208 protein-coding genes and 2 tRNA genes (1 of these 210 cut by a window edge) are annotated in these 230,686 nt (G+C 32.8%); 137 read left to right on the top strand and 73 right to left on the bottom strand.

Annotated elements, in window-relative coordinates:
* From ACIQ2L_RS06050 to ACIQ2L_RS05855, 40 genes are all read left to right on the top strand, one after another.
* Positions 1 to 1,095 carry the 3' portion of a DegT/DnrJ/EryC1/StrS family aminotransferase gene (locus ACIQ2L_RS06050; RefSeq protein WP_396157237.1) on the top strand. 9 nt of this gene lie to the left of the window's left edge, so the window shows 1,095 of its 1,104 coding nt (coding positions 10–1,104); the start codon falls outside the window, past its left edge; the stop codon is at positions 1,093 to 1,095.
* A 145-nt stretch (positions 1,096 to 1,240) separates the two neighbouring features.
* Positions 1,241 to 3,040, top strand: coding sequence for an ABC transporter ATP-binding protein (locus ACIQ2L_RS06045; RefSeq protein WP_396157236.1), 1,800 nt, complete (start codon positions 1,241 to 1,243; stop codon positions 3,038 to 3,040).
* Between the two features lie 2 nt (positions 3,041 to 3,042).
* Positions 3,043 to 4,056, top strand: coding sequence for a UDP-N-acetylglucosamine 4,6-dehydratase (inverting) (pseB, locus tag ACIQ2L_RS06040; protein ID WP_396157234.1), 1,014 nt, complete (start codon positions 3,043 to 3,045; stop codon positions 4,054 to 4,056).
* 45 nt (positions 4,057 to 4,101) lie between these two features.
* Positions 4,102 to 5,553 (top strand): MBOAT family O-acyltransferase, encoded by a 1,452-nt coding sequence (locus ACIQ2L_RS06035; protein ID WP_396157233.1) that lies wholly within the window; start codon positions 4,102 to 4,104, stop codon positions 5,551 to 5,553.
* Between the two features lie 6 nt (positions 5,554 to 5,559).
* Positions 5,560 to 6,597, top strand: coding sequence for a hypothetical protein (locus ACIQ2L_RS06030; protein WP_396157232.1), 1,038 nt, complete (start codon positions 5,560 to 5,562; stop codon positions 6,595 to 6,597).
* Positions 6,594 to 7,826: a UDP-4-amino-4,6-dideoxy-N-acetyl-beta-L-altrosamine transaminase gene (pseC, locus tag ACIQ2L_RS06025; RefSeq protein WP_396157230.1), complete on the top strand. Its 1,233-nt coding sequence runs from the start codon at positions 6,594 to 6,596 to the stop codon at positions 7,824 to 7,826. Before ACIQ2L_RS06030 ends, pseC begins: the two co-directional genes overlap by 4 nt.
* Positions 7,813 to 8,658: an aldo/keto reductase gene (locus ACIQ2L_RS06020; protein ID WP_396157229.1), complete on the top strand. Its 846-nt coding sequence runs from the start codon at positions 7,813 to 7,815 to the stop codon at positions 8,656 to 8,658. The genes pseC and ACIQ2L_RS06020 overlap by 14 nt, the downstream gene beginning before the upstream one ends.
* Positions 8,655 to 9,545, top strand: coding sequence for a Gfo/Idh/MocA family oxidoreductase (locus ACIQ2L_RS06015; RefSeq protein WP_396157228.1), 891 nt, complete (start codon positions 8,655 to 8,657; stop codon positions 9,543 to 9,545). The genes ACIQ2L_RS06020 and ACIQ2L_RS06015 overlap by 4 nt, the downstream gene beginning before the upstream one ends.
* Positions 9,546 to 10,466, top strand: a complete 921-nt coding sequence (locus ACIQ2L_RS06010; RefSeq protein ID WP_396157227.1) for a Gfo/Idh/MocA family protein — start codon at positions 9,546 to 9,548, stop codon at positions 10,464 to 10,466.
* Positions 10,459 to 11,139, top strand: coding sequence for a cytidylyltransferase domain-containing protein (locus ACIQ2L_RS06005; protein WP_396157226.1), 681 nt, complete (start codon positions 10,459 to 10,461; stop codon positions 11,137 to 11,139). The genes ACIQ2L_RS06010 and ACIQ2L_RS06005 overlap by 8 nt, the downstream gene beginning before the upstream one ends.
* Positions 11,136 to 12,161: a GNAT family N-acetyltransferase gene (locus ACIQ2L_RS06000; RefSeq protein WP_396157225.1), complete on the top strand. Its 1,026-nt coding sequence runs from the start codon at positions 11,136 to 11,138 to the stop codon at positions 12,159 to 12,161. The genes ACIQ2L_RS06005 and ACIQ2L_RS06000 overlap by 4 nt, the downstream gene beginning before the upstream one ends.
* Entirely contained in the window at positions 12,158 to 13,198 is a 1,041-nt protein-coding gene (pseI, locus tag ACIQ2L_RS05995) for a pseudaminic acid synthase (RefSeq protein ID WP_396157224.1), read from the top strand. The genes ACIQ2L_RS06000 and pseI overlap by 4 nt, the downstream gene beginning before the upstream one ends.
* 14 nt (positions 13,199 to 13,212) lie before the next feature.
* Positions 13,213 to 14,601 carry a hypothetical protein gene (locus tag ACIQ2L_RS05990; RefSeq protein ID WP_396157223.1) on the top strand — a complete coding sequence of 463 codons (1,389 nt, stop codon included), beginning with the start codon at positions 13,213 to 13,215 and terminating at the stop codon, positions 14,599 to 14,601.
* A gap of 45 nt (positions 14,602 to 14,646) precedes the next feature.
* Positions 14,647 to 15,258, top strand: coding sequence for an imidazole glycerol phosphate synthase subunit HisH (gene hisH, locus ACIQ2L_RS05985; protein ID WP_396157222.1), 612 nt, complete (start codon positions 14,647 to 14,649; stop codon positions 15,256 to 15,258).
* Between the two features lie 3 nt (positions 15,259 to 15,261).
* Complete coding sequence (locus ACIQ2L_RS05980) at positions 15,262 to 16,020, top strand: AglZ/HisF2 family acetamidino modification protein (RefSeq protein WP_396157221.1); 759 nt, start codon at positions 15,262 to 15,264, stop codon at positions 16,018 to 16,020.
* A gap of 7 nt (positions 16,021 to 16,027) precedes the next feature.
* Entirely contained in the window at positions 16,028 to 17,191 is a 1,164-nt protein-coding gene (locus tag ACIQ2L_RS05975; RefSeq protein ID WP_396157219.1) for an N-acetyl sugar amidotransferase, read from the top strand.
* A gap of 203 nt (positions 17,192 to 17,394) precedes the next feature.
* Complete coding sequence (locus ACIQ2L_RS05970) at positions 17,395 to 18,339, top strand: Gfo/Idh/MocA family oxidoreductase (RefSeq protein WP_396157217.1); 945 nt, start codon at positions 17,395 to 17,397, stop codon at positions 18,337 to 18,339.
* Between the two features lie 2 nt (positions 18,340 to 18,341).
* Positions 18,342 to 18,917, top strand: a complete 576-nt coding sequence (locus ACIQ2L_RS05965; RefSeq protein ID WP_396157216.1) for an acyltransferase — start codon at positions 18,342 to 18,344, stop codon at positions 18,915 to 18,917.
* Positions 18,918 to 18,945: 28 nt separating this feature from the next.
* On the top strand, positions 18,946 to 20,025 hold the full coding sequence (gene wecB / locus ACIQ2L_RS05960) for a non-hydrolyzing UDP-N-acetylglucosamine 2-epimerase (RefSeq protein WP_396157215.1): 1,080 nt from the start codon (positions 18,946 to 18,948) through the stop codon (positions 20,023 to 20,025).
* Positions 20,026 to 20,028: 3 nt separating this feature from the next.
* The gene (locus tag ACIQ2L_RS05955; protein ID WP_396157214.1) at positions 20,029 to 21,141 is read left to right on the top strand and encodes a hypothetical protein; all 1,113 of its coding nucleotides are present in this window, start codon (positions 20,029 to 20,031) and stop codon (positions 21,139 to 21,141) included.
* Complete coding sequence (locus tag ACIQ2L_RS05950) at positions 21,141 to 22,337, top strand: hypothetical protein (RefSeq protein ID WP_396157212.1); 1,197 nt, start codon at positions 21,141 to 21,143, stop codon at positions 22,335 to 22,337. The genes ACIQ2L_RS05955 and ACIQ2L_RS05950 overlap by 1 nt, the downstream gene beginning before the upstream one ends.
* Positions 22,338 to 22,527: 190 nt before the next feature.
* Positions 22,528 to 23,664, top strand: a complete 1,137-nt coding sequence (locus ACIQ2L_RS05945; protein ID WP_396157211.1) for a polysaccharide (de)acetylase — start codon at positions 22,528 to 22,530, stop codon at positions 23,662 to 23,664.
* Between the two features lie 109 nt (positions 23,665 to 23,773).
* Positions 23,774 to 24,952 carry a pyridoxal phosphate-dependent aminotransferase gene (locus tag ACIQ2L_RS05940; RefSeq protein ID WP_396157209.1) on the top strand — a complete coding sequence of 393 codons (1,179 nt, stop codon included), beginning with the start codon at positions 23,774 to 23,776 and terminating at the stop codon, positions 24,950 to 24,952.
* The gene (locus tag ACIQ2L_RS05935; RefSeq protein WP_396157207.1) at positions 24,942 to 25,622 is read left to right on the top strand and encodes an HAD family hydrolase; all 681 of its coding nucleotides are present in this window, start codon (positions 24,942 to 24,944) and stop codon (positions 25,620 to 25,622) included. Before ACIQ2L_RS05940 ends, ACIQ2L_RS05935 begins: the two co-directional genes overlap by 11 nt.
* A gap of 16 nt (positions 25,623 to 25,638) precedes the next feature.
* A complete protein-coding gene (locus ACIQ2L_RS05930; RefSeq protein ID WP_396157206.1) occupies positions 25,639 to 26,565 on the top strand; it encodes an ATP-grasp fold amidoligase family protein in 927 nt (308 codons plus the stop codon).
* A gap of 249 nt (positions 26,566 to 26,814) precedes the next feature.
* Positions 26,815 to 27,897 carry a glycosyltransferase gene (locus tag ACIQ2L_RS05925; RefSeq protein WP_396157205.1) on the top strand — a complete coding sequence of 361 codons (1,083 nt, stop codon included), beginning with the start codon at positions 26,815 to 26,817 and terminating at the stop codon, positions 27,895 to 27,897.
* 20 nt (positions 27,898 to 27,917) lie between these two features.
* Positions 27,918 to 29,135, top strand: coding sequence for a glycosyltransferase (locus ACIQ2L_RS05920; protein ID WP_396157204.1), 1,218 nt, complete (start codon positions 27,918 to 27,920; stop codon positions 29,133 to 29,135).
* Positions 29,132 to 30,082, top strand: a complete 951-nt coding sequence (locus tag ACIQ2L_RS05915; RefSeq protein WP_396157202.1) for a GDP-L-fucose synthase family protein — start codon at positions 29,132 to 29,134, stop codon at positions 30,080 to 30,082. The genes ACIQ2L_RS05920 and ACIQ2L_RS05915 overlap by 4 nt, the downstream gene beginning before the upstream one ends.
* Positions 30,083 to 30,105: 23 nt before the next feature.
* Entirely contained in the window at positions 30,106 to 31,260 is a 1,155-nt protein-coding gene (gmd, locus tag ACIQ2L_RS05910; RefSeq protein ID WP_396157201.1) for a GDP-mannose 4,6-dehydratase, read from the top strand.
* 41 nt (positions 31,261 to 31,301) lie between these two features.
* Positions 31,302 to 32,465: a glycosyltransferase family 4 protein gene (locus ACIQ2L_RS05905; RefSeq protein ID WP_396157200.1), complete on the top strand. Its 1,164-nt coding sequence runs from the start codon at positions 31,302 to 31,304 to the stop codon at positions 32,463 to 32,465.
* A complete protein-coding gene (locus ACIQ2L_RS05900) occupies positions 32,465 to 33,604 on the top strand; it encodes a hypothetical protein (protein ID WP_396157199.1) in 1,140 nt (379 codons plus the stop codon). The genes ACIQ2L_RS05905 and ACIQ2L_RS05900 overlap by 1 nt, the downstream gene beginning before the upstream one ends.
* A 4-nt stretch (positions 33,605 to 33,608) precedes the next feature.
* A complete protein-coding gene (locus ACIQ2L_RS05895; protein ID WP_396157198.1) occupies positions 33,609 to 34,688 on the top strand; it encodes a CapA family protein in 1,080 nt (359 codons plus the stop codon).
* Positions 34,689 to 34,700: 12 nt separating this feature from the next.
* The gene (locus ACIQ2L_RS05890) at positions 34,701 to 35,978 is read left to right on the top strand and encodes a CoF synthetase (protein ID WP_396157196.1); all 1,278 of its coding nucleotides are present in this window, start codon (positions 34,701 to 34,703) and stop codon (positions 35,976 to 35,978) included.
* Between the two features lie 4 nt (positions 35,979 to 35,982).
* Positions 35,983 to 36,588 carry a sugar transferase gene (locus ACIQ2L_RS05885; protein ID WP_396157248.1) on the top strand — a complete coding sequence of 202 codons (606 nt, stop codon included), beginning with the start codon at positions 35,983 to 35,985 and terminating at the stop codon, positions 36,586 to 36,588.
* Positions 36,589 to 36,594: 6 nt separating this feature from the next.
* Positions 36,595 to 37,227, top strand: a complete 633-nt coding sequence (locus ACIQ2L_RS05880; protein ID WP_396157195.1) for a NeuD/PglB/VioB family sugar acetyltransferase — start codon at positions 36,595 to 36,597, stop codon at positions 37,225 to 37,227.
* Positions 37,224 to 37,787 (top strand): sugar transferase, encoded by a 564-nt coding sequence (locus ACIQ2L_RS05875; RefSeq protein ID WP_396157194.1) that lies wholly within the window; start codon positions 37,224 to 37,226, stop codon positions 37,785 to 37,787. Before ACIQ2L_RS05880 ends, ACIQ2L_RS05875 begins: the two co-directional genes overlap by 4 nt.
* 4 nt (positions 37,788 to 37,791) lie before the next feature.
* Positions 37,792 to 38,937, top strand: coding sequence for a DegT/DnrJ/EryC1/StrS family aminotransferase (locus tag ACIQ2L_RS05870; protein ID WP_396157193.1), 1,146 nt, complete (start codon positions 37,792 to 37,794; stop codon positions 38,935 to 38,937).
* Positions 38,938 to 38,952: 15 nt separating this feature from the next.
* The gene (locus tag ACIQ2L_RS05865; protein ID WP_396157192.1) at positions 38,953 to 40,902 is read left to right on the top strand and encodes a polysaccharide biosynthesis protein; all 1,950 of its coding nucleotides are present in this window, start codon (positions 38,953 to 38,955) and stop codon (positions 40,900 to 40,902) included.
* 134 nt (positions 40,903 to 41,036) lie between these two features.
* On the top strand, positions 41,037 to 41,801 hold the full coding sequence (locus tag ACIQ2L_RS05860) for a polysaccharide biosynthesis/export family protein (protein WP_396157191.1): 765 nt from the start codon (positions 41,037 to 41,039) through the stop codon (positions 41,799 to 41,801).
* A gap of 5 nt (positions 41,802 to 41,806) precedes the next feature.
* Positions 41,807 to 44,218: a polysaccharide biosynthesis tyrosine autokinase gene (locus tag ACIQ2L_RS05855; protein WP_396157190.1), complete on the top strand. Its 2,412-nt coding sequence runs from the start codon at positions 41,807 to 41,809 to the stop codon at positions 44,216 to 44,218.
* Positions 44,219 to 44,223: 5 nt separating this feature from the next.
* Here the strand turns inward: ACIQ2L_RS05855 and ACIQ2L_RS05850 are convergent, their stop codons facing one another.
* On the bottom strand, positions 44,224 to 45,084 hold the full coding sequence (locus tag ACIQ2L_RS05850; protein WP_396157189.1) for a tyrosine-protein phosphatase: 861 nt from the start codon (positions 45,082 to 45,084) through the stop codon (positions 44,224 to 44,226).
* 19 nt (positions 45,085 to 45,103) lie between these two features.
* Between ACIQ2L_RS05850 and ACIQ2L_RS05845 the strand changes: the two genes are divergently transcribed.
* From ACIQ2L_RS05845 to ACIQ2L_RS05715, 27 genes are all read left to right on the top strand, one after another.
* Entirely contained in the window at positions 45,104 to 46,903 is a 1,800-nt protein-coding gene (locus ACIQ2L_RS05845) for an ABC transporter ATP-binding protein (RefSeq protein WP_396157187.1), read from the top strand.
* Positions 46,904 to 46,918: 15 nt separating this feature from the next.
* A complete protein-coding gene (locus ACIQ2L_RS05840) occupies positions 46,919 to 47,833 on the top strand; it encodes a glycosyltransferase family 2 protein (protein WP_396157186.1) in 915 nt (304 codons plus the stop codon).
* Between the two features lie 30 nt (positions 47,834 to 47,863).
* Positions 47,864 to 48,871, top strand: coding sequence for an N-acetylneuraminate synthase family protein (locus ACIQ2L_RS05835; RefSeq protein WP_396157185.1), 1,008 nt, complete (start codon positions 47,864 to 47,866; stop codon positions 48,869 to 48,871).
* A complete protein-coding gene (gene neuC / locus ACIQ2L_RS05830) occupies positions 48,868 to 50,028 on the top strand; it encodes a UDP-N-acetylglucosamine 2-epimerase (RefSeq protein WP_396157184.1) in 1,161 nt (386 codons plus the stop codon). Before ACIQ2L_RS05835 ends, neuC begins: the two co-directional genes overlap by 4 nt.
* Positions 50,028 to 50,726, top strand: a complete 699-nt coding sequence (locus tag ACIQ2L_RS05825; RefSeq protein ID WP_396157183.1) for a cytidylyltransferase domain-containing protein — start codon at positions 50,028 to 50,030, stop codon at positions 50,724 to 50,726. The genes neuC and ACIQ2L_RS05825 overlap by 1 nt, the downstream gene beginning before the upstream one ends.
* Positions 50,707 to 51,645, top strand: a complete 939-nt coding sequence (locus ACIQ2L_RS05820) for an NAD(P)-dependent oxidoreductase (RefSeq protein ID WP_396157181.1) — start codon at positions 50,707 to 50,709, stop codon at positions 51,643 to 51,645. Before ACIQ2L_RS05825 ends, ACIQ2L_RS05820 begins: the two co-directional genes overlap by 20 nt.
* Positions 51,646 to 51,650: 5 nt before the next feature.
* A complete protein-coding gene (locus tag ACIQ2L_RS05815) occupies positions 51,651 to 52,607 on the top strand; it encodes a class I SAM-dependent methyltransferase (protein WP_396157180.1) in 957 nt (318 codons plus the stop codon).
* Positions 52,608 to 52,613: 6 nt separating this feature from the next.
* The gene (gene asnB, locus ACIQ2L_RS05810; RefSeq protein ID WP_396157179.1) at positions 52,614 to 54,308 is read left to right on the top strand and encodes an asparagine synthase (glutamine-hydrolyzing); all 1,695 of its coding nucleotides are present in this window, start codon (positions 52,614 to 52,616) and stop codon (positions 54,306 to 54,308) included.
* A gap of 1 nt (position 54,309) precedes the next feature.
* Positions 54,310 to 55,173 carry an FkbM family methyltransferase gene (locus tag ACIQ2L_RS05805; RefSeq protein WP_396157178.1) on the top strand — a complete coding sequence of 288 codons (864 nt, stop codon included), beginning with the start codon at positions 54,310 to 54,312 and terminating at the stop codon, positions 55,171 to 55,173.
* The gene (locus ACIQ2L_RS05800; RefSeq protein ID WP_396157176.1) at positions 55,174 to 56,262 is read left to right on the top strand and encodes an acyltransferase family protein; all 1,089 of its coding nucleotides are present in this window, start codon (positions 55,174 to 55,176) and stop codon (positions 56,260 to 56,262) included.
* A 73-nt stretch (positions 56,263 to 56,335) separates the two neighbouring features.
* Entirely contained in the window at positions 56,336 to 57,727 is a 1,392-nt protein-coding gene (locus ACIQ2L_RS05795) for a UDP-glycosyltransferase (RefSeq protein ID WP_396157175.1), read from the top strand.
* On the top strand, positions 57,727 to 58,293 hold the full coding sequence (locus ACIQ2L_RS05790; RefSeq protein WP_396157174.1) for a serine O-acetyltransferase: 567 nt from the start codon (positions 57,727 to 57,729) through the stop codon (positions 58,291 to 58,293). The genes ACIQ2L_RS05795 and ACIQ2L_RS05790 overlap by 1 nt, the downstream gene beginning before the upstream one ends.
* On the top strand, positions 58,293 to 59,444 hold the full coding sequence (locus ACIQ2L_RS05785; RefSeq protein WP_396157173.1) for a hypothetical protein: 1,152 nt from the start codon (positions 58,293 to 58,295) through the stop codon (positions 59,442 to 59,444). Before ACIQ2L_RS05790 ends, ACIQ2L_RS05785 begins: the two co-directional genes overlap by 1 nt.
* A gap of 2 nt (positions 59,445 to 59,446) precedes the next feature.
* Complete coding sequence (locus ACIQ2L_RS05780; RefSeq protein WP_396157172.1) at positions 59,447 to 60,541, top strand: glycosyltransferase family 2 protein; 1,095 nt, start codon at positions 59,447 to 59,449, stop codon at positions 60,539 to 60,541.
* A 14-nt stretch (positions 60,542 to 60,555) separates the two neighbouring features.
* Complete coding sequence (locus ACIQ2L_RS05775) at positions 60,556 to 61,080, top strand: class I SAM-dependent methyltransferase (RefSeq protein WP_396157171.1); 525 nt, start codon at positions 60,556 to 60,558, stop codon at positions 61,078 to 61,080.
* Positions 61,046 to 63,064: a hypothetical protein gene (locus tag ACIQ2L_RS05770; protein WP_396157170.1), complete on the top strand. Its 2,019-nt coding sequence runs from the start codon at positions 61,046 to 61,048 to the stop codon at positions 63,062 to 63,064. Before ACIQ2L_RS05775 ends, ACIQ2L_RS05770 begins: the two co-directional genes overlap by 35 nt.
* Positions 63,054 to 63,704 (top strand): class I SAM-dependent methyltransferase, encoded by a 651-nt coding sequence (locus tag ACIQ2L_RS05765; RefSeq protein ID WP_396157169.1) that lies wholly within the window; start codon positions 63,054 to 63,056, stop codon positions 63,702 to 63,704. Before ACIQ2L_RS05770 ends, ACIQ2L_RS05765 begins: the two co-directional genes overlap by 11 nt.
* The gene (locus tag ACIQ2L_RS05760) at positions 63,704 to 64,954 is read left to right on the top strand and encodes a polysaccharide biosynthesis C-terminal domain-containing protein (RefSeq protein ID WP_396157168.1); all 1,251 of its coding nucleotides are present in this window, start codon (positions 63,704 to 63,706) and stop codon (positions 64,952 to 64,954) included. The genes ACIQ2L_RS05765 and ACIQ2L_RS05760 overlap by 1 nt, the downstream gene beginning before the upstream one ends.
* A 66-nt stretch (positions 64,955 to 65,020) precedes the next feature.
* On the top strand, positions 65,021 to 66,004 hold the full coding sequence (locus ACIQ2L_RS05755; protein WP_396157167.1) for a class I SAM-dependent methyltransferase: 984 nt from the start codon (positions 65,021 to 65,023) through the stop codon (positions 66,002 to 66,004).
* Between the two features lie 3 nt (positions 66,005 to 66,007).
* Positions 66,008 to 67,153, top strand: coding sequence for a glycosyltransferase family 4 protein (locus ACIQ2L_RS05750; protein WP_396157166.1), 1,146 nt, complete (start codon positions 66,008 to 66,010; stop codon positions 67,151 to 67,153).
* On the top strand, positions 67,147 to 68,685 hold the full coding sequence (locus ACIQ2L_RS05745) for a glycosyltransferase family 2 protein (RefSeq protein ID WP_396157165.1): 1,539 nt from the start codon (positions 67,147 to 67,149) through the stop codon (positions 68,683 to 68,685). The genes ACIQ2L_RS05750 and ACIQ2L_RS05745 overlap by 7 nt, the downstream gene beginning before the upstream one ends.
* Positions 68,685 to 69,677: a glycosyltransferase family 2 protein gene (locus ACIQ2L_RS05740; RefSeq protein ID WP_396157164.1), complete on the top strand. Its 993-nt coding sequence runs from the start codon at positions 68,685 to 68,687 to the stop codon at positions 69,675 to 69,677. The genes ACIQ2L_RS05745 and ACIQ2L_RS05740 overlap by 1 nt, the downstream gene beginning before the upstream one ends.
* A gap of 193 nt (positions 69,678 to 69,870) precedes the next feature.
* A complete protein-coding gene (locus tag ACIQ2L_RS05735; RefSeq protein ID WP_396157163.1) occupies positions 69,871 to 70,989 on the top strand; it encodes a glycosyltransferase in 1,119 nt (372 codons plus the stop codon).
* The gene (locus tag ACIQ2L_RS05730; protein WP_396157161.1) at positions 70,986 to 72,059 is read left to right on the top strand and encodes a glycosyltransferase; all 1,074 of its coding nucleotides are present in this window, start codon (positions 70,986 to 70,988) and stop codon (positions 72,057 to 72,059) included. Before ACIQ2L_RS05735 ends, ACIQ2L_RS05730 begins: the two co-directional genes overlap by 4 nt.
* Before the next feature lie 2 nt (positions 72,060 to 72,061).
* Positions 72,062 to 73,402 carry an O-antigen ligase family protein gene (locus ACIQ2L_RS05725; protein WP_396157160.1) on the top strand — a complete coding sequence of 447 codons (1,341 nt, stop codon included), beginning with the start codon at positions 72,062 to 72,064 and terminating at the stop codon, positions 73,400 to 73,402.
* Positions 73,374 to 74,384, top strand: coding sequence for a glycosyltransferase family 4 protein (locus ACIQ2L_RS05720; protein WP_396157159.1), 1,011 nt, complete (start codon positions 73,374 to 73,376; stop codon positions 74,382 to 74,384). Before ACIQ2L_RS05725 ends, ACIQ2L_RS05720 begins: the two co-directional genes overlap by 29 nt.
* A 46-nt stretch (positions 74,385 to 74,430) precedes the next feature.
* Positions 74,431 to 75,825, top strand: coding sequence for an exopolysaccharide biosynthesis polyprenyl glycosylphosphotransferase (locus ACIQ2L_RS05715; protein ID WP_396157157.1), 1,395 nt, complete (start codon positions 74,431 to 74,433; stop codon positions 75,823 to 75,825).
* Here the strand turns inward: ACIQ2L_RS05715 and ACIQ2L_RS05710 are convergent.
* Both ACIQ2L_RS05710 and ACIQ2L_RS05705 read right to left on the bottom strand, forming a co-directional pair.
* Positions 75,805 to 76,923 carry a DUF4105 domain-containing protein gene (locus ACIQ2L_RS05710; protein WP_396157156.1) on the bottom strand — a complete coding sequence of 373 codons (1,119 nt, stop codon included), beginning with the start codon at positions 76,921 to 76,923 and terminating at the stop codon, positions 75,805 to 75,807. The genes ACIQ2L_RS05715 and ACIQ2L_RS05710 overlap by 21 nt on opposite strands.
* A gap of 5 nt (positions 76,924 to 76,928) precedes the next feature.
* Positions 76,929 to 77,915, bottom strand: coding sequence for a PorV/PorQ family protein (locus ACIQ2L_RS05705; protein ID WP_396157247.1), 987 nt, complete (start codon positions 77,913 to 77,915; stop codon positions 76,929 to 76,931).
* 195 nt (positions 77,916 to 78,110) lie between these two features.
* Between ACIQ2L_RS05705 and ACIQ2L_RS05700 the strand changes: the two genes are divergently transcribed.
* Both ACIQ2L_RS05700 and ACIQ2L_RS05695 read left to right on the top strand, forming a co-directional pair.
* Positions 78,111 to 78,866, top strand: a complete 756-nt coding sequence (locus tag ACIQ2L_RS05700) for a CDP-alcohol phosphatidyltransferase family protein (protein WP_396157155.1) — start codon at positions 78,111 to 78,113, stop codon at positions 78,864 to 78,866.
* Between the two features lie 50 nt (positions 78,867 to 78,916).
* On the top strand, positions 78,917 to 79,645 hold the full coding sequence (locus tag ACIQ2L_RS05695) for a hypothetical protein (RefSeq protein WP_396157154.1): 729 nt from the start codon (positions 78,917 to 78,919) through the stop codon (positions 79,643 to 79,645).
* A 52-nt stretch (positions 79,646 to 79,697) separates the two neighbouring features.
* Here the strand turns inward: ACIQ2L_RS05695 and lptB are convergent, their stop codons facing one another.
* The 4 genes from lptB to ACIQ2L_RS05675 form a co-directional block, all read right to left on the bottom strand.
* Positions 79,698 to 80,438, bottom strand: coding sequence for an LPS export ABC transporter ATP-binding protein (lptB, locus tag ACIQ2L_RS05690; RefSeq protein ID WP_396157152.1), 741 nt, complete (start codon positions 80,436 to 80,438; stop codon positions 79,698 to 79,700).
* A gap of 93 nt (positions 80,439 to 80,531) precedes the next feature.
* Positions 80,532 to 80,882, bottom strand: a complete 351-nt coding sequence (locus tag ACIQ2L_RS05685; RefSeq protein ID WP_396157151.1) for a carboxymuconolactone decarboxylase family protein — start codon at positions 80,880 to 80,882, stop codon at positions 80,532 to 80,534.
* A complete protein-coding gene (gene tatC, locus ACIQ2L_RS05680) occupies positions 80,866 to 81,690 on the bottom strand; it encodes a twin-arginine translocase subunit TatC (RefSeq protein ID WP_396157150.1) in 825 nt (274 codons plus the stop codon). Before tatC ends, ACIQ2L_RS05685 begins: the two co-directional genes overlap by 17 nt.
* Complete coding sequence (locus ACIQ2L_RS05675; protein ID WP_396157149.1) at positions 81,690 to 82,655, bottom strand: SIS domain-containing protein; 966 nt, start codon at positions 82,653 to 82,655, stop codon at positions 81,690 to 81,692. Before ACIQ2L_RS05675 ends, tatC begins: the two co-directional genes overlap by 1 nt.
* Before the next feature lie 86 nt (positions 82,656 to 82,741).
* Between ACIQ2L_RS05675 and recQ the strand changes: the two genes are divergently transcribed.
* The 3 genes from recQ to ACIQ2L_RS05660 are packed head-to-tail and all read left to right on the top strand — an operon-like array spanning position 82,742 to position 86,124.
* On the top strand, positions 82,742 to 84,937 hold the full coding sequence (recQ, locus tag ACIQ2L_RS05670; RefSeq protein WP_396157148.1) for a DNA helicase RecQ: 2,196 nt from the start codon (positions 82,742 to 82,744) through the stop codon (positions 84,935 to 84,937).
* Entirely contained in the window at positions 84,938 to 85,708 is a 771-nt protein-coding gene (locus tag ACIQ2L_RS05665) for a hypothetical protein (RefSeq protein ID WP_396157147.1), read from the top strand.
* Positions 85,709 to 85,710: 2 nt separating this feature from the next.
* Positions 85,711 to 86,124 carry a hypothetical protein gene (locus ACIQ2L_RS05660; RefSeq protein ID WP_396157146.1) on the top strand — a complete coding sequence of 138 codons (414 nt, stop codon included), beginning with the start codon at positions 85,711 to 85,713 and terminating at the stop codon, positions 86,122 to 86,124.
* On the opposite strand, the gene ACIQ2L_RS05655 is transcribed toward ACIQ2L_RS05660, so the two are convergent.
* Positions 86,121 to 86,357, bottom strand: a complete 237-nt coding sequence (locus ACIQ2L_RS05655) for a hypothetical protein (RefSeq protein ID WP_396157145.1) — start codon at positions 86,355 to 86,357, stop codon at positions 86,121 to 86,123. The genes ACIQ2L_RS05660 and ACIQ2L_RS05655 overlap by 4 nt on opposite strands.
* 78 nt (positions 86,358 to 86,435) lie before the next feature.
* On the opposite strand from ACIQ2L_RS05655, the gene ACIQ2L_RS05650 reads away from it, so the two are divergent.
* Entirely contained in the window at positions 86,436 to 87,995 is a 1,560-nt protein-coding gene (locus tag ACIQ2L_RS05650) for an NAD(P)/FAD-dependent oxidoreductase (protein ID WP_396157144.1), read from the top strand.
* 14 nt (positions 87,996 to 88,009) lie between these two features.
* Here the strand turns inward: ACIQ2L_RS05650 and ACIQ2L_RS05645 are convergent, their stop codons facing one another.
* Entirely contained in the window at positions 88,010 to 88,894 is an 885-nt protein-coding gene (locus ACIQ2L_RS05645; protein WP_396157143.1) for a hypothetical protein, read from the bottom strand.
* A gap of 224 nt (positions 88,895 to 89,118) precedes the next feature.
* Between ACIQ2L_RS05645 and ACIQ2L_RS05640 the strand changes: the two genes are divergently transcribed.
* A complete protein-coding gene (locus ACIQ2L_RS05640) occupies positions 89,119 to 90,699 on the top strand; it encodes an NADP-dependent glyceraldehyde-3-phosphate dehydrogenase (protein WP_396157142.1) in 1,581 nt (526 codons plus the stop codon).
* 81 nt (positions 90,700 to 90,780) lie between these two features.
* Here ACIQ2L_RS05640 and ACIQ2L_RS05635 read toward each other — a convergent pair whose 3' ends face one another.
* Entirely contained in the window at positions 90,781 to 91,845 is a 1,065-nt protein-coding gene (locus ACIQ2L_RS05635) for a bifunctional methionine sulfoxide reductase B/A protein (protein WP_396157246.1), read from the bottom strand.
* Between the two features lie 202 nt (positions 91,846 to 92,047).
* Here ACIQ2L_RS05635 and idi point away from each other — a divergent pair, with 202 nt between their 5' ends.
* The 19 genes from idi to ACIQ2L_RS05540 all read left to right on the top strand — a co-directional run bounded on the left by idi (position 92,048) and on the right by ACIQ2L_RS05540 (position 110,689).
* On the top strand, positions 92,048 to 92,575 hold the full coding sequence (idi, locus tag ACIQ2L_RS05630) for an isopentenyl-diphosphate Delta-isomerase (RefSeq protein ID WP_396157141.1): 528 nt from the start codon (positions 92,048 to 92,050) through the stop codon (positions 92,573 to 92,575).
* Between the two features lie 97 nt (positions 92,576 to 92,672).
* Positions 92,673 to 93,083: a 6-pyruvoyl trahydropterin synthase family protein gene (locus ACIQ2L_RS05625; RefSeq protein WP_396157140.1), complete on the top strand. Its 411-nt coding sequence runs from the start codon at positions 92,673 to 92,675 to the stop codon at positions 93,081 to 93,083.
* Complete coding sequence (locus ACIQ2L_RS05620; protein WP_396157139.1) at positions 93,083 to 93,532, top strand: peroxiredoxin; 450 nt, start codon at positions 93,083 to 93,085, stop codon at positions 93,530 to 93,532. Before ACIQ2L_RS05625 ends, ACIQ2L_RS05620 begins: the two co-directional genes overlap by 1 nt.
* A gap of 21 nt (positions 93,533 to 93,553) precedes the next feature.
* Positions 93,554 to 94,516, top strand: a complete 963-nt coding sequence (locus ACIQ2L_RS05615; RefSeq protein ID WP_396157138.1) for a type I phosphomannose isomerase catalytic subunit — start codon at positions 93,554 to 93,556, stop codon at positions 94,514 to 94,516.
* Positions 94,517 to 94,602: 86 nt separating this feature from the next.
* Positions 94,603 to 94,869 carry a hypothetical protein gene (locus ACIQ2L_RS05610; RefSeq protein ID WP_396157245.1) on the top strand — a complete coding sequence of 89 codons (267 nt, stop codon included), beginning with the start codon at positions 94,603 to 94,605 and terminating at the stop codon, positions 94,867 to 94,869.
* 67 nt (positions 94,870 to 94,936) lie between these two features.
* Positions 94,937 to 95,013: transfer RNA gene (locus ACIQ2L_RS05605), tRNA-Thr, on the top strand.
* A gap of 188 nt (positions 95,014 to 95,201) precedes the next feature.
* Positions 95,202 to 96,119 carry an EamA family transporter gene (locus tag ACIQ2L_RS05600; RefSeq protein ID WP_396157136.1) on the top strand — a complete coding sequence of 306 codons (918 nt, stop codon included), beginning with the start codon at positions 95,202 to 95,204 and terminating at the stop codon, positions 96,117 to 96,119.
* Between the two features lie 107 nt (positions 96,120 to 96,226).
* Entirely contained in the window at positions 96,227 to 96,943 is a 717-nt protein-coding gene (aqpZ, locus tag ACIQ2L_RS05595; protein ID WP_396157135.1) for an aquaporin Z, read from the top strand.
* Between the two features lie 69 nt (positions 96,944 to 97,012).
* Positions 97,013 to 97,615, top strand: a complete 603-nt coding sequence (locus ACIQ2L_RS05590; RefSeq protein ID WP_396157134.1) for an alpha-ketoglutarate-dependent dioxygenase AlkB family protein — start codon at positions 97,013 to 97,015, stop codon at positions 97,613 to 97,615.
* A gap of 34 nt (positions 97,616 to 97,649) precedes the next feature.
* Entirely contained in the window at positions 97,650 to 98,474 is an 825-nt protein-coding gene (locus ACIQ2L_RS05585) for a sterol desaturase family protein (protein WP_396157132.1), read from the top strand.
* Positions 98,475 to 98,583: 109 nt separating this feature from the next.
* Positions 98,584 to 98,856, top strand: a complete 273-nt coding sequence (locus tag ACIQ2L_RS05580) for a TIGR03643 family protein (protein ID WP_396157131.1) — start codon at positions 98,584 to 98,586, stop codon at positions 98,854 to 98,856.
* Between the two features lie 146 nt (positions 98,857 to 99,002).
* A complete protein-coding gene (locus ACIQ2L_RS05575; RefSeq protein WP_396157130.1) occupies positions 99,003 to 100,871 on the top strand; it encodes a peptidase M61 in 1,869 nt (622 codons plus the stop codon).
* Between the two features lie 85 nt (positions 100,872 to 100,956).
* Entirely contained in the window at positions 100,957 to 101,670 is a 714-nt protein-coding gene (locus ACIQ2L_RS05570) for a DUF4369 domain-containing protein (protein WP_396157129.1), read from the top strand.
* 29 nt (positions 101,671 to 101,699) lie between these two features.
* Positions 101,700 to 103,898: a B12-binding domain-containing radical SAM protein gene (locus tag ACIQ2L_RS05565; protein WP_396157128.1), complete on the top strand. Its 2,199-nt coding sequence runs from the start codon at positions 101,700 to 101,702 to the stop codon at positions 103,896 to 103,898.
* Positions 103,899 to 104,002: 104 nt separating this feature from the next.
* Positions 104,003 to 104,488 (top strand): biotin/lipoyl-containing protein, encoded by a 486-nt coding sequence (locus ACIQ2L_RS05560; RefSeq protein WP_396157127.1) that lies wholly within the window; start codon positions 104,003 to 104,005, stop codon positions 104,486 to 104,488.
* Between the two features lie 10 nt (positions 104,489 to 104,498).
* The gene (locus ACIQ2L_RS05555; protein ID WP_396157244.1) at positions 104,499 to 105,938 is read left to right on the top strand and encodes an acetyl/propionyl/methylcrotonyl-CoA carboxylase subunit alpha; all 1,440 of its coding nucleotides are present in this window, start codon (positions 104,499 to 104,501) and stop codon (positions 105,936 to 105,938) included.
* 77 nt (positions 105,939 to 106,015) lie between these two features.
* Complete coding sequence (locus ACIQ2L_RS05550; RefSeq protein ID WP_396157126.1) at positions 106,016 to 107,557, top strand: acyl-CoA carboxylase subunit beta; 1,542 nt, start codon at positions 106,016 to 106,018, stop codon at positions 107,555 to 107,557.
* A 164-nt stretch (positions 107,558 to 107,721) separates the two neighbouring features.
* On the top strand, positions 107,722 to 109,830 hold the full coding sequence (locus tag ACIQ2L_RS05545) for an ATP-binding protein (protein WP_396157125.1): 2,109 nt from the start codon (positions 107,722 to 107,724) through the stop codon (positions 109,828 to 109,830).
* A gap of 31 nt (positions 109,831 to 109,861) precedes the next feature.
* Positions 109,862 to 110,689: a hypothetical protein gene (locus ACIQ2L_RS05540; RefSeq protein ID WP_396157124.1), complete on the top strand. Its 828-nt coding sequence runs from the start codon at positions 109,862 to 109,864 to the stop codon at positions 110,687 to 110,689.
* On the opposite strand, the gene rimO is transcribed toward ACIQ2L_RS05540, so the two are convergent.
* The 3 genes from rimO to ACIQ2L_RS05525 all read right to left on the bottom strand — a co-directional run bounded on the left by rimO (position 110,686) and on the right by ACIQ2L_RS05525 (position 114,642).
* A complete protein-coding gene (gene rimO, locus ACIQ2L_RS05535; RefSeq protein WP_396157123.1) occupies positions 110,686 to 111,987 on the bottom strand; it encodes a 30S ribosomal protein S12 methylthiotransferase RimO in 1,302 nt (433 codons plus the stop codon). The genes ACIQ2L_RS05540 and rimO overlap by 4 nt on opposite strands.
* Before the next feature lie 121 nt (positions 111,988 to 112,108).
* Complete coding sequence (locus ACIQ2L_RS05530) at positions 112,109 to 113,623, bottom strand: OmpP1/FadL family transporter (protein ID WP_396157122.1); 1,515 nt, start codon at positions 113,621 to 113,623, stop codon at positions 112,109 to 112,111.
* 71 nt (positions 113,624 to 113,694) lie between these two features.
* A complete protein-coding gene (locus ACIQ2L_RS05525; RefSeq protein ID WP_396157120.1) occupies positions 113,695 to 114,642 on the bottom strand; it encodes a hypothetical protein in 948 nt (315 codons plus the stop codon).
* A gap of 99 nt (positions 114,643 to 114,741) precedes the next feature.
* Between ACIQ2L_RS05525 and proS the strand changes: the two genes are divergently transcribed.
* From proS to rpsT, 3 genes are all read left to right on the top strand, one after another.
* Positions 114,742 to 116,220, top strand: coding sequence for a proline--tRNA ligase (gene proS / locus ACIQ2L_RS05520; protein ID WP_396157119.1), 1,479 nt, complete (start codon positions 114,742 to 114,744; stop codon positions 116,218 to 116,220).
* A gap of 78 nt (positions 116,221 to 116,298) precedes the next feature.
* Positions 116,299 to 116,370: transfer RNA gene (locus tag ACIQ2L_RS05515), tRNA-Glu, on the top strand.
* A 25-nt stretch (positions 116,371 to 116,395) separates the two neighbouring features.
* Entirely contained in the window at positions 116,396 to 116,647 is a 252-nt protein-coding gene (gene rpsT / locus ACIQ2L_RS05510) for a 30S ribosomal protein S20 (RefSeq protein WP_396157118.1), read from the top strand.
* Between the two features lie 28 nt (positions 116,648 to 116,675).
* Here rpsT and ACIQ2L_RS05505 read toward each other — a convergent pair whose 3' ends face one another.
* Together ACIQ2L_RS05505 and ACIQ2L_RS05500 are read right to left on the bottom strand one after the other, a co-directional pair.
* The gene (locus tag ACIQ2L_RS05505) at positions 116,676 to 117,107 is read right to left on the bottom strand and encodes a response regulator (protein ID WP_396157117.1); all 432 of its coding nucleotides are present in this window, start codon (positions 117,105 to 117,107) and stop codon (positions 116,676 to 116,678) included.
* Between the two features lie 6 nt (positions 117,108 to 117,113).
* Positions 117,114 to 118,832 (bottom strand): PAS domain S-box protein, encoded by a 1,719-nt coding sequence (locus tag ACIQ2L_RS05500; RefSeq protein ID WP_396157116.1) that lies wholly within the window; start codon positions 118,830 to 118,832, stop codon positions 117,114 to 117,116.
* A gap of 152 nt (positions 118,833 to 118,984) precedes the next feature.
* On the opposite strand from ACIQ2L_RS05500, the gene typA reads away from it, so the two are divergent.
* Positions 118,985 to 120,781 (top strand): translational GTPase TypA, encoded by a 1,797-nt coding sequence (typA, locus tag ACIQ2L_RS05495; RefSeq protein ID WP_396157115.1) that lies wholly within the window; start codon positions 118,985 to 118,987, stop codon positions 120,779 to 120,781.
* Positions 120,782 to 120,967: 186 nt separating this feature from the next.
* Here the strand turns inward: typA and ACIQ2L_RS05490 are convergent, their stop codons facing one another.
* The 9 genes from ACIQ2L_RS05490 to ACIQ2L_RS05450 form a co-directional block, all read right to left on the bottom strand.
* Positions 120,968 to 121,888, bottom strand: coding sequence for an alpha/beta hydrolase (locus ACIQ2L_RS05490; RefSeq protein WP_396157114.1), 921 nt, complete (start codon positions 121,886 to 121,888; stop codon positions 120,968 to 120,970).
* A gap of 3 nt (positions 121,889 to 121,891) precedes the next feature.
* The gene (locus tag ACIQ2L_RS05485) at positions 121,892 to 123,913 is read right to left on the bottom strand and encodes a choice-of-anchor L domain-containing protein (RefSeq protein WP_396157113.1); all 2,022 of its coding nucleotides are present in this window, start codon (positions 123,911 to 123,913) and stop codon (positions 121,892 to 121,894) included.
* A 32-nt stretch (positions 123,914 to 123,945) separates the two neighbouring features.
* Positions 123,946 to 128,955, bottom strand: coding sequence for a T9SS type B sorting domain-containing protein (locus ACIQ2L_RS05480; protein ID WP_396157112.1), 5,010 nt, complete (start codon positions 128,953 to 128,955; stop codon positions 123,946 to 123,948).
* 217 nt (positions 128,956 to 129,172) lie between these two features.
* Complete coding sequence (locus tag ACIQ2L_RS05475) at positions 129,173 to 130,009, bottom strand: ABC transporter permease (RefSeq protein WP_396157110.1); 837 nt, start codon at positions 130,007 to 130,009, stop codon at positions 129,173 to 129,175.
* Between the two features lie 10 nt (positions 130,010 to 130,019).
* Positions 130,020 to 130,916, bottom strand: coding sequence for an ABC transporter ATP-binding protein (locus ACIQ2L_RS05470; protein ID WP_396157109.1), 897 nt, complete (start codon positions 130,914 to 130,916; stop codon positions 130,020 to 130,022).
* 89 nt (positions 130,917 to 131,005) lie between these two features.
* Entirely contained in the window at positions 131,006 to 132,844 is a 1,839-nt protein-coding gene (locus ACIQ2L_RS05465; RefSeq protein ID WP_396157108.1) for a hypothetical protein, read from the bottom strand.
* A 496-nt stretch (positions 132,845 to 133,340) separates the two neighbouring features.
* Positions 133,341 to 134,399, bottom strand: coding sequence for a nucleoid-associated protein (locus tag ACIQ2L_RS05460; protein WP_396157107.1), 1,059 nt, complete (start codon positions 134,397 to 134,399; stop codon positions 133,341 to 133,343).
* 86 nt (positions 134,400 to 134,485) lie between these two features.
* Positions 134,486 to 134,878, bottom strand: coding sequence for a four helix bundle protein (locus tag ACIQ2L_RS05455; RefSeq protein ID WP_396157106.1), 393 nt, complete (start codon positions 134,876 to 134,878; stop codon positions 134,486 to 134,488).
* 160 nt (positions 134,879 to 135,038) lie between these two features.
* A complete protein-coding gene (locus ACIQ2L_RS05450) occupies positions 135,039 to 135,575 on the bottom strand; it encodes a hypothetical protein (protein ID WP_396157105.1) in 537 nt (178 codons plus the stop codon).
* A gap of 453 nt (positions 135,576 to 136,028) precedes the next feature.
* Here ACIQ2L_RS05450 and ACIQ2L_RS05445 point away from each other — a divergent pair, with 453 nt between their 5' ends.
* From ACIQ2L_RS05445 to ACIQ2L_RS05410, 8 genes are all read left to right on the top strand, one after another.
* Entirely contained in the window at positions 136,029 to 138,170 is a 2,142-nt protein-coding gene (locus ACIQ2L_RS05445) for a carboxypeptidase-like regulatory domain-containing protein (RefSeq protein WP_396157104.1), read from the top strand.
* A 3-nt stretch (positions 138,171 to 138,173) separates the two neighbouring features.
* The gene (locus tag ACIQ2L_RS05440; protein WP_396157103.1) at positions 138,174 to 138,581 is read left to right on the top strand and encodes a DUF2141 domain-containing protein; all 408 of its coding nucleotides are present in this window, start codon (positions 138,174 to 138,176) and stop codon (positions 138,579 to 138,581) included.
* 293 nt (positions 138,582 to 138,874) lie between these two features.
* Positions 138,875 to 139,495: a hypothetical protein gene (locus ACIQ2L_RS05435; protein ID WP_396157102.1), complete on the top strand. Its 621-nt coding sequence runs from the start codon at positions 138,875 to 138,877 to the stop codon at positions 139,493 to 139,495.
* A 65-nt stretch (positions 139,496 to 139,560) separates the two neighbouring features.
* Positions 139,561 to 140,898 (top strand): 2TM domain-containing protein, encoded by a 1,338-nt coding sequence (locus ACIQ2L_RS05430; protein ID WP_396157101.1) that lies wholly within the window; start codon positions 139,561 to 139,563, stop codon positions 140,896 to 140,898.
* Complete coding sequence (locus tag ACIQ2L_RS05425; protein WP_396157100.1) at positions 140,889 to 141,221, top strand: 2TM domain-containing protein; 333 nt, start codon at positions 140,889 to 140,891, stop codon at positions 141,219 to 141,221. Before ACIQ2L_RS05430 ends, ACIQ2L_RS05425 begins: the two co-directional genes overlap by 10 nt.
* Positions 141,222 to 141,223: 2 nt before the next feature.
* A complete protein-coding gene (locus ACIQ2L_RS05420; RefSeq protein ID WP_396157099.1) occupies positions 141,224 to 141,529 on the top strand; it encodes a 2TM domain-containing protein in 306 nt (101 codons plus the stop codon).
* 2 nt (positions 141,530 to 141,531) lie between these two features.
* Positions 141,532 to 141,840, top strand: coding sequence for a 2TM domain-containing protein (locus tag ACIQ2L_RS05415; RefSeq protein WP_396157098.1), 309 nt, complete (start codon positions 141,532 to 141,534; stop codon positions 141,838 to 141,840).
* 262 nt (positions 141,841 to 142,102) lie between these two features.
* Positions 142,103 to 142,873 (top strand): LytR/AlgR family response regulator transcription factor, encoded by a 771-nt coding sequence (locus ACIQ2L_RS05410; protein WP_396157097.1) that lies wholly within the window; start codon positions 142,103 to 142,105, stop codon positions 142,871 to 142,873.
* 211 nt (positions 142,874 to 143,084) lie between these two features.
* Here the strand turns inward: ACIQ2L_RS05410 and ACIQ2L_RS05405 are convergent, their stop codons facing one another.
* From ACIQ2L_RS05405 to ACIQ2L_RS05375, 7 genes are read right to left on the bottom strand one after another with little or no spacing between them, the layout of a single operon-like run.
* Complete coding sequence (locus ACIQ2L_RS05405; protein ID WP_396157096.1) at positions 143,085 to 143,855, bottom strand: CDP-alcohol phosphatidyltransferase family protein; 771 nt, start codon at positions 143,853 to 143,855, stop codon at positions 143,085 to 143,087.
* Between the two features lie 54 nt (positions 143,856 to 143,909).
* The gene (locus ACIQ2L_RS05400; protein ID WP_396157094.1) at positions 143,910 to 144,929 is read right to left on the bottom strand and encodes a heme A synthase; all 1,020 of its coding nucleotides are present in this window, start codon (positions 144,927 to 144,929) and stop codon (positions 143,910 to 143,912) included.
* Between the two features lie 21 nt (positions 144,930 to 144,950).
* Positions 144,951 to 146,384, bottom strand: coding sequence for a CCA tRNA nucleotidyltransferase (locus tag ACIQ2L_RS05395; RefSeq protein ID WP_396157093.1), 1,434 nt, complete (start codon positions 146,382 to 146,384; stop codon positions 144,951 to 144,953).
* 26 nt (positions 146,385 to 146,410) lie between these two features.
* Positions 146,411 to 146,791 (bottom strand): GxxExxY protein, encoded by a 381-nt coding sequence (locus tag ACIQ2L_RS05390; protein WP_396157092.1) that lies wholly within the window; start codon positions 146,789 to 146,791, stop codon positions 146,411 to 146,413.
* A 38-nt stretch (positions 146,792 to 146,829) separates the two neighbouring features.
* The gene (locus tag ACIQ2L_RS05385) at positions 146,830 to 147,399 is read right to left on the bottom strand and encodes an L-threonylcarbamoyladenylate synthase (RefSeq protein ID WP_396157091.1); all 570 of its coding nucleotides are present in this window, start codon (positions 147,397 to 147,399) and stop codon (positions 146,830 to 146,832) included.
* A gap of 4 nt (positions 147,400 to 147,403) precedes the next feature.
* Positions 147,404 to 148,255 (bottom strand): glycosyltransferase, encoded by an 852-nt coding sequence (locus ACIQ2L_RS05380; protein WP_396157089.1) that lies wholly within the window; start codon positions 148,253 to 148,255, stop codon positions 147,404 to 147,406.
* Between the two features lie 3 nt (positions 148,256 to 148,258).
* Entirely contained in the window at positions 148,259 to 149,194 is a 936-nt protein-coding gene (locus ACIQ2L_RS05375; protein WP_396157088.1) for a polysaccharide pyruvyl transferase family protein, read from the bottom strand.
* A gap of 127 nt (positions 149,195 to 149,321) precedes the next feature.
* Between ACIQ2L_RS05375 and ACIQ2L_RS05370 the strand changes: the two genes are divergently transcribed.
* Genes ACIQ2L_RS05370 through ACIQ2L_RS05360 form a run of 3 tightly spaced genes read left to right on the top strand, consistent with a single transcriptional unit; the run spans position 149,322 to position 151,933 of the window.
* A complete protein-coding gene (locus ACIQ2L_RS05370) occupies positions 149,322 to 150,140 on the top strand; it encodes a glycosyltransferase family 2 protein (protein ID WP_396157087.1) in 819 nt (272 codons plus the stop codon).
* Positions 150,141 to 150,166: 26 nt separating this feature from the next.
* Positions 150,167 to 150,985, top strand: a complete 819-nt coding sequence (locus ACIQ2L_RS05365; protein ID WP_396157086.1) for a glycosyltransferase family 2 protein — start codon at positions 150,167 to 150,169, stop codon at positions 150,983 to 150,985.
* 3 nt (positions 150,986 to 150,988) lie between these two features.
* Positions 150,989 to 151,933 (top strand): NAD-dependent epimerase/dehydratase family protein, encoded by a 945-nt coding sequence (locus ACIQ2L_RS05360; protein ID WP_396157085.1) that lies wholly within the window; start codon positions 150,989 to 150,991, stop codon positions 151,931 to 151,933.
* On the opposite strand, the gene ACIQ2L_RS05355 is transcribed toward ACIQ2L_RS05360, so the two are convergent.
* Together ACIQ2L_RS05355 and ACIQ2L_RS05350 are read right to left on the bottom strand one after the other, a co-directional pair.
* The gene (locus tag ACIQ2L_RS05355; protein WP_396157084.1) at positions 151,923 to 152,972 is read right to left on the bottom strand and encodes a glycosyltransferase family 9 protein; all 1,050 of its coding nucleotides are present in this window, start codon (positions 152,970 to 152,972) and stop codon (positions 151,923 to 151,925) included. The two genes, ACIQ2L_RS05360 and ACIQ2L_RS05355, sit on opposite strands and share 11 nt — an antisense overlap.
* Positions 152,973 to 153,040: 68 nt before the next feature.
* Positions 153,041 to 153,856 (bottom strand): 2,3,4,5-tetrahydropyridine-2,6-dicarboxylate N-succinyltransferase, encoded by an 816-nt coding sequence (locus ACIQ2L_RS05350; protein ID WP_396157083.1) that lies wholly within the window; start codon positions 153,854 to 153,856, stop codon positions 153,041 to 153,043.
* A gap of 144 nt (positions 153,857 to 154,000) precedes the next feature.
* Between ACIQ2L_RS05350 and ACIQ2L_RS05345 the strand changes: the two genes are divergently transcribed.
* Positions 154,001 to 154,894 carry a copper resistance protein NlpE N-terminal domain-containing protein gene (locus tag ACIQ2L_RS05345; protein ID WP_396157082.1) on the top strand — a complete coding sequence of 298 codons (894 nt, stop codon included), beginning with the start codon at positions 154,001 to 154,003 and terminating at the stop codon, positions 154,892 to 154,894.
* Positions 154,895 to 154,899: 5 nt separating this feature from the next.
* The gene (ruvX, locus tag ACIQ2L_RS05340; RefSeq protein ID WP_396157081.1) at positions 154,900 to 155,310 is read left to right on the top strand and encodes a Holliday junction resolvase RuvX; all 411 of its coding nucleotides are present in this window, start codon (positions 154,900 to 154,902) and stop codon (positions 155,308 to 155,310) included.
* Positions 155,311 to 155,315: 5 nt separating this feature from the next.
* Here the strand turns inward: ruvX and ACIQ2L_RS05335 are convergent, their stop codons facing one another.
* Positions 155,316 to 155,723 (bottom strand): hypothetical protein, encoded by a 408-nt coding sequence (locus ACIQ2L_RS05335; protein WP_396157079.1) that lies wholly within the window; start codon positions 155,721 to 155,723, stop codon positions 155,316 to 155,318.
* 192 nt (positions 155,724 to 155,915) lie between these two features.
* Here ACIQ2L_RS05335 and def point away from each other — a divergent pair, with 192 nt between their 5' ends.
* From def to ACIQ2L_RS05315, 4 genes are all read left to right on the top strand, one after another.
* Positions 155,916 to 156,503, top strand: a complete 588-nt coding sequence (gene def, locus ACIQ2L_RS05330; RefSeq protein WP_396157078.1) for a peptide deformylase — start codon at positions 155,916 to 155,918, stop codon at positions 156,501 to 156,503.
* A 147-nt stretch (positions 156,504 to 156,650) separates the two neighbouring features.
* Positions 156,651 to 157,124, top strand: a complete 474-nt coding sequence (locus tag ACIQ2L_RS05325; protein ID WP_396157077.1) for a DUF5606 domain-containing protein — start codon at positions 156,651 to 156,653, stop codon at positions 157,122 to 157,124.
* 103 nt (positions 157,125 to 157,227) lie between these two features.
* On the top strand, positions 157,228 to 158,025 hold the full coding sequence (mazG, locus tag ACIQ2L_RS05320) for a nucleoside triphosphate pyrophosphohydrolase (RefSeq protein WP_396157076.1): 798 nt from the start codon (positions 157,228 to 157,230) through the stop codon (positions 158,023 to 158,025).
* 132 nt (positions 158,026 to 158,157) lie between these two features.
* A complete protein-coding gene (locus tag ACIQ2L_RS05315; protein WP_396157075.1) occupies positions 158,158 to 159,609 on the top strand; it encodes an APC family permease in 1,452 nt (483 codons plus the stop codon).
* On the opposite strand, the gene ACIQ2L_RS05310 is transcribed toward ACIQ2L_RS05315, so the two are convergent.
* Positions 159,606 to 160,286 carry a Crp/Fnr family transcriptional regulator gene (locus ACIQ2L_RS05310; RefSeq protein WP_396157074.1) on the bottom strand — a complete coding sequence of 227 codons (681 nt, stop codon included), beginning with the start codon at positions 160,284 to 160,286 and terminating at the stop codon, positions 159,606 to 159,608. The genes ACIQ2L_RS05315 and ACIQ2L_RS05310 overlap by 4 nt on opposite strands.
* A 109-nt stretch (positions 160,287 to 160,395) precedes the next feature.
* Here ACIQ2L_RS05310 and ACIQ2L_RS05305 point away from each other — a divergent pair, with 109 nt between their 5' ends.
* Positions 160,396 to 162,774, top strand: a complete 2,379-nt coding sequence (locus ACIQ2L_RS05305; protein WP_396157073.1) for a heavy metal translocating P-type ATPase — start codon at positions 160,396 to 160,398, stop codon at positions 162,772 to 162,774.
* Positions 162,775 to 163,241: 467 nt separating this feature from the next.
* On the opposite strand, the gene ACIQ2L_RS05300 is transcribed toward ACIQ2L_RS05305, so the two are convergent.
* Positions 163,242 to 164,750: a DNRLRE domain-containing protein gene (locus ACIQ2L_RS05300; protein WP_396157072.1), complete on the bottom strand. Its 1,509-nt coding sequence runs from the start codon at positions 164,748 to 164,750 to the stop codon at positions 163,242 to 163,244.
* A gap of 326 nt (positions 164,751 to 165,076) precedes the next feature.
* Positions 165,077 to 166,030, bottom strand: a complete 954-nt coding sequence (locus ACIQ2L_RS05295; RefSeq protein WP_396157071.1) for a Fic family protein — start codon at positions 166,028 to 166,030, stop codon at positions 165,077 to 165,079.
* 154 nt (positions 166,031 to 166,184) lie between these two features.
* On the opposite strand from ACIQ2L_RS05295, the gene ACIQ2L_RS05290 reads away from it, so the two are divergent.
* Positions 166,185 to 166,436 (top strand): hypothetical protein, encoded by a 252-nt coding sequence (locus ACIQ2L_RS05290; RefSeq protein WP_396157070.1) that lies wholly within the window; start codon positions 166,185 to 166,187, stop codon positions 166,434 to 166,436.
* Positions 166,437 to 166,846: 410 nt separating this feature from the next.
* Here the strand turns inward: ACIQ2L_RS05290 and ACIQ2L_RS05285 are convergent, their stop codons facing one another.
* Positions 166,847 to 167,422 (bottom strand): zeta toxin family protein, encoded by a 576-nt coding sequence (locus ACIQ2L_RS05285; RefSeq protein ID WP_396157069.1) that lies wholly within the window; start codon positions 167,420 to 167,422, stop codon positions 166,847 to 166,849.
* Positions 167,423 to 167,570: 148 nt separating this feature from the next.
* On the opposite strand from ACIQ2L_RS05285, the gene ACIQ2L_RS05280 reads away from it, so the two are divergent.
* Positions 167,571 to 167,759 carry a hypothetical protein gene (locus tag ACIQ2L_RS05280; RefSeq protein ID WP_396157068.1) on the top strand — a complete coding sequence of 63 codons (189 nt, stop codon included), beginning with the start codon at positions 167,571 to 167,573 and terminating at the stop codon, positions 167,757 to 167,759.
* Positions 167,760 to 168,091: 332 nt separating this feature from the next.
* Here ACIQ2L_RS05280 and ACIQ2L_RS05275 read toward each other — a convergent pair whose 3' ends face one another.
* The 3 genes from ACIQ2L_RS05275 to ACIQ2L_RS05265 form a co-directional block, all read right to left on the bottom strand.
* Positions 168,092 to 169,078, bottom strand: a complete 987-nt coding sequence (locus tag ACIQ2L_RS05275; RefSeq protein WP_396157067.1) for an alpha/beta hydrolase family esterase — start codon at positions 169,076 to 169,078, stop codon at positions 168,092 to 168,094.
* Between the two features lie 968 nt (positions 169,079 to 170,046).
* Positions 170,047 to 170,259, bottom strand: coding sequence for a hypothetical protein (locus ACIQ2L_RS05270; RefSeq protein ID WP_396157066.1), 213 nt, complete (start codon positions 170,257 to 170,259; stop codon positions 170,047 to 170,049).
* A 383-nt stretch (positions 170,260 to 170,642) separates the two neighbouring features.
* A complete protein-coding gene (locus ACIQ2L_RS05265; protein WP_396157065.1) occupies positions 170,643 to 171,359 on the bottom strand; it encodes a DUF3667 domain-containing protein in 717 nt (238 codons plus the stop codon).
* Between the two features lie 282 nt (positions 171,360 to 171,641).
* Between ACIQ2L_RS05265 and ccoS the strand changes: the two genes are divergently transcribed.
* The 8 genes from ccoS (at position 171,642) to ACIQ2L_RS05225 (ending at position 178,259) form a co-directional block, all read left to right on the top strand.
* Entirely contained in the window at positions 171,642 to 171,938 is a 297-nt protein-coding gene (gene ccoS / locus ACIQ2L_RS05260) for a cbb3-type cytochrome oxidase assembly protein CcoS (protein ID WP_396157064.1), read from the top strand.
* A gap of 29 nt (positions 171,939 to 171,967) precedes the next feature.
* A complete protein-coding gene (ccoN, locus tag ACIQ2L_RS05255; RefSeq protein WP_396157063.1) occupies positions 171,968 to 174,151 on the top strand; it encodes a cytochrome-c oxidase, cbb3-type subunit I in 2,184 nt (727 codons plus the stop codon).
* Positions 174,152 to 174,157: 6 nt separating this feature from the next.
* Complete coding sequence (locus ACIQ2L_RS05250; protein ID WP_396157062.1) at positions 174,158 to 174,325, top strand: CcoQ/FixQ family Cbb3-type cytochrome c oxidase assembly chaperone; 168 nt, start codon at positions 174,158 to 174,160, stop codon at positions 174,323 to 174,325.
* A gap of 16 nt (positions 174,326 to 174,341) precedes the next feature.
* Positions 174,342 to 175,268: a cbb3-type cytochrome c oxidase N-terminal domain-containing protein gene (locus ACIQ2L_RS05245; protein WP_396157061.1), complete on the top strand. Its 927-nt coding sequence runs from the start codon at positions 174,342 to 174,344 to the stop codon at positions 175,266 to 175,268.
* Positions 175,269 to 175,292: 24 nt separating this feature from the next.
* Positions 175,293 to 176,711: a cytochrome c oxidase accessory protein CcoG gene (gene ccoG / locus ACIQ2L_RS05240; RefSeq protein WP_396157060.1), complete on the top strand. Its 1,419-nt coding sequence runs from the start codon at positions 175,293 to 175,295 to the stop codon at positions 176,709 to 176,711.
* 16 nt (positions 176,712 to 176,727) lie between these two features.
* A complete protein-coding gene (locus ACIQ2L_RS05235) occupies positions 176,728 to 177,177 on the top strand; it encodes a FixH family protein (RefSeq protein WP_396157059.1) in 450 nt (149 codons plus the stop codon).
* A gap of 122 nt (positions 177,178 to 177,299) precedes the next feature.
* Positions 177,300 to 178,001, top strand: a complete 702-nt coding sequence (locus ACIQ2L_RS05230; protein ID WP_396157058.1) for a sulfite exporter TauE/SafE family protein — start codon at positions 177,300 to 177,302, stop codon at positions 177,999 to 178,001.
* 27 nt (positions 178,002 to 178,028) lie between these two features.
* Positions 178,029 to 178,259, top strand: coding sequence for a YdcH family protein (locus ACIQ2L_RS05225; RefSeq protein ID WP_396157057.1), 231 nt, complete (start codon positions 178,029 to 178,031; stop codon positions 178,257 to 178,259).
* A 62-nt stretch (positions 178,260 to 178,321) separates the two neighbouring features.
* On the opposite strand, the gene hemN is transcribed toward ACIQ2L_RS05225, so the two are convergent.
* From hemN to rluF, 7 genes are all read right to left on the bottom strand, one after another.
* A complete protein-coding gene (hemN, locus tag ACIQ2L_RS05220) occupies positions 178,322 to 179,680 on the bottom strand; it encodes an oxygen-independent coproporphyrinogen III oxidase (protein ID WP_396157056.1) in 1,359 nt (452 codons plus the stop codon).
* 118 nt (positions 179,681 to 179,798) lie between these two features.
* Positions 179,799 to 181,019, bottom strand: coding sequence for a peptidylprolyl isomerase (locus tag ACIQ2L_RS05215; RefSeq protein ID WP_396157243.1), 1,221 nt, complete (start codon positions 181,017 to 181,019; stop codon positions 179,799 to 179,801).
* Between the two features lie 33 nt (positions 181,020 to 181,052).
* Complete coding sequence (locus ACIQ2L_RS05210) at positions 181,053 to 182,189, bottom strand: peptidylprolyl isomerase (protein ID WP_396157055.1); 1,137 nt, start codon at positions 182,187 to 182,189, stop codon at positions 181,053 to 181,055.
* Positions 182,190 to 182,199: 10 nt separating this feature from the next.
* A complete protein-coding gene (gene gldI, locus ACIQ2L_RS05205; protein ID WP_396157054.1) occupies positions 182,200 to 182,778 on the bottom strand; it encodes a gliding motility-associated peptidyl-prolyl isomerase GldI in 579 nt (192 codons plus the stop codon).
* 3 nt (positions 182,779 to 182,781) lie between these two features.
* Complete coding sequence (locus ACIQ2L_RS05200) at positions 182,782 to 183,798, bottom strand: bifunctional oligoribonuclease/PAP phosphatase NrnA (protein ID WP_396157053.1); 1,017 nt, start codon at positions 183,796 to 183,798, stop codon at positions 182,782 to 182,784.
* Positions 183,799 to 183,858: 60 nt separating this feature from the next.
* Positions 183,859 to 184,230: a fluoride efflux transporter CrcB gene (gene crcB, locus ACIQ2L_RS05195; RefSeq protein ID WP_396157052.1), complete on the bottom strand. Its 372-nt coding sequence runs from the start codon at positions 184,228 to 184,230 to the stop codon at positions 183,859 to 183,861.
* A 7-nt stretch (positions 184,231 to 184,237) separates the two neighbouring features.
* Positions 184,238 to 185,080 carry a 23S rRNA pseudouridine(2604) synthase RluF gene (gene rluF, locus ACIQ2L_RS05190; protein WP_396157051.1) on the bottom strand — a complete coding sequence of 281 codons (843 nt, stop codon included), beginning with the start codon at positions 185,078 to 185,080 and terminating at the stop codon, positions 184,238 to 184,240.
* 115 nt (positions 185,081 to 185,195) lie between these two features.
* On the opposite strand from rluF, the gene ACIQ2L_RS05185 reads away from it, so the two are divergent.
* A complete protein-coding gene (locus ACIQ2L_RS05185; RefSeq protein WP_396157050.1) occupies positions 185,196 to 186,068 on the top strand; it encodes a cyanophycinase in 873 nt (290 codons plus the stop codon).
* A 68-nt stretch (positions 186,069 to 186,136) separates the two neighbouring features.
* A complete protein-coding gene (locus ACIQ2L_RS05180) occupies positions 186,137 to 186,979 on the top strand; it encodes an isoaspartyl peptidase/L-asparaginase (RefSeq protein ID WP_396157049.1) in 843 nt (280 codons plus the stop codon).
* Positions 186,980 to 187,156: 177 nt separating this feature from the next.
* On the opposite strand, the gene lpdA is transcribed toward ACIQ2L_RS05180, so the two are convergent.
* From lpdA to truA, 3 genes are all read right to left on the bottom strand, one after another.
* Positions 187,157 to 188,545 (bottom strand): dihydrolipoyl dehydrogenase, encoded by a 1,389-nt coding sequence (gene lpdA, locus ACIQ2L_RS05175; protein WP_396157048.1) that lies wholly within the window; start codon positions 188,543 to 188,545, stop codon positions 187,157 to 187,159.
* Positions 188,546 to 188,767: 222 nt separating this feature from the next.
* Positions 188,768 to 190,525 (bottom strand): ABC transporter ATP-binding protein, encoded by a 1,758-nt coding sequence (locus ACIQ2L_RS05170; protein WP_396157047.1) that lies wholly within the window; start codon positions 190,523 to 190,525, stop codon positions 188,768 to 188,770.
* The gene (gene truA / locus ACIQ2L_RS05165; RefSeq protein ID WP_396157046.1) at positions 190,526 to 191,263 is read right to left on the bottom strand and encodes a tRNA pseudouridine(38-40) synthase TruA; all 738 of its coding nucleotides are present in this window, start codon (positions 191,261 to 191,263) and stop codon (positions 190,526 to 190,528) included. It lies immediately after the preceding gene.
* 122 nt (positions 191,264 to 191,385) lie between these two features.
* Here truA and ACIQ2L_RS05160 point away from each other — a divergent pair, with 122 nt between their 5' ends.
* Positions 191,386 to 191,883 carry a metallophosphoesterase family protein gene (locus ACIQ2L_RS05160; protein WP_396157045.1) on the top strand — a complete coding sequence of 166 codons (498 nt, stop codon included), beginning with the start codon at positions 191,386 to 191,388 and terminating at the stop codon, positions 191,881 to 191,883.
* On the opposite strand, the gene ACIQ2L_RS05155 is transcribed toward ACIQ2L_RS05160, so the two are convergent.
* The 8 genes from ACIQ2L_RS05155 to ACIQ2L_RS05120 form a co-directional block, all read right to left on the bottom strand.
* Positions 191,880 to 192,293, bottom strand: coding sequence for a hypothetical protein (locus tag ACIQ2L_RS05155; protein WP_396157044.1), 414 nt, complete (start codon positions 192,291 to 192,293; stop codon positions 191,880 to 191,882). The genes ACIQ2L_RS05160 and ACIQ2L_RS05155 overlap by 4 nt on opposite strands.
* A 36-nt stretch (positions 192,294 to 192,329) precedes the next feature.
* Entirely contained in the window at positions 192,330 to 192,494 is a 165-nt protein-coding gene (locus tag ACIQ2L_RS05150; RefSeq protein ID WP_396157043.1) for a hypothetical protein, read from the bottom strand.
* A gap of 144 nt (positions 192,495 to 192,638) precedes the next feature.
* Complete coding sequence (locus tag ACIQ2L_RS05145; RefSeq protein ID WP_396157042.1) at positions 192,639 to 194,429, bottom strand: acyl-CoA dehydrogenase family protein; 1,791 nt, start codon at positions 194,427 to 194,429, stop codon at positions 192,639 to 192,641.
* Between the two features lie 132 nt (positions 194,430 to 194,561).
* Positions 194,562 to 195,743: an acetyl-CoA C-acyltransferase gene (locus ACIQ2L_RS05140; protein ID WP_396157041.1), complete on the bottom strand. Its 1,182-nt coding sequence runs from the start codon at positions 195,741 to 195,743 to the stop codon at positions 194,562 to 194,564.
* Positions 195,744 to 195,983: 240 nt separating this feature from the next.
* Positions 195,984 to 196,358, bottom strand: a complete 375-nt coding sequence (locus ACIQ2L_RS05135) for a four helix bundle protein (RefSeq protein ID WP_396157040.1) — start codon at positions 196,356 to 196,358, stop codon at positions 195,984 to 195,986.
* 175 nt (positions 196,359 to 196,533) lie between these two features.
* Complete coding sequence (locus ACIQ2L_RS05130) at positions 196,534 to 198,924, bottom strand: 3-hydroxyacyl-CoA dehydrogenase/enoyl-CoA hydratase family protein (RefSeq protein WP_396157039.1); 2,391 nt, start codon at positions 198,922 to 198,924, stop codon at positions 196,534 to 196,536.
* Between the two features lie 43 nt (positions 198,925 to 198,967).
* Positions 198,968 to 199,318 carry a four helix bundle protein gene (locus ACIQ2L_RS05125; RefSeq protein WP_396157038.1) on the bottom strand — a complete coding sequence of 117 codons (351 nt, stop codon included), beginning with the start codon at positions 199,316 to 199,318 and terminating at the stop codon, positions 198,968 to 198,970.
* 39 nt (positions 199,319 to 199,357) lie between these two features.
* A complete protein-coding gene (locus ACIQ2L_RS05120; protein WP_396157242.1) occupies positions 199,358 to 199,789 on the bottom strand; it encodes a MarR family winged helix-turn-helix transcriptional regulator in 432 nt (143 codons plus the stop codon).
* 452 nt (positions 199,790 to 200,241) lie between these two features.
* On the opposite strand from ACIQ2L_RS05120, the gene ACIQ2L_RS05115 reads away from it, so the two are divergent.
* Positions 200,242 to 200,415, top strand: coding sequence for a helix-turn-helix domain-containing protein (locus tag ACIQ2L_RS05115; protein ID WP_396157037.1), 174 nt, complete (start codon positions 200,242 to 200,244; stop codon positions 200,413 to 200,415).
* 89 nt (positions 200,416 to 200,504) lie between these two features.
* Here the strand turns inward: ACIQ2L_RS05115 and ACIQ2L_RS05110 are convergent, their stop codons facing one another.
* From ACIQ2L_RS05110 to ACIQ2L_RS05070, 9 genes are all read right to left on the bottom strand, one after another.
* A complete protein-coding gene (locus ACIQ2L_RS05110) occupies positions 200,505 to 201,902 on the bottom strand; it encodes a WG repeat-containing protein (RefSeq protein WP_396157036.1) in 1,398 nt (465 codons plus the stop codon).
* A gap of 538 nt (positions 201,903 to 202,440) precedes the next feature.
* Positions 202,441 to 203,904 (bottom strand): FAD-dependent oxidoreductase, encoded by a 1,464-nt coding sequence (locus ACIQ2L_RS05105; RefSeq protein WP_396157035.1) that lies wholly within the window; start codon positions 203,902 to 203,904, stop codon positions 202,441 to 202,443.
* Between the two features lie 139 nt (positions 203,905 to 204,043).
* On the bottom strand, positions 204,044 to 205,198 hold the full coding sequence (locus tag ACIQ2L_RS05100) for a hypothetical protein (protein WP_396157034.1): 1,155 nt from the start codon (positions 205,196 to 205,198) through the stop codon (positions 204,044 to 204,046).
* A 131-nt stretch (positions 205,199 to 205,329) separates the two neighbouring features.
* Positions 205,330 to 205,710 carry a lipocalin family protein gene (locus ACIQ2L_RS05095; protein WP_396157033.1) on the bottom strand — a complete coding sequence of 127 codons (381 nt, stop codon included), beginning with the start codon at positions 205,708 to 205,710 and terminating at the stop codon, positions 205,330 to 205,332.
* Between the two features lie 85 nt (positions 205,711 to 205,795).
* Complete coding sequence (locus ACIQ2L_RS05090) at positions 205,796 to 207,298, bottom strand: DUF1254 domain-containing protein (RefSeq protein ID WP_396157032.1); 1,503 nt, start codon at positions 207,296 to 207,298, stop codon at positions 205,796 to 205,798.
* A 232-nt stretch (positions 207,299 to 207,530) separates the two neighbouring features.
* Entirely contained in the window at positions 207,531 to 208,094 is a 564-nt protein-coding gene (locus ACIQ2L_RS05085; RefSeq protein WP_396157031.1) for a hypothetical protein, read from the bottom strand.
* Positions 208,095 to 208,678: 584 nt separating this feature from the next.
* Positions 208,679 to 210,073: a rhomboid family intramembrane serine protease gene (locus tag ACIQ2L_RS05080; RefSeq protein WP_396157030.1), complete on the bottom strand. Its 1,395-nt coding sequence runs from the start codon at positions 210,071 to 210,073 to the stop codon at positions 208,679 to 208,681.
* A gap of 164 nt (positions 210,074 to 210,237) precedes the next feature.
* Positions 210,238 to 212,283 (bottom strand): M3 family metallopeptidase, encoded by a 2,046-nt coding sequence (locus ACIQ2L_RS05075; protein ID WP_396157029.1) that lies wholly within the window; start codon positions 212,281 to 212,283, stop codon positions 210,238 to 210,240.
* 121 nt (positions 212,284 to 212,404) lie between these two features.
* The gene (locus tag ACIQ2L_RS05070; RefSeq protein ID WP_396157028.1) at positions 212,405 to 212,800 is read right to left on the bottom strand and encodes a hypothetical protein; all 396 of its coding nucleotides are present in this window, start codon (positions 212,798 to 212,800) and stop codon (positions 212,405 to 212,407) included.
* 616 nt (positions 212,801 to 213,416) lie between these two features.
* Between ACIQ2L_RS05070 and ACIQ2L_RS05065 the strand changes: the two genes are divergently transcribed.
* The gene (locus tag ACIQ2L_RS05065; protein ID WP_396157027.1) at positions 213,417 to 217,088 is read left to right on the top strand and encodes a beta strand repeat-containing protein; all 3,672 of its coding nucleotides are present in this window, start codon (positions 213,417 to 213,419) and stop codon (positions 217,086 to 217,088) included.
* 70 nt (positions 217,089 to 217,158) lie between these two features.
* On the opposite strand, the gene ACIQ2L_RS05060 is transcribed toward ACIQ2L_RS05065, so the two are convergent.
* Complete coding sequence (locus ACIQ2L_RS05060) at positions 217,159 to 218,211, bottom strand: proline iminopeptidase-family hydrolase (RefSeq protein ID WP_396157026.1); 1,053 nt, start codon at positions 218,209 to 218,211, stop codon at positions 217,159 to 217,161.
* A gap of 19 nt (positions 218,212 to 218,230) precedes the next feature.
* Positions 218,231 to 220,003, bottom strand: coding sequence for an AMP-dependent synthetase/ligase (locus ACIQ2L_RS05055; RefSeq protein ID WP_396157025.1), 1,773 nt, complete (start codon positions 220,001 to 220,003; stop codon positions 218,231 to 218,233).
* Positions 220,004 to 220,123: 120 nt separating this feature from the next.
* Here ACIQ2L_RS05055 and ACIQ2L_RS05050 point away from each other — a divergent pair, with 120 nt between their 5' ends.
* Positions 220,124 to 222,049 carry an LTA synthase family protein gene (locus ACIQ2L_RS05050; protein ID WP_396157024.1) on the top strand — a complete coding sequence of 642 codons (1,926 nt, stop codon included), beginning with the start codon at positions 220,124 to 220,126 and terminating at the stop codon, positions 222,047 to 222,049.
* A gap of 57 nt (positions 222,050 to 222,106) precedes the next feature.
* Here the strand turns inward: ACIQ2L_RS05050 and ACIQ2L_RS05045 are convergent, their stop codons facing one another.
* Both ACIQ2L_RS05045 and pyrE read right to left on the bottom strand, forming a co-directional pair.
* Complete coding sequence (locus ACIQ2L_RS05045; protein WP_396157023.1) at positions 222,107 to 222,499, bottom strand: SRPBCC family protein; 393 nt, start codon at positions 222,497 to 222,499, stop codon at positions 222,107 to 222,109.
* Positions 222,500 to 222,609: 110 nt separating this feature from the next.
* On the bottom strand, positions 222,610 to 223,251 hold the full coding sequence (gene pyrE, locus ACIQ2L_RS05040; RefSeq protein ID WP_396157022.1) for an orotate phosphoribosyltransferase: 642 nt from the start codon (positions 223,249 to 223,251) through the stop codon (positions 222,610 to 222,612).
* 7 nt (positions 223,252 to 223,258) lie between these two features.
* Here pyrE and ACIQ2L_RS05035 point away from each other — a divergent pair, with 7 nt between their 5' ends.
* Positions 223,259 to 223,876, top strand: a complete 618-nt coding sequence (locus ACIQ2L_RS05035; RefSeq protein WP_396157021.1) for an NUDIX hydrolase — start codon at positions 223,259 to 223,261, stop codon at positions 223,874 to 223,876.
* A 63-nt stretch (positions 223,877 to 223,939) separates the two neighbouring features.
* Here ACIQ2L_RS05035 and ACIQ2L_RS05030 read toward each other — a convergent pair whose 3' ends face one another.
* Positions 223,940 to 224,830 (bottom strand): winged helix-turn-helix domain-containing protein, encoded by an 891-nt coding sequence (locus ACIQ2L_RS05030; protein ID WP_396157020.1) that lies wholly within the window; start codon positions 224,828 to 224,830, stop codon positions 223,940 to 223,942.
* Between the two features lie 180 nt (positions 224,831 to 225,010).
* On the opposite strand from ACIQ2L_RS05030, the gene ACIQ2L_RS05025 reads away from it, so the two are divergent.
* From ACIQ2L_RS05025 to pstC, 5 genes are all read left to right on the top strand, one after another.
* A complete protein-coding gene (locus ACIQ2L_RS05025; RefSeq protein ID WP_396157019.1) occupies positions 225,011 to 225,550 on the top strand; it encodes a hypothetical protein in 540 nt (179 codons plus the stop codon).
* 111 nt (positions 225,551 to 225,661) lie between these two features.
* Entirely contained in the window at positions 225,662 to 227,005 is a 1,344-nt protein-coding gene (locus ACIQ2L_RS05020) for a DEAD/DEAH box helicase (RefSeq protein ID WP_396157018.1), read from the top strand.
* A 257-nt stretch (positions 227,006 to 227,262) separates the two neighbouring features.
* Entirely contained in the window at positions 227,263 to 228,783 is a 1,521-nt protein-coding gene (locus tag ACIQ2L_RS05015; RefSeq protein ID WP_396157017.1) for a pyruvate kinase, read from the top strand.
* A gap of 190 nt (positions 228,784 to 228,973) precedes the next feature.
* The gene (locus ACIQ2L_RS05010; protein ID WP_396157016.1) at positions 228,974 to 229,801 is read left to right on the top strand and encodes a PstS family phosphate ABC transporter substrate-binding protein; all 828 of its coding nucleotides are present in this window, start codon (positions 228,974 to 228,976) and stop codon (positions 229,799 to 229,801) included.
* A gap of 2 nt (positions 229,802 to 229,803) precedes the next feature.
* Positions 229,804 to 230,682: a phosphate ABC transporter permease subunit PstC gene (gene pstC, locus ACIQ2L_RS05005; protein ID WP_396157015.1), complete on the top strand. Its 879-nt coding sequence runs from the start codon at positions 229,804 to 229,806 to the stop codon at positions 230,680 to 230,682.
* Positions 230,683 to 230,686 lie beyond the last annotated feature (4 nt).

Genomic DNA, 230,686 nt, shown 5'->3' with positions numbered 1-230,686 from the left:
TTTTTAGATCTTCAAAAAATAAACGCCCAATATGCTACCGAATTTAAAAAAGTAGCAGCGGAAGTTATCGACTCAGGTCGATTTCTCATGGGTGAACGCGTTGCAAATTTTGAAAAAAGCCTAGCACAATATAACAAATCAAAACATGTCATTGCCGTAGCTAACGGATTGGACGCACTCCGATTAATTATAAAAGCCTACATAGATTTAGGTGTAATGTCGGAAGGCGACGAAGTTATCGTTCCTGCCAATACCTATATTGCTTCACTTTTGGCTATTACGGATAATAGATTGAAACCAATATTAGTAGAGCCCAATAATGAAAGCTTTAATTTGGATATCAACTTAATCGAAAAACAAATTACTCCAAAAACCAAAGCTATTATGGTCGTACATTTATATGGGCAGGTGTGCTGGAGTGAGTCATTGAGTAAGCTGGCCAAAAAGTATAATCTTAAAATCATCGAAGATAATGCACAGGCGATAGGTGCCGAGTGGAATGGTGTCAAGACAGGTAACTTAGGAGATGCTGCCGGATTTAGTTTTTATCCTGGAAAAATAATGGGTGCTTTAGGCGATGCTGGAGCGGTCACTACCAATGATGCTGTCTTAGCAGATTTGATAAGAGCACTAGGAAATTATGGAAGCAGAAAAAAATATGTGAATGAATTTCTGGGATTGAATAGTAGAATGGACGAGTTGCAAGCTGCTTTTTTGAGTGTGAAGTTACAATATGTAGATGTTGAAATTAAACACCGTCAAGCCATAGCCACTTACTATTTAGAGCATGTTAAAAACGATGCTATAATTTTGCCAAAAATAGTACAAACAAAATTGCACGTGTGGCACTTGTTTGTTATTCGAACCTCCAACCGTGAAGCATTACAAGATCATTTGCTTGCCAATGGCGTTCAAACCTTGATTCATTATCCAATTCCTCCTCATAGGCAAAAATGTTACGAAGTTTATAAAGAATTAGATTTACCATTAACAGAATTAATTCATAAACAGGTTTTAAGTTTGCCAATAAGTCCTGTAATGACCATAGAGGAAGTACAAACGGTATGTGACGTATTGAATAAATTTAGGATTTGATGATAAAAAGGATTTCTTTTTTTGTTATTTTTTATTATTTCCAATTTGGAAATTTGGTAGAGTAAGATTTTTTATTTTACTTTTAAATAATTACCCCCAACGAGTTAAATCGAAATAAATAGTTCCTTTTTTTAAATTATACGTATTGAAAAAATATTTGAAAAATTTTATTAAAAAAAACCTAGAGAGCTTTCTTTACTTTTATAGTTATTTGGGTTACCGAGTTTTTTTCTTTACTATTTTTAGTTTGTGTGTTGGCTTCTTAGACGGATTAGGATTGACTATGTTTTTACCCTTATTGCAAATGGTAGCCTCTTCAGATGCCAATCCGTCATCTAGTTTGGGTAGATTGTCATTTGTTGCGGATGCCATGCAGGCTGTTGGTTTAGGTTTTAATTTGGCGACTGTTTTGATCTTGATGTGTTCTTTTTTCGTTATGAAAGGGATACTCGTTTTTGCCCAGAACAGGTATGGCGTTATTGTTTTACAGTATTTTATAACTACCATCCGAAAGAATAATATACAGCGATTAAATGAAGTTAATTTTAAATATTTTATTAAATCTGATATAGGACAAATTCAAAATACACTCACCAATGAGACAGAACGTATAGCTATGGCTTATTCTTCTTATTTTCGTGCATTTCAAGAGTTTGTAATGGTTATTGTTTATTTGGGATTTGCTTTTTTTGTGGATGCTAAATTTGCTATTTTGGTAGGAATTGGGGGTGTTTTAACCAATTTATTCTTTAAAACAATTAATAATAAAACAAAAACGGCTTCTCATGCTTTGACTGCAAAGAACAATGAGTTGCAAGGGTTGCTCATCCAACATGTAGCCCATTATAAATACCTCAAGGCTACAGGTTGGCTAAAAGATTTCAGTGCCAAGTTAAATGTTAAAATTGATGAACTACAATCAGTAGGGCGACGGATAGGTACCTTATCTGCTTTATTAACTGGAGCAAGAGAGCCACTTATTATTATCGTTGTTTCCGCTGTGATACTTATTCAGGTAAATCTTTTGAATTCTCCACTTGGTCCTATTTTAATCAGTTTGCTATTTTTTTATAGAGCTTTGGCTTCAGTAGTAGCTACACAAACTGCATGGAATTATTTTTTAGAACGTTCAGGTGCTATGACCAATTTAAAATCTTTTGAAAAAGTGTTGGATATGAATAGACAAGAAGGGATAAATTCAAATCCTTTGACATTTTCACATTCCATAGCTTTAAAAGATGTTACTATACAAATAGATGCTATCACCATTTTGTCAAATATTAATTTGACTATCGAAAAAAATACAACCGTTGCCTTTGTAGGGGAAAGTGGTAGTGGGAAAACTACTCTTTTAAATGTGTTTTCAGGTTTGCTAGAGCTAACACAAGGACAAATTATGATGGACAATATATCCATTTCTTCACTTCAAAATAATTTCTACCAGAAAAAAATAGGATACATTACACAAGAGGCTGTCATATTTAATGATACATTATTTAACAATGTTACTTTATGGGCTCCAAAAAACGAAAAAACTTTAACGCAATTTTATAAAGCGATACAAGATGCTTCGTTAGATGATTTTGTAGATTCTCTTGCTGAAAAAGAATCTATTTTGCTTGGAAATAATGGGGTAAATTTGAGTGGAGGTCAACGTCAAAGAGTTTCTATTGCTCGAGAATTGTTTAAGCAACCAGAGTTATTACTCTTAGATGAAGCTACTTCTGCCCTAGATTCAGAAACAGAATTGGCTATAAAAAAGAGTATTGATTACTTAAAAGGAAAATTAACAATATTAACGGTGGCTCATCGCTTGTCCACCATTAAAGAATCGGATACTGTTGTTTTTCTTAAAGCTGGAAAGGTACAAAATGTAGGAACCTTTGAAGAACTTATAACTAAAGAACCAGAATTTAAACGAATGGTTCAATTACAAGAATTATAATTATGGATTTAACGAACAAAGCAATTTTAATTACAGGAGGCACAGGTTCTCTCGGAAAAGCATTAACTCAACATCTACTAACAACAAATCCCGGTATTAAACGTCTTGTTATCTTTTCGAGAGATGAACAAAAGCAGTTTGAAATGGCTCAAGAGTACCCTTCTCATCTCTTTCCTCAAATACGTTTTTTTATTGGAGATGTTAGAGATTTCGATCGACTCAAGAGAGCCTTGAAAGGAATTGATTATGTCATTCACGCCGCCGCAATGAAGCATGTGCCCATAGCAGAATACAATCCTATGGAGTGTATTAAGACCAATATTATGGGAGCAGAAAATGTTATTAATGCCTGTTTGGAAACAAGTGTTGAACGCGTAGTTGCTTTGTCAACCGATAAAGCAGCCGCTCCGATAAACTTATATGGTGCTACTAAACTAGCTTCTGATAAGTTATTTGTAGCAGCAAATAATATTAAAGGTTGGAATCCTATTATTTTTTCAGTAGTTCGTTATGGAAATGTAATGGGTTCTAATGGTTCGGTTATTCCATTTTTTCTTAAAAAAAGAAAAGAAGGTGTTTTACCTATTACAGAACCTGAAATGACTCGGTTTAATATCTCATTACAGGGCGGTGTCGATATGGTTTTGCATGCTTTAGAGCATGCTTGGGGTGGAGAAATCTTTGTTCCAAAAATCCCATCTTATCGCATTTTAGATGTAGCAGAAGCTATAGGTCCGGATTGTGAAAAACCGGTAATAGGGATTCGCCCGGGAGAGAAGATTCACGAGGAAATGATTACTGAGTCTGACTCCTTTTATACTTGGGATTTAGGTAAATATTATACAATAATTCCTTCGCTTTTGAAATGGAACTTAGATGATTTTGTTTCACATTTTAATGCGGTTAAAGTTCCTTACGGATTTAAATATAATTCTGGTGAAAATACCGATTGGGAAACAGTAGAAGGAATGAGGAAACAGATAAGGATACATGTTGACCCCGATTTTACCGTATAATCGACATTTAAAACAGAAAAGCAATAGTAACAAAACGATCAATAAATGTTATTTAACTCACTTGGGTACCTGTTTTTTTTACCAATAGTTTTCATTCTGTATTGGTTTGTAACAGGGAAAAATTTAAAAGCCCAAAATATACTGTTGCTTGTTGCTAGCTATTTTTTTTACGCCTGCTGGGACTGGCGTTTTCTTTTTCTCCTCTTGTTCTCATCCCTTCTAGATTATTTTACAGGACTGAAAATGCAGGATGCACAAAATGAAAAAAGAAAAAAAATTTGGTTCTGGTTAAGCATAATTATAAATATTGGCTTTTTAGCAATTTTTAAATACTATAATTTCTTTGCTGAATCATTTGCTGAACTGCTTTCGAATGTTGGTTTGAAAGTAAATGTGTGGGCGATCAAAGTTATTTTACCTGTTGGAATTTCGTTCTATACTTTCCATGGTCTGAGTTATGTAATTGATATTTATAAAAACAGGATAAAAGCTGAGAAAAATTTTGTTGACTATGCAGTGTTTGTAAGTTTCTTTCCTTTATTAGTGGCAGGGCCGATTGAAAGAGCCACTCACTTGTTACCACAAATTAAAAAGGAACGGCATTTTGATTATGTAAAAGCAGTAGATGGATTAAAGCAAATTTTATGGGGTCTGTTTAAAAAAGTTGTAATTGCAGATAACTGTGCAGAATATGCCAATTTGATATTTAATAATTCAGACTCTTATTCAGGTAGCACACTGGTATTAGGGGCATTGTTTTTTGCATTCCAGATATATGGTGATTTTTCAGGCTATTCAGATATAGCGCTTGGTACTGCAAGATTGTTTGGTATTGACCTACTCCGCAATTTTGCTTTCCCATATTTCTCTAGAGATATTGCCGAATTCTGGCGGCGCTGGCATATTTCACTCTCTACATGGTTCAGGGATTATTTATATTTTCCATTGGGAGGCAGCCGTGGAAATACCTGGATCAAAGTCCGCAATACTTTCATCATTTTCATTGTCAGTGGTTTTTGGCATGGTGCTAACTGGACTTTTATTGCATGGGGTGTTTTAAACGCTTTATATTTTTTACCTGTATTACTTTTAAACCGTAACAGGAATAACTTAGAAACAGTTGCAGCAGGGAAATTATTCCCCTCTATAAAAGAACTGGCAAGTATAGGTGCTACTTTTTCATTAACGGTATTTGCATGGATATTTTTCAGGGCAGAAAGTATGCAACATGCGTTTAGTTATATCGACAGCATGTTTTCCTGGTCCCTATTTAGCAACCCTGACTTCAATGGAAAAAAAATGGCGTTACTTACTTTAGCCCTCTGCCTCTTTTTTATTATAATAGAATGGCTGGGAAGAGAGGGTCAGTATGCATTATCGCATATGGGGCAACACTGGTCAAAGTCTGTACGTTTTGCTTTTTATAGTTTCCTTGTTTTTTTAATGGGCATGTACATGTCAACTAATGAAACACCCTTCATTTATTTCCAATTTTAATAAGCAATGAAGAAATTTATTGTAAATTGTTTTTTATTTTTCCTTTGTACAGTATTTTTTTATGTAATTCTTTTAATGCTATGGGGAAGTTTTTTGCCTGATGAGTTTAAGAAGAATATTAACTACAGAGTTGGTACCTCAGGATACACCTATACAAGGCTACATGAAGTGGAGAAATATAATAATATAAATATTTTGTTTGTTGGCTCATCTCATGCTTACCGTGGTTTTGATACAAGGATATTTAAAGAACGTGGGCTTACTTGTTTTAATTTAGGAACTAGTTCACAATCTCCTATTCAAACGGAATTATTGCTCGATAGGTATTTGGATAAATTAAATCCTTCAACAATTGTATTTGAAGTCTATCCTTATACATTTTCATGTGATGGTGTGGAGTCTTCTGTAGATGTGATTTCTAACAGCTGTGTTGACGGTAATTCTATAAAGATGGCGGCAAATATCAACAGTTTGAAAACATACAATACTTTGTTATATGCTTTTGTGCACAGGTTATTTGTAAATGAAAAACCGGTAAAGGAAAATCTATTTTTTATAGAATCAAAAGGGAATTTAAAATATTATACCACTTACATACCTGGTGGTTTTATGGAAAGTAAAAAAGAATGGATTGGGAATGATACTTTGGGCAAAAGCAATGCTATGAAAATGAACTCTTTAAATGAAAAAGGCATAATGACAGACCTAAAAATAATACAAACAAAAGATGGCAGGTGGGAGCCACGCCAAAGCCAAATAAAAGCGTTTGAAAGGATACTGAAAAAGCTTAAAGAAAAAAATATCCATGTAATATTAGTACAGGCACCAATAAACAGTAAATATTATTCACTGATAAAATGCAACAAAGAAATTGATAGTTATTTCTCTTCAAAAGAAGATTATTATAATTTTAATGTTCTTATGTTTTTTGACAATGAGCTAAATTTTACAGACTATGATCATCTGAACCAAAAGGGTGTAAAGAAAATGAATGAGGCTTTTATAGACAAAGCATTTAAAAAAGAATTAATACCATTACAATGAATAAAATTACTGTAACAGAAAAAAATACAGAAGCAAAAAAAATATTTAACCCCATTCCTTATGGTCGTCAAAATATTACAGAAGAGGACATTCAGGCGGTAATTGAAACGCTGCAGTCAGATTATCTAACACAAGGTCCAAAAATCTATGAATTTGAAGTAGCTTTTGCAACCTACGTTGGGGCAAAATATGCAGTAGCAGTGGCTAACGGAACCGCAGCATTACATCTTAATGCACTTGCACTTGGAGTAAAACCAGGAGATAAAGTCATAACAACACCAATTACATTTGCTGCTAGTGCCAATTGTATCCGCTATTGTGGTGGAGAAGTGGTTTTTGCTGATATTGATCCTAATACTTATTTGTTAGATATTAAAGCTGTTCGTCAATTACTAGAGGCTTCTCCAATTGGTACCTACCAAGGGATTGTTCCAGTAGATTTTGCAGGAAGAGCAGTTGATTTAGAGGCCTTTCGAAAATTAGCCAATGAGTATGGTTTGTGGATTATTCAAGATTCATGTCATTCACCTGGAGGTTATTTTATAGATAGCTCAGGAGTAAAACAGCATTGTGGTAATGGTAATTTTGCTGATTTAGCTATATTTTCTTTTCATCCTGTTAAACACATTGCCTGTGGAGAAGGTGGTATGATTACAACCAATGATAAAGAGTTATACGATAAATTAATGATGTTGCGTACCCATGGAATTACCAAGAATGAGTCTAAGTATACCAACTCTATAAGCTTTGCAGGTGGTATTGATACTTATCCATTATGGTATATGGAAATGCAAGACCTTGGTTATAATTACAGAATTACCGATTTTCAAGCTGCCTTAGGATTAAGTCAATTGCAAAGAGCAGACGAAGGTATCAGCAAAAGAAAAGAGATTGCCAAAAGTTATGAAGAAGCTTTCAATGGTAAGAAATTTATTAAAAGTCAATCCGGAGTAATTGATGGTCATGCCTATCACTTATATATCCTTGAAGTTGAAGATAGATTGGGTCTTTATAATTATTTAAGAACTCAAAATATTTTTGCACAGATACATTATATTCCCTGTCACTTGATGCCATATTATAGACAATTTGGCTGGGCAGCAGGTGATATGCCAAATGCAGAAACCTATTACAAGCATTGTATAAGTTTACCCATGTATCCAACTTTAACTGATGAACAACAAGATTTTGTAATCAAATCAGTTCTCAATTATTATGGAGCTTTATAAAAAAATAGGCATTGGTACTGTTCAATTTGGTTTGAATTATGGTATTTCAAATACATTGGGTCAAACTAATTCTGAAGAGGTGGCCAATATTTTATCCTATTGTAAAACTAATGGAATAACAATTTTAGATACCGCTTATGGCTATGGCGACAGCGAAAAAGTTCTTGGTCAAAATGTCCTTAAGGAGTTTAAAATTATTTCAAAATTTTTATCACCAAAGGATACTATCAGTATTGCTGAACAATTCAAGATTTCCACAGAGAGATTAAAAACAAAGAAACTTTACGGTTATTTAGCTCATCGACCAATGGATGTATATGAAAATCCGAGTCAATGGGAGGAAATCAAAAATATGAAATCCAATGGATTCGTTGAAAAAATAGGTTTTTCATTCAATACTCCTAAGGAAATTGATTTGGTACTAGAAGCAGCAATGATTCCCGATTTGGTTCAGGTGCCTTTTAACTTTTTTGATAACAGATTTGAAGAGAAATTAATTTTTTTAAAAGAAAATTATAATTGTGAAATACATACGCGCTCTGTTTTTTTGCAAGGACTTTTTTTTACTAATCCTGATAAATTGCCCGATTTTTTTAATCCGATAAAAGCACTTCTTAAAGATTTTAAAGAAACTCATGCTAATCTAACAGGTTCTTTATTGAAATATGCTCTTTCAAAACCATTTATCGATTGTGTGATTATTGGTGTAAATAATATAAAACAATTAAAGGAGAACATGAATAGTTTGGAAGAATCTGTAATTCCAAAAAGAAATATAGAACAGATAATACCCAATGAAATACTAATTCCTTCTCATTGGCCTCAATCATGACAAAGTTAAAATTAGGTGTTATAGGAATGAGTGAAGGCAATGGTCATCCATATTCATGGAGTGCTATTTTTAATGGATATGAGAAGAACATTATGCAAGAATGTCCTTTTCCTTCAATCCCTGATTATCTTACCAAAGAAAGTTATCCACAAAATTTTTTAAGTCATTTAGCTGAAGTTACCCATATTTGGACTCAAAGTCACGAAATATCAAATCACATTGCAAAGGCCTCAAAAATTAAAAATGTAGTCGCTCATTATTCAGAAATGATTGGAGCAGTAGATGCAGTTTTGTTAGCCAGAGATGATGCCGAAAATCATTATGAAATTTCATTGCCTTTTTTGAAAGCAGGTATACCTATATTTATTGATAAACCTTTTGCTTTGAGTTTAAAAGAAGCAAACCAAATGATTAATGCTCAACAATTCAATAATCAAATATTTACATGCTCGTCTTTGCGTTATGCTAAAGAATTATTTTTATCAAAAACTGATAAAGAAACTATAGGCAGTATCTATCATGTTGATGCTACGATCATGAAATATTGGGAAACCTATGCAATTCATCTTTTAGAACCGATAGTTGTTAATTTACCCAATCGTGGAATTTTGAAAAGCGTAAATAAAATTGAAGATCCCAAAATGCATCATGTTGCAATATTATGGGAACAGGTTTCAGCTGCAATTAAAGTTACAGGAAACCAAATTGTTCCTTTAGAATTTACCTATTATGGTTCTAAAGGAACTGTGAAAAAAGTATTTTCAGATTCTTTTGCCTGCTTTAAGGCTTCGTTATTTGAATTCATAAAACAAATTAAAAACCAACAGAACAGTATATTACGAAAGGATACGCTTGAATTGGTAGATATAATAGAAAAAGGAAGATAAATGAAACTGTTATTAGTAGGTTTGGGTTCCATCGGGCAAAAGCATTTATCTATTTTAAATGCAATGGAAGGCGTTGAGCTTGCTGCTTTAAGAACCTCAAAAGGGCTTTTAGCCAATACTACACCCATAACTACTTTTTATACTTTAGAAGAAGCTTTAGCCTTTCATCCAGATGGAGTTATCATTTCAAATCCAACAGCTTTGCATGTGGAAACGGCTTTGCCTTTTTTAAAAGCGGGTTGTAAAGTTTTGATTGAAAAACCCATTGACGACCAAGTAGAGAAAGCTGAAAAACTCGAACCTTATCAGCATTTGATTCGCGTTGCCTATTGTATGCGATTTCATCCGATTATGCAATTCTTGCACGTAAAGTTTCAAGAAGAACTTCCTTTTAAAGTGGGTTTTAAACGTTCGTTTTATTTGCCTAAATGGCATCCTTATGCTGATTATACAAAAGAATATACAGCGCAAAAAAAATTAGGAGGCGGTGTCATTCGTACTTTAAGTCACGAGTTAGATTTGGCCATTCATTGGTTTGGAGCACCTACTGATGTTATCGGCGTTACCGACAAAGTTTCATTTCTTTCCATTGATACCGATGATTATGCTTTTTTTAGCTTAAAAACGCAACAACATACTCGGGTTAATTTTGAACTAGATTTTTTTTCACCAATTAATATTAACTTAGGTGAGGCTTTTACACAAAAAGGAATGTACAGTTGGACTTTGAATGAAGTTCGGTTTATGCCTTACGACAGTTCGGATTATGAAACTATTGTGCAATTTGATAATTCTGTCCAAGTTATGTATGAACAACAAATGATAGATTTTTGTTCCTTTGTAAAAGGAGAACATGGCTTGAACTGTACTTTTGATGAATCTGTTTTAATTTTAAAAACAATACAACATATAGATGCCTAAAATTGTAGCAATAATTCCTGCGAGAGGAGGTTCAAAAAGAGTGCCTGGAAAAAACATAATGGATTTTTGTGGTAAACCAATGATTGCTTGGACTATTGAAGCCGCCAAAGAATCCCAACTTTTTGATGCTATTGTTGTGTCAACAGATGATCCTGAAATTGCTTCAGTTGCGGTTGCTCATGGCGCTATTGTTCCCGCATTAAGAGAAGAAGCAGCTGATGATTTTTCACCAGTTAGTGAAGCAACCATTCATACTTTAGACCAATTAGCTACTCAAGGATTAAATTTTGATGTAGTAGTACAATTGTTTGCGGTTTGTCCTTTGCGAAATGCTATAGACATACAAAATGCGTATCAATTTTTTGTTGCACAAAAAACTAAATTTTTAATCTCTTGCTTTAAATATGTATGGATGAATCCTTGGTGGGCTGTTCAATTAGATGAGCAACACAAACCCAAAAGAATTTTTGAAGATACTTTTAAACGCTCACAGGATTTGCCTGAATTGTATTGTCCTACCGGAGCAGTTTGGATTGCAGATATTCCGAGTTTGAAATCGTCTCATACATTTTATGGCGAAGATCATGTATTTTGGGAAATGGAATGGAAAAGAGCTTTGGATATTGATTCATATGAAGATGTTGCATTAGGAAAAGCATTATTTAATTTATGAGTTTTGTAGAACACTATAAGGTCTTAACCCAGCAAAAATTTCAAAGTGATAATTTTTCATTAGTTCCTATCAGGTTTGAAGATAGATTAAAAATCATGCATTGGCGAAATGAGCAGCTTTATCATTTGCGTCAGCAAAAGCCACTAGCTGTTGAAGATCAGGAAAATTATTTTAAAAATGTGGTAAGTAAATTGTTTCATCAAGAACAACCTAATCAAATTTTATTTTCCTTTTTGGAAAATGGCTTTTGTATCGGATATGGAGGTTTAGTTCATATTAATTGGACAGACAGAAATGCTGAAATCTCTTTTATTATGGATACTGCATTAGAAGACAAAAGATTTCACGAAATTTGGAAAGCTTATCTTAATTTACTAGAACAAGTGGCATTTACAGATTTAAATTTACATAAAATATATACCTACGCTTTTGATTTAAGACCTCATTTGTATGACGTTTTAGAAGCATGTAGTTTCATGAATGAGGCAAGATTGAAGGAACATTGTTTTTTTAGAGGAGAATTTTTAGACATAATATATCATTCAAAAATAAATAGAAAGATGCTTTTTAGAGAGGCAAAAGAAAAGGATAGTTTACTGTTTTTTGAATGGGCAAATGATGCTTCGGTTAGAGATAATTCTTATCAGTCTGAGCCAATATCAATTGAAACACATAATATTTGGTTTTTAAATAAATTAAGGGATGATGATTGCTTTATGACTGTTTTTGAAAATCATATTGGAGATCCAATTGGTCAAGTAAGAATTCAGCGTTTCGATAACGAAAAGGCTATGATTGGAATTTCAAGTGATGTAAAACATCGTGGTAAAGGGTATGCTTTTAAAATGATACAGATGGCATCTGAAGTTTTTTTAAAAGAGAATCCTCAATCATGTATCAGTGCTTATATAAAACTTGAAAACCTAGCTTCTCAAAGAGCATTTGAAAAGGCTGGATATAAATTAGATAAAGCTTTGGAATACGATTCAATTCCAAGCCTTCATTATATTAGAAAATTATGAAAATAGGAAATTTCAAAATACATAAAGAGGGAAAAGTTTTCATCATAGCCGAACTTTCTGCCAATCATAATGGGAGTATAGAGGTTGCTCTTGAAACGATAAAAGCGGCTAAAAGAGCTGGAGCCGATTGTATCAAACTACAAACCTATCGTGCCGATACTATTACCATAGATTCAAAAAGAGATGATTTTTTAATCAAAGGAACAATTTGGGAAGGTAAAAATCTTTTTGAGCTTTATCAAGAAGCCTACACGCCTTGGGAATGGCATGAAACTTTGTTTAAGGCAGCCGAAGCAGAAGGATTAATTTGTTTTTCTTCCCCTTTTGACCCAACATCAGTGGAACTATTAGAAAGTTTAAATACGCCTGCTTACAAAATTGCTTCTTTTGAAATCACCGATATTCCCTTGATTGAATTGGTGGCTTCCAAAGGAAAGCCTGTCATTATCTCAACTGGTATTGCCGAAGAGGAAGATATACAGCTCGCATTAGATGCCTGTAAAAGAATGGGAAATTATGATATTGCTTTATTAAAATGCACTTCGAGTTATCCTGCCCCAATTGAAGAAGCTAATTTGATTATGGTTAAGGACATGGCTGAAAAATTCGGAGTTATAACGGGTTTGTCTGATCATACTATGGGTAGCACCGCTCCAATTGTTGCAACTTGTTTTGGAGGTAAAATTATAGAAAAACATTTTATATTAGACCGCTCTATCGGTGGTCCTGACGCTTCTTTTTCGATGAATGAAGCCGAGTTTACCGCTATGGTAAAAGCAGTTAGGGAAGCAGAAAAGGCAGTGGGTGTGGTAGATTATCAACTAACTGAAAAGCAAAAAAGTGGCCGTGATTTTTCAAGATCGTTGTACATTGTGAAGGATGTATTAGCTGGTGAAAAAGTAACCGCTGAAAATATAAGGAGCATCAGGCCGGGCTTCGGTTTGCACCCTAAGCATTATAATGAAGTGCTTGGAAAAACATTTAGAGAAGGACAAGTAAAGGGAACAAGATTTGCCCTAAACCAAATTGTGAAATAAATTTTCTAAAAACATTGGAAGAACTGAAAGATCTCTCACCTCATTTTAATACAGTACATGGAAATGTACCAGGTGCTTTTTCATTAGAACGGGTTAAAATAAGCGATAGCATTTTTGAAATACTAGTACCAGTGATGAATGAAATACATGGAACTAATCATTCTTTGCGTTTTTGGAAGATTGTGATGAATGATTATGTAAATGCCGTTATCAGCATCAAGCATGTGTTGGAACAGCAGGAGTTAAATGGGCAGGTTACATTATTACCAATTAACAGTCATCATGTCCCCACATTAAAAGATAAAGTTATTGCTAGGCTTCCTTCAGTGATAAAGCATTTTAAATCTCCGGGAAAACTAAATACAATACATGCACTACTTTCGGAGAACAATGATGTAAATATAGGGTTGCCATCGATTAAATCGGTAGCAGAAGAAATAGGGTGCCCTTTGCCATTGTACTACTCTATTTATCCTGGAAGCGGTGATAAATCAAAAAGGAAAAAGGTAAATATAATTGCAGTTGCACAAGCAAATATTTATTTCAGAAATATTGTAAAACGCCTTCCAAAAGTGTATGTCGAGTATTTTGAAAAGGACTTTAACAGTATTAAGCTTTATAAAGCTTCTTCAAAGACTTTTCATTTGCACGGAACTCCGCCTTATTATAACTTATTAGTTATTGCCAAATATTTAGAGAATGGAGCCAAACTATTTTGGTATCAGCATGGTGCTTATTATGGAGAATTAATAGGGCATAATTCTTATTTGCTTGAAAATAGCTTGGCAGATGAATTCCGCACTTGGGGCTGGAAAATAAAACCAAATGACGTCCCATGGAAAGCATACCGGTTAGAAAAATTTAAACTTCAGTATGATGCAGGACCCAAAACAAAAGAGTTTGATTTTTTAATGTGCTATCCGGATGTGTATCAAACAAATCTTGCTTTTTATAAAACAGGAACTGAATATTTTTTAAATAATATCAATATTAATAAGTACAAAAAACTCCTAGCAAGACCAAGACCAATGAATAGGCTCTTTAGTCATGCCAACCGTATTTCATTTATTAAGGACAACAGAGTCACAATTGATTCTGGGTTGAGCAGTATGGCTGAAATAATAGCTAAGTGCAGATTGGTTATTCAGTTTTCCATACCGGCAACCAACTTCATGGAGTGTTTGTATATTGATCATCCTACTATGGGGCTATTGGATAACGACCAACCTACTGATATAGTAAAACCGTATTATGATTTTCTAATCCAGCAAGGTGTGATTCACAACAATTTTATTTCATTAGTGGAACACTTAAATAAAATTGACCTAGATCAATGGTGGGCTACTTTAATTAAAGAACCCATGTATTTACAATTTAAAAATGAGTTTTTAAGAAAAGTATAAAACTAAACACTCTTTCACTAAAATTCTAAACTTTTCAAAACTTAAATGATATACATAGTTAACTACGGACTTGGTAATTTAAATTCCATTCGCAACATCATAAAGAAAATTGGCGGCGAGTCAAAAATTATAGATGATGTGAATGAAGTAAAAGATGCAACAAAATTAATTCTTCCCGGTATTGGTTCCTTTGACCACGGTATGAAATTTTTAAATGAAAAAGGATGGGTTGATGCTTTGAATGAAGCAGTACTTGAACGTAAAGTGCCGGTACTCGGTATTTGTCTTGGTATGCAACTCATGTGCAAGGGAAGTGAAGAAGGCGTGCTGCCAGGACTTGGCTGGTTTGATGCAGATGTAAAACGTTTCCGTATTGCGCCAGGGTCACCTTTTAAAATTCCACATATGGGTTGGAATGCCGTACATGTAAAAAAAGGAAATCCTTTGGTTGAGATGAAAGAAGAAGAGCAGCGTTTTTATTTTGTTCATTCATATCATGTCGTTTGCAATAATCCTCAGGATGAATTATTAAGTGCTGTACATGATTATGAATTTACAGCCGCTATCAGTCATGATAATATGTATGCCACACAATTTCATCCAGAAAAAAGCCACCGCTTTGGTATGGATTTATTAAAACATTTTATAGCTATTTAACCTATGCTGAAACACAGGGTAATACCATGTTTACTGCTCCGTAATGGTGGATTGGTAAAGACATTAAAATTCGCAGATGCAAAATATGTTGGCGACCCCATTAATGCCATCCGCATCTTTAATGATAAAGAAGTGGATGAACTAATGGTACTTGACATTACCGCTAGCAAAGACAAAAAAGAACCCAACTATGAGTTGATAGAACAATTCGCTAGCGAATGTTTTATGCCGCTGACTTATGGAGGGGGAATTAAAACAATGGAACAAGCACAAAGGCTGTTCAATTCAGGTATTGAAAAAATTTGTTTGCAAACTTCTGTTTTAGATGACCTATCGTTAGTGAAAAGCCTTTCTGATAAATGGGGAAGCTCCAGCATATTGGTTTCTATTGATGTAAAAAGAAACTGGATGGGACAGCCAAAATTATATTCAGCCGCCACTGGAAAAACACTGGATAAAAAATGGACAGACTACATGCTTGAGGCAGTAAAGGCAGGAGCGGGAGAAATTGTTTTGAATGCAGTAGATAAAGACGGTACTATGAAAGGCATGGATACAGAATTGATAAATGAAGCAGCAAAAATTTTATCGGTGCCTTTGGTTGCTGTTGGTGGTGCAGGTAGTTTGGCTGATATAAAAGCTGCGGTAGATGCAGGAGCCAATGCAGTAAGCGCAGGTGCATTGTTTGTTTTCCAAGGGCCACACAGGGCAGTGTTGATAACTTACCCTAAGTATAATGAGTTAATACAATTATTGAGTTAAAAAAATTATGGAACAAAAAAATATACAGGTATGTAAACGATGTGTGGTAAATGCTAATGTGCCTAGTACAACTTTTGATGCGAATGGTTATTGCAACTATTGCAATACATTTATTGAGCACACCAAGCAAATCATTCACAAAGATCCTTTACAGCAGCAAAAAGACCTAGAATCGCTAGTGGCAAAAGTAAAAAAGAACGGACTGGGAAAACCTTATGATTGTATTGTTGGGGTATCCGGCGGCGTTGACAGCAGTTGGGTATTGCTACAGGTAAAAAAATTAGGACTTCGTCCGTTGGCGGTACACATGGATAATGGATGGAACAGTGAACTAGCACAAAACAATATTGAAAATTTAGTTCGTGGGCTGGGAGTTGATCTATACACTCATGTAATTGACTGGGAAGAATATAGGGCATTGATGCAGGCATTTTTTGATGCTGATGTAATTGATGTGGAATTGTTGTACGACAATGCCATGCTTGGTGTTATATACACACAGGCAAAAAAACAGGGACTTCGTTATATACTTACTGGCGCTAACAAAGCCACCGAAGGCATTCCATTGCCAGACAGCTGGAGTTGGAATAAATTCGACAAAAGGAATATTGTTGCATTAGGTAAAAAGTTTGGCAATATTAAACTGAAAACCTTCCCTGCGATGGGCAGTTCAGAATGGGCCTGGTATTATTATATAAAACTGATACAGTTTTGCCCCTTTCTCGATTATTTGCCTTACAATAAATTTGAAGCGTTGGAAGTGCTGCAAAGGGATTACAATTACAAACCTTATCCCTACAAACATTATGAATCGATTTTTACCCGTTTTTACCAGGGCTATATTTTACCGAAAAAATTTGGTGTAGATAAACGAATCATACATCTTTCCACATTGGTGGCTGCAGGGCAAATGACAAGAGAAGAGGCACTAAAAGGTTTGGAAGGAATTCCTTATCCATCTCAACAGGCATTGGAAGATGATATCGAATACTTTCTAAAAAAAATGAATTGGTCACAAGCTATGTTGGATGACTATTTAAAAAGGCCCGAAAGAAGACATGATGAATTCCCTTCTGAAAAAAAGAAATACGAATTTTTAGCCACACTGTCTGACCGTATACCAGTAGGTTTAAAAACAAAGATTACCAATTTTGTAAAATCAATTCGGTAGATTTTTGTTCAAGATATAGTTTTTCATACCTTAATCATTTGTTATATACTAATCATAGTCTATGGGTCGCATTCCTCTACTCTTTTCAAATGCCTATTTAGTTCAATTTTGTCACTATAGCTTAATGGAGTATTTTGTCGTAAAAAATTTATCTTTAAAAAAACATAAAATAATTTTCTAAAATTAACATTTCAACTTTAATTATGAAAAATTTTGTACTTGTTGGTGCCGCAGGCTATATTGCACCAAGACACATGAAAGCTATTAGAGATACCAAAAATGATCTTATTGCAGCGCTAGATGTTAATGATTCAGTTGGAATAATAGATAGTTATTTCCCAGAAGCTGATTTTTTTACAGAGTTTGAACGATTTGATCGCCACATAGACAAATTGAGAAGAGAACAACACGGACATGCAGTAGATTATGTATCAATTTGTTCACCAAATTACTTGCATGATTCACATATTCGCTTTGCGCTACGATCAAATGCTGATGCTATTTGTGAAAAACCCTTAGTCTTAAATCATTGGAATATAGATGCGTTGCAAGCAATTGAAAAAGATACAGGAAAGAAAGTGCATACCATACTTCAATTGAGATTGCATCCTTCTATAATTGCATTAAAGCAAGAAGTCGATGCTGCTCCCAATGGTGCTAAATATGATGTCGATTTGACTTACATCACCTCAAGAGGGAAATGGTATTTCCATTCATGGAAAGGAGATGAAAAAAAATCGGGTGGTGTTTCTACAAATATTGGCGTACATTTTTTTGATATGCTGCATTTTGTTTTTGGTAAAGTACTAGAAAACAAATTGCATTATCGTGACGAATTTAAAGCCGCAGGATATCTTGAATATGAAAAAGCAAGAGTACGTTGGTTTCTATCGGTTGATGTTGAAGATGTGCCAGAAGATGCCAAAAAAGAGGGGAAAAGAACGTATCGTTCCTTAACGATGAATGGCAGATCAATTGAATTTTCAGACGGATTTACAGATTTGCATACCAGAGTATATGAAAACATTTTAAATGGTAATGGATTCAATTTAGAAGAGAATCGTGCAGCTATTGAAATAGTTGGAGGTATACGAACACAAACACCTTTGGGAATAACAGGAGATTATCATCCTTTCTTAAAAAAATAACAATGAATTATTCAAAACATGAAACTGCCATTATCGATGATGGCGCTCAAATAGGAACTGAAACTAGAGTTTGGCATTGGGTACATATTTGCAGTGGAGCTGTAATTGGTGACAAATGTTCTTTAGGACAAAATGTATTTATCGGAAACCGTGTCGTAGTTGGAAACAATGTGAAAATTCAAAACAATGTTTCTGTTTATGATAATGTAACCCTTGAAGATGATGTCTTTTGTGGGCCAAGTATGGTTTTTACCAATGTGTATAATCCACGTTCAGCCGTGACTCGTAAAGATGAGTACAGAGATACAGTAGTCAAAATTGGGGCAACTTTAGGGGCTAATTGTACTATAGTTTGTGGAGTAACAATCGGAAAATATGCTTTTGTGGGTGCTGGTAGCGTTGTTAATAAAGATGTTCCTGATTTTGCCTTAATGGTAGGCGTTCCTGCAAAACAAATTGGTTGGATGTCACGATTTGGAGAACGAATGGATTTACCTTTAAATGGAAAAGGAACTTATATTTGTCCACATACCAATGATAAATATATACTTACAGATGACAGCGTTAGTTTGGTGTGAAGATAATTAGACATTCAAGTTAAAGAATATGATAAAAATAGTTACAATTATTGGGGCAAGGCCGCAATTTATAAAAGCTGCAGTAGTTTCAAGAGCCATAGCTTTGCGTTCAGAAGAGATAAAAGAAGTAATTGTACATACCGGACAACATTTTGATTCCAACATGTCAGATATTTTCTTTGAGGAACTTGACATACCAAAACCAGATCACCATTTGGGAGTAGGAGGTGGTTCTCATGGTCAAAATACGGGGAGAATGCTCGAGAAAATTGAAGAAGTTTTACTAAATGAAAAACCTAACTATGTTTTAGTTTATGGTGATACCGATTCTACTTTGGCAGGAACACTAGCAGCTGTTAAATTGCATATACCGGTAGCACACGTTGAAGCTGGTTTGCGCTCTTTTAATAGAAAAATGCCGGAAGAAATCAATAGAATATTGACAGATCATGCAAGCGAAATTCTATTTACTCCAACTTTAACTGCGGTAAAAAATTTGAATAATGAAGGAATTGATTCTAATAAAATTAAACAAGTTGGAGATGTTATGTATGATGCGGCTATTTACTATGGAAAAAAAGTAGAGCAAAACAGTACGTTACTCCAAGAATTAAAAATTGTATCGAAAAAATATGCTTTAGTTACATTACATAGAGCTGAAAATGTCGATGATAAAAATCGATTATCCTCTATTCTTAAAGGGCTAAGTCATTACACTAATAAAATCATTTGGCCTTTACATCCAAGAACAAAAAAAATGTTAGAAAGTTTTGGAATTGCGATTCCTCAAAACATTTCTATAATCGATCCCATAGGATACTTGGATATGATTTTACTGGAAAAAAATGCAGAATTAATTGCAACTGATTCTGGTGGCGTTCAAAAAGAGGCTTATTTTCATAAAGTGCCCTGTATTACCTTAAGAGATCAAACAGAATGGATTGAATTGGTCGAACAAGGAGCCAATATAATTACAGGTGCTAAAACAGATGCTATTAGTGATGCACTAACTAAAGCATTAACTGTAAATTCAATTATTTTTGAAACACCTTTATACGGAAACGGAACTAGCGGACAAAAAATAGTTGATGCTTTAATTGAAAAATAAATTATGCAATCCAAAAAAATACTCGTTGTAAGCAGCGCATTTTATCCTGAAAACAGTCCACGCTCATTTAGAACAACAGAACTAGTAAAAGAGCTTGCTCGACAAGGGCATCAAGTCACTCTTTATACCTTAAAAATTGATAAATTTCATGTGCCTATTGAAAAAGAATTTGGAATTGAAATAAAAAATTTAGGAACACGAAAATTACCGATTATTGATGTTGCCAAAGGACCTAAATTTTTTAGTTTAATAAAGCGTATTGTAAATAGAATTTTGTTACAATTGATTTTATATCCAGATGTCGAATTGATGTTTATGGTAAAAAAAGTATTGAAAAAAGAAAAGGGTACATTCGATTTGTTAATATCAATAGCTGTTCCTCACCCGATTCATTGGGGAGTTGTTTGGGCTCGAACAAAAAACAAACCTCTAGCAACAAAATGGGTAGCTGATTGTGGCGATGCTTTTATGGGTGCTTATCACGATAGTTTTAATAAGTTATTTTATTTTAAATATTTAGAAAAATGGTTTTGTAGAAAAGCAGATTATATAGCTATACCCAAAATCATGATGAAAGAAAATTATTATCCAGAGTTTCATCATAAGATAATTGAAATTCCTCAAGGCTTTAAGTTTGATGAAGTAGAGAAAAAAAACTATTCGAAAAATGAAGTTCCAACTTTTGCCTTTGCTGGAACTTTTATTCGAACAACAAGAAATCCGTCTCCACTATTAGATTTTCTTGTTACCGTAACGGAACCATTTAAATTTATAGTGTATACAGAAACACAGGATTTGCTGCTCCCATATAAAGATACGTTAGGAGATAAGTTAGTTATTAAAAAATATATTCCTAGAATAGAATTACTTAAAGAATTAAGTAGTATGGATTTTTTAGTAAATATTTCCTATGATCCCGTTCATCAAGCACCAAGTAAATTAATAGATTATTATTTAACAGGAAGACCGATTCTTTCTTCTCTTACGAGTGAATTTGATAATGAAATTGTAGCCGCATTTTTAAAAGGCGATTATAGTCAAACGTCTGTTTATGATAACATTGAAAAATTTAAAATAGAAAATGTTACTCAACAATTTTTAATGCTAATAGATTAATGAAAAATGCATTTTTCTATTTTTTGCTTTGTCCTTTTTTAGGGCTTATTAATGCGATTAAGCATTACAGAAGCAGCTGGGCTAAACCCACACTCATTGCTTTTGTTGCCTTCTTTGGTATGTCAATGGTAAACAATGAAGATGTTGACGGTTCGGAATATGTTGATAAGTTGGTCATTATGCATGCAACTTCAGTAGATTTTGATACTTTTAAAGCCAGTTTTTTTAATGAAACGGAAGGTCTACCTGATCTTTATGTAGGTCTTGTTACCTATGTCTTTTCATTATTTACGGATAATGGCCAACTATTATTTTTCTTTTATGGTTTTGTTTTTGGCTATTTTTATATTAATAACATTTGGCTTGTTTTAAACGAAACTAGAGGAGAATTATCTTGGTTGCCCATACTATTCTTACTCACTTTTAGTTTTGTTTTAGGATTTTGGTTAGTCACCGGTGTTCGGATGAATACTGCAGCTCATGTTTTCTTTTATGGTGCTTTTTTATATTTGTACCACAACCAGAAAAAAGGGATATTCATTGCTTTATCTAGTGTCTTATTTCATTTTTCTTTTGTACTTCCTATTGGTTTATTTTTAATTTATAGTTTGGTGCGATTTCATTATCGATTTATATACTTTTTTTATTTAGCTAGCTTTTTTGTTGCAGAGCTTAATGTTGAATTCATACGTACCTTTTTAGAGTTAAATTTACCTGATTTTCTTCAGCCAAAGGTAAAAAGTTATTTAAATGATGAATACGTTGAAGTTTTTTATGATAATATAGGCAGCCGTAATTGGTATGTTAATTATTATCTAAAGTTACTTTCCTACTTTACCTTGTTTTTTATTTCGGTTTTGATTTTTAAATCGAATTTGACCAAAGGTGTTCAAAAGTTATTGGGATTTTCATTGTTATTTCTTTCCGTGGCGAATATTACTAGCTTGTTGCCGTCCGGTAGTCGTTTTTTGATTGTAGCTTTTCTTTTTTCTATGGCTACTTGTTTTATAGTTATTGCACAAGTAAAGTTTACTTTAGTTACTAGAAGTGCTAAGTTTTTATCCCCTTTACTCATACTGTTTTGTATCATATCTATCCGTATGTCTTTTGATTTTATTAATATTACAACGTTTACTAATCCGATTGTGGTTTTGTTTACGGATATTAATATACCATTGATTGACTTTTTTAAGTAATTTTTTTGGTTAATTTCAAGCAACATTTTTTTAAGCCATTTGGACTTTCGAATATTATATTTCATTAAAAACTATTCAAATTATTGCTTACCCTAATTATAATACTTTAGTTGATGTTTTTTTTAATATGCCCTAAACGTTTTAATTACATTTTATACTTTTTCCATCCTTTTCCATCTGACATTCAATAGTGCAATCAATTAAAAAAATAATTTCCAATACCTTAGTCAATATCTATGGTCGGTCTACCCAAAAAAAGATAGTAGTCTTTGAATCGGATGATTGGGGAAGTATTAGAATGCCTAGCATAAAAGCTTATGATACTTTATTAAGTGAAGGAATTCCAGTTAATAAAAGTTCCTATTGTCAATATGACAATCTCTGTTCTACTGAAGATATTGAATCATTATTATCGCTTTTGCAAAAGCATAAAGATTCAATAGGAAATCATCCGGTTATTACTGCCAATGCCGTGGTTGCCAATCCCGACTTCAAGAAAATTAAAGAAGCAGATTTTAGTTCTTATCATTATGAAACTATAGATAAAAGTTTTGAACGTTTTTTTCCAAAAAGTAATCCAATGAAACTTTGGAACGAAGGATATCAACAACACATTTTTGTTCCGCAATTTCATGGAAGAGAACATGTGAACGTGCCGTTTTGGCTAGATGTGTTGCAAAAAAAAGATATTGTTTTTAGTAAAGCATTTGAAAAAAGTTGTTGGGGAATTAGTAATGATATCTATCACAAGTATCCAAAAAGTATTCAAGCAAGTTTCGATTACAATCATGAAACTGAATTGGATTTCATGAAGGAATCGATACAAGATGGTTTGACTATTTTTGAAAAATTATTTGGATATCGCGCGGAGTCCTTTACTCCGAATAATTATATCTGGCCTTCAGTGTTGAATTCTACCTTGCAAGAAAACGGAGTGAATTTTATGCAAGGAATGAAATACCAACTTCTACCAAAACCATTTGGAACCGTTAAGAGAAATAAAATAAGACGCTACAACGGGCAACGAATTGGGGATGGCAAAGGTATCTTGCAAACTGTTCGTAATGTGCAATTTGAACCTAGTTTATTACTTGAATCACAGAAAGATATGGCGGTAAAGGATTGTTTAGATCAAATTCAAAGTGCTTTTTTTTGGAATAAACCAGCCATTATTTCAGTTCATAGAATTAATTTTTGTGGTACTTTGAATGAGGAAAACAGAAACGGCAATTTAAAACGATTTGATCTATTATTAAATGAAATAACTAGACGGTGGCCTGATGTAATTTTTATGGACTCTGTTACATTGTCAAAAACAATAAAATAAAAATATTATTATTTCAAAAAAATCATTTTTTAAAAGCTTTATTAATCGAAAATAATATTTTTTTAAATTATTTTACAACAAGATTATCGAATAAATAAAAAAAACTATAATGATAAATTTATCTCAACAAGAAAATCAATTTTTAAACAAATTCAATGAACTAAAAACTTTAAGTGGTAGTCATTCTCCCAGTATAGTAACTTTAATGGAAGAAATAGGTTCAAATCCGATTGAAGTAGACGCTTGTTTTCTTTCTAATCCATATGCAACTGAATTATTTATTGAGTTTTTTGAAAAGGAATTGGTTGCAACAAAAAAACTTCATAACATTATCGAATCATATCCTCCACAAAACCAAGAAATAGCTCAGTATTTATCAAAAGCCATAAAAATTCCTTCAGAAAATATTTTTATTGGAAATGGTGCTATAGAAATTATTCAGGCCGTGATTCATAATTTCTTGAAAGGAAAAATTGTAGTAAACATTCCTACTTTTTCATCGTACTATGAGTATGTTAAAAATGAAGAGGATGTATTATTTTATCAACTGTCCAAAGAGAATAATTATGTGATTGACATTGAAAATTATGTTAAATTTATTGAAGAAAATAGACCTAATACAATCGTATTGATTAATCCAAATAACCCTAATGGAGATTATATCAATAAAAACAATATTAAAGGGTTATTAGATAAAATAAAATTTGTTGAAAATATAATTTTAGATGAGAGCTTTATTCATTTTGCTTACGAAAATTTAGAATTATCAATGGTGGAAACTTATGAATTACTACAAGAATATCCAAATCTAATAATTATAAAAAGTATGGCAAAAGACTTTGGTATTGCAGGTCTTAGAGCAGGTTACGGCATTATGAGTGCTGAAAAAGTTTCCTCACTACTTAAAACTGGCTATTTATGGAATGTTTCTGGTTTAACAGATTATTTCTTTAAATTATATTCCAGAATTGATTTTCAAAAAAGGTATGATTTGGTAAGAAAAAAATATATTATGAATACATTAATGTTCATCAATGAATTGAATAGAATTCCAAATATTAAGGTATATCCTTCAAAAGCTAATTTTGCTCTTGTTGAACTTACAGATGGTTCAAAAGCAAGAGATGTTATGATAAAACTTCTCTTTACTTACGGTGTTTATGTTCGTGAATGTTCCGATAAAATTGGTTTAGACGGACAATTTTTGAGAGTAGCTTCAAGGTCTTTTGAAGAAAACATTATCATTTTGGATGCATTAAATAATATTTATGCTAATAATGAAGAATAACCTAAAAAATTTAGTCATTTTTGATTTTTGTGAAACTTTAGTAGATTTACAGACAGCCGATTTTTTTGTAGATTATATTATAAAAAAAGAAAAGTATTACCAATACTTATGGTTAAAAAAAATAGATTTTTTTTTAAAAAAAAGCCGAATTTTAGCAGTTATTAATAAATGCTTCCCAAAATTTAATTTTTCTAAACGATTAAAACTTTATCAGATTAAAGGTGTTTCTCAAGAAAAAGTAAATCAACTTGCACAAGATTATTATGAAGAAATTTTAATGAATAATTTAATAGAACCGGTTTATCAATTGCTTGAATCCCATTCTAAAAATAATGATACTATTTTAATTATTTCTGGCGGCTATTTGCCTTATGTGAAATATTTTTCAGAAAAACATCATATAGAGAATTATTTTGCTACGAAAATAGCATATCGTTTTGGGAAAATTACTGGCAATTTTGATGAGAGTGATTGTATGTTTGATCAAAAAGTGTATTTGCTTGAGAAATTTATTAATGAAACTAACATCATTTATAGTAAGTCAATTGTTTATAGTGACAGTATAACAGATCTCCCATTACTCAAATGGGCTGATGAAGCTGTTGTGATTTCAAAATCCAAATCACAATTATGGGCTAACGATTTTGGCTTTAAGGAAATAATTCATTAATTATAAATAGAATAAAATGTTCTTATTAGATTTAAAATATAAAGGGAAGATAGGTTATTTTCTATCTAGAATGATTTATGGAGTTTTTCGTTACCTAAAATATGATAGAAAAGACGATGAAACATATTTAACAGAATTATTCAAAAAAAGACAAGGATATCCATTGAATTTGGAAGATCCAACATCATTTAATGAAAAATTACAATGGTTAAAAATCCATGAAAGAAAACCTATTTACACAACTTTTTCAGACAAATATGCATTAAGGGAATATGTGAAAGAAAATATAGGAGAGGAATTATTAATCCCTTTGCTCTATACCACTGAGAATTACAATGATATTAGACCTGAAAACTTACCCGATGTTCCATTTATTTTAAAAACCAATCATGACTCCGGGAGTTATAAAATTGTTCGTGATAAAACTAAAGTCGATTGGAAAAAACTAAGGGTTGATTGTAAATGGTGGATGTCTCTAAATTATTATTGGTTTGAAAGAGAATGGCAATATAAAAACATTGTACCTAGAATTATTATTGAAGAATTATTGGTTGATAAAAGTGGAAAAATACCGAATGACTATAAAATTCATTGTATAAATGGGGAAGTAGAATTTATTTATGTTTCTATAGATAGAGAGGGTAAAAATAAAAGAAATATTTATGACAAAAATTGGAACCCATTACATTTTACGTGGGCTTCTAAATCAAAGGATATTTCAAAATTAAGAGGCGAAGAAATTCTCCCACCTTCAACTTTTGACAGAATGACAACTATAGCAAAAGAAATAGCCAAGCAATATGCTTATGTAAGAGTAGATTTTTACGATGTTGATGGAAAACTGTATTTCGGCGAAATTACTCAATGTCATGGTGGTGGCTTTGATCAAATACTTCCGATTGAGTGGGATTATCACTTTGGCAGAATATTAAAAATAAATTAGAAAAATATATTACAAATTTGTTTTTTGGTATCGATTGTTGACAAAAAATTGATTTTAGTGCATCAAGAAACAGTTTTTTTATGAAAAAGAATATATTGATAAAGTTTTTGTAAAAGCCGGTTTTAATTGAAATTAGTTACGGTTTTGCAGATAATGGTTATAATAATTGCTCAGGATACTGGGAAGTAAATATGAAATGGTATGAAGGAAAATTTAATCCTTGGGGTTGGATGATTGATTTAATGATTAATGTTGGAAAATAAAAGAGTTTGTTTTGTAATTCATTCATTACTAGCCGGTGGAATGGAACGAGTAATGTCAGAGATAATAAATTATTTTTCTCAAACTAAAAAGTATCAAGTCCATTTGGTTCTATATGGTATAAAAAGAGAAATTTTTTATACTATAGCAGATGATATTATAGTTCACAAACCTAATTTTGAATTTGATAATTCAAAAAGAACTTTATCAACTTTAAAAACAATACGTTTTTTAAGAAAAAAAATAAAAGAGATCAATCCAATTTTTGTTTTATCTTTTGGAGAACGTTGGAATAGTTTGGTTTTACTTTCTTTACTAGGAACATCGATTCCTGTATTTGTCTCTGATAGATCGCAACCTGATAAATCATTAGGAGTCAAAGATGATTTTTTAAGAAAATTACTTTATCCAAAAGCCAAAGGAATTATTGTGCAAACAAAAAAAGCATTGGAAATTTACCAGCGAATGTATAATCATCGTAATTTTAAAGTGATAGGTAATCCTATCAGACCAATTTCTGAAACTGAAATTGAAAAAGAAAATTATATTTTAATGGTTGGACGATATATCAAGTCGAAACAGCAAAATAAGTTGATAGAAATTTTTTCAAAGTTAAATGCACCCAATTGGAAACTAGTGTTGTTAGGATATGATCATTTGAAGCAAAATAATCAATCCGAATGGGAAAAATTGGGTACCGATTTGAATGTTAGTGATAGAGTACTATTTACGGGTAAACAAGACGATGTTGAGTATTATTATGGCATAAGTAAGATTTTTGCTTTTACTTCTATCTCTGAAGGTTTTCCAAATGTTATTGGAGAAGCTATGTCTGCAGGATTGCCAGTTGTTTCATATGATTGTATAGCTGGCCCGAGTGATTTGATATCTGATAATGTAAATGGATTCCTTATTCCAATAAATGAGGATAATCTATTTGTTGAAAAACTACAATGTTTAATCGACAATCCTGATATTAGAAACCTTTTTGGAGACAGAGCTAAAAAGAGTATTCAACAGTTTGAATTAAATTATATTTGCAAACAATTCGAGGAGTTTATTACTTCATGAAATAGGATATGACAAGTAAAATGAAAATACTTCAGATTAATTCAAGTGTAAATTCAGGAAGTACTGGCAGGATTGCAGAACAAATAGGTAGTCAAATAATTAAAAAAGGACATGAAAGTTTTATCGCTTATGGAAGAGGTAATAGACCAAGTTCATCTAAGTTGATAAAAATAGGAAATTTTAAAGACGTTTTGATTCATGGAATATATTCTCTTTTTTTTGACAAACATGGTTTTGGTTCCATACAATCGACTAAAAAATTACTAAAACAAATAGACGAGATTAAACCTGATGTAATAGGATTACATAATGTTCATGGTTATTATCTAAATATAGAATTACTATTCAATTATATTAAGTTAAAGAATATTCCATTAGTATGGACGTTTCATGATTGTTGGCCAATTACGGGACATTGTGCTTATTTTGATTCTATTTCTTGTGAAAAGTGGAAGACTGGGTGTACTAATTGTGAATTAAAAAATAAATATCCAAAATCGATTCTTATTGATAATTCTAGGCATAATTACTTGAAAAAGAAAAGTCTATTTAATCAAGTTAGTCATGTTACAATTGTTACTCCTTCAATTTGGTTAAAAAATATAATTAAAGATTCTTTTTTGAAGCATGCTGTTGTGCATATCCCAAATGGAGTAGATTTAAATGTTTTTAAACCAGTGATTGATTTAAAAGAGATTAAAGACAAGTATAATATCGGTTCAAAAAAAGTTGTATTAGGTGTTGCTAGTGTTTGGGATGAACGAAAAGGACTAAATGATTTTATTAAACTTAAATTAGTTAGTGATAGGGATATTAAGATTATTTTAGTTGGATTAAATAAAGCACAAATCAAAAATTTACCTGCCAATATAATTGGAATAGAAAGAACAGAAAGCATAACGGAACTGGCAGCTTTATACTCGTTAGCCGATGTTTTTGTAAATCCAACGTATGTCGATAATTTCCCAACAACTAACATTGAGTCATTAGCATGCGGTACTCCGATAATTACCTATAAAACAGGAGGAAGTCCCGAAGCAATAGATAAATTTACAGGAGTTATTGTAGAAAAAGGGAACTTGAGTTCATTAGAAAATGCGATTAGTCATGTTTTAACATTGGGTAAAGAATATTATTCGAAGGCATGTAGAGAAAGAGCAGAAAAGTTTTATGACAAAGACGATAAGTATGATGATTATTTTAATTTGTATGAAACTATTTTAAAGGGAAATAAATGAAATTAAATTCAAAAATATATATCGCGGGGCATCGAGGAATGGTTGGTAGCGCCATTTGGAATGCATTAAAAACTAAAGGGTACGAAAATCTTATTGGGAGAACTAGTAAGGAATTAGACTTAAGAAACCAGCAAGCTGTTCAAGAATTTTTTGATACAGAAAAGCCTCAAGTGGTAATTGATGCTGCTGCTAGAGTAGGCGGAATTTTGGCCAATAATAATTATCCGTTTACGTTCCTGATGGAAAACATGCAGATTCAAAACAATCTTATTGATACTTCTTTAAATCTTGATGTTGACAAGTTTATCTTTTTGGGAAGTTCTTGCATTTATCCAAAACTAGCACCACAACCACTAAAGGAAGATTGTCTTTTGACATCGTCATTAGAACCAACAAACGAATGGTATGCGATTGCTAAAATCTCAGGAGTAAAGGCTTGTGAAGCTATCCGTAAACAATTCGGTAAAGATTTTGTGAGTTTGATGCCAACGAATTTATATGGTCCAAATGACAATTTTGATTTACAAACATCCCATGTTTTACCTGCGATGATTCGAAAATTTCATGAAGCTAAAATCAACAATAATGAATCGGTTACACTTTGGGGGTCAGGTTCTCCAATGCGTGAGTTTTTGCATGTTCATGATTTGGCCGATGCAGTTGTTTTTGCTTTAGAAAATCCTTTTTCCGAGAATTTATACAATATTGGAACTGGAGTAGATTTAACCATAAAGTCGTTGGCCGAATTGATTCAGAAAACAGTCGGTCATACCGGTAAAATCTCTTGGGATAGTTCAAAACCAGACGGAACTCCAAGAAAATTAATGGATGTTTCCAAAATGGCAAACCAAGGATGGAAAGCCAAAATTTCGTTGGAAGACGGAATACAATCTACCTACAATTGGTTTTTAGAAAACGAACATTCGTTTAAAGAAGTCAAAATGTAATTATCACATAAAAAAATCAAGAAATGAAAACAGCATTAATTACTGGAATTACAGGACAAGACGGAGCTTATTTAGCTGAATTGCTTCTTGAAAAAGGATATATGGTTCATGGTATCAAAAGGCGTTCGTCGTTGTTTAATACCGAAAGAATTGACCATTTATACCAAGATCCTCACGATAAAGGAATTCGACTTAAATTGCATTATGGTGATATGACCGATTCGATGAATATTACCCGAATCATTCAGGAAGTACAACCGGATGAAATCTACAATTTAGCAGCAATGTCTCACGTAAAAGTGAGTTTTGACACGCCAGAATATACTGCAAACGCTGATGGAATAGGAACATTACGATTGCTAGAAGCGGTTCGCTTGTTGGGTTTGCAAAACAAAACTAAAATTTATCAGGCATCAACTTCAGAGTTGTACGGATTGGTTCAAGCCGTTCCCCAATCAGAAACGACACCGTTTTATCCGCGTTCGCCTTATGCAGTAGCCAAAATATATGCCTATTGGATAACCGTAAACTATAGAGAAGCTTATAACATGTTTGCTTGTAATGGAATATTATTCAATCATGAATCGCCTTTGCGTGGAGAAACATTTGTAACACGAAAAATTACACGTGCCGTTGCCAAAATTGCTCTCGGTTTGCAATCTGATTTATATATGGGTAATCTTGATGCTCAACGGGATTGGGGACATGCCAAGGATTATGTAGAAGCCATGTGGCGTATTTTGCAACAAGAAACGGCTGAAGATTATGTTATTGCAACTGGAGTTACTACAAGGGTACGCGATTTTATAAAAATGGCTTTCGCTGAAGTTGGATTTACGTTACGCTTTGAAGGTGATGGAGTAGACGAAGTTGGAATTTTAGAAGCGACAGATACTGAAAAGTATCAAATGGCTTTAGGAAAAGAGTTTTCCGCCAAAGAATTTAATATTCCAGCTGTTGGTAGTATCTTGGTTAAAGTAGATCCTAGTTATTTCCGTCCAACCGAAGTAGATTTATTGATAGGTGACCCAACAAAATCTAAAACCAAATTAGGCTGGCAACCCAAATATGATTTGAAAATGTTGGTTGAGGAAATGATTTCTTCTGATGTTAAATTATTTCAAAGAGACATCCATTTGGTTCAAGGAGGGCATAAAATTTTAAGACAACTAGAATAAAATTGAAATATAGATTGTGAGTTTTATTTTTAAAAATAATAATGACAAATAACAAATTAAAAAAAGTAGTTTTAATCAATCAACATACTACTTATATTTTTATCGATATTATTAATTCTTTTTGCAAAGAGTATGATGAAGTGGTTTTATTTGCCGGAGTGGTTAGACCTATGGCTATTCCTTTAGATCCAAAAGTTAAAGTAGTCTCTATTCCAATGTATAACAAGAAAAATATTGTAACTCGAATAATTTCTTGGTTTTTGGGTTTTATTAAATCTGTTTTTTTATTGAATTTTTATTATAGAAAACATGATGTTTTTGTTTCTACAAATCCTCCCCTTAACAATTTTATTACTTTATTCTGTAAAAATAAAGTTTCGTTATTAGTTTATGATGTTTATCCAGATGGTTTAATTGCTGCTGGATTTATGACAAAAAATAATTTAATCTATAAAGTTTGGGCAAGTTTAAACCGAAAAGCCTTCAAGAAATTTAAATCAATTGTGGCAATAACCAATGGTATGGCTAAATTACTTTCTACCTACGTAGAAAGTAGTAAGATTCTTGTGGTACCTGCATGGGCTAATCAAAGTTTATCTAATGTTAATGATTCAAACGAAACCAATGATTTCATTTCAAAATTTAATCTTGAGGATAAATTTTTAATTATTTATTCTGGTAATTTAGGAATTAAACATGACCTAGAAAGTTTAGTAGAGCTTGCTAAAAATTTAAAAGAGTATAAAGATATTGAAGTATTGATTATTGGAGAAGGATTTAAGAAAAGTATCATTGAAGATCTTATTAAAAATTATAATATTACAAACTGCCAATTACTTCCTTACTTGCCTGCAAATATGTTTCTTTCGATGTTGCAAGCAATGCAAGTTGGTGTAGTTTCGCTCGAAAAGGAAACGTCACAAATTTCTATACCAAGTAAAACTTTTAATATTTTAGGCGTAGGTAAACCTATAATTTGTTTAGGAACAGAAGAATCGGATCTTGCTGAATTGTTAGAAATAAATCAAGCCGGGATGTCTTTCACTTCAGATTCGATAGAAACGCTCACTTCATTTGTAATAAAATTGTATGCAGATAAAAATTATTATGGGCAATTAACCGAAAATGCATCAAAGTTATCTTTAAAATTTTCTTATAAGAATGCGAATTTAATTTTGAAAGATCATCTAGAAAAATCAATCTAATGAATATCATAAAAGAAATTATTCTAAATGCAAAACATTTATTTGGTTGGAAAACGAATAGAAAAATTATCGTCTTCTCAGTAGATGATTATGGTAATGTTCGGTTGAATTCTAAAGAAGCAAGATTGAATTTGGATAAAATGGAGATGAAAATTTATTCTCGATTTGATCTTTACGATACACTAGAAACCAAAGAAGATTTAACACAATTATTTGCTATATTAGAGTCTGTAAAAGACAAAAAAGGAAGACATCCTGTTTTTACCACTTTTTCAATGACCAGTAATATTGATTTTGAAAAGATGCAAAAGGATGATTATACGTGTTTTTATAATGAAACGCTGCCTGAAACCTTTGAAAAATTATCTAAACAACAACCAGAAGCTTACGCTGGTGCTTGGGATTTATTTCGTGAAGGAATAGTTAAAGGATTATTAAAACCACAATTTCACGGAAGAGAACATTTGAATTTAATTGTTTTTAATGATAAGTTACAAAAAAGAGATAAGCAATTACTTTGTGCTTTAAAAAATAAATCCTACACTAGTATTTCTGATGAAGAGTATCCAAACATGTCGAGTATGGCAGCTTTTGATTTCTGGGATTTTATTGAAAATAAAGCATTTATTCCAATCATTCAAGAAGGATTAGATTTATTTGAAAAAATATATGGTTATAAAAGCACTTATTTTACTCCACCAGTAAATAATATTCACCATTCATTATTTAAAACACTAACAGAAAAAGGGATTCGTTTTATCGATTTAGCCATGATTAGAAAGGAACATCAAGGATTAAATGTTTTCAAAAAGTCATTTAATTATTTAGGAAAAAAAGAAAAAGACGGATTGATTGTAATGGTACGAAATGTAGTTTTTGAGCCAACAGAAGATCGTGGAATTAATTGGGTTGATTTTACCATGAAACAAATTGAAACAGCTTTTCGTTGGAACAAGCCTGCCATCATTAGTTCACATAGAGTTAATTTTTGTGGACATATTGATGAAAACAATAGAAATATAGGATTAATGGCTTTGAAGAATTTATTGGATGAAATTATAAAAAAGTGGCCCGATGTTGAGTTCATATCTGCTGATGAATTAGGAGAATGCATAAACAAAACAAAATCACTAAATTAATAGTATGATAATAATTGGTGATATTGCGATTCCTAATCAAGAACTTGGTCAGCTAGTAAAAAAAGCATTTTCAGATGCTGAATTTAAAAATAATCAAGTGGTAATTTTTAATCTTGAAGGATTATTAGCTGATAATTACAAACTTTCTGACCCTAGTCCTGTATTATTCAATCATTCTTCAGTTCAGGACGTATTTGAAGATTTTGAGGAAAAAATTGCAGCAATAGCTAATAATCATACTTTAGATTTACCTCACAAATTAGAAGACACTAAGAAAACCTTAAAACAAAATGGTTTTGTAACTGTTGGAGCAGGTTCAAAAAGTGATTTAGATTTTGAAGTAATTTCTTTTGAAGAACAAGGTAAAACTATTTACTTATTTAATGCTTGTTGGGATTTTTTATTATACCATCAAAACAGTAAAAACGATAATCTTACTGTAAATATTATTAACGAACAGAAATTACTTGAACGTTTAAAATTAATTAAACAAAACGATGAGGATGCAATAGTTGTATTTTATTTTCACTGGAGTTTTGATCTTGAGATTTTACCATTTCCTTCCTATCGCGAATTTTCAAAAGCTCTTATAGATAACGGAGCTTCTTTAGTAGTTGGAGGTCATTCGCATTGCATTCAAGGAGGCGAACGGCATAAAGAGGGTTATATAGTTTATGGACTGGGTAATTTTTTTATCCCTAATGGAGTTTATGCCAATGGTAATTTAAATTTCCCTGAAATGTCTAATCTTGGCTTAGTATTAGAATGGGATATCGTATCAAATAGTCTATATTGTCATTGGTTTAAATACAGTTTTACTAACGATATTCATTCACTTGTAAAAGTTGGTAGTGATTTGTTTGATCATTCTGAAACGTTATCACAACACAGTCCGTTTAATACTCTATCGCATAAAGAATATATAACCTATTTTAAAAATAACAGAAGAAAGAAAAAACTTATTCCAATCTTCAATAATTATAATTCGACCATTGAGAATAAGTTAAAAATGTATTTATTAAAAAGCAGAGCACAATTTGCCAGAAGGTTTGCAAAATTGGGTTTAATTAAATGGCAAAATTAAAGAATTGCAGGTATGAATTTTAGAAAATTACTTTTTATATTAAATGATAAACTGAAAGGTGGAATTGTTTCCAATCATCTAAATGATGTAAAAAATCATATGGAAGGAAAAACTAATGAAAGTGATACACATTTAAAGAATTTGTTGCAACATGCGATAACTAATGTAAATAAATATGAAGACATTCAAAGTTTAGATTTACAATCATATCCAGTGGTTGATAAATCAATTATTAAGAATGATTTAAACTCGTTTAAAGCAAAAAATTATATAGATAAAAAAGTAGTTTCAATGACTACTAGTGGTTCTACCGGAACGCCATTTACGGTTTTTCAAGATTTAAATAAAAAAGCAAGAAACCATGCGGATACTATTTATTTTGGAAAATTGGCGGGTTATGAAATTGGTAATTGTTTGATTTATATGAAAATTTGGGCCAAACAAAAAATGTCGAGTTCCTTAATGTATCAATTGCAAAATATGGTTCCAATGGATGTTTTACATCTAGATGATAAACAGATACGTAAGTTAATTGATTTAATGGAAAATCACAAACAGAACTATAGTTTTTTGGGTTATGTGTCAGCTTTAGAGCAGGTTGTGAGGTTTCTGGAAAAAAACAAAAAAGGTAGTGTTAATGCAAATGTAAAATCTGTCATTACAATGTCTGAAGGTCTTAGTTTAGAAACAAAACAAAAATTGCAAAATATTTTTAATTGTGAAGTTGTCTCGAGATATAGTAATCTTGAAAATGGAATTATTGCGCAAGAATTAAGAGATGGAAAAGCTCGATTCTTAATTAATACAGCAAGCTATAAAGTGGAAATTTTAGATTTAAAAACGAATGAACCGCTCAATAATGGTAAGCTAGGAAAAATAGTAGTTACAGATTTGTTTAACTATGCAATGCCTATGATTAGATACGATACAGGTGATTTGGGAGCAATGGAAGAAGAGAACAATAAATTATACCTTAGTAAAGTTGAAGGAAGAAAATTAGATGTGCTTTTTGATACTAAAGGAAATATCGTTTCATCCTACATTATGTATAAAAATATGTGGCAGTATACCGAGATTGATCAATATCAGTTAATTCAAGTAAGTGAAAAAGGTTTTTTGTTTAAAATTAATTGTCCAATAGAATTTAAAAAAGAAGATCAATTAATTGGGGAGTTTATTTCTTATTTAGGGAGTGATGCAGATTTTAGAGTTGAATATGTAAATGAAATACCTTTATTAGATTCAGGAAAGAGAAGAAAAACAGTTAATTTGTATAGAGAAAATATATAAGATGATGTATAGGCTCTTTTTTAAAAGATTTTTTGATATTTTGGTCTCTGTAATCGGATTGATTATAGCTGTTCCAATTTTAGTAATAGTGTTTTTTATTCTTGGATTACAGAATAAAGGTTCGATTTTTTTTTTTCAGGAACGACCGGGTTATAAACAAAAGGCTTTTAAGATTATAAAGCTAAAAACTATGACAGATGAAAAAGACAATGAAGGTAATTTATTGCCCGATAATCAAAGGATAACTAAAGCTGGGAAATTAATAAGGAAATTATCAATTGATGAATTACCTCAATTGATTAACGTACTTAAAGGTGAAATGAGTTTAATTGGTCCAAGACCACTTTTATTTAAGTATATTCCATTGTATACACAAGAACAATTAAAACGTCATGATGTTCGTCCAGGTATAACAGGTTGGGCACAAGTAAGTGGAAGAAATTCAATTAGCTGGTCTAAAAAGTTTGAGTTTGATGTATATTATGTGGATCATTTATCACTTTGGTTAGATATCAAAATTTTGTGGTTAACATTTTTTAAAGTAATACGTTCAGAAGGTGTAAATCAGACTTTAGAACGACCAATGCAACCATTTAATGGAAATAATTAAAAATTGATGAAAAAAAAACTACTGATAATTGGGGCGGGAAGTGTGGGTAAGTTCATTGCTTATAACATCAATCAGTTTACTAAATCATTTGAAGTTCTAGGTTTTTTAGATGATGATGTTACGAAACACAATAGTATTATTGCGGGTTTTCCTGTAATAGGATTTTTGGATAAATTGATTGAGTTTTCAGGAAAAGACATTGCCATTGTATTTGGAATTGCTTTTCCGTCTGTAAAAAAGAAAATATTTGAACAATACCAAAATTTAGATTTTGAGTTTCCCAATTTTATTGCTAAAGACGTATGGATTTCAGAGGGAGTAACTTTAGGAAAAGGCTGTATTATTTATCCAGGAACCACTATAAATTATGAAACGGTTGTAGATGATTTTGTCATAATTAATATGAATTGCAGTTTGGGTCATAATTGTACTATAAAATCGTATTCTTCATTAGCTCCAGGAGTTAATCTTGGGGGCAATACTAGAATTGGAAATTGTGTTGAATTGGGAATTGGAGCCTCAACTATTCAAGGGGTGATTGTAGATGACTTTGCTAAAGTTGGTGGACAAGCTATGGTTATCACTAATATTCCAAAAGCCGATATATTTATTGGGATTCCGGCAAAAAGCATGAAATGAAAGGCATCGTGAAAAGATGTTTCGATATTATTACGTCGCTACTCTCGTTGATTGTATTCTTACCTTTTATACTTATTTCGTGGGTTGTATTAATTTTCGATACAAAATCAACTGGTATTTTTTGTCAAAATCGAGTAGGCCAATTCGGTAATCTCTTTACCATCTACAAGTTAAAAACAATGGATGCCAAGACTAGCAAGGTTAGTAAAATTGGATGCTTTTTCAGAAAATATAAAATAGACGAATTACCTCAATTCATTAATGTATTAAAGGGAGAAATGAGTATTGTTGGTCCACGACCTGATATTGAAGGATATTATGATAAATTGAAAGGAGAAGAACGAAAAATATTAGAACTAAAACCCGGTATAACAAGTGAAGCTTCGATAAAATATTACAATGAAGAAGAGATTTTAGAGCTTCAGGAAAATGCTTTAGAATATAATGACAATAGTATCTTTCCCGATAAAGTGAAGATGAATTTAGAATATTATTACAATCAGAATCTATTATTGGATATTAAAATTATAATTAAAACCCTTTTTAAAGGTAACACATAATACAATGGATAACACAAAAATTTGGCTTTCTTCTCCACATATGGGAGGAAATGAACAGCACTATATAAAAGAAGCCTTTGATACTAATTGGGTAGCGCCATTAGGTCCAAATGTTACTGGTTTTGAAGAAGACCTAGAGCAGTTTTTATCTGATGAGGTGCAAGTTGTCGCACTAAGTTCAGGAACAGCTGCCATTCATTTAGGACTGATTTTACTGGGTGTACAGGCAGGTGATGAAGTTATTTGTCAAAGCTTTACTTTTTCTGCCTCAGCTAATCCAATACGATATCTCGGAGCAACTCCGGTATTTATTGATAGTGAATCAGAAACATGGAATATGTGTCCAAATGCGCTTGAAGTTGCCATTATTGACAGGATTAAGAAAGGTAAGAAGCCGAAAGCAATTATTCCAGTACACTTATACGGAATGCCCTATAAAGTGGATGAAGTAAGGATTGTTGCAGATAAATATGGTATACCAATTTTAGAAGATAGTGCAGAAGCATTAGGAAGCACTTACAAAGGAAAAAAATGTGGAACTTTTGGAGATATTGCAGCTTTGTCTTTTAACGGAAATAAAATTATTACAACTTCGGGCGGTGGCGCTTTGGTTTCACATTCAAATACCATTAAAAACAAAACCCTTTTTTTAGCAACTCAAGCGAGAGATAATGCACCTCATTACCAACACTCAGAAATTGGTTACAACTATAGATTAAGTAATATTTCTGCAGGAATTGGTAGAGGCCAGATGGAAATATTAGAAAAACATATCGGTCTGAGACGTGCAATGAACCATTTTTACTCTGATATTTTTAAAGACCTACAACATGTTAAAGTATTTCAAGAACCTACTTCTGATTTATTTTCAAACCATTGGCTGACCTGCATAGTTATTAATTCTGCGTTATTAGGAAAAACAACGGAAGATTTGAGAATAGCACTTAGTAAAGAAAATATAGAATCTAGACCACTCTGGAAACCAATGCATTTACAGCCGATATTTGAAAAGTATCCCTATTATGGTGGCAACGTATCAGAGCAGCTTTTTGAAAATGGACTGTGCTTACCTTCAAGTTCAAATTTGACAGAAAGTGATAAAAATAGAATTTTAGAGGTATTAAAAAGATTTTTTAGTCTAAATTTGTAAATATAATCTTTTTAGATGCGTGATTTTTTATATACTTTTTTAAGAAAAATTATCTTTACCAAAAGATTTCAAAACATAGGCTACTTACCAAGATGGATAATCTTTGCTATTGATGTTTTTATAGTTTCTTTGGCTTGTATTGTTACTCAGATTATGCTTCAAAACCTAAACGTAAATCTTTACGCAACCCTGAATACTTATTTGCAATACAGTTTTGTAATTTTAATAAATGCCTTATCATTTATATTTTTCAGAACCTACAGTGGCATAATTCGGCACTCTACTTTTATTGATGGAGTTAAACTATTAGCTGCAACAACTGCTTCCTATTTTGTTTTAATAGTCATCAATTATTCTTTTCAATTTATTCAGAATAATAGGATATTCCTAACGACAGCCTTATTCATCACGTATGTTATTTCATTTTTATTATTATTTCTTTTCAGAATTTTAGTGAAAAATATATTTGAAACCTATCTTCAAGTTTCCGACAACAAGAAATTAGTAAAAGCTATAATTTACGGAGCGGATGCGAATGCTATTTCCGTAGCAAATGCATTGAAAACCGAGAAACCAGCTCGATTTAATGTTGTAGCTTTTGTAAATAAGTTTCAAAAAGATAAGACGAACAAGAGCATATTAAATTTACCTATAATCAATCAAAGAAAAGGCATTCATGTCATTTTAAAATCGGTTAATGCAGAAGCCTTAATCATTGCTGAGAAAAGTTTAACCAAAGAGGAAACTAGACAATTGGTTGAGGAATGCTTAGAATATAACTTTAAAGTATATACGGTTCCTTTGATTACCGATTGGGAAGACCAAAAACAAATTTCAAATCAATTACAAAATTATGATATTGAAGACCTATTGGAAAGAAAACCTATTGTCTTAGATAACGACAAAATTTCTACCCAAATTAAAGGTAAAATAGTTATGATTACGGGAGGTGCAGGCTCTATTGGAAGTGAAATTGTAAGACAGATTATTAATTTCAGCCCCTATAAAGTTATCATACTTGACCAAGCAGAATCGCCCTTACACAGTTTACAACTTGAAATTTTTGAGCAAGCCAAAGATGTTAAAATTAGAACAGTTTTGGCAGACATTAAGGATTATACTGCTCTTGAGATGATTTTCGAAAAATACAAACCTGATTTTGTATATCATGCTGCAGCATATAAACATGTTCCTTTGATGGAAGATAATCCGTCTCAAGCAATTTTCACAAATGTAGTAGGAACAAAAAATCTTGCAGATTTATCAAAAAAATATTTGGTAGAAAAATTTGTAATGGTATCCACAGATAAAGCTGTAAATCCAAGTAGTGTGATGGGTGCCAGCAAACGAATAGCTGAAAAATATGTACAGTCCCTAAATTATCATCTTGTAAAGACAAATAAAAAAAATGCAACTAAATTTATCACGACAAGGTTTGGAAACGTTCTAGGATCAAATGGCTCTATCGTACCTTTATTTACAAAACAAATACAAGAAGGCGGTCCAATCACGATAACACATCCTGAAATTATAAGATATTTTATGACCATACCCGAAGCTTGTCAATTAGTTCTAGAAGCTGGAGCAATGGGAAATGGCGGTGAAATATATATTTTTGATATGGGTGAGCCTGTTAAAATCATTGATCTAGCCAAAAAAATGATTCGATTGGCAGGTTTTATTCCTGATAAAGACATCAATATTAAAATTATAGGATTGCGTCCTGGAGAAAAATTATTTGAAGAATTATTGAATGATGCTTCAAAAACAGTACCGACTCATAACACTCAAATCATGATTGCTAAAGATCGTTGGCATGATTATGAAGAAGTTAAGGAATCAATAATGGAGTTAATAAGCATTACAAAGAAATATTCAAACCAAGAAGTTGTTGCTCAAATGAAAATAATAGTTCCTGAATATAAAAGTTTAAATTCTGAATATCAAACTTTAGATATAGAATAGGTGTATATCCCTTTATTATTTTAATTATAAATATAAATAATGGTATATAAAATATAAAATCAAATTGTAGATTTGCGTTTTAAAAATCATGAATCTAATAGATAAGAATTTAATATTAAATCAAAGAAATTATAATGTTTAACAAAACACTCCTTTCTCTATCATTCCTGCTGTTTCTGCTTGTATCGTGTGCCAATAAAAAAGACATTTGGTATTATCAAGACATACAAAATAGTTCACAAAGTTCTATAAACTATATTGCGAATGAAATTCAAGTTAATGATATTTTATATATAAAAGTAGATGCTTTAATACAAGATTCTGCAAAACCTTTTAATTTAGATGTTAGTTCAAATGGAGTGTTAAACTTGGATGCTATCAAAATTCAAGGGTATTTAGTTTCTCAAGATGGAACGATAGTTTTTCCAATTCTTGGGACAATAAAAGTTGTAGGAAAAACAACAAATCAATTGCAAATTATGCTAAAAGATTTATTAAAAGAAAATGGATATATAAAAGATGCAAATGTAAATGTTAGAGTAATAAATTCTAAAGTGACTATTTTAGGAGAAGTTAAGACTCCAGGGACGTATACTTTTGATGAACAAAATATTTCACTTAATCAAGCTATTGGATATGCAGGAGATTTAACAATTAATGGAAAAAGAAAAGATGTTTTGTTAATACGAGAAAATAATGGGACCAGAACTTATATTAAACTTGATTTAACTTCTACCGATTGGTTCACAAGCCCTTACTATTATGTAAAACAAAATGATGTTATTATTGTAAATCCAAATGGCGCCAAAGTAATGACTTCTGGTTATTTGGGTAATATAGGAAGTATTGTTGGAATTTTATCTTTAGTTGCCACAATTGTTTTATTAATAAGAACCTAATTCTGATGGAAAATTTGCAATTTAATCTTAAGGATGAGCATAATAAATTTGATTTTTTAGAGCAATTCTTCTTTTATATAAGATACTGGCATTATTTTTTGATTTCTGTTGTAGTGTCTTTCTTTGTAGTAAAATATTATTTAAACCATACCATTCCTATATTTGAATCTAAGGCAAAAGTTAAAATCATTGATGATTCCAAAAATAATTTTGTTTTACCGAATAGTCCTCTTGCCTTGTTCGGAAAGAATAAAGTTAACTTAGATAATGAAATTGAAGTTTTAAAATCCTACAGACTATTAGAACAAGTATGTAAAAGTTTAGGTTTAAATAATCAATATTATAATGTAGGTTATCTCAATAATGTTGAGATTTGGAAAAACAGACCATTTACAATTGAATGGTTAGATAATTCGGCAGAAATGGACAAAAAATCTATTTCGTTTGAAATAGAAATTTTTAGTGATGGATATAAAGTTGTAAGTTCTTCATCAGAATCATCTTCAAAAAAAAGAGCATTTAATACTATTCAATACGTAAATAAAATTCCTTACAAGATTTCACTGCAAGTCGGAACTAATTTAAATGAATTAAACGGAAGAAAGTTTTTAATCACCCACACGCCGATACAATCACTTGCTTTAGGTCTTTCGGGAAGATTAGCTATTTCAAATAGTAATAAAAATTCAGACGTTTTAATCCTTTCATTGTCTGGAGCAAATAAGGATAAATCGGAACTGATACTAAATGAAATAATTAGACAATTTGAAATAGATGGATTAAAAGACAGGCGATTAATTTCTCAAAGAACGATAGATTTTGTAAATCAACGTTTTAAATCTATTGAGTCACAATTAGATTCTGTTGAAACTAAAAAAGCCAACTATAAAAGTAATCAAGGTCTGACATTTATCGGAGAAGATGCAGTAGCAGCTAGTTTGGGTAAAGTAGATGCCTCAAAAGATGTTTTTCAAGTTGAAACGCAAATAGCATTATCTAAAGTCCTCGAGCAAACCGTTAAAACTGATAAATCACTAGGTTTACTGCCTTCAAATATTGGTCTAACAAATAACGGAATTAATCAATCTATTTCAGAATATAACTCTGTGGTTTTAGAAAGAGAACGTCAATCAGTGAGTAGTGGCGTTAACAACCCAATAATTCAATCATTCAATAATAAACTTTTTAACCTTAAATTCAATATAATTGAATCTATAAAAGCGTATCAAAAAGAATTAGCCGTTTCCCTTTCTAAAAATGATTATATTCAAAAAACGTCAACCTCTAAATTTAGTGCGATTCCTTTTAATGAAAAAGTTTTAAGAGGTATAGAAAGACAACAAAATATTAAAGAGACATTATATTTATTATTACTTCAAAAAAGAGAAGAAGCTGCTGTAAATCTTGCTATTACTTCCTCTTCTATTAAAGTTGTTGATTATGCAATGACAAGTTCAAGCCCAGTCTCACCGAAAAAAGGAACCTATTATTTAGTAGCAATTTTGATAGGATTATTAATTCCTTTCTTGTTTATTTATATCAGCACATTATTAGATGATAAACTACATACAAAAGAAGATCTAATAAAACTGACTAAAAATAAAATCATTCTTTCCGAAGTTCCGCATATTAATGCTGAAGTTAGATTGACAGGTATTAATGACCGATCGATTTTAGGCGAATCTTTTAGAATTTTAAGAACAAACTTAACTTATATTTTCCCACTTCAAAAAGAAAAAATTGCGCAGACGATTATGATTACTTCTACCATAAAAGGAGAAGGAAAAACATTTACAGCATTAAATTTATCGATTTCATTTTCGATAATGAATAAAAAAGTTTTGCTTATTGGTGCCGATATGCGAAACCCTCAGTTGCATAATTATTTAAATACTAAGAAAAATCGGCAAGGTCTTCAAGATTATTTACACGATATTTCAGTAGATTGGCATAATACTATCAACAAAAATTATCTGGACAATTCTAATTTGGATATTATCTTATCAGGAACTATTCCTCCAAATCCAGCAGAATTATTATCAAACGGACGTTTAGAAAAGTTGATTTCTGAAGCTAAAAATGAATATGATTTAATTATTATAGACACTCCACCAACTTTATTGGTTACTGATACTTTGGTCATTTCACATTTGGTTGATACCACATTGTATGTCGTAAGAGCTGATTTTACGCCTAAGAAAATTTTAGAGTTTTCTACTAATCTAAGTGACAAAGGAAAATTAAGAAATATGGCCTATGTTATCAACAATGTGGGCGCTAACTATAAAGGGTATGGCGCTTACGGGTATAATTATAAATATAACTATGCTTATGGATATGGATATGGTTATGATGCCGATTTAGGAACAAAAAAATCATTCCTAAATAGATTGTTTTCATTCTTAAAAAAACAATAAAGTAATTAGAAATTGAAGAATGAATTGTTTTGAAAAATAAAACCAAGATATTCATGATTTTTCAAAACAACTTTTTTATTCATAAATTCCAAATGTCGGCTATGGTGAACATCAGACCCAACGAAATCTATTAATCCGTTTTTTAATAATAAATCAGCGGTTTTAGCTACTCTTTCACCATAATAACCTGTGGCAGAAAGCATATTGAGTTGAAAAAGGCATCCCGCTTTTTTGAGTTTTTTATAATGACCTAAAGAAGTTTCATGATAAAAATTATAACGCTCCGGATGCGCTAAAACAGGTTGGTAGCCAGCAACTTGCAATTCAAATAGAATGTCATATAATTGAATAGGCGGACTTAAATAAGATATTTCAACTAAAACTAGATTGTCTTTTATACACATTAGTGGTTCCTTTTTAAAAAACTCCCAAAACTCGGAATCAATCATATATTCGGCAGCCGCTTTTAGATGAATATTTATATTCGATTTTTTTAATTCAAAAATTGTTTCTGTTAAATTGGTATTTATTTGTTCACTTGTGTTTTTCCAAACATCACCCATAATATGTGGGGTTGTAATGAATTTTTTAATTCCAATTTTTTCTAAACCAAGAATAAGGTGTTTGGTATCATCTATAGAAGTAGCCCCATCATCAATACCAGGAAGTAGGTGAGAATGAAAATCTATGTGATTGTTTGGAATAAAGTCACAAAGGAATGGTTTGTTTTTTTGAAAGAAAATCAAAATCAGTTTGCTTTTATACAAAAATAGCGTATTTTTTTTAATAACATTATCGTTTTCTTTTTCTAAATTTGAAATCCTATTTGAAGCACACAATAAAGCATTCACTACTTTTAAAAACACAAAAATTAACAGTCTAATAATGTTCAAAAGAAGAGCTAAAAAATTTTTAAAAGCAAATTTCGAAGATCTGTTTTTTTTCTACAGCTATTTAAAAACGAAACTATTTTATGTTGTTATTTTTAGTTTTTTCGTCAGCCTATTGGATGCTCTAAGTTTGTCTATGTTTATTCCTTTGTTTGAAGTTGCCTCTCAAACAGCAAAATCTACAGATAATAAACTAAGTCATTATTTTATTTCTTTTTTAGAATTCATTCATTTAGAAGCTACGATTAACAGCGTATTGTTATTAATGGTTTTCTTTTTTGTTTTAAAGGCGACTTTTAGATATGTTGATGTTTATTATAGAAATTTAGTTAATTCTTATTTTGTTAAAATGATAAGAATTGAGCTTTTAAATATGATCTCTAATGTAAAATATTCTAAGTTTATTACAACCGATTTAGGAACTATTCAAAATTCACTTACTACAGAAGTTGTCAATGTAAATAATGCCTATACCCATTATATATCGGTTATACAAAATTCAATTTTTATTGTTGTTTATATATCTATGTCATTTTGGGTCAATTCTAAGTTCACCATTATTATTATTGTTGGGGGATTAATTTCAAAAGTGTTATTTCAAAAATTCTACAGTAATTCTAAAACGTTGTCATTTTCGGTTGCCAAAAAAAATAATATATTGGCGAGTCTATTGATGCAGCAGGTTAATAATTTTAAGTATTTGAAATCCACCGCAACAATGCCAATTTATTCGAAAAAGTTAGAGGAATCTATAGTTAATATCGAAAACGATCAGTTAAAAATAGGTAAGATAAGCGCAAGAATACTATCTGTTAGAGAACCAATAGTCATTTTATTTTTAGCTATTGCTATATTTATTCAAGTTAATGTTATTGAAGGGTCGCTAAGTTCTGTTTTACCCAGCTTACTCTTTTTTTATAGAGCATTCAACAGTTTAATGAGTGTACAATTAAGCTGGACTGCCTTTCTTAAGTATGTCGGTTCTGTTGAGCATATTGTTACATTTAAAGCAGATCTTAATTCAGAAGCAGAAAGTATAAAAGGTTATGATTTTAAAGGCTTTACAAAAGAAATTAAATTTGATGCCGTTACTTTTGGATATCAAAATGAAGACAAAGTATTAGATAATATCAGTTACGCCATTCATAAAAACAAAACGATTGCCATAGTTGGTAAAAGTGGATCTGGAAAAACCACTTTTGTAAATTTAATTTCAGGACTATTAGTGCCAAATCAAGGTGATATTCTTATTGATAATGTTAGTATAAAAAACTACAATATCAATTCTTATCGAAGTAAAATTGGCCTAATCTCTCAAGAAACAGTGGTTTTTAATGATACATTATTTAACAATGTGACATTCTGGTCTGAGAAGAACGAAAAAACATTGGAAAAATTCAGATCGGTAATTGAAAAAGTAGATTTACTTGAGTTCTTAGAAAGAAGTAATGCAAAAGAAGATATCATGTTGGGAGATAACGGTGTAGTAATGTCTGGAGGACAACGTCAACGACTTTCAATAGCCAGAGAATTATTTAAAGACACCGAAATTCTGATCCTTGATGAAGCTACATCAGCATTAGATTCACAGACTGAAAAACTAATTCAAGAAAGTATAGATAGGATAAAAGGCTCTTTAACCATAATTATTATAGCACACAGATTATCAACTATAAAAAGTGCCGATACTATATTACTTTTGAAAAAAGGACAAATTCATGCGGAAGGAAATTTCCAAGATTTGGTCAAAAATTCCCCTGTTTTTTCTAAAATGGTAGCATTACAAGAAATATAACAAATCGTTTTTTTAATGTTAGAAAAATACCCAAGAATAGCTATATTAATTTCTACAAAAAACCGTTGTGAAGATTTACTTTTTACCATTGGTAAAATTAGGCATCTGATAAATGAGAATCTTTCGTGCGTTATTTTTGATGATGGCTCAAGTGATGACACTTCGGAAAAAGTAAAAGCACAATTTCCTGAAGTGATGCTGCTAAAGAATAAAATCTCAAAAGGTTATATTTATTGTAGAAATAAAATGCTTAACGAAACCAATGCCGATTTTGCAATTTCCTTAGATGATGACGCTCATTTTTTGATTGAAAATCCAATAGAAATTATTAAAAATCATTTTCAAGCGAATCCCAATTGTGGATTAATGGCAGCTCGTATTTTTTGGGGTAAAGAAAAAATACGATATACAGATATTGACGAAAATCAGCAAGTAGTGAAAAGTTATGTTGGTTGCGGCCATGTATGGAGAATCGATGCTTGGCGTGATATACCGAATTATCCTGAATGGTTTGAGTTTTACGGAGAAGAAAACTTTGCGTCACTACAATTATTTAAAAAAAAATGGGAGGTTCACTATGTGCCAGAATTATTAGTGCAACATCGTGTTGATATGAAAGAAAGAGCTAAATCAACAAAAAATAGCGCTTTCAGATACAGAAGGTCTATTCGAGCCGATTGGTTTAATTATTTTATGTTTTTCCCAATATCAAAAATACCAAGAAAATTAGGGTATTCGATTTGGATGCAATGTAAAAACAAAATTTTTAAAGGAAATCTAAAAGTAGTTTCACCTTTACTTTTGGCAATTTTTGATTTGTTTACTTCCATTCCAAAATTGATTGTTAACAGAAACCCTTTAACTTCAGAAGAATACGATAATTACCTCAAATTAAACGAAGCAAAAATATATTGGAAACCAGAAAAATAGTTATTTTTACTTCCATTACAATTACTTTTGATGTATAACAAACCGTATTTAATAGCAGAAATTGCTCAAGCTCACGATGGGAGTTTGGGAATACTTCATTCTTATATTGATGCAGTAGCTAAAACCGGAGTTCAAGCTATTAAATTTCAAATGCACATAGCCGAAGCTGAAAGTAGTATTCACGAACCTTTTCGTATTCAATTTTCTAAAGAAGATGCTACGCGATTTGATTATTGGAAACGTATGGAGTTTTCATTAGATCAATGGAAGGTTGTTAAAAAACATTGTGATGAAGTGGGTTTGGATTTCATCTGTTCACCATTTAGTAATTTGGCGGTCGATTGGTTAGAAGAAATTGGAGTTCACACGTATAAAATTGGCTCTGGCGAAGTTTCTAATTTGCTACTATTGGAAAAAGTAACTCAAACAGGAAAACCAATAATTATTTCTTCGGGAATGAGTAGTTTTTCGGAGTTGGATGAAACGGTTCAATTTCTGAATAGCAAAAAAGCAAACTTTTCTATTTTACAATGTACCACAGCTTATCCAACAAAACCAGAACAATACGGATTAAATGTCATTAGCGAATTAAAAGAACGTTACAGCGTTCCGATTGGTTTTTCCGACCATTCTTCGTTGGTGTCTACAGGAATTGCCGCTGCAGCATTAGGAGCTGAAATAGTAGAATTTCATGTAGTTTTTCATAAAGATATGTTTGGTCCCGATGCTGTTGCGTCATTGACATTAGAAGAAACGAAACAACTGGTTGAAGCCGTACAAAAAATTAATAGTGCCCAAAATAATCCAATCAATAAAAATAATAGTGAAGCATTCAAGGAATTAAAATCAATCTTTGAAAAATCATTAGCCATTAATAAAGATTTACCAATAGGTCATACCATTACATTTAGCGATTTAGAAAGCAAAAAACCAAGTGGCTTTGGAATTTCTGCTAAGCAATTTAAAGATGTAATTGGTAAAAAATTGACCAACAAAAAAACGAAGTGGGATTTTTTGAATGAAGACGATTTAGAATGAATAACACCCGAAAAATAGCTGTCGTAATAACAGCAAGACCATCTTATAGTCGAGTTAAAACGGTTTTAACTGCCATAAAGCAACATCCCGAACTCGAGTTGCAGCTAATTGTTGCAGCCTCTGCTTTGCTTGACAGGTATGGCAGCGCAGTAAACTATATTGAAAAAGATGGTTTTGAAATTGCCGCCAAAGTATTTAATGTCTTAGAAGGCGAAAACCTAACTGCTGCAGCCAAAACTACTGGAATAGGAATACTCGAATTATCGACTGTTTTTGATAATCTTCGTCCAGATATTGTTGTTACGGTTGCGGATCGTTTTGAAACCATGGCTACCGCAATTTCTGCATCCTATATGAATATTCCTTTGGCACACATTCAAGGTGGCGAAGTGACAGGAAATATAGATGAAAAGGTTCGTCATTCGATTACAAAATTAGCGGATTATCATTTTGTTGCCTCTGAAAATGCAAAGCAAAGAGTTATTCAATTAGGTGAAAATCCGAAAATGGTTTTCAATACAGGTTGCCCGTCAATTGATATTGCTCAGGAAGTCGGAAAAAATAGTAAACTGACTTTCAATCCTTATGACAAGTACGGTGGAGTAGGTTCTCAACCAAATTTGGATAACGGTTATATAGTAGTGATGCAACATCCTGTTACTAATGAATATCTCGATTCTAGGAAACATATCGAAGCTACATTAAGAGCCATACAAAAAATAGACAAGCCAACACTTTGGTTTTGGCCTAATGTTGATGCTGGTGCTGACGGAAGCTCTGCTGGAATACGTTCTTTTCGCGAAAAATACAAAATGGAAAATGTTCATTTTTTTAAAAACATGGAAGGTGATGATTTCCTGAATTTGTTACATTCTTCTCTTTGCTTGGTTGGTAATTCTAGTGTAGGAATTCGAGAATGCGCTTATTTAGGAGTTCCAGCAGTAAATATTGGTTCGCGTCAAAATCGACGTGATCGTGGTAAAAATGTGGTTGATGTAGCCTATGACGAAAACGAAATTGTAACTGCCGTTGCCTCAATATTGGAGAAAAATGAAAGACCTAAATCTGATGTTTATGGTGGTGGCGATGCCGGAAATAAAATAGCGCAATTACTCAAAGAATTGCCATTACAATTCCATAAAACAATTACCTATTAATGAAAGTCTTGGTAGTCATTCCAGCACGAGGCGGATCTAAAGGAGTTCTTAAAAAAAACATCAAAATGTTAGGTGATAAACCGTTGATTGTTCACGCCATCGACTGTGCTAAAAAATCAAAAAGCGCAACTAAGATAATTGTTTCTACCGATTGCGAAGAAATAGCAGCGATTGCAAGACAAAACGGTTGTAATACCATTATTCGACCTGAAGATTTATCAACAGATACCAGTAATGTTGTTACTGCAGTTGAACATGTATATAAAGAGTTAAATGAAATTTTTGATATCATAATACTACTTCAGCCAACATCTCCTTTTCGAACTTCAGATGATTTAGACACTATAGTTTCAATGTTTGAACAAGACAAAACTATTGATGGTGTTATTAGTGTGATACCAATGCAAGATATGCATCCGGCAAGAATGTATAATTTTCTATCAAATGACGAAATGGTTCCTTTTTTAAGTGAAGGAGAAACTACTAGAAGACAAGATTTAAAACCTGTTTACTATAGAAATGGCTGTTTTTATGCCGTTCGAACTGCTGCTTTTTTTAATGAGAAATCATTTATGGTTCAACATAAAAAAGGGTATGTGATGAATGCCAATTGGTTGGCTAATATTGATACTCCAAGAGATTTTAAAATTGCTGAAATACTTTACCAAGATTGGAAAAATGAAGGTTTTAATAACTGAATCGGGCGATTTTAGTCCAAAAGCAATAACCGAACTTCAAAAACATTTTGAGGTAATTCAACGCGATTTTATTTCCCAAGAGGAATTAATGCAAAACCTCTCAGATATTGATATTATATTTATTAGACTGCGTTTCAAATTTACCAAAGAATTATTGCAAAAAGCACCCCAATTAAAGTATATTTTAACCGCAACTACGGGTTTAGATCATATAGACGTTGATTACTTTGAAAGTACAGGCGGAAAAATAATTTCACTAAAAGGTGAAGTTGATTTTTTAGGTTCCATCCCATCCACAGCGGAACATACTTGGACTTTACTCTTGGCTTTGCTTAAAAAATTACCAACAGCTTTTGATGATGTCAAATCAGGAAATTGGAATAGAGATATTTTTAAAGGTAATAATCTGAGTGGAAAAAAAATAGGGATTCTAGGATTAGGTAGAGTAGGAAAGCAAGTCGCTCATTTTGCTGAAGCTTTTGCAATGGAAGTTGCCTATTTTGACATAATAAAACAGTCAAATAAATACAAATGCTTTAATAATCCCGGAGAGATGTTTGGTTGGGCAGATATTTTAAGCATTCATATTCCATATACAAATGAGAATGGAAACTTTGTCAATGAAGGGTTATTGCAAAAATGCCAACCTAATGCCATTATTATTAATACTTCAAGAGGGAACGTTTGGGATGAAAATGTTTTAGTTTCATTACTTAAAAATGGAAAAATTAAAGGAATTGCCACAGACGTTTTACAAAATGAATTTGAAAAAGAAACTATTTCTCAAAATCCATTAGTACTTTTGGCAAACCAAAAATACAATATCATTATCACGCCACATATTGCAGGAGCAACACGTGAATCAATGGCGCTAACAGAGGATTTTATAGTGGATAAATTTATAGCAACTATCAAATAATAGAAATGGAAAAAAATATAGCCAAGGAAACAGGTGAACTGTTTGGAAGTTTGTTTGTCGCTTTTGATGACCTTAATTTTTTGAAATCAGTTGATTTATTCAAAAAACGATTTGAAGAAAATAACTTTGATATGAACTACTTCAAAGGAAAAAAATGTCTCGACTTAGGTTGTGGCGGCGGAAGATACAGCATTGCGCTTTCTCTTTTGGGTGCTCAACATGTTACAGGTGTTGATGTTAGTGATACGGCGATTGCAGATGCCAAAATGAGAGCCGACAAACTGAATATTACCAATACGGATTTCATCGTTTATGACGGAGCTATTTTGCCTTTTGAAGACGAAACCTTCGATTGCGTGATATGGTCAGGAGTGTTGATGCATATGGAAAATCCCGAATTGGGTATGCAAGAAGTGAGTAGAATAGTGAAAAAATCGGGAATGGTTTATATGTTGGTATATGCAACAGGCGGAGTTCGATGGCCTATGGTTAATCAATTGCGTAACGTATCGCGTTTTATTACTTTAGAAAAAATGGATTTAGCATTCAAGACTTCTGGTTTGGATGTAAATAAAAGAAGAACCTATTTAGACGATTTGTATGTTCCTTTGATCGACTTTTATTCTTTCGACAGGTTACAAACACTTTTAAATAAAAATGGTTTTAATAATTGCAATCGATGGCAAAAAGGACGACTAGATCATGAAGAAAGTTTAGACGCTTATATCAAAGATTTGAATGGATTTAATCAACTTTTTGAAGAAGCTTCTTCTTTAAAAGGAGTATTCTCGGTGACTGAAATCGCAACCTTACATAATGCATCCAAACTTATTAAAGCCGTTGTTGCCTATGCAGTTTCAGTAAATGAATTATATACCAAAGGAGAATTAACCGAAGCTCAAGCAAGAGAAATAGTAATAGGACAAGGTCATCACCGAATTATTGCTTTCAAGTCAAATTAGATTTTTATGTGCGGAATCGCCGGAATCATAGGGCACAAGGCCAATCAGCAGAACATAAGCAAAATGCTTGAGATGCAAAAGCATCGTGGACCTGATTTTACTAATAAATGGTTACTTGATAACCAAATAGCTCTTGGTCACAACAGGTTGAGTATAATTGATTTGTCTGAAGGCGCAAACCAACCTTTTTTTAGTGATTGCGGTAATTTTGTGATGGTTTTTAATGGTGAAATCTATAATTATCTAGAATTAAGAAAATTACTCCAACCCAAATATACGTTCAAAACCCAATCTGATTCTGAAGTTTTATTAAACGCTTACCGTGAATGGGGTAAAAGTTGTCTTAATCATTGTAACGGAATGTTTGCTTTTGCAATTTGGAATATCAAAGAACAAAAACTATTTGCTGCTCGTGATCGATTTGGAGTAAAACCATTTTACTATTTTTTTGATAAAGAGAATTTTATTTTTTCCTCAGAAATTAACTCCATTTTCGCTTCCGGAGTAGAAAAGAAACCAAAGGATACCGTTTGGCTTAATTTCTTTTCGGAAGGAAGTTATGGTTTGCCTAGTGAAACTTTTTGGTGCTCGATACAACAACTTGAAGCCGGACATTATTTGACATTGAAAGACAATCATCTGCAAATTAACAAATGGTATCATTTTGAAGAGCGAATCGCCCGTATACAAAACAACTTTCAAAATAACGAAGAAGAGTATATTACCAATTTACTGTTGCAGGCTATTAATTTGAGATTTAGAGCTGATGTCCCAATTGGGTTTAACTTGAGTGGAGGTCTTGATTCGAGTACATTATTAGCGCTAATTGACCAGCAAAATATAGATAAATCGACTATCGAAGCGTTTACGTTTATTACTAATGACGGGCGTTATGACGAATTGCCTTGGGTTAAATCGATGTTAGAACAACGACCGTATCATTTGAATATTTGTGCTTTATCAGCAAATGAAGTTCCTGACTTGGCTTACAAAATTGCCCAGCATCAAGTGGAGCCCTATGGCGGTATTCCAACAATTGCCTATTCAAAAATATTTAAAACGGCCAGTGAAAAAGGAGTTAAGGTTTTACTCGACGGTCAAGGTTCAGACGAAGCTTGGGCTGGCTACGATTACTATGTTTCTAATTCACAAAATATTGTTCAAGGAGTAACCAATTCGCCATTTAGAGCCAATGTCTTGGACGATGATTTTGCAAAACAGTATCAAAAAACAGCGTATCCAAAACCATTTGAAGATACCCTATTAAATCTGCAATACAGAGATTTATTTTGCACTAAAATCCCACGAGCCTTGCGTTTCAACGATAGAATTTCAATGTTGTATGGAACCGAATTACGAGAACCTTTTTTGGATTATGAATTAGTAGAATACGTTTTTAGTAGGCCTCAAAACTTTAAAATTAAAGACGGTATTCAAAAATGGATGTTGCGAAAAATAGCAGAAAAATTTTTGCAAAAAGATTTGGTATTGGCTCCCAAGAGACCTTTGCAAACGCCACAAAGAGAATGGCTCTCTAAAGATTTGAAAGAATGGGTTTCGGCTGAAGTGGCGCTTTTAAAAAATAATCAATGGTTTAATAAGAAAGAATTGCAATCCGAGTTAGCAAATTTTTTTAATGGGGACAATCAAAGTAGTTTCCATATTTGGCAATGGATAAATACCGCACAAATTTTAAAATAGCATGAAGAAATTATTTCATTTATACCGATTAGATTTTAGCAATATACTCCTTTTTTTAAAGTACTATTTAAAACGATTTTTGCATTTAAAAACATCAAATAGGGAAAAGCAAATCAATGAGTTTTATTATCATTTAATTTATTTTAATGGATTTTTAAAACAAGAAAATGAAAAAGATTTTGTTTTCTATTATCCAGATTTTGGTGCCACCATCAAACTTAGAAAAAGACCTTCAAGTGATCTGAATGTTTTTGCTCAAATTTATCAGTATAAAGAATACCAACCTCTAGTTGAAGCTTTTCAAAAACATTTCCCAAATGACAAAAAGCTTAACATTATTGATGCAGGTAGCAATATAGGTCTAACTTCAGTTTATTTAAACAACCATTTTCCAAACTCAAATTTTATTACTATTGAACCAGAGACGTCTAATTTTGAAAATGTAAGTTTCAATTTAGAAGCTAACGGAATTAAAAATGCAGTCAAGATTAAAGGCGGACTTTGGAGTACCAATGCCAATTTGAAAATTGTTAATGATTTTAGAGATCAAAACGATTGGTCGTTTCGTGTCGAAGAAACTTCTGAAGAAACAGATTTAAAAGCGTTTACCATCAATTATTTAATCGATCAAAACAACTTTCAGTATATCGATATTCTTAAAATAGATATTGAAGGTTCTGAAATGGAAGTTTTAGTTTCGAAGAATTCAGATGTATCTTATCTATCAAAAACTAAATGTGTTGCCATTGAAATCCATGATGAATTTAATTGCAGACAGGAAATTTATAATTTACTTGAAAAATATAATTTTGAATATTTCAATTCAGGGGAACTAACTATTGGAATCAATCAATATTTAGTATAAATGCAGCAAGTAAATCGTTTAAGAGAACTGGATTTTTTGCGTGGTATCGCTATCATTTTGGTACTCTTTCGTCATCAACTATTGTTTGATTTTTTAAAAACTATGGGTTGGATAGGCGTTGATTTATTTTTTGTACTCAGCGGTTTTCTCGTTTCAGGTTTATTATTTAAAGAATATCTGAAATTTGGGTCGATTAATGCTAAACTCTTCCTAATTCGTAGAGGATTTAAAATTTACCCAATTTTTTATTTAACTTATATCCTATATAGTATTCCAAGAATTTATTTGCACAAATTTGATTTAGAAAAGGCTTTTTATGAATTAACGTTTGTTCAAAATTATGCTTTAGGATGGGGTTATGCCTATGCTGCAAGTTGGTCATTGGCCGTTGAAGAACATTTTTATTTTGGACTAGCATTTTTTTTATGGCTAATTTTTAATAAAAAAATCATGCGTTTTGAGATTTCGTCTCATAAAATCTCAGTTTTCGAAAAAAGTCTTATTGGTATTTTTGTTTTTGTTTTTCTTTTTAGGATTTTTTCAAATTGGCAATATCCTGATGAAAACGTCAGGAACATGACTATGTCACATCTTCGAATGGACTCTTTACTTTTTGGTGTTCTTATTTCATTTTGGTATCATTTCAAAAAAGAGGGTCTAATAAATTTTTATATAAGACATAAAACGAAATTACTATCACTTTCGTTTTTACTAGTACTATTTACACCATTTATTGAACCAGCGGTTTCAGTTTTTGTCAGAACTATAGGTTTTACGATGCTTTATATTTCTTTCGGCATAGTATTAATTCATTTTCTTGTTGATTCTCATATTAACAACCAACTGAATCGTCTATTCTCTAAAAAAGGAGTCAACTTTATTAGTAAAATTGGATTTTGTTCCTATTCTATTTATATAATTCATTCTTTAGTTACTAATTTTATTGGTTTTTTGCCTTTTACAAATAAATATCTATTATTTATTATTGTCTTTCTAATTTCAATAATTTTAGGATTTTTCATGACTTATGTTGTAGAGAAGTTTTTCTTGAATTACCGAAATAAATATTATCCAAGCCGCGCAAATTAGCGTTTATTTTCTTTCATATTAACTCTAAAATAGAGATATTTGGAGCTTCAATTGAAAAACAAGAATGCAAAACATGAAAATATTTATTCTTCTACCTGATGGTGTTGGCTTACGGAATTTTTCATTTACCAATTTTCATAAAATTGGCATTCAAAAAGGGTTTGATATTACTTTTTGGAATAATACACTATTTAATTTAAATGAGTTGGGATTTAACGAAGTACGATTTAAAAATCCCAAAACGCACCCACTTACTGATCTTTTAAAAAATGCTCAAATTCAAATTGAGTTAAATTTAAATGTTAAAAAGTCGAAGGACACTATTTACAATCATTATCGATTTCCATTTTCATACAAGACCATTAAAGCTTCCTTAAAAAGTACTTGCGTAAATTGGTTAATTTTTTGGAATAATTCAGAAAAAGGATTAGAACGCATACGAATCAACATAGCTAAGCAAGAAAGAAAAACCAAACTCTATTTTGATAGTTTAGAAGCGCTTAAAATAGAAAAACCAGATTTTATTTTTTGTACAAACCAAAGAAGAATGCTTGCAGTTGCCCCACTTTTAGCTGCTCAAGATTTAGGAATTCCAACGGCCACATTTATCTTTTCCTGGGACAATTTACCCAAGGCAACCAAAATTATAGAGACTGATTTTTATTTTGTATGGAGCAATCATATGGAAAAAGAATTGTTATATTATTATCCACATATTACAAAAAATCAAATTAAAGTTACAGGTACACCGCAGTTTGAACCTCATTTTGATAAAGATTTTTTGATGTCGAAAGAAGTATTTTTTGAAACAAATAAATTAGACGTAAACAAACGATATATTTGTTTTTCGGGTGATGATATTACTACTTCTCCCAACGATCCAAGTTATCTTGAAACTATTGCTAAAGCAGTCATTAAACTTAATAATAAAGGTTTTAATTTGGGTGTTGTTTTTAGAAAATGTCCAGTTGATTTTTCGAACAGATTTGATGAAGTGCTCCTAAAATATAACGATACAATTACTAGTATTAATCCAATTTGGGAGAAAAAAGGAGAAGAATGGCATGCAATTTTGCCAACTAAAGATGATTTAGTACTTCAAATGAATACTATTTATCATTCGGAGTTGGTCATTAATTTAGGTTCTTCTATGGTTTTTGATTATGTAGCATTTAACAAACCATGCTGTTATATCAATTATGAAGTTAAAAATGATAAAGTACCCCATTGGTCTGTGAATACAATATACAAGTTCATTCATTTTCGTTCCATGCCATCAAAGGAATCTGTGTTTTGGATAAATAAAGAAGACGAAATGGAAGGTGTGATTCAAAATATAATAAGCAATGATTCAACAAAAGTGGTAGCTAATGCAAATGAATGGTTTAGAAAAATCAATCAACATCCACCACAATTTGCTTCGGAAAGAATTTGGACCGCAATTGAGGAAATTTGTAAAAAATAATGCTAAAAGAATATCTTTTGTCAGATTATAATCGTTGTGGTATTCAAAAAGTATCATTTGGTGTACTTTTTAACACATTTTGTATTCAGCCCAATCCAGGCTTGAAATTCATGACTATTTTTAGACTAACACAGCATTATAGAAGAAAAAACAGACTATTATTTTATTTTTTCTTTTGGTGGCTTAGAAGATTAAAAGTGAAGTACGGTTTTGATATTTCATACCGAACTAAAATTGGAAAGGGATTTTATATTGGTCATTTTGGAAATATTGTGATTCATGGTGACGCAATTATTGGTGAAAATTGTAATATTTCTCAAGGAATAACAATAGGAGTTAGTAATTATGGAAGTAAAATAGGCGTGCCTCAAATTGGAAATGAAGTTTTTATAGGTCCAAATGCTGGTATTTTTGGCAATATTACTATTGGCAACAGAGTCACAATTGGAGCTAATTCTGTCGTGACGGATAGTATTTTGGACGGAAAAACTGTATTACCAGCGGCAGCTATTACGATTGATAAAGATTTGTCAGAATACTATATTCAAAATAAATTAATTTCTTGATGACACAGTTGCTTAAATTTAAATATATATTTTACTCTTTATTGTTGGTTTCCTTTCTTTCTTCTCTGAGAAATTTATTGTTGCCATTGGTGTTTGATGAACTTCAATATGCTGAAATAGGTAAAAATATGATCACCAAGGGAGAATATAGCTTATTTGGTTCACCTTCAACTTTTACACCTATTTTACCATTTTTAGTCAGTCTGTTTTATATTAAATCATGCCCAGCTATTGGTTTTGCCTTTGTAAAATTTGCCAATCTTTCCTTAATGATTGTTGGATTACGTTATTGTTTTCTGTACTTGAAAAAGCTCGATTTACCAGGTAATATTGCTTTATTGATTGTTCTGGTAACTGCGGTTAATAATTCTTTTATTACTTGGAGTACTGTCATTTATCCAGAGTCTATTTTGTTCTGTGCTTTTTGGATCTTTATTTATAACGTAACCGGAGAAATAAAAACCAATAGCCAAGTTATTGGTATATTGATTCCCATCGTGATATTGATGATTACCCGTTATCTGTATGCTGTTTTAGGTGTTGTATTACTATATGTTGTTCTGCAATATGTTATCGGTCTTTACAAAGAGAAAAAGTATAATCACATGATGCAACTTGTCTTCATTTCTTTACTTTGTTTTCTGCCTTTACTGATTTGGTTCAAGTATGTTTTTTCTATAGAAAGCAATCACACTTTGAATCAAAGTTATTTCACAAGATTTAAAAATAATGATGTATTTTATAATATCAAGGCCGGATTGGGAATTTTAAAACACGATGAAGTAGATAAAGTGAATGGGATACCGGCATTTGTTTCGTTATTTGCTCCGGTAACCGGATTGCGAAATTGGTTGGCTAGTATTGTATTGATTTTATTTTTCTCCATAGGATTGTTGTCAAAATGGAGTTCGGTAAAATATAGAATACTCGCACTTTCGATATTTCTCATTATGTTGGGATTGATTTTAGCTGGTACAGGTTTTAGCAGGTACTGGTTGGTTCTACTTCCTGGATTTTGGCTAGGATTTTATGAGTTTTTTAATTTATTTAGGATAAAAGAGAAATATTTTATATATTTTGTAATTCTATTGTCTACGCTATATGTTATGAATGAAGTACGACTTGACTATATAATTTTAAAACGATTGTAACAATGATAAATAATAAGACAGTGGCCGTTATTGTTCCTTGTTACAATGAGGAAACACAGATTAGTTTGGTTCTTGAAACCATGCCCGATTTTGTTGACAGAATCATCGTTATTAATGATAAGTCGAAAGATAAGACGGAAGAGATTGTTAAAAAGTATATTGATAATTCTACCAATGTTGGAATCGAGATTGAAAATATACTTGATAAAATAAAACCCAATAATTATAACAGAGCGAACATCATTTTGCAGGAATTACTTAGAACTGAAAAGAATCGTTTTGTTCCACACAAAATTTACAATGAGAATAATTCAGACCGAATTATTTTAATAAATCATATGGAAAATGCTGGAAAAGGTGCTGGAATTGCAACAGGGTACAAGTGGACTAAAGACCATGGAATAGATTGTGTTGCCACGATGGATGGAGACGGACAAATGGACCCTGAGGAATTATTGAGTTTGTGTGAGCCTATTATTTTTGAGAAGATTGATTATGTTAAAGGCAATAGACTCATACACAGAAGTGCCTTATTGGTAATTCCAAAAGTTAGATTTTTAGGTAATTCTATACTTTCTATTTTAACAAAATTAGCGAGTGGATATTGGCATGTTTCTGATACTCAAACAGGGTATACCGCCATTTCAAATAAAGCATTAAATTCTATTAGATTATATGACATATACAAAAAATACGGCTATCCAAATGATATGTTGGTAAAATTAAATATTGCTTTTTGTACTTTGAGAGAAGTCGAAATCAAACCCGTTTATGATATTGGAGAACAATCAAAAATGAAAATTTTTAAAGTAATCCCAACCGTATCTTTGCTATTAATTAAATCGTTTTTTAAAAGACTTTGGTATAAATATTTGTTTAGAGATTTTCACCCATTATTTATCTTATATCATTTTTCATTCTTATTGGGAATTATTTGGATTCCTTATCTATATAGAGTCACAGAAGCCCTGATTATAGGTGTGAATTTATCTTTTGAAACATTGTTTGCCTTCACTTTTTTGGGAATTAGTTCTATTCAAAGTTTTTTATTTGCCATGTGGATGGATATTCAAGACAATGATAGATTATATAAGTAATAAATAGAAATTATATGAATGATATACTAGGAAAAAAACTAGAAGCAACAAGAATAAAGAAAGTATTACCACACATTAATGGATCATTACTTGATGTAGGATGTGGTTTGAATCAGCTTAAAATAGCTTATGGTGAAGGTGTTGGAGTAGATGTTTTTAAATGGGACAATGTTGATCTTGTCGTTGAAGACACGGCCAAATTGCCCTTTGATAATCATAGTTTTGATACTATAACTATCATAGCCGCACTTAATCATATTCCAAACAGGGAAGAAGTTATTAAAGAATGTTACAGATTATTGAAACCCGATGGAACGATGATAATTACTATGATTCCTCCAATAGTTTCAACTATTTGGCATGTTTTACGAAAACCTTGGGATGTTGATCAATCAGAAAGAGGAATGAAAGAAGGAGAAGTGTATGGGCTTACTAAACAACAAATAGTAAAATTATTCAATAATCAAAAATTTAAATTATCTCATGATGAGGGTTTTATGATGAATGTTAATAGATTATATATTTTTAAAAAAATATAATATGTGTGGAATATTTGGAGTTATAACCAAACAAGAAGCTATTAAACCCGAAACTATTTTCGAAACATTGTTAATTGAATCTGATAAAAGAGGAAAGGAAGCTTCTGGATATGCAATTCTAAATGAAAATAAAAATGTAATTTCAATAAATAAAATTCCTTTTTCTGGAAAAAAATTATTGCGAACAAAAGCCTATAATAATCTTAAAAACGAATTAAAAAATATCAACTTTTTTTTAGGTATAGGTCATTCAAGATTGGTTACCAATGGTTATGAACATGACAATTATAATAACCAGCCAATAATAAATGAAAGTAAAATTGTGATTCATAATGGAATTATTGTGAATACAGAGGACTTATGGAAAAATTATCCTAATGCTGAAAAGAAAACAGATTTAGATACCGAAATTATTCCAGTTATAGTAAATTCATCATTAAAAGAAAATATCAATTATAATCAAGCTATTCAAGATGTCTTCGACAAAATAGAAGGCATTGCAAACATAGCCTTATTAGACTCTAAAAAATCATTTGTTACTATTGCATCCAATAATGGATCTTTATTCTATATTTTTGATCAAAAAGCGAAAATTTTTCTATTTGCATCAGAATTTATTTTTTTAGTAAATACCATTAAAAAAAATAAACTAGATATTTCTCTGGATAGTATAAAACAATTAGTCAACAAAATTTTATATTTTGATTTTGTCAATTTCGAAATAGTTTCAGATTTTAAGTTATTAGAAAATTCAAGCGATAAAAACTATCAAATAGAAGAAGCTGATACTGAAATTAATTCTACCGTATTTCAAAACAAATCGCTTGAAAAAACATATAAAGCTGTTCCTAAAGTTTTTTCAACTTATTTTTTACAGCAACAAAATATAATTCAAGAATTGAAAAGATGTAAAAAGTGTATTCTTCCCGAATCTTTTCCTTATATCGAATTTAATGCTCAGGGAGTATGTAACTATTGTTTAAATTACAAAGAATACAATACAAAAGGAGCATCGCAACTTCAAAAAATGATAAATGAATTCCAACTTAAAAATGGGAAACTACCCAAAGTTCTCATCGGATTAAGTGGCGGTAGAGATAGTTGTTATGCATTGCATTATGTTTCAAAAATTCTCGGTCTTGAAGCGGTTGCTTTTTCTTATGATTGGGGTATGTTGACCGATTTGGCACGAAGAAATCAATCAAGGATGTGCGCAAAACTGAGTGTAGAACACATTTTGATATCCGCTGATATTAGAAAGAAAAGGAAAAATATCAAGTTAAATGTTGAAGCATGGTTAAAAAAGCCCCATTTAGGTACCATTCCTTTATTTATGGCAGGCGATAAACAATATTTTTATCATGCAAATAAAATAGTAGAAGAAAAGAAGTTGGATTTTATCTTTTTTGGAGAAAATCTATTAGAGTCAACTTTTTTTAAATATGGTTTTTGCGGAATTAAACCAAACCTTAAAGACAAAGAGAAATCATTTTCAATTTCAACATTAGATAAGGTGAAAATGATGTTTTTTTACAGTAAACAATACATTTCAAATCCTTCATATATTAATTCTTCTTTAATTGATAGCTTTGGCGCTTTTCTTTCTTTTTATTATATAAATCATCCTTATTTAAATCTTTTTCACTTTATTAAATGGGATGAAGATGAGATAGTAAATACTCTTATTAACGACTATAATTGGGAAACAGATCCCGAAACTAATTCTACATGGAGAATTGGAGATGGAACTGCCGCATTTTATAATTATATTTATTTTATAAATGCTGGTTTTAGTGAGTATGATACTTTCAGAAGTAATGAAATAAGAGAAGGAAGAATTAGTAGGGAAGAAGCACTAGATAAAGTGGCTACTGAAAATGTGCCAAGATGGAATTCAATTCAATGGTACTGTAATACTATAAATGTAGATTGGGAGAATGCAATAAAAATTATCAATAAAAAGCCAAATCTGTATGGAAAATAAATTTGTGGGTTTTGAAGAGATGTCGGTTGATGAATTATGGGATTTTATTAGATTAGAATACCAATCCCAAAATCCGATAAGTAAAAAATTGTATGCTAATTTTTATAAAAAAATCGATTACATTTTAGAAAATTATTTGAAAGAAAATGATTCTCTTTTGGAAGTTGGTTGTGGAGCCGCTGAATCATCTCTAAGAATACATTCAAAATTGTCATCCTTAAAAAGAAATATTGCTTTTGAAGCTTCAGAATATGATAATCGTTATGTACAAAAAATTAACTCATTAAATTATCCTTTCAAAGTAACTCAGGAAAATGTTTATAGTTTACAGAGAAATGACAATGAATATAATTTAATTTTTTTATTAGAAGTATTAGAGCATTTAGAGTTTCCAGAAAAAGCCATTAGCGAGTTATTTAGAGTGAGTTCCAAGTATGTATTGATTTCTGTACCTAATGAACCCATCTGGAGAATAGCCAATATGGCTAGATTTCAATATGTAAAAGATTTTGGAAATACTCCTGGTCACATCAATCATTTTAATCAAAAAAAATTAACTAAAATAGTGAAACCTTATGGAAAAGTAATTAAAGTATTCAAACCGTTTCCGTGGTTAATTATGCTAGTTGAAAAACACTAATGATTAATATAAAAACACAAAAATCAAAATACAACTACTTAATACTTGGATATTCTGCACAAGGATTAAGTTATTTGGCTGTTATTTTAATTCCATCATTATTTTTTTCACAATCTCAAATAGGTGCTTTAGGCATTTGCTTAAGTCTGCAATATATATTATCTCAGTTTTTCGGAATGGGATTGCATTTTTCTGCACTTTATTATAAATCATTAGATGTTAATAGTTCAGAAAAATTATTCTGTTCTGTAACTTCAAATATAATCGTCACTCTTGTTTCTTCAAGTTTAGGATTACTCATTTTTCTGCTATCACCATACTTATTAAACTATTACAAATATTTTGATTTAGAGAAATTTAAAACATTATTAATCATATCCTCAGTTGTTTTTGCGATAAATAAAGTATTCTTGTCTGAGATAAATGCCGTAAAGCACTATTCATTAATTGGAAAACTTTATTTGATTAAGTCATTTTTGTTTCTTACAATAATCTTTTCTTTAATTTCTAGAAACATTTCTTTCGACCAATATGTATGCCTTCAATTACTACTCCCAGAATTTTTTATATACCTAATATGTCTTTTTTTTGTAATTAAAAATTATACTGTCAATAAAGAAATATTTTTTAAGAAATATTTCAAAAGAGATCTTCTGTTTGGTTTAAAATCGTTTTGGGGAACCATTTTTTATGAAGCCAGTACTAAAGTCGATTTATTACTTTTGGGTGTTTTTGTCAGTCCGGCAAAAGTTGGAATTTTTACAATTATATCAATGATATCTGACTTATTTCTGAATATTTGTACCGTGCTAAGAACCATTGTAAATCCAGAAATCACAGAAAATTTTCTAAAGAAAAAGGAAAGTTTCAACCACTTTATACAGATGAAATCAATTAAAAATTATATTATTTTGATTCCGATTTTAGCTGTGTTCGTAATTTTATATTTCATTTCAGTAACATTTATCCATCAGTTTGCTACCTACAGTGATGGTTTTGTACCATTATTAATTTTATGTTTATTTTTAGCTGCTACTTCTGGATATATTCCTTTAATGTTAACTTTTGGGCAAATAGGGAAACCAAATTTCCAATCATTAAATTTTTTGATTTTATTTGTATTTAATGTTATGTTTAATTGGCTTTTAATTCCAAAATATGAGTTAATTGGAGCTGCATTTGCAACCGGATTGTCTTATGTGTTTTACATTTTGTTTTTCAGAAAAGCATTAAGTTTTGTAACTAAATGAATACAAGCCTTTCCATTATATATGTCCTTTAAAATAGATAAAATTTTATAAAAAAAACTTTATAACATGTCATTCGAGTCACTTCTACCTTTATTGCAAAAAACGGGCAGTACTTTATCTGCCGAAAAATTTCAGGAGAGAATTAATATTGTATTTCATGATTTTGAAGCCTTTCATTATGATGCCATGCATACTGATATGTGGGGAAGTTTACAACAACAGATTAATCTATTAGTGACCGATTTATTTGATCATTGCACTATAGAGAATAAAGCATTAAGTTTGCTCGATATTGGTTGTGGAACGGGTTTAAGTTCTCAAATTTTACTAAATACAAAGCTTGAACATTATATTAATCAGATTACGTTGCTTGATACTTCACCCAATATGCTAAAATATGCAGAAGAAAAAGCCAAAACTTGGGGCAAAAAGTATACGATGATTAACGCTTACCTGGATGATGTTAATGAAAAGTTTGATGTTATTATAATTAGTTCAGTATTGCATCACATTCCAGATTTAGAGGTTTTTTTGAAACAAGTAAACAACGTATTAAATTCGGGCGGATTTCTAATTCATATTCAAGATCCCAATGGAGATTATATTAATTCGGAAGAATATTTGATCCGTAAAAACGAATATGAAAAAGTGCTTGAATCATTGCCGAAAAAGAAAAAAATAATCGATTTTATCCCAAAAACACTACTCAAATCCATAAAGCGATTGCTCAATCGTAAAGATTATATCGATTTAATCAACGACCAATTATTAGTAGAAAAAACGATTAATAAACGAATGACCGCCGACGAAATTTGGAGTGTAACCGACATTCATGTAGAAACTAAAAAAGACACCATAAACAAAGGAATTTCATTAAGGTTTTTAAAACTACAATTACAAAACTTTGAACTTATCAAAATGCGTTCCTATGGTTTTTACGGTTTTTTAAAAAGTGATTTAGTCGAAAATTATCAAGAAAAAGAAGCTCGGTTGATAGACGAAAATCATGTCAACGGTCGAAATATCTCTTGTCTTTGGATGAAAAAGTAAGCAATGAAAATAGCTTTTTTAACTTCAGAATTTCCTCATGTTAAGACTGGTTTTGCCGCTGGTATCGGCACCAGTATCATGAATTTAAGTAAAGGTCTATTACGATTGGATCATGAAGTAGTAGTGGTTATTTATGGTCAGGATAAAGATGAAATTTTTAGTGAAAATGGCATCACTTTTCATAAAATTAAAAACATAAAGTATAAAGGTTTTTCTAGATTTTTAACTCAAAAAAAAATTCAACGGTTACTCAATACTTTGATCAAAGAAAAAAAAGTTGATTTGGTTGAAGTCGCCGATTGGACAGGGATTAGTTCCAATATTAAACTAAAATGTCCTTTGGTGATCAAACTCCACGGAACCGATACTTATTTTTGTCATCTTGACAATCGTCCTGTCAAATTCATTAATAAATTTCGAGAAAAAAAAGCGTTACAAAATGCCGATGCTATTTTGTCTGTTAGTAAATATGTGGCCAAAGTGACTATGGAATTGTTTTTGCTTAAAAATAAATTTACAGTTATTCCCAATGGTATTGATTTGGATAAGTTTTCAATAATAAAAGAACAAAATGCAAAAGATTATCATACCATTTTATATTTTGGAACCCTAATTAGAAAAAAAGGATTACTCGAGTTACCCCTAATTTTTAATGAGGTTTATAGACAAAATCCTAAAGTAAAATTAGTCTTAATAGGGCGTGATGCATCCGATATTATTTCTGGAAAAGTTTCAACTTGGAATATGATGCAACAACTATTTACCCAAGAAAGTATTCAAAATGTTAGTTATCTTGGAAGTGTCCCTTATGAGCAAATTAAAGAGCATATTAGCGATTCAACAGTATGTGTTTTTCCGACTTTTGCCGAAGCTTTGCCTGTTTCTTGGATAGAAGCTATGGCAATGGAGAAACCCATAGTTGCTTCAAATATAGGTTGGGCTACGGAAGTAATAGATGATAGTGTTAATGGATTTTTAGTTGACCCTAAAAACCATATATTATATGCTCAAAAAATATTGAATTTACTAGATAATGAAAATTTGAGATTTCAATTTGGAACGAAAGCTAGAGAAAAAGTGATTCAGAATTTCAGTATCGATAAAGTAGCTCAGAAAAGTATAGATTTTTACAAAAGTATTTTATGTTAGAATTTAGAGAATATACCACCAAAAAAGGTGAAATAATTGTTTATACGGGTACACCAAATTTCAAAATGCTAGAAGAATTAGCTGATGGATTTGGAGATGTATGGCACAGTTCATTTGAACAAGGGTATAAAAATGCTTTTCCAGAAATTGTATATCAAACGGCTACTTTTTTTTGGTATGTAAGAGATTTGGATAATTTAGATTTATGCATCAGTTGGAGAGTAAATCCTAATGCATTCGCAGTTAGAAAATCTATTTGGGATCAATTTGGATTTGATAATGACTATATTAATCCAATAATGAAGTCATTTGATTTGGGATACAATCTTGTTAGAAATTATGGTGGTGTCGTTTTATATGCCAAAGGGCTTTATGAAATTTCGATTCAAGACGCTATCGTTATTTCTAAAAAAGATAGGTATACATTTTTTATCAAAAATTTTAAAATTGATCACGCACTTTTTATGATTTATAGGAAAGGAATTCTAAATATTAAAGAGTGGAATGCCTTTTTAGTCGCTAGAAAAAACTTTAAAAAATCAAAAGACAAAGACATTGTAAAAACAAAGGTGCTTAAACCTATAAAAGGAAATCCATCGGTGAGTTTTATTATACCCACAATGATGCGTCAAGATTTTACTCTGAATTTGTTAGATGATTTACAAAATCAAACGTATAAACCTTTTCAGGTTGTTGTCGTTGATGCTACTCCGGAAAATCAAAGAGATGAAAGTTTATATAAAGTAGAAAATTACACTTTTGAATTGATTGTTAAATGGCAGCAGACTAAAGGAAGTTGTCGTGCAAGAAATGAAGCCATTGAATTATGTACTGGTGAATATATTGTCTTTGGAGACGATGATATACGCATTCCTTCTGATTATATTGAAAATCATATTTCTTTTTTACAAACGTACAATGGGGATGCATGCAATGGATTAGATATTCGAGCTGACCATCAAAAGCAAAATCTAAGTGATTTAAGGATGAAGCTTGATTACTTTGGTCAAAAACGTTATTTAGCAGGTGCCGCACCACATATCAATAATGCAAATGCTTGTGTAAAAAGAAAATATGTAAACGAAATCGTAGGCAATGACATTAATTTTGACGGTGGTTATGGAGAAGATAATGATTTTGGATTATCGTTAACAAAAATAGGAGTGGTCGTATTACAAAATCCGTTTTCAACTAATCTTCATTTGAAACCACCTATAGGAGGATATCGTTTTTGGGGTAATCAAGCAAAAGTAGTAGGAAAGAAAAGAAAAACTCAACCATGGGAACTGGATACTCCAGTGAAATGGATAAGGCCAGTTCCTAGTCCAACAATTATGTATTACTTTTATAAACATTTCGGTCCTGAACTCGTAAAAGAATACCGTCATAAGTATTTTTTTTTACACTTGTTTAAAGAACCTAAACGCACCTTAATTTTACGTTTAATTAAGTTGCCCTATAAGCAACTTCAATTTAATAAATCTGCGTTTTATGCCAAAAAGTTAATGGCATTAGGAAAAAGAACTAAGTAATGAATTTTACTCTTGTAGTCTGTACATATTTACGCCCTATTCCTTTGCTGAAATTGTTGAATTCAGTAAAGCAACAAACAGTTTATCCAAATGAAATTTTAATAATTGATGGTTCTACAAATGACGATACTAAAGTTATTTTGGAGAAAAATAAATTTTCAAATCTGAGTTATTTTCTCGTATCTAAACAAGATAGAGGTTTGACTAAACAAAGAAATTTAGGAGTTTCCAAAGTTGCAAATGATTCTGAAGTAATTTGTTTTTTGGATGATGATACAGTTTTAGAACCTAATTATTTTGAAGAAATTATAAAAGCATACAGCGTTTTTCCAGAAGCTTTAGGTATTGGAGGTTATATTAATAACGAAACCAAATGGGAAAAAGTTCCATCGAATTATATACCAACAATTCATGAGTTTGCTTATGACGGATGGAAGCAAAATGATGGAATTAGGTTTGTAATGAGAAAGCGTCTTGGTTTGGATAGCGATACAAAACCAGGATTTTTACCCGAGTTTTCTAATGGAAGAAGTATTAGTTTTTTGCCTCCATCCGGAAAAACGTATGAAGTTGAGCAATTGATGGGTGGAGTTTCTTCTTTCAAAAAATCGGTTTTTGATACGTTAAGTTTTTCTACTTATTTTGAAGGTTACGGTTTGTATGAAGATGCCGATTTTACACTCCGATTATCAAAAACGGGTAAGCTATATGTAAATACCAATGCAAAATTAGGCCATTTTCACGACGAATCGGGAAGACCTAATAAATACCAATATGGTAAGATGGTTGTCAGAAATGGGTGGTATGTTTGGCGCGTAAAATACCCAAAACCATCCCTAAAAGCAAAATTTAAATGGAATGCTATAGTATTGTTATTGACACTTATCAGATTTAGCAATATATTTACAACCCATAAAAAAAAGGAAGCCTTTACAGAATTTGCAGGAAGAATGGTCGGTTGGTTTTCTTTATTTTTTAATAAACCTCAATAAATATAAATGAAGAATCAGCAATAAACTATCCAAATCCACAAACGATTAAAGGGTTTCTATAATTTTAGATGCGACAATATAAATTAAGAATTAGAACACAAAGGGCAAAATAAGCTAGAACTTATCTGTTAAATCAGAAACACTGATGTTAAAATGCTAGAATTTAACCTTTTCATAAAAAAAATAAAGTAATATGAAATTTGCCATAATAACTCATGTCATTCATGGTAAAGTTTCTGAAAACTATTTTGGTTATGAGCCTTACATTCGTGAAATGAATTTATGGATTAAAAACGTTTCCGAAGTTTTAATCCTAGCACCACTTGATTCTAAACCCAAAACTCCTATTCAGGAATTTTATCAGCATAAAAAAATTTCCTTCGTTGCTGTTGCGAATTTTGACGTAACTAGTTTTAAAAAGTCAATAATTTCAATTATAGTAATACCAAAAATAGTTTGGAAAATTTATCAAACTATGAAAAAAGCAGATCACATTCATTTGCGTTGTCCCGGAAATATTGGACTCTTAGGCTGTATTGTTCAAACTCTTTTCCCATCCAAACCTAAAACCGCAAAGTACGCCGGTAATTGGGATTCAAAGTCACTTCAACCGTTAAGTTATCGTTTTCAAAAATGGATTTTAAGTAATACGTATTTGACTAAAAACATGCAGGTTTTGGTCTATGGCGAATGGGAAGATAGTACTAAAAATATTAAACCTTTTTTTACGGCAAGTTATTTTGAAAAAGATAAAATTGAAGTAAAGTCTAAATTATTTTCGGGAAAGATTTCCTTTATTTTTGTAGGAACACTTTCCAATGGTAAACAACCACTTTATTGTATTAAATTAATAGAACAACTATATATAAAAGGATATGATGTTCAATTATTGATTTATGGTGAAGGTAATGAAAGAACGGATTTGGAAAAATATATATCAGATAATAATTTGAAAGATATAGTAAAGTTAATGGGGAATCAAAAACAGGAAACGATTAAGGCAGCTTATCAAGAAAGTCATTTTGTAGTTTTACCTTCATTGAGTGAAGGTTGGCCAAAAGTAGTTGCCGAGGGAATGTTTTGGGGATGTTTACCCATAGCTTCAAAAGTTTCGTGTGTCCCAAATATGCTCGATAATGGAAACAGAGGATTACTCTTAGACTTGAAATTAAATAATGATGTAGAAAAAATTGAAGCTGTCCTTAACGATGGTATTTGGTATCAGGATAAAGTGATTAAAGCAATGAAGTGGTCAAGACAATTCACAATGGATGCTTTTGAAAAAGAAATTAAATTGCTGTTAGAATCATGAGAATAGCTCAAATTATAGATTCTTTGGAAATAGGTGGAGCCGAAAAAATGGCAGTGAATTATGCTAATGCACTTTCTGAAAGAGTAGAATTTTCTGGACTTGTTGCTACAAGAGCTGAAGGAAACTTAAAATCTCAGTTGAGTAATTCGGTTTCGTATCTTTTTCTGAATAAAAAAACAACACTTGATTGGGGTGCTGTTATTAGATTAAAAAAATATTGTAGAGACAATAACGTTAATTTTCTTCAACCGCATAGCAGTTCCTATTTTACTGCATTATTAGTAAAACTTATTTATCCAAAAGTTACTATTATTTGGCATGATCACAATGGTTTGAGTGAATTTATTAGTTCTGAAAAATCATTTGCATTAAAGATTGCCTCTTTTTTTTTCAAAGGTATCATTGTGGTAAATTACAAACTTAAGTCTTGGGCAGAAAAAGAGTTGAATTGTAAAAAAGTAATTTATTTACCCAATTTTACTTCAATTGAAACGTCTATTAGCAGTGAGACCCAATTGAAAGGTACAGTTGGAAAGCAAATTTTATGTTTGGCTAATTTACGGGATCAAAAAAATCACTTTTTTTTATTGGAAGTTGCTGAAAAACTAAAGAAATCTCATGATGAATGGACATTTCATTTAATAGGTAAAGATTTTGAAGATGTTTATTCAAAACAGTTAAGAAGATTAATCATAGATAAAAATTTGGAAAACCATGTATTTATTTATGGTTCTAAAAATGACATAAGTAATATCATACAACAAGCTGATATTGCTGTATTGACCTCAAAATCGGAAGGTTTGCCAATAGCATTGATTGAATATGGGTTGTCAAAGAAACCAGTAGTATCTACTAAAGTTGGTGAGATTCCATTAATTATCGAAGATGGGATAAATGGTTTTATGGTAGGCGTAGACGAAACAGATTTGTTTTATAAAAATCTATCAAAGCTTATTCATGATAAAGATTTAAGAACGCAATTAGGCAATTCGTTATATGAGACCATTAGTAATAATCATTCAGAAAAGGGAGTTATTACTAAATACTTAACGTGGGTTTTAAGTTTATAGATATGAAAGATAGCAAATATATTTTTTTGGTTGTAGCGCACATTTTAATTGGTATTCTCATATACTATTTTAGACCACTTTCAAAATTTTACGCTATTACAATATTTGCCCTCGGAATTTATTATGTCATGAAAAGCCGTAATAAAAATAATGAAGTTTTGTTTGTATCAGCCTATATTGTTGGAAGTGAGGTTTTCTTAAGGATGACTGGAGGTAATTTTCTTTATGAATATTCCAAATATAGTGTTATGATTTTAATGGTATTTGGAATGTACTACAGTGGATTTTCAAAAAATTCAGTACCTTATTGGATTTATTTAATTTTGTTGTTGCCGGGTGTTATTATAGCTACTGAAACTTTAAACTTCGATACAGATGTTAGAAAAGCAATAGCATTTAATATTTCAGGTCCAGCTTGTTTGGGTATCGCATCAATTTATTGTTATAACCGTAAAATTATGCTTTCTCAACTCAATAATATATTACTGACTTTGGGATTGCCTATTTTTTCTACAACAATTTATTTAATTTTATATACTCCTGATTTAAAAGAAATTTTAGTAGGTACAGGATCAACTAACGTAACTTCAGGTGGATTTGGGCCTAATCAGGTATCAACATTATTAGGTATCGGAATGTTTGTTTTTTTTTCTAGATTGCTTTTAGAATCAAAATCAAAACTGGTATTTATTGTTAATTTGATTATTTTATTTAATATTACTTACAGAGGTTTGGTAACTTTTTCCCGGGGCGGAATGTTAACAGGTGTTATTATTATATTAATTCTATTGATATATATCTATTTTAATTCAAAATCTCGGGGGAAGTATAATCTTTTTCGTCTTGTTGTTTTCATGTTATTAGCTTTTTTTGCCACTTGGTTATATACATCAAATCAAACGAGTGGTTTAATAGATAAGCGTTATGCAAATAAAGACTCAGCCGGAAGAGTCAAGGAAAGTAAATTTACCGGAAGAGAGGAAATATGGGATGGCGAAATCGATGATTTTCTTGACAATCCTATATTTGGAATTGGAGTTGCAAAAGCTATAGAGAATAGAAAAGAGAAGAATGGAGGGGTTATTATTGCTTCGCATAGTGAAATTTCACGAACACTTGCTGAACATGGAACAATGGGAATAATAGCATTACTAATTGTCTTTTTTACACCAATTTTCCTGTTTCTTGATAATAAACAACACATTTATATATTTTGTTTTTTGGTTTTTTGGCTACTTACAATAAATCATGCTGCTATGCGAATTGCGGCGCCAGCTTTTGTATATTCGTTATCATTATTAAAAGTAATTATAGATGAAGTACCTTCTATACGTAGGAAATAAGCTATCTAATCATGGATATACTTTTACTTCTATTGAAACATTAGGCGTGTTTCTTGAAAATGCAGGTTTTCATGTTTTTTATGCTTCTTCAAAAAAAAATAAAATAGCAAGAATGTTTGAAATGATTATTAAAACATTCAAGTATGCTAGAAAAGTGGATTATGTTTTAATAGATACGTATAGCACTAAAAACTTTTGGTATGCTTTTATTATTTCTCAATTATGTAGATTACTTAGAGTAAAATACATTCCAAAACTTCATGGAGGTAATTTGCCTGATAGAATCATTAAAAGTAAATTTTTCTCCGACTTAATCTTTAATAATGCTTATATTAATATAGCACCTTCTAATTATTTGTATGAATCTTTTAAAAAAAATGGATACACCAATATAAAATACATACCTAACACAATTGAAGTTAAGTTATATAAAGAATCAATAAAAAAATATGATGCCCCAAGATTATTATGGGTTAGATCATTTGTCAGTATATACAATCCACTAATGGCAGTTAAAGTGTACGTTAAAATACTACAATTATTTCCAGATGCCAAGATTTGTATGGTTGGTCCGGTAAAAGATGATAGTTTTTCAAAAATATTGAGATTTGTAAAAAACAATAATGTTGAAGTTCTTTTTACAGGTAAATTATCAAAGGAAGAGTGGATTGAATTATCAAAAGAATATAATATGTTCATAAATACAACCCATTTCGATAATACGCCTATTAGTGTGATTGAATCAATGGCATTGGGTTTACCTGTAATTTCTACAAATGTAGGAGGTATTCCGTATTTGTTAAAGCACGATTACAATGCGCTTTTAGTTAATGATAATGATGTAGAAGATATGACTAACCAAATTATCAGGTTAATGAAAGAACCAAAACTTTCGACCACTTTATCTGAAAACGGGAAACAATTAATCAAAAATTTTGATTGGGATATAGTAAAAAACCAATGGATAGAATTACTTATTTAGTGGGTAATATTTAGTAACTTGCAGCTCTAAAATATTCAAAAAAAACATGAATAAGCGTAAAGAAATTCACTTTGAAGTTTCAGAAAGAAAGATTCTTTTAAGAATTTTTGATATTGTTTCGGTACTACTGTCTTTATACTTGGTTGGAATAGTTTTTCAGTTTAATTATTTTAATATTTCTAAAAACAACTTTTATTGGACAATTGTCTTAGGAGTATATCTAAATTTTATTGGGTCTGTATTTGAAATGTATAATTTGCAAGTCGCCAGTAATCAATTTCAAGTTATAAAAAGCATTATTCTTACTTCTTCAATTACAGTTTTATTGTATTTATTAACCCCAATTTACACACCTCGATTACCTTCAAATAGACTCCAAATCCTTATTTTTTATATTGCAATTTTTATTGCATTATTTGTATGGAGAATGCTTTATGTTCAATTTTTTGCCTCAAATAGATTTTCAAAGAAAGTAATCTTAATTTGTGATAAAGAACAGTTAAAAGAATTGGTTAACGGACTTGAAAGTGCTGACCCTCATTACCGTGTTTTAGGTTTTGTAAATTCGGATAGTGCCAATACGCATACAAGCGATAATTTGAAAATAAAAAGTATTGACATCAATAATCTGGAGGGTTTTGTAAAGAATAATTCTATATCAGAAATTGTAATTGCCTCGCAAAAAACCGATGGTATAACCGTTAACCTCTATAACCAATTGATACATTTATTAGAAAATGGCTATATCATTAGAGAGTACACTCAGGTTTATGAAAATTTAGCGCAACGTATTCCAATGCAATATGTTTCACGCGATTTTTACCGTTATTTTCCCTTTAGCAGAAGCAATCAAAATCACTTTTATCTTATTGTCGTTAGACTTTTTGAAATCCTATTTTCGGTTATTGGATTACTAATAGCCGTCCTTGTTCTTCCGCTTATCTTCATTGGTAATCTTTTTGGAAACAGAGGCAATCTCCTATATACGCAAGAAAGAGTAGGAAAGAACGGTGTAGTTTTTAACATCGTCAAATTTAGAACGATGGTTAAAAATGCTGAAAAAGAAGGAGCTGTTTTTGCAACTACAAATGACAGTAGAATAACACCATTTGGTAAGATTTTGAGAAAATCAAGAATGGATGAACTTCCTCAGTTTATCAATATTTTAAAAGGTGATATGGCCGTTATTGGACCAAGACCTGAACGTCCAATTTTTGTAAATGAAATTGCAGAAGTGATGCCTTTTTATGAAACCCGTCATGTAATAAAACCTGGACTTACTGGTTGGGCACAAGTAAATTTCCCTTACGGAGAAACTATAGACGATAGTTTGATTAAACTTCAATACGATTTGTATTATATCAAGCACCGAAGTATTTTTCTAGATGTAAGTATTGTATTTAAAACCCTTGGTACCGTTTTACTTTACAAAGGACAATAATTTTAAAGGATTTCTTCCATTTATTTTTAACAAGATATACAAATTTGCTCCTATAAATGGTAACATTATTATTAAATGTGGCTTCGTTATCATAACTACACAATAAACCAATAGTAATAGCAATAATATGGGGACGATTTTTTTAATAAAATCATCTTTTGCAAAAGGAAATAAAATAAAAAGTGGATTAAATAATAAAGCATTGTAATTCCAAAGTATTTCCTGATGCTCAGAATAAAGACCAATCAGACAAAGTACAACGCCAAAAAATCCACAAAGAAAAAGGTAACTTTTATTAATAATTCTATTGTTTATTAATACTATAATTATAAGTAGTAAACAGATTAAGTAAATACTATTAAAGAAAGAAAATTTAGCTTGGATGGTTTTTCCTTGAACCACAATTTGCTTGTTTGAAACAATAGGTTTTCCATCAATAGTTGCTTTGTCTAAACTGTGTAACAATTCAAGAGGAAGAAATAGTTGTCGTGCTTTGTAATCAGTTTTCACTCCAAAAACAATATTGATTCCCAATTTGTACCAAAAATAATTCTCAAAATAAGGATATAAAAGAGAGCGATAACTTATTGATTTGTCGTCTACTTTGCTAATTTCTTGTTTTCCATACAATCCATTTATTTTTTCAGCAACCATAGTGGTACAATTTCGATCAATAAACTTATAGGTATAGTATCTTTCATCAGAAGATAATGATTTGTTTAGTGAATCAAATAGTTCTTGTTTTTTTATTAAAGGCAAACTTAATGTTTGTTCAATCACTTCTCTTTGATCCAATTTATATTCAAAAATAAAATCATCGTAGGAGGTTACATTCATATAATATTGTAAATCTCCTTTAACAAATTTTAAATAGAAATTTTCAGTCCGAAAATCAAAACAGCCATAATTATAAACTACGTCAAGAGCATTGATTGGGTCCTGAATTCGGAGCGCAGTATGTCCAAAAGTAGAATATAATTCTTCTCCTCTGTCACAAGTAAAAATGCTCACTTGAGCATTTTGTGAGAGTTTTTGATTTTGAGAAAAAATTCCAGTAGTGAATAAAAACAGGGAAAACAAAAGGAGTTTTTTGAACATAATTTTTATCTAAAAATACTTAAATCAACTTTTATAGAAAAAATATTTGAATATAAAGCCGCACTTTTATCGCCCAAATCAGTCAAGGCATAATCTACTTGAATGCCTTTATACTTGAATCCTAAGCCAATATTGGGTTGAAAATTTACCTTGCTTGAACCGTCTAATTGTTCCACATTTTGAAAATTTCCCACTCCGGCGCGTAAAAAAACCAAATCAGTATATCCAAATTCCAATCCCAAAGCTGGGTCTATACTTACCGCATCTGATGCAAAAACATCATTGGTTTGGGCAAACTGCATATTGAGGTTTACGGCAGCTAATAAAGTATAATCGGAATGAAAATCAAACTTTTTTGCAATGCCAAGTTGGGCTTTTGGTAACGTAATTTCGGTACTTTCCGGCGGTTCCTGATTTTGTCCGGCAACAGCATCTTTAATTTCATTGTACTTATCTTCATCAATAGCCCAAATGTTGTAAGTAGTTGTGATATCTCTCAACATTAATCCATAATGCCAATCATTGCTTTCATATTGTAATCCAATGTCAAAACCAAAACCCCAAGAACTGGCAAATTCGCCAATAACTCTTCGAATAATTTTGGCATTTACACCATATTGAAAACCTTCAAATAATGTTGGACGTCTTGCGTAGGAAAAGGTTAATCCATAATCGGCGGTTGAAAAAAGACTGATTCTATTGTAGTCAATGTTTCCTTCTGAATCAATAAGTTGAGTGGTATTTAAAATATCATCAACTCCAAATCGAATTAAAGAAACACCCCAAGCACTTCTATCATCTATTTTTTTGGCATAAGCACCAAAATCGTATTGTGCAATATTAGCAAAATAACTGGCATGCATCAAGGATGCTTCACTATCTTCAATTTTCAAAAGTCCAGCTGGGTTCCAATAGCCCGAATTCACATCGCCCGAAAAAGCAGTTACTGCATTGGACATTCCAAGAGATGCTGCATCTACGCCAATATTCATGAACTCATTCGAATATTTTCTAACCGATTGAGCATAAGTAATTAGGCTAATAAAAAGCACTAGAATAGCAATCTTTTTTTTCAAGGCAATTTTTCTTTTTACAAATATCAAATAAAAATCTCTATAACAAAACGCAGAAACCTTTAAGTTATTGTATTAAATTTGTATTTCTTTACAAATACTAAAAAGTTTCAGATGAATTTTAAAGCACAGATTCCCAATTTATTTACGATGTTAAATTTATTTAGTGGATGCGTGGCTGTGGTAATGGTAGCAGATTATAAATTTGAGTTTGCTTTTTATTTTGTATGTCTTGGGATTTTCTTTGATTTTTTTGATGGCTTTTTTGCTCGAAAATTTAATGTTTCCGGACCATTGGGAGTTCAATTGGATTCGCTTGCGGATATGGTAACTAGTGGAGTTGTTCCTGGATTTGTGATGTATCAAATGTTGAGGATGATACCTATTAATCCGACCAGTGAGCCTCATGATTTTGCTCAATACACTGCAAACGATATTAGTTTTAATTTAATTTTTTTGGGATTCATAATTACTTTGGGAGCCTGCTATCGTTTAGCAAAATTCAATATCGATAAACGACAAACAGATTCTTTTATTGGTTTGCCAACTCCTGCTAATGCCCTTTTTATTACTAGTTTACCATTAGTAATTTCTATGTATCCCAATGCCTTTTTTACGGAGTATTTATCAAATCAATGGGTTTTAATTGGATTGACATTGCTGAGTGCTTATATCATGAACGCAGAAATCCCGTTATTTTCATTAAAGATTAAGAATTTTAGTTTTGCCAGATACAAACTGCAGATTTCCTTTTTAGCACTTTCAGTTTTGCTGCTGATTTTCCTTCAGATTTTGGCAGTTCCACTAATAATTATTATGTATGTTTTGTTATCGGCTTTAAATAATCAATTTAAAATTACAGAGAAATAATTTATTTGTCATACGAATTCATACTTTTACAAAAATCTTAAACTTTACAAATGAAAAAAATTGCATGTTTATTTGCCTTTTCAACACTGTTATTAAATGGCTGTTCTTCTAGTGATTCTTCAAGCAATTCATCATCAGAACAATTGGTTAGAACCATGGTTATTGATGTTGCTAATCCCGCTGACGATGACTACAATTTACTGTTTACGTATTCGGGTAATAAATTGGTAAACGTAAAAGACTCAGGCGTATTGATTGACCAATATATTTATACTGGAGACAAGTTGACTAGAATAAATTATCCACAAGATAACACCTATATTTTAATTGAATATACAGGAGATCAAGTTACTAAATTTACTGAATTCGACCCTGATTTTGATTCAGCTATCAAAACTGTAGTAACATATTCAGGCAATACTTTTACTCGAACAGTATATGATGGTGATTTAACAAGTCAAACCACTTTGATTTCTACTGAAGTTTGTACCGTTCAAAATGGAAATGTAACGCAAGTGAGTCGTACTTCTTTTGGATTTACAAATACGGAAACCATTACTTACGACTCGAAAAATAATCCATTTAAAAACATAAGTAATTATGCGATATTTCAAGTGTTAGATCTAGAAATAGAAGGAAATCTTAATAATGAAACTGCCTCTAGTACTTCTGGTTATACTGTCAACTATACTTATACTGCGGATAATTATCCATTAACGGAGCTTAGTTATGATGGATCAGCTGTTTTAAAAGAATCAGTCACTTATACTTACAACTAAATTTAGTTATAGTTTCAATAAAAAAGCTTCCAATTTGGAAGCTTTTTTATTTTTAAAAATGTAATTTCTTTTTACGAAGCTCAAAGTTTTGCCCCAGATAGACTCGTCGCACCATTTCATCTTCTACTAATTCTTCTGGAATTCCAGCTTTTAGGATTCCACCTTCAAACATAAGGTATGTCTTATCAGTAATGGCTAACGTTTCTTGAACGTTGTGATCGGTAATCAAGATTCCGATATTTTTGTTTTTTAGCTGCGCTACAATTCGTTGAATATCCTCCACGGCAACTGGGTCAACTCCTGCAAAAGGTTCGTCCAAAAGAATGAATTTCGGATCAGTCGCTAAGGCACGCGCAATTTCGGTTCTACGACGTTCTCCACCCGAAAGTAAATCGCCACGGTTGGTTCTAATGTGTTCTAATCCAAATTCAGCAATCAAGCTTTCCATTTTAGCAATTTGTTCTTCTTTGGTATGTTTTGTAAGTTGTAAAACGCTCAAAATATTATCCTCAATACTCAATTTTCTAAAAACAGAAGCCTCTTGCGCTAAATAGCCAATACCATATTGGGCACGCTTGTACATTGGAAATTCAGTAATATCAGTATCATCTAAATAAATTTTTCCTGAATTTGGTTTTACCAATCCCACAATCATGTAGAAAGAAGTCGTTTTTCCTGCACCGTTTGGGCCTAATAAACCCACGATTTCCCCTTGATTAACTTCTACAGAAATACCTTTTACAACACTTCTGCCTTTATAGGTTTTGACTAAATTTTCGGCTCTTAATTTCATTTTGTTACGTTGCTAAGTGGCAAATTTACTGAGTTACTGAGTTTTTTTTTATCGTTTTAACTATAATTTTGCAAACTGATTACTAAATACTGATTACTGACCACTTTTTTCTAACGCTTCCCAAAACTCATAAGCTCTTCTCAAATGTGGAATTACAATAGTTCCGCCAACTAAAGTAGCAATACCCATAGCTTCCATCATTTCTTCCTTAGTAATTCCTTCTTTATGGCTTGTTTCTAAGTGATATTTAATGCAATCATCACAACGCAAGACTGTTGATGCCACTAATCCAAGAAGCTCTTTCGTTTTAATATCTAGCGCGCCTTCTGCATAAGCATTGGTATCTAGATTAAAAATTCGTTTCACAATTTTATTATTATCAGCCAATAATTTTTCGTTCATTTTTGAACGATACTCATTAAATTCTTCAACTAATTTGCTCATCTTTCATTTTTTTATTTTCTACAAAAACGGATATCCAAATACTGGCTTCGTAAATTAATAGCATCGGAATCGCTACGGTTATTTGACTAACCACGTCAGGTGGTGTAACTATTGCAGCAATTATTAATAAAATTAATATAGCATATTTTCTATATTTTCTGAGGAAATTAGGTCCAACTAATCCAAGTTTAGTTAAGAAATAAATAATTACAGGTAATTCAAAAAATAATCCAGCTGCTATTACTGATGTTTTTATCATTCCAATATAGGAGTCTAAGTTAAATTCGTTTTTTACCACACTACTTACGGAGAATGTCGCCACAAAATTGATAGAAAGTGGCACAATTATAAAGTAGCCAAAAATTACCCCAAGAAAAAACAATAAAGAAGAAATCACAATAAATCCTAAAGCGTTTTTCTTTTCTTTTTCATACAAAGCCGGACTGATAAATTTCCATAATTCATACAATATGTAGGGGAAAGCTAAAATGAAACCAGCCGTTATACAAGTCCAAATAAAAGTGTTTATTTGTCCTTCCATCGATGTGTTTTGAATAATAAAAGGAAGTTCTTTTACGCAAATATCTCCAGTGATGCCAATCGTTTGAGCTAATTCACAAAAAAAGCGATAGGTTATAAAATTTGGATCTGTTGGGCCAAAAATGATGTTGTCAAAAATAAATCCACTAAAAAAATATGTTACAAATGCCATTAAAATAATTGCAACCGAACTTCGAACCAATAACCATCTTAAATCTTCAAGATGATGTAAAAAAGACATTTCATTCACATTCTTTTTCTTCGCCATTATACGATTCCTTCTTTTAAAATGTCATGCAAATGTATAACTCCTTTATAGGCTCCGTTATCAACAACGACTAATTGTGTAATTGAAAAATCTTCTAAAATGTTTAAGGCATCACTTACCAATTCGGTAGATTTTATGGTTTTTGGGTTTACAGTCATGATGTCTTTTGCGGTCAATCCTGAAATATTTTCTGTTTTATTTAGCATTCTTCTAATATCACCATCTGTAATTATTCCGATAACTTTTTCGTTTTCTACTACAGCTGTAACTCCAAGACGCTTTTCAGATATTTCAACGATAACTTTTTTAATGGTTGAATCTGGTGCTACAATAGGTTTGTGAGTCATATCAAGCATGTCCTTAACACGGAGCAATAGTTTTTTACCTAAAGCACCGCCCGGATGGTATTTGGCAAAATCTTCGGCAGTGAAGTTTTTCATTTCCATCAGGCAAACAGCAATAGCATCACCCATTACTAATTGAGCTGTTGTACTATTGGTTGGCGCTAAATTAATTGGACAAGCTTCTGATTCTACATACGTATTTAATACATAATCGGCTTCTTTTCCTAAAAATGAAGTTGTGTTTCCGGTAATTGCAATGAGTTTATTACCGAATCTTTTTAACAAGGGAACCAACACTTTAATCTCAGGACTATTCCCGCTTTTTGAAATACAAATAACGGTATCTCCTGGCTGAACCATTCCTAAATCGCCATGAATAGCTTCTGAAGCATGCAGAAATAAGGAAGGCGTTCCTGTTGAATTTAATGTTGCTACAATTTTTTGGGCAATAATGGCGCTTTTGCCTATTCCAGTTACGACCAAACGACCACTTGAATTAAGTATAATTTCGATAGTTTTTACAAAGTTATCATCTAAAAGCGAAACCAGTTTTGCAATAGACTCACTTTCAGATAAAATTGTTTTTTGGGCAGAAGCTAAAATGGTATCTTTATGTATCAAAATTGTAGTAATATAAAATTTGTATGTATGAAAGAAAGTCTTATCTTTATGTTTGCAAATTTATGTAAAAATACCATTAACAAAGAATGAATTTAAACGAAATTGACATACACAAGGAATTAAAAAAGTATTTTGGTTTCAACCAATTTAAAGGATTGCAAGAACAAGTTATTAAAAGTATTATTAATCAAAATAATACTTTTGTTATTATGCCTACTGGTGGCGGAAAATCTTTATGCTACCAATTGCCTGCTCTGATTCAAGAAGGAACTGCTATTGTAGTTTCTCCTCTAATTGCTTTAATGAAAAATCAAGTAGATGCTATTAGAAGTCTTTCTTCAGAAAATGGCATTGCCCATGTATTAAATTCGTCATTAACGAAAACCGAAATAAATCAAGTTAAAAAAGATATTACTTCGGGAATTACGAAGTTATTATATGTTGCTCCAGAATCTTTAACCAAGGAAGAATATGTCGAGTTTCTTCAAAGTGTGAAAATATCTTTTGTAGCAATCGATGAAGCACACTGCATTTCAGAATGGGGACACGATTTTAGACCTGAATATCGAAATTTGAAAGCCATAATAAAATTAATTGGAGATGTTCCTGTAATCGGATTGACAGCAACTGCGACACCAAAAGTACAGGAAGATATTCTAAAAAACTTAGATATGTCTGATGCTACAACTTTCAAAGCATCGTTCAATCGTCCTAATCTTTTTTATGAAATACGTACCAAAACAAAAAACATTGAATCGGATATTATTCGTTTCATCAAACAAAACAAAGGAAAGTCGGGAATCATTTATTGTCTGAGCCGCAAAAAGGTTGAAGAAATCGCTGAAGTACTTCAAGTTAATGGTATTAGTGCCGTTCCTTACCACGCAGGTTTAGATGCTAAAACCCGAGCTAAACACCAAGATATGTTTTTGATGGAAGATGTTGATGTGGTAGTGGCTACTATTGCTTTCGGAATGGGAATAGATAAACCCGATGTTCGTTTTGTAATTCATCACGATATTCCAAAATCATTGGAAAGTTATTATCAAGAGACTGGAAGAGGTGGTCGTGATGGAGGTGAAGGATATTGCTTGGCGTATTATTCTTATAAAGATGTAGAAAAGTTAGAAAAATTCATGTCAGGAAAACCAGTAGCAGAACAAGAAATTGGTTTTGCATTACTGCAAGAAGTGGTAGCTTATGCCGAAACTTCGATGTCTCGACGTAAATTTTTATTACATTATTTTGGAGAAGAATTTGATAGTGAAACGGGTGAAGGTGCCGATATGGACGACAATGTTCGCAATCCAAAAACCAAAGTAGAAGCTAAAAATCAAGTTAAGCTACTTTTAGAAGTCGTTCGAGATACCAAGTATTTATACAAATCAAAAGAAATCTGCTATACGCTTATCGGACGAGTAAACGCCATGATTAAAGCGCACAGAACAGATTCGCAAACTTTTTTTGGAGCTGGAAAAGAATTTGAAGAACGTTATTGGATGGCATTGATTCGTCAGGTATTGGTTGACGGACTTTTAACAAAAGATATAGAAACCTATGGAATTTTAAAAGTCTCCGACAAAGGTCATGATTTCATCAAAAATCCAAGATCGTTTATGATGTCTGAAGATCACGAATACAATGAAGCCGAAGATGATGCTATTGTAACTGCTGCAAAATCTACAGGTACGGCAGATGAGGCATTAATGAGTATGCTTCGTGATTTACGTAAAAAAGTAGCAAAGAAATTAGGGGTTCCACCATTTGTGGTTTTTCAAGATCCATCGTTAGAAGATATGGCTCTGAAATATCCTATAACTAGTGACGAATTAAGTAACGTTCACGGCGTTGGCGAAGGGAAGGCCAAAAAATATGGAAACGAATTTATTGAACTTATTGCACGTTATGTAGAAGATAATGATATTATTAGACCAGATGATTTAGTAGTTAAATCAACGGGAGCAAATTCTGCCAATAAGTTGTATATCATTCAAAATATAGATCGGAAATTATCGCTCGAAGATATTGCCAAAGCCAAAGGAATGAAAATGGATGATTTGCTAAAAGAAATGGAGCAAATAGTCTATTCGGGAACCAAATTAAACATAAAATATTGGGTAGATGAAATGCTAGATGATGAACAGCAAGAAGAGATTCACGATTATTTTATGGATTCGGAAACCGATAATATTGAAAGGGCATTGAAGGAATTCGATGGCGATTACGATATCGAAGAATTGCGATTAATGCGAATAAAATTTATAAGTGAAGTGGCGAATTAAATGAAAGGTTATTTTACTTTTTTTACTTGTTTGTTTTTTTCAGTGAAGTTATTGGCTACAGCTCAAGTACCTGATTATCTCATAACTGAAAAAGATACCGTAAAGCTACACTCAAATCCATTAGAAATCTATTTTAAAGTTCACCCATTACCAGATAATTTAATTACATCAATTTCATCAGGAAACTGGCGAGGATATATTGCATACTTCAAATTTAAAGATAACAAATTAGTAGTTGAAAATATTTATAAAGAGTTTTATCCGGAAAAAAAAGCAGATTTACATGCGTATTCTTTAGTCTCTATCTACAAGGATGTTTTTGGTGAGATTCAAAATTTTCCTTGCGATTTTTATAACGGTTTATTGATTTGTCCTTATGGTAAACAACTGCAATATGTTCATATGGGATATAGTTCTGTTTATGAATATTATAGATTGTTTGAAATCCGGTCTGGAATACAAATTAAATCAAAGGATTTATTTGGCGATGAATTTTATAAATTCAAAAAAGATTACTTTAGTTACTTTAAAACTACAGAGGAGTATAAGCAAAAAGCAGAAGAGTTTAGAAAAATTACCAGCGATATGGAGTTAAATTTTGTTGATGCTTTTTCTGAAAAAAAGAATAAAAAGAATAAAAAGAATAAAAAAGAAAATAAATATTTAAAGCAAAAAGAAGCTGAGTTTAGAGCAGAAAAAGAATTAGACTCTTTTATGTTTTTGTTTTTAGATGAGTATGTTAAAACAATAGATATTCCAAATAAACAATAATTATGAAAAAAGTATTTTTAGGTTTTTTATTAGTGTTTTCAGTTTTTTTGTTTTCCAGTTTTTTATTTATTAATAAAGAGCATGATAAGCAGTTAGTAGGCATATGGAAAGGTTTTGAAAAAGACAGAGAAACTGATGGTGTCGAAAAACATTGGATATTACATCGCTATGAAAATGGCAAATATGTTATTATGTTTACCTCAAAACAAGGTTGCGAAATTGAGACTTTATTTGAAAAAGGAGAATGGTGGACAAAAGACGGAAAGTTTTATGAAAAAAATGAAGTTAACAACATTGCAGATGTATACAATTATGAAGTAAAAGAAAAAATTGTGGTTGACTATAAAAGTATTGAGCTTAATGGTGAAAAGAATTCGACCTACTTTTTTACGGATTATAAAATCGATTTAGATTAATCAAATAATTCACCACGATGCGGTTTCAAAGCATCACGAACTGGTATCATATGGTCATCGGTCACAACCATAAACGCTATGGCATGCAGTTCGTTTTTTATCTCAAATCCAGTAATGTTTATTGGAAATTTTTCTATTGCAATATATTCTTTTAAATGAATTTCATGATGTTCGGCCGTTTTAGCCGAAGCTTCTCCTCTAAAATCCCAAATTAGTTTTATTTGTCTCGACATTATCTTCTTTTGACTTTTGTAAAGTTACAAAACTACAATAACAATTTTCAAATTACTATTTTTGTCAAAAATCAATTCATGCCACAAGAACTCCAACTTAAAGTTTCACCCCAAATAGCAGCTAATGAAAATTTGCTCTATGAATATGTGGCAAAAACAGTGCGGGTTTCAACTAAATTGGTTCAAAAAGTTGTAATTCTAAAACGTTCTATCGATGCGCGCCAAAAAGCGATTAAAGTCAATCTTAAAGTTTTGGTCTATCTTATAGATGAACAATATACTGAACACAAAATCGAACTTCCAAACTATCAAAATGTCTCCAACAAACAGGAAGTTATTATCATTGGTGCTGGTCCAGCCGGACTTTTTGCCGCTTTACAATTAATAGAATTGGGACTAAAACCCATCGTTATCGAACGCGGAAAAGACGTTCGTGGTCGTCGTCGCGATTTAAAAGCGATTAATGTGGATCATATTGTAAATGAAGATTCCAATTATTGTTTTGGCGAAGGCGGAGCTGGAACCTATTCTGACGGAAAGTTATACACGCGTTCCAAAAAACGTGGCGATGTGGATAGAATTCTACAACTTTTAGTTGGGTTCGGTGCCACGTCCGATATCTTAGTAGAAGCGCATCCGCACATTGGTACCAATAAATTGCCTCAAATTATTCAAGATATTCGAAAGAAGATTATTGAGTGTGGCGGACAAGTTCTGTTTGAAACGAGAGTGACCGATTTTATCATTAAGAACAATGAAATTCAGGGAGTCAGTACTCAAAATGGAAATTCGATTTTAGCCAATAAAGTTATTCTTGCCACAGGACATTCCGCTCGGGACATTTTTGAATTATTAGACCGAAAAAAGATTTTTATCGAAGCCAAACCCTTTGCAATAGGTGTTCGTGCAGAACATCCACAGGAATTGATTGATAAAATTCAGTACAGTTGCGATTTTCGTGGAGACTATCTGCCGCCAGCGCCATATTCGATTGTAAAACAAGTCAATGGTCGCGGTATGTATTCTTTTTGTATGTGTCCCGGTGGTGTAATCGCGCCTTGTGCTACCAGTCCAGGTGAAGTAGTTACTAATGGTTGGTCGCCATCCAAACGTGATCAAGCAACAGCCAATTCCGGAATTGTAGTCGAATTAAAACTAGAAGACTTCAAGCCATTTGCCAAATTTGGGGCGCTAGCCGGAATGGAATTTCAGAAAAGCATCGAACAAAAAGCGTGGCTTCTTGCTGGAAGTACCCAAAAAGTTCCCGCCCAACGAATGATTGATTTTACTCAAAGTAAAGTGTCAGCATCCATTCCAAAAACGTCTTATGTTCCCGGAACCACTTCGGTAGAAATGGGACAAGTGTTTCCTGGTTTTTTAACCCAAATTATGCGCGAAGGATTTACTGAATTTGGGAAAGCCATGCGCGGCTATATGACCAATGATGCTATTCTTCATGCACCCGAAAGTAGAACATCGTCACCCGTTAGAATTCCTCGTGATAACGAAACTTTGGAACACCCACAAATAAAAGGATTGTATCCTTGTGGCGAAGGTGCTGGCTTTGCTGGTGGTATTATTTCGGCTGCTATTGATGGCGAAAAGTGTGCGTTGAAGATTGCGGAAGTGTTAAAATAAAATAGTTCCTTGTTTTACTTTTCTATTTTGTCAATCAAATTATGAATTTTTAATAAAGCAACCCCAAAAACAACAGCTGTTACAATGAGCACAATGTTCATTATTCCTTCGGTGCTGAATGATAATTTTATCAATATCGTAGAAATAATAAAGCCCGAATTTCGGATGACAATGTTGAATTTGTCTGAATGTAAAAAAGAAAATAACAACAGCAGTACATCAACAAGAATGAGTATGGTAAAGAAATCGTCGAAGAATATTTTGTTGATGTCTTTTATATCAGTAACAATTTTGCTGAATGAAAAGAAACTTTCATAAAACCAATGACCCAAACTGAATACTGACAAAACAAGGAAAACAGGAACCAAACAAGTAGCTATTGCTTTTTTTAAAGATATGAATTTTGAAATCGCAGGTGTCATAATTTCTGCTTTTTCAACTTTGCTGTTTTTTACCAATTTGTAATAGATATAAATCAAGAAAAATAGAAGTACAATTGCCAACAGGTCAGCTGTGAATAAAAGATCATTCTTTATAGAAAACCAATTTAACGAAACTTCCAAATTAGATAAATCTTTAAATATCCTTCTGATTACAATTAAAGAAATAATTTCATACTGTTTGCCAATATATATTGAAGTTGACTTTGGTAAATAATATAATAATAAGTATACTTCATAAATAAGTATAAATGAAAATGGTGTATAAATAGCAGAAATTGGATTACTCAATAATTTTGAATGATCAGTCACCGTGATAAAATCTAAATTTACTAAGCCAATTAAAAGTAAATGCAAAATAAAACTCAAAATAGCTATATATACTATAATGACTTCACTTTTTTCTTTTACTTTTTCAGATAAGAATGAATTATAAAAAGATGCTACTACTTTGTTCAACAGTTCAGTTTTTTGTTTAATTAAAATTAAAAAAAAATAAACAATATTCTTTAATTTTAATTTGTAAATTTACGTTTGATTTGGTTTTTAATAAATTAACAACCGTTAATATATGTTTTAATTTCAACGTAAACCAAATTATTTTTACTAAATATACAAATTAGAACTTTTTATCAAAAAAATCACTCAATTATAGAACTTTCAAATTAACTCAATACTACTAAATGAATTCAATACCCTCCGAATTTCAAATTACCAAATTATTACATCAGGATACTTATTTAGTCAACGGCGAATTAAAAAAATGGACAGGAGAAACCTCAGAAGTTTATTCAACTATATCCTCAACCCAAAACTATTCACCAACATTATTAGGTTCAATTCCAACAATGGGAGAAGTTGCCGCTGATGAAGTAGTTCAATCCGCTGTCGCTGCCTATAACAAAGGACAAGGTACATGGCCTACAATGAAAGTGAGTGACCGAATCAAATGCATGCAGAATTTTGTGACTCAAATGAAAGCTACTCGAAGTGAAGTAGTAAAATATTTAATGTGGGAAATTGGAAAGTCACTAGGCGATTCTGAAAAAGAATTTGACCGAACCGTCGAATACATTTACGATACCATTGAAGATTACAAACAATTGGACCGAAATAGCGCTCGTTTCTCTAAAAGCCAAGGAGTCAATGCCATGGTGCGTCGTGGTCCGCTTGGTGTAGTTTTGTGTCTTGGACCTTATAATTATCCATTGAATGAAACGTTTTCATTATTGATTCCTGCCATTATTATGGGAAATACCGTGATTTTTAAACCAGCCAAACACGGAGTATTGCTAATTTCTCCGTTACTCGAAGCGTTTAGAAGTAGTTTTCCAAAAGGCGTTATCAATATTGTCTATGGTAGAGGCAGAGACGTAGCTTCTCCAATAATGAAATCAGGGAAAATTGATATTTTAGCTTTGATAGGAAATAGTAAATCGGCTATTGCTTTGCAAGATCAACATCCAAATAAAAACCGGCTACGATTGATTTTAGGATTGGAAGCTAAAAATCCAGCTATTATTCTTCCTGATGCCGATTTGGATTTGACCATTCAAGAATGTATCATGGGAACTCTGTCATTCAACGGACAGCGTTGCACAGCTTTGAAAATTCTATACGTTCACGAATCTATAGCTGCGGAATTCAATAGAAGATTTGCCGAAAAAGTAGATGCATTACCATTTGGAAATCCATGGGAGAAAGGAGTTTTATTGACACCTTTACCCGAGGCAGAAAAACCCAATTATATTCAAGAACTGATAGACGATGCTTCTGCAAAAGGTGCCAAAGTAATTAATACCAAAGGTGGAGAACGCACCGAAAACTATATCTTCCCAGCGGTTTTGTTTCCAATTAACAAAGAAATGCGCGTGTATCACGAAGAGCAATTTGGTCCTGTAATTCCTATTTTAACATTCAAGGACATACAAGAACCATTGAACGATATGGCAGAATCTAACTATGGGCAGCAAGTGAGTTTGTTTGGTAGAGATATCAAAACCATTGCACCGCTAATAGATACATTGGTGAACTTGGTTTGTCGTGTAAATTTGAATAGTTCTTGCCAGCGTGGACCCGATGTGTATCCGTTTACCGGAAGAAAAGACTCTGCTGTGGGAACCTTGAGTATTCATGATGCTTTACGTTCGTTTTCCATTCGAACTTTTGTAGCTTCAAAAGATAATGCTTATAATAACGAAATTCTTCAAGCTTTACTGAATAGTAAGGAATCTAATTTTATTAATACGGATTATATTTTATAAAAAGTTAAACACAGATTTCACAAATTACCACAAATCTATCTGTGCTAATTTGTGAAATCTGTGTTTAATACAATTTTAAAATTACAATTTCTTTTTCAATCTATCTTTAAAAACTTTCTCGAATTTTTCAAGCTTCGGTTGAATGACCATTTGGCAATAAGGTTGGTTTTTATTGTTTTGATAATACCCTTGATGATAGGATTCCGCTTTGTAGAATTTTTGCAATGGTTCGAGTGTGGTTACAATTTTGTTAGAAAAAACTTTTTCATTTAAGGCTGCAATTAAACTCTCAGCTGCTTTTTTCTCATTTTCATTTTTATAAAAAATGGCAGAACGGTATTGTGTGCCCACATCGGCACCTTGTCTATTCAATGTGGTTGGGTCATGTACGGTAAAGAAAACTTGGAATATTTCGTCCAAGTTGGTTTTGGTTTTATCATACGTAATTTCAACTACTTCAGCAGCACCAGTTCTACCAGTACAAACTTCTTCATAACTTGGATTTTCAACGGTTCCGCCAGCATAACCTGAATAGACACTTTTTACACCCTCCAAGTTTTCGTAAACGGCTTCCACACACCAAAAACAACCACCACCAAGTACAATAGTTTCCATATTTTCTGTAGTTGAGGTAACTCCTTCTGGAACAAAATCCAATGAAATGGCATTCATGCAATAGCGTTTTCCTGTTGGCTCTGGACCATCATCAAAAAGATGTCCCAAATGACTGTTGCATCTGCCGCAAAGTGCTTCGGTACGCTTCATGCCATAAGAATTATCTTCTTTGAAAACGACACTATTTTTATTGTCTTGTTCAAAGAAACTTGGCCAACCACAACTGCTCGTAAATTTTTGGTTGGATTTGAATAACTTCAATCCACAAGTAGCACAATAATACATTCCTTTGGTTTCTGAATTCCACATAGTTCCTGTGAAAGCCCTTTCGGTATCAGCTTCTCGAGCAACAGCATATAAATCAGGCGATAATACTTTTTTCCATTCAGCATCTGATACATTTAACTTTGTAGTATCGGTAGTAGAATAATAAGGATTGTTTGGTTTTGAAATTACATTTTCCATAGCATTGGTTTTTGATTTTTTAGTTTCTGAATTCTTGTTTTGTCCACAAGCTGTCAACATAAACATGGGCAGCAAAAGTAAATAGTTTAAAATCGATTTTTTCATAACATGTGTTTTTTAAATCTGATACAAATTTACATTAGATATACGAGGCAGGATGCCAAGTAGATTGCAAATTGTAGCTATTTAAGGAAAGTTTAACGCTTGTTCAGAATGTATAACTATCAAGGCTTGTTTTTTTTTGTATTTTTGGACTTTAATTAAAAATATGATCGAGGAGCAAGTAGTTTTAGTCAACGAAAAAGACGAGCGTGTAGGTTTGATGAACAAATTAGAAGCGCATCAAAAAGCGGTCTTACATCGTGCTTTTTCTGTTTTTGTATTAAACAAAAACAATGAAATTATGCTCCAACAACGGGCGCATCAAAAATATCATTCTCCTTTATTATGGACCAATACTTGTTGTAGTCACCAACGTGATGGAGAAACCAATGTTCAGGCGGGATCACGCCGTTTATATGAAGAAATGGGTTTCAAAACTGAACTCAAAGAGTTGTTTCATTTTATCTATAAAGCGCCTTTTGATAATGGCTTAACGGAACATGAATTAGACCACGTAATGATTGGTTATTATAATGAAGAACCACACATCAATGAAGAAGAAGTTGAAAGTTGGAAATGGATGAAAATAGAAGATGTGAAAAATGATATGCAGCAAAATCCTGCTGTTTATACTGTTTGGTTTAAAATCATTTTCGACGAATTTTATCATTACCTTGAAGACCATAAGATATAAGATTGCTGAATTTTGAATTCAGATTTCCTAATTTAAAAAACAATCAACTATTCTCAATCAACAATCTTAAATCGACAATCAGAAATCTATAATCACTATGAAAGTAACCGTATCAAGAAAGGCACATTTCAACGCAGCCCATCGATTGTATCGAAAAGATTGGTTGATGGAAAAAAACGATGTCGTTTTTGGAAAGTGCAATAATCCCAATTTTCACGGGCATAATTACGAATTGATCGTTTCGGTTACAGGAGAAATTGATCAAGAAACAGGTTTTGTAATGGATGTAAAAATTTTAGCCGATTTAATTAAAGAGCACATCGAGAATGCTTTCGACCATAAAAATCTAAATTTAGATGTTCCCGATTTTAAAGATTTAAATCCAACTGCTGAAAATATAGCTGTTGTTATTTGGCAAAAGCTTCGAAAATATATTAATGATGATAAAGATTTAGAGGTTGTGCTTTATGAAACGCCTCGAAATTTTGTCACGTATAAAGGCAACTAATGGCACTTAAAGTCGGTGATAAAATTCCTTTTTTTACATCTGTAGATAGTAATGGAAATCCTTTTGCTAGTGCAGATTATTCAGATCAGCCATTAGTAATTTATTTCTATCCAAAAGATGATACTCCAGGTTGTACAATACAAGCCTGTACTTTCAGAGATCAATACGAAGATTTTAAAGCACTGGATGCAGAAGTGATTGGCATAAGTAGCGATAGTTTGCAATCCCATCAAAAGTTTGCTTCACGATACAAGCTTCCTTTTATTTTACTTTCCGATTTTGATAAAAAGATTAGAACTCAATTTGGTGTGCCAAATGATTTTTTAGGATTAATTCCAGGAAGAGCTACTTATGTAATTGATAAAAATGGAATAGTACAACTTATTTTTGATAGTACATCTGCGAAGATTCATATTCAAAAAGCACTCGAAATTCTGAAAAGAATGTAAGTTTGCTGAAAATAGTTCCAAATGAAATTATATCCTTTACAGTTTGAACCAATACTAAAAGAAAGAATTTGGGGCGGAACCAAACTTAAAACTATATTGCATAAACCAATTACATCAACGATTACTGGCGAAAGCTGGGAAATAGCTACTGTTGAGAATGACGTTAGCATCGTTGCTAATGGTTTATTAAAAGGGAAATCATTAAATGAACTCATAAATGAATCTCCAGAAGCTATTTTAGGAACATACGTTTTTGCTCAATTTGGCAAGCAATTTCCGCTCTTATTCAAATATCTTGACGCTCGTGAAGATTTGTCTATACAAGTTCATCCAAACGATGAGTTGGCAAAAAAACGTCATAATTCTTTTGGAAAAACCGAAATGTGGTATGTAATACAAGCTGATGCTGAATCTCGAATAATTGTTGGCTTTAAAGAAAAATCTTCGCCCGAAGAATACGTTCACAACTTGAATAACAAAACATTACCAGATATTCTTAATACTAAAAAAGTAAACCAAGGCGATGTTTTTATGCTGAATACAGGAACTATCCACGCCATTGGAGCCGGAACTGTAATAGCTGAAATTCAGCAAACCTCTGATATTACTTATCGTGTTTATGATTTTGAAAGAGTAGATTCTCAGGGAAATCAACGTCAGTTGCATATTGATTTGGCTTTGGATGCTTTGAATTATGAAAAGATTGAAGCGCAAAGATATTATCCTAAAACCGAAAACGTTTCCAACGAAGTAGTCCACTGCAACTACTTTACAACGAATTTTATTCCGCTTAACGGAAGTATTCAAGTTAATAAAAATCAAACGTCATTTACTGTTTATATGTGTGTAGATGGCGACTTCCAACTTGTTTTTGATAAAGAAAGTTACCGTTATCTAAAAGGCGATACGGTCTTAATTCCTGCAGCTTTAACTGACTTTCAACTCTGTGGAAATGCCTCAATCTTAGAAATTTATATTTCGTAGTTTGTTTTCTAAAGATTTAGTGTAATTTTGCACCAGCCCGAGGCCAAAGGCCGAGCGGAATGAAATTAATTTTAAAAATAAAGAAAATGCCAAGTGTTAAAAATTTAAAGAAAGATATTAACTTCGTTTTAGGTGATATTATTGAAGCGGTTTATATATATGAAATGACTACTTCAGGGAAACCATCTGACAAAACAAACGCCATTATTGATGAAGCCATTACTTCTTTTGACGGTTTGATTGAAAAAGTTAATGCTAAAAAAGTAGAGAATAAAAAAGCGCATTTCAAGCAAATTAATGAAGATTTAGAACAAACTGCTAACCAATTGGTTGAAAAAATCAACGCACTTTAATAGAAAAAAGTTGGAAAATGTTTTGGTGGATTAAATTACACTTTTATATTTGCAAAACTATTACGCTGCCAGCGTAGCTCAGTTGGCTAGAGCAGCTGATTTGTAATCAGCAGGTCGTGGGTTCGAGTCCCTCCGCCGGCTCCAAAAGAAACCGTTTCGTTTAGTCGAGGCGGTTTTTATTTATAGGAAATTAGGATCCCGAACTTGTTTCGGGAAGTCCCTCCGCCGGCTCCAAAAGAAACCGTTTCGTTTGTTCGAAGCGGTTTTTGTTTTTTACTTCTGAAGAACAATTTCAATTCTATATCTTTGTCCGCTTTTTAAAAAAGAAACTAATGTTTGGAAATAAAGTGCTGAAAGGAGTTTTTTTGGTGGGGTTAGGTGCAACGAGTTATGGCATGTTAGCTACTTTTGTAAAATTAGCTTATGCAGATACCAGTTCACAAGGACTTCATTATACTCCAGCCGAAGTTATTACGGCTCAATTTGTAATTGGTATTTTGCTGATGCTGATTATTAATCTATTTCAAAAAAACAGAAAAGGGAATAAAGCCATAAAATCATCTTCTGCTGACATAAAAAAATTAATGTTAGTGGGAACTTCAACCGGATTAACAAGCATTTTTTATTATTTGGCCGTAAAATATATTCCAGTATCAATCGGAATTGTTTTATTGATGCAAACCGTTTGGATGGGCGTTTTTTTAGAAATGATATTGGAGAAACGAGCACCATCTAAAATTAAATTACTATCGGTAGTTATTATTCTTTTTGGAACCGCTTTGGCAACGAATCTTTTTTATAATAATGTAGATTTAGACTGGAGAGGAATTCTTTTAGGTTTATTGGCGGCGGCTTCATTTACGACTACCATGTATGCAGCAAATAAGGTGGCTTTGACTATTTCTTCTGCACAAAGAAGCTTGTACATGCTTTTAGGAGGTGCAGTTATCGTTTTGCTATTTGCTTTTTTAACTCAAAAAACGCCATTTAATTATGATATTTTTTATAAATGGGGAATTTTAATTGCACTTTTTGGTACCGTTATTCCTCCTATGTTATTAAACGCAGGATTTCCATTAACAGGTATTGGATTAGGAAGTATTGTTGCAGCACTTGAATTGCCAGTTTCCGTTTTTATGGCATTCCTTATTCTGAATGAGACTGTTAATTTTTGGCAATGGATAGGTGTTTTGTTAATAATTATAGCTGTAATTGTAATGAATATTAGGTTTAAAAATAGGTTATTTTAATTTTTGACTGTTGATAAGTTTATTTTTCGATAATTTTCTCCAAATCATTTTTTTATATTTTTGAAATTATAACCATATCACAAAAAAGTGATTTAAATTTATAACTTATGAGAAAATTATTCGCTGAATTTTTTGGCACTTATTGGCTTGTCTTTGGCGGTTGTGGTAGCGCACTTATCGCTTGTAGCAACAACACTGATGGCATGAATGGCATTGGATATGTTGGAGTTTCACTTGCATTTGGATTAACCGTTTTGACTATGGCGTATGCTGTTGGTCACATCTCTGGAGGCCATTTTAATCCAGCAGTTTCTTTTGGATTATGGGCAAGCGGTCGTTTTTCAGCTAAAGAATTAGCACCATACATTGTTGCTCAATGTGTTGGTGGATTAGCTGCAGCAGGAACTTTAGTTGCCATTTGTTCTGGGAAAGCGGGTTTTGCAATTGATAATACCAAAGCTGGTGCTTTTGCTTCCAATGGTTTTGGGGCTTTTTCTCCTGATGGTTATTCCATGCAATCTGCATTTATGGCTGAATTCATTTTGACATTTTTCTTTCTAATCGTAATTCTTGGTGCTACAGATAAATTTGCTAATGGAAAATTTGCTGGAGTTGCTATAGGTTTAGCGTTAACTTTAATTCACTTAATAAGTATTCCAATAACTAACACTTCTGTAAATCCTGCTCGTTCATTGTCACAAGCAGTATTTGTGCAAGGTGAAGCTTTATCGCAAGTTTGGTTATTTTGGGCAGCACCAATTTTAGGAGCTGTTGTGGCAGGTTTAGTATATAAAAATCTACTACAAGATCATTCAGAAGCATAATATACAATCCTCAATAGTGTGAAGAGAAAACGTTGATTAATTTCAATGTTTTCTCTTTATTTTTGTAATATGAAATCACTTTTCCCTAAAGATAAATTTCAGTTTAATATACCAAACGCTGACATAGAATATTATCCAAATTTCTTTGAAAGCAATCGAGCCAATGAATTATTTGAGAAACTCAAAAATGAAATTTCTTGGCAACAAGATGACATTACTGTTTTTGGCAAAACCTATTCACAACCCAGATTGACAGCACTTTTTGGCAATGAAGGCAAACCTTACGCGTATTCAAATATTGTGATGCAACCCAACCCTTGGAATCCGTTATTACGATTAATTAAAGACGAAATCGAAGAGGTTTCTAAAGCAAATTTCACCACAGTTTTACTCAATCTGTATCGCGACGGAAAAGACAGCAACGGTTGGCATGCCGATAACGAAAAAGAATTAGGTCTAAATCCAGTTATAGCTTCACTCAGTTTAGGAGCTGAAAGAAGTTTTCATTTAAGGCACAATACTATCAAGGAACAAAAATTGAAAATAAACCTAGAACACGGAAGTTTACTCTTGATGAAAGGTGAAACACAGCATTTTTGGAAACATCAAATTTCCAAAACAGCCAAAATAATTGGACCAAGAATAAATCTCACTTTCCGAATTATCAAATAAATAGAAATTTATATATTTGAATAAAATAGCAACTATGAATGAAATAATTAATTATTTTTCTAGTATTCCATCTTCACACCGAGCTTTGATTTTGGCTGGTGGAATTGCTTTTTTTTGGCTAATCGAAACCGCAGTTCCTTTTGTAAAGTTTCAATATAACAAATGGCAACACGCTGGAATAAACCTCTTTTTCACCCTAACTACTATAGTTGTCAATTTTGGTTTGGCATTACTATTACTCAAAACGGCCCAATGGACAACCGAAAATAGTTTTGGAATTTTAAATTGGTTGCCCGAATTGAATCCTTGGTTGTTTGCTATTGTTGGATTGTTACTTTTGGATTTGATTGGAGCTTATTTGGCTCATTTGGTAGAGCATAAAGTCAAGTTCCTATGGCGATTTCATCTCATTCATCATACCGATACTTGGATAGATACGACTTCAGCCAATAGGCATCATCCTGGGGAAAGTGTCATTCGTTTTATTTTTACAACGTTGGGAGTTTTAATAGTTGGTTGCCCAATGTGGTTGGTGTTTTTATACCAAACATTATCTGTTCTTTCCACACAATTTACCCATGCTAATATATCGTTACCCAAAAAAATGGATAATTTCTTAAGTTATTTTATTGTTTCACCCGACATGCATAAAGTCCACCATCATTATGTATTGCCTTATACAGATAGTAATTATGGCAATATATTTTCAGTTTGGGATAGATTGTTTGGCACTTTCAAAACCTTGGATAGAGACAAGTTAGTTTATGGTGTAGATACACATATGAAATCAGAAGAAAACAATAAATTATCGAATTTATTATCAATTCCTTTTCAAAAATATCGATCATCAAATTCATAAAAGTGTTAAAAAAATAATAGTGATGTATGCCAACTAATTATTTTTTTTATTAATATTGATACAAGAAATAAATAAAATTGAATCTACTTAAATAAATGCTTTTACAGAAATGAAAAAAAGTAAACTAGCAGAACTTGATTACGAGCAAAAAGAACGACTTGTCAGTATGGCTCAAGAGGAACGAAAGCCCTTTGAAGTAATTAAAGAAGAATTTGGACTGACTGAAAACGAAGTCACAGAATTGATGCGAAAAAGATTGTCCAAAGACAATTTTGAACTATGGAAAAAGAAAGCCTCTGGAAGTAAGCCAAAGCCAAAGCCAATCATCGATGATTATGATGATTTAGATAGTAAATATTATATTAAAAATAAATTTGATTAAGCCATAAACTCTTGTCCTACAAGAGTTTTTTTATTTTATTTAAACATGTCTGATTAATTTTTGTTAATCAAATCTAAAAAAGAGAATCAACTTGTAACTTATGGCTACTTTTGTTGACTTATTCAAAAATTTAATTAATCTCAGTAATGAAGAAACTAATTCTAAGTGTCATTTTTGCATTATCTGCTTATAGCAATGTTGCAAATGCACAAAAAAAAGTAGCAACAAATGAAGTAAAAGTTACCATTGATTTAAATCAGGTGAAAAATGATAAAGTTATGGTTACAATAACCCCACCAACATTTACTAAAAATGAGGTTGTTTTCCACTTCCCAAAAACAGTTCCAGGAACCTATTCTACAGATAATTATGGAAAACTTGTTGACAATTTAAAAGCATTTGATAAAAACGGAAATGAATTAGTAACCTCGAAAACAGATGAGAATTCTTGGAATATTCCAAATGCAAAATCGGTTGCCAAAATCACGTATTGGGTAAACGATACTTATGACTCAGAAAGTGGTAAAGGTTTTGGAAAAGAAGATATTTTCTCGCCTGCTGGCACCAATATTTTAGAAGGAGAGAATTTCGTGGTTAACAACCATGGTTTTGTTGGTTTTTTTGAAGATAAAATTGCATTGACTGAGATTCCATACACGCTTACAATTTTACATCCAGCAAAACTTTATGGAGCTTCTTCATTAATAGATACAGATAAAAGCGATACGGTTGACGTTTTTAAAGCTTCTCGCTATTTTGATTTGACAGACAATCCAATCATGTATGCAAAGCCGGATTACGAAACATTTACCGTTGACGGTATGGAGATTTTTTTTAGTGTGTATTCGCCAACAGGTGTTCATACAGCAAAATCATTACTGCCAGACTTAGAAAAGACAATGCGTGCCCAAAAAGCTTTTTTAGGTTCAATTAATTCAAATAAACGATATACCGTTATTTTATATCTTTCCGATGCCAATAAAAACGATGCCAAGGGTTTCGGAGCCTTAGAACACCATACTTCTACTACAGTTTGTTTTCCTGACGCAATGCCAACCGAAGCTTTAGGGGAACAAATTAAAGATGTGGTTTCACATGAGTTTTTTCATATTGTAACTCCATTAAGTATTCATTCTAAAGAAATTCAATATTTTGATTACACTAATCCTAAAATGTCAGAACATTTGTGGATGTATGAAGGAGTTACAGAATATTTTGCAAATATTTTTCAAGTGAATCAAGGATTAATTGATGCGGATGAATTTTATCAGCGAATGTCTGGTAAAATTAGCAATGCTTCTTCGTTAAATGACACCATGTCATTTACAGAAATGAGTGCTAATGTTTTGGTCGAACCATATAAAGATCAATATTTGAATGTGTATGAAAAAGGAGCCTTAATCGGAATGTGTATCGATATTATTATTCGTGAAAAGAGCAACGGAGATAGAGGTATATTAGATTTAATGAAAAAATTATCCCAAGAATACGGTGTAAGTAAACCATTCAATGATAACGAACTTTTCGGAAAAATTACACAATTAACTTATCCTGAAGTTGGAGAGTTTTTAAAAACGTATGTTGCAGGAACAACACCAATTCCGTATGAAGTTTATTTTGCAAAAATGGGAGTAACAAAACAAAAAGTAAGTGTTCCAGGAAATCCGTTTTTAAAAGATATGTCAACACCATTTATAACGGTTAATCCAAACACTAAGGAAATACTTGTTATTCCGGGCTCCGATTTAAATGATTTCATGAATAATCTTGGATTAAAAGGTGGTGATGTTCTCGTGTCTATTAATGACAAAGGATATAACTTGGATAACATTTATGAAATGATTATGGAAAGTCAAAACTGGAAAACGGATGACGCTATTAACTTTAAAATTAAGAGAGACGGAGTTGAAAAAACAATAGCTGGGAAAGTGAAATTAAGTTTTATGGAGGTAGAAGGTTATAAACATACAGATACATCAAAAGAGAAATTAAACAATGCTTGGTTGAAAGGATAATTCCAAAAATCGAAACTTTTTCAAATCCTCATTTTGTGCAACAAATTGAGGATTTTTTTTAGTAGTATTGCAAAAATTATAAATCATGCGTAAATCAATAATAGGGCTGTTATCAATAGTACTTTTAGCTTCTTGTTCAGAAAAAAAAGCAACTAAAAACTTCGTGTTAACGGGTAATATAAAAGGATTAAAAAAAGGAACTTTATATATCCAAAGAATTAAAGACACTTTATTATTTCCTATTGACACTATAAAAATTAACGGTGATTCTCATTTTACAAGTGAATTCGATTTGCAATCTCCCGAGATGTTGTATTTATTTTTAGATAGAGGTGTAACTAATTCGGTTGATAACAACATCAGTTTTTTTGCCGAAAAAGGAGTAATGAACATTGAAACATCGCTTGATTTTTTTACGGCTGATGCCAAAATTACGGGTTCTAAAAATCAGGAGCTTTATGATGAATACCGAAAAGTGGTTTCGAGATATGTGGATCAGGATTTGACGTTAATACAGAAAAAATTTAATGCATACAAAGCCCAAAATGCAGATGAGGTAAATAAAATTGAGGAAGAACAAAAAGGAATTTTAAAAAGAAAATACCTTTACACAACGAATTTCGCAGTCAATCATGCTGATTATGAAGTGTCACCCTATGTAGCTTTGGCTGAAATTTACGATATTAATCTGAAATATTTGGATACCATCCAAAAGTCAATGACACCAAAAGTTTCCAAATCATTGTACGGAAAAAAATTAATTGAATTTATAGCGGCAAGGAAAAAGGATGGAAAATAAAATTACTTTTGTTTGTTAGAAATGATCAAATGAAAGACATTCTTTTAATTATACCACCGTTCACCCAACTCAATACGCCCTATCCCGCAACGGCCTACTTGAAAGGTTTTTTGAATACCAAAAACATTTCTAGCTTTCAAATGGATTTGGGCATAGAAGTCATACTAGATCTCTTTTCGAAAAAGGGATTAGAAAATTTATTTTCTTTCAGCGAGGACAACCCGCAACCCGCAACTCGCAACTCGCAACGAATTTATTCTCTAAAACAAGATTACATAAATACCATAGACTCTGTTATTACTTTCCTCCAAGGAAAAAACCAAACCCTTGCCCGACAAATTTGCTCCGGAAATTTCCTTCCACAAGCCAATCGTTTCAATCAAGTAGACGATATGGAATGGGCTTTTGGTAGCATGGGAATGCAAGACAAAGCAAAACATCTAGCCACGCTTTACCTCGAAGATTTATCTGATTTTATTGTCGAATGTGTTGATGAAAATTTTGGTTTCAGTCGTTATGCGGAACGATTGGGTAGAAGTGCCAATTCTTTTGACGAAATGTATTCCCATTTGCAAAATGAGTTGACTTACATTGATAAAGTTACACTCAAAATCCTAGAAGAAAGGATTAACCACACACAACCCAAATTAGTTTGTATATCAGTTCCTTTTCCAGGAAATTTATACAGTGCTTTTCGTTGTGCACAATTTATTAAAAAGAACTTCCCAGAAATTAAAATAGCCATGGGCGGCGGTTTCCCAAATACAGAATTACGAAGTTTAAGCGACAAGCGTGTTTTCGAATTTTTCGATTTTATAACATTGGATGATGGCGAACTCCCTATTGAATTACTAATTTCCCACGTTTTAAACTCCCCTCCTTTGGAGGGGTTGGGGGAGGCCAAAAGAACTTTCGTCTTAGAACAAAACGAAGTAGTTTATAAAAATAATTCCACTAAAGCGGATTATAAACAATTGGAAGTAGGCACTCCTGATTACTCGGACTTGCGTTTAGACAATTACATTTCGGTCATCGAAATTGCGAACCCAATGCATAGTTTATGGAGCGATGGCCGCTGGAATAAACTCACCATGGCGCATGGATGCTATTGGGGAAAATGCACTTTTTGCGATATTTCTTTAGACTATATAAAGCTTTACGAACCCATTGCTGCTATAACTTTAGTAGACAGGATGGAGGAAATGATAGCACAAACGGGTGAATCGGGTTTTCACTTTGTAGATGAAGCTGCTCCTCCAGCTTTGATGAAAGAAGTGGCGTTAGAAATTCTTAGAAGAAAACTAACCGTTACGTGGTGGACCAATATTCGATTTGAGAAAAGCTTCTATTCTGATTTATGTATTTTGTTAAAAGCTTCTGGCTGTATTGCAGTTTCAGGAGGTTTAGAAGTTGCTTCGGATAGATTGTTGGAACTCATTCAAAAAGGAGTAACTGTCGAACAAGTTGCGCAAGTAACGCGGAACTTTACAGAGTCTGGAATAATGGTTCATGCCTATTTAATGTATGGGTATCCAACGCAAACCGTTCAAGAAACGATTGATAGTTTGGAAATGGTGCGTCAACTATTTGAATTAGGAATAATACAATCTGGTTTTTGGCATCAATTTGCCATGACAGCTCACAGTCCGGTTGGAATGTTTCCGGAGGAATTTGGAGTAATACCAGAACAAAATGAAATTACATTTGCAAATAATGACATTCAGTTTAAAGATAAAACCGGAATAAATCACGACAAATTCAGTTTTGGTTTAAAGAAGTCGTTGTTCAATTATATGCATGGCATTTGTTTCGACTACGAACTTCAAGATTGGTTCGATTTCAAAATCCCAAATACCACAATTCCATCAGATTATATTATTTCTAGCCTCGAAAAAGAAAATAAATTGAGTACTAAGTCATCCTCAAAAATTATTTGGATAGGAGGAAAGCCATTGACAGAAGTGTACTCAAAATCTAAAAAAGGAAGTTCTTGGCAAATGAGTAAATTAACGTTTCATTGTAGAATAGAAACCGTTGAAATTTCATTAGAAAAAGACAAAGCAGATTGGTTGCTAAATCAACTTGAATTATGTTCTGTTCATAATGATAAGCAGTTTACATTCAAAAATTTAAAAGATAATTTTGAAACTAAATTTGTCGATTTTGAGCTTTTTTGGTATTCTAAACCAATTCATACTTTGAAAGAAATTGGGTTGTTAGTTTTATAAGCAACCTTATATTATTCTTTTATTAAATTTAAGTTTACATGAGATTTATCAGTTTCGAAAACGATTTCTTTTTGTAAGTTTACCTTATTAAAAAATTATTTTATATGGATTCAACCTATAAACTTTCTGTAAACAATATCAATAGTTTTGAATTGTCTGAAAGTGACCTCAAAAATCTCGACGCTGTTCTTGTAGAGAACTCAAAATTTCACATTTTAAATAACAGCAAACCTTATAATGCTGAGATAATTTCTTCCGATTTTATTGCCAAAAAATATACTGTAAAAGTAAATAACAATAGGTATGAAGTGGCTATTTCAGACGATTTAGATCAACTTATAAATAGAATGGGAATTGAACGAGGCAGAACTAAAGTTGTTAATGCCATCAAAGCACCAATGCCTGGATTAATTCTTGAAATTAGTGTTGAGGTTGGTCAATCGGTCAAAGAAAACGATCCTTTACTAATCCTTGAGGCCATGAAAATGGAGAACAGTTTCCTCTCACCTCGTGATGGTATAATCAAATCTATCACCGTAGAAAAAGGTCAAGCAGTAGACAAAGGACAATTGTTAATTGAATTCGAATAAAATGAAGAAAATAAGCAAAATGTTAGTGGCAAATCGCGGTGAGATTGCCATTAGAGTAATGAAAACGGCCAAAAAAATGGGCATCAAAACAGTTGCAGTTTATTCGACTGCCGATAGAAATGCGCTTCACGTAAAGCAGGCCGACGAAGCAGTTTGTATTGGTGAAGCGGCTTCTAGTCAGTCGTATTTGCGTGGTGATAAAATTATCCAAGTTTGTAAAGATTTGGGCGTTGATGCGGTTCATCCTGGGTATGGTTTTTTGAGTGAGAATTCTGGTTTTGCGGAGGAATGCGAAAGAAATAATATTATTTTCATCGGACCAAAATCGAAAGCTATTGAAATGATGGGAAGTAAATTAGCAGCCAAAGAAGCCGTTATGAAGTTTAATATTCCGATGGTTCCAGGAGTTGACCACGCTATAACGGATTTAGAGGAAGCTAAAAAGACTGCCAAAGAAGTTGGATTTCCGATTCTGATAAAAGCTTCTGCGGGTGGTGGTGGAAAAGGAATGCGTATCGTAGAGAAAGAAGAAGATTTCGAATCACAAATGAATCGAGCCATTAGTGAAGCCACTTCTGCTTTTGGAGATGGTTCGGTTTTTATCGAAAAATATGTAACCAAGCCACGTCACATAGAAATTCAAATCATGGCGGATAGTCACGGAAATGTACTGTATGTTTTTGAAAGAGAATGCAGTATTCAGCGTCGTCATCAAAAAGTGGTTGAAGAAGCGCCATCTAGTATTTTAACACTCGAAAAACGTAAAGAAATGGGCGAAGCGGCAGTGAAAGTTGCTCGTGCTTGCGATTATCTTGGTGCGGGAACTGTAGAGTTTTTGATGGATGATAAACACAATTTCTATTTCCTTGAAATGAATACGCGTTTGCAAGTAGAACATCCGGTAACGGAAATGATTTCAGGTTTAGATTTGGTTGAATTGCAAATTCGAGTAGCACGTGGAGAAGCGTTAACCATCAAACAAGAAGATTTACAAATAAACGGACATGCAATGGAACTTCGAGTATATGCCGAAGATTCTATGAATGACTTTTTACCTAATGTCGGTTTTTTAAGTACCTATAAAATTCCGGTTGGCGAAGGAATTCGTGTAGATAACGGAATTGAAGAAGGAATGGATGTGCCAATTTATTACGATCCAATGCTATCAAAACTTGTGACTTATGGTAAAACACGTGAAGAATCAATAGAATTGATGATTAAAGCCATAGAAAATTATCATGTTGAAGGAGTTGCTACAACATTACCCTTTGGAAAATTTGTAATGGAACACGAAGCTTTTCGTTCAGGTAATTTTGATACTGGTTTTGTAAAGGCTTATTATGACGCAGAAAAACTTAAATCAAGTATAGATTTAGAAGCTGAAATTGCTGCCATGATTGCATTGAAACAATATGTTGTCGATAAAAAAATATTACGATTACCGATTTAAAAAAGTATTAAGATTTTAGTATGAAGTAGTAAGACTGAACTTGAAACCTGAGGCTTTAAACTTGAAACAAAAAAATAATGGAAAATAAAATAAAAATACTCAACGATAAAATTGCTTTAGCCAAATTGGGTGGAGGTGAAAAAAGAATTGCAAAACAACACGAAAAGAAAAAGTTAACCGCTCGTGAACGCGTAGAATATTTAATGGACGAAGGTTCTTTTGAAGAAATTGGTATGTTGGTTACGCATCGTACTACCGATTTTGGCATGGAAAAAGAAATCTATTATGGAGATGGTGTTATTACAGGATATGGAACCATAAATGGTCGTTTAGTGTACATCTTTGCTCAAGATTTTACTGTTTTTGGTGGTGCTTTATCTGAAACACATGCCGAAAAAATTTGTAAAGTAATGGATATGGCTTTACGAAATGGTGCTCCAATGATTGGATTAAATGATTCTGGTGGTGCTCGAATTCAAGAAGGCGTTCGGTCTTTGGGAGGCTATGCCGATATTTTTTATAGAAACGTTCAGGCAAGTGGTGTTATTCCACAAATTTCTGCCATAATGGGACCATGTGCTGGCGGTGCTGTTTATTCTCCAGCCATGACTGATTTTACGATGATGGTAGAGAACAACAGTTATATGTTTGTGACGGGGCCAAATGTTGTAAAAACAGTTACGAATGAAGAAGTTACTGCGGAAGAATTGGGCGGTGCAATAACCCATTCCACCAAATCAGGAGTGGCGCATATTACTTCCCCAAACGGAATTGAATGTTTGGAAGACATAAAACGACTTTTGAGTTATGTTCCACAAAATAATAAAGAAGTCACTCCAAAAATTCCTCACGTTCTTAATGACGAATTTCGGGAGCAACTAGAAACTATTGTTCCTGAAAGTGCTAATAAACCTTATGACATGCATGATGTTATCAAAGGGATTATTGATGAAGAATCTTTTTTTGAAATCCATGCGGCTTATGCCGAAAATATAGTCGTAGGTTTTGCTAGACTTGGTGGAAGAAGTATTGGCATAGTGGCAAATAACCCAAAGTTTTTAGCGGGTTGTTTAGATGTTAAGAGTTCTATAAAAGCCGCTCGATTTACCCGTTTTTGCGATTGTTTTAATATTCCATTATTAGTTTTAGTAGATGTTCCTGGATTCTTACCAGGAACCGATCAGGAATGGAATGGAATCATTGTTCATGGAGCAAAATTATTGTATGCTTTAAGCGAAGCTAGTGTTCCAAAAGTAACCGTAATTACACGAAAAGCGTATGGTGGTGCTTATGATGTAATGAATTCAAAACATATTGGTGCGGATATGAATTTTGCTTGGCCCAATGCTGAAATTGCCGTGATGGGTGCCAAAGGTGCCAGTGAAATCATCTTCAAAAAAGAGATTAGTGAAGCACTTAATCCTACTGCAAAATTATTAGAGAAAGAAACGGAATATGCCGAATTATTTGCTAATCCATACACGGCAGCACGAAGAGGTTTTATTGATGAGGTTATCTTGCCAAAAGATACACGAAGAAAATTGCTAAAAGCTTTTAGTATGTTAGAGAATAAAGAAGTAGTATTACCCAAACGAAAACATGGTAATATACCTTTATAGAATTTAGACCGCCTAAAATGGCGGTTTTTTTTAATACAAAAAATAATCTAAAAGTAAATCGAAAACCTTAATAACTTGTTAATTACTTTTTTAAGGCATATAATTACTTCAATGTTAATAGTTTATTTTTAATTAATAAAGTATGTTTAAATTACAAAAATTGTATGACAGTAAAAAAGACTTTTCCTAAAATACTTTGGTTAGTATTTTCTTCAAGTATAATTTTCATTTTACTTTATTTTGCTCTATTTTATTATACTAAAAAAGCTGAGAATCAAGTTTATAATACCTCAATTAAACAGTTTAATAACGAAATCCATAAATTACTTGAAGTAAATGCTAAACATATATTAGTGGCTATAAATAATGATACCAATTGGGATGAGTTTGTGAAATTTATCCAATCAAAAGACATAAACTGGTATAATAGTAGTATCGATAATGAATTAGAAATCTATGAAGCAGATTACTTAGGCGTTTATGATGCCCAAAAGAATTTTATTATCAGAACACCAACAGATAAAATTGAATCGATAGATTTTATTCCGAAAAAAGAAATGGAATTGTTAGATAAAGTTGGGATAAATAAATTCTACTTGAAAATCCCAGAGGGAATAATAGAGGTAACTGGTGCTGCAATTCATCCGTCAATTGACCCTACAAAAAAAAAGACACCAACTTATGGCTATTTTTTTGTAGTCAGATTAATTGACATTCAGTATATTAATAATCTTCAAAAATTAACAAGTTCATCAATAATTTTGAAGGATAGTAGTATAGATTTATCAAAGTCTAAAAATGAAATTACTTCAATATATGTATTAAAAGATTATAACAACCAATTTATTGGAAATCTTTTATTTAAAAGAAAATTTGAAGTTTATTTTGAGAACGCTATCAGTATCCTATATATTATAATTGTTGCTTTTATCATCACTCTTTTAATTAATTTATTTTACACAAGAAGGTTGGTTTACTACCCTCTGGATTTAGTGAGAAGAGCTTTAGAAACTGGGAATATAAATGCTATAAAAGATTTAAAGAACACTACAGGAGAATTTAGTTATATAGGTGACTTATTCGAAGAAAATAGCAATCAAAAAATTGAATTAATAAATGCCAAGATAAAAGCTGAAGAGGGCGACAGATTAAAATCTTCGTTTTTAGCCAATTTGTCTCACGAGATTAGAACGCCAATGAACGCCATCAATGGTTTTACAGAATTAATAATTAATACAAAAATTAGCAAATCAGAAGAGGTAGATTATCTAAATATAATTGAAAAAAGCGGTAAAAATTTAGTTTCTATTATTGATGATTTGATTGAAATGTCAAAAATTGAATCGAATCAACTTACTCCAAATCATGTGGTCATAAATTTAGAATCTTGTATTAATGAACTTTATGAAACGGTCAAAATAACGATAAAAAATAAAAATATTGATTTCAGATTGATAAAAAGTAAAACTTCAAGCGAGTTTAATATTATAACCGATGAAATAAAACTCAAACAAGTCATAATTAATTTATTAACCAATGCCATCAAATTTACTGAAGAAGGTTCGGTTACCCTAGGTTTTGAAATTGACGAAAACAATAAATTAATTCACTTTACAGTAAAAGATACTGGTTTGGGAATTGATGAAAATAACCATAAAAATATTTTCGACAGATTCAGACGAGTAGATAGTGACATTTCTGTCAAAGTTGGTGGATTAGGTTTGGGCCTAGCTATTTCAAAAGCCTACATCGACTTACTAAGTGGAACGATTAGTTTGTCTTCAAAAATTGGAGAAGGTTCAACTTTTTACTTTTCGATACCATTAGTGTATGCTATTACAGAAAATATAGTCGTAAAACAGGTCAATAACAACGAAATTAATAAAACTAAAGAACAGATTATTCTAATTGCCGAAGATGATAATATCAATTTCTTATTGTTTCAAAAGATGATGCAGAATAAGAACTATAAAATAATTAGAGCAATTAATGGTCAAGAAGCTGTTGATATTTGTATCAATAATCCAAATATTGATTTGGTACTCATGGATATAAAGATGCCTATAATGACTGGTTTCGAAGCACTAGAACAAATTAGACCTATTCGACCAGATCTTCCAATAATTGCACAAACAGCGTATTCATCATCAGAAGATAAAATTAAAATTGAAGAGGCAGGATTTAATGGTTACATCACAAAACCATTGAATCGGGACAATTTATTTGAGTTAATCAATACTTTTTTGAACAAAGAAAATTATAATGAAAATTAAGCTACTGCTTCTAATTTTTTGTTTTTCTAACGTGATATTTTCACAGGATACGCAACCAAAAACAGACACTATTAGTGTCGAAAAAGAGAAAAAGCTAACTTTAAAGGTAGATTTTGTAAGTCGTTATCTTTGGCGAGGACAATGTTGGGGAGGAGATTATTTTGCAATACAACCTACAATAGAATATGCCATTACACCTAAATTAACTTTTGGTTTTTGGGGAACAACCAATTTTAAAGAGGATTATTTTTATCCTGATGGAGTGTCATTTTATAAAGGTTATCAAGAAATTGATTTCTATATATCTTATCAAATTAATGACTTTTTAAATTTTCAAATTTGGGATTATTATTGGCCGTCAGTAAGTACAGTGGATGGTGTCAATAATGGCTATTTTTACTACGGAAAAGATGGTGTAAAAACTGTAGATGCTATTTTGTATTTTGATTTCTCAGAGGGTTATAAATACCCATTTAATGCTACAATAAGCACGTTGGTAGCTGGAAATGATTATCGTTATGACAGTAATGGGGATAATCCCAAACAAAATTTCACAACCTATGTTGAGTTGGGATATACGTTTTCTTTTTTTGATAAATCATCTTTGAAAGTACTGCGAAATATTGAGCTGTCTCAAATTGTTGGAGCGGTTTTAAACAATAAGGCTGCTTATTATAATTATGCTGATTATGACCAAATTTCGTTTTGTAATATAGGTATTAAAATCACTAAAGAAATAGATTTAGGAAAAGGAATTGCAATGCCTTTTTCCTTGAATTATATCCATAACGCAGCTACAAAAAACACTGAATTATTTGGTAAAAATTTTCTGATTGCCACCATTAGTCTAAATTACTAAGCAGGTTCACCATAAAGGTCGAACTCAGTGGCATCAATAATTTTGATATTCACAAATTCTCCTGTTTTCACATAAAATTTAGAAGCGTCAATAAGCACTTCGTTATCTACATCTGGGCTATCAAACTCAGTTCTTCCAATAAAATAGCGCCCTTCTTTTCTGTCAATAATGCATTTGAATATTTGTCCAATTTTTTCTTGATTTAAATCCCAAGAAATTTGCGATTGTAAGTCCATGATTTCGGCTGCACGAGCTTGTTTTACTTCATTGGGAACATCATCTTCTAGAGAAAAAGCATGGGTATTTTCTTCGTGTGAATACGCAAAACATCCCAATCGTTCAAACTTCATTTCCTGTACCCAATCTCTCAAGATTTCGAAATCTTTTTGTGTTTCACCGGGATAACCAACAATTAGCGTTGTTCTGATGGTCATGCCAGGAACAGCTTCCCGGAATTCTTTTAATAATTTAGTTGTCTTTTCTTTAGTTGTTCCACGACGCATCGATTTTAAGATGTTATCCGAAATGTGTTGCAACGGAATATCAATATAATTACAAATCTTTGGTTCTCGTTTCATCAAATCTAAAACATCCATCGGAAAACCAGTAGGGAAAGCATAATGCAAACGAATCCATTCTATTCCTTCTACTTTTACCAAGTTTTCCAGTAACTCTGCAAGGTTTCTTTTTTTGTATAAATCTAATCCGTAGTACGTCAAATCTTGGGCAATAAGAATCAGTTCTTTTACTCCATTTTTTGCCAATCCTTCAGCTTCTTTCACCAATTTTTCAATAGACTGAGAAACGTGTTTGCCACGCATTAAGGGTATTGCACAAAAACTGCAGGGACGATCACAACCTTCAGCAATTTTTAAATACGCATAGTTTTTTGGTGTTGTAGTTAAACGTTCCCCTAACAATTCATGTTTATAATCAGCATCAAGTGCTTTTAACAATAGTGGTAATTCAGTTGTACCAAAATATTGGTCTACATTTGGAATTTCTTTTTCTAAGTCGGGACGATATCTTTCGGATAAGCATCCCGTAACGAAAACTTTATCAACTAAACCTTTTTCTTTTTTATCAGCATATTCCAATATCATATTTACCGATTCCGCTTTAGCATTATCAATAAAACCACAAGTGTTGATTACTACAATATTACCTTCTTGCTCATGAACCACATCTTTTCCACTTGCTTTCAGTTGACCCATCAAAACTTCGCTGTCGTAAGTGTTTTTTGAACATCCTAGGGTAATGACATTGATTTTATTTTTCTTTAATGACTTCGTTCTCATTTGCTAAAAATTGGATTGCAAAATTACTCTTTTTTATTTGAAATTATCGCGTTCGTAATTCTATAAAAATAAAAAAACCATCCTCGTTAGTAAGATGGTTTTGAGAAGGATTATAAAGCAGTTAAAAATTCATAGAATAACTTAAAGTTATATTGTTGTTGTATCGACTTACTCTTGCAGGATCAGTTAAGCCAGAGGAGAGAAATGTGTAATTAAAATTTCTATGTTCGTAAGAGTAAGCCAAATCAATTCTGCTATCGCCAAAAGTGTAACCTAAACCAGTGGAATATCCAGTCAGGTCGCCAAAAGTTTGATCCACTTTATATGGACTTTGATCAAAACGATAACCCCCTCTAAAACTATATTCTTTGTACTTATATTCACCACCTATACGAACTTCAATGGCATTATGAAGGGCATTACTCATAAAGGAATTCAATCCGTTATAATCATTTTGTGGTCTAAATCTTGTATTGCTGTAATCTTTTGTAGAAACATCGGCACTAAGTAATGCTCTTTTTCCAAATACATAAGCAACACTACCCGTCCATTTTCCGGGAGTTTCAATAGTATAAGAATCATAAACCATCGTAACTCCTGGATTAAAATTAATTGGATTATTATTGCCGCAATCAGGACAATTGGCATAAATAGCTTGTCTTTGTTCATCTTGAAGTCTGTACCAAGTTGGCGATTGATACGCTAGTCCTACACGTAAACTTTCGGTTGCCTTAACAATAGCCCCAAGATTAAAAGAATAACCACTACCACAAGAGCGCGTCTGGGTATCAAATTGTACTGATTGCAACCCAGTTGTTGCATCAACTGTATCATATGATTCAAAAACAGAAGTGGTTTTTAAAATATCAGTAAAATGATAGTTAAGATTGATCCCTAAAAATAATTTGTCTTGATAAGCTGTGGCAAAATTGGCTGTAAATTTACCGTCGTATCCAGTGGAAATGGTATAGTTATCTTGAAAATAGTTCCCGTTAGTTGGGACATTGGAAACATATACCGAATTATTATTATCATTGCTTACAGGATTAAAAATATAAGCATTATATCCCAAAAGTGCCTGTTGGTCTATAAAATTCAAATTTTCAAAAAAAGCATTTTCTAAAGTTTGTAACGTAATTCCACCTTCCTGTGGTAAACCGTTGGCAAATCTTAAAAAGTATTTATCAATTGAATTATAAGGATTTACACCAGCAGAGTAGATGCTATTGTTGAAATTATTATTATTTTCATAATTAAAAGCCATTGTAAATTTTTTCCAGTCATTTTTGGGATTAGTGTCTTTAAAAACAAAAACAACACCCGCTTGATTTAAGTCGAAGGTATTGTCATTTTCAGTCCGAGAAGTACCATAATATCGTGAAATATTTTTAGAATTATAATTTGACCCTGAAAAAGTAGCAAAGTTGTTATTGAAGAATATTGAGCCCGCCGGATTTTGATTAATAGCCGATAAGTCTCCACCAATTGCTCCAAAAGCACCACCCATTGCTCTAAATCGAGCGGAACCAGTTAAGTTTTCAACAGCATAACGAAGAGCATCTTCGGGAGTAGTTTCTTGTGCTTGTAGTGCTGAAAAAGTTAATCCAGCAATGATGAGAATTAAATATTTTTTCATAGATTAATTTTTTAGTAAAAAAATATCTATGCTACTTATTACAATAACATAGATATTAGTAGTATTAACTTTTATCTTCTTCCGCCGCCGCCAGATGATCTTCCACCGCCACCTCCGCCATAGCTACCGCCTCCATATGAAGATCGAGATCCTGAATTACTGGAAGGAGTATAAGAACGAGAAGGAGCAGATTGAGTATTGCTTCTACTTGGTTGAGATGAAGAGTTACTATTAGTAGTATTTCTTGAATTAGTTCTCGATGGAGTATAATTTGAATTTCTGGAGTTAGTAGAAGATCTAGTGTTGTTGTTAAAATAGGTATTTCTAGTTGATGAATTGTTAGAATACAAATTACTTCTTCTTCCTCCATTTATATTATTATAACTTGAATTTCTCCCAGTTCTATTTCCATTATAGGCATATGCATTGGAATTACCTCTTCTGCCACCATTATAATAATAGTTATTATAGTAATTTCCACACCAATTATTTCCGTACCAATTATTCCAACCCCAGCCACCACCATACCAATTATTCCAACCAATGCCCCATCCCCAGCCAGGACCGTACCAACTATTCCATCCTAAACCCCAACTCGGGCCATACCAATTATTCCAACCCCAATAATTTCCGTACCACCAGTTATTCCAATATCCAAAACCCCAATTGTTGTCATAAACAGTTACAGTCACACTTTGAGGATTATCTCCCCAACTTGCGTTATTCGAATTATAATTTTCAGTTTTTTTAACAGAATCGTTTGTTACTGTAGAATAATTATCAAGACCCGTAAACGATTGAGAATCTTTGTTTAAATCACTAAAGTATTCTTGATATTTGTTACTTTGAGAATTATTCGTAGTAACTTCTTTTCTGTTAGATTGTGAATTTCCGTAAACGCCATCATTATCGTAGTAAGAACTATTTTGATAAGAGCCGCAAGAGGAAATAAAAATTGTAAGAAATCCAAATAGTGCATAAATGGATAATCTTTTACGAGTAAAATAATAAGTTTTCATATCTATAGCATTTTTATTGTTGGACTATACAAAAATAGTTAGTTTTGCCAAACTATTTAGTTAAAATTAGTTAAACAATTTTTATGCCAAATAAATACTATGAGTAAAAATTTAACAAAAAGAGCAGAAGATTATTCCAAGTGGTATAACGAACTTGTAGTCAAGGCAGATTTAGCTGAAAATTCAGGAGTTAGAGGATGTATGGTTATTAAACCTTATGGTTATGCTATTTGGGAAAAAATGCAAGCAGAATTAGATAGAATGTTTAAAGAAACGGGTCACAGTAATGCCTATTTTCCTCTTTTTGTTCCTAAAAGCATGTTTGAAGCCGAAGAAAAAAATGCAGAAGGTTTTGCTAAAGAATGTGCTATCGTTACCCATTATAGATTAAAAAACGATCCCGATAAACCAGGTAAATTAATGGTCGACCCAAATGCTAAGTTGGAAGAAGAATTAATTGTTCGTCCAACCAGCGAGGCTATAATTTGGTCAACCTATAAAAACTGGGTGCAATCGTATAGAGATTTACCACTATTAATTAATCAGTGGGCAAATGTTGTTCGTTGGGAAATGAGAACGAGATTATTTTTAAGAACAGCGGAATTTTTGTGGCAGGAAGGACATACAGCTCACGCAACAAAAGCAGAAGCTATAGAAGAATCTGAAAAAATGATGCATGTTTATGCAGAATTTGCTGAAAATTTTATGGCAATTCCGGTAATTAAAGGATTAAAAACAGAAACAGAGCGTTTTGCTGGAGCTGAAGAAACCTATTGTATAGAAGCATTGATGCAGGATGGGAAAGCACTGCAAGCAGGTACATCGCATTTTCTTGGACAAAATTTTGCCAAAGCTTTTGATGTAAAATTTGCTAATCAGGAAGGAAAACAAGAATATGTTTGGGGAACATCTTGGGGAGTTTCTACACGTTTGATGGGAGCTTTAGTGATGACTCATTCTGATGATAACGGTTTGGTATTACCACCTAATTTAGCTCCCATTCAAGTGGTTATTGTTCCAATTTTTAAAACCGACGAAGAGCTTGATGCTGTTTCGGTAGTTGCTAATGAACTAGTGGCTCAATTTAAAAAACTTGGTATTTCGGTTAAGTTTGACAATAGAACTACACAAAAGCCTGGATTTAAGTTTGCCGAGTGGGAACTAAAAGGTGTTCCAGTTAGAGTTTCTATAGGTCCTAAAGATTTAGAAAACGGAACATTCGAAGTTGCCCGAAGAGATACTTTATCTAAAGAAGTGAAATCAAAAGAGGGGATAGCTGGTTATATTTCTAATTTGTTGGAACAGATACAAAGTGATTTGTTTAATCGTGCTTCAGAATATAGAAATTCACACATTACGGAAGTTAATTCATTTGAAGAATTTAAAGAGGTTTTAGAAAATAAATCTGGTTTTATTTCGGCCCATTGGGATGGAACTCCTGAAACCGAAGAAAAAGTAAAGGATTTAACTAAAGCAACTATTCGTTGTATTCCACTTGATAGGATTGAAAGTGAAGGAAAGTGTATTTTTTCTGGAGGTAAATCTACTGGTAGAGTGTTGTTTGCAAAAGCGTATTAAAAAAATATAATTTTTTTTTACCTTCACTATTGCGAAAATAAAAAATAGTTGTATTTTTGCATCCGCATTGAGAAAGATGGCCCGTTCGTCTATCGGTTAGGACGCATGGTTTTCATCCATGTAAGAGGGGTTCGATTCCCCTACGGGCTACAATTTTAAATAAAAGAAAGAAAAAATGGCAAATCACAAGTCAGCTTTAAAAAGAATCAGAAGTAACGAAAAGAAAAGAGTATTAAACAGATACCAACACAAAACTACTCGTAATGCTATTAAAGCTTTAAGATTAGCCACAGATAAATCTGATGCTGCTGCAAAATTATCTGCAGTTGTTTCTATGATTGATAAATTAGCTAAGAAAAATATCATTCATGATAACAAAGCAGCTAATTTAAAATCTAAGTTAACTAAGCATGTTGCAAAACTATAGTTGAAATTATTTAATATAAAAAAGCACTCTAATGAGTGCTTTTTTTATTTAGGGACATTTGAGTTTTTAAATTCTCCAACATTTCTTTAGTTATCGGTTTTGATAAAAAACCTATTACAGGGTACGTTTTAGACTTGTTAATATCATATGGGTCAATAGAAGAAGAGACTACAATAAATCTTGTTAAGTTAAAAACATTTTGATAATCTCTAGTAATATAACTTTCTAAAAATTCCCATCCATCCATTACGGGCATATTTAAATCAAGAAAAACTAATTTTGGATATATCAAAGTATCATTACTTTTCTTTTCTTCAAATAGTGAGTCAAAATATTGTAGTGCTTCTTCTCCGTTGTTTGCCGTAATTATTTCTTTGGCAAATTCAACTCTCTCAGCAACTTTTCTACAAATCATGAGTGTTATAAGATCGTCATCTACACATAATATTTTATCCAACATAACTTATTAACTGTATTTAAAAATAATTGTAAACGTTGTTCCTTTCCCAACTATACTAGAAACTGCTATAGTTCCATTCATACTTTCTACTTGAGATTTAACTAAATATAGTCCTAAACCTTTGCTGTCTGGATAATTGTGAAACCGCTGATATAGTCCAAATATCTTATCTTTATTTTTAACTAAATCGATACCAATTCCGTTGTCTTTGAAAGTTATGATTAAATTGTCATCCTCTACTTTTGTAGAAATAGTAACTTTTAATTGTCTAATTGGAGCCCTATATTTTATTGCATTAGTCAGTAAATTTAGAAAGATACTTTCTAAATACGACTTGTTTATTTCTAAAATAGATACATCTTCTAAATCAATTATTAAAATAGGTTTGTGAACACTTATGAGGAAACTGAGTTGGTTAAATACATTTTCAAACACTTCTTTAATCAAAACTTTTTCTTTTTGAATAGAAGGATTGTCTTTAATAATAATCACTTTTACCAAATCATTGATTGTTTCATTTAATAAATGAGTTGATTTTGAAAATCCTGTAATTATTTCATTAAGTTCAGGATCTTCTATTTTTATATCGTCAATTAGGTTCAGTAATCCTGTTAAATTAGAAAGTGGCGCTCTTAAGTTGTGTGAGGTGATATAAGAAAACTGTTTAAGGTCTTTATTATTCTGTGTTAATTCTCTAATAAGTTGCTCTCTTTCTTTTTCTTTTCCTTTTTCTTCTGTAACATCTCTTTGAATAGAAATCCAATGCGAGTGTTCACCATCTTTATTGGTAACAGGAATCATGGAGAAGTTAATCCAAAATTCATCACCATTCTTTTTATAACTAATGGTTTCTATAAAGCATTCTTTATAGTCTTGAATCGCTGTTTTTAGTTTATCAAGTTCTAAAATATCTGATTTTTCTTTAAAAAAAAGTATTGGTGATTTCCCTATAACATCTTTTGCTCTGTAACCAGTCATTTCTGTAAATGCTGAATTAACAAAAATAATGTTTGGAATTACATTTTCCGAAGTATCAATATCTGTAATCATTACAGCATCTTTGGAATGTGTAATCACTGTTTCCAGAAGTCTAAGTCTTTGTTCCTCAGATTTTTGTTTAGTGATATCTTGAATAGCTCCAATCATTCTAATTGGTTTTCCATCTTTGTCTTTCATTAAAAAACCTCTATCTAAAACGTATTTGTAGCTTCCATCAGCACATTGGAATCGATATTCGTCTTGCCACTTTTCTGTTTTTTGTTCAAGAAATGAATATAGTTTCACTGACATCTTCAAACTATCTTCGGGATGAATTCTATCAAACCACCATTTTGAAGTTTTGCCAACATCTTCTTTTTTGTAACCAAAAACTCCTTGTATCCCTTTATTCCATTTGAAACTATCATCTTCAATTTTCCAATCCCAAATAGTATCACTAGTGGCTTTGGCAACTATATCATAACGTTCGTTTGACTCTGATATCTCTTTATTGGTGACTTTTAATTTTTCGAAAACCGAAATGTTCCTGTTGTCTTTTTGACGTAGTAGAATGATTAAAACAATGGTTGAAATGGCAATGAAAATAAAATCTTTTAAATAAAAATATAGGGCAGTATTTTCGGGTAACGTTTGGGTAAAACTAAAGAAAATACTATGACCTATCAAAGCCAATAAAAGCAATGTAAAGAAATAAACTAAGGTTATTTTTTTTGAATAATTTTTCATTACTCCAAATATATATAAATTCAAATAAGTTTTAAAATTTGAAAAAAAACTTATTAAGTATTTTATAAACTTTCTATTCAATTCTTAATTAAGTCTGAACTAATTTTTTATCTAAAAATAAAGTGTACCTTTGCACCGTCAAAAAAACACAGATGGAATCTATTAGAAACATTGCTATTATTGCTCACGTTGACCATGGTAAGACTACTTTGGTTGACAAAATTATGTATCACTGTCAACTTTTTCGTGATAACGAAAACACTGGTGACTTAATCTTGGATAATAACGACCTAGAGCGTGAACGCGGTATTACCATTACATCTAAAAACGTTTCAGTACAGTATAAAGGAACGAAAATTAACATTATTGATACTCCTGGTCACGCCGATTTTGGTGGTGAAGTAGAACGTGTGTTAAATATGGCGGATGGTGTTTGTTTATTGGTAGATGCATTTGAAGGTCCAATGCCACAAACTCGTTTCGTATTACAGAAAGCAATTGACTTAGGGTTGAAACCATGTGTTGTTATTAATAAAGTAGATAAAGAAAATTGTACTCCTGAAGAAGTACATGAAAAAGTTTTTGACTTAATGTTTGAATTAGGTGCTGAAGAGTGGCAATTGGATTTTCCAACCGTTTATGGTTCGGCTAAAAACAATTGGATGTCTGACCATTGGGAAAATATTACTGATAATGTAGAAGCATTATTAGATATGGTTGTTGAACATGTTCCTGCTCCAAAAGTTTCTGAAGGAACTCCTCAAATGCTGATTACTTCTTTAGATTTTTCTGCTTTTACTGGTCGTATTGCGATTGGTAGATTAGAAAGAGGCGTTTTAAAAGAAGGAATGCCAATTTCTCTTTGCAAAAGAGATGGTGTAATCATGAAATCTAGAATTAAAGAATTACATACTTTTGAAGGTTTAGGTCGTAAGAAAGTTCAAGAAGTTATTGCAGGAGATATTTGTGCAATTGTAGGTGTTGAAGGTTTTGAAATTGGTGATACTATTGCCGATTTCGAAAATCCAGAAGCTTTGCAGACAATCGCTATCGATGAACCAACAATGAGTATGTTGTTCACCATTAATGATTCTCCATTCTTTGGTAAAGAAGGAAAATTTGTAACTTCTCGACACATCCGTGAACGTTTGACAAAAGAATTAGAGAAAAACTTAGCGATGAAAATGGGCGAAACCGATTCGGCTGATAAGTTTATGGTTTTTGGTCGTGGCGTTTTGCACTTATCGGTTCTAATTGAAACGATGAGACGCGAAGGTTATGAATTGCAAATTGGTCAACCGCAGGTTATTATCAAAGAAATTGATGGTAAAAAATGTGAGCCCATTGAAGAATTAACAATCGATTTACCAGAATCACTTTCTGGAAGAGCGGTAGAATTCGTTACTGTTCGTAAAGGTGAAATGTTGAGTATGGAAACCAAAGGAGAACGTATGATTATAAAATTTAATATTCCGTCTCGTGGAATTATTGGTTTGCGTAATCAATTATTGACTGCTACCGCTGGTGAGGCTATTATGGCACACCGTTTTATAGGATATGAGCCTTTCAAAGGAGAAATTTCTGGACGTAACAAAGGGTCCTTGATTTCGATGGAAAAAGGTAAAGCAATTCCATATTCTATTGATAAATTACAAGATCGTGGCAAATTCTTCGTTGAACCAAATACTGAAATTTACGAAGGTCAAGTAATTGGGGAAAACTCTCGTGGAGATGACATGTGTGTGAACGTAACCAAAGAGAAAAAACAATCTAACGTTCGTTCTTCTGGAAATGACGAGAAAGCAAGAATTATTCCACCAATCATTTTCTCATTAGAAGAAGCATTAGAATACATTCAAAAAGATGAATATGTAGAGGTTACACCAAAATCTATTCGTTTGAGAAAAATTTATTTAAACGAAACCGACAGAAAACGATTCAAAGTTTAGATGTCACACTGAGCTTTACGAAGTGTTAAAATATTAAAATCCCAAATGCTAAATGTAGTCTTTGGGATTATTTATTAGAAGCTATTCCTGCCTGCCTGCCGGCAGGTCCAGCTTTCCGTTTCAATATCTTTATCAAAGTTAAAAACTTTGATAAAGATGATTTCCACTATAATATGGGCTAGGGCTTTAGTTTTTAATTAAAAACTCTAGCGGAATAGCAAACCGATCATGCCAAGCTTTTTCAGAATGGTCTTCACCTGGGAAATATTTAGTTACCCAATTATTTTTAGTATATCCTTTTGATTCTAGTATACTATCAACTTTTTTCTGAAGAGTAGGATATAAGGAGTCTAAGGTTTTATCACCATGGTCAAAGTAAATTCTATGATTTTTACGATTTGGCAATTTCTTTTTTAAATACATAAAAAATGTTTCCGGAATCGGATTGCTATCCAGTTGATAAATCCCAGTCCAATGTGTCGATAAGCAAGCTGCCGCTCCAAAAACATTTGGATATTCACAAATCGCATACATCGAAATCAATCCACCCATACTTGAGCCCGAAATAAATGTGTTGTTTTTATCTTTCTTTGTAGAAAAGGTTTTGTCAATAAAAGGTTTTAGTTCTTTAATTATAAATTTTAAATAGTTGTCAGAAATAGGGTTGAAGGTTTCCGTAATTTTATTTCTTTTTTGTAAGACATCTGAGATAAACTCCTTTTCTTTTTTAGTTAAAATTTTAAAAGCTCTCTGAGGATAATATTCAATATGACGTTTCTGCCCATTATTCCAAATACCAACGACAATAAACTTTTGAGTTTTTCCTTCAGCAATTAATTTTCCTGCAATTTCATCTACTTCCCATGCTTGCTTATTCCAAGTCATGTTTGGGTCAAAAAGCATCTGCCCATCATGCATATAAAGTACAGCATATTTTTCGTCTGCAGAATAATTATCAGGTAACCAAACATCAACATTTCGGGCATCAACATATTGCGACTTAAAGTTGGCAAAGCGCTGCACTTTTCCTGATGTTACTTTTACTTCTTGTGCATTAGAAATCATACCAATCAGTATAAAGATTGTGCTTATTATTTTCTGTTTCATAATCTATCGTTTTAAGGCAAAATGTCCTGTCTTAGTTCGTCCATCTGGTAACCGAATCGTAAACCAATAATCATCTGCGGGTAAGAGTTTGCCGTTAAATATCCCATCCCAACCCAACCCGGAAGCACTAATCTGTTTTAATAGTTTCCCGAAACGATCATAAATATAAATTACAGCTCCTGCATTCTGGGACAAAGGGTTGATGTCTTTGATGTTCCAATACTCATTATAACCATCACTATTAGGAGTGAAATAGTTTGGTATCTGAATCAGATAAAATTCTTTCTCAACTGTCCCGCAACCGTTTTTATCCCTGACATAAGCAGTATATTCCAAACCGTTTAAATTACTAAAAAGCGGACTGTCCTGAAAGTGAACTCCATCAATAGAATATTCATAAATTCCGGTTCCTGAAGCAACAATTTCGACAGCATTATTTTCATTAAAATCACGTACGACGATGTTATTAATAGTCGCGATTTCTGAACCTACAACTGTAAAGATTTTTATTTTAGTACAGTCAGCATCATTCGCAATGGTAACTTCATAGGTTCCGGGTGTAGAAACCTGAATGGATTCTGTTTCATCGCCTGCGACGGTATTCCAAAGATACGATTTGAATCCACCATCAGCTGTAAGCGTTACCAAATCATTATTGCAAATGGGAACAGTTTCATCTGTAATAATTTCAGGAAAAATGCTGATATTTAGCGTTACCGGGATAGCTGTATAACAATTACTGTTATTTATTTTTGCATAGATAACCTGCTGAAATGGCATAGTATTCTGAAATGAATCGGGGAGCGGCATTGTACTGGTTGGACTATCATAAAAACTAACCTGATAGCTTGATGGCAAATTTGAAAATAATGTCGGAACGATATCGCTTAAAAAGTCAATAGTAGAAATTCCGTCCTGAATAGCGTCTGTATCACAAAAAAAATAAGTATCCACGTCGATAATAAGCTGCGCAGCAAAATCTAAATCGATGTATGAAACGGTTGTACAGGTTGGCGAATAAGTTATAGCCACAGAATAGGTTCCGTTTTGTGCACTCGTATAAGGTGGATTAAATGTTAACGTACTTCCCGTTTCTCCTATAATTGGGCTTCCGTTGAAATTCCATTGATACAATTGTACACCAACAGGAGTAGTAACATTTAAAGTTAGACTTTCATCAAAACACACTGGATTATTATTGGTAAAAGTTCGGTCTGATCCCAAATCAGCACTAAAAGAAAAACTGCTTCCCTTTAAGAAAATGGCCGAGTCATATCTGTAATTACCTTCATCCGCAATAACCAGTTTTATATGGTATTGATTTCCGGGAATAACGCTTGACTGTGCTCGTAGAATCTTAGTCTGTCCATTAAAATTGGTTGGATATTCATTTGGATTAAAAGCATCAAAATACTGTTCGTTTTGTGCAGGACACGCACCCGGAATATCAGGATGTACACTCGTTACTTTTACGGGAATTGTTGTATTAGGAATTAAAGCAAGATTTTGATACGTTGGATTTGCGACTTCCTTTAACAAAAAAGCAAATCCGTCTGAGTACGTGCAAGGTGCATTTCCATGATATTCTTCGGAAGCAAAAATGTAGTCAAAACGTATTTGATTTCCCAGCGGAACAAAATCGAATTCCAAAACGGTAGCATTTAATGTATTGCTTACGCCTAATGCAGTATTTAAATCGAGATCGCCAATCCAGCCCATTCCATTGCCATCGTCTGAAACAAAACTGTTTGGCCCACGAGTATCAATAAGTTTTCCCGTGGTCAAAATAATGCCTTCCGCAAATGGAAAAGGAGAACCGTTAGCATTAAAATAACCCCAGCTTTTTTCACCCGTTATAAAATTTCCGCCAGACACAGAAACATTGGAAACAGAAGCACAGCCCGAATTAATCAGGACGTTCTCTATTAGCTGAAGCGGAGTATAGGTTTCATCTGTAGTTATGTATTGAGCCGAGGCTGCGCCATACATCAATAATAACAAGAGATGAGATTTTTTAAAAAACATTGTGGGTTTTTTTTCAGAAAACAAAGGTAACACTATCGTTTTAAAGTAAAATGACCCTTAGCATTTCGACCGTCTTCAAACTCAATACTATACCAATAGTCATCGCCAGGCATTGGCTTTCCGTTAAATGTTCCGTCCCAACCTAGACCTGTAGTTCCAATTTGCTTTAATAGTTTTCCGAATCGGTCAAAAATTAATATTCTGGATAAATAATTGAATTGAGCACTTACGCCTTTAACATTCCAATAATCATTATATCCGTCTCCGTTTGGAGTAAAATACTGTGGAATTCCGAGAACAGGAACTGTTATTGGTCCAACCGAACCACAACCATTTCGATCTCTAACATAAATTACATGAAGTCCCATAGGTACATTATTAAAGAGATTACCGCTTTGATAAGGACCATTAATATCATCAAGTGCAAATTCATAATCACCCAATCCAGTTACAGTTACTAAAATTGAATTGATGTCCGCCAAATCAAACACATCAATAGATTGAATACTGGCAATTTGAGAACCAGTAACCGTAATTACTCTAGTATTGGTACAGCCAAAAGCATTGGTAACATCTACACTGTAGACATTAGGTGTTGTTACAAGCAAAGTTGGTGTTGTAATACCCATTGGCGCAGCATTGGTATACCATGCATATTGATAGTCAGTACTTGGTGAACCATCAAGAATTCCGCCATCAATTAAAGCATCTGTTTCAGGTAAGCATATAACGATATCTTCTTCGAGGTCAATTTTTGGTGTTGGATTTACGATAAACGGAATACTATAGGTTGCAGGACAGCTTGTGTTTATTGGATTAGTAACGGTAACCAAAACGTTTTGTGTCCCCGTTCTAAACGGATTTGGTAACTGTGATAAAACTGTTCCGTTTTGAAGTGTATACGATATTAGCATTCCCGTTTGAGCACCCAATAGTGTTGATTGAAAAGTAGAAGTATCAAAATCAATCCATCCATTTTGATCGACTGGTATTGGTTCGTCATCACAAAATGTGGTTTTGTTTACAGGAATTGGGAAAACTTCGGGTAAATCATCTACAATAAATTGTAAAGTTACTACATCAAAACAAGCTTGTCCATTAGTTTGTGTTGTATTGTTATTTACTCTGATGGTTATTGTTTCGGTAACATTCACAAAAAACGGATTGGGTAAAGGAGATGCTAATTGCGCTCCATTGGCTCTAAAGTATTGCACATTTACACCAGTTTGTCCATTCAAAACTGCTGCTTCAATTCCTGAAGTATCAAAACCATAAATACCATCTTGGTCATCATCGCATTGACGAATTATGTTGCTAGCATTTACAGGATTTGCAGTAGGAACGGGTTCGACAACTACATCAAAAGTCTTTTTTCCGTAACAGGAATTGTCCAAAGGATTTTCAGCTCTAATCCAGATGGTTTGCACATTTGGGAAACCAATGTTTCTATAATTTGTAGTATTTGCAATGGCTAATGAGTTGCCCAAAGCATCAGTTTCGGCATTCAAATCAGCTTCAGTTTTATAATATTTTATGGTAATGTTTGGAGGTAATTCATTCAAAAGACTAGTTGTTATACTGCTAAAATCGAAAGGACCAGAAATTCCATCACTATCGTCATTAACCGCATCGAGAAAATCATCGCACAGATATTGATTTGGAATGACAAAATTGGCTGGAATTTGAGTAACCGAAACAATCAAATTTATAGTAGCCACACGAAAACAGCCGTTACTATTTTCTACTCTGGCATAAATTGTAGCGGTTCCAGAAGTATAAGCAAGAGGATTGGGGATTAAAAAAGTAGTATTTTCAGTATTTGCGGCTGCAAATGTGGTATAATAGGTGAATGTTTCATTCGAACTATTAGCCGAAATCACATCATTTTTTTGTGTCAAATTGAAGTTGGATATACCATTACCATCAACATTATCGCATTGTATTAAAGAAATTGGTGTTGTAATTACCGGTAACGGAAAGGTGGTTAAAATAGCTACTGCCGAAAATAAACCACAGGTATTTCCGTTTTTGTTTAGAAATACTCGGTATCGATAACCGCTCATTGTTGGTGAAACATTGGAAACCGATAAGCTTGCTGTAGTAGCTCCTGTATAGGTTGCATTATTTACTATAGTGTTCCAAGTTACTCCATTATCGGTTGAAAGTTGCCATTGATAAGAAGTTACTGCATTGGAAGTTACGTTAAAAGTGGCCGATTCTAATTCGCAAAATGGATTACTTACCGGTTGGACACTTATGGTAATGGGTGCTGCGGTAATATAATTTATATTCGGATTGCCATAACCCGTTCCGCTGGTTACCATTCCGTTAGTATTTATGGTAACTGGAGTTCCACCTAATATACCATCAAGATTACTGTCTAAATATCCTGCTTCGATGACATCGTTGCACAAATCATTATCGCTATCCACTTCTATATAATTTAATACTCCATCCGAGTCGGTATCGGCAATAATATAAATTGGATTTATTAAACCACTGTCAGGGGTAGTTTCTAGCGCATTAGATAATCCATTGCTGCCAAAATTAGAACCATCTATAACACCATTGTTATCAACATCGGTAATACCAAAACCTGTTTCATCAAGATCGTGAATTCCATCGTTATCGGAATCTAAATCGAGATAATTTGGGATGTTATCAGTATCATTATCGTCAGGTGTAATACCTGTTCCAAAAATATCATCTATACCATCAGCATTTACATCTACATTTGATAATGTAGCAATTGTATTTCCTTGAGATTCTATAAAATCGAGTATACCATCATTGTCACTATCATAATCATTTTGGTCAGCAACTCCGTCACCATCGGAATCTTTTGGAATACAGGTAGCAATTAATCTCAAAGCCACTTTGCTCGTACTTGTGTCCGAAAGATTGATGTTGGTTATAGTAATCGAATTGATTAAATTTCCTCTTATGGAAAACGTACCGGTTCCAGCTGCTAATAAAACACTACTATTTAATCGGAATCTGATTTCAAAAGAAGAATATTGTGTAATACCACTTTCATAAAATCCGTCATAATTTGTATCAATTAATAACTGATTATTTGGATCTAAAATGGTTAAAGTCTTATTGACAGGACAAGATATTCTGATTTCTGTTGAAGAACTAAATAAATCAGTTGGATTAGCCACCGAAGCATATTGGATTGCTAAACTTATTGGTGATGTAAAATTGGAGACAGTATAACTTACAGAGTTGTCCTTTCCTAGTGCCGCCTCTGTAACAAAATTCCCATTGCTATCACCAACAATTGGAGTGACGGAAGGCGTTCCTGTTCCTGAAAAACTAATAGCTCCGGTATAAGGATTACTATAACTGCTAGCTATAGCAATTGTCCCTGCAGTTGTAGTAGTTAAATTAAAATTTTGATCACCAAATGATTCAGTACAATTAGTAATTCCGTCATTGTCATTGTCAAGATCAGCGTTGTCGTTACTACCATCATTATCGCTATCAGCAGCGCAGGAGCTGACCGGAATCCTATCAGAATCCTTAGGCGTTGTACAACCTGCAATAGTTGCTGAAACGTAATAATAACCAGGTCCATATCCGCTTGGCGGGTCTAATGGTTGATACAAATTGTTAGTAGCTCCTGGAATTGTATTTCCATTAAAATTCCATTGAAAAATATCGTAAGGATTCAGTGAACTTACTTTTAAAATGCTGTTAGGAATACAACCTAATAGCGAACTGCTTACCTCATCGAAAGAAATTTCAGGCTTAAATGTAAATCCAGAATAGTATCCACCAAAAGTTGCTGCCCCCAATGATCCATAAGCGGCAAGATATAATTCTTTATCAGAAAATACTGAAACATTTCCTCCCACACCGGTCAATACATAGGTTTCATAATTTGCATTTCCAACAACAGAAAAAGGACCACTAACGGTTACTCCTAAAGAGGGTAAACTTGCTAATGTATAGTTCGTACCATTGATTATAAAACTCAAAATAGCACCTGACTTAGTTGCAATAGTAATTCTTCCAAAGTCAAATTCTGTTGGTCCTATATTCTCAATAAAAGGAATATTATCAATAACTCTCGGCGTTTGACAACTTAAAGGCGGAACAAAAAACAACTCCTGATTCCTTTGATCTTCTATGCTCGGGTCACTAGAGTCTCCTATGGCTTGATAAGCAAAAACCTGTTTGTCAGAACTTAAAAATAAATTCCCGTTCGCAGTAAAATTGGATCCGTCTAATGCCAAATAGTCCCCGGCATTAGCAATAGTAAAAGTAGGCGCTCCTCCATTAAGGGTTACAGTAGTATTATCTTGGTCGGCTACTAATAGTATCTTTTCTACCTCATTAACACCAGTGCTTTTTATAAAAATATAGTCATTAGTTAATAAATTTTCAGCCGGTACGATTTGGTCAAAGCCTAAATCTAAATTTCCCATAGCATTTGATCCTCCAAAAGAACCGCAGTTTAAAGCAATAGGTTTATCTGCCTCAATTAAAGTACCTATTAGCCCATCTTTGTTAGCTGGGTTTGGCCCCTGAACTGCCATAACATAGCTTTCCCCAAGATTTAAGGTGACGCTAAATGGATTGCTTCCTGTGCTACTATTTACAAGTTGTACACTGGGTTTCATTCCGCTAAAATTTATTGTTGTATTGTTTTCTGTTGCTAAGACAGAAATGAAAGTGTAATGAAATTCAGCGTATGTTTGAACTAAAGTATTCGTAAAAGCCCCAGCTCTAAATCGACGTCCAAGTGCTGCCAAACCTTTTGACACTAATTGACCAGCTTGATTAGGACCACTAAAACCTTGAGCAGCTGTTACTCTAACAGAAACATAGACTAAGTCATCCGCTTCTACAACGTACCCTTTATTATTTAAAACAGTACTTGTACTACCTTCATCAACATGCATTTGTGTATTTGTACCTGAGCCTATAAAATATACATACGGAGAATCTCTGGTAACAGTTCCGATTACTGTTGTAGCTCCAAATTGAACAATCCTAAAATTTACTGGACTTGTATTTGGTGTTGAGATGTACATGTATTGATCTATAACAAGCGAACTGGGATTGCTTGAACCGGAAAGCGGCGGAATATAATGCGTCTTACTAAATTGTGCAAAACAATTTATCGAGATGAAGACAGAAAATAATAAAAACAATAACCTCTTTTTCATGCGCTAAAAATAGCAAAAAATTAGAAAACATATAGAGAAATTAATCTATTTATGTTTTCTTTAAGAATTGATGGATGTTTGATTATAAATCTCGTTTTTTGATTATGGTATACGATAGAAAAATAAAAATTGCTGTCCAAAGTAAAACAATTAAAATTGATGTAAAATGTACATCATAATCTTTAATCCCTTTTTCTCCTACAGCACTTTGGATATTTTTAATAATAGATAATCTTGAAAAAGGTTCAATGATAAGATTACTCATAGACTCTAGTGGCATAAAAGCATAAAAATCGTCAACTTTTGAACTTCTGTTGAAGATTTCAAACTTAAAAATACCGTAAGATATTTTTTCTACGATAAACCAAATCAATAGAAAACCTAGCGCGAATGCAGAACGTTTTACTAGAATTCCTAAAAACAAACAGAAAGAGAAAAAGCCAACAAGTTTTACAAAATAGGCCAGCAAATATTCTATATCGGACAATACTATCCCAAGTTCGGTATAAGACGAAAAGCTATATCCCAATATTAATGACATCACAAAAACAAACACTGTAGAAGCAAAGGCAAAAAGGATGACGGTCAAAAATTTGGAGAGTATAAATTCCTTTTTACTCATGCCATCGATGAGGTTTTGTTTTAGCGTGCCATAACTGTATTCGTTTGCCATCATTGAAACAATAACAATGGCAAGAAATAATTTTAGAATTGATGCGATGTAGGTATTGAAATGCCAAATATAGGGGAAATTGAAAATCCCCATTTCAGCAAAATGCAATTTGAAGGTACCAATATCAAATTTAATCGAAGCTATTAAAGCAATAAAAGAAAGTATGACAAAATAACTAATAGTCAATATTCTACTAGCTCTGTTTTTCCAGATTTTTTGTAATTCAATGGCGAGTAATCTTTTCATGATTTGGATTTTAGTTGTTGGTTAAAGCTAAAAATTGTTCTTCTAAACTTAGTTTTTTGTTGACCAAATGGTTTAGTACAATTCCTTTGTCAAATAAATATTTGTTCAATAGGCCAGCATCCACTTTGTCTTTGAAATGAACAATCACTTTTCCTTCCGCTTCCGAAATTTTTTCAAAATTTGGATGATTTTTTAGTGCTTCAATTAACAAACTGTTGTTCTCAGCTTTTAATTCAAAAAAGCCCATTTGATTAGTCATTCCGTCGACAGTTCCCGAATAAAGAATTTCTCCAAAACGCAAAACCAAGACATGACTGCACACTTTTTCAACTTCGTCTAATAAATGTGAAGCCAAGAGAATTGTAGTTCCTTGAGATGCAATACGTTTGATGATATCTCGAATTTGATGAATTCCTTGTGGGTCCAGACCGTTAGTTGGTTCATCTAAAATTAAAATTTCGGGATCGTTTAACAGGGCAGAAGCAATAGCCAATCGTTGTTTCATTCCTAGTGAAAAGGTTTTGAACTTGCTGTCTTTTCTATCAATCAATCCAACAATTTCGAGCTTTTCGGTAATTTTTGAATAGTCTATTCCTTTAATTTTGCAAACCAACTCCAGATTTTCTTTGGCTGTCATGTAAGGATAAAAATTAGGTCTTTCAATAATGGCTCCGACTTTTTTCAAAGCATCATGAGTTTCCATAGTGCCATTAAACCAACTGTATTCGCCAGAAGTTTTGTTGACCACATTCAATACAATTCCAAGAGTAGTAGATTTTCCTGAACCATTTGGTCCAAGAATTCCGTATACATTGCCTTTATGTATTTCGAGGGAAACGTCTTTTACAGCATGTATTTTGCCATAACGTTTGTTGAGTTTTTTTATTGAAAGAATAGTTGTTTCCAAAGGATTAGTTTTTGAGATTAAAAGTAGGACGAATAAACTGTGACTATGTTACTATAAATTATTAAAATTCAAATTACAGTAGGGTTATATCATTTATAAGGAACAATGATTGGTTGTCCAACTTGGAAAGCGGGCAATGATAAATCGCTGTTTTTCAAAGAATTGCTCCTAAAAACATTTGATCCTTCAAAAGGAATAGAAGGATAAAAGGATATGGAAATTTGGAAATTATCAAAAACTAAATAATCATTATTAATCAATACACCCAAACTAAATTTCGAATACAATTTACTAGCAAATAAAGTATTAGTATCATCGCCCAGCAGTCCAAATGTCATATTATAAAAGGGGCTAAAGTGAAATCCGTGCCAATTTCCAGGTACATAGGTTTGTGTTTGAAATGAAGTTGTAATTTTTTTGGTGCCATTTAGTAAAGGATTATTTAACCCAGAAATTCCATTTTCATCTGTAATCATAATGCGGTCTTTTATAATTGGAACTCTATTATTTCCGAGCACTACGATTGGTTTGATAAATTGTCTTACTTTCCAATTGCCAAGGTTTATTAATTTTGAGAAATAGACAAGCTCAAATCTAAAAGTACTTTCCTCACTGTTGCCATTAGAATAAAAACTTCCCAATTCTGTATTCAAACTCAAGTAACCAAACGAAAAATAATATCCATAGGCAAATCGTCCACCAAAGTAAGCTCGTTTTTGCTCATTTTTATCTTGAAATCCCGCTGTAATTGAGTAAACTTGTCCAAAAGGAACATCTTCAATAATTCCAAAATTGAATAAATATTTATCTTGAAAAAATTTTTGAGTATTGATACCAATGCTTGTTAAGTATAATTTTTCGGAGGCATAAAAGTGGTATGGATCATATTCTTCTGATGGTGTTTCAAGATAATTGACATTTTTGTAACCAACTGTTGTTACTAGATTTGTAGTTCTAAAATCAATATTTTTTCCTTTAAAGATTTGAAATGAATGTCCGAACCAATATTCTTGAGTTTCTAGTTTGAAAATCTGATCTTCAAAAACACTATTTTTATCTGGTAGTGAATCCCTATAAAATTTATTTTCAAAATAGACACCACCAGCCAATCGTGTTAATGGAGAGAAAAAAGTTCGATCAACACGAGCACTTTTTGTAGTATAATTATCCAACGAATTTTCATAAATAAATGTGGAATTGATGTAAGTATTTTTAAAATTTGGGATAGAATATCTTCCATAATAGGAATTTTGTCCGTTGTCAAAACGGTTTTTAAAATCATTTTCAAATTCATGCCCTAAACCTAGAAAGTTTTTTTCTGTTATACCATAGCTAGCTTGCGAACTTGTAATGGCAAAATCAGGAACTAAACTCCAAGAGTCTAATACACGAACTGAAATATCAATTGAGTCTCTGCAATTTGGAATTTCAACGGGTTTAATGATAACACTTCTAACATAGCGTTGCTTTCTTATTAAACGTTCCGATTCTTTTACTACAAGAGAATCTAAAAGTTCATTTTTTTTAAAAAGCAATAGGTTTCTAATAGTCCATTTTTTGGTATTGACGTGCAACTTGTTTCCAAGTTTTTCAATGCTTTTTTCGGGCGCGTCTTTATAATTATCAACTGCATAGCCAAAAGGTTCGAGCGTTGCTATGTCGATGTTTCTTATGATTTTCCCTTCGTATCTTTCAAATGATTTTTTAATAAAATAAGCATTTCTTTTATCTAATGAACTTGCGCTTGATTTGCGATTCGATTTAAATAGAAGTTTATAAATAGCTTGGTTAAATTTATTTTTTTTGGAATAATTTTCAATCTTTTTATAGACTTTAATCGAATCGTTTCCGCTGTTTTTTACTTGCGCCTTGGAAGTTATGTAAGCAAGAAAAAACAATAGCAATCCGAAGAGTAACTTTTTATTCATGTGGTTGAACCATTTTAACAAATATAGAGAAATATAGTGGCTGTTTTATTGATTTTAACATTGGTAATCATTTGTGTCCGATAAAAAAGAATAAATAAATTTTTAACACAATGTTTATTATGAATTTTAACATGTCGCTCCGCTGGAGCTCGTTTTTTTGAATAACATTTTTTCTACAAACATAAAGTCCCGATGGGACTAAAATAGCTCCTTTAGGAGCGATATGTTTGTAGAAAATTGAATTATTATTGAAAATATAGCTCCATCGGAGCGACATTTTCATTATTGATTAAAATTTATCGGACAACAATAATTTCAAATAGCGAATTCTAAATAGAGCATCTAAAAACAAGCAAATCACTTGAAATGCTTATAAATAGTAGCTTTTCAATTTTTTATCGGACAACAATAATTGGTAATATTCTATAAAAAAAATCCACAACCGTTTTACCAATTGAGGATTAGATTCTGAACACTTTTTTCTGAACACTAAGAACTAACTTTTTTGTTCTTTATTGAAATAAACTAAGTAGTAATACATTTGCTTTTCTTCATCCCAACCTTTTTCAACATATTTCTCAGCAGTTTCTGAATTGATGAAATCTATTTTAATTTGAATATTAGTATCCAAATTAATCACATTTTTAATACTTCTTCTAGCATCAGAAACGGCTCCGTTTGCTATTGGGAAAGTCGTAACATCTTCAATACTATACTTTTCGCCTTTGTCTACTTTATAATTTTTAAACTCCGGAATTAAATCAGGATTGTCCAACACTTCATTCAAGAAATTACTTTCTTCAAACTGGTCGTTTTTGGCAAAATAATTCACCGAACGGTTCATAAACATTACTTCTTCTTTCTTGTCTTCGGCAGGAAAAACAACATCTTTAGCAAAGTTTTGACAGAATTTCAAATACTTTTTGGTATAGAAATTTTCGTCCTGAAAAGCATCCACCGAAAGGAAATGTTCCAACCAATATCTCGCATCATAACGGTTGCTATCAACAGTTAAAATCTTATAACCTTCTTCTTTTTTGTGGTTGAATATTAAACATCCTTTGTCCAGTTTGTTCAAATTTATTCCTTGTTGCAATATCATTTCGAGTGTTGTGCCTTTTTCTTCAAACTGCATAAAATCAGTTTGTATTTCACTTTTGAAAACTCCTACGGCATCCACTATAGTATTGTCAATATTCAGATTGGTGATATGCGCAACATATACTTCTCCATTCTTGATGTGTGGGTGATTGGATTGTTCAAAAAGGTGTTTGGTTATCTTTTTTGACACTTCATGCGTATCACTTGGATTAGAGAAAATCTCGGTTACCAAGTTGAACATATCGTTGTACTCTATATCTACTTCGTGAGCAAACTGGAAATAGTTTTCTTCTTTATCGCGGAAAGGTTTGAAGAAATATTCCTTTAAAAGCGGCACAATTTCATCATTCAAATTATAAGGTTGCTCCGAAAGAAATATCGCTTCGTTACGACTTTTGTTTCCCACACGGTGAATGGATAAGGATTCTATGTGGGCGTTGAATAGGTTTAGCATTGTTTGAGGTTTATGGTTGTTTAAAGGTTTAAGGTTGTTTAAAGGTTTAAGGTTGTTTAAGGTTGTTTAAGGTTGTTTAAAGTTGTTTACTTGATAAATTTTGTGCCTTTAAAATCTTTTTTGTTTAGATAAGTTATAAAATTGTGTATTTTGATGCTTAATTTTTCGTAGTCTGAAACTAATAGTTTTTGTTGTTCTTCATTGATATAATCATTGTCAAAAAGTAGATATACTTGAGATCGAGTTTCTCCAGATGAACCTTTTGCTACAGATAAAAATTGTCGAAATTCTATGTTACCGTCTCTCTCAAATCCTTCAGCAATATTATCCATTACTGAACCAGAGGAACCTTTGATTTGTTCTTTAAATTTATAATCGGTTTTAAGTTGAGTAGTTTTTGAGATGATAATAATTTCTTTTGAAAGTCTTCTAGCTTCTTGCCAAATTTCCAAATCTTCAAAACGTTTTACAGTAGCCATACTAACAATTTTAAACAACTTTAAACAACTTTAAACAACTTTAAACAATATTAAACTCTAAACAACATTAAACCCTAAACAATCCTAAACTCTAAACAATTTTAAACAACCTTAAACAACTTTAAACTCTAAACAATTTTAAACAATTTTAAACTTTTTCCTAATTCCAATTCTCCTCAAACCCAAAATCCTCAAAGTTATCTTCGCCACCAAAAGCATCTAGATCATCTTCATCTAGGTCATCTTCAAACTCTGAATAAAAATCTTCTCCTTCGGCTTCAAACTCTTTTTCGGGGGCAATAGCAGGTAATTCGCCATGAGAGAATAGCAAGCTTGGATAGGTTTCTCCTGCTTGCGCTTCTTCTACAGAGGCAAGTTCAACTAAGAATGTCCACATATTGATAAAATCGTATACATAAATTATTTTGGTTTGCTCTTCATCAAGTATATGATTCAATTGATAGTCTGCCATTGTTTTTTGCTCACCTGGAGTATCTCCAATATCAAACATCGGGATTTCATCTTCCTGATTCCAGTTATCATCACAGGTATAAAACGAAGCAACTTCTAATCCGTCAAAGCCAAAAGAATTGACAATTGCATTGTGAAAGTCTTCTAAAGTATCTTCTTCATGAATCGCAATATCTCTAAAAACATCTTCTTCAGCGTCTAGAATTGCTCTAAATTTATAAATCATAATCGTATTTTTTGTAAGCAAACAAAGGTAAAATATTAATCATGACCCTAACACTATAAATTCAATTTATTTTAAATAATAACTCTACGCATAATGAATTTTTGAAATGAAATGACATAATAAAGTATCGACGAAATGCATCAAAAAAGAAAGAAATGTAACTCTATCGAGTTTTATGGTAGTTTAACGATTAAGTTAGTTTAAGCACATCAATTGCAGTAATTTAGCTTTAATAATCTGAAAAAAAACAAGAATAACTACTTGATATAAAAGGGAAGAAGTTCTTTAATGATAAATATCCTGTCAGATAATTAATAATTCAAACTGAAGACTACCTGTTCTTAACGGAACAGGTTTTTTTTTGCAATTCATCTCCAAAAAATGACATTTCGGTAAATTTTAATTGTACAGATTTAGTCTTTTATTGAATTTTGCTTCATCACAGTAAAACTTATGAAGACTTTCTATACTTTTTTATTTTTAATAGTAGCTTTAACCAGTAATGCGCAGCAAACCATTTCCGGAATGGTGATAGATGAAAAAAACAAACCCATTGGTGGTGCCAATGTTTTTATCGAAGGTACTTATGACGGAAGTTCTTCTGATGAACAAGGAAATTTTAGTTTTACTACAACTGCTCCGGGCAACCAAACTTTGGTGATTAGTTTTTTGACTTATGAAACCTTGAAACTTGCTATTGATGTGGCTACTTATAAAAATGGTACTATCCTACTAAAGGAAAGTAGTAACACGCTTGATGTGGTGGTCATTACTGCAGGAACCTTTAGTGCGGGAGAAAAAAGCAGGGTTTCGGTTTTGAAACCTTTGGATATAGTTACTACTGCCGGTTCGGCAGGCAATATTATTGCGGCGTTGCAAACCTTACCCGGAACACAAAACGTGGGCGAAGATGGACGGCTGTATGTTCGTGGTGGCGAAGCCGACGAAACCCAAACTTTTGTAGACGGCATCAGAGTGGCACAGCCGTATGGTGCAACAACCAATAATTTGCCCACTCGTGGACGATTTTCTCCTTTCTTGTTCAGTGAAATTTCATTTTCTACTGGTGGTTATTCGGCGGAATATGGCGAAGCGTTATCGAGCGTTTTATTGCTCAACACGATTGACGAACCCGACCAGAACAAAACCGATATTTCCTTGATGACCGTGGGATTAGGGTTGAGTAATACCCAAAAATGGGAAAAAAGTTCGCTAAGTATTAATACTGCCTATATTGATTTAGCGGCTTACCAAGTAGCCATTCCTCAAAATGTAGATTGGAACAGGCCTTTTCAATCGTTTTCGGGTGAAGCGGTGTATCGTTATAATTTTGCTAACGGTATTTTTAAGGCCTATGCCGCTTTTGACGCTTCACGTTTTGATATAAACCAAGAAGATATCAATCAGCCAGAGCCCGTGAGAGTGGATTTGAACAACACTAATTTTTATTTCAATTCTTCTTATAAAGGAAATTTTGGTGGCAACTGGCAACTATTTACTGGATTGAGTTATGGTTACGGACAAAATAAAATTGGCATAGATTCTAATGATGTAAACAATAATGAACACGCATCTCATTTGAAATTAAAACTCACCAAAAAACTTTCAGACAAAGTAAAACTGGCTTTTGGAAGTGATTATTTTATTACCAAATTTGATGAAGATTTTAATACTACTTTCTCCAACGGTTATGATGCTACTATTGCTGCTCTTTATACCGAAGCGGATATTTTCTTTTCCAAAAAGTTTGCAGCTAAAGTAGGTTTAAGAGCTTCAAATAATGATTGTATTAATGAAAACACTATTTCTCCAAGAGCTTCATTGGCTTATAAAGTTTCAAAAAACAGTCAGTTTGCTTTTGCCTATGGCGATTTTGAACAAGCACCACGACAAGAGTATTTGAAGTACTCAAATCAGTTTGAAACCGAAAAAGCGTCACACTATATTTTGAATTACCAATACACCAAAAACAGTAAAACGTTGCGAGCTGAAGTGTATTACAAGGGGTACACAGATTTAGTTAAATATGACACCGAAAGAGCACAATTCAATTCTCAATTTTCGAATGCTGGAAATGGTTATGCTAAAGGATTGGATGTTTTTTGGAGAGATGGAAACAGTATTAAAAATCTAGAATATTGGATTTCGTATTCCTACATTGATACTAAAAGAGATTATCAAAATTTTACAGCTACCGTAACACCGAGTTTTGTGGCCAGTCATAGTTTGTCAGTAGTTACAAAATATTGGATTTCCGACTGGAAGTCGCAAGTTGGTTTCACACATCAATTTAGTACAGGAAGACCTTATAACAATCCAAACGAAACCGTTTTTATGAATGGTAAAACAAAGTCCTTTAATAATTTAAGTTTCAATTGGGCGTATTTGCTAACACAGCAAAAGATTTTGTATTTCTCCATTTCTAATGTTTTAGGAACTCAAAATGTTTTTGGGTATAATTATGCCAATACACCCAATGCTAATGGCATTTATGAAAGAAAAGAAATTATCCCAACAGCAGATCGATTTTTCTTCGTGGGTTTCTTTTGGACTATCAGTGATAATAAAAAAGACAATCAATTAAACAATCTATAACACATGAAACGAATTATTTTATTGACAGCATTAATTTTATCTTTTAAAGGATTTTCTCAAAACATTACTTTAAAAGTAGAAATCACAGGTTACAAAAGCAATAAAGGAATGGCTTACATAGCCGTTTACAAATCAGAACAGGAGTTTTTAAAAAAGCCAACTATAGGTAAAATTGTAAAAATTGAAAACAATAAAGCAGTAGTTATTTTCAATGATTTGCCAAAAGGCGAATATGCTATTAGTTCCTATCATGACGAAAACGGCAATGGTAAGTTGGATACCAATTTCATGGGAATTCCAAAAGAAGATTATGCAGTTTCAAACAACGCAAAAGGTTTTATGAGTGCACCTAAATACAAAGATGCCAAATTTATAGCCAAAGAAAGTAAAACAATAACAATGAAAATTTAATATTTAACAGTTCATCCATCAAAATAAACAGTTCAGTAAGTATAAATTTCACAACAAACAAAACCACACTATTTTTACATCAGAAATCAAATTCAATTTCAAAAATCAAATTCAAAAATCAAATTCAAAAATCAAATTCAAAAATCAAATTCAACTTCAAAAATCAAATTCAAAAATCAATATCAAAAACAATTTTAAACAACAGTAAACTTTTAAACAATATTAAACAACATTAAACTTTCAAACAACCTTAAACAACAGTAAACTTTTAAAAAATAGTAAACTTTTTAATTATGAAAACAATTATCATCACCATCGCATTAATTATTAGTTCATTACTAACAGCTCAAACCTCTTTTGAACAAGGAATGGGGAAAGCTCTTGGGCTTTGGGGAGAAGGAAAAGCGAAGGAAGCATCAGATTTAATGGAACGTATAGCAGCTGCTGAAAAAAATAATTGGTTACCTAATTATTATGTTTCATTAATTAACACCACCGAAGCGTTCAATCCTGCCAATAAAGAAAAAGTGCCAGCCATGATTATTAAAGCACAAAATGCCATTGATAACGCTACTTTAATTAGTCCGAACAATGATGAAATCATGGTAGTTCAAGCGATGCTCTACACTGTTGTTTTACTTCAAGATCCAATGACAAATGGAGTGAAGTATACAGGTTTAGTTATGGAACAATATGGAAAAGCATTGGCCATTAATCCAAATAATCCTAGAGCAGTTTTCTCCAAAGCAGAATTTGAAATTGGTAGTGCTAAATATTGGGGAACCGATACTAAACCAATGTGCGCTCAAATTGAAAAATCAATCCAACTATTTGCTAACTTTAAACCTGAAACTCCGTTTTCACCAAAATGGGGTTTGGACAGAGCGCAAGAAGCATTGAAGGGTTGTAAATAAAGAAAAGAAGTGTTACGGTTCTGAGGCACTAAGAAAAAAACCTCAGAACCTAAAAACCATTCACAATGAAACAGTTGATAAAAGAAATTCCAAGAGCTATCGTCATATCCTTCACCATCTTTTTTGTGTTGTTATTGGTTAGGATAATTACTGGAAACAAAATTCAGTTTGATTATTATTTATTGGTAAACTTTGGCTATACAATGCTTTATAGTCTTTCGTTATACTTTGCTAATGCTACCATTTTTATCTATTTGGATAAAGTTTTTAAATCAGATAGATTTATTCCAAAGAGAATAGTAATTGGTTTTATAGCATCATTTCTAGTATCAATTGTGGTTATTTTTTTATTGCGAATTTTTGAAGATGTACTAGTAGAAGGAAGTTCATTTAGCGCTTTTTTAAATAATGAAGAAATGTCCAATTACTTAGTAGCTATTATTGTTACGTTTTTTGTTACACTGGCTTTTCATGCGTTCTATTTCTATAAAGCATATACTGAAAATAAAGTAAAAGAACAAAAAGTAATTGCTGGAACTGCTTCCGCACAATTTGAAAGTTTAAAAAATCAAATCGATCCACATTTTTTGTTTAACAGCTTGAATGTGTTGAGTTCCTTGATAGAAGAAAATCCGGAGAATGCCCAAAAATTTACCACTTCGTTATCAAAAATATACCGCTATGTTTTGGAACAAAAGGACAAAGAGTTAGTTTCAGTTGAAGAAGAATTGGCTTTCGCCAAAACGTATATGAACTTGTTGAAAATGCGTTTTGAAAATAGCATTACGTTTGATTTGCCATCAGATTATAACAATCCAGAAGCCAAAGTAGTGCCGCTTTCGTTGCAACTTTTACTAGAAAATACCATAAAGCATAATGTGGTGAGCGAACAAAGACCGTTGCATATAAAAATTTACATTGAAAACAATTACTTAATTGTTGAAAATAATTTACAGAAGAAAGCAATCTTGCAAGAGCGAAAAGGTGTTGGACTGCAGAACATCGTCAATCGATATGGCTTGATTTCGGAACGAAAAGTTTTGGTAGAGGAGACACAAATTGAATTTAAAGTAAAAATTCCAATTTTAACAAAACAAATTGCCATCATGGAAACAAAAAACATTTACAGTGAGAACATGGCTTTTATAAGAGCAAAAGAACGAGTTGAAAAACTAAAAGGATTTTATGGCAATTTAATTTCATATTGCTGCGTCATTCCTTTACTCATATTTATTAACATTCAATCAGGCGGATTTCAATGGTTTTGGTTACCCGTGTTGGGATGGGGAATGGGCGTTTCTTTTCATGCTTTTGAGACTTTTGGTTATGGAAAATCATGGGAAGAAAAGAAGATTCAAGAGATATTAAATAAAGAGAATAGCACAACAAACAAATGGAAGTAATCATGGAAAATATGGAGAGCCAAAAATCACCCGAAGAATCAGTTCGTGAAAGAGTAAAAAAGTTAAGTCAGTTTTACACTCATCTTTTTATATATGTAATTGGTATTATAATTTATGTTCTAAAAACCTATTTTGGCGTTCAGTTTAATTTTTTACCAATTAAATATATAAATGGATTTGTAATGTGTTTTTGGACTTTTTTCTTAGTAGTTCAAGGATTAAAATTATTTTTAGCTGAAAGAGTTTTTGGAACCAACTGGGAACAAAAACAAATCAGAAAAATGATGAATAAACAAAATGAAACAAAACAAAAATGGGAATAATCATGGAAAAAAATAACGAAGAATACGAAAAATACCAGCGTGCCAAAAAGCAAGTCAAAGAAATCAAAGGATTTTACAGTCATTTACTATCTTATGTATTAGTCATGGCGGTTTTAATTTTTATAAATTTAAAATACACACCTCAATATCTTTGGTTTTTTTGGTCATTATTTGGTTGGGGAATTGGATTGCTTTTTCATGCTATCAGAACTTTTAATTTCTTTCCATTTTTTTTGAATGACGATTGGGAACAACGGAAGATCAAACAATATATGGACGAAGAAAATAGAAAAAATAAATTGGAATAATTATGGAAAATTATGATGAAATAAAATACCAAGAAGCAGCAAAACGAGTTAAGAAAATCAAAGGATTTTACACGCATTTAACGGTTTTTATTGTTGTCAATACCATGATAATTATTGTCAATGTTCAAAACCTCGATGAAGGTGAAAGTTTTTTTAAATTTAAAACTTTTTCAACTGCATTATTCTGGGGAATTGGTTTAGCAGCCCACGGATTATCAGTATTTCTGCCTTCCTTAATTATGGGAAAAGATTGGGAAGAAAAAAAGATTAAAGAGTTGATGGAGAAAGAAAAGAACAACAAATGGGAGTAAAATCAGTGTTCAGTAAACAGTTGCAGTAAGCAGTTATTATTTTATCCGCTTCAAACTATTTTAAACAATCTTAAACTATTTTAAACAATCTTAAACAATCTTAAACAATCTTAAACAATCTTAAACAATCTTAAACAATCTTAAACAATTTTAAACAATTTTAAACAATTTTAAACAATCTTAAACAATCTTAAACAACCTTAAACAATCTTAAACAATCTTAAACAATCTTAAACAATCTTAAACAACCTTAAACTTAGCAATGAAAATTATCATCATCGAAGACGAAAAACCAGCCGCACGATTGCTTCAACGAAAAGTGGAGAAATTAGGATTGCACGTCAATACACTTTTACATTCTGTAGAAGAATCAATTCATTGGTTTAATGAAAATCCGCATCCCGATTTGATTTTTCTTGATATACAATTATCGGATGGTTTATCGTTTGAAATTTTTGAACACTTCGGCTCCGCTCAGTGTGACATTAAAAGTGCTGTGATTTTCACTACTGCCTATGATGAATATGCGTTGCGTGCTTTTAAGCTAAATAGTATTGATTATTTGCTTAAACCTATTGACGATGAAGAATTAGAAATTGCAATTTCAAAATTCAAAAATCAATTTCAAAAAAGTATTGTTTCCAATTTTGATTTTGAAATGATAAAAAAAATGTTGGTCAACCCGATTGATAGAACCTTCAAAAAACGTTTCACCATCAAAATGGGACAACAACTCAAAATGGTAAATATAGAAGAAGTAGAATGTTTTTATAGCGAAAACAAAGGAACCTATTTGCACACTTTTGATAATAGAAATTACCTTTTGGACACCACTTTAGAACTTCTTGAAACCGAACTTGATCCGGCGGCTTTTTATCGCGTTTCTCGCAAATTTATCATTCCTATGAAAGGAATTAAAGAAATTCAAATGCATAGCAATTCTCGTTTAAAAGTAATTCTACCGTCTTACAAAGATGATGAAGTAATTGTAGCGCGTGAACGTGTCAATGATTTTAAAGTATGGTTGGGATAACGTGAGTTCGAATTAAAATTATTTGTTTTTTTATTGAAACCATTACCCTAGTTGAGCAATTTAGTATAATCACGCTTAACAAAACTTAATTTCTTAATGGTTTAAAAACTTTTCTGCATTTACTTTATTATTTGTCACAACAATAAAAAAGAAAACTATTTGATTTTTTATTGTTAATAGCAATTTTTTAAAAGTTAATATCGTATTCCCGTTAGGTTAATATTTTTTTTCTAATTACTATCAATGCAAAAAGCAATAGCGTATAGGCAAGAAAAAATGGCACTATAAACTCAATCCAACCCAAAGGCAGCATTACGGCAATGATTAGTAATTGAAAGCCCAAACCATAAAGCGAAAGTAAGGTCATAAACCAGTTCGGAAAGGTTTTTACTTTATACGCTTCTCTGTCTAAAGCATGTATGATTTTGTCAAAAGTTCCGTAAACAACAGTATAAATTCCAAATAAAATATTGACTGATTTTTGACTTTCTCCTGGTAAGGCTTTGGGTGTTTTATATTCAAATATTTTACTGGTAGTATCTCCACCAACTGATTTGTTTCTGAGAATTACATAATAGTAATTGTATAATGTGCCTTGCAATTGAATACCAATAAAAGCTAAGAAAGTAAACCAAATGGTTGTTTTAGAGACATAACAAATCGCCATCAAAATCATAAAATTCAGTACAATATCAAATACACTGTCTAAATATCTTCCTGAATAAGAAGGCGTTTTTTTCAATCGAGCCAATTCGCCATCTGCAGCATCTATACCTGATTTTAAGAGGATAAAAAAACCGGCAACTAAAAAGTGTTTTGTCAGAATGCAATAAATAGCAATCAAACCCGAAAGTCCAAAGAGCAGCGTTACATGAATAGGTGTAAAGCGGGTGTTTTTTAATTGATTGGCAAAAAATCTTCCAAAAGATCTTCCATAATCTGATAAATCTAAAAATTTATCTTGAGCGGTAAGTTTAGACATTTAACATTCAGAAACAAAGAAATGAGACAATATAGTCGAGACTGCAAATATAGGTTATAAAATATCTCTTTTATCATTCGACTCCAAAACTATATAAAATTGAAAGCCAAAAAGTAGCGTTGCCAATACAATATGAATAGTTTGTGTGCCAAAAGGAAAATCTAAGTAATACATTGCAATTCCGGAAAGGATCTCAATAAATATCAAAATCATTACCCAATCTAGCTTTTGTACATCTAAATTTAGTTTTCTATTTCGAGTAAATAAATAAAAATTTGAAAGCAAAACAAATACTGAAAATGATCGATGTATATAAAACGAAATTGATGGATTTTGTAACCAAAGTATTTTTGGAACGCCAGTTTCAGAAACAGTATCTACATGTTCTCTTACGCTTGTTCCTAACACAATCTGGATTATGGTTAAACCAATAGTTAAAAGTAAAATTATAGTAAACTTGGAGTCAGGATGGAATAATTTTTTCTTTTCTTGAACAGTGTAAATTAAAAATAATTGAAATGAAATAATCAATATTGCTACAAGCATGTGTGTAGTTATTTTCACTGGACTCAAAACAGAATCTACCACAGTTTTTCCCAACCACGCTTGAAACCCCATTAGAATACATACTAAAAACGAAAGAATAACTAGCTTTTTATTCGATTTCCAATAACCAAATGAGTAGATAAAAGTAACAAAACAGGCAATACCAGCTAGCGCACCTAACAACCGATTGATGTATTCAACCCAAGTGTGCAATGGATTGAAAACAGCATAATCATGTTTAGTATATTTTTCCCAGTTCGATGGTTCGAAATTGGTTTTTGCTATAAAATCTGTTTTGGCAACCAATAAAGATTCTTCTTTTATAATTACTTGTCCTTTATCATACTCTTTTCCTGGAGTGAATAACAATTCTTTTTTTTCTGTAGGCGGAATATAATAGCCAAAGCATTTTGGCCAATCGGGGCAACCCATTCCTGAGCCAGTAAGCCTTACAAAAGCACCAGCAAAAATCACGAGATAAACAAGAACTAAAGAAACTTTGGCTGATTTGAGGAATTTATTTTTCATAAAATCTATAATAATTTGTATTTAAATTTTCTGCAATCCCATTTTCTCGGCTCTTGCCAAAACAAAATCATACGCCGCTTGATATTCATTAGGAATTTCTCCTTCCAAAATCGCTTCTTTCACAGCTTCCTTCAAAACACCTATTTCACGTGACGGTTTTAAATTGAAGATTTCCATAATTTCCTCGCCAGAAATTGGCGGCTGAAAATTACGTATGTGATCACGTTCTTCTACTTCAATTATTTTTCTGCGAACAACATCAAAATTGTTGTGGTATTTTTTAAACTTCGTTGGATTTTTTGTCGTGATGTCGGCTTCGCAAAGTGTCATGAGATTGTCCACATCTTGACCAGCATCAAATACTAAACGCCGCACTGCCGAATCAGTAACAATATCTTCTGAAAGCACAATCGGACGAGAACTCAACATCACCATTTTGGCAACAAATTTCATCTTTTGGTTTAATGGCATGTGCAATCGTTCAAAGATTTTCTTGACCATTTTTCCGCCTAGGAATTCGTGTCCGTGAAATGTCCAACCTTGTTTTTTGTTGTACTTTTTTGTGGGTGCTTTTCCAATATCGTGCAATAACGCTGCCCATCGTAACCAAACATCATCGGTATTGGGGCAGATATTATCGACAACTTCGAGTGTGTGATAGAAATTGTTTTTATGCGTATGACCTTCAATTTCTTCTACGTTATTCAAAGCGGTAAGTTCAGGAAGAATAATATCCAATAAGCCCGTTTTGTATAAATGCAAAAAGCCAATGGACGGTTTGGTGGTTTCTAAAATTTTATTCAATTCGTCCACAATTCGTTCACTTGAAATGATTTTAATACGTTCTTTGTTTCTCTCAATTGCTGTTAATGATTCTTTTTCAATAATAAAATTTAATTGCGTTGCAAATCGGATAGCACGCATCATTCGCAACGGATCATCAGAATAGGTGATATCTGGATTTAAAGGTGTTCTTAGGATTTTATTTTCTAAATCAGCTAAACCATCAAATGGATCGATTATATCACCATAATTATTTTGATTCAATGAAAAGGCCAACGCATTAATCGTAAAATCTCGACGGTTTTGGTCGTCTTCTAAACTTCCGTTTTCCACGATAGGATTACGACTGTGTTCAGCATAACTTTCTTTTCGGGCACCCACAAATTCAATGTCGATATCTTTATAACGCAGCATTGCAGTGCCATAATTTTTGAAGACCTGAACTTTTGGTTTGTTGGGTAATAATTCGGAAACTTTCAGCGCTAAATCAATTCCGGAACCAATCGCCACAATATCAATATCTTTTCTAACTGTGGCAGGCAGGTCTAAGTCACGTTGTAATAAATAATCACGAACAAAACCACCAATTACATAACTTTCGAGATTAAGTTCTTGAGAAGCATTTGAAATGATTTCAAAGATTGGGTTATTTAGTGCTTTTTTGTAATTCATAGTATTTACCGCAAATTCGCAAATTATTATCTAGAACTAATAATTCGTTTGTACTCTAGTGATATTAAATTGAAATTAGTAAGTATTGCTAGTTGATTTCCTGAAATTTTCAAATAATTTAAGCATTGATTATAATGAGCATTATTAAAACAGTCTACCGTTTTTATTTTCAAGATGATTTTATCATATATTACAAAGTCGGCATAAAATTTATGTTTTAAAATAGTATTTTTATAGCAAACTGAATATTCTTTTTCTCTTTCATAGAGAATACCTAAATGTTGTAACTTATATTCAATAGCATCTTTGTAAACAATCTCTGAAAATCCTTTCCCTAAATTTTTGTGTACCTCAAATAGTATACCTACTATGCTATAACTCTCATTTTTAAATAAATAATCATCCATAAATTTAAAAAAATAATTTGCGAATTTGCGGTAAAAAATTAACTACGTATTATTTTAACCTCACTATCTAAAGAAAGCTTAATAATCGTTGACGGTTTTTCACAAATTTTTTCGTGATGCAAATTTACTACATAGTCGACACCTTTTATAATTTCGGGACTGATTTCTTTGAACGATTTTGGACTAAACATTCCTGAAATGTTTGCAGATGTAGAAACCAAAGGTCTTTTCATGCGTTCCATTAGTTTGAAACAAAATGGTTCTTTCACAATTCTAACTCCAAGCGAATTATCAGTACCAATGAGGTTTGCAGCTACATTTCGTGGATTATCAAGAATTAAAGTCGTTGGGTTCTCAGATAAATCAAGTATTTGCCAAGCAACTTCGGGAATTTCTTTAAAAACAGTGTACATCATTTTTTCGCTATTCATTAGCACAATCATGCTTTTAGATTCTTCGCGTTGTTTCAAAGCGTAGATTTTTTTTACGGCTTCCACATTTGTAGCATCGCAACCAATTCCCCAAACCGTATCGGTCGGATAAAGGATGACACCACCATTTTGGACCACTTCGAAGGCTTTATGAACTTCTGTATTGATGTCACTCATAATTTTATTTTAATTTATAAACGCCAAAGAATTTTTTAAAACTCTTACTGACAACTTTATACTTGACGATAATTTTGTTTTTCCAACTTAGTGCAAGCCATTTGCTTTGTGGTAATAATTCCTTTTTGATAAGTTCATTGGCTTCTTCTGAAAGGATAAAATCGGTTTTTAGTTTTTCCCATTTTACATTGTCATACCCATTAAAGTTATTGACTTTGTTCTTCTCGTGAATTACTGCAATCCAAAGTCTTTTATGAGTTACTTGTTTGATACGAGTTTCTTTTTTCCACATGTTGTGATGGTAAAACCAAATGGTTTTTGGGTCATTATTTTTTTCAATCAAACTCATAAACGGATTGAAAATATGCTCTTTTTTCCCGAGCATTACCGTGGGACGAATTTGTAAAGAATAGCCTTTAATAACGTCAAGAACTAAATATTCTTGTTTTTCAAACTGCAATTGAATTTCATTGATAAAATCTTTATGAATTGCATCATCGTTATCAATTCGAGAAGTGATGAGGTATGGTTTTTTATTTGGAATTGCAGCAATATATTTTTTTAACTCATCATAAAATTGAGGCATTCCATCAATATAAAACACTTTGAAATTGGGTAGGTTCTGAATCAACTCTGCCATTCTTTTTTGGTATTTTTCTGGCGTAGTAATGTCAAAATATAACAACCATTCAAAATTCTGATTGGTTTGTGCTATGATAGTCGGAAAACAGAAGTTCTCAAAAAACCACATGCGCTCTTCCATCCAATCATCAGTGAGAAGTTTTTCATTATTTTTGGTTACGTCCCATTCTGGATTTCTGAGGTTGAAACGGGTAACTAGAAGATGATGGAACATATGTTATAGATTAAGATAATCAAAAGCTTTGTTTGCAAATTTCAAATTGGTTTCTCGGCAATCTTCCAAAACTCCGGTATAGGATTGTACTTTTTTCAAATCGGCTTCAAAATTAGAGAACGCAGAAATCACCGGTTGGTATTTGAAATTGTAAAATTTAGACGAGTTTGGAAACACCATCACTTTTTTGCCCAGCATTAACGACCAATACATCGCATGATAACTGTCGGTTAAAATGGTATCGGTTTCGCCAATGAATTTCACTACATCTTCAAAAATAGCATTGTTGGCTGTGGATGGAAACTGTTCAAATTTTTTTAAAACACTTTTATCGCTTAACGTTTTCTTGTGGAAAATCATCCCGATTTCATTTTTTACTTCGTGTTTTTCGTCAAAAATGGGATGCAAACAACTCACACACGGAACCCATTCTTCTTTCATGCCATAATCGCGAACGCCAACTAAACCAAATTTTGAAGTATCGATATTGTATTTTGAAATTTTGCCGTAAGTGCTTTTTTCTTTCGCATTATGACCCAAACCCCAAAGCACGGTTTTCTTTCCTTTTTCGCCCAATTTTTCGAAAAGTTCCATCTGTAAATTAAAACCTTCACGGTTCAACAATCCGCCACCGCCAATGATAAGTGAGTTTTTTGTAATTTTTTCAAACCAGTTGTCTCTTGTTGCTTCGTCTCTTTTGTAATCAAAAATATCGAGATGTTTGCCTTTTAATTCATCAAAATAATGATGAACACCACAATAATAATCACCAATATTAGTTGGATCATAGCGATGTAAATTTACTACATCGAGATTTTCCTGAGTTGGATTTTTCAGAATTCTGCTAATGACTTCTTTTTTACGAGCGGAACGATTAAAATGAGAAAGTTTATTTAATAAGAAATCGGATAGAGACATGGTGTAGAATAATTTTTGCAAAAATATACATTTTGTTTGAGGTCTAAAAGTCAATTGGTTACTTTTACGAATAATATTACTTTCAAAATTAACAAGAAAAACAAATGGTGATTACCTAAAAAATTGTAATTTCCATTTTTATAGCTATATGAAATTATCAGTTATTATAACAACTTACAATTCAGAAGAATGGTTGCGCAAAGTGCTTCTTGGCTTTACCGTTCAAACAGAGGAAGATTTTGAAATTGTAATTGCTGATGATGGTTCGACTTCAAAAACTGCAGAACTCATTGCTGCTTTTCAGGGTAAATTTAAACATCCCATTATTCATGTTTGGCAGCAAGATAAAGGTTTCAGAAAATCTAGAATTCTTAACAAAGCCATATTAAAATCGAATTCCGATTATTTACTTTTCACCGATGGCGATTGCATTCCGAGAAAAGATTTTGTGGCTGTTCATGTTAATGAAAAACAAGCAGGTTATTTTCTTTCGGGCGGTTATTTCAAATTACCACTGCCCATTTCGATTGCCATTTCTGAAGATGCTATTTTGAACCAAAAATGTTTCGAGATTTCATGGTTACTCAAACAGGGTTTGAAAGCGAATTTTAAAGTATCGAAATTGACACACAATAGCTATTTCGCTACTTTTATGAATTGGCTAACTCCAACAAAACGTTCCTGGAACGGACACAACTCGTCGGGATTTAAACATGATATTTTAGTAGTAAATGGTTTCAACGAAGCAATGGATTATGGCGGAATGGATAGAGAACTTGGCGAACGAATGTTCAACAATGGTATGTTTTCCAAGCAAATCAGATACAGCGCTATTTGTTTGCATTTAGACCACAAACGAGGTTATGCTAATGAAGAAAAAATAAAGAACAATATGGAAATTCGACGTTTTAATAAAAAACACAAAATTATCCGAATTGAGAATGGGATTGATACATTAAAAATATAATTACCTTTACACCATAATTTCCAACTATGAAAATATCAGTTATCGTTAGTACTTACAATGCCGAAGAATGGTTAGAAAAAGTATTGATTGGCTACAGTGTTCAGACGTACAAAGATTTTGAACTCATTATTGCTGACGATGGATCAAGACCTTCCACTAAGGAATTGATTGATAGTTATGCCAAAAATTATCCAGTTCCTGTGCGTCATATTTGGCATGAAGATTTAGGATATCGTCGTCAGGAACTATTAAATATTGCGATAGTTGAAGCCTCTCACGATTATATTTTAATGACCGACGGTGATTGTATTCCTAGAAAAGATTTTGTAGCAATACATGCAAAATATGCCACAAAAGGGAGATTTCTTTCGGGAGGTTATTGTAAATTATCCATGAAATTGAGTACAGAAATATCCAAGGATGATATTCTTTCAGAACGATGTTTTGATTTAAAATGGTTAAAAAAAATAGATAAATTAAATGTTTCTAATGCTTTGAAAATTGGAGCCACAGATTTGTCAGCATCGGTTTTAGACTTTTTTTCACCAACTATTCCTTCGTTTAACAATTGTAATTCTTCTGGATTTAAAGAAGATATGATTGCCATTAACGGTTATGACGAACGGATGAAATATGGTGGACCCGATAGAGAATTTGGAGAACGATTGGAAAATAATGGCATTAAAGGAAAACAAATTCGCCATAAAGCTATAGTTTTACATTTAGATCACCCAAGAGGTTATAAAACACCTGAGTCTTTGGCTGCAAATTTGGCTATTAGAAAAGAAGTGAAAGACAAGAAAATAGTTTGGACGCCTTTTGGTATTATTAAAGACAATCAATAATTGATGAGAATATTAGTTACTGGCGCAGCAGGTTTTATTGCATCACATCTTTGTGAAAAACTGCATGATTTAGGTCATGATGTAGTTGGTATTGATAATTATAATGATTACTATAGTCCAGCATTAAAGCGCTTAAACGCAGCTGATTTGAATGTAAAAGGTATACCTGTTTTCGAACTTGATTTGAATGAAAATCTGAAACCAGTTTTTGAAAAGCCCTATGATTATGTTTATCACTTGGCGGCACAACCCGGAATTTCCGCCGAAACGTCTTTGACGGATTACGTAACCAATAATATTTTTGCTACGCAAAATTTACTCGATGCCATTTTACAATACAATCCAAAATTAAAATCATTTATCAATATTGCGACATCTTCCGTTTATGGTTTGGTGGCCAATGTGGATGAAAATGTGCCAACAAAACCCATTTCTTTTTATGGTAGTACTAAATTAGCAGCCGAGCAATTGGTTCTAGGGTTGCAACGTTTGGGTAAATTAAATGCTTGTTCCATTAGACTTTATTCTGTTTATGGACCAAGAGAACGTCCAGAAAAGTTATATACTAAACTGATTGAAAATCTTTATGCCAACAAACCTTTTCCACTTTTTGAAGGCAGTGTGAAGCATGAAAGAAGTTTTACTTTTGTTGGTGATATCGTTGATGGTTTATCCGCCATTATTGGAAAAGAAGACATTGTTAATGGAGAAATCATCAATTTAGGAACAGATGAAGTTCACACTACGCAAGAAGGTATCAATTTGGTGGAAGCAATAATGAATAAACAATTGATCATCGACCACAAACCTGCCAGAAAAGGCGACCAAGAACGAACTTCTGCTGTGATTGATAAAGCTAGAAAACTATTGGGCTACGAACCCAAAGTAACCTTTAAGAAAGGTTTGGAACAACAAGTAGAATGGTATTTGGATAAGTTTACTTCGTAATTCGAAGCACAAACTGTTTCAGCTTTTCCGCAAACAATTCTGGTTTTAATTTCTCATACCATTCAAAAGCTTGTGCTTTGTAGTTTTTGGCATGCTTCACATACAATTCTGGAAAATAGTCGCTCAAGTGAACGATATCATAAAAACCAGTTTCTTCTTTTATATTCCACGAAGTTCTATTAATCCATGGTGCATAAATGGTAAACGTTGGTATGTTTAAAGCTTTTGCCATATTGGTTGCGCCACCTTCATTTCCAATCAACGCATCGCATTGTGATTGCAAAGCGATAAAATCTCTCAAACTTTTGGCATAAAAATCAAGGTTTATTTTTTCCTGAGTTGCCGGTAAACACAAATCATATATGGCTTTAACCTCATTTGACTGGTTCGGCATATAATTAAAAAGCATTTGTATGTCTTTTGCATTGGCAATAGTATCCAAAGTTTCAGCCATGTATTTTGAAGGCAAACTTTTATTCTTACCGCTGCCGAGAATACCAATCATAAATATTGGTTTGGTCGTATCGCAATTTTCTTTGATGGAAACTTTAGCTTTATCGATTTCTTCTTGACTTAAATGAATCTGCGGATAAATCATTTCGACTTCTTTGCCCAAAGCGGTTTTTGAAAGCAATAGGCGATAGGCATTGGCAGTAGCATCACAATCGGCATCAGGAACTACAGTTTTCGTATAGAAAAAAGTGGTGTACCATTTGTAATGTCCGACTCTGATTTTTGCACCTGAAAAATAGGTTGGCAAAATACTATCCCATTTGCAATAGGCATCAATGACAATATCGTAGTGGTCTTTTTTTAATTCAATTCCAAATTGATAAAGATTCATAAAACCTTTATGCTCTTCTGGTTGAAAGAAAATCACTTTGTCTATAAATGGATTATTATCTACGACGGCAAAAGTATTTTTCTGGATTAGGTAATGTACTTCGGCTTCGGGATGATTTTTTTTTATGGTTTCGCAAATGACAGTACTGGCAAGGACATCGCCAATCATTTTTATTTGAATTACAAGTACTTTCATTTGGAATAGTAGATATTAGACTTCAAATATTAGAAATATATTTAATATCTAATATCTGATATTTAAAATTAAACGGCTACATCATATTCTCTCAAGGCATCATTGAGTGATGTTTTTAAATCAGTTGATGGTTTTCTCGTTCCGATAATCAAAGCACAAGGCACTTGATAATCGCCTGCCGCAAAAGATTTGGTATAACTTCCTGGAATTACTACCGAACGAGCAGGAACAACTCCTTTATATTCTATAGGTTCGCTTCCGGTAACGTCAATGATTTTTGTGGATGCAGTAAGGCAAACATTCGCGCCCAAAACAGCTTCTTTTTCCACGCGAACACCTTCAACCACTATGCATCGTGAACCAATAAAAGCACCATCTTCAATAATAACAGGAGCGGCTTGCAATGGTTCTAAAACACCACCGATTCCAACACCACCTGAAAGATGAACGTCTTTACCTATTTGAGCACAGCTACCAACTGTTGCCCAAGTATCCACCATAGTGCCCTCATCAACGTAAGCACCGATGTTAACATAACTTGGCATTAAAATAACGCCTTTAGAAATGTATGCGCCATAACGAGCAGTTGCTGGTGGAACCACTCGAATTCCTTTTTCGGCATATCCGGTTTTAAGCAACATTTTGTCATGGTACTCAAAAATTCCAGCTTCCCAGGTTTCCATTTTCTGAATCGGGAAATACATTACTACCGCTTTTTTTACCCATTCGTTTACTTTCCAGCCATTAGATGTTGGTTCCGCAACACGCAACGTTCCTGCGTCAAGTAAAGAAATTACTTCTCGAATGATTTTTAAAGTAGTAGTGTCTTTCAACAATTCTCGGTTATCCCAAGCTTTTTCTATAATAGATTGTAGATTGTTCATTTTTTTGAGTTTTACTTTCTTTCTGTATGACCAAAATTTTTGAGTTAACAAAGATACCTTTTTTGACGATTCTAAAAAATGCATTTTATTTAACTTTATTTTACGATTTGATTTAATATTTTTGGACAATTAAGTATTGATAATATGAGAAAAAATATTTTACTATTGTTATTATTGTCTATGATTAGCTGTCAACAGCAATCAAAAAATGAAGCGGAATTAAAAAATGATTCTATAAAGAATACGCTTTCTAATTCTCACAATGCCAAGAATTCACTTGATTATGTTGGCATATATAAAGGAATTTTACCTTGTGCTGATTGTGAAGGTTTAGAAACTGAAATTATTATTAATGAAAATGCAACCTATAGTATAAAGACAAAATACCAGGGAAAAGGAAATAAAATTTTTCTCCAAAAAGGAAGTTTCACATGGAATAAAAACGGTAACACTATCATTTTAAGTAATGTAGAGAATTCGCCAAATCAATATTTTGTTGGTGAAAACACGTTAACACAACTAGATTTGTCAGGTCAAAGAATTACTGGAAAATTGGCAGACGATTATATTTTATCAAAACAACCTATAGATACCACAACTATCGAAAATGGAGTCGAAAATAATGCAACGGTTGATTTAAATAATCGAATTGAAACGACTACAGTAATCCAAAAAGTGAATCCAGCTAGCGGTAAATTTACCTTAGCGGAAACCAAATGGAAATTAGTTTCATTAAACAATACTACTATTTCTCAAAAAGGAAAAAAAGTCTTTTACTTAAAGTTAAATTCTAAAGACGGAAGATTCAATGCCTATATGGGATGTAATTCCATTACAGGAAGTTATGTTATGCCTTCACCATACAAATTAATTTTTTCAGAAATAATAATGACCAGAATGGCTTGCCCAGAAATGACTTTAGAAACTAATTTTTCTAGTATGCTGGCCAAAGTAAATAGTTACAAAATAGATACTGAAATGCTAATTTTATTCGGTGAAAGAAAAAAAGTATTGGCAAAATTTAAAGCCACAAAATAAAGAAGATGTCTAGAATTCTTGCTGTAGATTACGGATTAAAACGAACTGGAATTGCCGTCACCGATGAGCTGCAAATTATAGCATCAGGACTAACGACAGTGCCATCAGAAATAGCTATTTCTTTTTTGAAAGATTATTTTTCGAAAGAAAATGTTTCTAAAGTTCTGATTGGCGAGCCCAAACAAATGAATGGGAAACCTTCAGAAAGTACTCCAATCATCGAAAAATTTGTCTCCGATTTTAAGATAGCTTTTCCCAATATGAATGTGGAACGAACCGACGAACGGTTTACTTCTAAAATGGCAATCCAAACTATGATAGATAGTGGATTGAAAAAAAAACAACGCCAAAATAAAGCGTTGTTAGATGAAATTGCAGCAACAATAATGCTACAAAACTTTTTGACTAAGAAATAATCAACTTATTTATTTTCTATTCTGTAAATAATACTATTTTGGTAGCGATTAATAATTAATTTGTGCTTTGCATACTCGTCAGGTGTTAGAATACTTTTAATTTCCTGATTTTGATCTTTAATTATCTTATTAACTTTAGTAGTAAATTGTGATTGTGTTAATTTACGATCTTTATTTACGACTTTTATTTTTTCGTTAAACTTACTAACGATTGCCAAATATTTTGTTTTTATTTCTGGTGATAAACCAATTTCATCTACTTCTTTAAGGAATTTTTTTCTAATATCTTCTTTTTCTTTTGTTGTGTATAACGTTTTTGTTACCACTTGATCACCAGTTGCAGTTTGGGTTTCAGATTGTCCAAATGCGTTCAAACTAAAGATAATTGCTATTGCTAAAACATACTTTTTCATTGCTATATATATAATTAATATTTTTTCAAATATATAAAAATCACTTTAATTTTTGCTTTTTTGAAACAAAACATAATGGCTTTTTTTTGACTTAACTTAAATTCAACTTTATCAAATATTTTTTTGATTACTTTTGCAAAATAATAGTATTTAATAACAGAGAGTACGTATAAATAAAATAGATTTTAAACAATGATATTACCAATTTACGGTTATGGAGAAAATGTATTAAGACAAGTTGCCGAAGAGATTTCTCTTGATTTCCCAAATCTATCTGCAATTATTACCAATATGTATGAAACCATGTATAATGCTTATGGCGTTGGATTGGCTGCTCCACAAGTGGGTTTGCCTATACGATTATTCATAATAGATACCGAGCCTTTTTGTGATAATAAAGATTTGTCAAAAGAAGCGCAAGAACAACTTAAAGGATTCAAAAAAACATTCATTAATGCCAAAATGATTAAAGAAGACGGAGAAGAATGGAGTTTTAATGAAGGTTGTTTGAGTATACCGGATGTTCGAGAAGACGTTTACCGCAACGAAAGAATAACGATTGAGTATTGCGATGAAGAATTCAACAAAAAAATAGAAGTTTATGATGGATTAATCGCTCGTGTCATTCAGCATGAGTATGATCATATTGAAGGAATTTTGTTTACTGATAAAATTTCGATGTTAAAAAAAACATTGATTAAAAAGAAACTTCAAAACATCATGGATGGTAAAGCGTTTCCTGATTATAGGATGAAATTTGTGAATAAAAAAGGAAGATAAATTAAAATATCAAAAATCAATGACAATCAAAATATTTAAAATTTGCAATTGAAATTGACATTGAAATTGGCATTGAAATTGACATTGAAATTGATATTGAAATTGATTTTTGAATTATATATATTTGTTCCCAAATTAAATTATAAAATGAACGTAGAAAAAATATTAGCCATTGCTGGAAAACCAGGTTTATTCGAGTTAAAAATACAAACGCGCTCCGGCTTTTTAGCAGAATCATTATCAGACGGAAAGAAAATCACAGTGGGATTAAGAAGCAATGTTAGTTTGCTTTCTGAGATTTCGATGTATACCTATTCCGAAGAAAAGCCTTTGGTTGATATCATGCGTGCTATTGCAATCAAAGAAAATGAAGGACCAACATCGGTTTCTCATAAAGAAGATAATACCAAATTAATGGCTTATTTTCAAGAAATTTTACCAGATTATGATGCCGATAGAGTGTATGCTTCAGATATTAAAAAAGTATTAAATTGGTATAACATTCTTCAAGCAAAAGGAATGGTTTCTAAAGAAGAACCAAATTTAATTAATGCAGAAGAAGTAAAAGAGCAAGTAGTTGAAGAAATTAAATTATCAAAGTCTTCAAAAACAAAAAAATAGTTAATTACTTCTTTATAAATATTAATCCTATTGTTATAAACAGCGATAGGATTTTTTATTTTTGAAATCGGCAACTTCAAACCTTAAACTCGAAACAAAAACAATGAACACCCGCCAACAACAACTCGAAGCTTTCAACAGATTATTAGATATCATGGATGATTTGCGCGAAAAGTGTCCATGGGACAAAAAGCAAACGCTGGAAAGCCTTCGCCATCTTACCATTGAAGAAACCTACGAATTGGGCGATGCCATTTTAAATAACGACTTGCAGGAAGTCAAAAAAGAGTTAGGAGACTTATTACTACACATTGTTTTTTATGCGAAAATTGGTAGTGAAACCAATGATAACTCGACTTCGCTTACTACAGGTTTTGATATCGCGGATGTATGCAATGAAATTTGCGATAAATTAATCCATCGTCATCCCCATATTTATGGTGATGTGATTGTAGCTGATGAAGAAGAAGTAAAGCAAAATTGGGAAAAACTCAAACTAAAAGAAGGTAAAAAATCGGTATTAGAAGGTGTTCCAAAAGGGTTACCCGCATTAGTGAAAGCCAGCCGAATTCAAGACAAAGTAAAAGGTGTTGGTTTCGATTGGGAAGAACCGCATCAGGTTTGGGACAAAGTACAGGAAGAATTACAAGAATTACAAGACGAAGTTAACGTAGGAAATCAAAGCAAAATTGAAGCCGAATTTGGAGATGTATTATTCTCGATGATTAATTATGCCCGATTTCTAAATGTAAATCCCGAAGATGCGTTGGAACGAACCAATAAAAAATTCATCAAACGCTTTATGTATCTCGAAAACAAAGCTGGCGAACTAGGAAAACCTTTAATGGATATGACATTAGCAGAGATGGATATTTTTTGGGAAGAAGCGAAGAAACTTTAAAATTGAGTGTTCAATACTCAGTTTTCATTTTTTTGAAAGTTAATTTAAGACTTCCAACTCCCAACTTCCCGCTTCCAACTCCAAACTAATTTTTAACTATATTTGAAATCAACAAATCAATAAACCAACTTTATGTCTGAAACAAAACACGAATTACAACGTTCCTTAGGATTAATTGACGCCACAAGTATTGTAGCCGGTTCCATGATTGGATCGGGTATTTTTATCGTTACTTCAGCAATGGCTCGTGATGTTGGTTCTGCAGCTTGGTTGCTTGTGATTTGGTTAGTTACCGGTTTGTTAACCATGTCAGCAGCATTGAGCTATGGCGAATTAGCAGGCATGATGCCCAATGCAGGCGGACAATTTGTATACATTCAACGTGCTTATGGAAAACTAGCTTCGTTTTTATACGGATGGACTGTTTTTACCGTTATCCAAACTGGTGTAATTGCAGCTGTAGCAGTTGCTTTTGCCAAATATTCAGCGGTGTTTTTCCCTGTTTTAGATACCGAATTGATAAAAATTGGTGATGGTTTTGTTTTTACAAACAAGCAAGTTTTAGCCATGTTTAGCATTTTTTTATTGACTTATATTAATACTCGTGGCGTTAAAACGGGAAAATCGATTCAATTGTTTTTTACCTCAACTAAATTAATTGCACTTTTTGCTTTAATTGTTTTCGGATTGTATGTTGGATTAAAAACCGATGTTTTATCTAATAATTTCGCCAATATGTGGGAGGCTTCGCAAACTGTTATAAATGACGATGGAACCATAACGGTTACAAAACTTGCTGGAGTTGCATTGCTTGGCGCCATGGGAGCAACCATTATTAATTCACTATTTTCGAGCGATGCTTGGAACAATGTTACTTTTATTGCAGGTGAAATAAAAGATCCTAAAAAGAATATTCCTAGGAGTTTGTTTTTAGGAACTTTGATTGTTACGGTTATTTATATTTTAGCCAATGTGGCTTATTTGGCTTTGTTACCTATGCAAGGAACACCTGATTCGGGTAGTGTTTTAGGAAATGGAATTATGTTTGCCAATGAAGATAGAGTAGGAACAGCAGCAGCAAACATGATCATTGGAAATGTTGGGGTTTTTGTAATGGCGGGTCTTATAATGGTTTCTACTTTTGGATGCAATAGCGGATTGATTTTATCGGGTGGACGTTTGTTTTATGCCATGGCAAAAGATGGGTTATTTTTTAAACAAGCAGGTGAATTAAATGCAAATGATGTTCCGGCTAAGGCACTTTGGTTTCAATGTTTTTGGGCTTCTGTTTTATGTATTTCTGGAAAGTATGGTGATTTATTAACCTATGCCACTTTTGCATCCTTACTTTTTTACATCTTAACTATTTATGGAATTTTTATATTACGAAAAAAAGAACCCAATGCACAACGACCGTATAAAGCGTTTGGGTATCCTATCATTCCGATGTTATATATACTAATTACGACTTTAATTTGTATTACTTTATTAATTTATCAAACAACAAGCACCGGCTTAGGACTACTTATTGTTGCTTTAGGAATACCAGTTTATTATCTGTTTTTGAGTAAAAAGAATGATTAAATTGAAAGCCTTTGGAGCTTCAATTTATCTTTAATTTTTATTTTTTTTCCTACCAATTCAATGATATCGCTTTTGTTCAATTCTGAAAGAAGTCGAATGCAACTTTCGGTGGCAGTACCAATCATTCCAGATAATTCTTCCCTCGATAGTTGAATGCGCAAAGTTCCATCAGATTCAATACCAAAGGTTTCTTCTAAATAAATTAAAGTCCCAGCTAATCGCTCTTTTACGTTTTTTTGAGCCATATTAACCATGTGTTGATCGGCATCTTTTAAATCGCCACAAATGGTTTTCATTACATTCATTGAAAAATCATTATTATGATTAAAGAACTGCATGATTTCGTTTTTGGGAATAAAACAAACTTCCATATCTTCTAAAGCAACCGCGCTCAAATTGGCTGGTTCTTCACTAATCATAGAACGTTGTCCTAATAAATCACCAGGCTTTACTAGTTTTACAATTTGATCCTTGCCATTAGAACTCAGTTTAGAGAGTTTGCAAATTCCTTCTTTAATACAGTAAATGCCATTAGTTATTTCACCTTCCTCAAAAATTGGTTCCCCTTTTTTAATGGTATATGATGTTTTGCATTCGGCCATTTTGAGTAATTCAACTTTACCCAAAGCTTTGAGAGAACTGAATTGTCTGACGATACATTGTTCACATTTACCCATTAACTATAATTATTGTTTTTATCTTCACAAAGATATTCAAAGCATGACAAATATCATATTTTAATTTATACCAAATATAAATCTTTGTCAAAGGTAAAATGAGCAAATTATGAATACATCACAGTGTTTCCATTGTGGTAATGAAATCGTATTAAAAGACGCCGTTCTTTTTGATACTAAAAGTTTTTGTTGCAAGGGTTGTAAAACGGTATACGAAATCTTTAGTCAAAATGATTTAACGTGTTATTACGATTTTAAGTCTGCACCAGGCGCAACACCACAAGATATAAAGGGTAAATATGATTTTTTAGCCAATGAAAGTATTGTTTCAAAACTACTCGAATTTCAGGAGAATACCACACATATTGTTTCACTTTATATACCTCATATTCACTGTAGTTCATGCATTTGGATTTTGGAAAATCTGCAAAAGCTTCAAACAGGAATAAATAGTTCTCAAGTAAATTTCCCTGAAAAAAAAGTTCGTATTACTTACAATCCCGATAAAACCACATTGCAAGAAATTGTAGAAATGCTCTGCTCTATAGGCTATGAACCATACATTACTCTAGACAATTTTGATGAAGGTAAAAAGAAAGTAGACCGTTCTTTAATCTATAAAATTGGAGTTGCATTTTTTTGTTTTGGGAATATTATGCTACTTTCCTTTCCAGAATATTTTGAAGTCAATGAATTTTGGATTGACCAATATCGAGATTTTTTTAGATGGTTGATTTTTGCAATTTCTTTACCTGCGTTTCTTTATTCTGCTTCGGGCTATTATGTTGCCGCTTGGAAAAGCATCCAACAAGGCATGTTGAATATCGAAATCCCAATTGCACTTGGAATTGTGGTTATGTTTGTTCGTAGTACAGTTGATATCGTTTTCAATTATGGGCAAGGGTTTTTTGACAGCATGTGTGGCTTGATATTTTTTATGCTATTAGGCAAACTATTCCAACAAAAGACCTATGATTTTCTATCGTTTGAACGCGATTATAAGTCCTATTTTCCTTTAGCCATTACTAAAATTTTGCCCGATGGAAAAGAAGAAGCGGTGCAAGTATATGACATTGAAAAAGGCGACCGATTGCTAATCCGAAATCAGGAATTAATTCCTGTTGATGGTATTCTAATTTCTCAAAAAGCTTCCATTGACTATAGTTTCGTCACTGGTGAAGCCGTTCCTATTGTCAAAAAATCAGGCGATAAAATCTTTGCTGGCGGAAAACAAATAGGCAAAGTCATTGAGATGGAAGTACTGTTTTCGGTATCTCAAAGTTATTTGACCCAATTGTGGAGCAACGATGTTTTCCAGAAAAGAGTGGAGCAAAAACACAAATCCATTACCGATAAAATCAGTCGCTATTTTACTCCAGCGTTGCTTTTACTGTCAGTAGTGTCTTTTCTGTATTGGGTTTTTATTGATGTTGCTACAGCGTTTAATGTCTTTACCGCCATTCTTATTGTAGCGTGTCCTTGTGCTTTGGCATTAACAGCACCATTTACAATGGGCAACGTTTTGAGAATAATGGGTAATCGAAAATTGTATCTAAAAAATGCTATAGCAATAGAGCAATTGGCCAAAGTGGATAGTATAGTATTTGATAAAACAGGCACCATTACAACCAATAAAAAAACATCAATCACCTATGAAGGTGACCCATTAAATGATTTTGAACTGCAATTATTAAATAATGCTTTGCGTGGTTCAAATCATCCATTAAGCAGAAGGTTGTATGATTTTATTCCCGCTAAAGAAAAAAAGGAACCGCTTCGTTTTGAGGAAATTATTGGAAAAGGAATACATGCCGAATTTAAAGAAGGTACCATAAAATTAGGTTCGTCACAATTCTTGCAACACATGAGTGAAAACACCCATAAGAAAACTAAAGTGCATGTTGAAATTAATGGTGTTTACAAAGGAAGTTATGTTTTCAATAATCAATATAGAGAAGGTTTAGAGCAGTTGTTTGAAAATTTGGCTAAAAATTATAATTTAATAGTATTATCAGGCGATAATGATGGAGAACGCCAAATTTTAGAAAAAATGCTTCCAGAAAACACCACTTTAGTATTTAATCAAAAACCAGAGCAAAAATTAGAATTCATTAAAAAACTACAAGAAGAAGGTAAAAATGTAATGATGATTGGTGACGGATTAAACGATGCTGGTGCCTTAGCACAAAGTAATGTTGGGATTTCAATTTCAGAGAATGTAAATGTTTTTTCACCAGCTTGCGATGGTATTTTGGATGCCCGTCAGTTTAAAAGAATAGATTTCTTTTTAGGTTATTCTAAAAATGCTATGCGTACCATTTATATGAGTTTTGGCTTGTCATTACTTTATAATGTGGTAGGATTAACCTATGCAGTGACAGGAAACTTGCTGCCAATTGTTGCCGCTATCATTATGCCGTTAAGCACTATTACGATTGTGAGTTTTGTAACGATAATGAGCAATATTTTTGCGAGGAGGAAATGGTAGCAAAAAACATAAAAAAACATCAATTACTGGAGATTTTTTTTAAACAGTTGGTGGCGTATCATCGCCGTTTTCTCTGCGGGCAATGATTACGGCAACGTTTTTCGAACCGTATGATGGTATTAATCATTTGGGTGTAGTAGCACTGAATTTAAATGGAGTTGAAACGAGCGGTATCGGGGTTTACTTCTTATGTTCGCTACGCTCGGGTGTAAATCCGTGCTATCTTGGATATAATCTTCTCAAAAGTTGTAAATAACTTTATAGTGCTTTTCATAGGAATTGATGTAAGGCATTCGGTTTGTATTCATCCAATTTCAAGTTTTCTTTCTTCGGTTACTATATTTTTTTCTAAGCTTAAAATAAATATAAACAAGGTAGCAATAAATACAAATGCGATAACAATAAATCTAAATGCAGGAGCAACATAGAAACTGTCGCCCAATAGCAATTAAAAATGAAGACCATTGTTATTTTACACAAAAACGTTTATTAAATATTTGTGTAGGTGAAATCACTTGAATAAGATACAAGCCTTTGCTGTAGCTACTTACATTAAAATTTGTTTCAAAGGAAGACGCGCTTTTTTCAATGTTTTCATGGTAAATAACTTGTCCCATTAAATTAATAATATTGATTGTAAGCTTACCAATGTAACTTGAATTAAGGCTTAAATGTAAGTCTGTTTGAGCGGGATTTGGAAATAGCATTATCCTATCATCTGAAAGATCATTGCTGTTATTGCTGAGAGGAGATTGAAAACATAGCGTTAAAGCAGGACGTTTGGCACTATCTGGAAAATTACTCGAGCCAAAAATCATACAATTATAAAAATCAGAAGTTTGGGTTTTTAACATCCACCCATAATTATTTCCAGGATTGTTAATCCATTCCTGAGCAATTGCAGTCACATCAATATTCAGATAATCGTCATAATTTGTAACGCTTTGTGGTAAAGTAACAATATTGGAATTACTCACATTGGGTTGATTATTCCAATTAACGGTGCTTATTGACCAAGGAGAAACAATTTTTAAAAGTTCGCTGGTGTTATTGGTTCCATGAGTTGGACCAGCTGCGGGATTACCGGTGAGCTGGGCAGGATTTGCAAACAAAGAAAGTGTTGCGCTTTGCAAAACAGAATTTTGTGGAAAGGAAGATAAATCAAATTTAATCAATGATCGCGATTCGCAGGGTGATCCTCCACATGTCCATTGTGATGCACCAAGGTCTGTACTCATTGAGTCGGGCGACAAATAGTTTGGATTACTTCCATAGGAAATATCAATACCGTTTACCGGACCTGGATTCAAAGTGTTGCAATTGCTAAAGCCATAGGTAATAGTTAGCTTGGGACGCTTTGTGGCATCAGGGTAATCGCCAGAACAAAAAATCATGCTATTATAAAAATTTGGAGTGTTAATACTTAACATCCAACCAAAATTTGAGCTTGGATTGCTGACCATGGATTGCACTGCTGCTGTAACATCTAGAGCATTATAATCATAAAAAGTTGATATGCTTTGCGGGATAATGGTAGCATTAACACTCGTGAAGGAGGGTTGATTATTCCAAGATACTGTGCTAGTATTCCAGTTTGTGGTTACTGGATACAAAGAAGATGCGTTATTATTACCAAATGTAGGACCAGCTACTGGATTTCCGTTAAGCTGTGTAGGATTTGCATAAAGCGATAAGGTTGCACTGGTAATTATAGCGTTTGTTGGTATTGAATTCAAATTAAACTTAATCAAAGAGCGCAACTCGCAAGGCGCACCACCGCAAGTCCATTGTGCAGCACCAAAGTCAGTAGAGATTGGATTAGCAGCCAAAAAATTGGGGTTATTACCGTACGAAACATCAAATGCTTCTGATGATCCGGGCTGCAGCACTAGGGTAGTTGGTTGCGAATAAGCGGTTAAAGAGATAAACAAACCATATCCCAAAAATATTACTGAAAGAGTATTTTTAGTCTTCATAGCGGTGTTTGTTACGTTATTATTTGAAACAAAAATAAAAAAAGTAAAATAAAATTATAAAAAAAATAAAATAAACAATAAACATGAATCATTATTTTTAAATGCGTAACTGCTTCTAGTTTAGGTATTCTGAGATAAATTCTCAATTATTTTTTCGGTTTTCTGTCGCTCGAAAGTGTCGTACAACGTGCCTCGACTTCATGAAGTGGTGATGAACCAAGACCAAGCCACAACAAATATAACTATAACTTTTAATTAAAAACCTGTGCTATTTCAAATAAATCCTGAAGCTCGCCATTTCTTAAAACGGCTTTTAACAACAGTAATTATTTTATAATATATTTTGTTTTATTAAGATTTCCAACACTTTCAAGTAATTGTAAATCAATTCCTTTTTTCAAATCTCTACTTGCTGTTGCAGATGATAAATCTTTGAATGTATTCATATAATCTTTACGAGTAAATTCTTTTGCTCCAAGCTTTATGAAGTATTCTAAACGATCGATATCTTTTAAAATTCTATTGTTGTAACTAAGCAAGTTCTCAAGAGATTTGTTAATTACATCAAGCATATATTCTATAAAGAATGTTGATTTTCCATTTTTATCACTAAGCGAAAGAGATTTATAATATTCATCTTGTGTTTGACTAATCAGAGTTTCAAAAGGCAAAAACTCAAATATTGGATAATCGTTCATTAATATTAAAGTTTGCCACAATCTTCCCATTCTTCCATTCCCATCTAAAAAGGGATGAATAAATTCCATTTCATAATGGAAAACACAACTTTTAATTAATGTTATTTCTTCTGAGTCATTCAAATAGTCAAATAAATCTTTCATAAGAAAAGGAACATTTTCTAAAGGAGGAGCAACATGTTCAACTTTATTTCCTTTAACTATTCCAACTCCTTTCGTTCTGTATTTTCCAGCACTATCAATTAATCCATTCATTAGTAGGAGGTGAGCTTTTAAAAAGCTTTTATCAGAATTGAATTTATATTCATCAAGTTTTTCGTAAACTTTGATTGCATTTAATACTTCTAAAACATCTTTTTTAGGACCAATAATCCTTTTTTTTTCAATTAAGGCTGTGATTTGATCTTTTGTTAATGTATTGCCTTCAATTTGTAAAGATGAATGTATTGTTTTAATTCTATTCTGTTTTCTTAATTGAGGTGATTGTTTACTGAGGTAATTGGCATTCACTTCTCCTAGTTTTTCAGATATAGAAGTGATTAATTTTAAAATCTTAGGAGTAATGTCATATGGGGGCTTCATTGATAATATCATTTGATACTATCAAAAGTAGTTTTTTTAAACTAAACGTCCAAATATTATTGTTGTTAACGGCAGACTGTGAAAAAACTTCCACAATCCACAAACAAATATAAAAATTACTTGTAAGAAAAACATATTTTTCTTATTTTTAACCATGCAACATCCCCACACTTCGGGGCAAGGAATATCACGCAATCAGCTTCAAGTGAGCAGTCTAGAAGACATTATCGCTACTGACAATCCCGTTAGATTTAGCGATGCCTTTGTCAACAGTATCGATTTAGTTACAAATGGAATTGCAATGGCTTTTAGAAGTCATTTGCATACGATTTTCATTTTTGATCAACGAGGACCGCGTGAGAGGTATCTTGGCGATAGCCAAAATTCAAGTTCCTATAAAAGCTAATTGTATGGGCAAGGGTATTTATGCCTAAAAGTGCAGGAAAACAAGATAAAAAACCAAGGAGAACTACAAAAAATAAAGAGGAAATTATATCCTCTTCTAAATCTTTATAAAGTCATATCGAAATCCCCATAGTGGGCGGTCAGTAATCGGTGAGCATGTCCTGAGTTTATCGAAGGGTTCAACAGGAGTTTCATTACTTCGTCCGTTCGCCGTTGGCTCGGGTGTTGGCTTTGCAAGCTACGAAACTCTAGCTATTAAATGCATTGTTCACAATTTAATTTTAACTATTTTATTGTCTTGAATTATAACAAGTTCGCTTTTTTGTGCTTTTTTAAAAGCAATCATTTTTTCGTAAGCTTTTTCCAGTCCTTTCAAAATTTTATTTCTGTTTTCTATTTTGGTTTCTGAAGTCATAAGTAACTTATTAATTCGTTAAACTTGGTTTGGTTGAGAACATTTAATTCTTCACTAGTTGACATTTCGGCAATTAAAATATGTTTTCCTTCTGAGTTATCAAAAATTAAAACTTGATCGACAATCGAAAGATATATTTCGAATAAGTTTTTAATTCCTTTGTGATATCGTCTTTCAATAACATCTTCTGGAATATTGTGACCGCCTTCGAGAACTCTTGTTTTTACTCTCTCTTTTGCTAGTTCTGGATTTTTTAGCCAGAAAAACAATAACGTTACATTGTAATTTTTTTCTTTAGCTTCAAGAATTCTATTTTTATAACTTCTTGTGGCTAAAGTAGTTTCAAAAGCAAAATTTTCGTTTTGCGATAACAATTCTGTAATTCTATGAAGCATTATTCTTCCTGCTTCAAAAGAGACTTTTTCTGGTTGAAAAGGAGAGAGGCCTTTTGCAATTTCGTCAGCGTTGACAAATTCTTTGCAATCTAATATTTCAGGTAAAATTGTAAATGAAGCAGTGGTTTTACCAGCTCCGTTACAACCTGCAATTATGTACAAATTCTTTTCATCCATATTGCAAATGTAGTAAAATGAAATCAGAATGTGTTTGGACTTCAAAATAACAATTCAGTTAACGTCACACTGAGAAAAAACTTCCACAATGCACAAACAAATATAAAAAAATACTTGTAAGAAAAACATATTTTTCTTATTTTAAACCATGCAACATCGCGACACTTCGGGACAAGGAATATCCCGCAATCAGCTTCAAGTGAGCAGTCTAGAAGACATAATAGCTACTGACAATCCCGTTAGATTTATTGATGCCTTTGTCAACAGTATCGATTTAGTTACAAATGGAATTGCAATGGCTTGTAGAAGTCATTTGCATACGATTGTCATTTTTTGATCAACGAGGACCGCCTGAGAGGTATCTTGGCGATAACCAAAATTCAAGTTCCTATAAAAGCTAATTGTATGGGCAAGGGTATCTATGCCTAAAAGTGCAGGAAAACAAGATAAAAAACCAAGGAGAACTACAAAAAAAAGAGGACTTCTCATCGTCTTCTAAATCTTTATAAAGTCATATCGAAATCCCCATAGTGGACGGACATGTAATCGGTGAGCCTGTCCTGAGTTTATCGAAGGGTTCAACAGGAGTTTCATTACTTCGTCCGTTCGCCGTTGGCTCGGGTGTTGGCTTTGCAAGCCCTACGAAACTCTAGCTATTGTGTGCTGTTTTTATTGAAGTCCTTTAAAAAAGTTCCAAACTTCTTCCGCATATTCTATATCTCTATTTTGAACTCCACTTGCAGGTGAAGAATTGGTATAAACTGTCTTACTTGGCACAGCGTGACCAGCGTTATTTAGAACAAAATAAATCAATGGTTTTGCACCACTGTAAATTCTTTTTTCTACGTTGCCTGCATCTGTTGTGTTCACATTAAAAGTTGATATGGTTGGATTAATATTTTGTAAATCATTTCTTTGTAACCAATAATTTAAGGTTGCAGTTTGAGATATTACTTTTCCACGATTACAATTACCACCAATATCTGCTACACAACCGCCAATTGCAGGCATTGCAGGGTCGCTTGTTCCGTGAGTTATCAAGATTGGCAATGGTAGATTAGAGCCATTTGTACAAAGTCCGCTTTCTGGAAACTCGGGTAAATTACCACTTGAAACAGCTATCGCTTTAATAGTTTCAGGAAATTGAAAAGCATAAGAATAGGTCATTAAAGCTCCATTACTTGTCCCTGTTAAAAACATTTTGTTTGAATTAATATTTAACTCTGAGATTAATTTTGAATTTAACTGTTTCAAAAAGGTAATGTCATCTCCTTGACTTCCTGATATATCATCACTTCTACAATCATTCCATCCAGGATTTCCTTGAATGTCGAGTGAACCTTCTGGATAGACTACTAAAAACTTTTCATTGTCTGCAATTGTCCGAAAAACGGACAATGGATGAGCGCCAATTTCTGAAACTCCAATACCAAGTCCACCGCCACCGTGCAAAACTGTAACAACAGCATTTACAGCTATCATTCCTGTTGGTCTATAAACTAAATATTTTCTGGTAATGTTGTTTATTGTTATATAATTTGTTGTCAAACCTTCTTGGTAAGGAATAATATTAGGATTTGAAGGATTTGGATTGTCGTCATCCTTGTTGCATCCAAGGGTAAAAATCACGACAAAAAATAAAAATGTTTTAATCATATTTTATTTATTTTGATAGTTATACTTGGTTAGATATTATTTTCATTGAAAGGTTTAATATTTGCCCGTTTTTTTTAAAATAGCACACAACGACACACTGAGAAAAAACTACCATAATCCGCAAACAAATATAAAAATTACTTGTAAGAAAAACATATTTTTCTTATTTTAAACCATGTAACTTCGCGACACTTCGGGGTTTTGTTTGTGGGGAGTAGAATAATTCTCGCGCTCAACGTCATTAAGTTAAGACATAATTCCCATGATTTTGTCATTCCGACGCAGGAGGAATCTCAGTAAACAGTAGCAAATAATGAGATTCCTCGTTCCTCGGAATGACAAATAACCGCTAAACTTAATGACATTGTTCTAGCTCTAGCTTTGAGAAACATAACCCTCTCAAAAGTTGGTAATAACTTTATGGTGCTTTACATAGGAACGGTAGTTGTGCGACGCTTTTTTATTTGTAATAGTAAAACCAACTACTATCATAATTTTTGTCGAAGTTTTCTTTGCTATCAAAAGCAAGATTAATAAGTTCTTTTTTGAAAAGCCCAAATTCATCTTTTTCTTTTACGATTTCAAAATATTCTTCTTTTAGTTTATCAAATAATGATTTTTGTCTGCTTTCTTCAATTTGGTTTTCTTTTTCTAAAAATATTGTTATGTAAAATGAACTTATATGAATTTCCCAAACATTATCTTTTTTGTATTTCTTTATAAGTTCATCAATTTTTTCTTTAGTAAATTACGTACTAATTTCTGTTGAGTAAACAGTTAAAAAAACAGAATAGCAAACCCAAATATTTTCAAATTGTTGCTTTATGTTACTTTTCAAACCAATTTTTAAAAGTAGTTTTTCAACAAGGCTTTTTTCGGTTTTGTTTCCAATTTTTTGATTTTCTATTTTTAATAATTCATTAAATTTTTCAGCTATTTTGCTTTGAATTCTCGGATTATAACCTGTTTCAATTAATATTTTGATAATCTTTTTGCGTTTCAAGAATTAGATGCAATCTTGGTTGGTTTTCCTTATTTTTAATTTCTAAATCTATATAAACGACTTTTATATCAAACTCTTCTTTTGTCCAATCAATAAGTTTCTCGTAAACAAATTCTTGTTTTTCTCCACGTAAAGCTTCTTTAGATAATTTATATAGTTTGTCTGTTGAAAAATACATTTTTTCTTTTATAAGTTTTGTTTTTTAACGATTTGCGATAAAGTGTCGCACAACGTTCCGCCGCTTGGCGAATTAGCGGCAATTTAAGAAAAATATCTTAGAAAATCCAGATTGGAAAATACGGAGTATTTTCCAAGAAAGACAAAACCAGCTGTTTCGCCAAACGGCTGTTAGTGGCAGTTTTTTTTATTTGTCAGTGTTTTTTTTTAAGTCTTTTATGATTAAATAAATTGATATTATAAACACAATAATATATAAAGTGTCTAAAAAAGGTTCTTTTAGGGTTAAGTTCTTAAAGTCAATGTGTTTATTCAAAGTCAAACCCAATGTGAATGCAATGAATAAAAAAAACCAATTTATTCTTTTTTTACTTTCCATATTTTTTAATATTTTGTAATAAAGTCGATTGTTTTTCCAATTAGAGTTGCTGTAATATAAAATGTCAGCATACCTAACAAATATACAAAAAAAGCCTTAACATAATTTACAATTTTACCTTTTTCATAGAACTGCCCAATTGACCAAGTTGTATAAGCAAAACAAAACGTGCTTGCAATTAATATCAGATTTATATTTGTCAGACTTTGAATAATTCCAAAAACCGACAAAAATAGCATTCCCATTCCCATAACAAAACAAAGAAGAATTAAAATTTCAAAAATGTTAAATTTATATTTTCTGAAAAATAATTTTGACCATAACGCAATAAAAATAGCCATTATAATGTTGGCATAGCCATAATGTCCTTGTATCCATTTGGAAATAGCACTTGACGCAGAATTATTATTATCTAATTTATTTGTATAAGTATCTTCAAAGTGAAAGAAACTATTGCATATTGAATAAATTAATGAAGTAACTATAATGAAAATTATTGGCTTTACAAGTCGATTTCTGTTTTCAGTAAGATAATTTTTTACATTTTGTCCGGGATTTGTTATTAGCTCTTTAATTGTATATAAAATACCACGTTCAAAATGTAAAACGTGTTCAATTTCGTGAATAATGTAATGTCCGTCAATTCTTTTTAGATTTGATGGTTGTCCACAGTTTGGACAAAATTTAGAATTTATTTCGTTGTTACAGTTTTTACAATTCATTTATTTGGTCAAATATTTTGTCAGTTCCTTTTTTTGCTGTCGTTTTGCGGTAAAATTGCCACTAACTAGTATATATCCGAATGTTTATCCCACATTCTCTCTATTTACAACCGCTAATATATAAAAATAGTACAAAAATCAACATTTATTCTGTTAGGTAAATAAAGAAATCCCTCGGGTTTTATTCGATACCCTTTAACGTTTCAAGTTGATTTTTTTGCCCTAAAGTTTTTAGGATTATATGACAAATATCATATTTTACCCCACTGCGTACTCCTAAATTTGTCTTACACAATTAGAGGTATGAGTGTCATCTATTTATTAATATCCATCAGTATTATCGTTGCCGCGGCGTTCTTATACGCTTTTTTAAGAGCTGTAAAAACAGGTCAGTATGATGATGATTACACCCCATCAGTGAGAATGCTTTTTGATGATGAGCTAATAAAACAAATTCCAAAAAAGAAAATAGAACATAGAACAAATAACAAAGAAGCATCTCGCAATTTGAAACCCGAAACCCGAAACCCGAAACCCAAAACCCAAAACCCAAAACCCAAAACCCGAAACAATATATAACTAATCACTTTTCACTAATAATTTAAACCATGGAAATGCAACAATTTTATTACGATAACAAAATTGTAAAGAAGTTCATCTATGCCAGTATTGTATTTGGCTTAGTAGGAATGTTAGTAGGGCTTTTATTAGCTACTCTTTATCTTTTCCCCAACTTAACAGACGGAATTTCGTTTTTAAGCTACGGGCGATTAAGACCTTTACATACTAATGCTGTAATATTTGCCTTTGTAGGTAATGCCATGTTTGCCGGAGTATATTACTCTTTGCAACGATTACTCAAAGCCAGAATGTATAGCGATTTTTTGAGTAATCTTCATTTTTGGGGATGGCAATTAATTATTGTTGCTGCGGCAATAACACTTCCGCTAGGGTACACTACTTCAAAAGAATATGCTGAATTAGAATGGCCAATTGATATAGCTATTGCTCTAATTTGGGTTGCCTTTGGTATCAACATGATTGGAACCATTATTAAAAGAAGAGAGCGTCATTTGTATGTAGCCATCTGGTTTTACATAGCTACTTTCGTTACGGTTGCTGTGTTGCATATTTTCAATAGCTTGGAATTACCCGTTTCAGCGCTCAAAAGCTATTCGGTTTATGCTGGAGTTCAAGATGCTTTAGTGCAATGGTGGTACGGACACAATGCAGTCGCGTTCTTCTTGACTACTCCATTTCTTGGAATGATGTATTATTTTGTGCCAAAAGCAGCCAATCGTCCGGTGTATTCGTATCGTTTATCCATCATTCACTTTTGGTCTTTAATCTTCATCTATATTTGGGCTGGACCACACCATTTATTATATTCATCATTACCCGATTGGGCTCAAAACCTAGGAGTTGTATTCTCTATCATGTTGATTGCGCCATCTTGGGGCGGAATGATTAACGGATTGCTAACCTTACGCGGTGTTTGGGATAAAGTACGTACGGATGTTGTTTTGAAATTCTTTGTAGTAGCCATTACGGGTTATGGTATGGCAACCTTTGAAGGGCCAATGCTTTCGCTGAAAAATGTAAATGCTATTGCCCATTATACCGATTGGATTATCGCTCACGTGCATGTTGGGGCTTTGGCTTGGAATGGATTTCTAATTTTCGGAATGATTTATTGGTTAATTCCAAGAATGACTAAATCCAAGTTATATTCTGAAAAATTAGCCAATTTCCACTTTTGGATAGGAACTTTAGGAATCATATTGTATGCCTTGCCGATGTATGTCGCTGGATTTACGCAAGCATCCATGTGGAAACAATTTAAACCAGACGGAACATTACAATATGGTAACTTCTTAGAAACAGTAACGCAAATTATGCCAATGTATTGGATGAGAGCCATCGGTGGTACATTATATTTAGTTGGTATGATTGTTTTAATTTACAACATAATTAAAACTGTTAAAGCCGGGAATACTATTGAAGATGAATTAGCTGAAGCTCCTGAATTAACAAAAATTTCTACAGGAAGATTAAAAGGAGAAAAATTTCACCCTTGGTTAGAAAGACGTCCAATTCAATTAACATTATTAGCTACGGTTGCTATATTAATTGGTGGAATTATTCAAATTGTACCAACCATAATGGTAAAATCTAATATTCCAACCATAGCGGCCGTTAAACCATACACACCACTTGAATTGCAAGGTCGTGACTTATATATCCGCGAAGGGTGTGTGGGTTGTCACTCTCAAATGATACGACCGTTCCGATCCGAAGTAGTGCGTTATGGTGATTATTCTAAATCAGGAGAGTATGTTTATGACCATCCATTTCTTTGGGGTTCTAAACGTACTGGTCCAGACTTACATCGTGAAGGAGGAAAGTACAATGATAACTGGCATTTCAACCACATGTGGAATCCACAAAGTACCTCGCCAGGTTCAATTATGCCAGGATATAAATGGTTGTTTACCAATGAAGCCATGGACTATTCATCTACTGAGGCAAAAATGAAAGCCATGCAAACTCTAGGCGTGCCTTATACTGATGCTGATATTGCCAATGCTAAACAAAGTATTGAAAAACAATCGGCAACGATAGAAAAAAACCTATACAATGATCCCGACTTTGTAAAATCGTATGACGATAGCAAGAAAAAAGCAGCTGCCAAAGGGGAAGTTTTTGTACCAATGAAAGATAGAGAAATCGTTGCTTTAATTGCCTATTTACAACGTTTAGGAACTGATATTAAAGTAAAAAATAACAAATAGTAAGCCATGTTAAAGTTTATCAAACATAATTTAGAAACCATTGACGGCGTAGCCATTTATCCAATCATTTCACTACTTATTTGTTTTACTTTCTTTATAGGCTTGTTTATATGGGTTTATACCTATAAGAAAGAAACAATTAAAGAATTAAGTGAATTACCAATTAAAGAATAATTTAAAACAGATTCTCATGAAAAAATTAATTCCTATATATGTACGAGTACCATTGATTTTTGCCATTGTTTTTGGAGCATTGGAATATTTCATCGACTCTGGTAATCAGCCTGCCTTTATTAAATTTCCAATGGTAGGATTATTTTTAGCCGTATTTCTTTTCTTGCTCATCGCTATTGAGATTGTGGTTAGTGCTGTTGATAATGTTACCTATCATTTGCTAACAGAGGAACAAAAAAAACAATTAGACGAAGCACAATCGGTACCATTTACAGAAAGTACATTCTATAAAAACATTTTAAATAAATTAACACGTACAAAAACTATTGAGCAAGAATCAGATGTAATGCTCGATCACAATTATGATGGTATTCGTGAGCTCGACAATGTGTTACCACCATGGTGGGTATATTTATTTTACGGAACTATAATTTTTGGAGCTGTCTATTTAGTCCGCTTTCAGATTATGGATGGTAATAGCCAAGAACAAGAGTTTCAAATGGAAATGCAAGAGGCAAAAGTTGCTGTAGCCGAATATATGAAAACAGCTCCTGATATGATGAGTAAAGAAAAAGTAACATTGTTGACAGATGCCTCGAGTTTAGCAGCAGGAAAAACTATTTATACTACTAATTGTGTGGCATGTCATCGCCCAGACGGTGGTGGACAAATTGGTCCAAACCTAACCGATAAATATTGGATTCTTGGAGGTGGTATTAAAAATGTCTTTAACACGTTGATGGAAGGTGGAAGAGACGGAAAAGGAATGGTTTCTTGGAAAGCGTCTATCAAACCATCTGACATTCAAAAAGTAGCTAGTTATGTGCTTTCATTACAAGGTTCTAATCCAAAAGACCCAAAACCTGCGGAACCAGAAGCAGTTGAATGGAAAGAAGAAAGGGTAGCTGCTTCTCTGGATAGCACAAAAGTTGCAGTAAAATAAAACAGCACTTAAAATAATAAAGACATGTCCGATTTGAATGATGATGATTTTAGAGATAGCATAAGTACTATTGATGCGAAAGGAAAAAGAGCTTGGATTTTCCCAAAAATTCCAAAGGGGATATTGTATGAACGCAGAAAATGGGTTAGTTACTGCTTGTTATTGTTCTTAATTTTTGCGCCTTTTATAAAAGTGAATCATCATCAATTAATGATGTTTAATGTTTTAGAAAGACGGTTTAACATATTTGGATTTCCTTTTTGGCCACAAGATTTTCACATCTTTGTGATTGTAATGATTATTGGAGTAGTTGGACTGGCACTGTTTACGGTAGCTTTTGGACGCATATTTTGTGGTTGGTTTTGTCCACAAACTATTTTTATGGAAATGGTTTTCCGACGAATTGAGTTTTGGATAGACGGTGATAGAGGAGCACAAATTCGTTTAGCCAAACAAGAATGGAATTCCGAAAAAATTAGAAAACGTTTACTCAAATGGATTGTCTTTTTTGTTGTTTCTTTTAGTATTGCAAATGTATTTTTAGCTTATTTAATCAGTAGTGATAAATTATTTCTTCTGATAGAAGATGGTCCTGCTAACAACATCAGTACCTTAATTGCTTTATTGATTTTTACGGCTGTATTTTATTTTATTTACGCTTGGTTTAGAGAGCAAGTCTGCATTATTGCGTGTCCATATGGTAGAATGCAAGGTGTTCTTTTGGATAACAAATCCATCAATGTAACATACGATTATGTACGTGGCGAAAAAGAAATAGGGAGAGCTAAATTTAATAAAAACGAAGACCGAGCTTCAACAGGAAAAGGCGATTGTATTGATTGTAATCTTTGTGTTCATGTTTGTCCCACAGGAATTGATATTCGAAACGGAACACAATTAGAGTGTATAAACTGTACCGCTTGTATCGATGAGTGTGACACGATGATGGAGAATGTAGGTTTGCCTAAAGGTTTGATACGGTATGCTAGTGAAGATGAAATTGTTAAAAATGAACGTTTCAAATTCACGACTAGAATGAAAGGTTATGTAGCCATATTGGCTATTTTGACTGGAGTTTTTGTCGGAATGTTATTCTTGAGAAATGAAGTTGAAGCTACTATTTTGCGTTTGCCAGGGGAATTATTTCAACACAAAGGGGATAAAATTAGCAATATTTATACTTTCAAAATTGTGAACAAAACATCTATTGATTTTGAGAAAGTGCATGTTGAATTATTTTCACCTAAAGGCCAAGTAAAAATGGTCGGTAGTCGCTATTTCAAAGTGCCCAAAGAAGGCATCACCGAAGGAACCTTGTTTATTGAAATTGATCAAGCTCTTTTAGAAAGCGATAAAACGAAATTGCAAATAGAAGTTTATAATGATAACACTTTAATCGATAATGAAACGACTAATTTTTTAGGACCAAGAAGTTTTGATTAAGCAAAAAATAGAAGACATGAAAATTAATTGGGGAACAGGAATCGTAATCGCATTTGCGCTTTTTATGAGTTTCATTTTATACTTTGTTTTTAGAGTACAATCTGATAGTAAATACGATAACGAATTGGTTACAGAAGATTATTACAAAAAGGAAATTAAAGTGCAAAGCGATATTCAAAATACTATAAATGCCAACGAACTAAAAGTTAAGGTAGTAATTATAAATGCTAACGAAGGGATTAGTATTAGTTTTCCAAAAAATTTTGATTTTAATAAAATCAAAGGAAAAGTATCCTTATATAGACCGTCAAACCAAAAACTGGATTTTGAAATTCCAATTTCGCTTTCCAGTCCTGATTTGCTCATACCTAAAAACAATCTGGTTGGCGGTCTATGGGATATTTCTGTAGAATGGAATTATGAAGGTAAAACCTATTTGAATAAAGAAGAAATTTATTTTCAATAGCAAAATCAATTGCAAAATCAATTGCAATAACAATAACAATTTCAAATTTCAAACATCAAATTTCAAACATCAAATTTCAAATATCTAATATCTAATATCTAATATCTAATATCTAATATCTAATGCTTTACACTGCATTACTCTTTGGTTTGATCTCTAGTCTGCACTGCATCGGTATGTGTGGACCAATAGCCATAATGTTGCCAGTTTCAAGAAATAATCCGGCTAAAAAAGTGATTCAAATTATGTTGTATCATTTGGGAAGATTAACTTCATATGCTAGTTTAGGGTTCCTTTTTGGATTATTAGGAAAAGGATTTTATATGGCAGGAATACAACAACAAATTTCTATAGTTGTTGGCCTACTAATGATAACCATAGCTATTATTCCGGAAAGAGTATTTGCTAAATATAACTTTTCAAGACCCGTATATACTGTCATTTCTAGAGTGAAAACGAATTTGGGTAATCAATTCAAACGAAAGTCACCAGATGCTCTATTTACTATAGGTTTGCTTAACGGTTTATTGCCATGCGGATTAGTATATGCAGCTTTATTTGGTGCAATTGCAATGCAAAATGTTAGCTTGAGTGTATTCTATATGTTGCTTTATGGTATAGGAACTATTCCGTTAATGAGTGTAGTTGTCTATGTAGCAAACTTTTTGAGTATTCCATTTCGAAACAAATTACAAAAGGCAATACCTGTAGTTACTGTTGTAATCGGAATTCTTTTTGTGATGAGAGGTATGGGTTTAGATATCGCTTATGTATCACCAAGTAATATGCATTTATTTATTCAGGCTTCTGCCAATTGTCATTAATCAATATTAAAATAAAAATAACAAACAATGGAAAAACACGATTTATTACACGAGTTTCCTGAACTTCAGGATAAAATACATGAGTTGAAAATATCTGATGCTCATTTTAGAAAACTTTTTGACGAATATCATGAAATAGAACATCAGATTCGTCGAATAAATACGGGTTCTGAAATCGCAAATGATAAGTTTGTTCATGAATTGAAAGCAAAGTTATTATTTAGGAAAGACGAAATATATGCTTATTTAAATAAGTAATTATTTTGTTTCATTTACAATAAAAAACCACGTGAATTAGGTGGTTTTTTATTGTAAACAATTTATACTGTCATCGAAAACAGTTTTGTCTTTGGAGCATTTCGTTTCAGTCGCAAGTCAAAAGCCATGCAAATATTACGCACAAAAGGTTTTCCTTTTTCTGTTACAATTAATGATTTTTTTCTAATAACAATTAAACCATCATTTTCCATTTCAGAAAGTTGTTTGATTATTTCGGGCAGTTCTTGAAAATAACTTTCTTCTTCGTCCCAAGAAGTCCTAAATTGGCACATCAAATTAAGAATGTGTTTTCTTATTTTAAGATCTTCGTCATTCAAGATATGCCCTCTAAAAATAGGTAACTCATTTAGTTTTAAACGATGATGGTAGGCTTCTAGTTCTTTTTCGTTTTGAGCAAAAGCATACCAACTATCACTGATAGCTGAAACTCCTAAACCAATCATTAATTGCGTTTTTGAGGAAGTATATCCCATAAAATTACGATGAAGTTTTCCGTCTTTAAATGATTTGTACATAGAATCTTCCTCTAATGCAAAATGATCCATTCCTATTTCACAAAATCCTTTTTGAGCTAATAATCTTTTTCCCACTTCATATAACGCTCTTTTTTCTTCGTCTTTGGGAACATCTTCATCTTTAAAACCACGTTGACCATTTCCTTTAATCCACGGAACATGGGCGTAACTATAAAAGGCTAATCGGTCAGGAGAAAGCGAATTAGTTTTTTCAATAGTGTCAATGATGTGATCTAAAGTTTGAAATGGCAATCCAAATACTAAGTCATGTGATATCGAAGTATAGCCAATTTCTTTTGCCCAAAAAGTTACTTTGGCTACATTATGAAACGGTTGAACTCTATGAATAGCAGATTGAATTTTTTCTGAATAATCCTGAACACCAAAACTTACTCTCCTAAATCCTAAGTCATATAATTTTTGTAAATGTCCTCTAGTAGTATTGTTGGGATGGCCTTCAAAGCTAAATTCATATTGGGTAGCTTTTTTTGCATTTTTTAAAATTCCTAAAATAAGGTGCTCTAAATTCTCTGGCGAAAAGAATGTGGGCGTTCCTCCACCTAAATGAATTTCTTTGATAATTGGGGTAGTTTCAAATAAATCACAATATAGTTGCCATTCTTTTATTACTGCCTCAATATAAGGATGTTCTACTTCATTTCTTTTCGTAATGCGCTTATGACATCCACAAAAAGTACATAAACTTTCACAAAAGGGAAGATGAATGTATAAACTAATGCCTTCTGTAGTGTTACTTTCCTTAAAGCTCTTTATCAAACTTTGTTTCCATAACGATAAAGTAAGACTATCTTCATCCCAATAGGGAACAGTGGGATAGCTGGTGTATCTTGGTCCAGGAACATTATATTTTTGGACTAACGACATGGTTTTAATGGTTAATTTAAAACAAATGTATTTAGCTTCAATTGGAAATTAAATGATATTTATCATATAAAAAAAAGAGCCTCAGTAGTGAAGCTCTTTATATTGATTGTACCTACTTTTATTTACCAGTTTCTATAGCAGGAGCAGCTTCTAGCATTTCTATTTCAAAAATGATATTAGCGTTAGGCGGAATTACATTTCCGGCGCCTCTTTCTCCATAGCCCAATTTTGATGGAATGTAAACAATTGCTTTATCTCCAAAATTCATCATACTTAATCCTTCAATAAATCCAGGAATTAAACCGTCTTTTTTTCCATATTCAAAAGGAAAAGGTTGGTAACCGTTTTGTTTGGCTCTGTTTTCGTCAAACTTTCCATATTCTTTATTTACACTCTCGTAACTACTGTCAAATAAAGAACCATCTTCTAAATAACCCGCATAGTGAATAAATACATTGGTACCTTCTACTGGTTTTTTACCTGAACCAGCTTGAAGAATTTTAAAACGAACACCACTTGCAGTTTCTGTTGCAGTTGCTTTTGTGTCTGCTAAATATTTAGCCTTTGCTGCAATTACGCTACCATATTTAGCAGTGTATTCTGCTTTCTTTTGTAACTCAATTTCCGCTTGTTTTTTTTGAGATTCAGCAGCAATAGCTGCGTCTTTTGCATCATCACCAGCTTTGTTGGCCATATAATCTGCAAAAGTTTTTGGAGCATCAAATTTCTTTGCTTCTGCACCTTTTCTAACAATGGTTATTTTGTTGATAATGTCATCTTGTACAATTTTATTGACCACATCTTGTCCAGTGATTACATTACCAAAAACTGTATGTTTCCCGTCTAACCATGGTGTTTCTTTGTGGGTTATAAAAAATTGAGAACCATTCGTTTTTGGTCCTGAATTTGCCATGGATAGAATTCCAGGACGATTGTGCTTTAATTCAGTAACAAACTCATCTTTAAAGGAATAACCCGGTCCGCCAGAACCATTTCCTTGTGGGTCACCACCTTGAATCATAAAATCGGGAATAACTCGATGGAATTTTAAACCATTGTAAAACGGTTTTCCTTTTAATTTTTCGTCGGTTACGGAGGCATTAGTTCCTTCGGCTAATGCGATAAAGTTGGCAACGGTAATGGGTGTTTTTTTGTATTCTAATTGAAGAATAATTTTTCCTTTTGAAGTTTCAATCTCTGCAAATATTCCTTGGTCTGCTGGGGTAGCCGCTACAGTTTTTGCTTGAGGTTTTGTTGATTTTGATACAGGTTTTTTAGAAGTTTGTGCAGTGGCACTCATCATACCAATACAAACCAAAAGGAGAATGTTGAATTTAATTTTACTCATGATTTAATTACTATTAGTTATTTATTATAATTTATTTTTTAGTGCTACTTCAAAAATTAAGTTGGCATTAGGTGGAATGACATTCCCAGCACCTTGTTCACCATACCCAAGGGTGAAAGGTATAAAGAAAATCGCTTTCTCGCCAATTTTTAATTTACTCAATCCTTCAATAAAACCAGGAATCATTCTATTAGAACCCATTACATAAGGTAAAGCAGCATATCCATTTTCTTCAGCTCTTTGTTCGTCATATTTCCCAAACTCTTTGGCAACATTGGCATCGCTAGTGTCAAAAAGTGTTCCATCTTCTAAAAAGCCGGAATATTCAATATAAACTGTTTCTCCTTCTTTAGGTTTATCTAGTGAAGACTTTTGTGTAATATTGAATTTTAATCCTGATGAGGTTTTAGCAGCAGATGAATTCAGCTTATTGAAGTATGTTAATTTTTTTTTAATTACTTGTTTGTATTTTGCTTCATACTCCTTTTTCATTTGAGCATCTAATGCTGCTTGCTTTTTTTGATTTTCTGTTTCAGTTTTGAAATAATCGTTAAATACTTTTATGGCATCAAATTTCTTCACTGCTTCACCTTTTCTGATGATTGTAACTGATTTAATGATATCGTCTTTAACAATAGAATTAGCAATTGTCATTCCATCACCAATGACACATCCAAAAACAGAATGTTTTCCGTCTAACCATGGTGTTGGAGCTAAAGTTATAAAAAACTGACTACTATTAGTATTAGGTCCAGAATTTGCCATTGATAAAATTCCAGGTTCATTATGTCGTAGCTCTGTGATTTCATCGCGGCATTTATAGCCAGCATCACCAGAACCATTGCCTAAAGGATCTCCAGTTTGAATCATAAAATCTTCTGAATCACCATTGGTTTTAGAAATAACTCTATGAAATTTTAAGCCATCAAAAAATGGCTTTCCTTTAAATTCTTCGGTTACAAATTGATTTTTTCCTTCGGCTAACGTAACAAAATTTGCTACCATTGTAGGCGCTTTTTTATAGTCGAGTTCTGCAATTATAATTCCTTTGGAAGTTTCAATTTTAGCATATAAACCATCTTTTAGGTCTTTATATTCGTCCTTGCATGAAGTTAGAGAAAGCAAAAGAATGCTAATTATAGTAGAAATTTTTTTAGTCATTTTTATTCAATTAATTTTCTGTTTGTATTATGTTTTCAGCCTTTACTTGTGGCTTAAAATCATTTAATGTTACGGTGCAAATAATAGGTTCGTTTGAATTAATTCGTTTGGTATCACCCCGATATCCAAATGCCATGTGAGATGGGAAAAGAAAGGTTACTTTTTCGTTTTTACGCATTAACTTTATACCGTCACGCAAACCCATCATAATATTTTGCTTGTCAACAACATAAGTTTGTGGCCTCAATTCTACTTCCGAATATACTACGTTTCCTTTCAAATCCATGATTTCATAATCAAATTGAGCCACATCTCCTCTTTTTGGTCGTAACGTATCACGTTCATTTTTAGAAACATAATGAAACCAATATCCCTTTTTAGAAGCAAAGTATTGTATTTTTGGATTGCTCTTAATTATCGAATCAATTCTACCTTCTTCACCAGCAATTAATTTTTTATTTCGCTCTGCCGATTCTTTCATAAATGTTCCGGAAGAACGAGATATTGGCATACGAGCTTGTTGCTGCTTACAACTTAATAAAGTGATAAAAGCAAATAGTAACAGTATTGTTTTGGATATGTTATTCATGTACTAAATGGTTATTTTAGAAATTAAATCTTCAAATTTATTTAATGTTGCTTTCATGCTTTCATATGATTTTCCACCAGCTGCATTAATGTGTCCACCGCCATTAAAGTGTTCTCTAGCAAATTGATTGACATCAAAACTACCTTGAGAGCGGAACGAAATCTTGATAATATTTTCTCCCGAAGTTTCGGGACTATGTTCAATAAAAATAGCTGCTAAATGAATGCCTTTTATGGTTAAACCATAATTTACAATGCCTTCTGTATCGCCTTTTTCATAATGGAATTCATCCAACTCTTTTTGTGTAAGCGAAGTATAAGAGGTTTTATATTTTGAAAAAACTTTCATGTTTTGTAAAGCTCTTCCAAGAAGTTGCAATCTGTTAATGGAGTTGTCGTCAAAAAGCAGATTGTGAATAGCACTATTTTCAATACCTAAATCTATCAATTCTGCTACTATTCGGTGAGTTGTACTTGTTGTTGAAGGAAAACGAAATGAACCAGAATCAGTTGTTATTCCAGTATAAATGCAGGTTGCTATTGTTTTGTCAATCAGTTCTTTTTTATCTAAAAAAGAAATAAAATTATAAATCATTTCACAAGTAGAACCAATAGCAGTATCCGAATACGTATAGGTTGCGTATGTATCTGGTTTCTGATGATGATCAATCATAATCATCGGAACCGAAAGTTTATTTAAAACTTGTTCCATTTCACCCGTTCTATGCAAAGCATTAAAATCTAATGTAAAAATGAGTTCAGCATCATTCAAGATTTTAGTGCAATTTTCCTTGTCATTTTCATAAATCAAAACGGTTTCTGAACTCGGTAACCACGCTAAGAAATTTGGAAAATCATTTGGAGAGATTACGATAGGTATGTGATTCAATTTTAAAAGAAAATGATATAATGCTAATGTTGATCCCATTGCATCACCATCGGGGCTTCGGTGCGGAATTATGGCGATTTTTTTTGGAGTTGCCAATAAATTTTGAATGGCAATAATAGCATCTTTTTTCATAGTTGGCGAATGTACTAAAAAATGATATAAAGTGTACTCTGATTAAGGAGAATTTAAGTTTTATTTGGACAATGAAAGTCCCATCCAAACTGCAAAAAGTCCCAAAACAATACTTAACGCAATATACCCAAAAGCCAGGAGTGAATTATTGCTTTGAAACAGATTGTAATTTTCCATCCCAAAAGCAGAAAAAGTCGTATAACCACCACAAAACCCAGTAATTAAAAACCATTTTAAGTTGCTTTCTTCGAGTTGATTTTTTGCTAAAATCCCTATAAATAGGCCAATTAAAAAACATCCTAAAAAATTGGTGATAAAGGTTGCTATTGGGAAATGATTCGACCAAAATTTAGAAACAAAAACAGTAGTTAGATAACGAAGTACGCTTCCCAAAGCGCCACCAATTGCTATATATAAAATCGTTTTTAGCATTTTTGAATTAGGAATTTAGATTTTTTCTGTTTCGATTAATTGAATTATTTATTTTGGGAATTATTTTTTTGGGTTTGCCATTGAAATCGTCATTGCCATTGAAATTATTTTTTTTTGGCAGACTTGCTTCTTCTGTTTTGCTCGATGGTTCTATTAGCTTGTTTAATTGAATGATTTCATCTGTGGTTAATTCTCTATAACGACCAACGTGTACATCCAAAGAAATATTAATAATTCGAGTTCGTTTTAGTGCCGTAACTTCATAATCCAAATACTCACACATGCGTCTAATTTGTCGATTCAAACCTTGAGTTAGTATGATTCGGAATACATTTTTACTAATTTGTTCTACGCTGCATTTTCGAGTAACCGTATCTAAAATAGGAATTCCATTACTCATTTTTTCGATAAATCTATCCGTAATTGGACGATTAACCGTGACTATATATTCCTTTTCATGATTGTTACGGGCACGTAGAATTTTGTTGACAATATCACCGTCATCGGTCATAAAAATTAATCCTTCACTCGCTTTATCCAATCTTCCAATCGGGAAAATACGTTGGGGATAATTAATATAATCAACAATATTATTTCTAACGTTTTGATTTGTTGTACACTCTATGCCTGCCGGTTTATTAAACGCTAAATAAATGGGCTTTTCTCTTTTTTCTCGAACTAATTTTCCATCTACACGAATTACATCATCTTGAGAAACTTTAGCTCCCATTTCTGGGACAATTCCGTTAATGGTAATTCTACCTTGTTCCAATAGTTTATCGGCTTCCCGACGCGAGCAAAAGCCTGATTCTGAAAGAAATTTATTGATTCGAGTCCGATTGATTTCCATCTCGCAAATATAACATAATTTGAGAATACTTTTTCTTGATAACTCCGTTGATAAATTACGTTCAAAATACAGAAAAAAGGTTTGTAGGTTTTAAGTTTTTGTTATTTTTACCGATATGAAGATACAAGGTAAACTAATTATAATTGGTGGAGCTGTTGACAAAGGCAGTTTTACCGAGACAGATTTGGACAAAAGCGCTCCAAAAAATTTAAATTTCTTTGAAGAAGGAATTTTAAAGAGAATAATAAACGAATCGAAAAACAAAGAATTATCTAGAATTGAAGTGATTACCACAGCTTCAAAAATTCCCAGAGAAATCGGCCCCGAATATGTAAAGGCATTCAATTATCTAGGAGCCAATAATGTAGATGTTATTCATATCGAAAGAAGAGAGCAAGCCTCTGAAAATGAAGTATTGGAACGATTGAGAGCTGCTGATGTTGTCATGTTCACAGGTGGCGATCAATTGCGATTAACTTCTATTCTTGGTGGAACGCTCTTTGATGAGATTCTTATTACCAAATACCGTACTGAAGATTTTGTCTATGCAGGCACTTCGGCTGGAGCCGCTGCAGCTTCTAATAATATGATTTATCAAGGCAGTAGCCATGAAGCTTTATTAAAAGGTGAAGTAAAAATCACTTCTGGTTTAGGACTTATTGATGATGTAATTATTGATACTCATTTTGTACAAAGAGGAAGAATAGGTCGATTGTTTCAGGCTGTTGTAGGCAATCCTAAAGTATTAGGAATTGGTCTTGGAGAAGATACCGGTTTGTTGATCACCAACGGAAGACAAATGGAAGCCTTAGGTTCTGGACTTGTAATTTTAGTGGATGGTAGAGAAATTAAAGACACCAATTTAACGCAAGTAGAACTAGGTCAGCCCATCTCAATCAACCATTTGGTTACCCATGTGATGAGTAAAAATGATACTTTTGATTTGGATACGTTTAAAATGACCATCAAATCTTCACAATATGTATAAAAGTTTGTTGTTTATAGTTTGTTGTTATAACGACAAACTATAAACCATAAACCATAAACTTCACAACAATGAAAATCATTATTCACGGTGGATTTTTCTCGGAATCAGCAACCAATCATGAAACGAAAGTTGCGAAACAACAAGCGTTACTCCGTATTGTTAAAGATTCATATCACTATTTAAAAACCCATTCGGCTCTAGAAACAGTTGTTTATGCCGTTTCTATGTTAGAAGATGATGCGTTGTTCAATGCCGGAATTGGTTCCCAAATTCAGAGTGATGGAAAAATAAGAATGAGTGCTTCTTTAATGGATGGTTCTACCTTAAAAATGAGTGGCGTTATTAATATTGAAGAAGTTAAAAATCCGGTTCAAGTGGCTCAAGTTTTATTAAATTATGACGATAAAGTATTGGGTGGAAGCGGTGCCACTAACTTTGCTCGCGAAAATGGTTTTGAAAAATTCTCTACCGAAATTCCGCAACGAAGAAAGGAATATGAAGCAAAATTAGCCGCAACCCGAATAGGAACTGTTGGATGTGTCGCTTTCGACAATGACGGAAAAATTGCCGTAGCCACTTCTACAGGAGGAAAAGGGTTTGAAATTCCAGGTAGAATATCCGATTCGGCTACCGTGGCCGGAAATTATGCAAATGAATTTTGTGGTGTAAGTTTAACAGGCGTCGGTGAAGATATCGTAAGTGGTGCAGTAGCGGCAAAAATTGTAACTCGAGTTACCGATGGATTTTCGTTAGAAAAAGCTTTTGAAAAAACATTTAGTGAATTACTTCCTTTTGATGGCTTTGCAGGAGCAATAGCTATTGACAACAAAGGAAACGTTTTTCATCAAGATTCGCATCCAAGTATGGTTTTTGCCAGTTTTGATGGTGAGAACGAGGAAGTTTTTGATTAAAATTTCAAAAGAACTACTGTAATAGAAAAATAGCCCCGACCTGTCTGCCGTCAGGCAGGTTGAAACTAGCTGCCGTGCAGCGTGGAAGGCGGGTCGACTAGTCTGAGAAAGACAGACGAAGTGCTCCTTAATAAAAAATCCCATCGTTGAATGGGAATTTTATTTTTAAAATTTTCATTATAAGTGAATCACTTCTCCATAAGCATCGGCAACCGCTTCCATAACGGCTTCACTCATGGTTGGGTGTGGATGGATTGCTTTTAGAATTTCATGTCCCGTTGTTTCTAATTTACGAGCGACAACAGCTTCGGCAATCATATCGGTAACGCCAGCACCAATCATATGACAGCCTAACCATTCGCCATATTTCGCATCAAAAATTACTTTTACAAATCCGTCTGGAGTTCCAGCAGCTTTTGCTTTTCCAGAAGCTGAGAATGGGAACTTTCCGATTTTCAATTCGTATCCTTTTTCTTTGGCTTGTTTTTCGGTTAAACCCACAGAAGCAATTTCGGGTGTTGCATAGGTACAGCCAGGAACGTTACCATAATCAATAGGTTCTACATGCAGACCTTTTATTTTTTCAACACAATTTATTCCTTCTGCTGAAGCAACGTGAGCCAAAGCCTGACCTGGAGTTACATCACCAATAGCGTAGTATCCTGGAATAGTGGTTTGCGAATAGGCGTCAACCAGAATTTTATCTTTGTCGGTCGTAATTCCAACTTCTTCTAAACCGATGTTTTCGATATTTGTTTTAATTCCGACAGCGGAAAGTAAAATATCAGCTTCAATTGTTTCTTCGCCTTTAGCCGTTTTTACAAATGCTTTTACACCTTTTCCTGATGTGTCGATTCTTTCAACCGACGAATTGGTCATTACAGTAATGCCCGATTTTTTCAAAGAACGCTCAAATTGTTTTGAAATATCTTCGTCTTCTACTGGAACCACATTAGGCATAAACTCCACTATAGTAACTTCTGTTCCCATGGCATTATAAAAATGCGCAAACTCCACTCCAATAGCACCCGAACCTACAATAATCATTTTCTTTGGTTGTGATGGTAAGGTCATCGCTTGACGGTAACCAATAACTTTTATACCATCTTGTGGCAAGTTTGGTAATTCACGAGAACGAGCACCAGTTGCTATGATAATGTGGTCTGCTGAATATTCCGTAACTTTTTTAGTAGCATCGGTAACGTCCACTTTTTTTCCTGGTTTAAGTTTTCCAAAACCTTCGATTACGTCGATTTTATTTTTTTTCATTAAAAATTGAACCCCTTTGCTCATCCCGTCGGCAACGTCTCTAGAACGTTTTACCACTGCAGCAAAATCTTTATCAAATTCTTTAATGGTTAATCCATAGTCTGAAGCGTGTTTTAGGTAATCAAATACTTGAGCCGATTTAAGTAAGGCTTTTGTTGGGATACAGCCCCAATTTAGACATACGCCTCCCAAACTTTCTTTTTCAATAACAGCTACTTTAAAACCTAATTGCGAGGCTCGAATTGCTGTAACATAACCACCTGGACCACTTCCTAAAACAATAATATCGTATTTCATTTTTTGAGTATTTACTTGTTATTTGAAAAAAATGCAGTCGCTTCGCTCGTGTCATTTTCTCCTGTTTATTTCGTTATTTGTGAAAATGCAGTCGCTTCGCTCGTGTCATTTTCTCCTGTTTATTTTGTTATTTGTGAAAATGCAGTCGCTTCGCTCGTGTCATTTTATGTAAAAAATTCTTAGATTAATTGCGTCTGCGAATTTATGGATTTATTTTGAAAATTATTCTACTTCAGTAGCAAACTGTGAATCGTATAATTTTTTATAATAACCGTCTGTTTTATTTACTAATTCTTGATGAGATCCTTCTTCTACAATTTGCCCTTTATCCATCACAATGATTTTATCCGCATTGATAATGGTAGCCAAACGATGTGCAATTACTACAGAAGTTCTACCTTTGGTAATAGTTTCAGTTGCTTTTTGAATCAATTCTTCGCTGTAGGTATCAATAGAGGAAGTGGCTTCGTCTAAAATTAAGATACTCGGATTACAAACATACGCTCTAAGAAATGCTATTAATTGACGCTGTCCTGAGGAAAGCATTACACCTCGTTCTTTTACATCATAATCATAGCCACCAGGTAAGCTTTTGATAAATTTATGCACACCAATTTCTTTAGCCGCATTAATTACTTGTTCTCGAGAAATTGAAGTACTGTTAAGTGTAATATTATTGTGAATGGTATCCGCAAAAAGGAAAACATCTTGCAAGACTATTGCAATTTGCATGCGGAGACTTTCCAAAGTAAAATCATTGATGTTTTGGTCATCGATATAAATTGTGCCGGAATCTATTTCATAAAATCGATTTAATAGATTTATAATTGTTGACTTTCCAGCACCAGTTGCACCAACAATTGCTACCGTTTGTCCGGCCTTGACTTTTAAATTGATGCCTTTTAATACTTCTTCTTTCTCGATGTAACTGAAGCGAACATTTTCAAAAAGTATGGTTCCTTTAAAATGCGTTGCTGTTTTGGTTCCGCTTTCTTGAACATCGCCGTTGGTATCCAAAATGTCAAAAATACGATTGGCAGCAATCATTCCCATTTGCATTTCATTAAACTTATCCGCAATTTGACGCAGCGGATTGAACAACATTCCGATAAACATAGTATACGAAAATAAATCGCCAAATGTGGTAAACTTGTCTCCATCAATTATATGAAATCCACCATAAATTACGACTCCAGCAAGTACAAACGAAGAAATGATATCGGCAATGGGGAAGAAGATAGAGTTGTAAAAAATAGTTTTTATCCAAGCTTGATTGTGCTTCTGGTTAATTTCTTTGAACTTTTCAAATTCGATGTTTTCACGATTAAAAAGCTGCACAATTTTCATTCCCGTAACCCGTTCCTGAACAAAAACATTGATGTTATTCACCTGAGTCCTTACTTCTTCAAAGGCAATTTGCATTTTACGTTGAAAAATTCTTGTGAAATAAATAAGAATCGGCATGGCTACAATAACAATCCATGTTAATCGCCAATTCATATAAAACATAAAAAATAGGACTACAATCATTTTTAATAAGTCACTAAAAATCATGAATAATCCTTGACTGAAAATACGGGCTATCTGTTCGATATCAGATACAGAACGAGTTACCAACATTCCTACGGGTGAATTATCAAAATACTTCATTCTGAATGTAAGTATGTGTTTGAATAATTTAGTTCGGATATCTTTTATGATATCTTGTCCCAACCAATTGGCCCAATACACAAAGTAAAACTGAGAAAGCACTTCAAATAATAACACAATCCCCATTAGCGTTACATAAAACAATAGGCCATGTTTGTCCATTGGTCTTATATACTCATCTACCGTTTTTTTCAATAAATAAGGGCGAAGCGCAGCAAAAACAGAAAGCGCAATGGCGAAGAAAATCACACTATAATACCTGAATTTATAAGGTTTAGCATATTTTAGTATTCTCTTGAACAGCTTGGTGTCGAATGCTTTTGCTTGCATTTATTGTAGGTAATTGTATTCTATTTTCGTCAGATATAAGCCCTGAGCAGGTACAGAAAACCCTGCCTGACTGCGGTTTTTGCTTTCAATAATTTTTTCAAAATCGATTATATTAATTTTTTCTGTACCAACCGAAATCATTGTTCCCACAATGGCGCGCACCATATTTCGTAAAAATCGATCTGCGGTGATGGTAAAAATAATTTTATTTCCGATTTGGCTCCAATAAGCTTCAAAAATAACACAATTGAAAGTTCTCACGTCGGTATTTACTTTAGAAAAACATTCAAAATCATTATGGTTATAAAGAATAGCACAGGCTTCATTCATTTTTTCAATATCCAAAGGCTGATTAAACTGATAACTTCCTTCATTCTCAAAGGCATCTTTCTTAGTGTGAATGTGATATTCATACGTTCTTTTGATGGCATCAAAACGAGCATGACTTTCGTCATCAACTTTGAAGATAGTGTAAATTACAATGTCTTTGGGTAAAAAGGAATTGAGTTTGTGAACCAATTGTGGTGTGTCAATTTCAGTTTCAAAATCAAAATGAGCGAACATATGTTTGGCATGCACTCCGGTATCTGTTCTGCCAGCACCAACAATATCAATGGTTGCGTTGAGTAAAATGGATAAGGCTTTTTGGAGTGTTTCTTGAACAGAAATGGCATCAGGTTGCATTTGCCAACCATGATAGTTTGTTCCTTTATATGCTAATTCGATAAAATATCTCAAGGTGTATAGGTGCCAAATTTAAGTCGCAAAGTTACAAAGAATTTGTATTGAGAAAAGGGTAAAGTTTTTAGTATAAATTTGCAACTTTAAATAATTTAGATACTGAAACAAGTTCAGCATAAATGAAAAAAATCCTTCTTCTTTCAGATACCCACAGTCACATAGACGACAAAATATTGAAATATGTTCAACAAGCAGATGAAGTATGGCATGCAGGCGATATTGGCGATTTGAAAGTATCTGACACTTTAAAATCGCTAAAGCCTTTGAGAGCGGTTTATGGCAATATAGACGACGATAAAGCGCGCATGGAGTTTCCGTTACATAATCGATTTTTTTGCGAAGACGTTGCTGTTTGGATAACCCATATTGGTGGTTATCCAGGAAAATACAATCAAAGTATTAGAGCCGAACTACAGAACAATCCGCCAAAGCTATTCATTTGCGGACATTCACACATTTTGAAAGTGCTGTTTGATAAGAAACTGAATTTATTATACATGAACCCAGGTGCTTGTGGAATCTATGGTTTTCATCAGGTTAGAACAATGTTGCGCTTTGAAATTGATGGGGATAAAATTCAGAATTTGGAGATTATTGAATTGGGTAATAGGGGTTAGTCTTCGCTATCTTTTAAAGAAATACGATTACCATATTTTTCAAAAAGAATTTTTACATTATCTCTAATTAATGTGCCATCGTCACCAACAACTTTATTTTTATACAAAATTTCTAATAAAGTCTTCAGCGATTGTTTGATTTCAATAGTAGTATTTAATCCAATAAAAACGGCACGAAAGTAAGTGCCAGGTCTTCTAGGGTCTGTAAGATTGTCTAAAAAAATAATTTCTTTTCCATCCAAATTGCTAATAGAACATTCTTCTTTAAAAATACCACAGTCGCTAACTTTTAAAAAGGGCTTCTCATCAACATAAGCTATGTTGTCTTTAATTTTAATTTTTTGAGCAAATGTAAATTGTGCACTTATTGAAAGTAAAATCCAAAAAAGAATAGCTTTAAAATAATTCATATCTATTTATATGTTTGAAATGTAAATATAGAAATTTCAAACATCATTTGCATCAGAATCTCCATCAGAAAATATTGAAGCATTTTCGTTAAAATGTTCTATTACATCTTTTTCATCTTTAAGATTTCGTCGAATTAAAAAAATAATAATCAAAATCCCCATTAAGAGTACACTACCAATAATAATCCAATTTACTTCCATACTATAAAGTTTTTGTAAAATTAATTTAAGGATACTATTTTACACTATCTAGGAATGTTATTAAATGGTTATATGTTCGTTCTAAAAAAAGAAAAGCACCGTTTTAAATTGCTTTCTTTTCTAACGATTAACGTAACTTTAAAACTAAAAACAATAACTATTTTCTGCCACTAACTTAGCAGTAATGGTTTCTCTTAATCCAACGATATTTGGCATGTTGGTATATTTTGTAAAACGACGTAAACCCATTAACATCATACGTTGTTCGTCACCTTCAGCAAAAGAAATAATACTTTCTTTTCCTTTTTGAGTAACCACATCTACTGCTTTGTATAAGTATAACTTGGCCATTGCAATTTGCTCCTTCACTTTGGCTTCACCTTCTTTTTTGGCTAACTTTTCTGTTCTAAGAATGGTGCTTTCTGCCATATAAATTTCAATTAAAATATCGGCAGCAGCCATTAATAATTGTTGATGTCCATCTAAATCAGGACCATATTTTTGAACCGCACCACCAGCAACCATAAGGAATGCTTTCTTCAATCTTCCAATTATTTCTTTCTCTTCTGAAAATAATATAGAATAATCTGGAGTGTCAAAGGACGGAATTCCCATTAATTCTTCTTGCACTTTAGAAGCTGGGCCTAATAAATCAATATGGCCTTTCATGGCTTTCTTGATTAACATTCCCACCGATAACATTCTATTAATTTCGTTGGTGCCTTCATAAATGCGCGCAATACGAGCATCACGCCAAGCGCTTTCCATTGGTGTATCTTCCGAGAAGCCCATTCCACCATAAATTTGAATTCCTTCATCGGCACAATTTTGAACATCTTCGGAAACAGCCACTTTTAGAATAGAACATTCGATTGCAAATTCTTCCACACCTTTTAATTCGGCTTCTTGATGCGATGTTCCTTCAGCTTCACGCAATTGGATTCGGGTTTCAATATCTTTTGCAGCGCGATACGTAGCACTTTCTCCCGCATACGCAGAAGTTGCCATTTCGGCTAATTTATATCGAATAGCTCCAAATTGAGAAATAGGAGTGTTAAATTGAATTCTTTCGTTAGCATAATTCACAGCATTAGAAGTTACTCTCCGCTGTGCATCCAAACAAGCTGCTGCTAATTTTATTCGACCAACATTCAAAGCATTCATCGCTATTTTAAATCCGTTTCCTCTTTCAGACAACATGTTCTCTACAGGCACTTTAGTGTCTGCAAAGAAAACCTGACGTGTAGAAGAAGCGCGAATTCCCAATTTATGCTCTTCTTCGTTCATCGTAATTCCATTGTTTGAATCATTTTCTATAATGAAACCTGTAATGTTTTTATCATCACCTATTCTGGCAAAAACGATAAACACAGAACAAAACCCTGCGTTAGAAATCCACATTTTTTGACCTGTAATTTTATAATGCGTTCCATCCTCCGATAAAACAGCTTTTGTTTTTCCGGAATTGGCATCAGAACCAGCTCCCGGTTCCGTTAAACAATACGCGCCAAACCATTCGCCTGAAGCCAATTTAGGTACGTATTTTTGTTTTTGTTCTTCGGTTCCATATAATGTAATTGGCATGGTTCCGATGCCGGTATGTGCTCCAAAAGCAGTTGAAAACGAACCTGTTGCTCCCGAAATATGATCGCAAACCAAGCATGTGTCTACGAATCCCATTCCCATTCCACCATACGATTCAGGAACAGCAACACTAAGAAAACCCATTTCGCCAGCTTTACGCATTATTTCTTCTGTAAAGGCGTAATCTTTCTTTTCAAAACGGTCTTTGTTAGGCCAAATTTCTTTGTCCACAAATTCTTTTACGCTGTCGCGCATCATGATTTGCTCTTCTGAGAAATCTTCTGGAGTGAAGATATCTTCACATTTGGTTTCTTTTACGAGGAATTGTCCTCCACGGGTTATATCGCTCATTGTACTGTTATTTTAAATTTTGAATTTTATTTACAATCTTGTCATTCCGACGAAGGAGGAATCTCATCAACTCCTTTCTATTACTATGAGATTCCTCCTTCGTCGGAATGACGAAAAGGAAGAATATTATAATTATAATAATTCATAAATCCCCGCACTTCCTTGCCCAGTTCCAACACACATACTTACAATTCCATATTTATCGCCACGTCGTTTCATTTCATCAAAAAGTTGAACAGAAAGTTTTGCTCCGGTGCAACCCAATGGATGACCTAAAGCAATAGCACCACCATTTACATTGATGATATCCGGATTCAAGTTTAATTCACGAGTAACTGCTAATGCTTGGGATGCAAAGGCTTCGTTTAACTCGATTAGGCCAATGTCATTCAAAGATAATCCAGCTTGTTTTAACGCTTTCGGAATGGCTTTCACAGGTCCAATCCCCATAATTCTTGGTTCCACTCCAGCCGATGCAAAATTTACTAATCGAGCTATTGGAGTGAGGTTCAATTCTTTTACCAATTCTTCACTCATGATTAAAACAAATGCAGCACCATCGCTCATTTGCGATGAATTTCCAGCCGTAACACTTCCATCGGCAGCAAAAACGGGTTTTAAGTTTCCTAAAGCAGTAGTGTTGGTATCCCCTCTTGGTCCTTCATCTTTGGTTACTGTGTATGATTTGGTTTCTTTTTTTCCATTTTCATTGATGAACGTTTGTTCCACAGTTATCGGAACAATTTGCTTATCAAATTTACCTTCGGCTTGCGCTTTTAATGCTTTTTGATGTGAGTGGAATGCAAAAGCATCTTGGTCTTCGCGAGAGATGCTGAATTGTTTGGCAACCGCTTCCGCTGTTAAACCCATTCCCCAATAATAATCTTCGTTTCCAGCTTTCGCCACGGCGTAATCTGGTGTTGGTTTGTAACCACCCATTGGAATAAAACTCATGCTTTCGGCACCACCAGCAATTATGCAATCAGCCATGCCACTTTGGATTTTTGCAGTGGCCATTCCGATAGTTTCCAATCCAGATGCACAATAACGGTTGACAGTTACTCCGGGAACATCGGTCACTTTTAATCCCATAAGGGAAATTAAGCGTCCCACATTCAATCCTTGCTCGGCTTCAGGCATGGCGTTTCCTACCATTACGTCGTCAATTCTTTTCTTGTCGAAATTGGGTAATTCATTCATCATGAACTGAATGGTTTCGGCTGCCAATTCGTCGGGACGTTTAAATCGAAAAACACCTTTTGGAGCTTTCCCAACGGCGGTTCTGTATGCGGATACTATGTAGGCTGTTTTCATAATTTTTTAAGTATTAAGATTGGAGTATTAAGTATTAAGACTTCCAATATTTTGTTTTTTTATTGTATTAAGATTGGAGTATTAAGTATTAAGTATTAAGACTTCCAATATTTTGTTTTTTTATTGTATTAAGATTGGAGTATTAAGTATTAAGACTTCCAATATTGTTTTTTTTTTTATTGTATTAAGATTAGAGTATTAAATATTTAAGAACTTTTACTAGCAATTATATCTTGATACTTAATACTCTAGTCTTAATACTTTAAGTTTTAATGTTTTTTGAAATGAGAAATTCATGTTTGAAACTTCTACTAACCGATTGATTATTGGTTGAATTGTTTCTTCTTTTATTAGTTTTAATCTTTTAGCTAAAATTAATTGAGTGATTAATTCAAAAGTTGAGCCATTTGCTATTCCTAAAAATTGAATAAATTCTTTGTTATGATTTCTTCCTGAACCTTCAGCTATGTTTGAGGGAATAGACATAGCACATTTTTTTATTTGATGAATTAAATTGAATTTTTCATCATTAGGTAAAAGCAGTGAAACTTCATAAACTTCAACGGCTATATCCATTGCTTTCTGCCAAATTTTTAATTTTTCAAAGTTGTGCATATTCTGTGTTGTATTAAGATTAGAGTATTAAGACTACTAATCATGTTTAATTATTTAATTATTTTATACTTTAAAAACCCTTATCATCAGTCTTAATACTTCTGTCTTAATACTTAATAAATAAGTCTTAATACTTAATACTCCAGTCTTAATACTTAATACTTCTGTCTTAATACTAATTTCTCAACGGTTTCCCCTTAGTTAACATAAACTGAATTCTTTCCAACGTTTTTCTTTCAGTACACAAACTCAAAAACGCTTCACGTTCAATATCTAATAAGTATTGTTCGGATACGAATGTTGGTTCTGATAAATCACCACCAGCCATCACATAAGCGAGTTTGTTAGCGATTTTTAAATCGTGTTCAGAAATGTATTTTCCAGCCACCATTTGATTGGTTCCTACTAAAAACATTCCCAACGCTTGTTTTCCTAGTACTTTTACATCTTTACGTTGAATAGGTTGCGTATATCCTTGTTCTGCCATTTGCAATGCGATTTGTTTTGCCACTGCAATTTGTCGGTCTTTGTTAACTACCACAATATCTTTTCCTTTTTGTAAAACACCCGTATCAAATGCTTCATACGCCGATGTGGAAACTTTTGCCATCGCCACAGCTAAGAAATATTCTTGCAGTACATTCAATTCGACGTCATTTTTATGGAACAAATCGGAAGCACGTAATGCCATTTCTTTTGATCCACCGCCACCAGGAATTACACCCACGCCAAATTCTACCAATCCAATGTAACTTTCGGCCGCAGCCACAACTCTATCAGCATGCATGGTCATTTCGCAACCACCACCTAATGTCATTCCGTGAGGCGCCACAATTACCGGAGTAGAAGAGTAGCGCACACGCATCATCGTATCTTGAAAATATTTAATAGCCATGTTTAGTTCCTCGTATTCTTGTTCTACGGCCATCATAAAAATCATTCCGATATTGGCACCAACCGTAAAATTGGCTGCTTGATTTCCGATAACCAATCCGTTGTATTCTTTTTCGGCTAAATCAATTCCTTTATTGATGGCCGCTAAAACATCGCCACCAATGGTATTCATTTTTGATTGGAATTCTAAATTCAAAATACCATCTCCAATATTAGTGATTACAGCACCGCTATTGCTCCATACTTTTTTGCTTTCACGAATATTGTTTAGAATGATAAAACTATCTTGTCCTGGTACTTTGTTTTGTGATTTGGTTGGGATATTGTAAAAATAAGTAGCACCTTCTTTAATGGAATAAAAACTGGAGCTTCCCGAGGCTAACATGTCAGTAACCCAAGTTGCTGGCTGATATCCTTCGGCTTGCATTAAGGCAATTCCTTTTTCAACACCAATAGCATCCCAAATTTCAAACGGGCCGTTTTCCCAACCAAAACCTGCTTTCATAGCATCGTCAATTTTGTAGAATTCATCGGTTATTTCGGGAACACGATTGGAACAATACGCAAACATAGCAGCGAAATTTTTTCTGTAAAAATCACCTGCTTTGTCTTTACCTTTTACCAAAACTTTGAAACGATCAATAGGTTTGTCAATGGTTTTAGTTAATTCTAAGGTGGCAAACGAAGCTTTTTTAGCAGCTCTGTATTCTAAAGAATCTAAATCTAAGGAAAGGATTTCTTTGCCTTCTTTTTTATAAAAACCTTGCCCTGTTTTGCTCCCCAACCATTTATTTTCCATCATTTTAGTGATGAAATCTGGTAATTTAAAAAGATCGTGCGCTTCGTCATTTGGGCAACCTTCGTATAATCCATTAGCCACATGCACCAAAGTATCCAAACCAACAACATCAACCGTTCTAAACGTTGCCGATTTTGGTCTGCCAATAACAGGTCCCGTTAATTTATCAACTTCTTCAATAGTTAATCCCATAGCTGACACCAAATGGAATAAACTTTGGATACCAAAAATTCCAATACGGTTTCCAATAAAAGCAGGCGTATCTTTAGCGATCACAGACGTTTTTCCTAAGTATTTTGAACCATAATCAAATAAGAAATTTAATACTTCTGATGATGTTTTTGGTCCAGGAATTATTTCAAATAACTTTAAATAACGTGCTGGATTAAAGAAATGCGTTCCACAAAAATGCGCTTGGAAATCATCGCTACGTCCTTCGCTCATGAATTTTATCGGAATACCCGAAGTATTTGACGTTACTAATGTTCCCGGTTTACGGAATTTGTCTATTTGTTCAAAGACTAGCTTTTTAATATCCAAACGTTCTACAACCACTTCAATGATCCAATCGTAATGGGCTATTTTAGCCATATCGTCAGTAGTATTTCCCGTGGTGATTCGGCTTGCGAATTTCTGACTGTAAATAGGCGATGGGTTCGATTTTAAAGCATTGGTTAAATGATCGTTTACCAAACGATTGCGAACCACCTTACTTTCTAAAGTAAGTCCCTTTTTTTCTTCAGCCTCCGTTAACGCATTTGGAATAATGTCTAGAAGCAGTACTTCTAAACCAATGTTGGCAAAATGACACGCAATTCCAGAACCCATGATTCCAGATCCGACGACTGCCACTTTTTTGATTGTTCGTTTCATTTATTTTTTATTAGATGAAAGAAGCAAGAAGCAAGAGAAAAGACTATTCCAGTTTACTGATAAAACCAGTAATCATTTTTTGGAATTCAATAATCTTATTTTCTATTTCTGTTGTTCTTTCTTCGGTTATATAACTATTTTGATTTGCTATTAATAATTGTGTTTGTAATTCAAAAGAGGAGCCTAAACTGATATTTAAAAAATGTTTAAAATGAATATCACCTCTATTTGAGCCTTCAGCAATATTTGAAGGCATCGAAACCGCAGCTCTGTTCATTTGACTCACTAATCCATAAACCTCACTTTTAGGAAACTCTAAACTTATTTTATGTATATCACTGGCTATTTCCATTGATAGTATCCATATTTTTAGATTCTTAAAGTTATGTTTCATAAGTCTTGCCTCTTGCCTCTTGCTTCTTGCTTCTTTTCTCTAAAATATTTTCTTCTCAGCAATCAATTCATTAATCACATCAGCTACTTCCATAAAATTCTGAAGCTTATCCTCCGATATATTGTTTCGAATGGTTTCATTAAATTTTAATACTGTTTCTTTGGATTGCGCTCTTTTTTCTTTTCCAAAATCAGTTAAATAAATTAAAACACCTCTTCCATCGTTTGGGTTTTTTTTCCGAATGATTAATCCTTTTTCTTCTAAGGTTTTCAGCGTGCGACTGAGGCTAGTAGCTTCCATTCCCATTCGAGAAGAAATGGCTGTTGATGGCGTTCCGTCTTCTTTATCGATACTTAGTAATGCAAAACCAATTGCCATCGAACCATCAAATTTGGATGCTTCTTCGTTATACATTCGGGCAACGGCTTGCCAGGTAGCGCGGAGTATATAATCTATTGTTTTTTCTTTCATAGCATAACTAAAACGACTTAGTTGACGTTTCAAAGATATAAAAATTTATTATGCGCGCATAGTATTTGTGTTAATTTTTTTTATAAAGATGCAAGATGCAAGAAGCAAGAAGCAAGATGTAAGAGGCAAGAAGAAAGAGTGTTTATAATAAGTAGACATTATTCCTATTTTAGATGTTACCATCTTTTCTCTTGCTTCTTGCTTCTTTTCTCTCCCTTAAAATTCCCTTAAGAATAAAAAAACCTACAGAAAGCCAAAACCCAAAGGCACAACTTTTCTAAGTTGGCTTGTAAGAACCACCGGACTGCAGCCCACAGTAGTCTGATTAATACTTTAGCTTATGAACCAAAAGTACGTTATCGTGATTATGGGGAAGTTATCTGAGCTGGAAGCTCGTATTGAAGCCCTGAATACCACAAAAAAAAGAAGAGGTTTTACTAGACAGCCTCGATATGCAGCAACTCCTCCGCTGCAGCAAGTCTACTTTACAGCGGTTACGTAACAATGGAGACATCCCTTGTACCAAAGTTGGCAGAAGATACTTTTATTCCAAAAGTTTTTTTACACAGGAATTTATCAATAGCATTATTAAGGAGGAAGACCCGTCGAAGCGGTTTGATTATTAAACGGCACCGTCACTTCGATTTCCCGTCTCGTTGACAAACGAGATTGGGTTCAAATCATCGTAATCGGGGTATTGTTATATCTTGTACTTCTATTTTTTAGCAATAAATTTGCCATTTAAGTCAATAAAACCTTTTATCCCTTTTAGGGTTACCGCTGCATAGTCTGCTTCAATTTCTCCAAATTGTTCAATTGTGTCATAGGTTGGTGTAACAACTTCTTTTCCAAGGTTATTAATAAATCCTAATTTGTTGTCAAGATGAACTAAAGCCCAGTCTGCTTTGTATTCACCAAACTGCTTGATTTTGTCATAAGTAGGAATAATGATTTCTTGACCTTGTTCGTTAATAAATCCTAATTTGTTGTCAAGCTCTACTAAAGCCCATTCCGCTTGAAATTCGCCAAACTGCCCAATTTTGTTATAAGTAGGTTTTACTACTTCTTCTCCTTTATTGTTGATAAACCCGAGTTTATTTCCAAGTTCTGTTAATAACCATTCTGCTTTATATTCGCTAAATTGTCCTATTTTATCGTAAATAGGTTTAACAACTTCTACACCTTTATCGTTGATAAAGCCAAGTTTACTGCCAAGTTCGACTACACACCAATCTGCTTTATATTCACCAAACTGTCCAATTATATCATAGGATGGTTTTAAGACTTCTACACCATTATCGTTGATGAAACCCAGTTTACTGCCAAGCCATACTGATATCCAATCTGCTTTATATTCACCAAACTGTCCAATTATATCATAGTATGGTTTTACGACTTCTTCTCCTTTATCATTAATGAACCCAAGTTTTTTGTTACGTTCTACCAGCGTCCAATCTGCTTTAATTTCGCCAAATTGTCCGATTATATCATAGGATGGTTTTACGACTTCTTCTCCTTTAACATTAATGAACCCTCGTTTTTTGTCAAGTTCTACTAACGTCCAATCTGCTTTAAATTCACCAAACTGTCCGATGAAGTCATAAATTGGTTTTACGACTTCTTCCCCTTTATCATTAATGAGTCCTAGTTTTTTGCCAATTTGCACTGAAGTCCAATCTGCTTTAAATTCACCAAACTGTCCGATGAAGTCATAAATTGGTTTTACGACTTCTTCTCCTTTATCATTAATGAACCCGAGTTTTTTGCTAATTTGCACTGAAGTCCAATCTGCTTTAAATTCACCAAACTGTCCGATGAAGTCATAAATTGGTTTTACGACTTCTTTTCCTTGCTCATCAATGAAACCAAGTTTTTTGTCAAGAATTACTAATGCCCATTCTGCTTTATAATCACCAAATTGCCCAATCTTATCATAGGTTGGTTTTACAATCTCTTTTCCTTGTTCATTAATGAATCCTAATTTATTGTTAAGTGTAACTAATGCCCAGTCCGCTTTATATTCTCCAATCATCCCTACATTTTCATATTTGGTTTGGGCATTTACTAGAACAACCGCCATAGTAAAAAATACAGTAGTTACTATATATTTCATAATTTATTTTTTTTGAATTGTTTTATTTTTATTAATCATAACGGTTTTTAGCAAAATGATGTTATGGAATCTTACTTAAATCATTTACACAGAAAAAAAGTTTTGCTAATTCAAAATTAATAATCCTTAGACTTTTTTACAAAAGTAGCGACTATTAAATAATTTTTGAAAACAAAATTACTTCATCATCATATTTTGCTACTCCTAAAACCAAGGTTAAACATTTTTTTTACACCTGGAGTTATTGCTACAATAAAAAGAAAAAAAAAGATAAGCAAAAAAGGACTTTTATTGCTTTAAAAAAATAATTTCTAAATTTGCCTAAATTTATTAAAACAAATATAAAGGAGTGTCCCGTCTCGTTGGCAAACGAGATTGGGATTGACCCGCGGCACCCGAGCGTAAGGAAACTAGCGAAGCAAAGCCGAACGGTGCGAAGCAAATCGAGAAGCTTCTGTTTACATAAGAGTTCTCGATTTCCTTCCATTGCTAAGCTCAAGTCATGCGGTTGCGGGGAAACCGCTGTTGTGTGCTGTTTTTATTTGTAATGTTCGTAAAATTTGTTGTTAAATAGTTCAGTTGGGTCGTATTTTAGTTTTAGTTGAAAAAATTTGTCTGCTTTTGGATAAGATTTTCTCATTTTGTTTTTGTCAATGTGTAAGCGATAAGGCAAATAATATGTTCCTTCGTTTTTCAAAGTAACTTCTAAAAGTTGGTTTGTCAACTTTTTCATTTCTGCTTCTTGTTTGTCTGTTTTCTTTTGATTGAATAAGAGCACAAAACCAAAAACATTTTCTCGTGCGTAACTCAAATAACTGTCGTTGTCTTGATGAACGCCACGAATGGTTATGTTTAGCAAGTCTATTTTTGAGTTTTTTAAAATAGGTTTCATATCCGTAATGAATTGATTAAAATTCCTTTCCGGGATAAAATATTCTTGAAGCAAGTCGGTTGAAGAAGTGTCTTTATTTTCAATCAATGAAACGTGGTCGTTTAAAAGTTCGTTTCTTGAATAAATTTCGTTTTTGGAAATTTTATTCATTCCGGTCTCCAAATCCCAACGAAGACGTTTCCCGTATTCGCTGTTTACACTTCCTCTAAACACTAATCTTTGCGCTTCGGTGCTTTTTTCATTTTGTAAAACGGGAATAGTTGCTTCAAATTTTTGAAAGAAATTTAATGTTGCTTCTTCTAAAAAATGTTTATCTGAAATCCGTAATCTACCAAAAACAAGATTGACATTTGGATTTTCTGAAATGTATTTTTTGTAATAGTTTACGTAATTTTCAGGACTTAAACGAATGTATTTATATCGCAAGGCTTCATTTTCAACAACTTTTAACTTCACATCTAAAACAATACCGAACAATCCGTATCCGCCAATAACTAGTTTAAACAGTTCTTGATTTTCTTGTCTGCTACAATTGATAATTTCTCCGTTTTCTTTCATCAAAGTAAAAGAAATTACACTTGCAGAAATTGGTGGTACATCTTTTTGCCAACCGTGTCCGTTTACACTTATTGAACCACCAATAGAAAACGAACTGAATGCTTGCATTATAGCAATAGATTTTCCATACTTGTCTAAATATTTTAAAGCGTCTTCCCATAATGCACCTGAACCAATTGTCAAAATATTTTTTGAAGTGTCAAGTTCCATTTGCTTGTAAGGAAGCATATTTAATACAATTCCGTTTGGATAAATGGTGTGTCCACCCATACTGTGCTTTGCACCTGCAATAGAAATTTTTAAATTATTTTCTTTTGCGTATTTCAAGACATTTTTGAGTTGAATTTCAATCTTTTTTTTGTCATTTGGAACTTGAATAATTGTGTCAATTTTTGTTAAGTTCAATTGACTTGCATCATTTGTAAAACCTTTTGGAATTTCAATTTCAATTTCTTTTTCATTCCATTTTGTTTTTAGGATATGAAAAATAGGTATAGTTAGAAATATAATTACTGCCAAAATTCCGATTAGCCAAAGGTGCTTTTTCTTCATTTATTTGTCTTGTTTTTCTCGGTCGTGTTGTAAAATTGCACACAACGGTTTTCGGCTTGGTGATGTGGCGGAAATCGAAGCACAAATGTTTAGTTTTGCACAAAAGTTCAATCGAAGAACTGTCGTTGAATTTAGCACTTCAGCCGCCATATTGCCAAATCGATGTTAGTGGCAGTTTTATTTGTTTTCGTAATTCTTCGTTTATGTTTTCTTTTGTCAAACCTACTGTTTTTAAGGTTGTCCAAAGTTCATTTTCAGTCTTTAACATCTCCATTAACTTCCCTTTCCCATAGACTTTTAATGTCCTTTCCAAAATTAAGGCAGAAGTTAAATATGGAATTGAGGTTTCGTTTTCAAAATAATTTCTTTCGTATGCGTCTGTATGTGTCGCAAAATTGTAATCTTTATTTTCATTTAGGAATTTGTCAAGTTTGTTTCTGTGCCATTCATAACTATATTTTCCGCTTCCCGCCATCAATGTAGCCAATCCTTCGTCAATAAATTTGTCAATTTTAGGGAAATGATTACTTGTATAAAGATGAACTATTTCGTGTGTATAAATTTCAGAGTTATTACCTGAAAATATAATATTTCCGTAATCAGCAAGTCCACCAGTTTTGTCAACATACATCATTGGATTGTAGTCAAAACCCTTGATTTCAAAAAGTTCTTTCGGTTTTACACAAGAATAATAGGTTATTGATATTGGTTTGCATTGAAAGAAACTGCAAATTTTGTCAATGTCTTTTTTTTGTTCACCAATTTCAGTTGAGTTGATGATTTTGTTTGGTGATACTATGTAGGTCATACTTTCACTGCTAAATGTTTTCCATTTTTCAGTTGAAAAGTCCAAATACCTGCTAAACAAAACTTTGTCTTGTTGAATGTTTGCAACAAGATTATAAATTGATTTTAACTGATTTTCTTTCGTTTCATTGTTGTGTCCGATAAAAGCAATTTTTAGTATTTTTTGATTTAGTTTTTCTGTTGGAATTATTTCCACCAAAGTCGGTAGATAAAAATCTTTCCCATATTTTGAATTTTCAATATTATAAATGTCAAGATATGGATAAATGAACTTTTGAAAATCTGATTGAACCCAAAATTTATTTTCTGTCAATGAAATGTTTTTGGTTTTCAGAAATTCAGTCAAAGTTTCAATAATTGTCTGATTGGTTTTGTCAGTCTTGTCAATAATTGGCGAAACGGTCAATGCAAATTTATCTTGCTTTGGTTCTTGTCCGTTACAAGCCAATGTCAAAAAAGTCGTTAATATGACTAAAATATGTTTCATTTTTCGGTTCTCAAAAATTGTCACTAACTTGTGTATTCTCATATATAGTGCACTTTTATCGCTCTCAAATCTACTCAAACCCATCGCTACGCCAGTCGCTACGCTCATGTCATGCTGTAGCTGGGGCTGCTTTATTCAATTATTCTAGTTAATAAAAACGCTCCTAATCCTAGTTTTAATGATAATTCGTTTTCGGTTGATTTTAATATTTTGAATTGTTGAGGACCACCTTCCATGCCACGTATTACCAACGTATTAGTCTCTGTATTTAATTTCCATTCACCACTTTCTTTTTCACCAGCCATATGAGTGTAAAATTTTCCATCAGGCAGGAATTCCATTTTCCATTTTCCAATTACTTCAGCTTTCATATAGGCTAATCCTGCTGCATCAACTTCTTTATTTAAAGCTTTAGTAAATACCCATTTTCCAATTATTAAAGGCGATTTTTGTGCCTTTACGGTAAAGACAAGAAATAGCAATAGAAGTGTTGTAATTAGTATTTTTTTCATTTTCATTTTTTTAGTTGCATACCACACGAAAGATTCGTGCGGCAGCGGGGGGAATTAATCCTGAATATATATTTAAACTTTTTCATTATTTTATTTCTTCAATATCTTCCAATTGCCAAGTTTTATCAAAGTAAGCTTCAGTTGGTCCGTAAAAACGAAAGTAGGGAAACCAACCTTTGCCTGGTAGTGTTTTAATATAATTTTTATTAGCGCCAGCAGGTTTTTTTGGGCCAAAGTAAATATCAACGGAGCCATCAGCATTTTTCTCAATATCTTTTCTTGAAGACATGTCTGCAGAACCTTGATCTGTTACCAATGGTCCTCTTGTAACATTGTCATATAATGTAATTGACCAAAATTGTTTAACTGGTGCATTTGCCGGTACATGAAAATGGTAACTCTTTGAACCCACAAGCCATTTACCTGCTTTGTCTTTTGAAGTTTCCAAATAAACCTGACCAAATCCTAATATTCTTCCTTGCATTCCTGTGCTGTTTCCAATGGCTTCATAAAACCATGAAGCTCTTTGATCCAGTTGGGTATAATTACTGTCTTCTTGATTTAATTCAACCATGTTAGCATACTCCCAATGCTTGTCCTTCCACACAATTGATCCGTCAAATCTTTTCTCATAAGCATTGGCCCGAGCGGTCAATTCACCCACTATGGCTGCCTCGTTAAGAATTTTGGTCAAGCGCTCATCCGGTTGAAAAGCTTTACCTTTTTCAATTCCAAGTGAAGCCATCATACCATAAATAACCCTGTCACGGGTTTGTATAGGTTCTGGTTCAAGTGCTTCAGCGACCATTTTAAAGTAGTTCGCATCAGTAGGTTGTGCTGATGTCCATGCTTTACCATTTACTGGGACAAAATTGGTTACAGTGGCCTTAGATCTCTCGTTCCAACTGTAAATTTTAAATTTCCTAATAGTCTCCTCAGCAATTTTTGGATTTGGATCCAATGCTCTGGTGCCAAACCATACTTGTACAGTAGGAGAAATATAAACCCTGTAACCTGGAGCAGCAATCATTTTAGAACCAGGAGGAAGAAACAAATATTTACCTCCTGCACCTTTGTCGGGTCCGGTTTGACCAATATCTGTAATGGGCTGCTGCCAAAGATCAAGAAGACCACCCGCTATTAATCCTGCTGGTGCATCGATAACGAATGCACCTTGCTTGTCGAAATTCCAAAAGCTAAATGCATAAAGCGTTGTAATGTTTGGTGTAAGCATACCACTTTTATCTTTAAGGTCAAAAAACATCGATATCTCACCGTCTTTTATACCAAGTTGATCACGTTGAGCAAGGTGCAATCCATGAAAGCCAACCATTGGCAATGCCCAAGTGTGTATCTGACATGCCCTTTGAAAATCCCTTTCATCATAGAGTTTTGTAATAGCATCTTCTGAAGGATAACCACTTTCTAATTTTAAATCACCAAATCGTGTAACAATATTGTCACCTGTTTGTTTTTGCTCTGTATTATCGGTGTTGGAAGTTGCTACTTTTTCTTTCTGATTGCAGCTGATAGTAATTGTTACTATTAATAAAGATAGTAACCCTGTAATTTTAGTTTTGTGTTTCATTTCTTTCGTTTTACTTATTAATTAATTATTTATTGACTATTTATTAAGGTATTAAGTTTTTATGTATTCGGCGGCATCCTAACGGCTTTCCACTAACGTGCCGCCAATTAATGAATTTGCGAGCTTCGTAACGGCATATTTTCCACTAAGATAAAAATTCTTGCGAAAGAAGAATGTGAATTTTGCACATTTTTCGCCATTTCTTGAAACGGCTATTAGCCGTTCGGTTTTTTTAAAATCTATATCCAATTCTCAAGTGTAAATTAAGAGCTGTTTCGCTTTCGTTTTCTAAATAACCTGCTTTCTTAGCAAAAATATATCTGTAACCAATTCCAATTCCGGTTTCGTAGTTGAAATGTTTTCCAATATTTCTTCTAATTCCCCAAGTTGGTACGATTGAAATATCACTAATAATAGTAACATTGTCATAATTTGAAATTACGAACCAATCTGGATGAAAACTTGTTTTAAGTGAAACAAAATTTCCACTATTTCCGTCAATTCTTTTCGATTTGCTTACTCTTTTATTCAAATTATAATACCATCGTGGTTCGGCAGTTATAACTGGTGTCATTAAAAACCCGATTTTGTCGTAAAAATCACCGCCCCAAATTCCACTATCAAGTCCAATTTCACTTCGTAATGCAATTTGATTAGTCAATTTCGTTTCGTTATGTGCCCAACTACCAAATAAACCTATTTGAATACCAAATACAGATTTTTCAACACTAGTACTTTGAGATTTTACAGTTATTGTTAAACTGAGTAATACTAGAGTCAGAATTGTTTTCTTCATAAAATGTTTGATTTTGTTTTTTAATTTTCGATTTCGATTTCGTTCCGCCAAACTGACGGCTAATTGGTATGTAGTAGCAATTATTTTGAATTTTTATCTCTCACAAATCTACTCAAACCTTTTTATCCTTACAACCAATCGTTAATAACTTCCTAGATTTTAATCTATTTTCTCCCACCTTTCTTCGCATCTCCTCCAAAAAAACCAACCTTTTGTATAATCAAGCACATTTCTTGCCATGGGTTAGGAATGGATTGATGCAGCTTGAACATTTTGTTGACGCAGCCTCGACAACTTCTCGACGTGGCTTCGACAAGTTCTCCACCGTAAGGGTATAAAAAAACCACGAGAACTAACTCGAGGTTTTTACATAGTATAAAATGCTTACTGCATTTTTCCATTACCAACAGCAACTCTAGCCAATTACTATGAAGCGTTACTATTAATTGCCCTCGAACCATCAAATTTGGATGCTTCTTCGTTAAACAAACGGGCAACGGATTTCTGGGTAGCACATAGTATTTATGTTACGTTTTATTCATAGATAGAATTATTAGGTAAAAAGTAGGACAACAAAAAATAATTTATTCTTCTTGTTGTTGTTTTAAAATAGGAGTATACAAAATTCCAAGTAGGCCACCTGTTAATAAACCTCCAATATGAGCAGCGTTGTCAATAGTACCAAACATGCCTATTATTAAAGAGATAATAAGTGAAATACTACCAATAAAGAGAAAAGCTTTGTTTATGGATTTGTCAGTTACTTTCATTAGTATTAAGATTATCATAAATCCATATAAGCCGAAAATAGCACCCGATGCTCCAACTGTATTAACTTCATCATGCCATAATAAACTTGTAATTCCGGCACCAATCCCACATATTAGGTAAACGGTTATAAATTTCCATCTTCCTATTATAGGCTCTAAAATTATCCCCACAAAGAACAAACTCAATAAATTGTTGAGAATATGCATAATTCCGCCATGCAAAAACATATATGTAAAAAGACGCCAATATTGACCGTCTAATTTTATATATGGAGTATATAGACTTCCCTTTTCAATCAACTCAAGTCCACTCATGCTAACAAAACCTAATCCTGAAAAAATCAGCCACAAAAAGACTATTATATTAGTGTAAATTAGTATTAGAGAGGCAAAATTGTTTCCTTGTGGAATTATAAAACTATATTTTTGGCGCCATGATTTTCTTTTTTCAAGTACTACTTTTTTATTGTAGATAATCCATTCTTCTGGTGTTTTTAATCGGAAGCACAGAAGTAATAGGAGTAAGACTACTAGTGCTATTCCTGCAGATATAAATATCCAAACCAATGATTTTCCACTGCGGTCATCAAACTTCCCTTGTTTTGTAATTAATAAAATATTTTCATCACTACTTGTCCATTTGTTTTTTTCTGTTGCTTTTGTATAAAATTTTATATCACTGCTATTTTTTAATCTTTCGAGATAAGTAAATTTATATCGTTCTTTAAAAAATTCACTTTGACTTCGTTTAGTAAAATCCTGAAATGCGGTTACTTTTTCTTCATCGGATTTGTAATTACTCATTTGATATTGATAACGTTTACACATCCAGTAGTGCGTCTGATGAACAAGCGTATCCTGTGAAGTTTCCATTATTGGAACAACACTATAAATGTAAAAGTTGAGCTTTTCGCTATTTTTCCCACTTGTTTCTGCATTTTGCTCTATACTGACATCTTTTTTTAGCAGATAATAGTCATCAAGCGTGTAGTATTTTGTTTTGGGATACTGGTCGATTTCGCTTATTGTTCGAAGATGTGTAATACTTCCCGTTGCTGAGGTAAGATAGTTTTGCGAGATTATTAACGGAGCTGACCATCCTACTATTACGATAAGATATATAAAATCACGTTTTTTATCGTCTTTAAAATACAATCGGTTAATACTGCGTTTCATGTAAAATAATGCAGTAATAACAGCAATTCCCAAAGGAATAAATATGTTTATGATACTGTCATCTAAATTAATCCAATCGAGCTTAATGAATAGAAACCAGTTCCAAAAGCTATACCCAATAATAAGTAGTAGCATGCATGCTAAAAAAGGGAGCAGTATGTATTTTAATTTGAGAAAGTAGTTATTCATGCAATATTTTAATCAAGCCCCAAACTTTTGATATACGATTTATTATTAGATGGTCTTCCTAAAAATTCCTCTACTGCTTGAATAATATCTTTCTGTGTTCCGTTGGCTAAAATTATATTACGGTAACGAATACCCGTTTTTGTATCTGTTAACCCATTCTTTTCAAAGACAGTAAACATATCCTTTGCATATACTTCAGACCAAAGGTAACCATAATAATACACTGGGTGTGTATTGATATGGATCCAACTAGCCTGTGGGTGGGTATTGTTTACATAAAAGTTAAATACGCCCAATTCTTTATCAATAGTTCTCCATAATTGATCTGAAGAAACTGGTGCTTTCGCATTGTATTTGTCATATAAATTCATATCATACAAACATTTTTGTAGCGATTGTAATGTACCCAATCCTGAAGCTACTTTTTTTGCTTTTTGTAAATTATCAAATGTCGCCTTTGGCAATACTTCGCCCGTTTTATAGTGTTTGGCAAACGAACTTAGTATTGCATAATCATCCAGCCAATTTTCGAACAACTGCGACATTGATTCGGTGAAGTCGGCTTTAGAATCTGATTGTGAAGAGTATTCGCCATGATACGACATCATGTTAACGATGTGACCAAATTCGTGAAAAAGGGTATTGAGTTCTTTTCGGCTTAACAATGAAGGTTGCGTTTTTGTCGGTCGGGTAAAATTCCCAAGAAGCATAGATACTGGTATTTCATTTCCTTTTCCGGAAACAATATTTACGCCATAGAACCAGGTTTCTTTGTTAGGTCTTGGAAACAAATCCATATAAAATCTTCCTTTAAGTTTTCCAGATTCATACACTTCATATAGTTCCACTTCTTCATGCCAAACGGATGGATTTTGTACTTTTTTGAATTCAAATCCTAGAAGCTTTTGATATATAGTAAACATGCCATTTAAGCATTCTGTCATTGGAAAATAAGATCTTAAATCTTCGTTGTTTACATTGAACTGTTTTTTTTGAATTTGAGTTTTATAAAATGCAATATCCCAAGGTTCTAATTTTATATTTTGATTTTTTAATTCAGTCTTTTTTTCATTTTCTAATAGTATAACATCGGCTTTTGCTTTTTCGGTTACTTTACTAACTAAGTTATTAATAAAACTCCATGCTGTTTTAGAATCTTTAGCCATTCTTGGAACCAAACTATACGAAGCATAAGTTGGATACCCCATTATTTTTGCCAACTCATCACGCTTTTTAACCAAACTATCTAAAATGCTTAAGTTTTTTTCCGCCGCTCTACTTGTAAACTTGATAAAATAGGCTTTTCGTGTAGCTGCTTCAGTAGCAGTTCCCATTACGGTTTCATTGGTAGCATTTATAATTGGAATTTCATAGGTACCTTCAGCTACTTTGTAATTGGTTTTAAACCCTTCAGGAAGTCCAGCCACTCCTTTTTCATCAAGTGTTAAAACATCTTTTGATGAATTCATATTGTTAGAATAGTTTGTAGAAAGTTCGCTAATCGCTGTCGATAGATTTTTAAATTTCTGAAGCTCCTTTTCGTCCAAATTAACTCCAGAGCGTTCAAAACTAAGAATCATATCATCCACCAAGTTTTTCCTGTTTCCTTTAAGCAAATTGTAGCTAGGAGACGCTTTAAAACTTAGCATTTTGGAATATAGTTCCTTATCAGAATTGATGCTTGTAGAGAGTGAATCTAATAATTGATAATTTGATAACCCTTTTGCTCTGATGATTGAATCAGTAGCTACCCAATATAGCATGAAGCAATTGTTACTTGTGGTGTTAATTTTATTTTTAACAACATCCATAGCTTCAAAAATAGATGAAAATGTCACCGTTGGTTGTTTTTTTATTTCAATAATACTTTTAGAAACTTGACCAATTGTGTTATTGGTATAATCGGTTACGTCTTTCGGAGTAACGGCGGCATACATCACAGGAACATTAAGGTCTACTAGAAAAGGGTTTTTAGAGATGTTCTCATTTGATTGTGAATAGGAGTTGAAAATAGCTACAAAACACACTGAGAAAATAACATAGTTTAGTTTCATAATAAAGATACGTTTTTGGATAATTTTTTTATATTTTTCAAAGTTAAGCTATATTAGCTAAAATAAAATAACGCTCGTAAATAATTTCACGAGCGTTTTTTTATTATGAAAATGGAATACTTTATTTCATTTTACCATTGACAACTGCTACAATCGCACCAACAACAGACCCAATTACTGCAGAAGCAACTACGTCTATTCCCATCAATTTAATATCAATGGCATCTTTATACATATTGTAAAAGAAATTATTGCATAAACTCATAAAAAGAGCAATACCTGCAGCCATTTTTATTCCGGCAACACATTGGGAGATTCCTTCACCCTGCGAAAACACATACGAAACCAAGAACCCAAAACACATACAACCTAAGAAAATGAACATCATGTTTTCTGGTCCTGCACCTTCTGGTTTAGGCATAGTATCTTTTAGTAAGATACCCCAAATCAGCCATCCCATAAGGAAATCAGCAATTCCGCCAACAATTCCACCGACAATAAAGTTTTTTACATTCATAATTAATAATTTAATTGGTTAGTGTAATAAAATTATAAATTATTAAACAACTGTTAAAATTCCATAGTATTAATTATTAACTATTTAAAAATCAATAATGTTAATAACGTATATATCAAAAAATGTATCTGTTATCGTTGCAAAAAGAATGCTGAAATAAAACAAAGGTATTTTCTTGATAATACTTTATTTAAAGGTGCATTAGATGTATTTTAATTACTATCTTCATGTTATTTTTTCCTATTTTCTAATTATATTTTTATAAAGAAATTATGTTTTTATATAAAAAAATGTGATACCTATTTATTTTTTATCTATTTTAGATAAAATTATTGCATAGAAAAACTATACATCAACAATACAAATACAACTATTCCTAATTTTGATTTTTGTTTTACTAAACAAAAAAATCCTTTGTAAATAGGGTACTGTAGATTATTTCAAGTAGTAATGATTATTATTTTTTTGTATAGTTATTATATACAAATGGGTGCTGTTTTTAGTTTGATAGTTATGTACATTTAATGTCCTGAATTTCATCTATGCCTATTTATAAATTGGATAACCTACAAACTCCAAATAAAAACATAAGTTTTATTACTTTATATCAAATTACATGAAATTATTTTTTTTTTCATCTTTATTTTTACTTACTTCATACAGTAGCATTGCTCAAGTTGGTGTTGGTACAACTGCTCCGGCAAGTACACTCGATGTTACTGCTGTAAACCCAACAGGAACGGGAACTACCGTTGATGGTATTTTAATACCTAGGGTTACTCGGGAACGAGCTCAAAGTATGACCGGTACTACAACTTCAACTTTGATTTATGTAAGTGAAGTAGCAACTGGCAGCGCCCTTGGTACAACAATTAATGTGACATCTGTGGGGTTTTATTTTTATGATGGTACTGTTTGGCAAAAATTAGCTTCAGGAACATCAACAGACTGGAGCTTAATTGGCAATGCAGGAACTGCGCCTGCTACAAACTTTCTAGGCACTACGGATGATGTTGATTTGGTTTTTAGAAGGAACGCAATAAGAGGAGGATTTATTGGTAATCCAACGTATGATGGGTCTTTTGATTTCATTAATGGTAATACTTCATTTGGAGCTAATTCGTTATTAAATCCAACTTTAAATTTTGCAACACAATCTGGTGTTAGAAATACTGCTATTGGAGTAAATGTTATGCCGGGATTAACTTCGGGTAGACTAAATACAGGTATTGGCGAATTTGCCTTGTTTTCAAATACTACTGGTAATGCTAATACTGCATTGGGTTCAGGAAGTCTATATTCAAATTCTATTGGTTTTAATAATGTTGCTATTGGAAGACAGGCATTAACATCCTCTAACAGTAATAATAATACTGCGGTAGGTTTTTCATCTTTAAGAAATAACGTGGCAGGAACGGGCAATAGCGCTCTTGGATATAGAACATTAAGTTCAAGTACAGGTTCCAATAACACAGCCATAGGTTTTGATGCTGGTACAGCCTTAACCACTGGTTCCAACAATATTATGATTGGAGCTAATACTGTTGCTCCGGTTGTAACGGGAAGTGACCAATTGAATATAGGAAATACAATTTTTGGGAGTATGGCCGGCGTACTCACGGCTGGTGTAAACACTAGTAGAACTATCGGTATAAATGTAACAGCACCTCAGGGAGCTTTGGATATCACTTCTACTACCGATGGAGTATTAATTCCAAGAGTGGCTTTAACTGCTACAAATGTTGCGACTGTACTTACACCTACTGTATCTGAATTGGTGTACAACTCTGCTACATCTGCTGTTGGACCCAATCAAGTATCGCCCGGATATTATTATTGGGACGGCAGTTTGTGGATTAGACTAGCTACAGGTAATCCTAACACCGATTGGGGTGTATTAGGAAATTCAGGTTTATCGGGCACCACAAATTTTTTAGGAACCACAGATGATGTAGATGTTGCTTTTAGAAGAAATAATTTAGCCGCAGGAAAAATAGGTGCTACGAGCACTTCTTTTGGATTAGCTTCTGCTAATCTAAATACCGCTGCTGGAACAACTGCCTTTGGGGTGAATGCCTTAGCGGTGAATGTTGCCGCAATAGGTAACACCGCAGTGGGCAGCAGTGCTTTAGCGGCAAATACAGCAGGAACTGCAAATACAGCTGTTGGTTCTAGTGCTTTGGCAGCAAATACGACATCAGTTAATAATACTGCTGTAGGGTTTGGTTCTTTGGCTGCTCAAACCACTGCGGGTAATAATACAGCGATTGGAACTAATGCCTTAACATCAGCAAATGGCGGAGGTGGCAGTAATACAGCAATTGGTTCATTGGCAGCAGATGCAATCACTACAGGTAGTTTTAACGTTGCTGTAGGTTCAGGATCATTAGGTGCTCAAACTACTTCACAATTTAATGTTGGTGTTGGTGCTAATGCACTGTTAAATAATGTTAGTGGAGCTAATAATGTTGCTGTTGGTACAAGTGCATTAAACACTAATACAGCAAGTGATAATACAGCTGTTGGTCACGTAGCATTATTTGCCAATACAACAGGAACTCGTAATACAGCCATTGGGTTGTCTGCTCTAGGCGCTAATACCACAGCAACGGGAAATACTGCTGTTGGAGCAAGTGCTTTGGCTGCTAATACAACTGCACCTGGCAATACTGCTGTTGGTTCAAGTGCCTTGGCAGCCAATACTGCTACAAATAATACAGCAGTTGGTGCATCTGCTTTGGCAGCTAATACAACGAGTCTAAATAATGTTGCTGTTGGTTATAATGCATTGCTTACAAATACAACCGGTGTAGGGAATAATACCGCTGTTGGTAGTGAAGCTTTACTTACATCTAATGGAGGTGTTGAGAATACAGCTATAGGAAGAAATGCTTTGCGATCAAGTGTTACTTCTGCATCATTTAATACTGCTGTTGGAAGTAATTCACTTAGATTTATAAATGATGCTGCAGCCCAAAATAATGTTGCTGTAGGTTATAATGCAATGGAAAACTCTGCTGGAAATGTAAACCAAAATGTGGCAATTGGTTCTTTAGCTTCAAGAAATAATAGGGGAAATAATTGTACTTCTATTGGCTTTAGGGCATTAGGTTGCGATAATGGAGCTAGTACTGGTGTTGACAATGTAGCTGTTGGACAACAATCTATGAGGTTAAATACTTCAGGGCAACAAAATGTTGCAATTGGAAGTTTTTCGCTTCAAAATAATGGATCTGGAAGCTTCAATACAGCAGTTGGATTTTTATCGGGTAACGGAAATTCAATCGGATCTAATAATACATATCTTGGAATGCAGGCAGGTAGCGCTTCCTCTGGTTCTTTTAACACTTTTATAGGACATCAAGCTGGTAATATTTCGTCAGGGAATAGCGTAGCTATTGGAAATCTGGCGGGTTCAACTGATAATACCTCAAATAAATTATATATTTCTAATTCAGCAACTACAGCTAGCACTTCCTTAATTTATGGTGAATTTAGTCCAGCGCGAATATTGCGAACTAACAGTACTTTTCAAATTGGTGATCCAGCTGGCACAGGATATGTATTTCCGGTTGCAAGAGGAACTGTTGGTCAGGTATTGCAAACTGATGCAGCAGGAGTTCTTACATGGCAATCCGCAGCTTCTGTTGAAACTGACCCACAAGTTTCTTCAGCAACAAATAATAGAATTCCAAAATGGAACGGAACCACTCTTGTTGATGGTATAGTAACCGATGACGGAACAACTGTTACTGTTGCAGGTAAAACTTCAACAACTAATTTCCAAATGCCAACAGGCGCATCGGCTAATTTTATACTACAAAGTGATGCAACAGGAAATGGTACTTGGGTTCAAAATCCATTAAACACTTTATCTATGGTGAGAACAAACCTTGGAGGCACAAATCAGGTGTTAACGGCACCATTTCCTCCGGGCTCTTGGGAAAAAATCAACTTTCCGAATGAAGTTTTTGATACCAGTTCAGAATTTACGGGTGGGACTTTTACTGCTACTAAAGCGGGTTTTTACCAAATTAATGCTGGATTTCATACCAATGACCAAAGCAATACGCAGCAATATGCTATTGGTGTATTTGTAAATGGTACCTTATATCAAGAAACTTCTGGAAATCATACCAATATTGGTGAAGTATGTCGCAACATAAATTGTATTGTTAACTTGGCCGTTGGAAATACTGTAGAAATTCATGTAAAAAACTTTATTGCAGGTGTTCAAATTAATGGTTTTGTTGGGAAGACCTTTTTTGAAGTACAACAAATTAGATAGTCATACTTTTAAAAGACAAAAGACCTTCAAAAATATTTGAAGGTCTTTTTGTTTAGTATACTTTGAGAAGTTATTGTTTATTAAAAGTTCCACGATCTACTTCTTTTAAAAAACTTATAACACCCGGAAAATAATGTTCCTGATCGTCATATTGAGAGCAATGACTTCCATTCGGGCAATATAAAAAGCGACCGTTTTGGACTTCTTTTGATATCCATTCCATGTGTTTTGGATCCATAGTGTCATATTTTGCTCCGATAACTAGGGTTGGAACTGTTAGTGTTTTTAGTTTTGAGGTAACATCCCAGTATTTTAATGTAGCATCACCTGTAATACCAAATTCACTCGGACCTTGCATATAAACATATACATTTGGATTTAAATGCTTGAAAGCTCTGTTAATTGATTCTGGCCATTTGTCTATAGGCATCCTTAAAATATGCTCCGTGTAGTAATACTGGAATAATAATTTGGCATATTTTGGATTTTTATAATCTTTGTTTTTTTCAAATGCTTTAATCTGTTCAAAAACTTCTTTTGGCAGTTTTGGTCCAAGAACCTCTTCAGCATATTTGTTATATGCTGGTGCGCTTGCCATCATGTTAGAAATGATAAGTCCTTTTAGGTTTTTCTGGTATTTTAGTGCATATTCCATAGCTAGAATACCACCCCAAGATTGTCCCATCAAATAAAAGTTTGAACTGTCTAATTTTAGTGCTTTTCGGACTTGTTCTACTTCTTCTACAAAACGTTCAGTAGTCCAAAGTCTATTATCATTTGGTTGGTCACTGTAATAGGAACCTAATTGGTCATAGTAAATGTATTCGATACTTTCATTTGGAAAAAATCCATCAAAGCTTTCAAAAAATTCATGAGTTCCGCCTGGACCACCATGCAAAAGAAGGACTTTTATTTTCGGATTGTTCCCAACTCTTTTGGTCCACACATTAAAGTTCCCGATAGGAGTGGAGATGGGAATCATTTTGATGCCACCTGTGGCTTGATCATCTCTTTTAGAAAAATCAAGATAGTCGTTTTTATTCGTATCAACTGTTTTACTTTCTTTACATCCTGAAAATAAAAACAAAATGATCAAAGTGCTGAATAGTAGTTTTAGTTTCATGGAGGTAATAGTATAGGATTTAATTGTAAATTTTTTGATACAGATCTTTATAGATTTCTTTTACAATTTTACGTTTGAGTTTCATAGTAGGGGTCAGGTGTCCACCTTCAATTGTCCATGCATCGGGAGTTAATTCAAAACGTTTAATTTTTTCCCAGTTTCCAAATTTTTCATTGTACTTATTTACTTCTTTTTCAATTCGGTCAATAACGAACTGGTTCGAAGAAATTTCTTTTGTTGTTTGTCCAACGTCATAATTTTTACGTTTCGCCCATTCTTTTATAAACTCAAAACTTGGTTGAATAAAAGCAGCCGGCATTTTTTCACCATCACCAATAACCATGATTTGTTCAATAAATAGTGATTGCTTCATTTCATTTTCAATAATTTGTGGAGCAATATACTTACCACCAGAGGTTTTGAACATTTCTTTTTTACGATCGGTAATTTTTAAAAAATTATCATTGTCAAGTTCCCCAATATCACCAGTGTGAAAAAAGCCATCTTTAATTACTTCATTTGTTAATTGCTCGTCTTTATAATACCCCATCATCACATTGGGACCTTTGCAAAGAATTTCACCATCTTCGGCTATTTTAACTTCAACATTATTGATAACCCTTCCTACGGTTCCAACTTTAAAACCTCTATTTTTCTCGTCATTTACGGAAATTACTGGGGATGTTTCGGTCAAACCATAGCCCTCCATTACGGGCATTCCAGCCGCCGCAAAAATTCTAATTAAACGATGTTGAAGTGCAGCACTACCCGATACGAGTACATTTATATTTCCACCCAAACCTGCTTTCCATTTACTAAAGATGAGTTTTCGAGCAATACTTAGCTGAAATTCATACCACCAACCATTAGCTCCATAAGGTTCGTAACGCAGACCAATTTCGACCGCCCAAAAGAACAGTATCTTTTTGACACCCGTCAAGTCTTCTCCTTTGTCAATAATTTTATCATATACTTTTTCCAAAAGTCTAGGAACTACACTAAATACGGTTGGTTTTACTTCTTTTATATTGTCGGATAATTTTTCTATGGATTCCGCAAAATAGATGGAAACCGAATAATATTGATAGATATACAATATCACACGCTCAAAAATATGACAAATAGGAAGAAAGCTTAAAGCAACACTCGTACCTTCTTCAAATGGAATTCGAGGCGAACTATCTAAAACGTTCGAAACAATATTGTTATGGGAAAGCATGACACCTTTGGGTCTTCCTGTGGTTCCAGAAGTGTAAATTATGGTCGCTAACTCTTCCGGTTTTACATTATTTTTTCGGTCTTCAACCACGTCTTGATTACTTTCGTCCTTTCCTAATTCTAATAATGTTTTCCAGCTTTTACAACCTTCAATATCATTAAAGGAATAAATTTCTGAAAGTAAAGGAATATTCGATTTTACAGAAATAAGTTTTTGATACACCACATCATCTGAGACAAAACAGTATTTTGCTTCGCTATGATTTAATATATATTCATAATCTTCTGCCGAAATAGTTGGATAAATCGGAACCGTTTGGGCACCAGTTTGTAATGAACCTATATCCATTATGTTCCATTCGGTTCTATTAGAAGAAGATATAATGGCAATTTTATCATTTTTTTGAACCCCTACACGAATTAATGCTCTCGAAATAGCATTCGATTTATCTATATATTCTTGTGTTGAGGTTTTGATCCATTCACCATCGTATTTTGTAACAAGACAACTAGGGTTATTGTTTTTTTCAAGTTGGTAATACGGAAAGTCGAAAAGTCTTGTGATTGGAGTCATGAATTTTATAATTTTATTGCAAATTAATTAATATTAGTTTCTTGCACAATAATAATTTAAAATATGCAGCATTTATCATCGAAATATGTAGTTTTGTTGCCTAGAAAATAACTTTTTTTAATGAAAAAATACCCACGTTTACAAGAATATATAACGTTAGCTATTAGGTTGTTATTGGCGTATATTTTTTACTCAATTGCAAGAGTTTTATTTTATTTTTATAATAGTTCGTTAATTAAAGTTGATAGTGTAATGGACTTTTTAAAATTGTGTCAACATGGATTAGCTTTTGACACAACAACTATTTTGTATGTAAATGGATTGTTTATTTTATTGTCAATCATTCCATTACTTTACAATACGAAAAAGCAATTTCAAAAGTTTTTGTTTTACCTTTATTTTGGAACTAATTTAGTGGCCTATGCTACTAATTTTATCGATTTTATTTATTACCGTTATACTTTTAGTAGAAGTACAAGAGCTTCGCTTGATACTCTTGAAAATGAGAGTAATAAGATGCTTTTATTTTTTGATTTTTTAATTCACTTTTGGGATGTTTTTTTATGGTTTTTTCTACTTTCTTATTTTTGGATATTTTTATACAAAAAAACGAAAGTTCACCAAAAAACGGAACTACTAAATCTAAAATACTTTGGTTTTTCTATTTTAAGTTTTCTCTTAATTTTGACACTTTGTGTTGGTGGTATTCGTGGTGATTTTAAGAAAAGTACGCGGCCAATTAATATTTTAGATGCTAGTCGTTATGTGACAAACGTTTCCCAATCGGATATTGTTTTAAACACCCCTTTTTCGATTATTAGAACGTGGAATGCCAATACCTTTCAAAAAGTAAATTTACTACCAAAAACGCAAGTAGACAGTTTACTGGTTCCGATTAAGCAGTATTCAAATAACCCAACTACCAACCCAAATATTGTCATTTTTATATTAGAAAGTTTCGGACGAGAGTACAGCGGCGCATTTAACAAAGATGCTAAGATTCCAGGTTATGAAGGGTATACGCCCTTTGTTGATTCATTAGCCAATCACAGTTTAATTTTTACCAATGCCTATGCCAACGGATGGAAATCTATTCACGGGATGTCATCTGTAATTGCCGGAATACCTTCTTTTCAAAATGCGTTTACTTCTTCGCCTTATCCGAAGCAAAAAATAGAATCACTTGTTTCAGTTTTGAAAAGTCAAGGATATGACACTTCTTTTTTTCATGGTGCACCTAATGGTTCGATGGGCTTTTTGGGTTTTGGAAATATATTGGGGTATGATCATTATTATGGAAAAACCGAATATAATAATGATGCTGATTTTGACGGAGTATGGGGTATTTGGGATGAACCTTTTTTTCAGTATTTTAGCAAAACCTTGTCTAAAAAAGAACAACCTTTTATGGCAACTTTATTTTCAATTTCATCTCATGAGCCTTATAAAGTTCCTGATAAATATGAAGGTAAATTTCCAACAGGAAAAGTAAATATTAACGAAAGTATTGGGTATACTGACTATTCATTAAAGCAGTTTTTTGCAGCAGCCAAAAAGCAATCGTGGTACAAAAACACGATTTTTGTGATGGTTGCAGATCATGGTAATACAATTGCTTATGATGAATACAGAAAGGAGTTTAATAAACATACGGTTCCGATTTTATTCTTTTCACCCGATGAAAAGTATGTTGGCGTAAACAGGGATTGGGCACAACAAATCGATATTTATCCAACACTTTTAGACATGATGGGATATCAAAAATCTTTTAGAAGTTGGGGTAGAAGTTTGATCAACGATAAACAAGTGCCGCCCTTTGTCATAAAATACGGTTCTAATTTGTACCAGTTTATGTGCGGAAATTATATTTGTACGTTTGATGGTAAAAAAGCAGTTGGATTTTATGCTGCAAATGACAAGGCAATGGACCGTAACTTGATTTCTAAACGAAATGCCGAAATGGATGCGTTAGAATTACGATGTAAGGCGTTTGTGCAAGATTATATGGATCGAATTATCGATAGGCGATTGACGACGGTTAAATAAATTTAGGTTTTGTTTATTTGTCATTCCCACCTTCGCGAGAAAGACAAGAGAGTTGTTTTAAAGCTTATGCATATTCTCTGCCAAAGTCTCTATAAATTTAGAGATTGGTCCTTTAATCATCATCGCCATCATTGGATTAAAATCGCCTTCAAAATGTAATTGTACGGCACTCGAGGAATCAGAAATAGTATCAATATTCGCAGTTAAGGTGAATGGTAATTTATCACTTGCGGCAGCAAGATTTACTTTTAAATTAGGAACACCTTCTTTTAATCTCAATTTGATTTCGGGCATACCTTTTAAACCAAAGTTAAAAATATCATCGCCTAACACTTCGAACTTGGCAATATTTTCAGGCATTAGTTTTTCATAATTCTTTACATCTGACAACGCATTGAATATATGTTCAGCAGATTTTTCTATAGTAACTTTTGGGCTTTCTAGGTTCATTTTATAGTTTGTTGTTTATGGTTTTAGAGAAAAGAAGCAAGAGACAAGAGCCAAGACGCTTATGGTTTAAATACTACTTCTCTCTTCTTTTTTCTTTGTTCTTGCTTCTGCTAAACTTTCCAAGTCGACGGACTTTCGCGCCATTCTTGTAATGTTGTGAGTTCTTTTTCAGTAATATAATTTTTGGCTACCGCGAAATGCAATAACGTTTCATAATTGCTTAAAGTCTTTAATTCAATTTTTGCTTTATTAAAGTTTTCCTCAGCTACTTCAAATCCATAGGTAAAAATAGCTGCCATTCCTTTTATAGTTGCGCCTGCTTCTTTTAATGCTTCAACCGCTAACAAACTACTATTTCCAGTACTAATCAAATCTTCAACGACCACTACATTTTGACCGCTTTGTAAGAATCCTTCGACCTGATTTTGTCTTCCGTGTTTTTTCGGTTCCGGACGAACGTAAACAAAGGGTAATCCGAGTTCTTCGGCAACCAATATTCCGATACCGATAGCTCCAGTGGCTACTCCAGCAATTACGTCGGGTTTCCCAAATTCTTTTTCAATATGCTTAGAAAATTCTTCTCTAACAAAATTTCTTATCGCTGGGAACGACAGTATTAATCGGTTGTCGCAGTAAATTGGAGAATTCCATCCCGAAGCCCACGTAAAAGGATTTTTTGGATTCAATTTAATTGCATTTATTTGTAAAAGCAATTCGGCTGTTTTTTCGGCTGTATCTTTATTAAAAATCATAGTACAAATGTATAAAGTTTTTGTCAACGACAAACCTCTTTTTTTAACAAACGAAATCGCCAAAGAAACCGATTTCCAGTTGTTTTTATTGGAAAGTATTGATATTGAGCAACTCATCATCAAAATGTTTCAAAATAAAATTCAAAAAGCATCGTTATACTATCCGGACGAGAAAGCCATCCTAAAAAAACTAAAGGATAAAATTCCAGTTTGCAAAGCAGGAGGCGGATTGGTTTTTAACAAAAATGGAGCTGTTTTATTCATTTTCAGAAATGGAAAATGGGACTTGCCCAAAGGCGGCATCGAAAAAGGAGAAGAAATAGAAGAAACTGCCGTACGTGAAGTAGAAGAAGAGACAGGCGTTGATAAATTAGTCATCACCCGAAAACTTCAAAAAACCTATCATGTATTTAAGCGCAACGGCAAATACAAATTAAAAGTGACTCATTGGTTCGAAATGCAGACTACTTTTGAAGGAACACCATTCCCTCAAGCTAATGAAGGCATAGAAAAAGCAGAATGGCTTAATCCGGAGCAAATTAAAGAAGCGTTGAAAAATTCGTATGAGAATATCAAGTTATTATTTGAAGAGGAAAACCTGCTTGTCAGCAGGCAGGAATCCTAAAATAGTTTTAATCGACTAAATAGTTCGCTCATTTTTTTTGCCGGAAATTACTCAAAAGCAAATTTAAGTTTCAATTGCAAGCTTATATCCTTTTCCGCGTATCACAACAATTTTGATATTGGGATCTAATTCTAATTTTTTTCTAAGTTTTGATATGAACATATCAAGACTTCGCCCTACGACAACGCCTTCATCTTCCCAAACTTCTTTTTGCAGTCGGGTTCGCTCTACAATCTCATTGGGAGACAATGCGAAAATGAGCAATACCCGGGTTTCAGTTCCGGTCAGGTCTATTATCGTTCCATTTATGTTGAGTTTCCTGTTTTTTGCATCAAACAAAATCGAGCCCCAAGTGAACCTATCAGCATCATGACTTTCCGATAAAATTTTTCTTTGGGTACCAGATCTCAAAAAAATAAATCCGGCAACTACTAAAAATGATACGCTGCTCAGGATGAATCCATTCTTTACTGTAGTTATTTCTGTTGGTTGGAATTTAATGTTGATTCTATAACAGGCGACGGGTTGTTTTCTTCCTATACAAGCTATAATATCATTTTTTTTGTTTTTGGATACGGCATATCCATAGGCTACACTCGAGTCAGCGCAGTTTAGAACATTCACAACGTAATCGCTTGTACGCGAGTCTTTGGTTAACAAACGCTGGGTTGTATTTACGAGCGCGTTTGATTGAAAAGTAAAATCATTCTCAAACCTGATTTGGTATTCATTCTCGGCAATCTTTTTTATCGGGAGCACCCTTGATGTACTATCGCCCGATTGTAAAAGTAGTTCATGTCCGATTCTGCGTAGTAAAACTTCAAGCCTAGCAAAGTCAAAGGCATTATTATCTTCTCTCGTAAAGGCCGCACAGATCACACCTATAAACGAGAGTAATAGCAATCCAATCACATAGTGTCGTTTTCCTGATAACAGATTTTGAACGAGAGGCATAGTGTCAAGTTTTAATTTACAAAGTTTACATTTTTATTTACAAAACAAGTTATTCAGGTTGAAAAATATAAAGGTAAGTTTGCTAAGTCAACTTTGAAAGCGTAGGAAAAATAAAAGTATGTTCTATCCAGTCTGACTTATTGAGAAAATTTATATTAATTTAATAAACCCACAAAAATTATGAAAAAAGTATTTTATGCGCTAATGGTACTACTGCTTGTGGTGAGTGGATTCGTATTTAGTAATTGTGACATGAAGAATGAAACTACTAAAAAGCCTTCGCCAAAGCCGCTTTCTGCCTCTGAAATGAAGGCCAAAATGAAAAAATGGGAAGCTACCCCCGATGGTATCGCGTTCAAAAAATGGAAAACGTCTCCGCAAGGTAAAAAAGTGCTTTCCAGTGCTGCTAAATTAAAAAATCATACTAGTGCTTTTACTGATATGGAGGCTGTTGTAACCTCACTTTCTCTTCCGCCAGGATCAAGATTGGGTTTCGGTGTTATGATCAGGATTAATGGTGACGATTATATTGTAAATTTTGATACGCAAAAGTCTCAGCTAGAGCAATTGCATAGCCTGAAAGTTAACGACAAAATAATTATAAGAAGCCACAGCGTATCGTACGCGCCTAAGTATTCCTATCCAATAGTATCGGGCGACTATGTTGAACGAAATACTAAAGTGATTTTTAAACGCGTCCCCCGAAAAGACGGTTGCTGAGTAAATAAATTATGAAATAGATACTCTTTTATACGTTGTTGTTAAAGGTAGATAGGAAGACTAGTTGACTATTTTTTATGGAAAACACCTATTTGGCTTTACCTTTGCCAAATGTATAAAAATCCACATTCCAATAATTTACTTCTGAATTTAGGCATTGACAGCCTCAACGAAATGCAGGAAACCGCTTCGGATGCTATTCTGAATGATGCCAATGTATTATTGCTTTCGCCCACAGGGTCAGGAAAAACATTAGCGTTCTTATTGCCGATATTTGAATTGTTGGATGAATATGTAGCTGGAGTGCAATGCCTGATTTTAGTGCCATCCAGAGAATTGGCATTGCAAATTGAACAAGTTTGGAAAAAAATGGGCACCACCTATAAAGTCAATGTGTGTTATGGTGGCCATTCCATCGATACTGAATTCAAGAATCTGTCTAATCCTCCAGCGGTTTTAATTGGAACTCCCGGGCGAATTGCCGATCATCTTGACCGCGCCACTTTTAAGACGGATGCTATACTGACTTTAGTTTTGGATGAATTTGACAAATCATTGCAATTGGGTTTCCATGAAGAAATGTCTTTTATCATCAGTAAACTATCCAAATTAAATAAACGGGTATTGGTTTCGGCGACCTCTGGAATTGAGATTCCTAAATATACTCGAGTTCTAAATCCAACTATTTTAGATTTTATTCCATCCGAAGAAACCAAAGTAAATCTTTCGATGAAACTGATAATTTCTAAAGAGAAAGACAAAATTGGGAGCTTGTTTAATTTGATTTGTTCCTTGAAGTCGCAATCGGCTTTAGTCTTTTGCAATCACAGAGACGCTGCCGAACGCATTAGCGGTGCGCTAAACGAAAAAGGGATTTATGCCACCTATTATCATGGCGGCATGGATCAAGACGAAAGAGAACGCGCTTTAATTCAGTTTAGAAACGGAAGCATGCCTTATTTAATTACAACCGATTTGGCCGCTCGAGGTTTGGATATTCCCGAAATGAAACACGTGATTCATTACCATCTGCCTTCAACAGAAGATGAATTCACGCATAGAAACGGTCGAACCGCGCGAATGTTGGCCTCTGGAACGGCTTACATCATCACTCATGAAAGCGAGAAAAAGCAAGAATACATAAACTACGGCATGCCCATTTTAAAAGTAGACAACGCCACCACTTTACCAAAACCGCCCGAATTCCAAACAATTTATATCAGCGGAGGCAAGAAAAATAAACTGAATAAAATTGACATCGTGGGTTTCTTTTCTCAAAAAGGAAAACTAGAGAAAGGCGATTTGGGATTAATAGAAGTCAAGGATTTTATTTCGTTTGCCGCGGTAAAATTCAATAAAGTAAAAGATTTTCTGTCTAACATTCGTGACGAAAAAATGAAAGGAAAGAAGTTTAAAATTGAAGTGGCTCGGAAAGTGATTAAGAAAGAGGAATAGGGAAGTGGTCAACAAAAAATGGTTACAAATGCATTTGTTATTTGTAAAACCACACGAGAGATTCGTGCCTCTGCTTTCCTTTTAAAAAGATAATCATTTTTTATAAAATACAAAGTAAAGCGTGAAGCCGTTCGCACGTATGACGACAAAAGCATTTTTGCCAAGGACTAGTTTATCATTTTTAGCCGGAAATTACTACGTTACTATTTTGTTTATATTTATCCCTAATTAAAAATATCGCAACTAAAATATTCAGCATGAGAATTGAAAAACTTTGTAACGAATTGAATGAGATTTTAGTGTCCATTATTGATAAAGAGTCGAAAATAGATGAAACAATTTCCGAAATAGACGAAGAGTATAGATTAAGTGCCAAAAATTTATATCGATACTTAATCTTGAGGAGTTTTGATTTAAGAAATTATCATAGTAATTTATCAGATTATGGATTATCCTCGTTAGGCACTTCGGAAGGATATGTCTATAGTAATTTGTATAATGTGGTTAAAAACTTAAAATTAATTCAAGGACTTCCAATTGAAGAAAAGTCAAAAATTGAAATCATTGGTTACAAAAGAAGTAAGGAATTAGTAAAAAAACATGCTAACACTCTTTTTAATACAGTTTCTAAAAACCATTTTATAAGGGTGATGGTCACTTTACCAGATGAAGCAGCCTACGATAAATCAATTATTGAGAAAATGGTTGAAAGCGGAATGGAAATAGCTCGTATCAATTTAAGTCACGGAGATATAGATATTTGGACTAAAATGATTCAGTTTATCCATGAAATCAGGGCAGAAACTAAAAAAGATTTAAGAATATATATTGACTTGTCTGGTCCTAAAATTAGAACTGCACAAATTGAAATCACAAATAAAAAAGGTACGGTCAAAAAGGGTATTCCAATTCGAGTTGGTGAACATATTATCGTAACAAAACGAGTTACTTTAGGAAAAAAATCGAAATTTGGAAAAAATGGAGAGCAACTTACAAAAGCCGAAGTTGGTGTTTCACTACCAGAAATAATAGCTGATGTCAAAATTGACGACATAGTGCTTTTTGATGATGGGATGATACAATCAGTTGTGGTATCAAAAACAGAGAACGATATAGAACTTCGCATTACCCATTGTTATAAATCAAAATTATTATCCCAAAAAGGCATCAACTTACCAAATACCAAATTAAACCTTCCTGCATTAACCCGACAAGATATTGACAACTTGCCTTTTGTTTTTAAAAATGCCGATATCGTAGGTTATTCATTCGTAAGAACCTCAGAAGATGTCAAGTATCTATACCGTCAATTAGCCCTACACAATGCACCTAATTTGGGGGTTGTTTTTAAAATTGAAAACAAAGAGGCATTCGAAAATTTGCCTTTTATTCTTTTCGAGGGAATGAAAAGGAACAAAATTGGAGTCATGATTGCGAGGGGAGACTTGGCTGTTGAAATTGGTTTTGAAAGAATTTCAGAAGTGCAAAATGAAATCCTTTGGCTATGCGAAGCAGCTCATATTCCTGTGATTTGGGCTACACAAGTACTCGAAAATCTTGCTAAAACTGGAATTCCAACAAGAGCAGAAATTAGTGATGTCGTACAAGGTGTTCAGGCTGAATGTATAATGCTTAATAAAGGTCCATATATTAATGAGGCTATCCTAATGCTCAACAATATCTTAGTTCGAATGGAAGCTCATTCCTTCAAGAAAAAAAATTCACTTAGACCACTTAATATTGCTATAAATTCAATTCAACAGTTATTAGGTAAGTAAAAAGAGCGTTGGGTTTTTTATTACTTGATACTTTTTTTGATTAATTATAAAACAATACAAAATCAAAAAAGAAAGTTGTGTATTGAAAAGAGTGTAACTGTAGTAAAAGAACTCTAGCTAATGTTATTATCGACCATTAAAGTTAATACCAACTTAACATTCAGATTTTGGAATTGACGTAAATTTGTATATGAAATTTTTTGCAATTTTACTTGTAACCTTATTTTGTTCTTGTTCTCAGAATAATGAAACTATAAAAATTAAAGGTTCAGATACAGAGGTAAATCTTGCTGTTGTTTTGGCAGAAGAATTTCATAAAGTAAATGGAGATGTTTTGGTTTCTGTTTCAGGCGGTGGTTCAGGTTTAGGTTTAGCTTCTTTATTAAATGGAAACGCAGACATTGCAAATTCTTCACGAAGCATGAAACAAACAGAATTTGAGTTGTTTAAACAAAAAAAAACTGAGATTGAATCTTTTGTTTTTGCTCAAGATGCCATTGCCTTTGTAGTGTCGGATCAACTAACCATTGATTCACTTAGTACCAATGATATTGCTAAAATTTTAAGTGGAAAATATACTAATTGGACTTCTTTAAGGCAAAATAGTAAACCAATAACTATTTACGGAAGGCAAAGCAACTCAGGAACACACGACTATGTGAAGAGTATCTTAAATATCCATTTCTCACCTTATGCCAAACAAATGAATGGGAATGCCCAGATAATTGAAGCGATTAAAGCGGATGCTTCAGGTATTGGTTATGTAAGTGCTGGATATGTTTTGAAAGGGAACACAACCGGTATAAAAGTTTTGTCAATTTACACAGGCAAGTCTAATGCCGTTTCCCCACTTAATGCTGAGGCAATTGCTTCGGGTAGCTATTTTTTTCAACGTCCCTTATTTCAATATTTCAAAAAAAATGATTACAAAAAAATTAAGCCCTTTCTTGATTTTGAAAAATCGACAATAGGGGCGAAAATTATAAAAGATTCGGGCTATTATCCAGTGAATAAATAAAAATGAACACTAAAAAGAGAGAACTACTAGACAGCTTGTTTAAAATTATTTTTAAAGGCACAGGATTGGTAACAATTGCTTTGTTAGCAGGTATTTTCATAATGCTTTTTTCTAATAGTATTTTATTCTTTTTAAAAATTTCTCCAATAGATTTTTTTACGGGCTCGCAGTGGGATCCAGAAACACATTACAGTATACTGCCTTTATTGGTTAGTACATTTTTGGTAGCAGTAGGTTCTATGCTAATTGCAGTTCCGTTAGGTATTTTAACGGCAGCTTATTTATCTGAATTAGCTCCTAGAAAACTACAAATGTTCTTAAAACCAATTATAGAAATGCTTGCGGCTATACCTTCTGTGGCAATTGGTTTTTTGGGAATCGTTTTAGTGGGACCAGGTTTGGCGCATATATTTGGTATTCAAAATGGATTAAATGCTTTAAATGGTTCTATTTTATTAGCAATAATGGCTTTACCAACCATTGTTACTATTAGTGAAGATGCCATTAATGCTGTACCTAAATCACACAGAGAAGCTTCCTTGGCATTGGGCGCAAACAAATGGGAAACGCTTTTTAAAGTATTGCTACCTGCAGCATTACCGGGGTTAATAGCAGCAGTTATGTTAGGTCTGGGAAGGGCGTTGGGAGAAACAATGACGGTGTTGATGGCAACAGGAAATGCTGCTGCTATTCCAAAAGGATTCTTAGATTCAGTTAGAACAATTACCGCAACCATTGCTATTGAAATGGGAGAAGTGCCATACCAAACTACGCATTATTTTGCCTTATTCGCTATTGCAGCTTTGCTTTTCATAATTACGCTTTTCGTCAATTTGCTAGGCGAATATTTTGCCAATCGATTAAGAAAATTTCACGCCTGATGAA

It is taken from the genome of Flavobacterium sp., from assembly GCF_044369455.1.
GTDB lineage: Bacteria > Bacteroidota > Bacteroidia > Flavobacteriales > Flavobacteriaceae > Flavobacterium.
Note: the sequence above shows the minus strand (reverse complement) of the source record. Positions and strands in the feature narration are given on the sequence as shown.

Coding starts and splice junctions, on each gene's coding strand:
- ACIQ2L_RS05770 (WP_396157170.1), top strand. CDS start 61,046: ATGTTAATAGATTATATATTTTTAAAAAAATATAATATGTGTGGAATA.
- ACIQ2L_RS05350 (WP_396157083.1), bottom strand. CDS start 153,856: ATGAACAATCTACAATCTATTATAGAAAAAGCTTGGGATAACCGAGAA.
- ACIQ2L_RS05030 (WP_396157020.1), bottom strand. CDS start 224,830: ATGCCTCTCGTTCAAAATCTGTTATCAGGAAAACGACACTATGTGATT.
- ACIQ2L_RS05560 (WP_396157127.1), top strand. CDS start 104,003: ATGGATTCAACCTATAAACTTTCTGTAAACAATATCAATAGTTTTGAA.
- ACIQ2L_RS05455 (WP_396157106.1), bottom strand. CDS start 134,878: ATGGCTACTGTAAAACGTTTTGAAGATTTGGAAATTTGGCAAGAAGCT.
- ACIQ2L_RS05150 (WP_396157043.1), bottom strand. CDS start 192,494: ATGGAAGTAAATTGGATTATTATTGGTAGTGTACTCTTAATGGGGATT.
- ACIQ2L_RS05905 (WP_396157200.1), top strand. CDS start 31,302: ATGACAAATAACAAATTAAAAAAAGTAGTTTTAATCAATCAACATACT.
- ACIQ2L_RS05820 (WP_396157181.1), top strand. CDS start 50,707: ATGAAGGTTTTAATAACTGAATCGGGCGATTTTAGTCCAAAAGCAATA.
- ACIQ2L_RS05420 (WP_396157099.1), top strand. CDS start 141,224: ATGGAAAAAAATAACGAAGAATACGAAAAATACCAGCGTGCCAAAAAG.
- ACIQ2L_RS05440 (WP_396157103.1), top strand. CDS start 138,174: ATGAAACGAATTATTTTATTGACAGCATTAATTTTATCTTTTAAAGGA.
- ACIQ2L_RS05900 (WP_396157199.1), top strand. CDS start 32,465: ATGAATATCATAAAAGAAATTATTCTAAATGCAAAACATTTATTTGGT.
- ACIQ2L_RS05315 (WP_396157075.1), top strand. CDS start 158,158: ATGTCTGAAACAAAACACGAATTACAACGTTCCTTAGGATTAATTGAC.
- ACIQ2L_RS05305 (WP_396157073.1), top strand. CDS start 160,396: ATGAATACATCACAGTGTTTCCATTGTGGTAATGAAATCGTATTAAAA.
- ACIQ2L_RS05135 (WP_396157040.1), bottom strand. CDS start 196,358: ATGCACAACTTTGAAAAATTAAAAATTTGGCAGAAAGCAATGGATATA.
- ACIQ2L_RS05370 (WP_396157087.1), top strand. CDS start 149,322: ATGAAATTATCAGTTATTATAACAACTTACAATTCAGAAGAATGGTTG.
- neuC (WP_396157184.1), top strand. CDS start 48,868: ATGAATAACACCCGAAAAATAGCTGTCGTAATAACAGCAAGACCATCT.
- ACIQ2L_RS05265 (WP_396157065.1), bottom strand. CDS start 171,359: ATGAATTGTAAAAACTGTAACAACGAAATAAATTCTAAATTTTGTCCA.
- ACIQ2L_RS05250 (WP_396157062.1), top strand. CDS start 174,158: ATGTTAAAGTTTATCAAACATAATTTAGAAACCATTGACGGCGTAGCC.
- ACIQ2L_RS05925 (WP_396157205.1), top strand. CDS start 26,815: ATGTTGGAAAATAAAAGAGTTTGTTTTGTAATTCATTCATTACTAGCC.
- ACIQ2L_RS06005 (WP_396157226.1), top strand. CDS start 10,459: ATGCCTAAAATTGTAGCAATAATTCCTGCGAGAGGAGGTTCAAAAAGA.
- ACIQ2L_RS06015 (WP_396157228.1), top strand. CDS start 8,655: ATGACAAAGTTAAAATTAGGTGTTATAGGAATGAGTGAAGGCAATGGT.
- ACIQ2L_RS05730 (WP_396157161.1), top strand. CDS start 70,986: ATGAGAATAGCTCAAATTATAGATTCTTTGGAAATAGGTGGAGCCGAA.
- ACIQ2L_RS05530 (WP_396157122.1), bottom strand. CDS start 113,623: ATGAAAAAATATTTAATTCTCATCATTGCTGGATTAACTTTTTCAGCA.
- ACIQ2L_RS05355 (WP_396157084.1), bottom strand. CDS start 152,972: ATGAAAGTACTTGTAATTCAAATAAAAATGATTGGCGATGTCCTTGCC.
- ACIQ2L_RS05625 (WP_396157140.1), top strand. CDS start 92,673: ATGAAAGTAACCGTATCAAGAAAGGCACATTTCAACGCAGCCCATCGA.
- ACIQ2L_RS05235 (WP_396157059.1), top strand. CDS start 176,728: ATGAAAATTAATTGGGGAACAGGAATCGTAATCGCATTTGCGCTTTTT.
- ACIQ2L_RS05635 (WP_396157246.1), bottom strand. CDS start 91,845: ATGTTTATGTTGACAGCTTGTGGACAAAACAAGAATTCAGAAACTAAA.
- ACIQ2L_RS05710 (WP_396157156.1), bottom strand. CDS start 76,923: ATGTTCAAAAAACTCCTTTTGTTTTCCCTGTTTTTATTCACTACTGGA.
- ACIQ2L_RS05935 (WP_396157207.1), top strand. CDS start 24,942: ATGAAGAATAACCTAAAAAATTTAGTCATTTTTGATTTTTGTGAAACT.
- ACIQ2L_RS05970 (WP_396157217.1), top strand. CDS start 17,395: ATGAAAAATTTTGTACTTGTTGGTGCCGCAGGCTATATTGCACCAAGA.
- ACIQ2L_RS05765 (WP_396157169.1), top strand. CDS start 63,054: ATGGAAAATAAATTTGTGGGTTTTGAAGAGATGTCGGTTGATGAATTA.
- ACIQ2L_RS05705 (WP_396157247.1), bottom strand. CDS start 77,915: ATGAATATTGGCGTAGATGCAGCATCTCTTGGAATGTCCAATGCAGTA.
- wecB (WP_396157215.1), top strand. CDS start 18,946: ATGATAAAAATAGTTACAATTATTGGGGCAAGGCCGCAATTTATAAAA.
- ACIQ2L_RS05665 (WP_396157147.1), top strand. CDS start 84,938: ATGAAAGGTTATTTTACTTTTTTTACTTGTTTGTTTTTTTCAGTGAAG.
- ACIQ2L_RS05270 (WP_396157066.1), bottom strand. CDS start 170,259: ATGTATTTTTCAACAGACAAACTATATAAATTATCTAAAGAAGCTTTA.
- ccoN (WP_396157063.1), top strand. CDS start 171,968: ATGGAAATGCAACAATTTTATTACGATAACAAAATTGTAAAGAAGTTC.
- gmd (WP_396157201.1), top strand. CDS start 30,106: ATGAAAACAGCATTAATTACTGGAATTACAGGACAAGACGGAGCTTAT.
- ACIQ2L_RS05385 (WP_396157091.1), bottom strand. CDS start 147,399: ATGAGTGACATCAATACAGAAGTTCATAAAGCCTTCGAAGTGGTCCAA.
- ACIQ2L_RS05745 (WP_396157165.1), top strand. CDS start 67,147: ATGTTAGAATTTAGAGAATATACCACCAAAAAAGGTGAAATAATTGTT.
- ACIQ2L_RS05580 (WP_396157131.1), top strand. CDS start 98,584: ATGAAAAAAAGTAAACTAGCAGAACTTGATTACGAGCAAAAAGAACGA.
- ACIQ2L_RS05300 (WP_396157072.1), bottom strand. CDS start 164,750: ATGAAGACTAAAAATACTCTTTCAGTAATATTTTTGGGATATGGTTTG.
- ACIQ2L_RS05890 (WP_396157196.1), top strand. CDS start 34,701: ATGAATTTTAGAAAATTACTTTTTATATTAAATGATAAACTGAAAGGT.
- ACIQ2L_RS05725 (WP_396157160.1), top strand. CDS start 72,062: ATGAAAGATAGCAAATATATTTTTTTGGTTGTAGCGCACATTTTAATT.
- lpdA (WP_396157048.1), bottom strand. CDS start 188,545: ATGAAATACGATATTATTGTTTTAGGAAGTGGTCCAGGTGGTTATGTT.
- ACIQ2L_RS05445 (WP_396157104.1), top strand. CDS start 136,029: ATGAAGACTTTCTATACTTTTTTATTTTTAATAGTAGCTTTAACCAGT.
- ACIQ2L_RS05025 (WP_396157019.1), top strand. CDS start 225,011: ATGAAAAAAGTATTTTATGCGCTAATGGTACTACTGCTTGTGGTGAGT.
- hemN (WP_396157056.1), bottom strand. CDS start 179,680: ATGTCGTTAGTCCAAAAATATAATGTTCCTGGACCAAGATACACCAGC.
- aqpZ (WP_396157135.1), top strand. CDS start 96,227: ATGAGAAAATTATTCGCTGAATTTTTTGGCACTTATTGGCTTGTCTTT.
- ACIQ2L_RS05490 (WP_396157114.1), bottom strand. CDS start 121,888: ATGAAACAGAAAATAATAAGCACAATCTTTATACTGATTGGTATGATT.
- ACIQ2L_RS05685 (WP_396157151.1), bottom strand. CDS start 80,882: ATGAGCAAATTAGTTGAAGAATTTAATGAGTATCGTTCAAAAATGAAC.
- ACIQ2L_RS05100 (WP_396157034.1), bottom strand. CDS start 205,198: ATGAAACATATTTTAGTCATATTAACGACTTTTTTGACATTGGCTTGT.
- ACIQ2L_RS05780 (WP_396157172.1), top strand. CDS start 59,447: ATGATAAATAATAAGACAGTGGCCGTTATTGTTCCTTGTTACAATGAG.
- ACIQ2L_RS06020 (WP_396157229.1), top strand. CDS start 7,813: ATGGAGCTTTATAAAAAAATAGGCATTGGTACTGTTCAATTTGGTTTG.
- pseB (WP_396157234.1), top strand. CDS start 3,043: ATGGATTTAACGAACAAAGCAATTTTAATTACAGGAGGCACAGGTTCT.
- ACIQ2L_RS05660 (WP_396157146.1), top strand. CDS start 85,711: ATGAAAAAAGTATTTTTAGGTTTTTTATTAGTGTTTTCAGTTTTTTTG.
- ACIQ2L_RS06030 (WP_396157232.1), top strand. CDS start 5,560: ATGAAGAAATTTATTGTAAATTGTTTTTTATTTTTCCTTTGTACAGTA.
- ACIQ2L_RS05410 (WP_396157097.1), top strand. CDS start 142,103: ATGAAAATTATCATCATCGAAGACGAAAAACCAGCCGCACGATTGCTT.
- ACIQ2L_RS06000 (WP_396157225.1), top strand. CDS start 11,136: ATGAGTTTTGTAGAACACTATAAGGTCTTAACCCAGCAAAAATTTCAA.
- rluF (WP_396157051.1), bottom strand. CDS start 185,080: ATGGAAATCAATCGGACTCGAATCAATAAATTTCTTTCAGAATCAGGC.
- ACIQ2L_RS05790 (WP_396157174.1), top strand. CDS start 57,727: ATGCTAAAAGAATATCTTTTGTCAGATTATAATCGTTGTGGTATTCAA.
- ACIQ2L_RS05170 (WP_396157047.1), bottom strand. CDS start 190,525: ATGCAAGCAAAAGCATTCGACACCAAGCTGTTCAAGAGAATACTAAAA.
- pyrE (WP_396157022.1), bottom strand. CDS start 223,251: ATGATTTTTAATAAAGATACAGCCGAAAAAACAGCCGAATTGCTTTTA.
- ACIQ2L_RS05185 (WP_396157050.1), top strand. CDS start 185,196: ATGAAGATACAAGGTAAACTAATTATAATTGGTGGAGCTGTTGACAAA.
- ACIQ2L_RS05775 (WP_396157171.1), top strand. CDS start 60,556: ATGAATGATATACTAGGAAAAAAACTAGAAGCAACAAGAATAAAGAAA.
- recQ (WP_396157148.1), top strand. CDS start 82,742: ATGAATTTAAACGAAATTGACATACACAAGGAATTAAAAAAGTATTTT.
- ACIQ2L_RS05465 (WP_396157108.1), bottom strand. CDS start 132,844: ATGAATAAAAAGTTACTCTTCGGATTGCTATTGTTTTTTCTTGCTTAC.
- ACIQ2L_RS05785 (WP_396157173.1), top strand. CDS start 58,293: ATGACACAGTTGCTTAAATTTAAATATATATTTTACTCTTTATTGTTG.
- ACIQ2L_RS05405 (WP_396157096.1), bottom strand. CDS start 143,855: ATGTCTAAACTTACCGCTCAAGATAAATTTTTAGATTTATCAGATTAT.
- ACIQ2L_RS05965 (WP_396157216.1), top strand. CDS start 18,342: ATGAATTATTCAAAACATGAAACTGCCATTATCGATGATGGCGCTCAA.
- ACIQ2L_RS05085 (WP_396157031.1), bottom strand. CDS start 208,094: ATGAAGAAAACAATTCTGACTCTAGTATTACTCAGTTTAACAATAACT.
- ACIQ2L_RS05060 (WP_396157026.1), bottom strand. CDS start 218,211: ATGAAACTAAAACTACTATTCAGCACTTTGATCATTTTGTTTTTATTT.
- ACIQ2L_RS05865 (WP_396157192.1), top strand. CDS start 38,953: ATGCGTGATTTTTTATATACTTTTTTAAGAAAAATTATCTTTACCAAA.
- ACIQ2L_RS05020 (WP_396157018.1), top strand. CDS start 225,662: ATGTATAAAAATCCACATTCCAATAATTTACTTCTGAATTTAGGCATT.
- ACIQ2L_RS05035 (WP_396157021.1), top strand. CDS start 223,259: ATGTATAAAGTTTTTGTCAACGACAAACCTCTTTTTTTAACAAACGAA.
- ACIQ2L_RS05610 (WP_396157245.1), top strand. CDS start 94,603: ATGCCAAGTGTTAAAAATTTAAAGAAAGATATTAACTTCGTTTTAGGT.
- ACIQ2L_RS05955 (WP_396157214.1), top strand. CDS start 20,029: ATGCAATCCAAAAAAATACTCGTTGTAAGCAGCGCATTTTATCCTGAA.
- ACIQ2L_RS05640 (WP_396157142.1), top strand. CDS start 89,119: ATGAATTCAATACCCTCCGAATTTCAAATTACCAAATTATTACATCAG.
- ACIQ2L_RS05835 (WP_396157185.1), top strand. CDS start 47,864: ATGTATAACAAACCGTATTTAATAGCAGAAATTGCTCAAGCTCACGAT.
- ACIQ2L_RS05760 (WP_396157168.1), top strand. CDS start 63,704: ATGATTAATATAAAAACACAAAAATCAAAATACAACTACTTAATACTT.
- ACIQ2L_RS05930 (WP_396157206.1), top strand. CDS start 25,639: ATGTTCTTATTAGATTTAAAATATAAAGGGAAGATAGGTTATTTTCTA.
- ACIQ2L_RS05450 (WP_396157105.1), bottom strand. CDS start 135,575: ATGATTTATAAATTTAGAGCAATTCTAGACGCTGAAGAAGATGTTTTT.
- pseI (WP_396157224.1), top strand. CDS start 12,158: ATGAAAATAGGAAATTTCAAAATACATAAAGAGGGAAAAGTTTTCATC.
- ACIQ2L_RS05880 (WP_396157195.1), top strand. CDS start 36,595: ATGAAAAAAAAACTACTGATAATTGGGGCGGGAAGTGTGGGTAAGTTC.
- ACIQ2L_RS05800 (WP_396157176.1), top strand. CDS start 55,174: ATGCAGCAAGTAAATCGTTTAAGAGAACTGGATTTTTTGCGTGGTATC.
- ACIQ2L_RS05310 (WP_396157074.1), bottom strand. CDS start 160,286: ATGGGTAAATGTGAACAATGTATCGTCAGACAATTCAGTTCTCTCAAA.
- ACIQ2L_RS05585 (WP_396157132.1), top strand. CDS start 97,650: ATGAATGAAATAATTAATTATTTTTCTAGTATTCCATCTTCACACCGA.
- ACIQ2L_RS05795 (WP_396157175.1), top strand. CDS start 56,336: ATGAAAATATTTATTCTTCTACCTGATGGTGTTGGCTTACGGAATTTT.
- ACIQ2L_RS05950 (WP_396157212.1), top strand. CDS start 21,141: ATGAAAAATGCATTTTTCTATTTTTTGCTTTGTCCTTTTTTAGGGCTT.
- ACIQ2L_RS05065 (WP_396157027.1), top strand. CDS start 213,417: ATGAAATTATTTTTTTTTTCATCTTTATTTTTACTTACTTCATACAGT.
- ACIQ2L_RS05840 (WP_396157186.1), top strand. CDS start 46,919: ATGTTAGAAAAATACCCAAGAATAGCTATATTAATTTCTACAAAAAAC.
- ACIQ2L_RS05615 (WP_396157138.1), top strand. CDS start 93,554: ATGAAATTATATCCTTTACAGTTTGAACCAATACTAAAAGAAAGAATT.
- ACIQ2L_RS05980 (WP_396157221.1), top strand. CDS start 15,262: ATGCTGAAACACAGGGTAATACCATGTTTACTGCTCCGTAATGGTGGA.
- ACIQ2L_RS05695 (WP_396157154.1), top strand. CDS start 78,917: ATGAAAAAAATTGCATGTTTATTTGCCTTTTCAACACTGTTATTAAAT.
- ACIQ2L_RS05050 (WP_396157024.1), top strand. CDS start 220,124: ATGAAAAAATACCCACGTTTACAAGAATATATAACGTTAGCTATTAGG.
- ACIQ2L_RS05460 (WP_396157107.1), bottom strand. CDS start 134,399: ATGCTAAACCTATTCAACGCCCACATAGAATCCTTATCCATTCACCGT.
- ACIQ2L_RS06010 (WP_396157227.1), top strand. CDS start 9,546: ATGAAACTGTTATTAGTAGGTTTGGGTTCCATCGGGCAAAAGCATTTA.
- ACIQ2L_RS05480 (WP_396157112.1), bottom strand. CDS start 128,955: ATGTACATCTCAACACCAAATACAAGTCCAGTAAATTTTAGGATTGTT.
- ACIQ2L_RS05600 (WP_396157136.1), top strand. CDS start 95,202: ATGTTTGGAAATAAAGTGCTGAAAGGAGTTTTTTTGGTGGGGTTAGGT.
- proS (WP_396157119.1), top strand. CDS start 114,742: ATGAGTAAAAATTTAACAAAAAGAGCAGAAGATTATTCCAAGTGGTAT.
- ACIQ2L_RS05805 (WP_396157178.1), top strand. CDS start 54,310: ATGAAGAAATTATTTCATTTATACCGATTAGATTTTAGCAATATACTC.
- ACIQ2L_RS05295 (WP_396157071.1), bottom strand. CDS start 166,030: ATGAAGCCCCCATATGACATTACTCCTAAGATTTTAAAATTAATCACT.
- ACIQ2L_RS05845 (WP_396157187.1), top strand. CDS start 45,104: ATGTTCAAAAGAAGAGCTAAAAAATTTTTAAAAGCAAATTTCGAAGAT.
- ACIQ2L_RS05210 (WP_396157055.1), bottom strand. CDS start 182,189: ATGACTAAAAAAATTTCTACTATAATTAGCATTCTTTTGCTTTCTCTA.
- ACIQ2L_RS05045 (WP_396157023.1), bottom strand. CDS start 222,499: ATGAACCTAGAAAGCCCAAAAGTTACTATAGAAAAATCTGCTGAACAT.
- ACIQ2L_RS05570 (WP_396157129.1), top strand. CDS start 100,957: ATGCGTAAATCAATAATAGGGCTGTTATCAATAGTACTTTTAGCTTCT.
- lptB (WP_396157152.1), bottom strand. CDS start 80,438: ATGAAATTAAGAGCCGAAAATTTAGTCAAAACCTATAAAGGCAGAAGT.
- ACIQ2L_RS05815 (WP_396157180.1), top strand. CDS start 51,651: ATGGAAAAAAATATAGCCAAGGAAACAGGTGAACTGTTTGGAAGTTTG.
- ACIQ2L_RS05525 (WP_396157120.1), bottom strand. CDS start 114,642: ATGAAAACTTATTATTTTACTCGTAAAAGATTATCCATTTATGCACTA.
- ACIQ2L_RS05895 (WP_396157198.1), top strand. CDS start 33,609: ATGATAATAATTGGTGATATTGCGATTCCTAATCAAGAACTTGGTCAG.
- ACIQ2L_RS05145 (WP_396157042.1), bottom strand. CDS start 194,429: ATGAGCGATATAACCCGTGGAGGACAATTCCTCGTAAAAGAAACCAAA.
- ACIQ2L_RS05740 (WP_396157164.1), top strand. CDS start 68,685: ATGAATTTTACTCTTGTAGTCTGTACATATTTACGCCCTATTCCTTTG.
- rimO (WP_396157123.1), bottom strand. CDS start 111,987: ATGAGAACGAAGTCATTAAAGAAAAATAAAATCAATGTCATTACCCTA.
- ACIQ2L_RS05105 (WP_396157035.1), bottom strand. CDS start 203,904: ATGAAGAAAAAGCACCTTTGGCTAATCGGAATTTTGGCAGTAATTATA.
- ACIQ2L_RS05010 (WP_396157016.1), top strand. CDS start 228,974: ATGAAATTTTTTGCAATTTTACTTGTAACCTTATTTTGTTCTTGTTCT.
- pstC (WP_396157015.1), top strand. CDS start 229,804: ATGAACACTAAAAAGAGAGAACTACTAGACAGCTTGTTTAAAATTATT.
- ACIQ2L_RS05885 (WP_396157248.1), top strand. CDS start 35,983: ATGTATAGGCTCTTTTTTAAAAGATTTTTTGATATTTTGGTCTCTGTA.
- ACIQ2L_RS05015 (WP_396157017.1), top strand. CDS start 227,263: ATGAGAATTGAAAAACTTTGTAACGAATTGAATGAGATTTTAGTGTCC.
- ACIQ2L_RS05360 (WP_396157085.1), top strand. CDS start 150,989: ATGAGAATATTAGTTACTGGCGCAGCAGGTTTTATTGCATCACATCTT.
- ACIQ2L_RS05655 (WP_396157145.1), bottom strand. CDS start 86,357: ATGTCGAGACAAATAAAACTAATTTGGGATTTTAGAGGAGAAGCTTCG.
- ACIQ2L_RS05325 (WP_396157077.1), top strand. CDS start 156,651: ATGAACGTAGAAAAAATATTAGCCATTGCTGGAAAACCAGGTTTATTC.
- ACIQ2L_RS05230 (WP_396157058.1), top strand. CDS start 177,300: ATGCTTTACACTGCATTACTCTTTGGTTTGATCTCTAGTCTGCACTGC.
- ACIQ2L_RS05565 (WP_396157128.1), top strand. CDS start 101,700: ATGAAAGACATTCTTTTAATTATACCACCGTTCACCCAACTCAATACG.
- gldI (WP_396157054.1), bottom strand. CDS start 182,778: ATGAATAACATATCCAAAACAATACTGTTACTATTTGCTTTTATCACT.
- ACIQ2L_RS05700 (WP_396157155.1), top strand. CDS start 78,111: ATGAATTTTAAAGCACAGATTCCCAATTTATTTACGATGTTAAATTTA.
- ACIQ2L_RS05590 (WP_396157134.1), top strand. CDS start 97,013: ATGAAATCACTTTTCCCTAAAGATAAATTTCAGTTTAATATACCAAAC.
- mazG (WP_396157076.1), top strand. CDS start 157,228: ATGAACACCCGCCAACAACAACTCGAAGCTTTCAACAGATTATTAGAT.
- ACIQ2L_RS05620 (WP_396157139.1), top strand. CDS start 93,083: ATGGCACTTAAAGTCGGTGATAAAATTCCTTTTTTTACATCTGTAGAT.
- ACIQ2L_RS05550 (WP_396157126.1), top strand. CDS start 106,016: ATGGAAAATAAAATAAAAATACTCAACGATAAAATTGCTTTAGCCAAA.
- def (WP_396157078.1), top strand. CDS start 155,916: ATGATATTACCAATTTACGGTTATGGAGAAAATGTATTAAGACAAGTT.
- asnB (WP_396157179.1), top strand. CDS start 52,614: ATGTGCGGAATCGCCGGAATCATAGGGCACAAGGCCAATCAGCAGAAC.
- ACIQ2L_RS05140 (WP_396157041.1), bottom strand. CDS start 195,743: ATGAAAACAGCCTACATAGTATCCGCATACAGAACCGCCGTTGGGAAA.
- ACIQ2L_RS05505 (WP_396157117.1), bottom strand. CDS start 117,107: ATGTTGGATAAAATATTATGTGTAGATGACGATCTTATAACACTCATG.
- ACIQ2L_RS05335 (WP_396157079.1), bottom strand. CDS start 155,723: ATGAAAAAGTATGTTTTAGCAATAGCAATTATCTTTAGTTTGAACGCA.
- ACIQ2L_RS05180 (WP_396157049.1), top strand. CDS start 186,137: ATGAAAATCATTATTCACGGTGGATTTTTCTCGGAATCAGCAACCAAT.
- pseC (WP_396157230.1), top strand. CDS start 6,594: ATGAATAAAATTACTGTAACAGAAAAAAATACAGAAGCAAAAAAAATA.
- ACIQ2L_RS05130 (WP_396157039.1), bottom strand. CDS start 198,924: ATGAAACGAACAATCAAAAAAGTGGCAGTCGTCGGATCTGGAATCATG.
- ACIQ2L_RS05475 (WP_396157110.1), bottom strand. CDS start 130,009: ATGAAAAGATTACTCGCCATTGAATTACAAAAAATCTGGAAAAACAGA.
- typA (WP_396157115.1), top strand. CDS start 118,985: ATGGAATCTATTAGAAACATTGCTATTATTGCTCACGTTGACCATGGT.
- ACIQ2L_RS05090 (WP_396157032.1), bottom strand. CDS start 207,298: ATGAAACACAAAACTAAAATTACAGGGTTACTATCTTTATTAATAGTA.
- ACIQ2L_RS05285 (WP_396157069.1), bottom strand. CDS start 167,422: ATGGATGAAAAGAATTTGTACATAATTGCAGGTTGTAACGGAGCTGGT.
- ACIQ2L_RS05290 (WP_396157070.1), top strand. CDS start 166,185: ATGCAACATCCCCACACTTCGGGGCAAGGAATATCACGCAATCAGCTT.
- ccoG (WP_396157060.1), top strand. CDS start 175,293: ATGTCCGATTTGAATGATGATGATTTTAGAGATAGCATAAGTACTATT.
- ACIQ2L_RS05715 (WP_396157157.1), top strand. CDS start 74,431: ATGAATAAGCGTAAAGAAATTCACTTTGAAGTTTCAGAAAGAAAGATT.
- tatC (WP_396157150.1), bottom strand. CDS start 81,690: ATGGCGAAGAAAAAGAATGTGAATGAAATGTCTTTTTTACATCATCTT.
- ACIQ2L_RS05855 (WP_396157190.1), top strand. CDS start 41,807: ATGGAAAATTTGCAATTTAATCTTAAGGATGAGCATAATAAATTTGAT.
- ACIQ2L_RS05070 (WP_396157028.1), bottom strand. CDS start 212,800: ATGAATGTAAAAAACTTTATTGTCGGTGGAATTGTTGGCGGAATTGCT.
- ACIQ2L_RS05075 (WP_396157029.1), bottom strand. CDS start 212,283: ATGAAACTAAACTATGTTATTTTCTCAGTGTGTTTTGTAGCTATTTTC.
- ACIQ2L_RS05500 (WP_396157116.1), bottom strand. CDS start 118,832: ATGAAAAATTATTCAAAAAAAATAACCTTAGTTTATTTCTTTACATTG.
- ACIQ2L_RS05055 (WP_396157025.1), bottom strand. CDS start 220,003: ATGACTCCAATCACAAGACTTTTCGACTTTCCGTATTACCAACTTGAA.
- ACIQ2L_RS06035 (WP_396157233.1), top strand. CDS start 4,102: ATGTTATTTAACTCACTTGGGTACCTGTTTTTTTTACCAATAGTTTTC.
- ACIQ2L_RS05430 (WP_396157101.1), top strand. CDS start 139,561: ATGAAACAGTTGATAAAAGAAATTCCAAGAGCTATCGTCATATCCTTC.
- ACIQ2L_RS05390 (WP_396157092.1), bottom strand. CDS start 146,791: ATGGATGATTATTTATTTAAAAATGAGAGTTATAGCATAGTAGGTATA.
- ACIQ2L_RS05825 (WP_396157183.1), top strand. CDS start 50,028: ATGAAAGTCTTGGTAGTCATTCCAGCACGAGGCGGATCTAAAGGAGTT.
- ACIQ2L_RS05545 (WP_396157125.1), top strand. CDS start 107,722: ATGACAGTAAAAAAGACTTTTCCTAAAATACTTTGGTTAGTATTTTCT.
- ACIQ2L_RS05415 (WP_396157098.1), top strand. CDS start 141,532: ATGGAAAATTATGATGAAATAAAATACCAAGAAGCAGCAAAACGAGTT.
- idi (WP_396157141.1), top strand. CDS start 92,048: ATGATCGAGGAGCAAGTAGTTTTAGTCAACGAAAAAGACGAGCGTGTA.
- ACIQ2L_RS05280 (WP_396157068.1), top strand. CDS start 167,571: ATGCAACATCGCGACACTTCGGGACAAGGAATATCCCGCAATCAGCTT.
- ACIQ2L_RS05395 (WP_396157093.1), bottom strand. CDS start 146,384: ATGAATTACAAAAAAGCACTAAATAACCCAATCTTTGAAATCATTTCA.
- crcB (WP_396157052.1), bottom strand. CDS start 184,230: ATGCTAAAAACGATTTTATATATAGCAATTGGTGGCGCTTTGGGAAGC.
- ACIQ2L_RS05860 (WP_396157191.1), top strand. CDS start 41,037: ATGTTTAACAAAACACTCCTTTCTCTATCATTCCTGCTGTTTCTGCTT.
- ACIQ2L_RS05755 (WP_396157167.1), top strand. CDS start 65,021: ATGTCATTCGAGTCACTTCTACCTTTATTGCAAAAAACGGGCAGTACT.
- ACIQ2L_RS05400 (WP_396157094.1), bottom strand. CDS start 144,929: ATGAAAAATAAATTCCTCAAATCAGCCAAAGTTTCTTTAGTTCTTGTT.
- ACIQ2L_RS05095 (WP_396157033.1), bottom strand. CDS start 205,710: ATGAAAAAAATACTAATTACAACACTTCTATTGCTATTTCTTGTCTTT.
- ACIQ2L_RS05485 (WP_396157113.1), bottom strand. CDS start 123,913: ATGTTTTTTAAAAAATCTCATCTCTTGTTATTATTGATGTATGGCGCA.
- ACIQ2L_RS05650 (WP_396157144.1), top strand. CDS start 86,436: ATGCCACAAGAACTCCAACTTAAAGTTTCACCCCAAATAGCAGCTAAT.
- ACIQ2L_RS05425 (WP_396157100.1), top strand. CDS start 140,889: ATGGAAGTAATCATGGAAAATATGGAGAGCCAAAAATCACCCGAAGAA.
- ACIQ2L_RS05225 (WP_396157057.1), top strand. CDS start 178,029: ATGGAAAAACACGATTTATTACACGAGTTTCCTGAACTTCAGGATAAA.
- ACIQ2L_RS05160 (WP_396157045.1), top strand. CDS start 191,386: ATGAAAAAAATCCTTCTTCTTTCAGATACCCACAGTCACATAGACGAC.
- ACIQ2L_RS05155 (WP_396157044.1), bottom strand. CDS start 192,293: ATGAATTATTTTAAAGCTATTCTTTTTTGGATTTTACTTTCAATAAGT.
- ACIQ2L_RS05940 (WP_396157209.1), top strand. CDS start 23,774: ATGATAAATTTATCTCAACAAGAAAATCAATTTTTAAACAAATTCAAT.
- ACIQ2L_RS05975 (WP_396157219.1), top strand. CDS start 16,028: ATGGAACAAAAAAATATACAGGTATGTAAACGATGTGTGGTAAATGCT.
- ACIQ2L_RS05200 (WP_396157053.1), bottom strand. CDS start 183,798: ATGAAAAAAGATGCTATTATTGCCATTCAAAATTTATTGGCAACTCCA.
- ACIQ2L_RS05920 (WP_396157204.1), top strand. CDS start 27,918: ATGAAAATACTTCAGATTAATTCAAGTGTAAATTCAGGAAGTACTGGC.
- ACIQ2L_RS05870 (WP_396157193.1), top strand. CDS start 37,792: ATGGATAACACAAAAATTTGGCTTTCTTCTCCACATATGGGAGGAAAT.
- ACIQ2L_RS05735 (WP_396157163.1), top strand. CDS start 69,871: ATGAAATTTGCCATAATAACTCATGTCATTCATGGTAAAGTTTCTGAA.
- ACIQ2L_RS05720 (WP_396157159.1), top strand. CDS start 73,374: ATGAAGTACCTTCTATACGTAGGAAATAAGCTATCTAATCATGGATAT.
- ACIQ2L_RS05345 (WP_396157082.1), top strand. CDS start 154,001: ATGAGAAAAAATATTTTACTATTGTTATTATTGTCTATGATTAGCTGT.
- ACIQ2L_RS05875 (WP_396157194.1), top strand. CDS start 37,224: ATGAAAGGCATCGTGAAAAGATGTTTCGATATTATTACGTCGCTACTC.
- ACIQ2L_RS05365 (WP_396157086.1), top strand. CDS start 150,167: ATGAAAATATCAGTTATCGTTAGTACTTACAATGCCGAAGAATGGTTA.
- ruvX (WP_396157081.1), top strand. CDS start 154,900: ATGTCTAGAATTCTTGCTGTAGATTACGGATTAAAACGAACTGGAATT.
- ACIQ2L_RS05115 (WP_396157037.1), top strand. CDS start 200,242: ATGCAGCAACTCCTCCGCTGCAGCAAGTCTACTTTACAGCGGTTACGT.
- ACIQ2L_RS05380 (WP_396157089.1), bottom strand. CDS start 148,255: ATGTTCCATCATCTTCTAGTTACCCGTTTCAACCTCAGAAATCCAGAA.
- ACIQ2L_RS05120 (WP_396157242.1), bottom strand. CDS start 199,789: ATGAAAGAAAAAACAATAGATTATATACTCCGCGCTACCTGGCAAGCC.
- ACIQ2L_RS05110 (WP_396157036.1), bottom strand. CDS start 201,902: ATGAAATATATAGTAACTACTGTATTTTTTACTATGGCGGTTGTTCTA.
- ACIQ2L_RS05750 (WP_396157166.1), top strand. CDS start 66,008: ATGAAAATAGCTTTTTTAACTTCAGAATTTCCTCATGTTAAGACTGGT.
- ACIQ2L_RS05125 (WP_396157038.1), bottom strand. CDS start 199,318: ATGAAACATAACTTTAAGAATCTAAAAATATGGATACTATCAATGGAA.
- hisH (WP_396157222.1), top strand. CDS start 14,647: ATGATATACATAGTTAACTACGGACTTGGTAATTTAAATTCCATTCGC.
- ACIQ2L_RS05275 (WP_396157067.1), bottom strand. CDS start 169,078: ATGATTAAAACATTTTTATTTTTTGTCGTGATTTTTACCCTTGGATGC.
- ACIQ2L_RS05245 (WP_396157061.1), top strand. CDS start 174,342: ATGAAAAAATTAATTCCTATATATGTACGAGTACCATTGATTTTTGCC.
- ACIQ2L_RS05435 (WP_396157102.1), top strand. CDS start 138,875: ATGAAAACAATTATCATCACCATCGCATTAATTATTAGTTCATTACTA.
- rpsT (WP_396157118.1), top strand. CDS start 116,396: ATGGCAAATCACAAGTCAGCTTTAAAAAGAATCAGAAGTAACGAAAAG.
- ACIQ2L_RS05915 (WP_396157202.1), top strand. CDS start 29,132: ATGAAATTAAATTCAAAAATATATATCGCGGGGCATCGAGGAATGGTT.
- ACIQ2L_RS05575 (WP_396157130.1), top strand. CDS start 99,003: ATGAAGAAACTAATTCTAAGTGTCATTTTTGCATTATCTGCTTATAGC.